Annotated in this window: 173 protein-coding genes, 1 tRNA gene and 1 pseudogene (1 of these 175 cut by a window edge); 90 read left to right on the forward strand and 85 right to left on the reverse strand. The window is 64.2% G+C overall.

Annotated features, from left to right (window positions below; translation table 11 throughout):
* Nucleotides 1-492 carry the start of an MFS transporter gene (locus tag CIT37_RS39215; protein ID WP_028139712.1) on the reverse strand. Its footprint begins 756 nt before the window's first position, so 492 of the gene's 1,248 nt are visible here — the first part of the coding sequence; its start codon is at nucleotides 490-492; the stop codon falls past the left edge of the window.
* A gap of 194 nt (nucleotides 493-686) precedes the next feature.
* On the opposite strand from CIT37_RS39215, the gene CIT37_RS39220 reads away from it, so the two are divergent.
* A complete protein-coding gene (locus CIT37_RS39220) occupies nucleotides 687-2,756 on the forward strand; it encodes a prolyl oligopeptidase family serine peptidase (RefSeq protein WP_095425000.1) in 2,070 nt (689 codons plus the stop codon).
* A gap of 247 nt (nucleotides 2,757-3,003) precedes the next feature.
* On the opposite strand, the gene CIT37_RS39225 is transcribed toward CIT37_RS39220, so the two are convergent.
* Entirely contained in the window at nucleotides 3,004-3,678 is a 675-nt protein-coding gene (locus tag CIT37_RS39225) for a DUF938 domain-containing protein (protein WP_095424999.1), read from the reverse strand.
* A gap of 267 nt (nucleotides 3,679-3,945) precedes the next feature.
* On the opposite strand from CIT37_RS39225, the gene soxX reads away from it, so the two are divergent.
* The 11 genes from soxX to CIT37_RS39280 all read left to right on the forward strand — a co-directional run bounded on the left by soxX (nucleotide 3,946) and on the right by CIT37_RS39280 (nucleotide 13,526).
* The gene (soxX, locus tag CIT37_RS39230) at nucleotides 3,946-4,272 is read left to right on the forward strand and encodes a sulfur oxidation c-type cytochrome SoxX (RefSeq protein ID WP_085968002.1); all 327 of its coding nucleotides are present in this window, start codon (nucleotides 3,946-3,948) and stop codon (nucleotides 4,270-4,272) included.
* A gap of 25 nt (nucleotides 4,273-4,297) precedes the next feature.
* Nucleotides 4,298-4,789 carry a thiosulfate oxidation carrier protein SoxY gene (gene soxY, locus CIT37_RS39235; protein WP_038970738.1) on the forward strand — a complete coding sequence of 164 codons (492 nt, stop codon included), beginning with the start codon at nucleotides 4,298-4,300 and terminating at the stop codon, nucleotides 4,787-4,789.
* A gap of 13 nt (nucleotides 4,790-4,802) precedes the next feature.
* The gene (gene soxZ / locus CIT37_RS39240; RefSeq protein ID WP_095424998.1) at nucleotides 4,803-5,114 is read left to right on the forward strand and encodes a thiosulfate oxidation carrier complex protein SoxZ; all 312 of its coding nucleotides are present in this window, start codon (nucleotides 4,803-4,805) and stop codon (nucleotides 5,112-5,114) included.
* A complete protein-coding gene (gene soxA, locus CIT37_RS39245) occupies nucleotides 5,114-5,977 on the forward strand; it encodes a sulfur oxidation c-type cytochrome SoxA (protein WP_028139706.1) in 864 nt (287 codons plus the stop codon). The genes soxZ and soxA overlap by 1 nt, the downstream gene beginning before the upstream one ends.
* Nucleotides 5,974-6,279 (forward strand): hypothetical protein, encoded by a 306-nt coding sequence (locus tag CIT37_RS39250; protein WP_095424997.1) that lies wholly within the window; start codon nucleotides 5,974-5,976, stop codon nucleotides 6,277-6,279. The genes soxA and CIT37_RS39250 overlap by 4 nt, the downstream gene beginning before the upstream one ends.
* Before the next feature lie 53 nt (nucleotides 6,280-6,332).
* Nucleotides 6,333-8,084: a thiosulfohydrolase SoxB gene (soxB, locus tag CIT37_RS39255; RefSeq protein ID WP_095424996.1), complete on the forward strand. Its 1,752-nt coding sequence runs from the start codon at nucleotides 6,333-6,335 to the stop codon at nucleotides 8,082-8,084.
* Nucleotides 8,081-8,539: a DsrE family protein gene (locus tag CIT37_RS39260; RefSeq protein ID WP_095424995.1), complete on the forward strand. Its 459-nt coding sequence runs from the start codon at nucleotides 8,081-8,083 to the stop codon at nucleotides 8,537-8,539. Before soxB ends, CIT37_RS39260 begins: the two co-directional genes overlap by 4 nt.
* A 261-nt stretch (nucleotides 8,540-8,800) precedes the next feature.
* A complete protein-coding gene (locus tag CIT37_RS39265; protein ID WP_028139702.1) occupies nucleotides 8,801-9,838 on the forward strand; it encodes an MBL fold metallo-hydrolase in 1,038 nt (345 codons plus the stop codon).
* An 80-nt stretch (nucleotides 9,839-9,918) separates the two neighbouring features.
* Nucleotides 9,919-10,086, forward strand: a complete 168-nt coding sequence (locus CIT37_RS39270) for a hypothetical protein (RefSeq protein WP_162832267.1) — start codon at nucleotides 9,919-9,921, stop codon at nucleotides 10,084-10,086.
* A 294-nt stretch (nucleotides 10,087-10,380) separates the two neighbouring features.
* Complete coding sequence (locus tag CIT37_RS39275) at nucleotides 10,381-11,589, forward strand: MFS transporter (protein ID WP_028139701.1); 1,209 nt, start codon at nucleotides 10,381-10,383, stop codon at nucleotides 11,587-11,589.
* Nucleotides 11,590-11,810: 221 nt separating this feature from the next.
* Nucleotides 11,811-13,526 carry an N-acyl-D-amino-acid deacylase family protein gene (locus CIT37_RS39280; protein WP_028139700.1) on the forward strand — a complete coding sequence of 572 codons (1,716 nt, stop codon included), beginning with the start codon at nucleotides 11,811-11,813 and terminating at the stop codon, nucleotides 13,524-13,526.
* A gap of 224 nt (nucleotides 13,527-13,750) precedes the next feature.
* Here the strand turns inward: CIT37_RS39280 and CIT37_RS39285 are convergent, their stop codons facing one another.
* On the reverse strand, nucleotides 13,751-15,085 hold the full coding sequence (locus CIT37_RS39285; RefSeq protein ID WP_095424994.1) for an MFS transporter: 1,335 nt from the start codon (nucleotides 15,083-15,085) through the stop codon (nucleotides 13,751-13,753).
* A 145-nt stretch (nucleotides 15,086-15,230) separates the two neighbouring features.
* Here CIT37_RS39285 and CIT37_RS39290 point away from each other — a divergent pair, with 145 nt between their 5' ends.
* Genes CIT37_RS39290 through CIT37_RS39305 form a run of 4 tightly spaced genes read left to right on the forward strand, consistent with a single transcriptional unit; the run spans nucleotide 15,231 to nucleotide 19,829 of the window.
* Nucleotides 15,231-15,884 carry an ABC transporter ATP-binding protein gene (locus CIT37_RS39290; RefSeq protein WP_095424993.1) on the forward strand — a complete coding sequence of 218 codons (654 nt, stop codon included), beginning with the start codon at nucleotides 15,231-15,233 and terminating at the stop codon, nucleotides 15,882-15,884.
* The gene (locus CIT37_RS39295) at nucleotides 15,881-18,343 is read left to right on the forward strand and encodes an FtsX-like permease family protein (protein ID WP_095424992.1); all 2,463 of its coding nucleotides are present in this window, start codon (nucleotides 15,881-15,883) and stop codon (nucleotides 18,341-18,343) included. Before CIT37_RS39290 ends, CIT37_RS39295 begins: the two co-directional genes overlap by 4 nt.
* Nucleotides 18,333-19,415, forward strand: coding sequence for a lipocalin-like domain-containing protein (locus tag CIT37_RS39300; RefSeq protein WP_095424991.1), 1,083 nt, complete (start codon nucleotides 18,333-18,335; stop codon nucleotides 19,413-19,415). Before CIT37_RS39295 ends, CIT37_RS39300 begins: the two co-directional genes overlap by 11 nt.
* 27 nt (nucleotides 19,416-19,442) lie before the next feature.
* Nucleotides 19,443-19,829 carry an MAPEG family protein gene (locus CIT37_RS39305; RefSeq protein WP_038946835.1) on the forward strand — a complete coding sequence of 129 codons (387 nt, stop codon included), beginning with the start codon at nucleotides 19,443-19,445 and terminating at the stop codon, nucleotides 19,827-19,829.
* A 230-nt stretch (nucleotides 19,830-20,059) separates the two neighbouring features.
* Here CIT37_RS39305 and CIT37_RS39310 read toward each other — a convergent pair whose 3' ends face one another.
* The 3 genes from CIT37_RS39310 to CIT37_RS39320 form a co-directional block, all read right to left on the reverse strand.
* A complete protein-coding gene (locus tag CIT37_RS39310) occupies nucleotides 20,060-21,253 on the reverse strand; it encodes an ABC transporter substrate-binding protein (protein WP_028139694.1) in 1,194 nt (397 codons plus the stop codon).
* 275 nt (nucleotides 21,254-21,528) lie between these two features.
* The gene (locus tag CIT37_RS39315) at nucleotides 21,529-24,699 is read right to left on the reverse strand and encodes an efflux RND transporter permease subunit (RefSeq protein ID WP_028139693.1); all 3,171 of its coding nucleotides are present in this window, start codon (nucleotides 24,697-24,699) and stop codon (nucleotides 21,529-21,531) included.
* Nucleotides 24,696-25,901 (reverse strand): efflux RND transporter periplasmic adaptor subunit, encoded by a 1,206-nt coding sequence (locus CIT37_RS39320; protein ID WP_161966293.1) that lies wholly within the window; start codon nucleotides 25,899-25,901, stop codon nucleotides 24,696-24,698. The genes CIT37_RS39315 and CIT37_RS39320 overlap by 4 nt, the downstream gene beginning before the upstream one ends.
* Before the next feature lie 362 nt (nucleotides 25,902-26,263).
* On the opposite strand from CIT37_RS39320, the gene CIT37_RS39325 reads away from it, so the two are divergent.
* From CIT37_RS39325 to CIT37_RS39355, 7 genes are all read left to right on the forward strand, one after another.
* A complete protein-coding gene (locus CIT37_RS39325) occupies nucleotides 26,264-27,418 on the forward strand; it encodes an iron-containing alcohol dehydrogenase (protein WP_161966294.1) in 1,155 nt (384 codons plus the stop codon).
* 18 nt (nucleotides 27,419-27,436) lie between these two features.
* On the forward strand, nucleotides 27,437-28,987 hold the full coding sequence (locus CIT37_RS39330) for an AMP-binding protein (protein ID WP_095424989.1): 1,551 nt from the start codon (nucleotides 27,437-27,439) through the stop codon (nucleotides 28,985-28,987).
* Between the two features lie 416 nt (nucleotides 28,988-29,403).
* Nucleotides 29,404-31,002: an ABC transporter substrate-binding protein gene (locus CIT37_RS39335; protein ID WP_028139689.1), complete on the forward strand. Its 1,599-nt coding sequence runs from the start codon at nucleotides 29,404-29,406 to the stop codon at nucleotides 31,000-31,002.
* A 40-nt stretch (nucleotides 31,003-31,042) separates the two neighbouring features.
* Nucleotides 31,043-31,990, forward strand: coding sequence for an ABC transporter permease (locus tag CIT37_RS39340; protein WP_028139688.1), 948 nt, complete (start codon nucleotides 31,043-31,045; stop codon nucleotides 31,988-31,990).
* 191 nt (nucleotides 31,991-32,181) lie between these two features.
* Nucleotides 32,182-33,075 carry an ABC transporter permease gene (locus tag CIT37_RS39345; RefSeq protein WP_095424986.1) on the forward strand — a complete coding sequence of 298 codons (894 nt, stop codon included), beginning with the start codon at nucleotides 32,182-32,184 and terminating at the stop codon, nucleotides 33,073-33,075.
* The gene (locus CIT37_RS39350; protein WP_038946824.1) at nucleotides 33,075-34,082 is read left to right on the forward strand and encodes an ABC transporter ATP-binding protein; all 1,008 of its coding nucleotides are present in this window, start codon (nucleotides 33,075-33,077) and stop codon (nucleotides 34,080-34,082) included. Before CIT37_RS39345 ends, CIT37_RS39350 begins: the two co-directional genes overlap by 1 nt.
* Nucleotides 34,079-35,080, forward strand: coding sequence for an ABC transporter ATP-binding protein (locus CIT37_RS39355; protein WP_095424985.1), 1,002 nt, complete (start codon nucleotides 34,079-34,081; stop codon nucleotides 35,078-35,080). Before CIT37_RS39350 ends, CIT37_RS39355 begins: the two co-directional genes overlap by 4 nt.
* Here CIT37_RS39355 and CIT37_RS39360 read toward each other — a convergent pair.
* The 8 genes from CIT37_RS39360 to CIT37_RS39395 form a co-directional block, all read right to left on the reverse strand.
* Complete coding sequence (locus tag CIT37_RS39360; protein WP_095424988.1) at nucleotides 35,037-35,849, reverse strand: hypothetical protein; 813 nt, start codon at nucleotides 35,847-35,849, stop codon at nucleotides 35,037-35,039. The two genes, CIT37_RS39355 and CIT37_RS39360, sit on opposite strands and share 44 nt — an antisense overlap.
* 233 nt (nucleotides 35,850-36,082) lie before the next feature.
* Nucleotides 36,083-38,059, reverse strand: a complete 1,977-nt coding sequence (locus tag CIT37_RS39365; protein WP_038970721.1) for an acetyl-CoA carboxylase biotin carboxylase subunit — start codon at nucleotides 38,057-38,059, stop codon at nucleotides 36,083-36,085.
* Nucleotides 38,056-39,672, reverse strand: coding sequence for an acyl-CoA carboxylase subunit beta (locus tag CIT37_RS39370; protein WP_038970720.1), 1,617 nt, complete (start codon nucleotides 39,670-39,672; stop codon nucleotides 38,056-38,058). Before CIT37_RS39370 ends, CIT37_RS39365 begins: the two co-directional genes overlap by 4 nt.
* Before the next feature lie 118 nt (nucleotides 39,673-39,790).
* A complete protein-coding gene (locus CIT37_RS39375; RefSeq protein WP_028139681.1) occupies nucleotides 39,791-40,657 on the reverse strand; it encodes a beta-keto acid cleavage family enzyme in 867 nt (288 codons plus the stop codon).
* Between the two features lie 199 nt (nucleotides 40,658-40,856).
* Nucleotides 40,857-41,657, reverse strand: coding sequence for a helix-turn-helix domain-containing protein (locus tag CIT37_RS39380; RefSeq protein WP_028139680.1), 801 nt, complete (start codon nucleotides 41,655-41,657; stop codon nucleotides 40,857-40,859).
* Between the two features lie 231 nt (nucleotides 41,658-41,888).
* Complete coding sequence (locus CIT37_RS39385) at nucleotides 41,889-42,545, reverse strand: glutathione S-transferase family protein (RefSeq protein ID WP_028139679.1); 657 nt, start codon at nucleotides 42,543-42,545, stop codon at nucleotides 41,889-41,891.
* Nucleotides 42,545-43,708: an acyl-CoA dehydrogenase family protein gene (locus CIT37_RS39390; RefSeq protein ID WP_038970718.1), complete on the reverse strand. Its 1,164-nt coding sequence runs from the start codon at nucleotides 43,706-43,708 to the stop codon at nucleotides 42,545-42,547. The genes CIT37_RS39385 and CIT37_RS39390 overlap by 1 nt, the downstream gene beginning before the upstream one ends.
* 145 nt (nucleotides 43,709-43,853) lie before the next feature.
* A complete protein-coding gene (locus tag CIT37_RS39395; protein ID WP_095424984.1) occupies nucleotides 43,854-44,990 on the reverse strand; it encodes an acyl-CoA dehydrogenase family protein in 1,137 nt (378 codons plus the stop codon).
* 266 nt (nucleotides 44,991-45,256) lie between these two features.
* On the opposite strand from CIT37_RS39395, the gene CIT37_RS39400 reads away from it, so the two are divergent.
* Entirely contained in the window at nucleotides 45,257-46,807 is a 1,551-nt protein-coding gene (locus CIT37_RS39400) for an acyl-CoA synthetase (RefSeq protein WP_038970716.1), read from the forward strand.
* Nucleotides 46,808-46,882: 75 nt separating this feature from the next.
* Nucleotides 46,883-48,106 (forward strand): ABC transporter substrate-binding protein, encoded by a 1,224-nt coding sequence (locus CIT37_RS39405; protein WP_038970713.1) that lies wholly within the window; start codon nucleotides 46,883-46,885, stop codon nucleotides 48,104-48,106.
* 127 nt (nucleotides 48,107-48,233) lie between these two features.
* On the opposite strand, the gene CIT37_RS39410 is transcribed toward CIT37_RS39405, so the two are convergent.
* Entirely contained in the window at nucleotides 48,234-49,718 is a 1,485-nt protein-coding gene (locus CIT37_RS39410) for a glycosyltransferase family 2 protein (RefSeq protein WP_095424983.1), read from the reverse strand.
* 48 nt (nucleotides 49,719-49,766) lie between these two features.
* On the reverse strand, nucleotides 49,767-50,537 hold the full coding sequence (locus tag CIT37_RS39415; RefSeq protein ID WP_038970711.1) for a helix-turn-helix domain-containing protein: 771 nt from the start codon (nucleotides 50,535-50,537) through the stop codon (nucleotides 49,767-49,769).
* Between the two features lie 186 nt (nucleotides 50,538-50,723).
* Here CIT37_RS39415 and CIT37_RS39420 point away from each other — a divergent pair, with 186 nt between their 5' ends.
* The 3 genes from CIT37_RS39420 (at nucleotide 50,724) to CIT37_RS39430 (ending at nucleotide 54,877) form a co-directional block, all read left to right on the forward strand.
* Nucleotides 50,724-52,985, forward strand: a complete 2,262-nt coding sequence (locus tag CIT37_RS39420; protein ID WP_095424982.1) for a marine proteobacterial sortase target protein — start codon at nucleotides 50,724-50,726, stop codon at nucleotides 52,983-52,985.
* A 166-nt stretch (nucleotides 52,986-53,151) separates the two neighbouring features.
* Nucleotides 53,152-53,721: a class GN sortase gene (locus CIT37_RS39425; RefSeq protein WP_038949532.1), complete on the forward strand. Its 570-nt coding sequence runs from the start codon at nucleotides 53,152-53,154 to the stop codon at nucleotides 53,719-53,721.
* Nucleotides 53,722-53,884: 163 nt separating this feature from the next.
* A complete protein-coding gene (locus CIT37_RS39430; RefSeq protein ID WP_028139670.1) occupies nucleotides 53,885-54,877 on the forward strand; it encodes a glycosyltransferase in 993 nt (330 codons plus the stop codon).
* 10 nt (nucleotides 54,878-54,887) lie between these two features.
* On the opposite strand, the gene CIT37_RS39435 is transcribed toward CIT37_RS39430, so the two are convergent.
* Nucleotides 54,888-56,534 carry a glycosyltransferase family 2 protein gene (locus tag CIT37_RS39435; protein ID WP_244429160.1) on the reverse strand — a complete coding sequence of 549 codons (1,647 nt, stop codon included), beginning with the start codon at nucleotides 56,532-56,534 and terminating at the stop codon, nucleotides 54,888-54,890.
* Nucleotides 56,535-56,745: 211 nt separating this feature from the next.
* On the opposite strand from CIT37_RS39435, the gene CIT37_RS39440 reads away from it, so the two are divergent.
* Together CIT37_RS39440 and CIT37_RS39445 are read left to right on the forward strand one after the other, a co-directional pair.
* Nucleotides 56,746-58,965, forward strand: coding sequence for an acetate--CoA ligase family protein (locus CIT37_RS39440; RefSeq protein ID WP_038949530.1), 2,220 nt, complete (start codon nucleotides 56,746-56,748; stop codon nucleotides 58,963-58,965).
* A gap of 144 nt (nucleotides 58,966-59,109) precedes the next feature.
* Nucleotides 59,110-59,940 carry an MlaD family protein gene (locus CIT37_RS39445; RefSeq protein WP_095424981.1) on the forward strand — a complete coding sequence of 277 codons (831 nt, stop codon included), beginning with the start codon at nucleotides 59,110-59,112 and terminating at the stop codon, nucleotides 59,938-59,940.
* Between the two features lie 40 nt (nucleotides 59,941-59,980).
* On the opposite strand, the gene CIT37_RS39450 is transcribed toward CIT37_RS39445, so the two are convergent.
* The 9 genes from CIT37_RS39450 to urtA form a co-directional block, all read right to left on the reverse strand.
* Nucleotides 59,981-62,971 carry an autotransporter outer membrane beta-barrel domain-containing protein gene (locus tag CIT37_RS39450; protein ID WP_095424980.1) on the reverse strand — a complete coding sequence of 997 codons (2,991 nt, stop codon included), beginning with the start codon at nucleotides 62,969-62,971 and terminating at the stop codon, nucleotides 59,981-59,983.
* 321 nt (nucleotides 62,972-63,292) lie between these two features.
* Nucleotides 63,293-64,333 (reverse strand): aliphatic amidase, encoded by a 1,041-nt coding sequence (locus tag CIT37_RS39455; protein WP_038949527.1) that lies wholly within the window; start codon nucleotides 64,331-64,333, stop codon nucleotides 63,293-63,295.
* 42 nt (nucleotides 64,334-64,375) lie between these two features.
* Nucleotides 64,376-64,753 carry an FmdB family zinc ribbon protein gene (locus CIT37_RS39460; protein ID WP_038949526.1) on the reverse strand — a complete coding sequence of 126 codons (378 nt, stop codon included), beginning with the start codon at nucleotides 64,751-64,753 and terminating at the stop codon, nucleotides 64,376-64,378.
* Nucleotides 64,754-64,864: 111 nt separating this feature from the next.
* A complete protein-coding gene (gene fmdA, locus CIT37_RS39465) occupies nucleotides 64,865-66,094 on the reverse strand; it encodes a formamidase (protein ID WP_095424979.1) in 1,230 nt (409 codons plus the stop codon).
* 28 nt (nucleotides 66,095-66,122) lie between these two features.
* The gene (gene urtE, locus CIT37_RS39470; protein ID WP_038949525.1) at nucleotides 66,123-66,812 is read right to left on the reverse strand and encodes an urea ABC transporter ATP-binding subunit UrtE; all 690 of its coding nucleotides are present in this window, start codon (nucleotides 66,810-66,812) and stop codon (nucleotides 66,123-66,125) included.
* Nucleotides 66,813-66,880: 68 nt separating this feature from the next.
* Complete coding sequence (urtD, locus tag CIT37_RS39475; protein ID WP_038949524.1) at nucleotides 66,881-67,636, reverse strand: urea ABC transporter ATP-binding protein UrtD; 756 nt, start codon at nucleotides 67,634-67,636, stop codon at nucleotides 66,881-66,883.
* Between the two features lie 119 nt (nucleotides 67,637-67,755).
* Nucleotides 67,756-68,898, reverse strand: coding sequence for an urea ABC transporter permease subunit UrtC (urtC, locus tag CIT37_RS39480; protein ID WP_038949523.1), 1,143 nt, complete (start codon nucleotides 68,896-68,898; stop codon nucleotides 67,756-67,758).
* A gap of 17 nt (nucleotides 68,899-68,915) precedes the next feature.
* Nucleotides 68,916-69,842: an urea ABC transporter permease subunit UrtB gene (gene urtB, locus CIT37_RS39485; protein ID WP_095424978.1), complete on the reverse strand. Its 927-nt coding sequence runs from the start codon at nucleotides 69,840-69,842 to the stop codon at nucleotides 68,916-68,918.
* A 130-nt stretch (nucleotides 69,843-69,972) separates the two neighbouring features.
* A complete protein-coding gene (gene urtA / locus CIT37_RS39490; RefSeq protein WP_095424977.1) occupies nucleotides 69,973-71,232 on the reverse strand; it encodes an urea ABC transporter substrate-binding protein in 1,260 nt (419 codons plus the stop codon).
* A 171-nt stretch (nucleotides 71,233-71,403) separates the two neighbouring features.
* On the opposite strand from urtA, the pseudogene CIT37_RS39495 reads away from it, so the two are divergent.
* Nucleotides 71,404-74,774 (forward strand): annotated as a pseudogene (locus CIT37_RS39495) (hybrid sensor histidine kinase/response regulator).
* Nucleotides 74,758-75,684 carry a response regulator gene (locus CIT37_RS39500; RefSeq protein ID WP_049801934.1) on the forward strand — a complete coding sequence of 309 codons (927 nt, stop codon included), beginning with the start codon at nucleotides 74,758-74,760 and terminating at the stop codon, nucleotides 75,682-75,684. The pseudogene CIT37_RS39495 and the gene CIT37_RS39500 overlap by 17 nt, the downstream one beginning before the upstream one ends.
* Before the next feature lie 244 nt (nucleotides 75,685-75,928).
* On the opposite strand, the gene CIT37_RS39505 is transcribed toward CIT37_RS39500, so the two are convergent.
* The gene (locus CIT37_RS39505) at nucleotides 75,929-77,431 is read right to left on the reverse strand and encodes a flavin-containing monooxygenase (protein WP_028139657.1); all 1,503 of its coding nucleotides are present in this window, start codon (nucleotides 77,429-77,431) and stop codon (nucleotides 75,929-75,931) included.
* A gap of 124 nt (nucleotides 77,432-77,555) precedes the next feature.
* Nucleotides 77,556-78,302, reverse strand: a complete 747-nt coding sequence (locus CIT37_RS39510) for a S1 family peptidase (protein WP_028139656.1) — start codon at nucleotides 78,300-78,302, stop codon at nucleotides 77,556-77,558.
* A gap of 101 nt (nucleotides 78,303-78,403) precedes the next feature.
* On the opposite strand from CIT37_RS39510, the gene CIT37_RS39515 reads away from it, so the two are divergent.
* Nucleotides 78,404-79,039, forward strand: coding sequence for an HAD-IA family hydrolase (locus CIT37_RS39515; protein WP_161966295.1), 636 nt, complete (start codon nucleotides 78,404-78,406; stop codon nucleotides 79,037-79,039).
* Between the two features lie 110 nt (nucleotides 79,040-79,149).
* Here CIT37_RS39515 and mtnA read toward each other — a convergent pair whose 3' ends face one another.
* The 3 genes from mtnA to CIT37_RS39530 form a co-directional block, all read right to left on the reverse strand.
* On the reverse strand, nucleotides 79,150-80,256 hold the full coding sequence (gene mtnA, locus CIT37_RS39520) for an S-methyl-5-thioribose-1-phosphate isomerase (protein WP_028139654.1): 1,107 nt from the start codon (nucleotides 80,254-80,256) through the stop codon (nucleotides 79,150-79,152).
* Between the two features lie 18 nt (nucleotides 80,257-80,274).
* The gene (locus CIT37_RS39525; protein ID WP_028139653.1) at nucleotides 80,275-81,150 is read right to left on the reverse strand and encodes an S-methyl-5'-thioadenosine phosphorylase; all 876 of its coding nucleotides are present in this window, start codon (nucleotides 81,148-81,150) and stop codon (nucleotides 80,275-80,277) included.
* A gap of 276 nt (nucleotides 81,151-81,426) precedes the next feature.
* On the reverse strand, nucleotides 81,427-81,699 hold the full coding sequence (locus CIT37_RS39530) for a phosphopantetheine-binding protein (RefSeq protein ID WP_028139652.1): 273 nt from the start codon (nucleotides 81,697-81,699) through the stop codon (nucleotides 81,427-81,429).
* Between the two features lie 357 nt (nucleotides 81,700-82,056).
* On the opposite strand from CIT37_RS39530, the gene CIT37_RS39535 reads away from it, so the two are divergent.
* The 3 genes from CIT37_RS39535 to CIT37_RS39545 all read left to right on the forward strand — a co-directional run bounded on the left by CIT37_RS39535 (nucleotide 82,057) and on the right by CIT37_RS39545 (nucleotide 85,287).
* On the forward strand, nucleotides 82,057-83,274 hold the full coding sequence (locus CIT37_RS39535; RefSeq protein WP_028139651.1) for an acyl-CoA dehydrogenase family protein: 1,218 nt from the start codon (nucleotides 82,057-82,059) through the stop codon (nucleotides 83,272-83,274).
* Nucleotides 83,275-83,313: 39 nt separating this feature from the next.
* On the forward strand, nucleotides 83,314-84,294 hold the full coding sequence (locus CIT37_RS39540; RefSeq protein ID WP_028139650.1) for an amino acid--[acyl-carrier-protein] ligase: 981 nt from the start codon (nucleotides 83,314-83,316) through the stop codon (nucleotides 84,292-84,294).
* A 117-nt stretch (nucleotides 84,295-84,411) separates the two neighbouring features.
* Nucleotides 84,412-85,287: a GNAT family N-acetyltransferase gene (locus tag CIT37_RS39545; protein WP_028139649.1), complete on the forward strand. Its 876-nt coding sequence runs from the start codon at nucleotides 84,412-84,414 to the stop codon at nucleotides 85,285-85,287.
* A 45-nt stretch (nucleotides 85,288-85,332) separates the two neighbouring features.
* Here the strand turns inward: CIT37_RS39545 and CIT37_RS39550 are convergent, their stop codons facing one another.
* Nucleotides 85,333-86,622 carry an IS4 family transposase gene (locus CIT37_RS39550; RefSeq protein WP_038951373.1) on the reverse strand — a complete coding sequence of 430 codons (1,290 nt, stop codon included), beginning with the start codon at nucleotides 86,620-86,622 and terminating at the stop codon, nucleotides 85,333-85,335.
* A 513-nt stretch (nucleotides 86,623-87,135) separates the two neighbouring features.
* Between CIT37_RS39550 and CIT37_RS39555 the strand changes: the two genes are divergently transcribed.
* The 4 genes from CIT37_RS39555 (at nucleotide 87,136) to CIT37_RS39570 (ending at nucleotide 93,344) form a co-directional block, all read left to right on the forward strand.
* Nucleotides 87,136-90,003, forward strand: coding sequence for a PAS-domain containing protein (locus CIT37_RS39555; protein ID WP_095424916.1), 2,868 nt, complete (start codon nucleotides 87,136-87,138; stop codon nucleotides 90,001-90,003).
* A 208-nt stretch (nucleotides 90,004-90,211) separates the two neighbouring features.
* On the forward strand, nucleotides 90,212-91,189 hold the full coding sequence (locus CIT37_RS39560; protein ID WP_028139647.1) for a tripartite tricarboxylate transporter substrate binding protein: 978 nt from the start codon (nucleotides 90,212-90,214) through the stop codon (nucleotides 91,187-91,189).
* A gap of 156 nt (nucleotides 91,190-91,345) precedes the next feature.
* The gene (locus CIT37_RS39565; protein WP_028139646.1) at nucleotides 91,346-91,831 is read left to right on the forward strand and encodes a tripartite tricarboxylate transporter TctB family protein; all 486 of its coding nucleotides are present in this window, start codon (nucleotides 91,346-91,348) and stop codon (nucleotides 91,829-91,831) included.
* Nucleotides 91,832-91,835: 4 nt separating this feature from the next.
* Nucleotides 91,836-93,344: a tripartite tricarboxylate transporter permease gene (locus CIT37_RS39570; protein ID WP_095424917.1), complete on the forward strand. Its 1,509-nt coding sequence runs from the start codon at nucleotides 91,836-91,838 to the stop codon at nucleotides 93,342-93,344.
* A 104-nt stretch (nucleotides 93,345-93,448) separates the two neighbouring features.
* Here the strand turns inward: CIT37_RS39570 and CIT37_RS39575 are convergent, their stop codons facing one another.
* Nucleotides 93,449-95,143 (reverse strand): putative bifunctional diguanylate cyclase/phosphodiesterase, encoded by a 1,695-nt coding sequence (locus CIT37_RS39575; RefSeq protein WP_095424918.1) that lies wholly within the window; start codon nucleotides 95,141-95,143, stop codon nucleotides 93,449-93,451.
* Between the two features lie 223 nt (nucleotides 95,144-95,366).
* Between CIT37_RS39575 and CIT37_RS39580 the strand changes: the two genes are divergently transcribed.
* Nucleotides 95,367-95,627 carry a hypothetical protein gene (locus tag CIT37_RS39580; RefSeq protein ID WP_028139643.1) on the forward strand — a complete coding sequence of 87 codons (261 nt, stop codon included), beginning with the start codon at nucleotides 95,367-95,369 and terminating at the stop codon, nucleotides 95,625-95,627.
* Between the two features lie 6 nt (nucleotides 95,628-95,633).
* On the opposite strand, the gene CIT37_RS39585 is transcribed toward CIT37_RS39580, so the two are convergent.
* The 3 genes from CIT37_RS39585 to mtgA all read right to left on the reverse strand — a co-directional run bounded on the left by CIT37_RS39585 (nucleotide 95,634) and on the right by mtgA (nucleotide 97,456).
* Nucleotides 95,634-96,287 carry a hypothetical protein gene (locus CIT37_RS39585; protein WP_161966296.1) on the reverse strand — a complete coding sequence of 218 codons (654 nt, stop codon included), beginning with the start codon at nucleotides 96,285-96,287 and terminating at the stop codon, nucleotides 95,634-95,636.
* A 143-nt stretch (nucleotides 96,288-96,430) separates the two neighbouring features.
* Nucleotides 96,431-96,613, reverse strand: coding sequence for a 50S ribosomal protein L32 (gene rpmF, locus CIT37_RS39590; RefSeq protein ID WP_007598106.1), 183 nt, complete (start codon nucleotides 96,611-96,613; stop codon nucleotides 96,431-96,433).
* A gap of 168 nt (nucleotides 96,614-96,781) precedes the next feature.
* Complete coding sequence (gene mtgA / locus CIT37_RS39595; protein WP_028139641.1) at nucleotides 96,782-97,456, reverse strand: monofunctional biosynthetic peptidoglycan transglycosylase; 675 nt, start codon at nucleotides 97,454-97,456, stop codon at nucleotides 96,782-96,784.
* A 161-nt stretch (nucleotides 97,457-97,617) separates the two neighbouring features.
* Between mtgA and CIT37_RS39600 the strand changes: the two genes are divergently transcribed.
* A complete protein-coding gene (locus tag CIT37_RS39600; RefSeq protein ID WP_095424920.1) occupies nucleotides 97,618-98,541 on the forward strand; it encodes a polyprenyl synthetase family protein in 924 nt (307 codons plus the stop codon).
* A gap of 9 nt (nucleotides 98,542-98,550) precedes the next feature.
* Nucleotides 98,551-99,243 carry a DUF1345 domain-containing protein gene (locus tag CIT37_RS39605; protein WP_038970692.1) on the forward strand — a complete coding sequence of 231 codons (693 nt, stop codon included), beginning with the start codon at nucleotides 98,551-98,553 and terminating at the stop codon, nucleotides 99,241-99,243.
* Between the two features lie 44 nt (nucleotides 99,244-99,287).
* Here the strand turns inward: CIT37_RS39605 and CIT37_RS39610 are convergent, their stop codons facing one another.
* Nucleotides 99,288-101,102, reverse strand: coding sequence for a caspase family protein (locus tag CIT37_RS39610; protein ID WP_095424921.1), 1,815 nt, complete (start codon nucleotides 101,100-101,102; stop codon nucleotides 99,288-99,290).
* 183 nt (nucleotides 101,103-101,285) lie between these two features.
* A complete protein-coding gene (locus CIT37_RS39615) occupies nucleotides 101,286-101,714 on the reverse strand; it encodes a GFA family protein (RefSeq protein ID WP_095424922.1) in 429 nt (142 codons plus the stop codon).
* Nucleotides 101,715-101,809: 95 nt separating this feature from the next.
* Between CIT37_RS39615 and CIT37_RS39620 the strand changes: the two genes are divergently transcribed.
* The 3 genes from CIT37_RS39620 to CIT37_RS39630 all read left to right on the forward strand — a co-directional run bounded on the left by CIT37_RS39620 (nucleotide 101,810) and on the right by CIT37_RS39630 (nucleotide 104,926).
* Nucleotides 101,810-102,184, forward strand: a complete 375-nt coding sequence (locus CIT37_RS39620) for a nuclear transport factor 2 family protein (RefSeq protein ID WP_038949504.1) — start codon at nucleotides 101,810-101,812, stop codon at nucleotides 102,182-102,184.
* A gap of 218 nt (nucleotides 102,185-102,402) precedes the next feature.
* Nucleotides 102,403-103,287, forward strand: coding sequence for a class A beta-lactamase (gene bla / locus CIT37_RS39625; RefSeq protein ID WP_028139635.1), 885 nt, complete (start codon nucleotides 102,403-102,405; stop codon nucleotides 103,285-103,287).
* 34 nt (nucleotides 103,288-103,321) lie between these two features.
* Nucleotides 103,322-104,926: a Na+/H+ antiporter gene (locus tag CIT37_RS39630; RefSeq protein ID WP_161966297.1), complete on the forward strand. Its 1,605-nt coding sequence runs from the start codon at nucleotides 103,322-103,324 to the stop codon at nucleotides 104,924-104,926.
* A gap of 105 nt (nucleotides 104,927-105,031) precedes the next feature.
* On the opposite strand, the gene CIT37_RS39635 is transcribed toward CIT37_RS39630, so the two are convergent.
* Nucleotides 105,032-105,847 carry an N-acetylmuramoyl-L-alanine amidase gene (locus tag CIT37_RS39635; protein ID WP_038949502.1) on the reverse strand — a complete coding sequence of 272 codons (816 nt, stop codon included), beginning with the start codon at nucleotides 105,845-105,847 and terminating at the stop codon, nucleotides 105,032-105,034.
* A gap of 3 nt (nucleotides 105,848-105,850) precedes the next feature.
* Entirely contained in the window at nucleotides 105,851-107,188 is a 1,338-nt protein-coding gene (locus tag CIT37_RS39640) for a Rieske 2Fe-2S domain-containing protein (protein ID WP_095424924.1), read from the reverse strand.
* A gap of 99 nt (nucleotides 107,189-107,287) precedes the next feature.
* On the opposite strand from CIT37_RS39640, the gene CIT37_RS39645 reads away from it, so the two are divergent.
* Nucleotides 107,288-108,370, forward strand: coding sequence for a hypothetical protein (locus tag CIT37_RS39645; protein ID WP_152036306.1), 1,083 nt, complete (start codon nucleotides 107,288-107,290; stop codon nucleotides 108,368-108,370).
* A gap of 2 nt (nucleotides 108,371-108,372) precedes the next feature.
* Entirely contained in the window at nucleotides 108,373-109,095 is a 723-nt protein-coding gene (locus tag CIT37_RS39650; protein WP_152036307.1) for a helicase domain-containing protein, read from the forward strand.
* Here CIT37_RS39650 and CIT37_RS39655 read toward each other — a convergent pair whose 3' ends face one another.
* The 4 genes from CIT37_RS39655 to CIT37_RS39670 form a co-directional block, all read right to left on the reverse strand.
* On the reverse strand, nucleotides 109,096-109,992 hold the full coding sequence (locus CIT37_RS39655; RefSeq protein ID WP_038949501.1) for a TauD/TfdA dioxygenase family protein: 897 nt from the start codon (nucleotides 109,990-109,992) through the stop codon (nucleotides 109,096-109,098).
* A gap of 245 nt (nucleotides 109,993-110,237) precedes the next feature.
* A complete protein-coding gene (gene ispG / locus CIT37_RS39660) occupies nucleotides 110,238-111,521 on the reverse strand; it encodes a flavodoxin-dependent (E)-4-hydroxy-3-methylbut-2-enyl-diphosphate synthase (protein WP_095424926.1) in 1,284 nt (427 codons plus the stop codon).
* 12 nt (nucleotides 111,522-111,533) lie between these two features.
* Nucleotides 111,534-112,487: a DMT family transporter gene (locus CIT37_RS39665; RefSeq protein WP_095424927.1), complete on the reverse strand. Its 954-nt coding sequence runs from the start codon at nucleotides 112,485-112,487 to the stop codon at nucleotides 111,534-111,536.
* A gap of 35 nt (nucleotides 112,488-112,522) precedes the next feature.
* Nucleotides 112,523-113,017: a Fur family transcriptional regulator gene (locus CIT37_RS39670; RefSeq protein ID WP_038949500.1), complete on the reverse strand. Its 495-nt coding sequence runs from the start codon at nucleotides 113,015-113,017 to the stop codon at nucleotides 112,523-112,525.
* 156 nt (nucleotides 113,018-113,173) lie between these two features.
* On the opposite strand from CIT37_RS39670, the gene CIT37_RS39675 reads away from it, so the two are divergent.
* The 3 genes from CIT37_RS39675 to CIT37_RS39685 are packed head-to-tail and all read left to right on the forward strand — an operon-like array spanning nucleotide 113,174 to nucleotide 116,386.
* Nucleotides 113,174-113,656, forward strand: coding sequence for a MarR family winged helix-turn-helix transcriptional regulator (locus tag CIT37_RS39675; protein ID WP_095424928.1), 483 nt, complete (start codon nucleotides 113,174-113,176; stop codon nucleotides 113,654-113,656).
* Nucleotides 113,649-114,812 (forward strand): HlyD family secretion protein, encoded by a 1,164-nt coding sequence (locus tag CIT37_RS39680; RefSeq protein ID WP_095424929.1) that lies wholly within the window; start codon nucleotides 113,649-113,651, stop codon nucleotides 114,810-114,812. Before CIT37_RS39675 ends, CIT37_RS39680 begins: the two co-directional genes overlap by 8 nt.
* Nucleotides 114,813-114,829: 17 nt before the next feature.
* The gene (locus CIT37_RS39685) at nucleotides 114,830-116,386 is read left to right on the forward strand and encodes an MDR family MFS transporter (RefSeq protein ID WP_095424930.1); all 1,557 of its coding nucleotides are present in this window, start codon (nucleotides 114,830-114,832) and stop codon (nucleotides 116,384-116,386) included.
* Nucleotides 116,387-116,575: 189 nt separating this feature from the next.
* Here the strand turns inward: CIT37_RS39685 and CIT37_RS39690 are convergent, their stop codons facing one another.
* The 6 genes from CIT37_RS39690 to pcaF all read right to left on the reverse strand — a co-directional run bounded on the left by CIT37_RS39690 (nucleotide 116,576) and on the right by pcaF (nucleotide 123,294).
* Entirely contained in the window at nucleotides 116,576-117,667 is a 1,092-nt protein-coding gene (locus CIT37_RS39690) for a phosphotransferase (RefSeq protein WP_028139625.1), read from the reverse strand.
* A gap of 48 nt (nucleotides 117,668-117,715) precedes the next feature.
* Nucleotides 117,716-119,404, reverse strand: coding sequence for a methyl-accepting chemotaxis protein (locus tag CIT37_RS39695; RefSeq protein WP_028139624.1), 1,689 nt, complete (start codon nucleotides 119,402-119,404; stop codon nucleotides 117,716-117,718).
* Nucleotides 119,405-119,655: 251 nt separating this feature from the next.
* Nucleotides 119,656-120,258 (reverse strand): protocatechuate 3,4-dioxygenase subunit alpha, encoded by a 603-nt coding sequence (gene pcaG / locus CIT37_RS39700; RefSeq protein ID WP_095424931.1) that lies wholly within the window; start codon nucleotides 120,256-120,258, stop codon nucleotides 119,656-119,658.
* Complete coding sequence (gene pcaH, locus CIT37_RS39705; protein WP_028139622.1) at nucleotides 120,259-120,960, reverse strand: protocatechuate 3,4-dioxygenase subunit beta; 702 nt, start codon at nucleotides 120,958-120,960, stop codon at nucleotides 120,259-120,261.
* A 94-nt stretch (nucleotides 120,961-121,054) separates the two neighbouring features.
* Nucleotides 121,055-121,948: a dioxygenase family protein gene (locus CIT37_RS39710; RefSeq protein WP_095424932.1), complete on the reverse strand. Its 894-nt coding sequence runs from the start codon at nucleotides 121,946-121,948 to the stop codon at nucleotides 121,055-121,057.
* A 137-nt stretch (nucleotides 121,949-122,085) separates the two neighbouring features.
* Complete coding sequence (gene pcaF / locus CIT37_RS39715) at nucleotides 122,086-123,294, reverse strand: 3-oxoadipyl-CoA thiolase (protein WP_095424933.1); 1,209 nt, start codon at nucleotides 123,292-123,294, stop codon at nucleotides 122,086-122,088.
* Between the two features lie 360 nt (nucleotides 123,295-123,654).
* On the opposite strand from pcaF, the gene mutS reads away from it, so the two are divergent.
* Nucleotides 123,655-126,393 carry a DNA mismatch repair protein MutS gene (gene mutS, locus CIT37_RS39720; RefSeq protein ID WP_038949491.1) on the forward strand — a complete coding sequence of 913 codons (2,739 nt, stop codon included), beginning with the start codon at nucleotides 123,655-123,657 and terminating at the stop codon, nucleotides 126,391-126,393.
* A gap of 111 nt (nucleotides 126,394-126,504) precedes the next feature.
* Here the strand turns inward: mutS and CIT37_RS39725 are convergent, their stop codons facing one another.
* The 6 genes from CIT37_RS39725 to CIT37_RS39750 form a co-directional block, all read right to left on the reverse strand.
* On the reverse strand, nucleotides 126,505-128,181 hold the full coding sequence (locus CIT37_RS39725; RefSeq protein ID WP_038949490.1) for a methyl-accepting chemotaxis protein: 1,677 nt from the start codon (nucleotides 128,179-128,181) through the stop codon (nucleotides 126,505-126,507).
* A 378-nt stretch (nucleotides 128,182-128,559) separates the two neighbouring features.
* On the reverse strand, nucleotides 128,560-129,369 hold the full coding sequence (locus CIT37_RS39730; protein WP_028139617.1) for a hypothetical protein: 810 nt from the start codon (nucleotides 129,367-129,369) through the stop codon (nucleotides 128,560-128,562).
* Between the two features lie 168 nt (nucleotides 129,370-129,537).
* Nucleotides 129,538-130,047, reverse strand: a complete 510-nt coding sequence (locus CIT37_RS39735; protein WP_028139616.1) for an OsmC family protein — start codon at nucleotides 130,045-130,047, stop codon at nucleotides 129,538-129,540.
* Between the two features lie 54 nt (nucleotides 130,048-130,101).
* A complete protein-coding gene (locus tag CIT37_RS39740) occupies nucleotides 130,102-130,887 on the reverse strand; it encodes an ABC transporter ATP-binding protein (RefSeq protein WP_028139615.1) in 786 nt (261 codons plus the stop codon).
* Between the two features lie 4 nt (nucleotides 130,888-130,891).
* Nucleotides 130,892-131,737 carry an ABC transporter permease gene (locus CIT37_RS39745; protein ID WP_028139614.1) on the reverse strand — a complete coding sequence of 282 codons (846 nt, stop codon included), beginning with the start codon at nucleotides 131,735-131,737 and terminating at the stop codon, nucleotides 130,892-130,894.
* Between the two features lie 235 nt (nucleotides 131,738-131,972).
* Nucleotides 131,973-132,944, reverse strand: coding sequence for an aliphatic sulfonate ABC transporter substrate-binding protein (locus CIT37_RS39750; RefSeq protein WP_028139613.1), 972 nt, complete (start codon nucleotides 132,942-132,944; stop codon nucleotides 131,973-131,975).
* A gap of 188 nt (nucleotides 132,945-133,132) precedes the next feature.
* Here CIT37_RS39750 and CIT37_RS39755 point away from each other — a divergent pair, with 188 nt between their 5' ends.
* Entirely contained in the window at nucleotides 133,133-135,922 is a 2,790-nt protein-coding gene (locus CIT37_RS39755) for a [protein-PII] uridylyltransferase (protein ID WP_028139612.1), read from the forward strand.
* A gap of 136 nt (nucleotides 135,923-136,058) precedes the next feature.
* On the opposite strand, the gene CIT37_RS39760 is transcribed toward CIT37_RS39755, so the two are convergent.
* Complete coding sequence (locus tag CIT37_RS39760; protein ID WP_028139611.1) at nucleotides 136,059-136,589, reverse strand: methylated-DNA--[protein]-cysteine S-methyltransferase; 531 nt, start codon at nucleotides 136,587-136,589, stop codon at nucleotides 136,059-136,061.
* Between the two features lie 38 nt (nucleotides 136,590-136,627).
* Between CIT37_RS39760 and CIT37_RS39765 the strand changes: the two genes are divergently transcribed.
* From CIT37_RS39765 to CIT37_RS39775, 3 genes are all read left to right on the forward strand, one after another.
* On the forward strand, nucleotides 136,628-137,041 hold the full coding sequence (locus tag CIT37_RS39765; RefSeq protein ID WP_049801932.1) for a DUF1304 domain-containing protein: 414 nt from the start codon (nucleotides 136,628-136,630) through the stop codon (nucleotides 137,039-137,041).
* Between the two features lie 162 nt (nucleotides 137,042-137,203).
* Nucleotides 137,204-138,445, forward strand: coding sequence for an ABC transporter substrate-binding protein (locus CIT37_RS39770; protein ID WP_028139609.1), 1,242 nt, complete (start codon nucleotides 137,204-137,206; stop codon nucleotides 138,443-138,445).
* Nucleotides 138,446-138,631: 186 nt separating this feature from the next.
* A complete protein-coding gene (locus tag CIT37_RS39775) occupies nucleotides 138,632-139,852 on the forward strand; it encodes an ABC transporter substrate-binding protein (protein ID WP_028139608.1) in 1,221 nt (406 codons plus the stop codon).
* Between the two features lie 136 nt (nucleotides 139,853-139,988).
* Here the strand turns inward: CIT37_RS39775 and CIT37_RS39780 are convergent, their stop codons facing one another.
* Entirely contained in the window at nucleotides 139,989-140,414 is a 426-nt protein-coding gene (locus CIT37_RS39780) for a DUF1330 domain-containing protein (protein WP_028139607.1), read from the reverse strand.
* Nucleotides 140,415-140,596: 182 nt separating this feature from the next.
* Here CIT37_RS39780 and CIT37_RS39785 point away from each other — a divergent pair, with 182 nt between their 5' ends.
* Nucleotides 140,597-142,810: a transglycosylase domain-containing protein gene (locus tag CIT37_RS39785; RefSeq protein WP_095424934.1), complete on the forward strand. Its 2,214-nt coding sequence runs from the start codon at nucleotides 140,597-140,599 to the stop codon at nucleotides 142,808-142,810.
* A gap of 278 nt (nucleotides 142,811-143,088) precedes the next feature.
* A complete protein-coding gene (locus tag CIT37_RS39790; protein WP_038970674.1) occupies nucleotides 143,089-143,748 on the forward strand; it encodes a hypothetical protein in 660 nt (219 codons plus the stop codon).
* A gap of 155 nt (nucleotides 143,749-143,903) precedes the next feature.
* Here CIT37_RS39790 and CIT37_RS39795 read toward each other — a convergent pair whose 3' ends face one another.
* The 4 genes from CIT37_RS39795 to CIT37_RS39810 form a co-directional block, all read right to left on the reverse strand.
* The gene (locus tag CIT37_RS39795; protein WP_028139604.1) at nucleotides 143,904-144,743 is read right to left on the reverse strand and encodes a M48 family metallopeptidase; all 840 of its coding nucleotides are present in this window, start codon (nucleotides 144,741-144,743) and stop codon (nucleotides 143,904-143,906) included.
* A 217-nt stretch (nucleotides 144,744-144,960) separates the two neighbouring features.
* Nucleotides 144,961-146,289, reverse strand: a complete 1,329-nt coding sequence (locus CIT37_RS39800; RefSeq protein ID WP_028139603.1) for a polyhydroxyalkanoate depolymerase — start codon at nucleotides 146,287-146,289, stop codon at nucleotides 144,961-144,963.
* A gap of 121 nt (nucleotides 146,290-146,410) precedes the next feature.
* Nucleotides 146,411-147,229: an ABC transporter permease gene (locus CIT37_RS39805; protein ID WP_038970673.1), complete on the reverse strand. Its 819-nt coding sequence runs from the start codon at nucleotides 147,227-147,229 to the stop codon at nucleotides 146,411-146,413.
* A 214-nt stretch (nucleotides 147,230-147,443) separates the two neighbouring features.
* On the reverse strand, nucleotides 147,444-148,247 hold the full coding sequence (locus tag CIT37_RS39810) for an ABC transporter ATP-binding protein (protein WP_028139601.1): 804 nt from the start codon (nucleotides 148,245-148,247) through the stop codon (nucleotides 147,444-147,446).
* A 103-nt stretch (nucleotides 148,248-148,350) separates the two neighbouring features.
* Here CIT37_RS39810 and CIT37_RS39815 point away from each other — a divergent pair, with 103 nt between their 5' ends.
* The gene (locus CIT37_RS39815; RefSeq protein WP_028139600.1) at nucleotides 148,351-149,673 is read left to right on the forward strand and encodes an ActS/PrrB/RegB family redox-sensitive histidine kinase; all 1,323 of its coding nucleotides are present in this window, start codon (nucleotides 148,351-148,353) and stop codon (nucleotides 149,671-149,673) included.
* A gap of 103 nt (nucleotides 149,674-149,776) precedes the next feature.
* Nucleotides 149,777-150,331 carry an ActR/PrrA/RegA family redox response regulator transcription factor gene (locus CIT37_RS39820; RefSeq protein WP_095424935.1) on the forward strand — a complete coding sequence of 185 codons (555 nt, stop codon included), beginning with the start codon at nucleotides 149,777-149,779 and terminating at the stop codon, nucleotides 150,329-150,331.
* Nucleotides 150,332-150,450: 119 nt separating this feature from the next.
* On the opposite strand, the gene CIT37_RS39825 is transcribed toward CIT37_RS39820, so the two are convergent.
* On the reverse strand, nucleotides 150,451-150,942 hold the full coding sequence (locus CIT37_RS39825) for an MmcB family DNA repair protein (protein WP_038949476.1): 492 nt from the start codon (nucleotides 150,940-150,942) through the stop codon (nucleotides 150,451-150,453).
* Nucleotides 150,943-151,242: 300 nt separating this feature from the next.
* Here CIT37_RS39825 and CIT37_RS39830 point away from each other — a divergent pair, with 300 nt between their 5' ends.
* On the forward strand, nucleotides 151,243-152,943 hold the full coding sequence (locus tag CIT37_RS39830) for an alpha-amylase family protein (protein ID WP_095424936.1): 1,701 nt from the start codon (nucleotides 151,243-151,245) through the stop codon (nucleotides 152,941-152,943).
* Nucleotides 152,944-153,114: 171 nt separating this feature from the next.
* On the opposite strand, the gene CIT37_RS39835 is transcribed toward CIT37_RS39830, so the two are convergent.
* The gene (locus CIT37_RS39835) at nucleotides 153,115-154,713 is read right to left on the reverse strand and encodes an alpha-amylase family glycosyl hydrolase (protein WP_095424937.1); all 1,599 of its coding nucleotides are present in this window, start codon (nucleotides 154,711-154,713) and stop codon (nucleotides 153,115-153,117) included.
* Between the two features lie 184 nt (nucleotides 154,714-154,897).
* Between CIT37_RS39835 and CIT37_RS39840 the strand changes: the two genes are divergently transcribed.
* Entirely contained in the window at nucleotides 154,898-155,578 is a 681-nt protein-coding gene (locus CIT37_RS39840) for an MBL fold metallo-hydrolase (protein ID WP_038949472.1), read from the forward strand.
* Nucleotides 155,579-155,581: 3 nt separating this feature from the next.
* On the opposite strand, the gene CIT37_RS39845 is transcribed toward CIT37_RS39840, so the two are convergent.
* A complete protein-coding gene (locus tag CIT37_RS39845) occupies nucleotides 155,582-156,085 on the reverse strand; it encodes a winged helix-turn-helix transcriptional regulator (RefSeq protein ID WP_244611341.1) in 504 nt (167 codons plus the stop codon).
* A gap of 60 nt (nucleotides 156,086-156,145) precedes the next feature.
* On the opposite strand from CIT37_RS39845, the gene CIT37_RS39850 reads away from it, so the two are divergent.
* Nucleotides 156,146-156,448 (forward strand): hypothetical protein, encoded by a 303-nt coding sequence (locus CIT37_RS39850; RefSeq protein WP_244611342.1) that lies wholly within the window; start codon nucleotides 156,146-156,148, stop codon nucleotides 156,446-156,448.
* 208 nt (nucleotides 156,449-156,656) lie between these two features.
* On the opposite strand, the gene CIT37_RS39855 is transcribed toward CIT37_RS39850, so the two are convergent.
* On the reverse strand, nucleotides 156,657-157,850 hold the full coding sequence (locus CIT37_RS39855) for an extracellular catalytic domain type 1 short-chain-length polyhydroxyalkanoate depolymerase (protein ID WP_095424961.1): 1,194 nt from the start codon (nucleotides 157,848-157,850) through the stop codon (nucleotides 156,657-156,659).
* Nucleotides 157,851-157,996: 146 nt separating this feature from the next.
* On the reverse strand, nucleotides 157,997-159,403 hold the full coding sequence (locus CIT37_RS39860; RefSeq protein ID WP_095424939.1) for an MFS transporter: 1,407 nt from the start codon (nucleotides 159,401-159,403) through the stop codon (nucleotides 157,997-157,999).
* 462 nt (nucleotides 159,404-159,865) lie between these two features.
* Here CIT37_RS39860 and CIT37_RS39865 point away from each other — a divergent pair, with 462 nt between their 5' ends.
* Together CIT37_RS39865 and CIT37_RS39870 are read left to right on the forward strand one after the other, a co-directional pair.
* Nucleotides 159,866-161,101 (forward strand): LLM class flavin-dependent oxidoreductase, encoded by a 1,236-nt coding sequence (locus CIT37_RS39865; RefSeq protein WP_028139591.1) that lies wholly within the window; start codon nucleotides 159,866-159,868, stop codon nucleotides 161,099-161,101.
* 242 nt (nucleotides 161,102-161,343) lie between these two features.
* Nucleotides 161,344-162,720, forward strand: a complete 1,377-nt coding sequence (locus CIT37_RS39870; RefSeq protein WP_095424940.1) for a cytochrome P450 — start codon at nucleotides 161,344-161,346, stop codon at nucleotides 162,718-162,720.
* Between the two features lie 260 nt (nucleotides 162,721-162,980).
* Here the strand turns inward: CIT37_RS39870 and CIT37_RS39875 are convergent, their stop codons facing one another.
* Nucleotides 162,981-163,820 carry an SDR family NAD(P)-dependent oxidoreductase gene (locus CIT37_RS39875; protein WP_028139589.1) on the reverse strand — a complete coding sequence of 280 codons (840 nt, stop codon included), beginning with the start codon at nucleotides 163,818-163,820 and terminating at the stop codon, nucleotides 162,981-162,983.
* Between the two features lie 179 nt (nucleotides 163,821-163,999).
* Here CIT37_RS39875 and CIT37_RS39880 point away from each other — a divergent pair, with 179 nt between their 5' ends.
* The 13 genes from CIT37_RS39880 (at nucleotide 164,000) to CIT37_RS39940 (ending at nucleotide 181,809) form a co-directional block, all read left to right on the forward strand.
* Complete coding sequence (locus CIT37_RS39880) at nucleotides 164,000-164,965, forward strand: sensor histidine kinase (protein WP_028139588.1); 966 nt, start codon at nucleotides 164,000-164,002, stop codon at nucleotides 164,963-164,965.
* Nucleotides 164,966-165,173: 208 nt separating this feature from the next.
* Nucleotides 165,174-166,910: a putative bifunctional diguanylate cyclase/phosphodiesterase gene (locus tag CIT37_RS39885; RefSeq protein ID WP_028139587.1), complete on the forward strand. Its 1,737-nt coding sequence runs from the start codon at nucleotides 165,174-165,176 to the stop codon at nucleotides 166,908-166,910.
* A gap of 256 nt (nucleotides 166,911-167,166) precedes the next feature.
* Nucleotides 167,167-168,609 carry a sigma-54 interaction domain-containing protein gene (locus CIT37_RS39890; protein WP_095424941.1) on the forward strand — a complete coding sequence of 481 codons (1,443 nt, stop codon included), beginning with the start codon at nucleotides 167,167-167,169 and terminating at the stop codon, nucleotides 168,607-168,609.
* A gap of 196 nt (nucleotides 168,610-168,805) precedes the next feature.
* A complete protein-coding gene (locus CIT37_RS39895) occupies nucleotides 168,806-170,116 on the forward strand; it encodes an MFS transporter (protein ID WP_244611343.1) in 1,311 nt (436 codons plus the stop codon).
* 108 nt (nucleotides 170,117-170,224) lie between these two features.
* Nucleotides 170,225-172,252 (forward strand): acyl CoA:acetate/3-ketoacid CoA transferase, encoded by a 2,028-nt coding sequence (locus CIT37_RS39900; protein ID WP_095424943.1) that lies wholly within the window; start codon nucleotides 170,225-170,227, stop codon nucleotides 172,250-172,252.
* Nucleotides 172,253-172,358: 106 nt separating this feature from the next.
* Nucleotides 172,359-173,543, forward strand: coding sequence for a substrate-binding domain-containing protein (locus tag CIT37_RS39905; protein ID WP_038949383.1), 1,185 nt, complete (start codon nucleotides 172,359-172,361; stop codon nucleotides 173,541-173,543).
* 189 nt (nucleotides 173,544-173,732) lie between these two features.
* Entirely contained in the window at nucleotides 173,733-174,506 is a 774-nt protein-coding gene (locus CIT37_RS39910) for an ABC transporter ATP-binding protein (RefSeq protein ID WP_095424944.1), read from the forward strand.
* A complete protein-coding gene (locus tag CIT37_RS39915; RefSeq protein WP_028139581.1) occupies nucleotides 174,503-175,225 on the forward strand; it encodes a branched-chain amino acid ABC transporter ATP-binding protein in 723 nt (240 codons plus the stop codon). Before CIT37_RS39910 ends, CIT37_RS39915 begins: the two co-directional genes overlap by 4 nt.
* Nucleotides 175,222-176,232 (forward strand): branched-chain amino acid ABC transporter permease, encoded by a 1,011-nt coding sequence (locus CIT37_RS39920; RefSeq protein ID WP_028139580.1) that lies wholly within the window; start codon nucleotides 175,222-175,224, stop codon nucleotides 176,230-176,232. Before CIT37_RS39915 ends, CIT37_RS39920 begins: the two co-directional genes overlap by 4 nt.
* Nucleotides 176,229-177,323 (forward strand): branched-chain amino acid ABC transporter permease, encoded by a 1,095-nt coding sequence (locus tag CIT37_RS39925; RefSeq protein WP_174719447.1) that lies wholly within the window; start codon nucleotides 176,229-176,231, stop codon nucleotides 177,321-177,323. The genes CIT37_RS39920 and CIT37_RS39925 overlap by 4 nt, the downstream gene beginning before the upstream one ends.
* 163 nt (nucleotides 177,324-177,486) lie before the next feature.
* Entirely contained in the window at nucleotides 177,487-180,603 is a 3,117-nt protein-coding gene (locus tag CIT37_RS39930; RefSeq protein ID WP_028139578.1) for a bifunctional diguanylate cyclase/phosphodiesterase, read from the forward strand.
* Nucleotides 180,603-181,682: a sensor domain-containing diguanylate cyclase gene (locus CIT37_RS39935; RefSeq protein ID WP_028139577.1), complete on the forward strand. Its 1,080-nt coding sequence runs from the start codon at nucleotides 180,603-180,605 to the stop codon at nucleotides 181,680-181,682. The genes CIT37_RS39930 and CIT37_RS39935 overlap by 1 nt, the downstream gene beginning before the upstream one ends.
* 50 nt (nucleotides 181,683-181,732) lie before the next feature.
* Nucleotides 181,733-181,809: transfer RNA gene (locus CIT37_RS39940), tRNA-Arg, on the forward strand.
* 26 nt (nucleotides 181,810-181,835) lie between these two features.
* On the opposite strand, the gene CIT37_RS39945 is transcribed toward CIT37_RS39940, so the two are convergent.
* On the reverse strand, nucleotides 181,836-182,045 hold the full coding sequence (locus CIT37_RS39945) for a hypothetical protein (RefSeq protein ID WP_095424946.1): 210 nt from the start codon (nucleotides 182,043-182,045) through the stop codon (nucleotides 181,836-181,838).
* 94 nt (nucleotides 182,046-182,139) lie between these two features.
* On the reverse strand, nucleotides 182,140-182,583 hold the full coding sequence (locus CIT37_RS39950) for a TspO/MBR family protein (RefSeq protein ID WP_028139575.1): 444 nt from the start codon (nucleotides 182,581-182,583) through the stop codon (nucleotides 182,140-182,142).
* 43 nt (nucleotides 182,584-182,626) lie between these two features.
* On the opposite strand from CIT37_RS39950, the gene dinB reads away from it, so the two are divergent.
* Both dinB and CIT37_RS39960 read left to right on the forward strand, forming a co-directional pair.
* On the forward strand, nucleotides 182,627-183,727 hold the full coding sequence (gene dinB / locus CIT37_RS39955) for a DNA polymerase IV (RefSeq protein ID WP_095424947.1): 1,101 nt from the start codon (nucleotides 182,627-182,629) through the stop codon (nucleotides 183,725-183,727).
* Nucleotides 183,728-183,832: 105 nt separating this feature from the next.
* A complete protein-coding gene (locus tag CIT37_RS39960) occupies nucleotides 183,833-185,245 on the forward strand; it encodes a sensor histidine kinase (protein WP_028139573.1) in 1,413 nt (470 codons plus the stop codon).
* A gap of 99 nt (nucleotides 185,246-185,344) precedes the next feature.
* On the opposite strand, the gene CIT37_RS39965 is transcribed toward CIT37_RS39960, so the two are convergent.
* From CIT37_RS39965 to CIT37_RS39975, 3 genes are all read right to left on the reverse strand, one after another.
* The gene (locus CIT37_RS39965) at nucleotides 185,345-185,638 is read right to left on the reverse strand and encodes a hypothetical protein (protein ID WP_095424948.1); all 294 of its coding nucleotides are present in this window, start codon (nucleotides 185,636-185,638) and stop codon (nucleotides 185,345-185,347) included.
* Between the two features lie 202 nt (nucleotides 185,639-185,840).
* Entirely contained in the window at nucleotides 185,841-186,134 is a 294-nt protein-coding gene (locus tag CIT37_RS39970) for a DUF1330 domain-containing protein (RefSeq protein WP_028139571.1), read from the reverse strand.
* 26 nt (nucleotides 186,135-186,160) lie between these two features.
* Nucleotides 186,161-186,847 (reverse strand): DNA-3-methyladenine glycosylase I, encoded by a 687-nt coding sequence (locus CIT37_RS39975; protein WP_028139570.1) that lies wholly within the window; start codon nucleotides 186,845-186,847, stop codon nucleotides 186,161-186,163.
* 336 nt (nucleotides 186,848-187,183) lie between these two features.
* On the opposite strand from CIT37_RS39975, the gene CIT37_RS39980 reads away from it, so the two are divergent.
* Nucleotides 187,184-188,578 (forward strand): MBOAT family O-acyltransferase, encoded by a 1,395-nt coding sequence (locus CIT37_RS39980; protein WP_095424949.1) that lies wholly within the window; start codon nucleotides 187,184-187,186, stop codon nucleotides 188,576-188,578.
* Nucleotides 188,579-188,581: 3 nt separating this feature from the next.
* A complete protein-coding gene (locus CIT37_RS39985; protein ID WP_028139568.1) occupies nucleotides 188,582-189,649 on the forward strand; it encodes a hypothetical protein in 1,068 nt (355 codons plus the stop codon).
* Between the two features lie 55 nt (nucleotides 189,650-189,704).
* Here the strand turns inward: CIT37_RS39985 and CIT37_RS39990 are convergent, their stop codons facing one another.
* The 4 genes from CIT37_RS39990 to CIT37_RS40005 all read right to left on the reverse strand — a co-directional run bounded on the left by CIT37_RS39990 (nucleotide 189,705) and on the right by CIT37_RS40005 (nucleotide 192,114).
* Complete coding sequence (locus CIT37_RS39990) at nucleotides 189,705-190,241, reverse strand: GNAT family N-acetyltransferase (RefSeq protein ID WP_095424950.1); 537 nt, start codon at nucleotides 190,239-190,241, stop codon at nucleotides 189,705-189,707.
* 122 nt (nucleotides 190,242-190,363) lie between these two features.
* The gene (locus CIT37_RS39995) at nucleotides 190,364-191,104 is read right to left on the reverse strand and encodes a di-trans,poly-cis-decaprenylcistransferase (protein ID WP_095424951.1); all 741 of its coding nucleotides are present in this window, start codon (nucleotides 191,102-191,104) and stop codon (nucleotides 190,364-190,366) included.
* 31 nt (nucleotides 191,105-191,135) lie between these two features.
* Nucleotides 191,136-191,510 (reverse strand): winged helix-turn-helix domain-containing protein, encoded by a 375-nt coding sequence (locus CIT37_RS40000; protein WP_161966298.1) that lies wholly within the window; start codon nucleotides 191,508-191,510, stop codon nucleotides 191,136-191,138.
* A complete protein-coding gene (locus CIT37_RS40005; RefSeq protein WP_028139564.1) occupies nucleotides 191,497-192,114 on the reverse strand; it encodes a hypothetical protein in 618 nt (205 codons plus the stop codon). The genes CIT37_RS40000 and CIT37_RS40005 overlap by 14 nt, the downstream gene beginning before the upstream one ends.
* 201 nt (nucleotides 192,115-192,315) lie before the next feature.
* Here CIT37_RS40005 and CIT37_RS40010 point away from each other — a divergent pair, with 201 nt between their 5' ends.
* A complete protein-coding gene (locus CIT37_RS40010; RefSeq protein WP_095424952.1) occupies nucleotides 192,316-193,563 on the forward strand; it encodes a S1C family serine protease in 1,248 nt (415 codons plus the stop codon).
* Between the two features lie 61 nt (nucleotides 193,564-193,624).
* Here the strand turns inward: CIT37_RS40010 and CIT37_RS40015 are convergent, their stop codons facing one another.
* Together CIT37_RS40015 and CIT37_RS40020 are read right to left on the reverse strand one after the other, a co-directional pair.
* The gene (locus tag CIT37_RS40015; RefSeq protein ID WP_038949400.1) at nucleotides 193,625-193,903 is read right to left on the reverse strand and encodes a DUF3551 domain-containing protein; all 279 of its coding nucleotides are present in this window, start codon (nucleotides 193,901-193,903) and stop codon (nucleotides 193,625-193,627) included.
* Nucleotides 193,904-194,052: 149 nt separating this feature from the next.
* Complete coding sequence (locus CIT37_RS40020) at nucleotides 194,053-195,027, reverse strand: Bug family tripartite tricarboxylate transporter substrate binding protein (protein ID WP_038970653.1); 975 nt, start codon at nucleotides 195,025-195,027, stop codon at nucleotides 194,053-194,055.
* Nucleotides 195,028-195,152: 125 nt separating this feature from the next.
* On the opposite strand from CIT37_RS40020, the gene CIT37_RS40025 reads away from it, so the two are divergent.
* Both CIT37_RS40025 and CIT37_RS40030 read left to right on the forward strand, forming a co-directional pair.
* Nucleotides 195,153-195,563 (forward strand): VOC family protein, encoded by a 411-nt coding sequence (locus CIT37_RS40025; RefSeq protein WP_028139560.1) that lies wholly within the window; start codon nucleotides 195,153-195,155, stop codon nucleotides 195,561-195,563.
* Between the two features lie 237 nt (nucleotides 195,564-195,800).
* Nucleotides 195,801-197,381 (forward strand): AMP-binding protein, encoded by a 1,581-nt coding sequence (locus CIT37_RS40030; protein WP_095424964.1) that lies wholly within the window; start codon nucleotides 195,801-195,803, stop codon nucleotides 197,379-197,381.
* Nucleotides 197,382-197,489: 108 nt separating this feature from the next.
* On the opposite strand, the gene CIT37_RS40035 is transcribed toward CIT37_RS40030, so the two are convergent.
* The 3 genes from CIT37_RS40035 to CIT37_RS40045 form a co-directional block, all read right to left on the reverse strand.
* Nucleotides 197,490-198,584, reverse strand: coding sequence for an HD-GYP domain-containing protein (locus CIT37_RS40035; RefSeq protein ID WP_038949405.1), 1,095 nt, complete (start codon nucleotides 198,582-198,584; stop codon nucleotides 197,490-197,492).
* Between the two features lie 375 nt (nucleotides 198,585-198,959).
* Complete coding sequence (locus CIT37_RS40040; RefSeq protein WP_095424954.1) at nucleotides 198,960-201,254, reverse strand: xanthine dehydrogenase family protein molybdopterin-binding subunit; 2,295 nt, start codon at nucleotides 201,252-201,254, stop codon at nucleotides 198,960-198,962.
* On the reverse strand, nucleotides 201,251-201,742 hold the full coding sequence (locus CIT37_RS40045) for a (2Fe-2S)-binding protein (protein ID WP_028139556.1): 492 nt from the start codon (nucleotides 201,740-201,742) through the stop codon (nucleotides 201,251-201,253). The genes CIT37_RS40040 and CIT37_RS40045 overlap by 4 nt, the downstream gene beginning before the upstream one ends.
* 366 nt (nucleotides 201,743-202,108) lie before the next feature.
* On the opposite strand from CIT37_RS40045, the gene CIT37_RS40050 reads away from it, so the two are divergent.
* The 4 genes from CIT37_RS40050 to CIT37_RS40065 all read left to right on the forward strand — a co-directional run bounded on the left by CIT37_RS40050 (nucleotide 202,109) and on the right by CIT37_RS40065 (nucleotide 204,864).
* Nucleotides 202,109-202,873, forward strand: coding sequence for an alpha/beta fold hydrolase (locus CIT37_RS40050; protein WP_095424955.1), 765 nt, complete (start codon nucleotides 202,109-202,111; stop codon nucleotides 202,871-202,873).
* 25 nt (nucleotides 202,874-202,898) lie between these two features.
* Entirely contained in the window at nucleotides 202,899-203,237 is a 339-nt protein-coding gene (locus tag CIT37_RS40055; protein WP_095424956.1) for a hypothetical protein, read from the forward strand.
* Between the two features lie 245 nt (nucleotides 203,238-203,482).
* Nucleotides 203,483-204,154: a dienelactone hydrolase family protein gene (locus tag CIT37_RS40060; protein ID WP_095424957.1), complete on the forward strand. Its 672-nt coding sequence runs from the start codon at nucleotides 203,483-203,485 to the stop codon at nucleotides 204,152-204,154.
* 227 nt (nucleotides 204,155-204,381) lie between these two features.
* On the forward strand, nucleotides 204,382-204,864 hold the full coding sequence (locus CIT37_RS40065; RefSeq protein ID WP_038949410.1) for a hypothetical protein: 483 nt from the start codon (nucleotides 204,382-204,384) through the stop codon (nucleotides 204,862-204,864).
* A gap of 1 nt (nucleotide 204,865) precedes the next feature.
* On the opposite strand, the gene CIT37_RS40070 is transcribed toward CIT37_RS40065, so the two are convergent.
* The 3 genes from CIT37_RS40070 to CIT37_RS40080 all read right to left on the reverse strand — a co-directional run bounded on the left by CIT37_RS40070 (nucleotide 204,866) and on the right by CIT37_RS40080 (nucleotide 206,879).
* Nucleotides 204,866-205,600 (reverse strand): polysaccharide biosynthesis/export family protein, encoded by a 735-nt coding sequence (locus tag CIT37_RS40070; protein WP_028139551.1) that lies wholly within the window; start codon nucleotides 205,598-205,600, stop codon nucleotides 204,866-204,868.
* Between the two features lie 153 nt (nucleotides 205,601-205,753).
* On the reverse strand, nucleotides 205,754-206,410 hold the full coding sequence (gene msrA / locus CIT37_RS40075; RefSeq protein ID WP_028139550.1) for a peptide-methionine (S)-S-oxide reductase MsrA: 657 nt from the start codon (nucleotides 206,408-206,410) through the stop codon (nucleotides 205,754-205,756).
* A 151-nt stretch (nucleotides 206,411-206,561) separates the two neighbouring features.
* Nucleotides 206,562-206,879 carry a hypothetical protein gene (locus tag CIT37_RS40080; RefSeq protein ID WP_028139549.1) on the reverse strand — a complete coding sequence of 106 codons (318 nt, stop codon included), beginning with the start codon at nucleotides 206,877-206,879 and terminating at the stop codon, nucleotides 206,562-206,564.
* A 378-nt stretch (nucleotides 206,880-207,257) separates the two neighbouring features.
* On the opposite strand from CIT37_RS40080, the gene rpsT reads away from it, so the two are divergent.
* On the forward strand, nucleotides 207,258-207,524 hold the full coding sequence (gene rpsT / locus CIT37_RS40085) for a 30S ribosomal protein S20 (protein ID WP_018319466.1): 267 nt from the start codon (nucleotides 207,258-207,260) through the stop codon (nucleotides 207,522-207,524).
* Nucleotides 207,525-208,767: the final 1,243 nt, after the last annotated feature.

Raw genomic sequence — 208,767 nt, forward strand, 5'->3', positions numbered from 1 at the left:
CACGAGCTGCGGACCGAGCACGCCGGCGAACACGCCGCCGGCCATCACCCAGGACACCGCCTTGGGCCGGTAGGCCGCGCTGGCGCCATCGGCAGCGGCGAAGCGATAGGACTGCGCGACGGAGCCGTAGAGGCCGCCGAGGAAGGTCGCGATGCAGAACAGAGCGAACGAGCCGTGCAGGATCGCGAACGAGCCGAGCACGCCGGTGAGCGTGCCGAGGCCCGTGCCGATGACGAAGGCCACGCGGCGGCCGAAACGGCGCGAGATCGCGCCGGTCGGCAGCGTGCCGGCAGCAAGTCCGACCACATACATCGAGATCGGCACGGTTGCGAACGACATGTCCGGCGCGAGCGTGGCCCCGACGATCGCGCCGGTGGCGAAGATCACGGCCGAGTTGGCGCCCGTCAGCGCCTGGGCCGCGGCCAGGCGCACCACATTGGCGCGCACGCGGGCGTCGTCGGCGATCTCATGGGCAGAAGTCACGTCAAGCATCGGCTTTTTCTGCCCGAACGGGCTCGAGGGCTGGTTGATTCCCGGCACTATGGAGTGACGCGAGTGGCCGGGCAACCGGCGCAAACGGGCGCAGGCCATGCCTCTGACGCAATCGGTGCGATGATAGCGGGCCGCGCGCTTGACGGCTTGCGCTCGATCAAATCCTATCGCCGCGACTTCTGGGAGTTTCGTTCATGACCGTCGACGACAGGCCTACACTCAGCGCTCCCGACGACGATCCCTGGCTGTGGCTGGAGGAGATCGAGGGCACGCAAGCGCTCGATTTCGTCGAGCGGCAGAACAGCCTGACGCTCCAGGCGTTCGGTGGCAAAGCCTTCGAGCACGACCGCGACATCCTCGCAGCGATCTATGATCGCCCCGACAACATTCCCTATGTCAGCCGGCGCGGCAGCGACCTGCACAATCTCTGGAAGGACGCCGCCAACCCGCGCGGCCTGTGGCGGCGGACCACGCTGACGGAGTTTCGCAAAGCCGGTCCTGCGTGGGAGACCATGCTGGATATCGACCAGCTCGCAGCGCGCGAAGGCGAGGACTGGCTGCTGAGCGGGATCGCCACGACACCGGGAAGCTCGCACGCCATCTTGAGCCTGTCGCGCGGTGGCAGCGACGCCGTGACGTTGCGGGAATTCGACCTCGTTACGAAGAGCTTCGTCGCCGACGGCTTTACACTGCCGGAAGCCAAGGGCGGCGCGGACTGGCTCGATGCCGACACGTTGCTGCTGTCGAGCGCGCATGGCGAGGGCATGGTGACGGACTCCGGATACTCGCGGACAGTTCGCCTGTGGCGGCGCGGCCAGCCGGTCGATCAGGCTGAGGTGATCATCGAGACCACCGCCGATCACATGATGATCTATGGCGGCGCCGACGACACCGGACCTGAGCCGCGGGTCTGGATCGTCGAGCAGATCGACTTCTTCAATCACGCGGTCTGGCTGCGCGATGCCGCCGGTCGCATGACCAAGCTCGATCTGCCGACCGGCATCTGGCTGCAGGCCCATGGCGACTGGTTCGCGATGAAGCTGCGCAAGGACTGGACGGCCGGCGGGCGGACCTACGCCACCGACACCGTGCTCGGCATCTCACTCTCGGCATTCCTGAACGGCAGTCGCGATTTTGCGGTGCTGTTCGAGCCGGCGCCGCGGCGCGCTTTGCAAGGCCTGTTCTGGGCTGCGGGCAAGCTCGTGCTGTCGATCCTCGACGAGCTGCGTCCGCGCTTTGAGACCTTCACGCCGTCGGCCACCGGCTGGAGCCGCGAGACGCTTGGCGGTCTGCCCGAGATCGGCGTCGTCGACGTCTGGCCGCTCGATCGTCATCCCAGCGAGAGCAATGGCGATCTGCTCGCCAATGTGCAGGATCCGCTCACCCCGCCGTCGCTGCTGCTGATCGAGCGCGGTGTCGCAAGCCCGGTCGTGCTGAAGCAAGCGCCGAAGACGTTCACCGCCGACGGGCTCGTGGTGACGCAGCACGAGGCGGTCTCGATCGATGGCGAGCGCATTCCCTATGTCCAGACCGGCCCGGGCGGCGAGACCGGCGATGCGCCGGTCTATATGAGCGCCTATGGCGGCTTCGCCCATTCGGTGAAGCCGTACTACAACGCCTCGCTCGGCAAGCTCTGGCTGGAGCGCGGCGGCACCGTTGTGCAGGCGAACTTACGCGGCGGCGGCGAGTTCGGCACGCGCTGGCACGATGCCGGCCGGCTCGCCGGCAAGAAACTCTCGCATGACGATTTCGCCGCGGTCGCGGCCGATCTCGTCCGCCGCGGCGTGACGAGCGCAAAACGGATCGCGGCCCAGGGCGGATCGAACGGCGGCATCCTCATCACCAACATGCTGGTGCGCTACCCCGAGCGCTTCGGCGCGCTGTTCTGCACCATCCCGCTGATCGACATGCGCCGCTACACAAAACTGCTCGCGGGCGCGAGCTGGATCGCGGAATATGGCGACCCCGACAAGGCCGAGGAGTGGGAGTGGCTCAAGACCTACTCGGCCTATCATAATGTGAAAGCCGGCCAGACCTATCCGCCGATCCTGATCGCCACCACGCGGCGCGACGACCGCGTTCATCCCGGCCACGCCCGCAAGATGGCGGCAAAGCTGCAGGCCATGGGTTACGAGGCCTGGTTCTACGAGCCGGAAGCCGGCGGCCACGGCTACGGCAAGGACAACAAGGAGCGCGCCGGCTTCGAGGTGCTCGGTTTTCGGTTCTTGAAGGAGAAGATCGGGTGGGGGGATGGGGAGGCGTAGGAGTAACCCCGCCTCAAGGCTACGATCGATCGCGACGTAAGGCGGCCACCGTTCTCTCGTTCCCTCCGCCCTTGCGGGGGAGGGGCAGGGAGAGGGGTACCACACGGGGACTCTCTCGATTTGCGCGCGCGGCACGATCGCGGATGGATGGACCATTTGCTGGGCCACCCCTCTCCCCCGCCCTCCCCCGCAAGGGGGGAGGGAGCGCACCGCGGTTGCGGCGCGCACCCAGACCCAAGTCACCCGTTTACCCTCGCTCAAACACCAGCGTCAGATTGTTCGCGGGCATGTCGATCGTATCGACGAGGCGAAGACCCGCAGCCTTCGCGAGCGTCTCGACGTCGCCGATGTCGCGCACGCCCCAGTCGGGATTGCCTTCACGCAGGGAGGTGTCGAACACCGCATTGCTGAGCGCGGTGTGCTTCCCGTCGCGCTTGAACGGGCCATAGAGGAACAGCTTGCCGTCGGGGCGCAGGTAGCGACCGGCGCCGGCGAACAGGCCCTCGGCCACGGCCCAGGGTGCGATGTGGATGACATTGGCGCAGAACACCGCCGCAAGGCTCGTCGGCGTCTGTCCGCTTTTCATCTCCGGACACCAGTCGGGATCGGTGAGATCGATCCGCAGGGGGCTGCGGATGTTTGCGAGGCCCGTATGGACGCGCCAGGCTTCGATGCTCTTGAGGTGGCGCTGGTTGAGGTCGCTCGGCCACCAGATCAGGCCGGGCGTGTGGCGGGCGAAATGGACCACGTGCTGGCCGGTTCCGCTGCCGAGCTCGACCACGTTGCCGGTCAGCCCGGTGAGGTGCTTTTCCAGCGCCGCCCAGATGGGCAGGTGGTTGCGATGGAACGCCGGCGCATCGAGCCGCCCATCGGGCTCGACCCGTCCGCCATCCCTGCCAAATTCGACGACATATTCAGCCAAGTCAGTCCCCAATAAATGTGAAACAGAAAAGACGGCCCGTAAGGGCCAAACGCCCTAGAATAATTTGCTAGTGCCAACCTGCTGGGATGAACAAACTGTCTCATCGGTTGCAATGCGCAGGATATTAACTCCATTTTGCCGCGTGCATAGTCTTGATTGTCAGACGATGCCCTTTGTGCTTTGGAACGCTTATATTTCCGCAAACGAGATCATCGACATAACGCTTGGGACGACGCCTTGACCGCCTTTCATTGCAAGCTTGCCGTCCTGGTGGCGCTGCTCCTCTCCGCCGGCGCGGCTGTGGCTCCGGCGCGGGCACAATCCGCTGTCGCCGACGGCCAGAAGCTCGCTTTCGATCGCGGCAAGGGCAATTGCCTGACCTGCCACGTCATCAAAGGGGGCGACCTGCCGGGAACAATCGGGCCGGAACTGAAGGACCTCAAGGCCAAATACCCCGATCGCAACGAGCTGACCGCGATCATCTTCGACGAGACCAAGCGCAATCCGCAGACCATGATGCCGCCGTTCGGCCGGAACCGGATTTTGACCGAACAGGAGATCAGCGCGATCGTTGATTTCCTGCAGACCCTGTAACGGCCGGCTGCCCAGGAGACTTGCGATGACCACGACCACCGGCCCGCTTGCGACAAGGCGCCTGATCCTTCAGGGCGCGGCCTCTGTCGCGCTGCTCGGCCTTGGCAATCTGCCGTTCGCGGCGACGCCCGCGCGCGCCGCGGCCAACGACAAATATCCGGAAGAGGCCTTCAAGCAGAAGAACGAGGCCGACGCGATCAAGGCGCTCTATGGCAAGACCGCCGAGCCCTCGGACAAAGTCAAGCTGGATGCGCCCGAGATCGCCGAGAACGGTGGCGTGGTGCCGGTGTCGGTGACGACGACGCTCGACAAGGTCACCTCGATCTCGTTCTTCGTGACCGAGAACCCGTACGCGCTTGCCGCGTCCTACAAGATCGCCGACGGCACCATTCCGGGCGTCGCCAACCGGCTGAAAATGGCCAAGACCACCAAACTGGTCGCCATCGTCGAGGCTGACGGCAAGCTCTACAGCGCCACCAAGGAAGTGAAGGTCACCGTCGGCGGCTGCGGCGGCTAGGAGGATCGGTCCGATGGCATCAAGCATTCGCGTGCGCGCAACATCCAATGGCGACATCACCGAGGTGCAGGCGTTGATCCAGCACCCCATGGATACCGGCCTGGTCAAGGATCCCAAGGGTGAGCCGATCCCCGCGCACTTCATCCAGCAGCTGAAATTCGAATGTAACGGCAAGGACGTCTTCGTTGCCGATTGGGGCACTGCGGTCTCCAAGGACCCCTATGTCAAATTCAGCTTCAAAGGCGCCAAGAAGGGCGACGACCTCAAGATCTCCTGGACCGACAACAAGGGTGCGTCGGATACGACCACCGCGAAGATTTCGTGATGAAGACCCGATCTGCCCTGCTGCTTGGCTCGCTCAGCGCCGCGCTCGTGGCGTTCGCCCTCACCTCTCCGCGCGTCGTCGCGGCCGACAAGGTCGATCCCGTTGCCGACGCCAAGGCGTTCCAGAACTTCTTCTTCCAGAAATTTCCCGACGTGAAGCACGAGGACTTCGTCAACGGTCCGTATTCCATGAACGCGGACATGAAGCGGCAGTGGCAGGAGAAGGAGGAATTCCCTCCTTATGAGTTCGCGCTCGATGCCGGCAAGGAGATGTTTGCCACTCCGTTCAAGAACGGCAAGACCTATGCCGATTGCTTCTCCAACGGGGGCGTCGGCATCCGCCAGAACTATCCTTACTTCGACGAGAAGGAGGGCAAGGTCGTCACGCTGGAGCTCGCGCTCAACCGCTGCCGCGAGGCCAATGGCGAGGCGCCCTACTCCTACGTCAAGGACGAGATGGCCTCGCTCACCGCCTACATGGCCTTCACCTCGCGTGGCAAGCCGATGGACATCAAGATCCCCGATGATCCCCGCGCGCTCGCCGCGTTCGAGAACGGCAAGCGTTATTTCTACACGCGACGTGGCCAGATGAATTTCTCCTGCGCCAGCTGCCATGTGCAGAGCCCGGGCGAGCGCATCCGCGCCGAGATCCTGGCGCCGGCGCTCGGCATTTTGAACGCGATGCCGATCTACCGCTCCGAATGGAGCGGCATGGGCACGACCAGCCGCCGCTTCGTCACCTGCAACAGCCAGACCCGCGCGGTTCCGCTGGAGCCGCAATCGGACGAATATCGCGACGTCGAATATTTCCTGTCCTATGTCGCCAACGGCTTGCCGATATCAGGACCGGGAGCGCGGCCATGAAGCGGTCACTTCCCCTCGCCATGCTGCTGGCGCTCGGCCTCGCGTCAGCGGCGCGCGCGGCAAATGAAGCGGACTACAAGGCGGCCTATGCCACCGCTGAAGCCGCATCGAAGGAGGCTGCCGGCTTGCGCAACCAGTGGACCGTGACCGTCTCGACGCTGGCCGCGGCCAGGAAAGCGGCGGATGGCGGCGATTTCGACCGCGCCACCGCCGCAGCCAAGGAGGCCGAGGCGCTGGCAAAGGCGTCGATCTTCCAGGCGACCTCTGAAAAAGAAGCCTGGAAGGCGATGGAAATCCGCTAGACTGGCATCAACTGAAACAGTCTTGCGACATTGAGGGCGCGGAGAATTTTGATATGGCGATCCGCCGCCGCGATTTCCTGAAGGGCGCAGGCCTTGCCGCTGCATCGCTCAGTCTGCCGCGGCTTGCGCGGGGCACTGAGTCCGCGAGCATTTACGACCTCGAGCGCTTCGGCAACGCGCGCATCCTGCACATCACCGACACGCATGCGCAGCTCAACCCGGTTTATTTCCGCGAGCCCAGCATCAATATCGGCGTCGGTGAGATGGCCGGGCGGCCGCCGCATCTGGTCGGCCGCGCCTTCCTCGATCGTTTCGGCATCCGTCCCGACAGCGCCGATGCCTATGCCTTCACCTGTGTCGAGTTCGAGAAGTCTGCAGGCCGCTTCGGCAAGCTCGGCGGCTTTGCCCATCTGAAGACGCTGGTCGACCGCTTGCGCGGCGATGTCGGCGAGAAGCGCTCGCTGCTGGTCGACGGCGGCGATCTCTGGCAGGGCACCGGGCTTGCCAACGTCATGCAGGGCCGCGACATGGTCGAGGTCGCCAATCTGCTCGGCATCGAAGCGATGACCGGGCATTGGGAATTCACCTATGGCGAGCAGACGCTGCGCGACAATCTCGAGCGCTTCAAGGGCGAGTTTCTGGCGCAGAACGTGTTCCTGACCGAGGAAGCCGCGTTCAACGACGCTCCCGCCTTCGACAAGGCCACGGGACGCGTGTTCAAGCCTTCGATGATCAAGGAGATCGGCGGTCACCGGGTCGCGATCGTCGGCCAGGCCTTCCCTTACGTGCCGATCGCGCACCCTAAGCGGTTCACGCCGGACTGGACCTTCGGCATCCGCGAGGAGGAGTTGCAGAAGCATGTCGATGCCTTGCGCGGCACCGACAAGGTCGATGCCGTCATCCTGCTGTCGCACAACGGCATGGACGTCGACCTCAAGCTCGCAAGCCGCGTCACCGGCATCGATGTCATTCTCGGCGGCCATACCCATGACGCCGTGCCGCAGCCCATCGCCGTGAAGAACGCCGGCGGCACCACGCTCGTCACCAATGCCGGCTCCAACGGAAAATTCCTCGCCGTGCTCGATCTCGCGATCGACAAGGGCAAGGTCAGCGACATTCATTATCATCTGCTGCCGGTTTATTCCGAGCTGCTGAAGCCCGACCCCGGAATGGCCGAGCTGATTGGCCGGCTGCGCGCGCCGCATGTGACCGACTGGTCGGCAAAGATCGCAACGCCCGACCGCCTGCTCTATCGGCGCGGCAATTTCTCCGGGCCGGTCGACGAGCTGATCTGCACGGCGCTCCGCACCGAGCTCGATGCCGAGATCGCGCTGTCGCCGGGGTTCCGCTGGGGCGTCACCGCGCTGTCGGGCCAGGCCCTGACCATGGAGGATCTGCTCGCGGAAACTGCGATCACTTATCCCGAGACCTATGTCCAGGAGATGACGGGAGCCCAGATCAAGGACGTGCTGGAAGACGTCTGCGACAACCTCTTCAACGCCGATCCCTATTATCAGCAGGGCGGCGACATGGTGCGCGCCGGTGGACTCAGCTACACCTGCACGCCGACCGCCGCGATCGGCGGCCGCATCTCGGAAGTGAAACTCCATGGCGGCAAGGCGCTCAGCGCCAGCCACCGCTACAAGGTCGCAGGCTGGGCTTCGGTCAACGGCCAGCAAGGCGCGCCGGTGTGGGACGTCGTCGGCAAATATCTGCGCTCGGGCCGGATGTTTCAGGAGCGGCTCGGCTCCGGCGTGACGCTGAGAGGCGTCGAGGACAATCCGGGTATTGCGGGACAGGGATGAAGCGGGCGCAGATCTTATTTGCGCTACTACTGGCGCTACTGGTCCGGGCCGCGATCCTGCCGGCCTCGGCGCAGCAGGTGCCGCTTCAGGACAAGCCGTTCGCAGAGCACAGGATCGTGCTGCAGCTTTCCGACGGTGATGCAAGGAAGCAGGCGCTGGTGCTCAGCGTCGCCAACAATCTCTTGAAGGCGTACGACCCCGACAAGATCGCGATCGAGGTCGTCGCGTTCGGCCCCGGCGTCGATCTCCTGCTGTCCGGCAGCGAGCGTCGCAAGCAGGTCGAGAGCCTGATCGCGCAGGGCGTGCGCTTCGACATCTGTCTCAACACGGTGGATACGATCGAGCGCGAGACGGGCAAGCGGCCGGAATTCATTCCCGCGGCAACACCGGTGCAGGTCGGGGTCGGGCAGATCCTGTTCCTGGCGGAGAATGGGTATACGGTGGTGAGGCCGTAGCGTCTTCCGCAACACCCTCCCTCGTCGTCCCGGCGAAGGCCGGGACCCATACCGCGTGATCTATCGGTAGGGGCTGGTAGGAGTACCGAACGACTGATCTGCCCTAAACTGCTCCCTGTTATGGGTCCCGGCCTTCGCCGGGACGACAGCGAGTTATGCAAAATAATATTCCATATTTCCCTCCCAACACAGTGACTTGCTTCTCTTTTCGACCCGTGGCGTAGTAGAATTTGCAATCAGTTCCACGCCGGGTCTCTTGCCATGATCTTCCGCCAGCTCTTCGACAGCGTTTCGGGCACCTACAGCTACGTCCTTGCCAGCCGCCCCGGCGGCGAGGCGCTGATCCTCGATCCCGTGCTGGAGAAGGTCGATCGCTACTGCCAATTGCTGCGCGAGCTCGACCTCAAGCTGGTCAAGGCGGTCGACACCCATCTGCATGCCGACCACGTCACCGGCCTCGGCGAGCTGCGCGACCGCACCCATTGCATGACCGTGATGGGCGACCAGACCAAGGCCGACGTTGTGGCGATGCGGGTCGCCGACGGCGACAAGGTGACGATCGAGGGCCTGTCGCTCGACGTGATGTACACGCCCGGCCACACCGACGATTCCTATTCCTACCTGATGGGCGACCGCGTCTTCACCGGCGACACGCTGCTGATCCGCGGCACCGGCCGCACCGATTTCCAGAACGGCTCCTCGCGCGCGCAGTACGATTCGATCTTCAACCGGCTGCTCAAGCTGCCGGACGAGACGATGGTGTTTCCGGCGCACGACTACAAGGGCGACACCGTCTCCACCATCGGCGAGGAGAAGCGCTACAACCCGCGGCTCCAGGTGCGCTCGGTCGACGAATATATCGAGCTGATGGCCAACCTGAAGCTGCCCAATCCGAAGATGATGGACGTGGCGGTGCCCGCCAACATGCATGTCGGCCTGCATCAGGAGGAGCTGGAGAAGGAAGGCCGCGCGCTCAGCGCGGTCGAGGCGATCCGCATTCTCGGCCGGCCCGACATGCTGCTGGTCGATCTGCGCGAGACCAACGAGCGGATGAAGCACGGCATGCTCGAAGGCGCGCTGCATACGCCCTATCCGTCCGTCGAGGAGAGCCTCAAGCCCGGCGGCATGCTGCGCGAGGTCGCCGCCGCCACCGGCCGCCGCATCGTGTTCTTCTGCGCCTTCGGCGAGCGCTCGGCGATGGCGGTGGCCGCCGCCAAGGCGGCCGGCCTTTCCAACACCGCCCATATCGCCGGCGGCGTGGATGCCTGGAAGAAGGCGGGCGGGCCGCTCGTGCACTGACGGCCCTGCTTGCGATAGGTCAGAAACTACACATATGTTCCGGATAGGATCGGATGCAGCATCACCATCCGGGAACAGCCATGGCCAAGATCGGCAAGCCAAGCGAGCCGCCCAAAATCGCTGACAAAAAGCGGGCGGAAGACAAGGTGAAGATACCCCCGCCTCCGCTCGATGACGATGACTACGAGGACGGCGACATCGCGACGCCCAAGCGTGACCGCTACGGTCCGGATGACGAGTCGTTTTGAGGGGGGCTATGATCCGACGCTAGCGCCCCACTCTCCGCCGTCGTCCCTGCGAACGCAGGGACCCATAACCCCAGGGAGAAGTTGGCGGGGGATCGCCGTCCGGTACTGCGACCTGTTACAATCGAGATATCACGCGGTATGGGTCCCTGCGTTCGCAGGGACGACGACGTGGAGGCGCCCCAACGCCCCTCACTTCCCCCACCCGCACTACCTGCCATGCGCCTGCGTTCATGGACAAATAACCGCTCTCCCCGATAGTTTGCGCGCCTTCCAGGGAGTGAAACCGGAATTGCAATGGTCGACGTTCTCGCCGCACCGCAGCAAGGCAAGGCGGACAGCGCGCTACGCACGCTGACCGGAATCTCGATTGCGCATTGGGTCAGCCATTTCCACCTGCTGGTCCTGCCGATGCTGTTCCCGTTCCTCAAGGCTCAGCTCGGCGTCGGCTATATCGAGCTCGGCTTCGCGCTCACCGTGTTCGCGGTGGTGTCCGGATTGACGCAGGCGCCGACCGGCTATCTCGTCGACCATTTTGGCGCGCGACGAATTCTGCTGGCCGGCCTCACGCTCGGCGGCTTCGCGCTGATCCTGCTCGGTCTGCACCTCAGCTACGCCTCGCTGATCGCCTGCGCCGTGCTGCTGGGTCTCGCCAATAGCGTCTATCACCCCGCCGACTACGCGATCCTGGCCGAGCACATGGACGAGGCACGGATGGGCCGCGCCTTTTCGATCCACACCTTTGCCGGGTTTCTTGGCGGCGCGGTGGCGCCGGCAATCGTGGCTGCACTCGTCACCCTGTCGGGCGGCGTCGGCGCGCTGATCGCCTCGGGTGCGATCGGCATTGCGGTGGCGTTGCTGCTGCTCGTCATGAACATTCCCGACGCCGGCGCCAGCAAGAAGAAGCCAGGCGCGGAGAACGCGCCGAAGCAGGCTGTCATCACGCCGGCGCTGATCGTGCTGACCGCGCTGTTCATGCTGCTCAGCCTGTCGGTCGCCGGTATCAACAATTTCGGCGTCGTCGCGCTGATGAGCGGCTATGGCACGTCCTACTCGGCCGCCAACGTCATGCTGACGGCATTCCTCGGCGCCAGCGCCGCCGGCGTGCTGGCCGGCGGTTTCCTTGCCGATCACACCGAACGCCATGGCTATGTCGCAGCGGCCTGCTTCGCCGTGAACGCGGCAATCGTGCTGCTGATCGCGCTCGTGACGCTGCCCGGCTGGGCGCTGACTGCCGCGATGACGGCGGCGGGCTTTCTGTCCGGCGTGATCGCCCCCTCGCGCGACATGCTGGTGCGCAATGCGGCTCCTCCCGGCGCTGCGGGGCGCGCCTTCGGCATCGTCTCCACCGGCTTCAATCTCGGCGGCATCATCAGCCCGCTGCTGTTCGGCTGGATCATGGACCAGAGTGCGCCACACTGGGTGTTCGGCGCGTCGGTGGTGTTCATGGTGGCGACGGTGGCGCTGTCCCCGTTCACGGAGCGGAAGCGACAAGCCGGTTCTTGAGGAGCGAGAGCGGCTGCCACAAATTCAATCGTCGTCCCCGCCTAGTGCGCAATTGCGCACGGGGGGCGGGGACCCATAACCCCAGGGAGCGGTTGTGGAGCGAAGCTGCCAACTACGAGTCTTCGCCAAACTCCTCCCTGTGGCTATGGGTCCCGGATCTGCGCTGCGCTTGTCCGGGACGACGAAAGAAGACTTAGAAAAACAAAAACAGGAAGAAACACATGAGCACCCCTGATCTCGTCATCCGCGGCGGCACCGTTGCGGATGGAAACGGCGGCGAACTGTTCGAGGCCGACGTCGCCATCACCGGCGGCAGGATCAGCGAGGTCGGCAAGGTCTCTGGCAAAGGCGCCGAGGAAATCGACGCACGCGGAAAGCTGGTGACGCCGGGTTTCGTCGACGTGCACACCCATTACGACGGCCAGGTCACCTGGAGCCAGGACATCACGCCGTCGTCGCAGAACGGCGTCACCACGGCGATCATGGGCAATTGCGGCGTCGGCTTCGCGCCGTGCAAGCCCGCCGACCACACCCGCCTGATCCAGCTGATGGAAGGCGTCGAGGACATTCCCGAGCCCGTCCTGAGCGCCGGCATTCCCTGGGCCTGGGAGAGCTTTCCGGACTACATGAACTGGCTCTCCAAGCGCGATTTCGACATCGATGTCGGTGCGCAGCTGCCGCATGCGGCGCTACGGGTCTATGTCATGGGCGAGCGCGGCGCACGCCGCGACCCCTCGACCACCGAAGACAATGCCGCAATGGCCAAGCTCGCGGGCGAGGCGGTTCGCTCCGGCGCGCTCGGCTTCTCGACCTCGCGCACGCTCAACCACCGCACCTCCACCGGCGACTTCACGCCGACGCTAAAGGCCGGCGAAGACGAGCTCACCGCGATCGCCGGGGCGATGCACAGCCAGGGCCGCAGCGTGCTGCAATTCGTGCTCGATCTCTCCACCATCCACGAAGACTTGCCGATGATGTTGCGGGTCGCCGACACGACGAAGTGTCCGATCTCGTTCTCGATCACGCAGAACGACAGATCGCCAAACCGCTGGCGCCAGACGCTGGACGAGATCAATGCGGCGGCGAAGCGCGGCCTCTCCATCACCGCGCAGATCGCGGCGCGCCCGGTCGGCCTGCTGCTCGGGCTCGAGCTGTCGCGCAATCCGTTCCAGACCCATCCTAGCTACAAGGCGATCGCGCATCTTCCCTTGAAGGAGCGGCTGGCGCGGCTGCACCAGGCCGACGTGCGCAAGGCAATCCTGAGCGAGACGGCAACCGCCACCGACGATCCGCTGTTCTTCCGGCCCAACTACGACAAGATGTTTTTGCTCGGCGATCCCCCCGATTACGAGCAGCCGCCGGAGAACGCGCTGGGGCCGCAGGCGCGCAAGCAGGGCCGTCAGCCGGAAGAGCTCGCCTATGACGCGATGCTGTCGGACCAGGGCCGCGGCATGCTCTACGTGCCGTTCCTGAACTATGCCGACGGCAATCTCGATGCGACGCGCGAGATGCTGATCGACCCGCAATCGGTGCCGGGCCTGTCCGACGGCGGCGCGCATTGCGGCATCATCTGCGATGCCAGCTTCCCGACCTATCTGCTGACGCATTGGACACGCGACCGCACGCGCGGCGAGAAGCTGTCGATCCCGTTCGTGGTCGCAGCGCAGTCGCGCAAGACCGCACTCTCGGTCGGCCTCACCGATCGCGGCCTGATTGCGCCCGGCTACAAGGCCGACGTCAACGTGATCGACTATGACCGTCTGCACCTGCATCCGCCGAAGGTGCATTACGATCTGCCGGTCGGCGGGCGGCGGCTGTTGCAGGACGTCGACGGCTACGAGGCGACGATCGTCTCAGGCGTGGTGACGCGGCGGCATGGCGAGGCCACGGGCCGCCGGCCGGGGAAGCTGATCCGCGGGGCGCAGGGGGTGAATTAGCAGCTGATGGTGAGTGAGGCGCGAAGTCCGCGCCTCATTCTCAGTGTCGTCCTTGCGAACGCAGGGACCCATAACCACAGGGAGCGGTTATGGGGCTAAACTGTAACTCCGAGTCGTCGCCAAACCCCTCCCTGTGGTTATGGATCCCGGATCTGCGCTTCGCTTGTCCGGGACGACAGTTGGGGTTGTGGCCGGCGGCCTCTATCTAACCCTCGCCCGCCCCCTTACGTGGGCGAGACCGCACCCTTCAACGATGCTGCCTGCGGCGCCGCACCGCGCGTCAGCCTGGCCTTTTCCGAGTTCGGCCACAGCAGCAGCAGGCCGAGCAGGCCGGAGCCGACCATGATCACGGCGTTGATGGTGAAGCCGGCCATGTAGCCATCGACCGTGCTGCCGGCGCGCTGGATCATCGCCCCCATCACGGCCGGCGCGATGATGCCGGCCAGCGTGTAGAGCGCACCATAGATCGCGAGGATCGCGCCGCGCTGCGACGTCGGCGTGAACTCGCCGAGCATCGGCGGGCAGACCACATAGATCGCCCCGCACAGGCCAGAGCCGACCACGAGCAGCGCGATCTGCAAGCCCGCGCCCTGAACATGCGGCATCACCGCCAGAATCAGCCCGCCGATCACCAGCGGCACCGAGCCGAGCACGCCGCGAGCCACGCGGGTGTTGTAGCCGCGCGCCATCATCACCTGCGAGATCCACCCGGTGAGAATGACGATGGTGGCACCGAACACCCAGGGCAGGATCGAGATGAAGCCGGCCTGGCTCTGCGAGAAGCCGAGCCCCTTGACGATGAACGGCGTGAACCAGGTCAGGCCGAGCGAGAGTGCCCAATAGGCACCGAAGGTCGCCGCGACGCAGCCGATGAAGGTGCGAGAGGTGAGAAGCTGCAAGTAAGGGATCTTCTGCTCGGTCGCGGCCAGGACCTGCGTGTCCTCCAGCGGGCCTTCCTTGCCGAGCGCGAGCCAGGCACAAACCCAGATCAGGCCGACCACGCCGAGCGCGCCGAAGGCATAGTGCCAGGAATGATTGACGATGACCCAGTTCAGCGCCGGCACCGCCAGGATCACGCCGAAGGCCGAGCCCTGCGACAGGATCGCGGTCGGCAGCGTGCGCTTCTCGTCGGGGAACCATTTGTAGATCGCGTGCGCGGCGACGGAGAAGGCCGGGCCCTCGCCGGCACCCAGCACGATGCGGCAGATCAGCAGCGTAGTGAAGGAGACGGTGCCGACCATCGGAAACTGCGCCAGCGCCCAGATCACTGCGAGCACGAGCAGCACCCAGCGTGTCGGCACCTTGTTGACGATGAAGCCGACCACAATGGCGGCGATCGAGAACAGGAAGAAGAACGAGGAGCCGAGCAGGCCGAACTGCTCCGGGGTGAGCTTCAGATCGGTCATGATCGGCACGCCGGCGAGACCGACGACGATCTTGTCGGCGAAGTTCACGACCATGAAGAGGAAGAGGAGAAAGGTGACGGTCCAGGCGCCCTTCGGCGTTCCCTTGGTCCCGATCGTCTTGCTGGCTACCTCCGTCGTTCCCTCAGCGCTCATGATTCTCCCCGTCGATGTCTTTTGGCACTTTTTTGATTTGGCTATCTTGGGAGCTAACAACGGCTTCGAGACCAACGCAACCCGGCATTTCCGCAGCAAGTGTGCTACGCAGCAATTCCGCTAATTCCGCCCGGCGCCATTCATCGTGTTGAGCATCCGAAATCTCTCCAAGACTTTCTCCTCGGCCGGCGAACCGGTCCATGTGCTGCGTGGCGTCGATCTCGACCTTAAGGAGGGTGAACGCGTCGCGCTGACCGGCGAGTCCGGCAGCGGCAAGAGCACATTGTTGCACCTGATCGCGGGACTCGATGCCGCCGATGGCGGCACGATCCGGCTGCAAGACACCGAAGTCACCGCGCTGTCCGATGCAGGGCGCGCCAGCTTGCGGCGCGACCAGATCGGCCTGGTTTTTCAGCAATTCAACCTGATCCCGAGCCTGTCGGTCGGGGACAATCTGGTTTTCCAGGCGCGGATCGCCGACCGTCACGATGCAGCCTGGACCAAGGAGCTGGTCGAACGGCTCGGCCTCGGCCCTCTCCTGAAGCGCTATCCCGAGCAATTGTCCGGCGGCCAGCAGCAGCGGGTCGCGATCGGCCGGGCACTGGCGACAAAGCCCTCGCTGCTGTTGGCGGACGAGCCGACCGGCAATCTCGACGAGGCCACGGCCGAAAACGTGCTGGCGCTGACGCGCGACCTCGTCGCGCGCACCGGCTGCGGCTTCCTGATGGTGACCCATAGCCTGCATCTGGCCGGCACGCTCGACCGCCACCTCACCCTGCATGCGGGGCGGATCGCATGAGACGCGCGCTCTGGGTGCTCGCAGTGCTGCTCAGCCATTGGCGGCGTCACAAGATGCAGTTCGCGACGCTGCTGGTCGGGTTGATCGCGGCGACCGCGCTGTGGAGCGGCGTGCAGGCCATCAACCAGCAGGCCCGCAATGCCTATGACCGCGCCGCGGCGACGTTCGGCGGCGCCCGCACCGCCATGCTGATCGCGCCTGCTGGCGCGACATTTCCCCAGGAGCTGTTCATCAAACTCCGCCGTGCCGGCTGGCCGGTGTCGCCGGCGCTGGAGGGGCGGGTCCAGATCAACGGACGCTCGGTGCGGCTGCTCGGGATCGAGCCGGTCACCCTGCCGGTCGAAATCGGCAACGCACCGCGTCTTGGTGCTGCGGATCTAGGCAGTTTTGTTGCACCGCCGGGCCAGACATTGGTGGCGCGGGAGACGCTGAGCGACTTGCAGGAAACGGAAGGCGCGGCGCCACCGATCAGCAACGGCGCGAAATTGCCGCCGCTGCGCGTGTTGCCGCAGCTCGCGCCCGGCGTGCTGGTGGTCGATATCGGCGTGGCGCAGCGTCTGCTGAACAAGCCGGATCAGGTCTCGCGGCTTCTGATCGGCAAGCCCAGGAGCAAGCCTGCGCCGCTGGCAAGCGTGGTCGGCGACCGGCTGCAGCTGGTTGAGCCGAACGCGGAGACCGAGCTGGAGCGCCTCACCGACAGCTTTCATCTCAACCTCACGGCGTTCGGCCTTTTATCGTTCTTCGTCGGCCTGTTCATCGTCAACTCGGCCGTCGGCCTCGCCTTCGAGCAGCGGCTGCCGATGTTGCGGACCTTGCGCGCCTGCGGCGCCTCGGCGCGGCTGGTCAACACCGTGCTGGTGATCGAGCTCGTGGCGCTGGCGCTGATCGCCGGCCTGATCGGGCTCGTCTGCGGCTATTTCATCGCGGCAGTGCTGCTGCCCGACGTCGCGGCGTCGCTGCGCGGGCTCTATGGCGCACAGATCCCGGGGCAGCTGACCTTACAGCCTGAATGGTGGCTCGCCGGCATCGGCATCAGCATTGCGGGCGCGCTGGTTGCGGCGGCGACCAGCCTGATCAAGGCGATCAGGATGCCGGTGCTGGCGACGGCGCAGCCGCGCGCCTGGCAGCAGAGGCAGCGCCGCTGGCTGATCCTGCAAAGTCTGGCCGCCTGCGCCGTGTTCGCGGTCGCGCTGCTGCTGCTCCAGTACGGGCAATCGCTGATCGCAGGCTTTGGCGTGCTGGCGGCGTTGATGTTCGGTGCGGCCCTGATCCTGCCGGCGCTGCTCGAGATCATCCTGCTCGCGGGCCAGCGCGCCGCGAGGAAGCCGCTTGCGCTGTGGTTCTGGGCGGACAGCCGGCAGCAGCTTTCCGGATTGTCGCTGGCGCTGATGGCGCTGCTGCTCGCGCTCGCCGTCAATGTCGGCGTGTCCACCATGGTGGAAACCTTCAGCCGCACCTTCCTCGGCTGGCTCAACGGTCGGCTCGCCGCCGACGTCTACATCAGCGCCTCGGACAATGCGCAAGGCGTTGCCATCCGCAACTGGCTGCGCGAGCGCAGCGACGTACAGGCGATCCTGTCGGGCGGCCGCGCCGAGGCGCAGGTTCAGGGCCAGCCGGTGGAGCTGCTCGGCCTGCCCGATCACGCGCTCTATCGCGAACGCTGGCCGCTGCTGGAAACCGCGCCGCGCGGCTGGAGCCGGCTCGTGCCGGGCAATGCCGCCTTCATCAGCGAGCAGCTCAGCCGCCGCCTCAACGTCCGCATCGGCGACGTCGTCGAGGTGCCGGCGCCAGGCGGGACCTGGGAGCTCGACATCGTCGGCATCTATGCCGATTACGGCAACCCTAAGGGGCAGCTGACCGTCAACGTCGCGGCGCTGATCCGGCAGTTTCCGCAGACGCCGCAGACGCGGATCGGCCTGATCGTCGCGAAGGAGAATATCCTCGGCCTGATCGCGGCGTTGCAGAAACAGTTTGCGCTCGACGACCGCAGTGTCGCCGACCAGGCGACGGTGAAGGCCGAATCGATCCGCATCTTCAACCGCACCTTCGCAGTGACCTCGGCGCTGAACGCCTTCACACTCGGTGTCGCCGGGATCGCGCTGTTCACGAGCCTGCTGACGCTGGCGAACTCCCGCCTGCCGCACCTCGCGCCGCTATGGGCGATCGGCATCACGCGGCCGCGCCTTGCCGCGATCGAATTGACCAAGACGCTGTCGGTGGCGCTGTTCACGGCGCTGCTGGCCGTTCCGCTCGGGCTCCTGGTGGCGTGGTGCCTGATCGCGATCGTGAACGTGAAGGCGTTCGGCTGGCGGCTGCCGTTCCACGTGTTTCCGCTGCAACTGGTCGAGCTGGTCGCGGTCGCGCTGTTGGCGTCGCTGCTGGCGGCGCTGTTGCCGGTGGCACGGCTGGCGCGGATGCAGCCGGCAAATCTCGTCAAGGTGTTTGCCAATGAACGCTGATCGCATGTCGCGCCGCGCCTTCGCCGGCGGCATCGCTGCGCTGGCCCTCGCACGCCGCGCCAGCGCGCAAGGCTATGCGGGGCTCGGTGAAAAAGCGGATGGCTTTGGGAAGGTGACGCCGGGAAAGCTGTTTGCCTTTCCTGGCGATCACGGGCCGCATCCGGAGTTTCGCATCGAATGGTGGTATCTGACGGCAAACCTCATCGACGGCAGCGGCGCGGCTTGCGGCCTGCAATGGACGCTGTTCCGTCAGGCGGCGCAGCCAGGCCCTCAAGGCGAAGGCTGGGCCAATCAGCAGGTCTGGATGGCGCATGCCGCAGTGACGCGCGCCGACACCCACCGCTTCAACGAAGTCTTTTCACGCGGCGGCGTCGGCCAGGCCGGCGTCACGGCCAAGCCGTTCGATGCCTGGATCGACGATTGGGAGATGAAGGCTCTCGAGCGAACCGATGACCGCACTTTGGCGCCGCTGGCGCTGAGGGCGTCCAGCACAGATTTCAGCTACGCACTGACGCTGGAGGCCGATCGCGCTGTGGTGCTGCAAGGCGATCGCGGCTACAGCCGCAAATCGGAGCGTGGCCAGGCGTCCTATTATTACAGCCAGCCGTTCTACCGCGCCCGCGGCACGCTCACCATCGACGACAAGCCGGTCGATGTCTCGGGCCAGGCCTGGATGGACCGCGAATGGAGCAGCCAGCCGCTCGACGCCGACCAGACCGGCTGGGACTGGCTGTCGCTGCATCTGTCGTCAGGCGACAAGCTGATGCTGTACCGGCTGCGGCAGAAGGACGGCAAAGACTATCCCTTCGGCAACTGGATCAGCGCCGCCGGCGAAACGCAGATGATCGCCGGCGGCGACATCCAGATGATGCCGAAAGCGACGGCGGAGGTTGCGGGACGCAAGCTGCCGGTGGAATGGCAGATCGCGATCCCGTCGCGATCGTTCTCGATCCACTGCAAGCCGCTCAATCCCGGGGCCTGGATGGGGACCGGCTTCTCCTATTGGGAGGGGCCGATCAGCTTTGCCGGGACGCATGACGGCGTTGGCTATCTCGAGCTGACCGGGTATTGAAGCGCGGTCTGTTTGAAGGAACCAGCGATGTATCATTTCACCGCTCTCGTCACGCTGCTGGCGATCGCATTTTATTTCTTCACCGCCATCAACGTCTCGAGCGCGCGCACCAAGACCGGCGTCAAGGTGCCGGCGATGTCGGGCCATCCGGATTTCGAACGCGCCTTCCGCATCCAGGCGAACACGCTGGAATGGATGCCGATTGTCCTGCCGGCGCTCTGGCTGTTCGCGGTCTATATCGGCGACGGCATCGCGGCGGGGATCGGCGCCGTCTGGATCATCGGCCGCATCGTCTATTTCATTGGTTATTCGAAAGCGGCAGCCAAGCGCGGCCCGGGCTTCATGATCCAGGGCATCGCCGCCATCGCACTGTGGGCCGGCGCGCTGGGTGCAGTGGTGTTGCGGCTGGTGTGAGGCGGGGGCCGCGGCCACACGTTCCGCTGTCGTCCCGGGGCGCGAAGCGAGCCCGGGACCCATAACCACAGGACGAAGTTGTAGCGCGAGCCGATCACTCCGAGTCCCCGTAACCACACAGTCCTGTGGTTATGGGTCCCGGATCTGCGCTTCGCCCTCGACAACGCTACGCGTTGCCAAGGGCTGCGCTTGTCCGGGACGACACTGAGTTATTGGCGCGATCCTCGCCCCTACTTCGTCAGCGGGCAGCCGCTGTCCTTGGCGGTGAAGAAGGCCTTGTCGCCGGGGACGGTGGCGAGCAGCTTGTAATAGTCCCAGGGCTTCTTCGATTCCGACGGCTTCTTGACCTCGAACAGATACATGTCGTGGATCATGCGGCCGTTCTCGAGCACCTTGCCGCCTTGCGCGAAGTCGTCGTCGACCGGCAGCTCCTTCAGCTTCCTGGCAACCGCATCCGGATCCTTGGTGCCTGCCGCCTTGACCGCCTTCAGGTAGCTCAGCGTCGCCGAATAGGTGCCGGCCTGGATCATGTTCGGCATCCGGCCGGTGCGCTTGAGGAAGCGTTCGCCGAGATTGCGGGACTTGTCGTTGACGTCCCAGTAATAGCCTTCGGTCAGCACCAGGCCCTGTGCAGCCTGGAGGCCAAGGCCATTTACTTCGGCGAGCGTCATCAGCAGGCCGGCGAGCTTCTGGCCGCTGGCGACGATGCCGAACTCGGACGCCTGCTTGATCGAATTGGTGGTGTCGAGGCCGGCATTGGCAAGGCCGACGATCTTCGCCTTCGAGCTCTGCGCCTGCAGCAGGAACGAGGAGAAGTCCGAGGAGTTGAGCGGCACGCGCACCGAGCCGACCACCTTGCCGCCATTGGCGGTGACGATCTCGCTGGTGTCCTTCTCCAGCGCGTAGCCGAAGGCGTAGTCCGCGGTGAGGAAGAACCAGGTGTCGCCGCCGGCCTTGGTCAGCGCACCACCGGTGCCGACGCCGAGCGCGCGGGTGTCGTAGGCCCAGTGGAAGCCGTAGGGCTGGCAGGCATCGCCTGTCAGCCGCGAGGTGGCGGCGCCGACGACGATGTCGATCTTCTTCTTTTCCTTGGACAGCTCGTGGATCGCGAGCGCGACCGAGGAGGTCGTCAGCTCCGTGATCATGTCGACGTTCTCGACGTCGTACCAGCGCCGCGCGATCGAGGTCGCGAGGTCGGCCTTGTTCTGGTGGTCGGCGGTGACGAGCTCGACCTTCTGACCCAGCACCTCGCCGCCAAAATCCTCGATCGCCATCCTGGCCGCCTCGACCGACCATTTGCCGCCGTAATCGGCATAGACGCCGGACTGGTCGTTGAGGATGCCGATCTTGACGCCTTGCGCGGAGGCCGGCGCCGCCAGCACCAGAGCAGAGGTTGCGACGGCGGCCAAAAGTGCTGATTTCATCTGTTATCTCCCAGCAGTTTTCTGTTTTGAAATCGCGCGGATACTAGGGAAGAACCCCGCGCCTGCCCATCCATTTCAAGTTGGTCGTTAGTATGGAGGTCGCCACAAAAATGGCGTCGTCCCGGGGCGCGACGAAGTCGCGAACCCGGGACCCATAACCACAGGAAGGAGTTTTGCGAAGAGCTTCGCGCCAAACTCCTCCCTGGGGTTATGGATCCCCGCATTCGCGGGGATGACGGCGAGGATGTGGACACACCGGTGGCCATCACGTGCGCTTAAGAAGCCACCACCTCCGGCTTCTTCCCCTCATTCCGCCCCTCGGCCAGGTTCCGCACCACCACGTAGAAGATCGGCGTGAACAACAGGCCGAACAGGGTGACGCCGATCATGCCGAAGAACACGGCGACGCCGACGGCCTGCCGCATCTCCGAGCCGGAGCCGCTCGATATCACCAATGGCAGCACGCCGAGGATGAAGGCGAAGGAGGTCATCAGGATCGGCCGCAGGCGCAAGCGGCAGGCGTCGATCACCGCCTCCAGCCGCGGCTTGCCCTCGTTCTCGATGTCGCGCGCGAACTCGACGATCAGGATCGCGTTCTTGGCCGCCAGCCCCACCAGCACGACGAAGCCGATCTGGGTGAGGATGTTGACGTCCTGGCCCATGATGCGCACGCCGATGGTGGCGGCGAGCAGGCACATCGGCACGATCAGGATCACCGCGAACGGCAAGGTCCAGCTGCCATATTGCGCAGCGAGCACGAGGTAGACGAACAGCACGCAGATCGGGAACACGTAGAGGCCGGCATTGCCGCCGGTGATCTGCTGGTAGGACAGATCGGTCCATTCGAAGGTGAAGCCGCTCGGCAAGGTGTCGTCCGCCAGCTTCTTGATGGTGTTGAGCGCGGTGGTCGAGCTGGTGCCCGGCGCCGGCTCGCCCTGGAGCTCGGACGCGGCATAGAGATTGTAGCGCGCGACGCGGTCGGGACCCGAGACATCCCTGAACTCGACCACGCTGCCGAGCATCACCATGTCGCCGGAGGCGTTGCGTGTGCGCAGGCGTGCGAGGTCGCTGGGCTCTTTCCGGAACGGGAAGTCGGCCTGCGCGGTGACGTGATAGGTGCGGCCGAACAGGTTGAAGTCGTTGACATAGGTCGATCCGAAATAGCTCTGGATCGTGTCGTTGATATTGGAGATGGGAACGCCGAGCTTCTGCGCCTTGGTGCGGTCGATGTCGACGAAGAGCTGCGGCGTGTTGGCCGAGAACGGCGAGAACACCGTGGGGCCGAGCAGCGAGGGCGATTTGCGCGCCGCGGCGACAAGCTCGTCGGTGGCCGCAGCGAGCAACTCAGGCCCGCGGCCCTGACGGTCCTGGATGCGGATGGTGAAGCCGCCGCCGGTGCCGATGCCAGGCACGGCCGGCGGCGGGATCACGATGATGAAGGCGCCCTGGATCGCGGACAGGCGCTTGCGCAGCTCGACCGTGATGGCGTTGGCCGTCAATCCTTTCTTGATCCGCGCCTCTGGTTCGTCGAACACCGGGAACAGCGCGGCGGCATTGCCCGCCTGTGTGCGGGTGGCACCGGAGAAGCCGGCAAAGGCGGCGACACGAACGATGCCCGGCGTGTCCAGCGAGATCCGCTCGATCTCGCGCACGACCTCGGTGGTGCGCGCCAGCGAAGCCGCGCCCGGCAATTGCACGGATACGATGACGTAGCCGCGGTCCTGCGCCGGGATGAAGCCTTGCGGCGTGGTCGCGATCAACCAGCCGGCGCTTCCGATCAGCACGACATAGATCAGGATCATCACCACCGAGTGCCGGATCACGAAATTGGCGAGGCCGGCATAGCCGTGCGCCAGACGGTCGAACACGCGATTGAATACGCCGGTGAAGGCATTCCAGCCGCGCGCGATGACATTCCAGCTTGCCGGCGGCTGCTTCTCCTCGTGCGGCACCAGGATCTGCGAGGCCAGCGCCGGCGACAGCGTCAGCGAGCAGAAGCAGGAGATCGCGGTCGCAACCGCAATGGTGACGGCGAATTGCTGGAAGAACTGCCCGGAAATACCGCCCAGAAAGGCGGTCGGCACGAACACCGCGCAGAGCACCAGCGCGATCGAGACCAGCGCGCCGCCGACCTCCTCCATCGTCTTGAGCGCGGCATCGCGCCGGCTCATGCCATGCTCGAGATGCCGCTCGACGTTCTCGACCACCACGATAGCATCATCGACCACGATGCCGACCGCGAGGACGAGGCCGAACAGTGTGAGGTTGTTGATCGAGAAGCCCAGCGCCGCCATCACCGCGAAGGTACCGACCAGCGACACCGGGATCGCGATGATCGGAATGATCGCGGGACGCCAGCCCTGCAGGAACACCAGCACGACGATGACGACGAGCAGCATGGCCTCATAGATGGTCTTGATCAGCTCGTGGACGGACTGAGCGATGAATTCGGTCGGGTTGTAGCCGATATTGTAGTCGAGGCCTTTCGGGAAGCTCTCCTTCAGCCTCGTCATGGTGTCGGTAATGTTCTTCGCGGTAGCGAGAGCGTTCGATCCCGGCCGCTGCGTCACCAGCATGGCGACCGCGGATTTGCGCAGCAGGAAGCTGTTGGTGCTGTAGGCGAGCGCCCCGAGCTCGATGCGGGCGACGTCACGCAGCCGCACCACGCGGCCGTCCGAGCCGGCCTTGATCAGGATGTCCTCGAACTGCTTCTGGTCCTTCAGGCGGCCCGTGAAGGTGAGGTTCGGCTGGAAGGCGCGGTCGGCGATCGGCGGCTCGGCGATCTGGCCGCCGGCGATCTGCACGTTCTGCGCGCGGATCGCGGCCAGCACCTCCGCCGAGGTCAGGCCGAGATTGGCAATCCGGTCAGGATCGAGCCACAGCCGCATCGAATAGTCGCGGGCACCGAATATCTGGATGTCGCCAACGCCGTCGAGACGCAGCAGCTGGTCGCGGACCTGGAGCAGCGCGTAATTGGAGATGTAGAGCTGGTCGAAGGTGTCGTCGGGCGACAGCATGAACACGACCATCAGGATATCGGGCGAGTTCTTGCGCGTGGTGACGCCGTTGCGCTGGACCTCCTCGGGCAGTCGCGGCTGCGCGATCGCGACGCGGTTCTGCACCAGCACCTGGGCCTTGTCGAGATCGGTGCCGAGCTTGAAGGTGACGGTGATGGTGAGCTGGCCGTTCGAGGTTGCCTGGCTGTAGAGATACAGCATGTCCTCGACGCCGTTGATCTCCTGCTCGATGGGAGCCGCGACCGTGTCGGACACGGTCTGCGCGGAGGCACCGGGATATTGCGTGGTGACGACGACGGTCGGCGGCACCACTTGCGGATATTCGGACACCGGCAGCGTGGTGTAGGCGAGCGCACCGACGATCAGGAGCACGATCGACAGCACCATCGCCAGGATGGGCTGGTTGATGGAGAGACGACCGAGATTCATGACTTGCCACCGGCCGGGGCTTGCGCGGTCTGCGGGGCAACCTTGGCACCGACACGGGCACGCTGGATGCCGTTGACGATGACGCGATCCTCGGCCTTCAATCCTTCGCGGATCACGCGCAGGCCGTCGTCCAGCGGTCCGAGCACCACGGGACGCGCCTCGACGGTGTCGTCGGGCTTCACCACGAACACGATCTTGCGGGACTGGTCGGTCGCAACAGCGACGTCCGGAATCAGCAGGGCCTCATAGGGCGCGCTGCCGATCAGCCGGACGCGACCGAATTGGCCGGGCAGGATCGACAGATCGGTATTCTTGACCACGGCGCGGCTGCGTAGCGTGCCGGTCGAAACGTCGAGCCGGTTATCGAGGAAGTTGATGGTGCCTTCATGGGACGGCTTGGTTTCGCCGGCGAGCGTCACCTGCACCGGATTGGCCGTGTCGCGCGAGCTCGGACGCCGCCCTTCGAACCACAGCTTGCTGTATTTGATGAAGGTCGCCTCATCCATGTCGAAATAGACGTAGATCGGGTCGAGCGTGACGATGGAGGTCAGGAGGGTCGAAGAGCCATTGTCGCTGCCCTGCACGAGATTGCCGGGGCTGACGAGATGGCGGCTGACGCGGCCGGTCAACGGTGCCGTCACATGCGTGAATTCGATGTTCAGTCTGGCCGCTTTGAGCGCGCCTTCAGCCTGCACCTCCGCGGCATGCGCAGCTTGCAGGGCCTGACGGCGCTGATCGACGACCTGCTCGGAGACCGCGCTGGTCTGCACCAGGCTGAGGCCGCGGTCGAGTTCGCGCTTGGCAAGTTCCACCTTGGCCCGTGCATCCGACAGCTGCCCTTCCGCCTGCGTGGCCACCGCCTCGAACGGACGCGGGTCGATCACGTAAAGCAGATCGCCCTGATGCACGATGGCGCCGTCCTGGAATTCGACCGAGTTGACGAAGCCGCCGACGCGCGGGCGCACCTGCACCTCCTCAACCGCTTCGAAGCGGCCGGTGAACTCGTCCCAATCGGTAACGGTGCGCTTGACCGGCTGGGCGACCGTCACGGGCGCCGGCGGCGGCGCAGACGCTTGCGAGGTGGGCTGCCCGCAACCGGTGAGCGCGAACGAAGCGACGAGGAGGCCCGCGAGTGCGTAATGCCGCGGCTGGACGAATTCGTGCTTTTTGACAAGTCGCTCGCTTCCATCCGGTCCAGCCATCCCAGGTCCTCGCATCGTCCTCATGCCAAAGGCCGCGGAAAAGGCAGGGTAGGCATTTACCCGCGGGCGTCCCAAGATGGGTGGAGTTGATGAACACTTCAAGACCAAAGCGCGTGCAGGGCTCCAAGCGCGCCCTGACCGGATGGCGGGTTGACAGGGGGTGGCAACCCGCCCGGCACGCGCTGAATAGCCGGCAGGTTTGCGATTGGACTTTGTTCGCCGGGCTCATGAATGGAAACGTCCTTCCCTTTCCCGCACGCGGGGAAAGGGAAAGAGCGCCAGCGCCTTCGCACATGACGAACGCCATCCGCTCGGCTAGATTGCCCTCACAAAAACAAGACGAATTGTCCGGGAGGGCAGGCGTGCACCAGGGACGTGTCGTTTTCGGCGCGATCGAGGAGGTCGTGTTCGGCCATCCTGCAACTGAGGCCATCGTCGCGCAGATGGACCGGCTGGGAACGCGCCGCGCCTTCCTGATGGTTTCGGGCACGCTGAACCGGCAGACCGACGAAATCGAGAAGATCAAGCAGGCTTTGGGCTCCCGCTGCGCCGGCCTGTTCGATGCCATGCCGGCGCACACGCCGCGCGAGGCGGTGATCGCGGCAACCAACGCGGCGCGCGGGGCCGGCGCCGATCTGATCGTCACGGTGGGCGGCGGCTCGATCACCGACGGCGCCAAGGCGGTGCAGCTTTGCCTCGCCAACGGCATCGACGATATCGACGGCATCGAGCGGATCCGCGTGCACAAGGGCGTCGCACCGGAGATGACGGCGCCAACCGTGCGCCAGGTTAGCGTGCCCACCACGATCGCCGGCGGCGAATTCAGCGCGATCGCGGGCGTCACCGACCGAGCTGCGCATGTGAAGCAGATGCTGCGGCATCCGCTCGCCGTGCCGCGCGCGACCATCCTCGATCCCGCGATCACCGTGCACACCCCGGAATGGCTGTTCCTGTCGACCGGCATCCGCGCCATCGACCATTGCGTCGAGGCGATCTGCTCGCGCGAGACGCATCCCTATGCCGACGCGCAAGCGGTGAAGGGCCTCGCCATGCTCGCCGACGCGCTGCCGCGGGTGAAAGCCGACCCCGCCGATCTCGACGCGCGGATGGACGCGCAGATCGGCACCTGGCTGTCGATGGGCGCGCTCGCGGCCGGCGTTCCCATGGGCGCGAGCCACGGCATCGGCTACGTGCTGGGCGCGGCCTTCGACGTGCCGCACGGCTACACGTCCTGCATCATGCTGCCGGCGGTGATGCGCTGGAATGCGAGCGCCAATGCCGAGCGGCAGATGATCGTCGCGGCCGCCATGGGCTTTCCCGGCCACGACGCTGCCGACGTGCTCGATGCCTTCATCCGCTCGCTGGGCATGCCGCGCAGCCTCACCGAGGTGCAGGTGTCGCCGCAGCATTTCGACGCCATCGCCGAGCAGGCGATGCGCACCAACTGGATCCCGCGTAACCCGCGCAAGATCGAAGGCCCGGCGCAGGTGCGCGAAATCCTGCTTCTCGCCGCATAAATCAAAGCCGGAGGATAGATGTACCCAGGTCAGCATGCCCGCCTACGCCCGCTGCAGCCCGCCTTCATCATGGCGGCCACAGGCGAGGCCGTCACCTATCGCGAGCTCGATGCGCGCAGCAACCGGCTGGCCCACCTGTTCCGCAAGCACGGCTTGAAGCGGCTCGACCACTACTCGATCTTCATGGAGAACAATTCGCGCTATCTGGAGGCCTGCGGCGCCGGCGAACGCTCCGGGCTGTACTACACCTGCATCAACTCGTTCCTGACGCCGGGCGAGCTCGCCTATCTGCTGGTCAACAGCCAGTCCAAGATCCTGATCACCTCGGTGGCGAAGCTCGACATCGCCCGCGAGGCGATCAAGGCCTGCCCCGACATCAAGCTCTGCATCGTCGCCGACGGCCCCGGCGAGAGCGAGCGCATCGTCGGACTTGCGGACGTCACCGCGGAGATGTCGGCAACATCGATCGCGGATGAGTGGCTCGGCACCGCCATGCTCTATTCGTCCGGCACGACGGGACGGCCGAAAGGCATTCTGCGGCCGCTGCCGGAGGAGCCGCCGAAGCATAATCTGCCGCTGTTCGATTTCCTCACCAAGCTCTGGCACTACCGCGAGGGCATGGTCTACCTCTCGCCTGCCCCGCTCTATCACTCGGCGCCGCAGGCGGCCGTGAACCTCACGGTCCGCATGGGCGGCACCGTGATCATCATGGAGAGTTTCGATCCCGAGCGTTACCTCGAACTCGTCCAGCGGTGGGGCATCACCCACACCCAGCTGGTGCCGACCATGTTCTCGCGCATGCTGAAGTTGCCGGCGGAGGTGCGCGGCCGCTACGACCTGTCCTCGCTGGAGATCGCGATCCACGCCGCCGCGCCCTGCCCGGCGCTGGTCAAGGACGACATCATCAAATGGTGGGGGCCGATCATTCACGAATATTACGGCGCGACGGAGGGCCTCGGCTTTACCGCCTGCAACAGCGAGGAATGGCTTAGCCACCGCGGCACCGTCGGCAAGGTGCTGCTCGGCGATCTCCACATCCTCGACGAGAACATGCGGGAATGTCCGACCGGCACGCCCGGCCAGGTCTGGTTCAAGACCGCCTCGCCGTTCGAATATTTCAACGATCCGGAGAAGACCAGGGAGGCGCGCTCGGCCGACGGCAGCATGAGCACGGTCGGCGATGTCGGCTATGTCGACGCCGACCGCTTCCTCTACCTCACCGATCGCGCCACCTTCATGATCATCTCCGGTGGCGTGAACATCTACCCGCAGGAATGCGAGAATTTGCTGATCACCCATCCGAAGGTCGCCGACGCCGCGGTGTTCGGCGTGCCCAATCCCGATCTCGGCGAAGAGGTGAAGGCGGTGGTGCAGCCGATGCCTGATGTCGTGCCGGGCGAGGCGCTCGCCGAAGAGCTGATCGCATTCTGCGCAAAATCGCTGTCGCGACAGAAGGTGCCGCGCTCGGTCGATTTCGAGAAGGAATTGCCGCGGCTGCCGACGGGGAAGTTGTACAAGCGCCTGCTGCGGGACCGGTATTGGGGAAACAAGGCGTCGAGGATCGTGTGAGGGCGTCGCTCCACTCGCGGGCGATATGCGCGAGACGCGTCCAAACAAATGGTGTCGTCCCGGGGCGCGACGAAGTCGCGAACCCGGGATCCATAACCACAGGGAATAGTCGTAGGGCGAGCAGGTCACCCCGAGTCTTCGCCAAACGTCTCCCTGTGGCTATGGGTCCCGGAGCTGCGCTTCGCTTGTCCGGGACGACAGTGAGTTCGTTGATTCTGCATCGCGCAACATCACCGCAGGAACCATCTCTTCGCACCTGCACTCTCACATCGTGAGCATGATAACCTGCGGCCTTCCGTCATCCGAATTGTCGAGGCGGCATGCGGCCTTACCGGTTGCCTCCCTCAACTCGCGTGCTATCGTCGCGACAAACAGGCCGCAAGGGCCAAAAAGACTGATGTCCAGGGAGGATGAGCATGCGGAGCGTGTGGGCGCTCGCCGCAATGGCGGCGCTATCTGTGCTGACGGCCTCAACCACCACGCTCGCCGGCGAGCCCAAGCAGGGCGGCGTCCTGCGAATGTATCACCGCGACAGCCCGGCCAACGCATCGATCCTCGAGGGCGCGACCTATTCGGTCAACGTGCCGTTCATGGGCGTCTTCAATAATCTCGTCATTTACGACCAGCACATCGCGCAGAACAGCCCTGATACCCTCCGGCCCGAGCTGGCCGAAAGCTGGTCCTGGGGCAACGACAACAAGAAGCTGACATTCAAGCTGCGCCAGGGTGTCAAATGGCATGACGGCAAGCCGTTCACATCGGCCGACGTCAAATGCACCTTCGATCTCCTGATGGGCAAATCGCAGCAGAAGCTTCGGCAAAATCCGCGCAAGGCCTGGTACAATGAAGTCAACGAGATCACGACGAGTGGCGATTTCGAGGTCTCCTTCGACCTGAAGCGGCCACAGCCGTCGCTGCTGGCGATGCTGGCGTCAGGCTATACGCCGATCTATCCCTGCCACGTCTCGCCCGCGGACATGCGCACCCATCCGGTCGGTACCGGACCGTTCAAGTTCGTCGAGTTCAAGGCCAATGAATCGATCAAGCTGACGCGAAATCCGGACTATTGGAAGAAGGGCCTGCCCTATCTCGACGGCATCGAGTACACGATCATCACGAACCGATCGACCGCGATCCTCGCTTTCGTCGCCGGAAAGTTCGACATGACCTTCCCGACGCACATCACGATCCCGCTCCTGAAGGACATCAAGTCGCAGGCGCCGAACGCGACTTGCGTCGTCGAGCCGACCAACGTTTCGACCAACATCATCGTCAATTCGACCTCCGCGCCGTTCGACAACATCGATATTCGCCGCGCGATGGCGATGGCACTCGACCGCAAGGCGTTCGTCGATATCCTGTTCGAAGGCCAGGCCGACATCGGCGGCACCATGCTGCCACTGCCTCAAGGCGTCTGGGGCATGCCCAAGGACAAGCTCGAGACCATTCCGGGCTATGGCCGGGACGTGAACGCGAACCGCGAGGAAGCGAAGAAACTGATGCAGAAGGCGGGCTACGGCCCCGACAAGCACCTCGCGGTGAAGGTCTCGACGCGCAATCTCGCGGAATATCGCGACCCCGCCGTGATCCTGATCGACCAGCTCAAGAGCATCTATATCGACGGCGAGCTCGACGTCGTCGAAACCGCGAACTGGTTCCCGAAAGTCGCGCGCAAGGACTACATGCTCGGCCTCAATCTGACCGGCAATTCCGTCGACGATCCCGACCAGTCCTTCTACGAAAACTATTCCTGCGGCTCGGAGCGGAACTACACCAATTACTGCAACAAGGAGATCGAGAAGCTGTTCGACGTGCAATCGCAGGAGACCGACACCAGCAAGCGCAAGCCGCTGGTCTGGGATATCGACAAGAAGCTGCAGGAGGATGTCGCCCGTCCGATCATCTTCCATGCACGGGCCGGCACCTGCTGGCAGCCCTACGTCAAGGGCATCACGATCATGTCGAACAGCTCCTATAACGGCTTTCGCTACGAGGACGCGTGGCTCGACAAGTAGCGCGGCAGGCTGGAGAGTAGCGGCTCGCGGAGGGCGAAGGATGTTTGCCTATCTGGTGCGACGCCTGTTCCTGATGCTCGTGACCCTGTTCGGGATCTCGATCGTCATCTTCCTCCTGCTGCGCATCGTGCCCGGCAACATCGTCGACATCCTGTTCGCCGCGGCCGGCTATGTCGATCCCGCCGACAAGGCCAACCTGGAGAAGGAGCTCGGCATCGACCAGCCGCTGATCGTGCAGTATTGGCACTGGATCAGCGGTTTTCTGCGCGGCGACTTTGGTTACTCCTACGTCTCCGAGAAGCCGGCGCTCCAGGAGATCCTGCCGCGGATCCCGATCACGGCGCGGCTCGCCGGCCTTGCGCTGTTGTTCTCGGTCTCGATTGGCATTCCGCTCGGCGTCATCAGCGCGGTGAAGCAAGGCACGCGGCTGGATTACGCCTTGCGCGTCGTCAGCTTGAGCGGCTTGTCGCTGCCCTCGTTTTGGCTCGGCCTGCTCATCCTCACGGCGTCGGTGGCGATGTTCGGCCAGATGCCGATCTTCAATCCGAATCCGCAGACCTGGCTCGAGGCGTTCGCAACCTATGCCGTGCCCGCCGCCGCCGTCGGCTTCCGCAGCGCGGCGCTGACCATGCGCATCACGCGGTCCTCGATGCTGGAGGTGCTGCGGCAGGACTACATCCGCACCGCGCGCGCCAAGGGCGCCTCCGATGCCGCCGTGAACTATCAGCACGCGCTGAAGAACGCGATCCTGCCCGTCATCACCGTGATCGGCATCGAGGCGGCGTTCCTGATCGGCGGCCTGATCGTCACCGAGACGGTGTTCAACATCCCCGGCGTCGCCCGCTTCCTGGTCGAGGCGATCCGCTGGCGCGACTATCCGATCGTGCAGAACCTCGTGATGCTGATCGCCGTCGTGGTGGTGAGTGCGAATTTCATCGTCGACATGCTCTACGCCGTGTTCGATCCGCGCATCAGGTACACGGATTAGCCGCATGACCTTCTCTCACACAGTATGTGCGCTCTCCTTCACCTCTCCCCGCCTGCGGGGAGAGGTCGGATTGCGCAGCAATCCGGGTGAGGGGGAGTCTCCGCGAGTCCAACTCCCACCTCCCCCGCGGAGAGCCCCCCTCACCCCTACCCTCTCCCCGCAGGCGGGGAGAGGGGGAAGATAGAGTTCACATGGCCGCGATCGACTATGACGTTGAACTGAGACGCGCCGGCGCCTATGCGACCGGAGGCTGGCGCCGCGTGCTGTATCTGGCACAGCGGCATGTGCTGGGCGCCGCTGGCCTCGTCATCATGACCGTGTTCGTGTTCACCGCCATCTTCGCCGATTTCATCGCGCGCTATGATCCCCTGTCGATCGATTCGGCCCGCGCTCTGGCCCGCCCGAGCCTGACGCACTGGATGGGAACGGACTCCTTCGGCCGCGACGTGTTCAGCCGCATCATCCACGGCGCGCGGATCTCGCTTGCGGTCGGGATCGGCTCGACCGCGCTCGGCGGCACGATCGGCGTCATCGTCGGCCTGACCTCCGGCTATCTCTCCGGCTGGGTCGATCTCGTGTTCCAGCGCGTCTCCGACGTCCTCCAGGCGCTGCCGCTGCTGGTGCTGGCGCTGGTGATGACGGCGGCACTCGGCCCGTCGCTGCCGAACGTGATCATTGCGATTGCCATTCCGCTGATCCCGACGGTCGCGCGCGTCATCCGTGCCAACACGCTGGCGCTGCGCGAACTCCCCTTTATCGAAGCCGCCAAGTCGATCGGCATGAGCGAAGTGCGCATCGCGCTCCGCCACGTACTGCCGAACACGCTGGCGCCGCTGATCGTGCTTGCGACCGCGCAGCTGGGCTCGACCATCCTGACGGAAGCTTCCCTCTCCTTCCTCGGCCTCGGCATTCCCGAGCCTTATCCGTCTTGGGGCCGCATGCTCTCCGAGTCCGCCGCCGAATATGTCCGCACCGCGCCGTGGCTGGTGATCTTCCCGGGCATTGCGATCAGCCTCGCCGTGTTCGGCGCCAACCTGTTCGGCGACGCCCTGCGCGACATCCTGGATCCGAGGCAGCGCGGCTGATGACGGACAAATCCAACCTTGTGCTCGAAGTGAAGAACCTGAAAACGGTGTTCTTCACCAATTCCGGTTTGTTCAAAGCCGTCGACGACCTCTCCTTTACCGTGAAGCGCGGCGAGACGCTGGCGATCGTCGGCGAATCCGGCTGCGGCAAGAGCGTAACGGCGCTGTCGCTGATGCGGCTGGTGCCCGATCCGCCCGGCCGCATCGTCGGCGGCTCGATTTCGCTCGAAGGCACCGACCTGCTGGCGCTGGATGAGGCGGAGATGCGTGCCGTCAGGGGCAACCGCATCTCCATGATCTTCCAGGAGCCGATGACCTCGCTCAATCCGGTGATGCGGATCGGCGACCAGATCGTCGAGGCGGTGCGGCTGCACCGGAACATCCCGGCCAAGGAAGCCCGGAATATCGCCGTGGAGATGCTGCGCCTGGTGCGCATTCCCGAGCCGGCGCGACGCGCGAAGGAATATCCGCATCAACTCTCCGGCGGCATGCGCCAGCGCGCGATGATCGCGATGGCGCTGGCCTGCCGGCCGGCGCTGCTGATCGCGGACGAGCCGACCACCGCGCTCGACGTCACCATCCAGGCGCAGATCCTGGCGCTTATCCTCGACCTGCAGAAGGAGCTCGGCACCGGGCTCGTGCTGATCACGCATGATCTCGGCGTGGTCGCGCAGACCGCGCAACGCGTGATCGTGATGTATGCGGGCCGAAAGGTCGAGGAAGCCAGCGTCGAAGCGCTGTTCGCCGCGCCAAAACATCCCTATACGCGCGGGCTGATGGCGTCGATCCCGGCCGTGCCGGCGGCCGGCGTCCCGGCGCAGGCTCGGCTCAATGAAATTCCCGGCACCGTGCCGTCGCTGGTGCGGCTGCCGAAGGGCTGCGCCTTCGCACCGCGCTGCAAGCTCGCAATCAAGCGCTGCGAGGCCGAGTATCCGCCGCTGGCGGATTGGGGCGGCGGACATCTTGCAGCCTGCTGGCGTGCGGCTGAAGTCGCGGAGGTGGCATGAGCGAAGTTCTGCTCGAAGTCACCAACCTCAAGAAGCACTACCCGGTGCGCGCCGGCGTATTGCGCAGGCAAGTCGGCACCGTGCACTCGGTCGACGGCGTCTCGTTCTCGGTTCATGCCGGCGAGACGCTCGGGCTCGTCGGCGAATCCGGTTGCGGCAAGTCGACGGTGGCGCGTAGCGTGTTGCGGCTGGTCGAGCCGACCTCGGGCCAGATCCGGCTCGACGGCGAGGACATCACCCATCTGTCCAAGGCGGCACTGCGCCCGCACCGGCGTTCGATGCAGATCGTCTTCCAGGACCCGTTCGCCTCGCTCAATCCGCGCATGACCGCCGGCGACATCGTCGGCGAGCCGCTGGCGGTGCACGGGCTCGCCAGCGGCAAGGCGCTGGATGCGCGGGTCGCAACGCTGTTCGAGCAGGTGGGCTTGCGAGCCGACCAGATGCACAACTTCCCGCATCAATTCTCCGGCGGCCAGCGCCAGCGCATCTGCATCGCGCGCGCGCTCGCACTCGAGCCGCGCCTGATCGTCTGCGACGAGCCGGTGTCCGCGCTCGACGTGTCGATCCAGGCGCAGGTGATCAATCTGCTGATCGACCTGCAGCGCCAGCACGGCTTCTCCTACCTCTTCATCGCCCACGATCTCGCCGTGGTCGCTCATATCAGCCATCGCGTCGCCGTGATGTATCTCGGCCGCATCGTCGAGATCGCAGGCAAGGACGAGCTGTTTCGCAATCCCAGGCATCCCTACACGCAAGCGCTGCTCGCCTCGGTGCCGGTTGCCAACCCGCTGGCGAAGAAGCTCGCGCCGCTGGTCGACGGGGATGTGCCGAGCCCGGTCAATCCGCCGCCCGGATGCGCGTTTCACACCCGCTGCCGATATGCGATGGAGCGTTGCAAGACCGAGCGACCGGCGCTGCTGGACGCGGGCGACGGGCATCAGGTCGCGTGTCTGCTCAATGAGGGCACGGGGCGGAGCCAGTTGGCGCCAACGACCTGATTACCGGCCACGCCGCCAAGGCGGCAGCGACATGCTTGAGCGTGTGGCCCGAGACGATGTGCCCTGTCGCTTCGAAAATGAGCGCGTCACCGAATTCGAAAAGCTTCGCCAGCACATAAAAGAAGATCACGCCACCGAGCGGCACGCCGAGCGCGCCAGGCCGCGGCCGCGTCAACGCCAGTCCCACGGCAAGTGCCATGCCGCCGAACTGCACGACCACCCATGGCGTGAGATTCTCGCGCGCCACCCAGGCAGCTAACAGGCCGGCCATCATCATCAGGACCAGCACCGCCTCGCCGGCACGCACGCTGATGCGTTCACTGGCTGCGATGCCCAGAAAGCCCGCGAACGCCACCGCCATACCGAGACGATCGGCCACAAGGCGTTGCGGCATGTCGGGGTCCAGGTGATAGAAGCCAGATCCCAGGCAGGTGAGGATCAGGCCGACGAAAAGCCAACTTGCACCCACAGGCGCATCATGGCGGGCGCGCAGCCGCTCCGAACCCCAGACGCCCATCGCGAGAAAGGCGAGATTGCTCAGCACATCGCCGGCGTTGGGCACACCGAGCCAGGTGCGACTGTCGACGAAGTGCGGGACGTGCCAAGCGGCGGCGGGCAGCGCGGGAGCGAGGAGTACCGACAGCGTCAGAACGCTGAGGGCCCCAATCAGGTATCTCTCGCGGAGTTGTGGGGCGGCGAACGAGAAGCGTCGGGATACCGACGGGAGCGTCGGATTGGTCGCTTGGGCGGGATCATTTGGGCGCAACATGCCGGCTCCAAAATTGAACAATGTTCAATATATGTAGCCCGAAAATGAAAACCGTTCAAATTGAATTTCCCCCTTGCGCCAGTACGCAATTAAGCAACTGAAATAATAGGGAATTTTTACCGCACGCGAGGTGCCGTAGGGCGGCAAAGCGGAGCCTGCCGACGATGCCGCTCCACCACTTTTGAACATCGATGGCGGGCACGGCACTTTGCGCCTTTGCCCCGTTCGTTGCGCTAACCTGCCCCGATCTCGGCGACGATCCTGCCCGTCGTCACCTGCTCGCCTTCGGCGACGTCGATCGCCGCCACCACGCCGTCGACGCCGGCCTTGTGGACGTGCTCCATCTTCATCGCTTCCAGCGTCAGCACCGGTTGGCCGGCTTTGACACGGTCACCCGGCTTGACCAGCACGGCGACGACGCGTCCGTTCATGGCGGCGCGCACCTTGCCGTCACCGCCGTTGGCTGCGGCGGCCTTCGGCGCGGCGAGGGTGAGATCGGTGACCGCGAGCGGGATGCCGCGGTGCTGGAGGTAGAGCCGGTCGCCGTCGCGCAAGAACTTTGCGCTGTCCATCACGCCATCGTGGCGGAAGCGGACGGCGTCGGAATCGAGTTGGTCGATCTCGAACTTGTCTTGCCGGCCGTCGGCGGCGACAGTGTAACTACCATCGCGCTCGCGCGTGACTTCGAGTTCGTATGTCTGACCGGCGATCTCGATTTTCGCTGGCAACGGAAAGGTGGCGGCGAGGCTCCGCCCGCCCTGCCATGACGGTGTGCGCGGGTTGGTGACGTAGAGCAGCAGGCTCGCCAGCGCCATGTCGAATGCCGCGTTCGCGCGCGGTGCCAGCAACTCGTCGCGATGCGCGCCGATGAAGGCTGTCGTCGCCTCACCCTTGGCAAAGCCGGGATGACGCAGGCAGGACATCAGGAACGCCTGATTAGTCGTCACGCCGAAAGCCGTGAGCTGCTCAAGGCCGACGACCAGCCGCCCCCTCGCCTCCTCGCGCGTGGCGCCATGGCTGATCACCTTGGCGATCATGGAATCGTAGAACGGCGGGATCTCCGAACCCGATAGCAGCGCGTGCTCGACGCGGATGCCATCAGGCACCTGCCAGCGCGCCATGCGGCCCGACTGCGGCATGAAGTCGTGCCCGGCATCCTCCGAGCAGAGCCGCACCTCGATGGCATGGCCGGAGAACTTGATGTCCTGCTGCTTCACCGGCAATTGCTCGCCACGCGCGACGCGCAGCTGCAGCTCGACCAGATCGAGCCCGGTGATCGCCTCCGTCACGGGATGCTCGACCTGGAGACGCGTGTTCATCTCCATGAAGTAGAACGCGCCGCTCGCATCGAGCAGGAATTCCAGCGTGCCGGCGCCCTCGTAACGCAGCGCCTTCACCGCCGATACCGCGACCTCGCCCATTTTCGCGCGCAACTCCGGCGTCACGGCGGGCGACGGTGCCTCCTCGATCAGCTTCTGGTGCCGCCGCTGCACCGAACAGTCGCGCTCGCCGAGATGGATGGCGTTGCCGTGGCTGTCGCCGAACACCTGGATTTCGATGTGGCGCGGGTTCTGGATCGCGCGCTCGAGGATGACGGTGGGATCGCCGAACGCCGCTTTCGCCTCCGATCGCGCGCTGCGCAGGGCATCAGGGAACGAGGCCGCGTCGATGACGAGCCGCATGCCACGACCGCCGCCGCCGGCGACCGCCTTGATCATCACGGGGAAGCCGATCTTTTTGGCCTCCGCGAGCATGACCTCGTCACCCTGCTCGGCGCCCTGATAGCCGGGCACGCAGGGAACGCCGGCCTTCTTCATGATCTCCTTGGCGCCGGCCTTGTTGCCCATCGCCTCGATCGCCTGCGGCGAGGGACCGATGAAGACGAGACCCGCATCCTTGCAGGCTTGCGCAAAATCCTCGTTCTCGGCGAGGAAGCCATAGCCGGGATGAACGGCATCTGCGCCGCTCGCTCTCGCCGCGGCGATGATCGCGGGGATGTTGAGATAGGATTGCGCCGGCAGGGCTTCGCCGATGCGCACGGCCTGGTCGGCCTGTTGCACGTGGAGTGCGTCGCGATCCGCATCCGAATAGACCGCGACGACGCCGAGGCCCAGCTGTCGCGCGCTGCGCATCACGCGCAGTGCGATCTCGCCACGATTGGCGACCAGGACCCTGAAGAACGGCCGGTGCTGCACTGATCCGTTCCTCATGGGCGGGCCACCGAAAACTGCATGCGCTGGGGCGTCCGTGCGTCACCCTCGCGGCAGATCGCGAGCACTTCGGAGAGGACCGCGCGGGTGTCGCGCGGGTCAATCACGCCGTCGTCGAGCACGCGGGCGCTGGTGGAGAACACGTCCATCTGGCCGTCGAACACACCGATGATTTGCGCCTTCATCGCGTCGAGTTTTTCCTTTTCGACCGGCTTTCCGCGCCTCGCGGCAGCCGCTTCCGTCACGATAGCCATTGTCTCGGCCGCCTGCTCGCCGCCCATCACGGCGGTCTTGGCGTTGGGCCAGGAGAAGCAGAAACGCGGATGGAAGCCGCGGCCGCACATGCCGTAATTGCCGGCGCCGAACGAGGCGCCGCAATAGATGGTGATCTGCGGCACCGTCGCCGAGGTCACTGCCTGGATCATCTTCGAGCCGTGCTTGATCATGCCGGCTTCTTCGTAGGCTTTGCCGACCATGTAGCCGGTGGTATTGTTGAGATAGAGGATCGGCGTGCGGGTCTGGCAGCACGCCTGGATGAAATGCGTCGCCTTGTTGGCGCCGGCGGGATCGAGCGGCCCGTTGTTGGTGATGATGCCGATCGCCTGTCCTTCGATGCGGGCGTGGCCGCAGACGGTGGCCGGACCGTAATTCGGCGCCATCTCGGTGAAATCGGAATCGTCGACGATGCGTGCGATCACCTGCTTCATGTCGACGGAGCGCTTATGGTCCATCGGCATGATGCCGAGCAGCTCGTCCTGGTCGTAGCGCGGCGGCTTGAATTCCGATGCTGTCCTGCCCGGGCGTTCCCATTGCAGCGCCGCCATGATCTCGCGCGCGATACGCAACGCGTCGCGATCGTCTTCGGCGAGATAGTCGCCGAGACCGGAGACCTGCGTGTGCATCTCGGCACCGCCGAGCTCTTCCTCGGTCGCGATCTCACCGGTCGCGGCCTTCAGCAGCGGCGGCCCGGCGAGGAAGGCGCGGGTACGGCCGCGCACCATGACGATGTAGTCGGACAGGCCGGTCTGATAGGCGCCGCCAGCGGTGGATGAGCCGTGCGTGACGGTGACGACGGGCAGTCCTGCCGCGGAGAGCCGCGCGAGATTGCGAAAGATGTTGCCGCCGCGGACAAAATCCTCGACGCGGTAGCGCAAGAGGTTGGCGCCGGCGCTTTCGACCAGTTGCACATAGGGCAGCTTGTTCTCCAGCGCGAGCTCCTGCACCCGCAGCGTCTTGTCGAGGCCGTAAGGCTGCAGCGCGCCGGCATCGATGCCGGAATCGCTGGCGCTCACCATGCAGCGGATGCCCGAGACGAAGCCGATGCCGCCGATGACGCCGCCGCCGGGCACGCTCTTGGTCGCGTCCGGTACATCGAACATGTAGCCGGCGAGCGTCGACAGCTCGATGAAAGGCGCACCGGGATCGAGCACCAGCGCGACGCGCTCGCGCGGCAACAACTGCCCGCGCTTGTGAAAGCGATCCTTGGCTGCGGCCGACGCCGCGCGGGTGCGCTCTTCCAGCGCGCGCATGCGGTCGATGAGGCCGAGCATGCCGTCGCGGTTGGCGTGGTAGGCGGCGCTGCCGGGGGAAATGGTGTTTTCGATGGTAGACATTAGTGCTCCTGCCCGTCATTCCGGGGCGCGCGGAGCGCGAGCCCGGAATCCATACTCCCGATCGTGGCTATGGATTCCGGGCATGGCCTTCGGCCATCCCGGAATGACGGAGTGTGGCTTACCTGTTCGTCCCAAAGATCTTCCGCGCCTCGGCGGGGCTCGCGATCTCGCGGCCGGCACGGCGGGCGCAGGCAGCGACGGCTTCGATCAGCTGGCCGTTCGACGTCACCTTCTTGCCGTCGGCGAGATAGAAGGTGTCCTCGAGACCGGTGCGCAGATGGCCGCCGAGCTCGGCGCAGCGCTGGTGCAGCGGCCAGATTTCCTCGCGGCCGATCGCGGTGACCTGAAAATGCGCCTCGGGACGCTTCAGCTTGATCAGGATCGGCAGCAGCTCCGGGTCCGAAGGCATTCCCGAAGCGACGCCCATCACAAAATTATATTCGAGCGGTCCCTTGTACATGCCGACCTGGGTGTACATGCCGACGCAGCGGACGATGCCGACGTCGAAGCATTCGAACTCGGGGATGGTGCCGACCGCATTCATGACGTCGAGATAGTCCTTCACCTTCTCGACCGCGTTGTCGAACATCATCGGTGGCCAGGCCCAGGTGTTGTCGGCCTTGACCTTCAGATAATTCAGCGAGCCGGCATTGCAGGCGGCGATCTCCGGTTTGGTCTCGCGGATGCAGTCGAGCGCGCCGGAGTAGTTCGGTCCTGACACGCCCGAGGTGTGATTGATGATCACGCCGGGACAGGCTTCGCGGATCGCCTGCTGGATCTCCCTGCTGACGCTCACCTCCCAGGACGGCAGATGTCCCTTGCCCGGCGCCTGCTGGCGCAGGTGGATGTGCATGACGGACGCACCGGCATCGAACGCAGCCCTGGCTTCGCGCGCCATCTGCTCGGGCGTCACGGGGACATTGTGCTGCTTCGGGTCGGTGAGCACGCCGTTCAGCGCGCAGGTGATGACGGCCTTGTCGCTCATGCCTTGGATGTCTCGCACGTTGAGAATTCAACGTTGGCGATCATGGGATGGGCGGCATGCGGCTTCTTGCGCGGAGAAGCTGGAAAACACGACGAATTCGTAGGGTGGGCAAAGCGAAGCGTGCCCACCATCTTTGCCAGTTGCCGAGAGGTGGTGGGCACGGCGCAAGAGCGCCTTTGCCCACCCTACGAGAGCGAGCCTAACTCGCCTCCGCGAGCCGCACCGTCTCCGTGCTGCGATAGATCGCAAGGTCGCGCGAGCCGACGAAGATCGCGCGCGGCTTCAATCCGTAGAAGCGGCGGATTGAATGGCTGAAATGCGTCGAGTCGGGATAGCCGATGTCCTGCGCGAGATGGGCGAGGTTGAGGTCCTGGTTGGCGAAGTGCAGCAAATGCCGCGCGCGCTTCCAGGCGCGGAAGGAGCGGAAGGAGATGCCGGTCTCCTCCTTGAACAGATGCAGGAAGCGCGAGGCCGAGAGCCCCGCCTCCGCCGCGCAGGTATCGGCCGTCACCGGCTCGCCCGAGAAACGCTCGATGCGGGCGACCGCCCGGGTCACGCGCGGATCGAGCACGCGGCGGGCGAGCGCCTCGCCAAAGCACATCTCGTCGAATTCGGCGGTGGTGATGTCGCCATAGCGGCGCTGGCGCAGCAACGCGTAAGCGGCGAGGATCTTGCGGGCATAGAGAGCCTTGTCCGGCCCTCGCAGCCGCTCGGCCAAAGCCTCGATCACGCCATCCGGCATGCTTTCCGGCTCCAGCGTCACGCTGATCACGGTGCGATAGTCGCTGGCGATGGTGTGGCGCTGGTTCGGCAGGGTCACGATCAATTCGTCCGACGTGTGGACGTCGTCGATCGTCAGATGCAGGCTGCCTTTCACCGCGACGTAGATATGGCAGCAGCCGGGGGTCCGCTTGCGAGGGCGGCCGAGCAGCCCGGCATAGAATACCCGCTCCGGCGTGATCAGCATCAGATGGTCGGATTCGCGACCTTTATCTTCCATTGGGATCCTCCTCGCGCGGCTCTCTGGCCGCTGCGGACGGAGGTCACCTTAGCGGAAATTTGGGCGCTGTCACGACGGGATAGCGCTGTCAAAAGACACAGCGAGTCGTTCCGGGGCGGTCGATAGGACCGAACCTCAGGTGCGCAATTGCGCACCGGGGAACCTCGAGATTCTCAGGTGCGCAACGGCGCACCATAGTCGATGCTCCGCATCGCCCGGAATGACGCGTCCTTACGCCCTCACGCGCGGTGCAACATTCTGCTCGGCGCCAGCCTTCTGTTCCGCAGCAACCGCACGCTTGAAACCGTCCCGCTGCTGCAGGCGCGCCCAATAGGCTGCGACATTTGGCCCAAAATCCTTGGCGAGCCCGATATTGTCGGCCAGCCGAAGCGCATAACCGATGACAATGTCAGCGGCGGTGAAGCGGCCGGCGCACAATGTTTCGGCATTGGCCGTCGCTGCCTCGACGGCGCGCAACCGGCCCAGGAACCATTTTGCATAGTCGCCGGCGACCTGCGGATTGCGCCGCTCCTCCGGCTCGAGCTGGGTGTATCGGAGCACCAGCGTCTGCGGGAAGGTTAACGTGGCGTCGCTGAAATACATCCAGTTCAGGAACGCGCCATAGGCGGGATCTTCCGGGCCGACCATCAGGGGCGTCGGGCCGTGCTTGATGCCGAGATAGTGGCAGATGCCGGAGGATTCGGTCATCTTCGTCTCGCCGTCGACCATGAAGGGAATCGTGCCGAGCGGATTGAGCGCCAGATATTCCTTGGCGAAGACCCGCGGCGGGAACGGCAGCATCTTCAGCTCATACGGCAGCCCCATCTCTTCCAGCATCCAGAGCGGACGGAACGAGCGCGCGGCGTCGCAATGATAGAGCGTGATCATCAAGAGCTTCCTTTGCTGCCGGGCAGCGTGCCCATCATCTTGCACAAGACCATCAGCATGACCTCGTCGGCACCGCCGCCGATCGAGGTCAGGCGGCTGTCGCGATAGGCGCGGCTGACCGGCGTCTCGTTGGTAAAGCCCATTCCGCCCCAATATTGCAAGCAGGCGTCGGTGAGCTCGCGGCCGAGCCGGCCGGCCTTCAGCTTGGCCATGGTCGCAAGCTTGGTCACGTCCCCGCCTGCGACCAGCTGCTCGGCGGCGCGATAGATCAGCGCGCGCAGCAGCTCGACCTCGGTCTGCATCTCCGCCAGCTTGAAGTGCACGACCTGGTTGTCGAGGATGCTCTGGCCGAAGGCCTTGCGGTTGCGGGTATATTCGATGGTCTGATCGATAATGTATTCATGCGCCTTAAGACAAGCCGCCGCGCCCCAGAGCCGCTCCTCCTGGAATTGGATCATCTGGTAGGTAAAGCCCTTGCCCTCCTCGCCGATCCGGTTGCGCTTGGGCACACGGACATTGTCGAAGAAGATCTGTGCGGTGTCGGATGAGCGCATGCCCATCTTGTCGAGTTTTCGCGCGACAGTGACACCCTTGGCCTTCATGGGCACGCAGATCAGCGACTTGTTGCGATGAACGGGCCCATCGCCGGTGTTGGCGAGCAGGCAGATCCAGTCGGCCTGGGTGCCGTTGGTGATCCACATCTTGCCGCCGGTGATCACGTAGTCATCGCCGTCGGAGCGTGCCTGGGTCTTGATCGAGGCGACGTCGGAGCCTGCGCCCGGCTCGGAGACCCCGATGCAGGCGACGAAGTCTCCCGAGACCGAGGGCGCGAGAAACTCGCGGCGCACCTCGTCCGAGCCGAACCGCGCCAGCGCCGGCGTCGCCATGTCGGTCTGCACCCCGATCGCCATAGGCACGCCGCCGCAGGTGATGGCGCCCAGCTCCTCCGCCATCATCAGCGCATAGGAGTAGTCGAGGCCGGAGCCGCCGAACTCCACGGGCTTGTTCAGGCCGAGGAAGCCGAGGCTGCCCATCTTCTTGAACAGCTCGTGCGCCGGGAAGATGTCGGCCTTCTCCCAGTCATCGACATGAGGGTTGATCTCATTGGCGATGAACTTTTGCAGGGAACGGCGGATGTCGTCGTGGTCGGCGGTGAATAGCATTTTGTCCTCTCGTCATTCCGGGGCATCGCGCAGCGATGAACCCGGAATCCATTTCTCTACGGAGTCTGGAGCCCGATGGATTCTCAGGTGCGCAATTGCGCACCATAGCTCGACGCTTCGCGTCGCCCCGGAATGACGGCGTCCGTCACAACCCCATCTGCCGGCTGGCCAGATCCTTCATGATCTCCTCGGTGCCGCCGCCGATGGCGTTGACCTTGACCTCGCGGTAGATGCGTTCGGCCTTGATGCCGCGCATGAAACCGGCGCCGCCGAAAATCTGTACGGCTTCCGAGGCGCAGAACGCCATTGTCTGCGTCGCCTGGTTCTTCATCATGCAGATTTCCGCGACCGGGCTCTCGCCCTGCTCGAGCCGCCACGCCAGCATTTCCAGCATCGCCTGACTTGCGGCGACCTTCTGCGCCATGTCCACGATCTTGTGACGGATCACCTGATGCTGCGCGAGCGGCTTGCCAAAAGACTTGCGCTCCCTGGCGTAGGCGACGGCCTCGTCGAGGCAGACCCGGGCGAAGGCGGTGCAGCCGGCCGCCATGCCCATGCGCTCGCTGTTGAAATTCTGCATGATGATCTTGAAGCCCTGGCCCTCCTCGCCGATCAGGTTTTCGGTCGGCACGCGGCATTCGTCGAAATGCAGCGTCGCCGTGTCGGATGCCCACCAGCCCATCTTCTTAAGCTTGGTCCTGGACAGGCCGGGCGTGTCGCCCTCGATCAGGAGCAGGCTGACTCCACCGGCACCTTCCCCGCCCGTGCGCACAGCAACGGTCAGATAGTCGGCGCGCATCCCCGAGGTGATGAAGGTCTTCTCACCGCTCACGACGTAGTGATCGCCGTCACGTCGCGCCCTTGTGGCGAGGTTCGCGACATCGGAGCCGCCGCCCGGCTCGGTGATCGCGAGCGCGGAGATCTTGTCGCCTGACAGCACCTGCGGCAGCACGCGTGCCCTCACCTCCGGCCGCGCTGCCCGCGCGATCGGCGGCGAGCCGATGGTGTGGCTCATCAGGCTGGCGCTGACGCCTCCGGCGCCCGCCCGCGCCAATTCCTGGCTCGCCACGATCTTCATGAACTGGTCGGCGGCGATCCCGCCATATTCCTCAGGGAATCCCAGCCCCAACAGACCGATCCCGGCCGCCTTGCGATAGAGCTCGCGGGGGAATTCGCCGGCCTCGTCCCACTCATGGGCGAACGGGGAGATCTCCTTCTCGACGAAGCGGCGCATCATTTCGCGGAAGGCATCGTGCTCGGCGGTATAGAACGGGCTCTTCATCGCAGTCTCGCCTCGCGGACGGATTCGTCTCGTTCACCATGGCCGGAACATCGGCGGCTCACTTGCGCAGAGTGGCTGACCGAAGAACCACTGCGGCGCAGGCCATGGCCTAGCAACTCAACGCAAGACGATTTTGACCCCTCGCGCGCCAACTCCAAGTCAAAAAAGACGTCGATGCACCAACTCCGGCTGGTCCCCAGGACCACGCCGGGCATGGTGCACGGCAATACGGATGCAGGCGGCAAAGACCGCCGATGGAGGAATTCTTGGCCGTTCGTTACTACGACTGGATCATTCATCATGGCCGCCGCACGCCTGACAAGGTCGCGGTGATCGACCTCGCGAGCGAGCGCCGCTTCACTTATGCGCAGCTTGACGCCCGAGTCTCGCGCCTCGCCTCTTTCCTGCGCCACACGCTGAACGTCGCACGCGGCGACCGTGTCGCGGTGCTGGCGCTGAACACGACCGATACGCTGGAGGTCCAGTTCGCCTGCGGCCGCCTCGGCGCGATCTTCGTGCCGCTGAACACCCGCCTCACCGTTCCCGAGCTTCAGTTCATCACCGGCGATTGCGCGCCGAAGGTGATGATCCACGACACCGATCTCGCCGAGACGGGGCTTGCCGTCGCAAAGCTGTGCGGCATCGCGACCAGCCTGCTGCTCGGACCCGGCGGGTCCTATGAGGCCGGCATCGCCGGCGCAAAGGCGCTCGAGGCGATCGAGCAGGTCACGCTCGATGACGTCTCGACCATCATGTACACGTCGGGCACGACAGGACATCCGAAGGGCGCGACCATCACCCATGGCATGACCTTCTGGAATTGCGTCAATCTCGGCGGTCCCGCCTGTATCGGACCGTCCTCGGTTCTGCTCACCGTGCTGCCGCTGTTCCACACCGGCGGGCTGAATTGCTACACCAATCCCGTGCTGCATGCCGGCGGCACCGTGATGATCATGCGCGCGTTCGATCCCGGTACCGCGCTCGGCCTGATCAACGATCCCGCACAGGGCATCAACGTGTTCTTCGGCGTGCCCGCGATCTACCAGTTCATGGCGCAACACCCCGCTTTCCCAACGACCGATCTCGGCCGGCTGATCGTCGGAGGCGTCGGCGGCGCGGCGATGCCGGTACCGCTCTTGAAAGTCTGGGAGGCGCGCGGCGTCGCGCTTCAGCAGGGTTACGGCATGACCGAGACCTCGCCGGCCGTGCTGGTGCTCGACCGCGAGGATGCGGCGCGCAAGGCCGGCTCCGCCGGCAAGCCCGTGCTGCACACCGAAGTGCGCATCGTGCGCCCCGACGGCAGCGATGCAGATGTCGGCGAGCTCGGTGAGCTCTGGGTCAAGGGGCCGAACATCACCCCGGGCTACTGGAACAGGCCGGAGGCGAACAAGACCTCCTTCACCGACGGCTGGCTGCACACCGGTGACGCGACGCGCGTCGACGAAGAGGGCTTCTACTACATCGTCGACCGCTGGAAGGACATGTACATCTCCGGCGGCGAGAACGTCTATCCGGCCGAGGTCGAGAACGTCCTGCACCAGCTCGCGGCCGTCGCCGAGGCCGCCGTGATCGGCATTTCCGATCCGCAATGGGGCGAAGTGGGCCTGGCCATCGTCGCGGTCAAGTCGGGCCAAAAGCTGACCGACGCCGATGTCTTCGCGCATTGCGCGGCCAATCTGGCGCGCTTCAAATGTCCACGCCAGATCCGCTTCGTCGACGCGCTGCCCCGCAACGCCACGGGCAAGATCCACAAGCCGACCTTGCGCAAGGAGTTCTCGGTGGCCTCCGAAGTCGACAGGAAAGTCGCCAACGCCTGACCCAAGCGCCCCTCGCGGGCGCTTTTTCTTTTTGAAGTGCCTGCCCTACCCAACAAGAAACCCCAAGGAATTTCCATGAAGAACAAGAAACTCGTCCTGCTCGCCGCGGCAACTGCCCTGACATTGCTCTCCACCCAGGGTGCTTTCGCGCAGAAGAAATACGACACCGGCGCCAGCGACACCGAGATCAAGATCGGCAATGTCGAGGCCTATTCCGGTCCCGCTTCCGCCTACGGCATCATCGGCAAGACCGAGGAGGCCTACTTCAAGATGGTCAACGATCAGGGCGGCATCAACGGCCGCAAGATCAACTGGATCTCCTACGATGACGGCTATTCGCCGCCCAAGACCGTGGAGCAGGTCCGCAAGCTGATCGAGAGCGACGAGGTGTTCCTGATCTTCAACGCGCTGGGCACCCCGACCCAGACCGCTGTGCAGAAATATCACAATGCCAAGAAGGTGCCGCAGCTGTTCCTCGCCACCGGCGCCAGCAAGTGGAACGACCCGAAGAATTTTCCCTGGACCATGGGCTTCCAGCCCAGCTATCGGGTCGAGGCCCAGATCTTCGCCAAGTACATTCTGAAGGAGAAGCCGGACGCGAAGGTCGCGATCTTCTATGCCAACGACGATTTCGGCAAGGACTACGTCGCCGGCATCAAGGACGTGTTCGGTGACAAGGCATCGAAGCTGATCGTGGCCGAAGAGAGCTACGAGACGTCGGAACCGTCGATCGACGCCCATATCGTCAAGCTCAAGGGCACCGGCGCCGATGTTTTCGTGAACATCGCCACCCCCAAATTCGCGGCGCAGGCCATCAAGAAGATCGCGGAGCTGGAATGGAAGCCGATGCATTTGATGACCGACGTCTCGGTGTCGATCGGCGCGGTAATGAAGCCAGCCGGCATCGAGGCATCTGAAGGCGTGCTGTCGGCCGGCTATCTGAAGGACGCCTCCGATCCGCAGTGGAAGGACGACGAGGGCATGAAGAAGTTCATGACCTTCATCGACAAGTACATGCCCGGCGCGAACATTTCGGACGCCAATCTGGTTTACGCCTACGCCGCGGCCCAGACGATGGTGCAGGTGCTGAAGCAGTCGGGCGACAACCTGACCCGAGAGAACGTGATGAAGCAGGCCGCCAGTCTCAAGGACTTCGTCCCCGACACGCTGATCCCGGGGATCAAGATCAACACCTCGGCCACGGACTTCGCGCCGATCGAGCAGCTCAAGATGTGGCGCTTCAAGAAGGGTCAGTGGGAACTGTTCGGCGATATCATCAGCGCCGAAACCGGAGGCTAGCTCGACGCCGGCCAACCTCGTCTGACCAAAGCGCGATGCGATCAGGATGGATCGTCATCGCGCTTCAGGTCGTGGTTTGAGCATGGTCTTCTCGGAAAACCCGCCAGGCACTTTTCCGGATCAGGCTCTAGGCTGAAATTGAAGCTCCGGCATCCTGGCTCACCTCGATGGATGCCACGGAAAGACCAAGGCGGCGGGAATCGCCAATCCCCCTCAACTCGGGGCAGGACCATGCCAGGATGGCGATGCCCGAGGGCGGCAGATCGAGGTCCATCGTATAGCTATCAGGGCCGATTGCGATCGCGGAGGCATCAACGTGCACGCCGTCGAGATAGAAATGCACACCGATCTCGCGCAGCGGCGCGCGCAAGGCGGGACTTCGGATCCGAACGGTGTTGCGGCCCGCGCCCCCCTGGATGCGAACGGCGGCCTGGGGCTCGCTCCAGCGGAAGGTGTGCCCCGCTGACGATTCGAGGGCATGGAATCCGGCTTGCCCGAGAACGCGATCTCCCAGGAATTTCACCGCCGGCCCGGCATGGCCGCGAATGCGACGAATGCATTCGAGCCGCTGCAGATGGATCAGCGAGGCGATGTAGCGTCTCATCCATCGCGCGATCGCTTCGCTCGATCCGATCATCGTCAGCGCGCGCAGACCGAAATGCGATTGCAGGACGGCCAGGCGCGCGGCGAAGCGCGCCGGAAGATCGCCGCACAGAGCCAGTGCACCCCAATGCCAGAAGGCGCGCAGTTTTTCCCCAGGCGGCCTCCAGCCGCGGCCTGCAAAGCAGTAATGCAGGAGCGCATTCGACGCAGCGCGGGCGAGCGATACGTCGAATCCGGCCCATTCGACCCATTCGACTGGAACTTCGAGCAGCTCGCTGCCGGGCTCGCGGCGCGCCTCGCTGAGATATCGGATCTCGCCCTCGACGAAATCGAGCGTGAAGGTCTTGAGCTCGCCGATTTCGCCGATGTAATAATGATGGAAGCGCGCCTCCTCCAGATAACCGATGGCGTGACCTCTCGCGTGATAGGCCGCGGCCAGCACCCATTCAGCAAAATGGCCGAGCTCCTCGCGCAGGCCTCCGCATTCCCAATAGACGTCACGCCGCGTCACGAAGCACTGATCGAGCACCTTGCGCCAGGGATGCTGCTTCATGCCGAATTCGATGTCGGCCTGGTACATTGTGGCCTCGGCTTCCGAGAGCCTGTTATGGCAAATCGGCACCGAGCGGCAGGAGAAGGCGGCCCAGTCGGGATGCGCGTCGATCGCGCGGATGCACAGCTCGATTACTTCGGGCTCGGGCCAGCAATGCGACTCCGTGAAGAACAGATAACTGCCGCGGGCCTTGGCGGCGCCAAATGCGCAGAGCCCGATGTCGTGATCCGAAGCGGTGAATTCCAGGCGCGCCTGGTCGCCAGCCAGCACCTTCAGCTCCTCGCGCGCGGCGAAGTCCGGCGGCACCACCAGGATGATTTCGTAAAGCGATCTATCTGCGGTCTGCGACGTCCAACCGAGCCAGGACAGCTCCCATTGCCCGCGGTGATATTCGAGCGGGATGATGATGGAGAACAGCGGAGATTCGCCGATGCATGGGGCGCGCGCGTTCTGCATACCCCCTTATAGACGCAGGCAACGCCATTCCGGATTCTTTCTTGCGGACTATACCGACAGAAACAGTGCGAAGGATTCTTCCACCGTGCGGCGCAGATGCTTTCCGTACAACGCATGGTTGGCGTCGCCGGGCCCGACCCTCCCCAGCGACGGCTTCGGGACGTTCCGGAGCGGTACGTAGGCGATCGGTGCTGCGATCGGCGTGAGCTGTGAACCAGGCCCCGCGCGGAGCGTCGAGATGATGCCGTACATCTCGCCGGCGACCGTCGGCCGCGACACCGTGATCACGCGGTGCTGGCCGTGCTTGATGATGACGAGGTAGATGAAGCCTGACTGATGCGGGACGGCGACCTCGCCGGTATGCTCGTAGGCGGTATCGGTGCGATCGCCCTCCCGAAAGACCAGCGAAGACACCTTCGGCTCCCAGACGATCTCGGTGCGGTAAGCGAAGATCGCGTCCTTGTCGCCGAACGACGGCCGCAGCGTGATGTAGACGTCCTCGAGCCAGGTCACGGCGCGATGCGCATAGGAGCCGAGACTGTCGGGAGCGACATCGTTGGCGGCCTGAGGCGCCGCCACGACGGGGCCCTTGCGCAAAGAGACGCCCAGCGCCTGCTCCAGCCGGACCGTCGTCGCCAGCGTAAACGGCCGCCGGCCGCCGAGCACCTTCTCCAGCGTCGACAGGCTGAGCTTGGCCTGCTCGGCCAGCGTCTGCCGGGAGATCCGGCGTCTGGCGAGCTCCTCGCGAATGGTCTCGGCGATCTCGCGGCTCTGCTCGTCCGAAAGCTGCTTGTCGGTGAGTTTATCCTGCATCTGCATCGCTAACCCTGCTCCAGCACGGCCATTCTAGCAGGGCGGACAAACCAGCACAAAACCGCACATGGGCGCCCCACGGCGGCCTGCCCGGGCCGGCCGCGGCGGAACATGACCGATCATTCTGCTCGCGAAATCGGCCCCTCCCAGCGAATGCTCAGAGCCAGCAAACGTCCTTCCGGGAGCAGGCCAATGGACACCTACGACATAGCCGACAACGACGAGCACCCCATGTTGAAGGGGCTGATCAAGCTCGGATTGTTTCTTCTCGCGCAGGGCATCGCGGTGATGCTGATGGCCTTCGTGGCCCTGCTCGTCAGCTTCGGAACCAGTTGGTCGGCAACGAACGAGCAGGCCAGCCTGCTCCAGCCCGGCGACGCCAAGTCCGGCTCCCTTCTCCTGAAGGAGGATGGCGCCACCACCGAAGCGATCCGCCTCGGCACCGACGTCGACATCACGGTCTCGGGCCCGACGCTGCGCGCGCGCGTCACCCAAATCTTCCGCAATCCGACCAAGGACTGGGTCGAAGCAACCTATGTGTATCCGCTCGCGACCGGCGGCGCCGTCGATACGCTGAAGATGGTGGTCGGCGACCGCGTCATCGTCGGCGACATCAAGGAGCGCCAGCAGGCCCGCGTGATCTACGAAGAGGCACGCCGCACCGGTCAGAGGGCCGCGCTCACCGAGCAGGAGCGGCCGAACATCTTTACCAATTCGGTCGCCAATATCGGCCCCGGCGAAACCGTGCTGGTGCAGATCGAATATCAGGAGCCGGTGCATCAATCCGGCAACGAATATTCACTGCGTCTGCCGCTGGTGGTCGGACCGCGCTACAATCCGGCGCCGATCGTGCAGAGCGTCGACTTCCGCAAGGACGGATCGGGCTGGGGCGCGGCGACCTCGGACCCGGTACCGGACCGCGACCGCCTCTCGCCGCCTGTGCTCGATCCCGCCAGGAATGCACCGGTCAATCCGACCAGCATCACGGTGCGCCTGAAGGCCGGCTTCGCGCTCGGCGAGGTCAAGAGCCACCACCATAAGGTCAAGATCGAAAGTCCGGACAACATGGCGCGTGTCATCACGCTCGCCGACGGCGCCGTCCCGGCTGACCGCGATTTCGAGCTGACCTGGAAGGCCGCCGCCGAGAAGGCGCCATCGGTCGGCCTGTTCCGCGAACATGTCGGCGACGCCGACTACCTGCTCGCCTTCGTCACTCCGCCCAGCGCCGAACAGACGACACAAAAGCCATTGCCGCGTGAGGTCGTGTTCGTGATCGACAATTCGGGCTCGATGGGCGGCACGTCGATCGTCCAGGCCAAGGCGAGCCTCGCCTACGCTCTGTCCCGGCTCCAGCCGACCGACAGTTTCAACGTCATTCGCTTCGACGATACCATGGACATGCTGTTTCCAACCTCCGTGACGGCAGACGCTGCCCATGTCGGCGAGGCAACCTCGTTCGTGAGCGCGTTGCAGGCGCGCGGCGGCACCGAGATGGTGCCGGCAATGCGCGCCGCGCTGGCAGACAAGCTCGGCGACACCGGCATGGTTCGCCAGGTCGTTTTCCTGACCGACGGCGCAATCGGCAACGAACAGCAATTGTTCGAAACGATCACGGCGATGCGCGGCCGCTCGCGCGTCTTCATGGTCGGCATCGGCTCGGCGCCGAACACCTATCTGATGACCCGCGCCGCCGAGCTCGGCCGTGGTGCCTTCACCCATATCGGTTCCGTCGAGCAGGTGGAGGAGCGCATGCGCGGCTTGTTCGCCAAGCTGGAAAATCCGGCCGTCACCGGCCTCACCGCGAAATTCTCCGAGGCCAACGCCGACGTGACCCCGGCGATTATCCCGGACGTCTATCGCGACGAGCCGCTGGTGCTGGCAGCAAAGCTCGACAAGCTCGCAGGCTCGCTCGAGATCAGGGGCCGCGTCGACGACCGTCCATGGTCAGTGACGCTGCCGCTGCAAAATGCCGCCGAAGGCAATGGCCTGTCAAAGCTCTGGGCCAAGCGCAAGATCGGCGATGCCGAAGTGGCGCGCGCCATGCGGGAGCTCGCGCCCGAGGAGGCCGACAAGGCGATCCTGGCGCTGGCGCTCGACCATCAGATCGTCACGCGCCTGACCAGCCTTGTCGCCGTCGACAAGACGCCGAGCCGGCCAGAAGGCGCGCCGCTCAAGCTCAGCGAATTGCCGATCAACCTGCCCGCCGGCTGGGATTTCGAGAAGGTGTTCGGCGAACGGCCGCAGGTCCCGGCACACTTGCGTGAACGCCATGCCGATGCGAGCACCTCACCCGCCGCGCGGCGTCCGACCCCCGCAGCGCCCGACGCGATCCGTCTGCCCAAGACAGCAACTTCAGCCGAGCTGAAGATGATCGCAGGCCTGGTCCTGATCGTGCTCGCCCTGATCCTGTTCGTGTTCAACCGGCGTCGGCTCTTGCTCACCGACGCCGCTTGAGAGAGGAGCCGCCCCGAACTCCTCTGTTAGCGCGCGCGGCTGCCCGTCCCATACCAACGGCCGCGCGCGTCTTTTTCCTGTCATTGCGAGGAGCGAAGCCACGAAGCAATCAGACTGCCGCCGTTCAGACAATCTGGATTGCTTCGCAATGACGAGAGTAGATGTCATGCCCCGCCTCTCATCTCCCCTGGTTCTGGCACTGATCGGCCTCATCCTGTTCGGCGACGGCGCCTACATCCATGCCAAGGCGTGGCTGGCGCAGGTGCTGCTGGAGCGCGCGTTCGACAAGAGCCTTGCGACGGGCGAGGTGATCAAACCATGGGCATGGGCCGATACCTGGCCGGTCGCGCGGATCGAGGTGAAGCGGATAGGCGCCAGCGCGATCGTGCTGGAAGGTACGAGCGGCCAGGCGCTTGCCTTCGGGCCGGGCCATATCAGCCGAACGGCTGATGCGGGCGAGCGCGGTGTTGCCGTATACGCAGCGCATCGTGACACACATTTCCGTTTCTTGCGGAATGTTGCCGTCGGAGACATCGTTGAGATCACCCGCCGTGACGGCAGGCATTTTCGCTATCGGGCGGATTCTTCGGCCGTTGTCCGTTTCGACGCGTCGGGCATCGATCCCTCGACGCAGGGTGTGGAACTTGTGCTCACGACCTGCTGGCCGTTCGACGCCGTTACGTCCGGGCCGGAGCGCTATGTCATGCATGCCACCTTGATCGAAGCGCGTGAATAGCGGTTCGCAATCGGCCCGTCCGGGAACGATCGAGCCCTCTCAAATCGCGCCGGACACGCCGGTCCATCGCGTTTGACGCGACCGTGAACTGGCGCCGTCGACCAGAGACCTGTAAGAAGGTCCCATTGATTATTATACGTTGTAATTTGCGAAAGCTCGATAGATGGACGACGAGTTCAGGCAGCGCCTCGAACAGCGAATGGAGCAGCTCGAAAATCGCGTCGCGCTGCTCGAAAGGAATCAGGATCTCATCGCCGCCGGGCAAAGGCGATCCTCGCTCCGGAGCCTCTGGCGGCGTCCGCCGATGTGGACTTTCGAGCAATATCCTCCGCGCCTGCTCAACCTGACGGCCTTCCCGCCGGCACCCTCGATCCACGAAAATGCACCGCGGATCGCGATGGTCACGCCGAGCTACAACCAGGCGCAATATCTCGGCGCCACGATCGACAGCATCGTGAGCCAGAACTATCCGAACCTGTATTACCACGTGCAGGACGGCGCCTCGATCGACGGCACGGCTGATCTCCTGAAGGGCCGCGGCGAGAGCATCAGCTGGAGGAGCGAACCTGACAGCGGACAATCGAACGCCATCAATCTCGGCTTCGCCGGCGTCGACAGCGAGATCATGGCCTATCTCAACAGCGACGACATGCTGCTGCCGGGGACGCTGGCCTATGTTGCCAACTACTTCACATCGCATCCGCATGTCGACATCGTCTATGGCCATCGCGTCTTCGTCGATCGCGAGGGACTCGAGGTCGGCCGTGCCGTGCTGCCGCCCCATGACGGGCGCGCGCTGCAATATGCCGACTATATCCCGCAGGAGACGATGTTCTGGCGCAGGCGCGTGTGGGACAGAGTCGGTCCGATCGACGAGAGCTTCCACTACGCGATGGATTGGGACTTCATCCTGCGGGCACAGGCCGCGGGATTCAAATTCGTGCGCCTGCCGCGATTTCTCGCCTGCTTCCGAATCCATGATGCCCAGAAGACGGCATCGACCTACGCGATCGGCGTCCGGGAGATGGGCATCTTGAGGCGCCGCGCTCTCGGCTTCGATCCGACACAGATACAGATTCGCCGCGCCATCGCCCCCTATCTCGCGAGGCAGGTCGTCTTTCACTACGCCCACAAGCTGAGCCTGCTGGGGTACTGAGCGGTGACGATCACTCACCTCGCGCCGCGCGGACGTCGTGATCGAGCCAGATCCGCTCGAGCCCGATGCCGAGAGGTCGCGCGTCGGAGCTCAGTCCGAGATCCGCGGGAGAGCGTGGATCGGATAGCGACAGGCTGATGGTCAACGTCCCGTCGGCGGCAATCGCGGCGGGATCGAGCATCAACCTGCGCAAGCCCGCGAACGCCTCTCTCGAGAATGTCAGTTGCTGCGGCGCTCCGTTGCCGACGCGGCAGGCCGCCCGCAATTGCGGATTTCCGTCGGAAACGAAGGCCCGGCACGCCAGCACAAGCTCGACCGGCCGTGACGGAATGGGATGGACCTCGAACCGGAGCACGCAATTCCTGCCAATGGACCAGGTGCCCCATTGCTCCGGCTCGCTCCATCCCTCGATCAACGCGGCGACGCCCGCTCCGCCATGCGCGAATTCGAGCTCCTTCACGCCGAGGACCGGCGAGGACACGGGAGCCTTCAGAGCGGCAGGATCGAGCGGCCCCTGATCCGGAACGAACTGCGCGATCACGCGCACTGCGTCCGCAATCGAATTGAGCCCAAGCGCAGAACCATCCAGCTCGTAAACCACACGGTTCGGTCCGGTCACGCGAACACCCCCGCGGGGTGGCGGCCGATCCGCAAGGCGGGCAGGAATGATGATGTCGGCGACGTCGAACCCATGCGTGCGGGCGAGTTCGCCGATGGTCTGCACGGTCCGATCATACAGGGGCGGCCGATGGTTGATGTCGGTCGCGAGCGCCTGTGCCAGCGCCTTGAAGTCGAGCCGCACATCGCCGTGATCCGCCAGCAGCAGACGCTTGAGGACAAGCATGTCCTTGGCGATGAAGAGCTGGAGGGCGTTGAGATCGGGGAGTTGGGGATCCTCGTCAATGGGTCCGAAATCGCGCGCCCCTCGCGGCGTCTCGAGCAGATCAGTGGTCTCGAAGAACAGCGCGTGACCGGTGCTGTGCTGCGAGAACCCGGCCATGCTCAGAGGCCGCGACAGTCGGATAAAACTGTCGGTCAGTGCGGCGTTGGCGATACCGGACGCCACGTCGGGTGATAGACCGATGAAGTAGCGCCCACCGATCGCGCGCATCCGATCGATGATGCTGCGGCGGACGAACGAATTGTAGATCATCGGCAGATGCGCATAGTGCGCCTGGAAGCCGAAGATGCGCGCCAGCTCGTCGCGTGACGACACTCGCTTCACGGACGAGGTCAGGTCGATCTCGGCGAGCAGCCGGTTGCGGAAGGCCGGATGGTAATAGCTCGGCCAGTGATAGGTGTAGGCGCTCCAGCTCAGGAGATCGATGTTTCGGTCGGAGAGCATCTCCGATGCCGTGGCACAAGCGTAGGGCATCAGCCCGTCATCGTCGCCGATGAAGGCGACGTACTCGCCCGAGGTGTGGCCGAGCGCCGCCTCCCAATTGTCGGTCATGGTCAGAACGGTCTCGCTGGCAAAATGCCTGAAGCGCTCGTCCTTGAGGTCTGCAACGATCCTCGCAATCTCGGGATTACCGCCATTGTTCTGAACGATGAACTCGCAATCTGCATGCGCAGGCTGGCACGCCATGGTCGCAAGCGCGTGGCGAAGCGTGTCGGGACGATCGAGGGTCGGCACCACGATGGACAGCAGCGGCATGATCACCATTTGAGAGAATGAGGGTCACGGTTTCCTAGCATCTTGCCGGACCGTTCGCACTTTCGCCAAAAGTCTCGTGATGCTAGCCTCATCGCCAAATCTTTGTCGTCAAGTCTTGCCCATTCCGCCTCGCGGCATGGAGCGGCCAGGATCAGCCCCCGAAGCCGCCGCGGGGCGCGCGTTGCAACAAGAACAAGAAGTGAGGAAGCGCATGGAAGCTCAAGTGCCCGCCGCATCGGTCTCTCCGCGCCCATGGTCTCCACCGCCCGACGCCGGAGAGATCGTCAAGGGCATCCATGCCATGCTGCACCCGCACAACATCGTGCTCGTGGGCGCGACCGACAAGCCTGGCAATTATGCCGAACGCATCTGGAACAATCTGATCAAGTACGGTTACGAGGGCGGCCTCTATCCGGTCAACGCCAAGCGGGAGACGATCTGGGGCGTCCCCTGCTACAAGGACTTTGCGAGCCTCCCGGAAAAGCCGGATCACGTTCTGGTGCTGGTGCCGGCGCGCTTTGCGGTCCAGGTGATCCGCGACGCCGCGGCCGCCGGCGCACGGTCGGCCACCATCGTCACCTCGGGCTTCAGCGAATTGCAGGACGAGGAAAGCCAGAAGCTCGCGGCCGAATTGCAAGCGGCGATACGTGAGACCGGACTTGCCGTCACCGGCCCGAATTGCCTCGGCAACCTAAGCGCCGGCGAAAAGCTCTTCACCAACATCGATGATCGCATCGTCACCATGGAACAGGGCGCGGTGGCGATCGCCGGGCAGTCCGGCGCGATCGTCATGGCGATCCGCCAGGCGCTGGAAGACCGCGGTGTCGGTGTCGGCTACATGGTCACATCAGGCAATGAGGCCGGGCTCGAGACGCCGGACCTGATGCGCTATTTCGCCGAGGACCCAAGCATCAAGGTGATCGTCGTCTACCTCGAAGGCGTGCGCAACACCAAGGCCTTTCGCGATGCCTGCAAGGCGGCGCGCGCTGCCAGCAAGCCCGTGATCGCACTTAAGCTCGGCGCCTCCGAGGGCGGCCGCGCCGCGGCGATGGCGCATACCGGCGCGCTCGCGGGCTCGATCGAGACGTTCGACGCCGTTGCAACGCGCGAAGGCGTGATCCGGGTCGGCGGCCTCGACGAGCTGATCGAGACCACGGAATGCTTCGTTCACTCCGTCGTGCCCAAGGGCGACCGGCTCGCGGCGGTCACGCTGTCGGGCGGCAAGCGGGGCATGCTGCTGGATGCCTTCTATGCCGAGGGCCTGAACTTTGCGCCGCTCAGCCCGCACGTCGGCTCCGAACTGGCGAAGATGCTCGGGCCGGGGTCTATCGTCGGCAACCCGCTCGACGCCGGCTTTGCCGCGGTGGTCGATCCCTCCGTCTACATGAAGTCGATCAAGCTGATGATCGACGATCCTGATATCGACATCGTCATCGTCGATGCCGAGCTGCCGAAGACGCCGCACGAGCTGCGCGAGCGCAACTTGCGCATCGTCGATGACATGGCGCGCCAGGGCGGCAAGCCCGTGATCTATATCAGCGCGATGTCGATCGGCTTCACCGACTTCACCAAGGCCTTGCGCAAATCGCTGCCGCATCTCGCAGTCATGCAGGGCATGGACCGGGCGGTGACCGCGATCAAGTCGCTGCTCGACTACGCCAAGCTGCGCAAGGAGGTGCCCGACATCGTCTCGAGCTCGAAACCCGCCGCGCGCGCCGTGCTGGAGAAGGCGCTGAAATCGGCGAGCGGCGCCGCACTCGACGAGGTCGCCTCGAAGAAACTCTTGAAGGCTTATGGCATTCCGATCTCGAAGGAGGCGATCGCACAGACGGCGGCCGAGGCGGTGAAGATCGCCAAGCAGATCGGCTTTCCGGTCGTGGCAAAACTCGTCAGCGCCGAGATCCTGCACAAATCCGACATCGGCGGCGTGGTATTGAACCTCAACAGCACAGCTGACGTGAAGAAGGCGTTTGCCGCCATCACCGCCCGGGTGAGCAAGTTGAAAGGCAAGCCCAAGCTGGACGGAATCCTGATCGCGCAGCAGGTCAAGGCCGAGCTCGAGCTCGTCGTCGGCGCCTCGCTCGATGCCGAGATGGGACCTGTCGTGCTGTTCGGTACCGGCGGTATCGACATCGAGCTGATGAAAGACGTCGCGCTCGCCGGCGCGCCGCTGGACGAGGCCGAGGCGCGGCTCCTGATCGGCCGCACCAAGGCCGGCATCAAGCTGCGCGGCTATCGCGGCAAGCCGGCCCTGCACGAGGCCTCCGCGGTGAAAGCGCTGGTCGGCCTTTCCAATTTGATCGCGGATGCCGGCGACCGGATCGCCTCGATCGACATCAACCCGTTCCTGATCAACACCAGGACGGGCGTAGCGGTCGATGCCCTCATCGTCCTCAACAACGCCGCGGCTAGACGGGTTGCCGGGCATTGAGGCCGTAGGGCGGATTAGCGCCAGCGTAAATCCGCCGATTGACACGACTGCTGAGGCGAAAACGGCGGGTTACGCTTCGCTAACCCGCCCTACGTACCATCCGGGCTCCTTCCAACTTCCCCGCTTTGGCCGTAGAATCGCCTGATGGCACGCGCGAGTAATCTGGTGATCGGAACGGCGACGCTGGCGGTGATCGCCGTGGCGTTCGGCGGCCTGCTCGGCGTGCAGAAATGGCGCACCATCCAGAGCCGCAGCCAGTTGCGCGTGGTGTTCGAGGGCGGCTCGGCCAGCGGCCTGCGCCGCGGCGGGCCAGTCAATTTCGATGGCGTGCCCGCGGGCCAGATTCTGTCGATCAAGCTGGACAATCCGCGCAGGATCGTGGCGCTGGTGATGCTCGACAACACCGCGCCGATCCGCAAGGACACCGTGGCCGGCATCGAGTTCCAGGGCCTCACCGGCGTTGCCGCGATCTCGCTGATCGGGGGCGCGCCCTCTGCGCCGCCGGTGCCGCTGGACTCGGACGGCGTCCCCGTGCTGACCGCCGATCTCAGCGACGCCGAATCCATCGTCGACACCCTGCACAGTGTCGACCGCACCATTGTCAGCAACGCCCCCGCGATCAAGGAGGGCCTGCGCACGTTCGAGGACTACACCGCCGACCTCCGGAGCAAGGGTGGCGAAATCGACTCCGTCATGGCCAAGGTCGACACCGCCTTCGCGGGCTTTGATAAGGCAGTCACGAAGATCGAGGGCGTGGTGCCCGGCTTCGTCGACGGCAAGGCCGACGAGCTGTTCGAGAAGATACAGGGGCTGCACGAGCTCGCCGACACCATGAGAAAGAAATCGGCCGGCTACCTCGAGGACATCCGTCGCTCGCTGCTCGACGTCAGCGAGGCCGCCAACAAGATGAGTGGGACGCCGGCCCCCACTGCCGCCCCGCGCCCGCCGCGCAAGCCGCCGCAGAAGAAGCAGTGAGGCCTCCCCTATCCTCCCTCTCAAGGGAGGCGACCATGCCTCACCACGCGTAGCGCACGACGCCCTTGCCGGCGTAGGAGCGGGTGAGGTTCGAGAACTCTCCCTCGAACGTCGCCGATGCAGACCAGCCGTTCATCCAGTTCATCTGCGCTGATGCCGTGGTCAGAGCCGAATCGCGCGCCTGGGCGGCACCGTTCACGACGAAAGCCGATCCCGGCAGGGTCTGGAACACCGCGCCCACAGTGCGGTCCGGATTGTAGTCATGCGCCCAGGCGAGGCGGCCGCGCAGGGTCATGAGGCCACCGGCCGCGGCAAACGACCTGTCTGCGCGCAGGCCGAGTTCGGTGCGGGTGCTGGTCACGTCCTTGGCGGCATAGTTGAGCGCGAAGACGTTGCTGCCGACCACGGCTGCCTCTGCATAGCTGGGAAGGCTGAACAAGGTGGCCTGGAGCGCCGCATACGGCGTGAGGCCGGCCCACCGCATGGCATAGCGATAGCCGCCCTCGATGCGGCCCGACACGGCATTGGCGTCGAACTGCGCACGCAGCTGGTCATAACCGGCAGCCGTCACGACGCGGTTGGTCGTGACGTCCTGCCAACCATAGGCGAGCGCCGCCGTGATGTAGGCAGGTCCCGCCGTATGACGCACGAAGGCGCCGGCCTGGAACAGGTCGGAGCGGCCCCAGCCGAGCCCGTTGACGTTGAAGGCGGTCCCGCCACCTGCGAGTGCAAAGCCCGCAATCGTCGACGGCGAGAAGCGGTAATCGAGGCCCACGGCAGTGCCGTAGACACTGCTGCTCGTGGTGTTCGAGCCGAGGCCGGCATTGCCGTCCGTGGTCTGCGAGCCGCCATAGCCGGCCGTCCACACATCCCAGCGCTGCTCGAACGTTGCCGCCGGTGCCTTGCGATAGATCGAGGCGAAGGCGTCGCGCGCGCTCTTGTCGCGCGCATTCGCGTCCGCGGCAAATGGCGACGCGCCAGGCGTGCCGCTGCGTCCTGAGCTGAAGACGTCGGTCAACAGGCTCATGAACAGGTTCATCGCATTGAACGTCGTCTGCTGCGATCCCGTTGCGGATTCACCCGAGGCCTGCGTCAGGCCCCCGGGACCAAGTCCCGCGAGTTCGGCCTGCAGGAAGCCGTTGGTGTTGAAGAAGTTCTGAAGCGTCGTGGCGACGTTCTGCTGGTTGACGTTGAGCGCGTATTTCGCGCCGTAGTTCAGCGTGAAATCGAGGATGACCTCGTTCGACCCGACGGTCGTCGTGCCGATGAGGCCACCCGGTGCGGCAACACCCGAAAAATTCCCGACGGAGGTGCCGAAGAAGTTCATGATCGAATAGTGCTTCATCACCGCGGCGCCCGGATACAGCGCGACGCCGACGGTGCCGTCCAGCGCGACATTGCCGGTAACGAGCGCGTGGCTCGTGCTGGATCCGCTACCGACCTGCACCACATAGACCGAGCCGGACTGAAGCGTGAGATCGCCCTGAACCTGCATGCTCGAGCCCGGGCCGCCGTCGCCGGGCGCATAGATGCCGCCGTTGGCGATGAGGGTATTGCCGACGATTCCGGCGCCGAAAAACGCACCACCTGCATTCACGGTGGTCAGGCTCGACTGCGAGATGTCACCATCGACCCGCAGGATGCCGCCGTTCACCGTGGTCGTGCCGGTGTAGGAGTTCGTCCCCGAGAGGATCAGCGTGCCGCTGCCGACCTTTTCCAGCGAGCCGGGGCCGGCGGGACCGCAACCGCAGGTATCACCGATGACGCCGCTGACCTCGGTCGAGAGGTTGTTACCGCCGACGACGAGGGTATTGCCGCCGCCGATGTAGTAGAAGCCGCTGCCTTCGATCGATCCTGCGGTGATGCGACCATCGCCGGCCGGACCGGTGCCTCCACCGAAATCGACGACGCCGGTCCCGGTGGTGATGAAGCGTGCGTTGCCGCCGGTGGAGTTGTCGAAGAATTCGGTCCTGCCGCCGTCCTTGGTGATGATCGTGGCATTGCCGGCCGTGGTGAACGCGCCGAAATCGGTGAGACCATCCGCTTCATTGATGATGGTTGCATTGCCGGCGGTCGCCGTGTCGGAGCCGGCGAACGTCCCGAACACGGTCCCGCCAAAATCCTTGTTCACGATCGTCGCCGAGCCCGCCGAAGATTGCTCGATGAATATCGTGCCGCCGCCATTCTGGTTGGTGATGTTGGCCGTGCCTGCATTAGTCCGTCCGAAGAAGCCGATCAGGCCGCTGTCATTGATGATGGTGGCCCGACCGGCCGTCGCGGTGTCGGCTCCACCCCCGAGCGGATCGCCGAAATACACCTGGCCGTTGTTGGTGATCACGATCGAGCTGGCGGAGCTTGCGTTGAGGAACATCGTCGTGCCGGAGAAGTCGTTCAGGATCGACGTGATCCCCGACGTGTCGGCATTGACGATGCTGAAGAGGCCCTCGTTGGTGACGGCGCCGACCATGCTCGCGGTGTGGGTCGCGTCGCCGAGCTGCAGAGATCCGCAATTGCAGATGAAGGTGCCGCCGGTATAGGAGTTCGCGCCGAGCAGCGCCAGGATACCTGGTCCCTGAACATTGATCACGTCGCTGCCGACGATGCGGGAAGCGATCACGGCCGAGGGATCCGCAGTGCCGGTCACATCGTTGGTGACGAACGTGGTGCCGCCCGCAGCCAGCCTGAGGTCGCCGCCCTGAATGGTATAGATCGAGCCGTCGGCGGTGAGGTCGAAGCCCACGAGGCTGGTGAGTTGCACGCCGCCCGGCGTCACCGTCACCGTGCCGCCCGTCGCCGGCGTCGAGGGAGCGCTGCTTCCGAACAGCGTGCCGGCTGACGCAGGATCGTAGGCCGTGCTGGTCCCGCCAAAGACGTCGGTCCAGTTGGTCGTAGTGTTGTCCCAGACGCCGCCCCCGCCGTTGACGATGCCGTTCGGCGTGGTCTGAGATCCGTTGAAGACCTGTTGGGCCCCGACGGGGCTCGCCATAACGATTGCGCTCGAGACGAAGCCGGCCCCGAATGCCACGCGCATTGCCGCGGCACTCCGGCGCGGGCAACTCCCCCCGCTCGATCGCAACCAAGCCCCCACGCTCGTTCCTCACCCGCGGCGCTCCCCAGCGGCGCCGCGGGGAACTTAGGCGAAGAGGATGGGCGGTAGAACTACGGGGCATCGAAAATCTGCCAACGGGACCCCCAGTTCGGGCAGATTCAACAGCCCATGTTGTAACCGCGCCACGGTTTTGCCGGGCGCCATTCCCATTCCGCGCACATACGGACGCATGAGAACGTCCGCATTTGTGGACGGCCATTCACATCAATGGTTGACCGTCCAACTCATGGGGCCGGCAAAGGCTCAGTAATTGCTCGGGGCCGATCCATTCGGAATGCCGTCGATCGGACATTCGTCCGTGCCGGGGGTCGAGCGGGTCATGGCCTCGACCATGTCGCGCGTGCCCTCGGGGTCTTTGATCCAGTTCTTGTAGAAATCATACGGGCAAGCTGCGACGCCGCGCGGGCTTTCGCCGGAATTGATCATGCCGGTATAACCGCGGTGGACCAGCTTGTAGAGGTGGTTCTGCGACTGGCCGTTGCGGCGCGCATCGCGGATCAAATGTTTCGACAACTGTGCGTACTGGATGCCGTAATCCTCCTCGCCGCATTCGCCGAGCGTACGACCGTCGAAGCCGATGATCGCGGAGTGGCCGAAATAGGAATAAACGCCGTCGAAGCCTGCGGCATTGGCGACGGCGACATAGACGTTGTTGGCCCACGCCATCGCCTTGGAAATAAGGACTTGCTGCTCCTTGGCCGGATACATGTAACCTTGGCAACGCACGATCAGCTCGGCCCCCTTCATGGCGCAGTCGCGCCAGATCTCCGGAAAGTTGCCGTCGTCGCAGATGATCAGGCTGACCTTCATCCCCTTCGGACCCTCGGAGACATAGGTGCAATTGCCGGGATACCAGCCCTCGATCGGCACCCACGGCATGATCTTGCGGTACTTCTGCACGATCTCGCCCTTGTCGTTCATCAGGATCAGGGTGTTGTAGGGCGCCTTGTGCGGATGCTCCTCATGGCGCTCGCCGGTCAGCGAGAACACGCCCCACACCTTGGCCTTGCGACAGGCTTCGGCGAAGATCGCGGTCTCTTCACCCGGCACCGCGCATGCCGTCTCGTACATCTCCTTGGAGTCGTACATGATGCCTTGCGTGGAATATTCGGGGAAGATCACGAGGTCCATGCCGGGCAGGCCGGCCTTCATGCCCACCACCATGTCGGCGATCTTGTGGGCATTGTCGAGCACCTCGGCCTTGGTATGCAGGCGGGGCATCTTGTAGTTCACCACGGCGACGCCGACGGTGTCGTTGCTGCTGGAAATGTCGCCGTGAAGCATGTTGGGCGCTCCTGTCGTTTATTGGTTTGAGGTCATCGCGCGCTAATGGCTGATCATCCAGGGCCGCGCCGTTGGGAAACCCTTGGCACCGCTCCCGGTCTTGGTCATCAGCCGCGCCGGTTTTTTCTTGTCTGACGCGCTCTTGTCCTTCACGGTTTTGCCTGTGGAGCAGCAACCGCAGCCGGGCCCGTGCGAGGCCTTGTATTGCGCGAGCGTCTGCGGCGCGTGGGTGCTGCGCTCGTTGACGGCATGTGCCTTGCGCTTCTCGGCCGGCATGCAGAAGAAATTCGGCGCCGTCAGGATCACGCGCGGCGCCGACGTCTCGCAGTGCGGGCAGCTTTGCGGATCGTCGCACTCGGCCATCGGGCGCAGATCCGTAAAAGGTCCGCAATCGTCACAGAGATATTCGTAGACCGGCATCGCATCACCTAAGTTCTTGCCTGTTCATACAACTCGCTGCCACCATTCGTGTGGAGACAGCCCCTCACCCCAACCCTCTCCCCGTAAGAACGGGGAGAGGGAGCGCACCGGCTACTTGTCGGGCGAAATCGGCATCTGGATATCGCCGGTGATGTGCTTGATGGGCCCTGCCGCCGACGGCATCACGTCGAAGTCGAAGATCTCGGTCGGCAGCCACAACGTGGCGCAGGCGTTGGGCACATCGACCACGCCGGAGATGTGGCCCTGGCACGGCGCGGTGCCGAGGATCGAATAGGCCTGGGCGCCGGAATAGCCGAACTTCTTCAGGTACTCGATCGCATTCAAACAGGCCTGGCGATAGGCGATGTGGACGTCGAGATAGTGCTGCTTGCCTTGCTCGTCGACCGAGATGCCCTCGAAGATCAGGTAGTCCTTGTAGTTCGGCGTGATCGGCGAGGGCTTGAAGATCGGGTTCTTGATGCCGTATTTCGACATGCCGTCCTTGATCACTTCGACCTTCAGATGCAGCCAGCCGGCCATCTCGATGGCGCCGCAGAAGGTGATCTCGCCGTCACCCTGGCTGAAGTGCAGATCGCCCATCGAAAGACCTGCGCCCGGCACATAGACCGGGAAGTAGATCTTCGAGCCGCGCGAGAGATCCTTGATATCGCAATTGCCGCCATGCTCGCGCGGCGGCACCGTGCGCGCACCCTCCGCGCCGATCTTGGCCTTGACGTCGCCCTTGGCGCGGCCGCCATGGGCGGTCGCCGCGAACGGCGGATTGGCAAGGCCTGGGACGCGGGTCGGGTTGGTCGAGATCAGCTCGGCCTCGCGCTTGTTCCAGATCTCCAGCATCTTCGGATCCGGAAGACAGCCGATCAGGCCGGGATGGATCAGGCCGGCGAAGTTGACGCCAGGCACATGGCGCGACGAAGTGTAGAGACCCTTGATGTCCCAGATCGATTTCTGCGCCAGCGGGAAGTGGTCGGTGAGGAAGCCGCCGCCATTCTGCTTGGAGAAGAAGCCGTTGAAGCCCCACAGGCTTTCCTTCATCGGGCCGACGTCGAGCAGGTCAACCACGAGGAGATCGCCGGGCTCGGCGCCCTTGACGCCGATCGGACCAGACAGGAAGTGCACGATCGACAGGTCGATGTCGCGCACGTCGTCGGCGGAATCGTTGTTCTTGATGAAACCGCCGGTCCAGTCATAGGTCTCGATGATGAAATCGTCGCCGGGATTGACCCAGGCCACGATCGGGATGTCGGGGTGCCAGCGGTTGTGCACCATGTCATTTTCGTAGGCCGACTTGGTGAGATCGACCTTGATCAGTGTCTCTGGCATCGAGATGCTCCCCTTTTACTACGGTTGGTTAGACGGACAGATATTTCGAGACCTGCGCGGCATCGACGGCGTCGCGCGGGTCGTCGCGCACGATCTCACCGTTCTCGATCACCAGCACGCGGTCGGCGATGTCGAGCGCGAAGCTCAGGACCTGCTCGGACACGACGATCGAGAGCCCCTTCTCGTCACGGATGCGCTTCAGGGTTCGCGCCATCTCCTTGATGATGGAGGGCTGGATGCCTTCCGTCGGCTCATCCAGCAGCAGGACCTTCGGCTTGGTCGCGAGTGCACGCGCAATCGCGAGCTGTTGCTGCTGGCCTCCCGACAGATTGCCGCCGCGGCGGCCCTTCATCTCGAGCAGGACCGGGAACAATTCATAGATGTCACCGGGCACCTCGGATTCGCCCGCGACAACGAGGCCGGTCTCGATGTTTTCCTTCACCGTCATGGTGGAGAAGATCATGCGGCCCTGCGGCACATAGGCGAGACCTTTGGCGACGCGCTCGTAGCTCTTGAGGTTACCGAGCTCGGCGCCGTCCATCGTCACCGAGCCGCTTTTGGCCGGCAGGATGCCCATCAGCGACTTCATCAAGGTGGTCTTGCCCATGCCGTTGCGGCCCATGATCGCCACGATCTCGTTGGGTGCGACCTTGACGTTGAGCCCGTGCAGCACCTCGCTCTGGCCGTAGGCGACGTGAAGATCGGAAATTGCCAGCATCGTCGCGCTCCCTATTTCTTGCGCATGATCTTGTCCGGAAACCGGACGCCACTTTCCGGGATCATGCGCTAATGCCCCAGATAGACTTCGATGACCTTGGGATCGTTCTTGACCTTCTCCATGGTCCCTTCGGAGAGGATCTGGCCCTGATGCAGCACGGTCACCTTGTGGGCGATGTCCTCGACGAACTTCATGTCGTGCTCGATCACCAGCACCGAGCGGTTCTTGATGATGCGGTTGAGCAGTTCGGCGGTCTTGGCGCGCTCGGACACGCTCATGCCGGCGACGGGCTCGTCCAGCATCAACAGATCGGGATCCTGGATCAGCAGCATGCCGATCTCGAGCCATTGCTTCTGGCCATGGCTGAGCTCGTCGGCATAAGTGTTGAGCTTGTCCTTGAGGAAGATCATCTCCGCGACCTCCTCGACCCGATCCTTCACGAGCTGGTCGCGCTGAAAGGTCAGCGAGCCGAATACGGTGCGGCCGCGCGGAAACGAGATTTCGAGGTTCTCGAACACGGTGAGATCCTCGAACACCGACGGCGTCTGGAATTTGCGCCCGACGCCGGTCTGCACGATTTCGTTCTCCCTCATTTTCGTGAGCTCCTTGCCACGAAACTGAATCGAGCCCGAGGTCGCCTTGGTCTTGCCGCAGATCAGATCGAGCACCGTGGTCTTGCCGGCGCCATTCGGGCCGATGATGACGCGGATCTCGTTCTCCTCGACGTAGAAGGAGAGATCGTTGACCGCCTTGAACCCGTCGAACGAGACGGTCAATCCGGAGACGGCAAGCAGGAAGTCCTTGGGCTGATGACCGACGAGCATGATCTATCTCCTCACTGCCAGCGTGGCATCGGCATCGTGATGACCGACGAGCATGATCTACCTCCTCACTGCCAGCGTGGCATCGGCATCGTGATGACCGACGAGCATGATCTATTTCCTCACTCTGCCGGTGCGCCGTCGGCGACCGAATTGTCGTTCCAGCCCGGCTTCCGCTTGCGCGAGGCGAACAACCGATCGATGCGCGGCTGCACGTAATCGGCCCAGAGCCCGGACAGACCGTTCGGGAAGGCGAGCACGACCGCGATGAACAGCGCGCCGAGGCCGAACAGCCAGAGTTGCGGGAAGGATTCCGACAGGCTGGTCTTGGCGAAATTCACCAGGATGGCGCCCCATATCGCGCCGAAGATCGACATGCGCCCGCCGACCGCGGTGTAGATCACCATCTCGATCGACGGCACGATGCCGACAAAAGACGGCGACATGAAACCGACATTGAGCGCGAACATGGCGCCGCCGATCGCGGCGAACACCGCCGCCATGCAGAAGGCGAAGATCTTGAAGTTGGCGACGCTGTAGCCGGAGAAGCGGACGCGATCCTCCTGTTCGCGCATCGCCACCAGGATGCGGCCGAGCTTGGTCAGGCGGATGAACTGCGCGATGCCGATGCAGGCGAACAGCAGCACCACCTCGACGAAGTACAGGATGACCTTGGCGTGGTCGGGCCGGATGTCCCAGCCCTTGAGCGTGCGCAGATCCGTCATGCCGTTGATGCCGCCGGTATAGCCCTGCTGCCCGACGATCAGGATGGTCAGGATGGCGGCGACGGCCTGGGTGATGATCGCGAAATAGGTACCGCCGACGCGGCGCTTGAACATCGCGGTGCCGATGATCAGGGCGAACAGGCCGGGGACCAGGATGATGGCGAGGATGGTGAAGGTGAGGCTGTGGAATGGTTGCCAGAACAACGGCAGCGACGTGATCTGATTCCAGTCCATGAAATCGGGGATGCCGGGCGTCGACTGGATCTTCGTGTTCTCGACGCTGGACGCCTCGAGCTTGAGAAACATCGCCATGCAGTAGCCGCCGAGACCGAAGAACACGCCCTGCCCCAGGCTCAAGATGCCGCCATATCCCCAGCACAGCACGAGGCCGAGCGCGACAAAGGCGTAGGTGAGGTATTTCGCGACAAGGTTGAGGCGGAACACATCCAGCGACAGCGGCAGGATCACGAACAGCACGGCGGCCAGGACAATAAAGCCGATGAGCTCGGACCGGTTGAAGAAGCGTGAGTTGATGATCATGATCTGCCTGCTTCTCGTTACTTGCGGACTTTGAGGGCGAAGAGACCCTGCGGCCGCAGCATCAGGATGCCCACGACAGCGAGCAGCGTCAGGACCTTGGCCATCGAGCCCGACATGAAGAATTCGAGCGTCGATTGCGTCTGCGAGATCGAGAACGCGGAGGCGATGGTGCCGAGCAGGCTCGCGGCGCCGCCGAATACGACGACCAGGAACGTGTCGACGATGTAGAGCTGTCCGGAGGTCGGCCCGGTCGAGCCGATCATGGTGAAGGCGCTTCCGGCAATTCCGGCGATGCCGCAACCGAGCCCGAACGTGTAGCGGTCGACCTTCTCGGTGTTGATGCCGACCGCTCCGGCCATGATGCGGTTCTGCACCACCGCACGGACCTGACGGCCCCAGCGCGACATGTACATGACGTAGGCGACCGAGAGGGTGATCAGCACGGTGAGACACATCACGAAGACACCGTTGATCGGCACTTCGATGCTGTCGGTGACGTGCAGCGAGCCCAGCATCCATTGCGGCAACTCGACGCCGACCTCACGCGCGCCGAACACGGAGCGATAGGCCTGCTGCAGCATCAGGCTGAGGCCCCAGGTGGCAAGCAGCGTATCGAGCGGGCGCTTGTAGAGATGCCGTATCAGCACCCATTCCACCATCATCCCCAATGCGCCGGACGCGACAAAGGCCAGGATCATCGCAAGGAAGAAGTAACCGCTGAACAAGCCGGGCAAATAGGACTGGAAGACATTGGAGGTCATCCAGGTGACGTAGGCCCCCAGGATCATGAACTCGCCATGGGCCATGTTGATGACGCCCATCTGGCCGAAGATGATGGCAAGCCCAAGCGCCATCAGGACGTAGACCGAGAACAGGATCAGTCCGGCAAAGCCCTGCATGACGAAGATGGAGCCGAGATCACCAAGCGAGTAGTCGCCGAACATCGATGTCCTCCGTCGGGGATAAGGGTCCCGCGTCGCGAGCAGGTTCGCGACGCGGGGGTCTTGGGCGTGGATTTGCTGTCCACGCCAGGGAGAGGCTTGGTGTTTGGAAGAAAGCGCCTGAGAGCGCTTCTTACTGGTAGCCCTTGGGGAACGGATCCGGCTCGACGAGATCGGCGGTCTCGTAGATCAGCTCGAACTGGCCATCGAGCTTGGCGCGTCCCACCCGGGTCTTCGACCAGAGGTGATGATTTTCGTGGATGCGCACATAGCCTTCCGGAGCGCCCTTGAACTCGACGCCGGGCGAAGCCGCCGCGATCTTGTCGACGTCGAACGAACCCGCCTTCTCCACCGTCAACTTCCACAGCCACGGGCCGAGATAGGCAGCCTGGGTGACGTCTCCAATCACAGTCTTCTCGCCCCACGCCTTCTTGAACGCCGGCACGAATGCCTTGTTGTTCGCATTGTCGAGCGACTGGAAGTACTTCATGCAGGCATAGGCGCCCGCGATGTTCTCGCCGCCGATGCCGTCGATCTCGTCTTCGGTCACCGAGATCGTTAGCAGCGCCTGCTTGGAGAGGTCGATGCCGGCGGCCTTGAGCTGCTTGTAGAAGGCGACGTTCGAGCCGCCCACGACGTCGGTGAAGATGACGTCGGGCTTGGTCAGCTTGATCTTGTTGATGACCGAATTGAACTGGGTGTTGCCGAGCGGATAGTACTCCTCGCCGACCACCTTGCCCTTCAGCACGTTCTCGACGTGCTTGCGCGCGATCTTGTTCGAGGTGCGCGGCCAGATGTAGTCGGAACCGATGAAGAAGAACGACTTCGCACCCTTCTCCTTGGCGATCCAATTCAGGCCCGCGAGAATTTGCTGGGTCGCTTCCTGACCGGTATAGATGACGTTCTTGGACTGCTCGAGGCCTTCGTAGAAGGTCGGATAATAGAGCATGCCGTTATACTGCTCCATGACCGGCAGGACCGCCTTGCGCGAGGCCGAGGTCCAGCAGCCCATGATCGCCGCGACCTTGTCGTTCACCAGCAGCTTCTTTGCCTTTTCCGCAAAGGTCGGCCAATCACTGGCGCCGTCTTCCTGGATGAACTTGATCTTGCGCCCGAGCACGCCGCCGGCGGCATTGATCTGCTCGATGGCGAGCTTTTCGGCCTCGATCGACCCGGTCTCGGAGATGGCCATGGTGCCGGTCGCCGAGTGCAGGATGCCGACCGTCACCTCGGTGTCGGTGACCGCAAGGCCGGTGGTGTTGACCGCCGAGGTCGCGGGAGCCTGTGCAAAGGACGCCCGCGGCAGCATCGTGATGGCCGGCACGGCGGCCATTCCCATCAATAGTTTGCGCCGGAGCGGCGACAAAAGGCCCTTGTTTAGTTCGTCTGACATGAGCACCCCACTTTTTTTCGAGGACACGCGATTGGCGCCGGTGAGGATGGCTCGGATCTGGGCGGCGGAAGCATACGCAAGATCGCGTATACTGCACCGCAAAATGCCGACGTAGGCTTTTGGTACGGAATTTGCGAGGGCTCCGGGTCCGTATCAGGAGTGGGGTAAAGCGTGGCAGGGCGGCAGCGAATAGACCGCGTCAGGCGACAGTACAACCAATGGGTCGCCAACCAGACGCTGGAGGACTATGCGCTGCGCTTCACGGCCAAGAGCGCGCGCCGCTGGTCCGCCGCCCGGGTCGCCAACACGGCGCTGGGCGCGATCTCGTTCCTGGCGATGGAGGCGATCGGCGGCACCATCACGCTGAACTATGGCGTCACCAACGCGGCCGCCGCCATCCTCGTGGTCTCGACCATCATCTTCTGCTGTGGCGTGCCAATCGCCTACTATGCCGCCAAATGCGGCATCGACATCGACCTGCTCACGCGCGGCGCCGGCTTCGGCTACATCGGCTCCACCGTCACCTCGCTGATCTATGCGTCCTTCACCTTCATCTTCTTTGCGATCGAAGCCGTAATCCTCGCGTCCGCGCTCGAGATGTGCTTCGGGATTCCGCGGCCGATCGGCTACCTCATCAGCGCGGTCGTCATCATCCCGCTGGTGGCCTACGGCATCACGCTGATCAGCCGCTTCCAATTGTGGACGCAGCCGCTGTGGATCGTGCTCCACATCATTCCGTTCGCGGCGATCGCCTGGCACAACCCGCACTCCTTCACGGAGTGGCGCAAGTTCTCGGGCGAGCACGGCGACCTCACCGGGCATTTCGACCTGCTGCTGTTCGGGGTTGCGGCCTCGGTGGTGTTTTCGCTGGTGGCGCAGATCGGCGAGCAGGTCGACTTCCTGCGATTTTTGCCGCGCGATCGCCGCGCCTCCAGGGCGTCGTGGTGGGTGGCGATGATGAGCGCGGGACCGGGCTGGATCGTGCTTGGCGCCTTGAAGCTCCTCGCGGGTTCCTTCCTCGCCTTCTTCGCGCTCAGCCACGGGGTGCCGCCCGAGGAGGCCGCCGAGCCCGCGCATATGTATCTCGAAGCGTTCCGCTATGTGCTGTCGCAGCCCGACCTCGCGCTGGCGTTGACCGGCACGTTCGTGATCCTGTCCCAGGTGAAGATCAACGTCACCAACGCCTATGCCGGATCGATCGCCTGGTCGAACTTCTTCTCGCGCCTGACCCACAGCCATCCCGGCCGCGTCGTCTGGCTGGTTTTCAACGTCATCGTGGCGCTCCTGTTGATGGAGATCGGCGTCTACAAGGCCCTGGAGCAGACCCTGGCGCTCTATTCGAACGTCGCGATCGCCTGGGTCGGCGCGCTGGTCGCGGATCTCGTCGTCAACAAGCCGCTTGGATTGCGGCCGCAGCAGATCGAATTCAAGCGCGCGCATCTCTACGACGTCAATCCGGTCGGCGTGGGGGCGATGACGATCGCGACCATTGTCTCCATCAGCGCCTTTTACGGCCTGTTCGGGCCGACCGCGAAGGCGCTGTCGGCCTTCATAGCGCTGGCCGTCGCCTTCATTGCCGCACCGTTGATTGCCTGGGCCACGGACGGCAAGTACTACATCGCGCGAAAGCCGAAGCGGAGCTGGCAGGACATCGAGGCGATCCAGTGTTGCATCTGCGAGCACGCGTTCGAGCCGGAGGACATGGCTTCCTGCCCCGCTTACGCCGGACCGATCTGCTCCTTGTGCTGTTCGCTGGATGCCCGCTGCCACGATCTCTGCAAGCCGCACGCGCGGATTCAGGCGCAGGTGTCGGAGACGCTGGGCAAGCTGATGCCGCAGCCGATCTACGCGCGCATCAACTCGCAGCTCGGCCACTATATCGGCGTTTTCGCAGTCTCCGCCGGCCTCGTCGCGCTGGTGCTGGGCCTGATCTATCTGCAGACCTCGGCGAGCGTGCATGGCGAGAACGCGCTCGTCTCCGACGTGCTCTGGAAGGTGTTCTTCTCGCTCAGCATCATCATCGGCGTGGTGGCGTGGCTGTTCGTGCTGGCGCAGCAGAGCCGCCGCGCCGCCGAGGAAGAGACGCGGCGGCAGACAGCGCTTCTGATCCAGGAGATCGACGCGCACAAGCGCACCGACGCCGAGTTGCAGCGCGCCAAGGAGGTCGCCGAATCCGCCAACCTCGCCAAGAGCCGTTATGTCGTCGGCCTGAGCCACGAGCTGCGCTCACCGCTGAACGCGATCAGCGGCTATGCCCAGCTGCTGGAGCAAGATACGACGCTGAGCACGAAGCCGCGCGACCAGGTTCGCGTCGTCCGCCGCAGCGCCGACCACCTCTCCGGCCTGATCGACGGCATTCTGGACATCTCAAAGATCGAGGCGGGACGGCTGTATCTGTCGCGCGACGAGGTGCGCCTCAGCGAATTCCTCGACCAGCTGGTCGGCATGTTCCGCCTGCAGGCTGCCGCCAAGGGCATCGACTTCGTGTTCCGCCGGCCGGCGTATTTGCCGCTGGTGGTCTATGCCGATGAGAAACGGCTGCGCCAGGTGTTGATCAATTTGCTCTCCAACGCCATCAAGTTCACCCAGACCGGCAGCGTGCAGTTCGTCGTGCACTATCGCAGCCCCGTTGCCGAGTTCGAGGTGATCGACACCGGTCCCGGCATCCAGGGCGACGATCTCGAACGCATCTTCGCGCCGTTCGAGCGTGGTGCGCTCGGCGTTTCGCAGCCGCAAACCGGCACGGGACTCGGCCTGACCATCAGCCGGCTGCTCGCCGGCGTGATGGGCGGCGATATCAAGGTCATGAGCACGGTCGGCGCCGGCTCGACGTTCAAGGTCAAGATCCTGCTCTCGGAGGTCACCAATCCCCAGCGGTCGCGCCGGTGGAGGCTCCCATCTCCGGCTATCACGGCGCGCGCAAGACCATCCTCATCACCGACGATGATCCCGTCCATCGCGACCTCCTGCGCGAGGTGCTGACGCCGCTCGGCTTCATCCTGCTGAGCGCCCCCGACGGCCCCGGCTGCCTCGCATTGGCGCAGCATTGCCGGCCCGATCTGTTCCTGCTCGACATCTCGATGCCCGCCATGGACGGCTGGGCCGTCGCGGAGGCCTTGCGCGCGAGCGGCCATCACCAGGCGCGCATCCTGATGGTATCGGCCAGCGCGATCGAGGCCCACGGCGCGCCGCTGGCGCAGCCCTTCCACGACGGCTATCTGATGAAGCCGATCGACATCCCGCGGATTCTGGAGACGATCCGCCAGCTCCTCAGGATCGAATGGCAATATGGCTCGGACGAGATTCCCGTGTCATTCTGGCGCCCCGAAAGCGGATCGAGGCCGCCGGCGCGGCACATCGAGGCCCTGATCGGGCTCGGCCGGATCGGCTACGTCAAGGGCATCCAGTTGAAGCTGGACGAGATCGGCAGCGAGCATCCGGAACATGCCGATTTCGTCGCGCAGATGCGGTCGCTGGTCGACCGCTTCGATCTCGAGCAGTACATGTCCACATTGAAGACGTTGCATGCGCATGAACATTGAGTCGAAAAAGCGCGACGTCGCGCTCGTCGTGGACGACTCTCCCGAGACGCTGCGGCTGCTTACCGACGCGCTCGACGGCGCCGGCATGACGGTGATGGTGGCGCTCGACGGCGCGGCAGCGATACGTATCATCGACCAGATCACGCCCGACATCGTTCTGCTCGATGCCGTGATGCCCGGCATCGACGGCTTCGAGACCTGCCGCCGGCTCAAGCGCGATGCCGGTCTTGCCAATGTCCCCGTGATCTTCATGACGGGGCTCGCTGAAACCGAGCATATCGTTCGCGGGCTCGAGGCCGGCGGCGTCGATTACGTGACCAAGCCGATCGTGATCGAAGAGATGCTGGCGCGCATCCGCGTCCATCTCGGCAATGCCCGCCTGACCCAGAGCGCGCGCGCAGCGCTCGACGTCTCCGGCCGCTTCCTGTTCGCGGTCGATCGCCAGGGCAATGTGCTGTGGGCGACGCCGCAGGCGCAGAAGCTGCTGTCCGATCATCACGGCGCACAGGCCGACGACTTCGTCCTCCCGGCATCGCTGCTGCAATGGCTGGAGCAGGCCAGGGCCAAGGGCAGCGCGAAATCCCAGGCGGCTTCCTTGCCCGACAACCCGCAGCTGCGGCTCTATTACATGGGCGAGACCGCGCCGAACGAGTTTTTGCTGCGGCTCTCCAGGGAGTCCGGCACCGCACTGCCTCCGGAATTCACCAGCGAGCTCGGCCTCACCACCCGCGAGGGCGAGGTGCTGGCCTGGCTCAGCAAGGGCAAGACTAACCGCGACATCGCGCAAATCCTAGGCCTCAGCCCGCGCACGGTCGACAAGCATCTCGAGCAGATCTACGCCAAGCTCGGCGTGGAGAATCGGACGGCGGCGGCGGCGATTGCGGCGAACGCGACGCGAAGGAATTCGTGAGCTGCGGTGTGGATGAGTTGGCGCGCCGTTGATCCAACAACCGATGTCGTCCCGGACAAGCGAAGCGCCGATCCGGGACCCATAACCACAGGAAGATGTTTGGCGCAGACTCGGAGTTACCTGCTCGCTCCATAACCACTCCCTGCGGTTATGGATCCCGGGTTCGCTTCGCGCCCCGGGACGACGGCGGAGTGTGGTGTGAGCGTCGCCGCCCCCTCACACGAACCCGCACCCACGAACTTCCTCACCCGTACACAAACGCCTTGTCATCCAGGTCCGTCTTCGGGATCTCGTCCTTTTCGGTCCAGTAATCCTGGCTGTGCTGCCATTCCGGCTTGTCGCCGCGCTTGGGCAGCAGGTTCATGTTGCGCATCATGTAGCCGGGATTGAAGTTTTCCGGATCGATCCAGGGCAGGATCGGCATGTTGTGGTCTTCGGGTCGCAGCTTGACCTCGACCTTTTTCTTGCCTTTGGCCTTCATGTGGCCGAGAAGCCGGCAGACGAAGTCGGCGACGAGATCGACTCGCAGCGTCCAGCTGGCGCGGAAATAGCCGAACACCCAGACCATGTTCGGAACGCCCGTGAACATCATGCCGCGATAGGTGACGGTGTCGCCAAAGGCGAGCGGCTTGCCGTCGATCTCGAAGGCGATGTCGCCGAGCGCCGCGAGATTGAAGCCGGTCGCGGTGACGATGACATCGGCCTCCAGCAGCTTGCCGGATTTGAGCTGAATGCCGTTCTCGACGAAGCATTCGATCTCGTCGGTGACGACGGAGGCCTTGCCGCTGGCGATGCCCTTGAACAGATCGGCATCGGGCACGAAGGCGATGCGCTGCCGCCACGGCCGGTATGTCGGCGTGAAATGCGTCTCGACGTCGTAGTCGGGACCGAGCACCGCGCTGATCTGGCCGATCAGGTCCTTCTTGACCTGCTCCGGCTTGGATAGGCAGAGTTTTGTGAAGGCGTCCTGCTCGAACAGGATCTTGCGCCGAACGATCTCGTGGATCCAGGCCTCATCGACCTGAAGCCGGCGCAGCTCCTCGGCGATCTCGATGGCATTGCGGCCGAGGCGAAAATAGGTCGGCGAACGCTGCAGCATGGTGACATGCGCGCAACTGTCCGCGATGTTCGGCACCAGCGTCGCCGCGGTCGCGCCCGAGCCGATCACGACGACCTTCTTGTTCGTGAGGTCGAGATCGTCAGGCCAGGTCTGCGGATGGACGACGCGGCCTTTGAAGCGATCGGTGCCCTTCCATTCCGGCGTGTAGCCTTCCGAATGGCGGTAATAGCCCTGGCACATCCACAGGAAGCTCGCCGTGAAGGTCTTTGCTTCACCGGTATCGGTCGTAATCGCCTCAATGGTCCAGAGATTCTGCTCGCTCGACCAGCTGGCGGAATTGATCTTGTGCTTGTAGCGGATGTGCTTGGCGACATCGTTGTCGTCGATCACCTCGTTCATATAGGCGAGGATTTCTTCGGCGGTCGCGATCGGCGGCCCGACCCAGGGCTTGAAGCTATAGCCGAACGTATGGAGATCGCTGTCCGAGCGGATGCCGGGATAACGATGCGTGCTCCAGGTGCCGCCGAACGTCGCCTGCGTCTCCAGGATGACATAGCTCGTGCCCGGAAGTTGCTTCTCGATGTGATAGGCGCTGCCGATGCCGGAGATGCCGGCGCCGACGATCAGCACGTCGAAATGTTCAGAAGCCTGTTTGGCCGTGGCGTGACTGCGAACAGCGACATTCATTGTTGCTTCTATGCCTTGCTTGTTTTTGTGGCCGTCCTTGACGAACGACGCGTTTCCTCCGCGGCCGGCATGATCGCCCGCCGCGCTTCCGCTTCAAAATGACATAGATCAAGTTGCGGTCAAATCACAGTGCCGCACCCCAGCTCCGCGCGGTCTGCAAGATCCAGTCGCGGTAGAGCGTGAGCGGCGTGACGCCGGTCAATCCGCCGCAGCCATCGCCGGCGTTCGGTCCCGTCGCCCAGCTGATGACACCGACAAGCACGGCACCGCTCGGCTTGTCCTCGAACACGGGACCGCCGGAATCGCCGGTACAAGCGCCAATTCCGTCGCGAACACCGTTGGTTACGGGATCGACCAGGCGGATCTGAAGCGTGCCGGGCTGGCCCGTGACGACAAGGCCCGCGACGCGCGTGGCCCCGCCGCTCCTGCCATCACCGCGCATGGTGACACCGGTACCGGCAATGACGAAACGGCTACCGGCCTGGATTGGAATATTCGGCGTGCCGACCAGCACCGTCGATTTTCCCTTGGGTGGAATTTCCAGTTGCAGCAGCGCCACGTCTGCGCCGGCGCGATGCACCTGCGCCTTGTAGCTGGGATGGATCGCGATGGTGCGCACGTTCAGCAATTGCGGCGCGCCACCGCTGCGATCGACGATCTTGTAGTCCGCGCCCGGCGGCACGCAGTGAGCGCCGGTCAATACGATCCTGGGCGCGATCAGAGTGCCGGTGCAGGAATTGCCGCGCGAGCCGACGATGGTGACGACGGCGCGCGCGACGCCGTCGGCCTGCGGCGTGCCGCCGCCGACGATGGCATGGGCGGGTGTGGCGAGCAGCAGCGCAGTCGTGATGAACGTGGCAAGCTTCTTCATGGGAACACGCTTCGGTATTGGCGGCGGCAGATTGCTTCGGACTGGCCCTTGCCGATAGCGCATGCTAGCCCTCTTGGAAAGGAATTGGCGAGGGCAGGATAGTGGCGATCGAGGCGGTGATCTTTGACTTTGGCGGCGTGCTGACGAGTTCACCGTTCGAAGCATTCGCGCGGTTCGAGACCGAGCGCGGCCTGCCGGTCGACATCATCCGGCGGACCAACGCCGCCAACCACCTGGAAAACGCATGGGCCAAGTTCGAGCGGGCCGAGGTCGATATCGATACCTTCGACGAATTGTTCGCGACGGAATCGCTCGCACTCGGCGCGGAGGTGCGCGGTCGCGACGTGCTGCCGCTGCTGCAGGGCGATCTGCGCCCCGAGATGGTCGAGGCGCTGAAGCGCATCAAGGCGCAATTCAAGACCGGCTGCATCACCAACAATCTGCCTGCCAATGCCATCGGCAGCATGACCGGGCGCTCCCTCTACATCGCCGAAGTCATGGTGCTGTTCGACCACGTGATCGAATCCGCCAAGATCGGCCTGCGCAAGCCCGATCCGCGAATCTACAGGCTGATGGTCGAGACACTGAAGGGCGATCCGAACAATTGCGTCTATCTCGACGATCTCGGCGTCAATCTGAAACCCGCGCGCGAGATGGGCATGACCACGATCAAGGTGACGAGCAGCGCGCAGGCGATTGCGGAGCTTGAGGCGGCGACGGGGCTGAAGCTGGGGTAGGCACCTCGTCGTTGCGAGGCACGAAGCCGTAGGGTGGGCAAAGCGAAGCGTACCCACCACAAGCAGATGGTGGGCACGGCGCTTTCGCGCCTTTGCCCACCCTACGAGAGCTACTCCGCCGCCGCCACGATCCGCTCCGGAAACGCCGCCGCCAGCTCGTCGCGATCCGGCTTCAGCACGCCGCGCTCGGTGATGAGGCCGGTCACGAGCCGTGCCGGCGTCACATCGAAAGCGTAATTCGCGACCGGCGATCCCTCGGGCACGATGCGCACCGTCTCCAGCCTTCCATCCGCGGTGCGGCCGGTCATGTCGGTGACCTCGACGCCGCTGCGCTGCTCGATCGGAATATCGCGGATGCCGTCATGGACGGTAAAATCGATCGTCGGCGACGGCAGCGCGACATAGAACGGCACGCCGTTGTCGCGAGCGGCGAGCGCCTTCAGGTAGGTGCCGATCTTGTTGCAGACATCGCCATTCGCGGCGACGCGGTCGGTGCCGACGATGGCGAGATCGACCATGCCGTGCTGCATCAGGTGCCCACCGGTGTTGTCGGGGATCACCGTATGCGACACGCCGTGATGACCGAGCTCCCAGGCGGTGAGCGAGGCGCCCTGGTTGCGCGGACGCGTCTCGTCGACCCAGACATGGATCTTGATGCCGCGTTCGTGCGCAAGATAGATCGGCGCCGTCGCCGTGCCCCAGTCGACGGTGGCGAGCCAGCCGGCGTTGCAGTGGGTCAACACGTTGACGATCTCGCCCCGCTTCTTCGATGCGATTGCCTCGATCAGCTTCAAGCCGTTGCCGGCGATGCCGCGGTTAATCTCGACATCCTGCTCGACGATCTCGTCGGCACGCGCATAGGCCGCCTCCGCCCGTTCGATCGGATCGATCGGCGCGAGCGCCCTGCGCATCTCGTCCAGCGCCCATTTCAGATTGATCGCAGTCGGCCGCGCCACGATGAGCGTGTCGTAGGCACGCTTCAGACCGGCGTCGGAGGCGTCCTCGCGCATGGCGAGCGCCATGCCATAGGCCGCGGTGGCACCGATCAGCGGCGCGCCCCGCACCAGCATGTCCCGGATTGCGACGGCTGCGTCTTCAGACGATGTCAGCTTCGCGACGACGAACTCATGCGGCAGGCGGCGCTGGTCGATCGCACCGATGGACCAGCCGTCATGCTCGCGCCAGATGCTGCGAAAATGCTTGCCGTCGACCTTCATGGCATTCTGCCTTTCACTTCACGCGCGCAGGATGCGCCCGGCCACCGCATCGAGCTTCCTCAGAAGCTCGGGATCGCGCGCCTCGGGGGCCGTGATGAGCGCGGTGTCGAGCGCGCGATCCGAACCGATCGGACAGGGCTCATGCTCGCGCGGAAAGTCCTTTGCCAGCCGCGCCACCAGCGCCTTCGCCTTGTCCGCGTTCGAGGTCAGCACGCGGATGATGTCCTGCACGGTGACGGCATCGTGATCGGGATGCCAACAGTCGAAATCCGTCACCATCGCCACCGTGGCGTAACAGATCTCCGCCTCGCGCGCGAGCTTCGCCTCCGGCATGTTGGTCATGCCGATCACGGAATAGCCCAGCGTCTTGTAGGTCATGCTCTCCGCATAGGTGGAGAATTGCGGCCCTTCCATGCAGACATAAGTGCCGCCACGCGCGATCGCGATGCTCTCGGCTTCAGCGGCCGCGGCAAGATGGATGCGCAAACGTGGAGAGACCGGATGCGCCATCGACACATGGGCGACGCAGCCCCGACCGAAGAACGAGCTCTCGCGCTTGTGGGTGCGGTCGACGAACTGGTCGACGAGAACGAAGGTGCCCGGCGGCAGTTCCTCCCTGAAGGAGCCGCAGGCTGATAGCGAGATCAAATCGGTGACGCCGGCCCGCTTCAAAACGTCGATATTGGCGCGGTAGTTGATGTCGGAGGGCGACAGCCGGTGCCCATTGTCGTGCCGCGGCAGGAATACGATCGGCAACCCTGCGATGGTGCCGCGGCGCACGGGCGCCGACGGCTCGCCCCAGGGGCTCCTGATCACCTCTTCGCGCGCACCCTCGAGGCCCGGCAAATCATAAATGCCCGAGCCGCCGATGATGCCCAATACCGCCTGCGTCATGCCTGCTCCACCCTGTTCGCCACGTGCGACATGGTTAAGCTATGCCAGTTTTGCGGCGGTTTTGGAACCGGGTGGTGGGGATGCCGGTGCTGTGAGGAGCGCAAAATGCTCAACTCACACTCGACGTCGTCCCGGCGAACGCCGGGACCCATACCGCGGAATCTATCTAGGATGGTCGGTCGCAATCCCGAACGACCAGTCTTCGCACAACTACGGCCTGGGGTTATGGGCCCCTGCGTTCGCAGGGGCGACCCGGGGAAATTTTGCTGCGCCTGACTAAGCCGCCGCCGCCAGCTGCAGCTGGGTCGCCACCATCCGCTCCAGCGTCTCGACGGACTGGAAATTCTCCGGCGTGATCTCGGCTTGCGGGATGGTGAAGTCGAACTCGGCTTCGACGCCGAGCATCAGATTGACCATGTCCATCGAGGTCAGGCCGACATCGACGAGCTTGGCGGACGGCGTCACGTTAGCGGCGAGCGAATTCTGCTCGAGGATGCCCTTCACCAGCTTGATGATGCGATTGCGTACGTCGGTATCAAAGGATTGCATCGGCAAATTCCCGTCTGTCTGTCAAAGGTCGGACCGGCTTGCCGCTACGATGGGCACGGCCTGCCGGTCCCGCAATGGGCGATACCAATACTTCGCGTTTCTTAGTAAACGATGACTCAGATTGTCTGAAATTCAGGCTTCTTCCAGAGTCCTAACGCGATGCTGGAAAAACGGGTGATGCAAACAACCGGACCTTAACTGTTCGTTCGGAATTGGGCTTTGTTTACCCTCTATTTCATCGACGAATTTGAATTAAATCCGTAGCCTCGTCTCACAAGCAAAGATGGCCGGAGGATCGCTTACGCGCATCGCGAATGATGCCGGCGATCTCGAACGGCAAACCGGAGGCGGACGAGTATGAACGTGCGTGAAGCAGTCCTCACTGTCGACGAAACGCAGACGGGCTTCCTCGAGCAGGGTCCCTCCCTGATCGAGCGCGCCGCCCGAACCGCCGCAGCTGCCGCGGCCGACGCAGACGGGGTCGATCGCGACGCTCGTTTCCCACACGGGGCATTCGAGGTCGCGCGCGAGCAGAAGCTGCTCGGCGTCATGATCCCGGTCGAGTTCGGCGGCTTCGGTGCCTCCATCTACGACGTCACCGACATCTGCTACACGCTCGGGCGCGCCTGCGCCTCGACCGCGATGATCTACGCGATGCACCAGACCAAGGTCGCCTGCGTCGTCAGGCACGGCCACGGCATCCCCTGGATGGAGACCATGATGCGCCGGGTCGCCCGCGATCAGTGGCTGCTCGCCTCGTCCACCACCGAAGGCCAGAACGGCGGCAACATCCGCGCCAGCGCCGCCGCGGTCGATCACGCCGGCGATACCGTTTCGCTGGTGCGCGACGCCACCGTGATCTCCTACGGCGCGGAAGCCGACGGCCTCGTCACCATCGCCCGCCGCGCTACCGAGGCCGCCGCCTCCGACCAGGTTCTGCTGGCGCTCGCCAAGGACGATTATTCGCTGAAGCGGACGCTGGGCTGGGAAACGCTCGGCATGCGCGGCACCTGCTCGACCGGTTTCGAGCTGAAGGTCGATTGCCCCGCCGATCGCGTCTTCCCGGAATCCTATGACAAGATCCACGCCCAGACCATGACGCCGTTCGCGCATCTGTGCTGGTCGTCGGCCTGGGCCGGCATCGCCGCCGCAGCCGTGACCCGCGCGCAGGCCTTCATCCGCAAGGCGGCCCGCACCTCCGGCGGCCAGATGCCGCCGGCCGCGGCACATTTCACCGCCGCCAAGATGTCGCTGGCAAAGCTGCGTGCGCTGCTGTCGACCAATATCGATGCCTTTGCCCGCGCCGAACATGACGAGCGCGCCCTCGGCTCGCTCGACTTCCAGTCCTCGATCACGCTGCTGAAGGTGCAGGCTTCCGAACTCGCGGTCGAGACCGTGATGCATGCGATGCGCACAGCCGGCCTCTCCGGCTACCGCAACGACGGCGAGTTCACCATGGGCCGGCACCTCCGCGACGTGCTGTCGTCCCCGATCATGATCAACAACGACCGCATTCTGGCCAATGCCGCGACATCGACGCTGATGAGCGGCGTGCCGACAAGCCTTCACGACTGAATCAACAATAACAATTTTGAGATAGCAGGACATCGCCCCATGAACATTGCCATCCTTCCCGACTCGCCCGCGACCGCGCCGCAGATGATCGATCCGCTCGATCATCTGGCCGACAAGCTGTTCCACCGCATGGGCGCTGACGGCGTCTACGCCCGCACCGGGCTGTATGAAGGCGTCGTCGAGAAGCTCGCCGCGCTGATCACGAGCCATCGCGAGAGCGGCACCGAGGTGATGCGCTTCCCGCCGGTGATGAGCCGGGCTCAGCTGGAGAAATCCGGCTACCTCAAGAGCTTTCCGAACCTGCTCGGCTGCGTTTGCGGTCTGCACGGGACCGAGCGCGAGATCAACGCCGCGGTGAGCCGCTTCGACGCCGGCGGCGACTGGACCACCTCGCTGTCTCCCGCCGATCTCGTGCTGTCGCCCGCCGCCTGCTATCCGGTCTATCCGATCGCGGCGAGCCGCGGCCCCTTGCCGAAGGGCGGTCTGCGCTTCGACGTTGCCGCGGATTGCTTCCGCCGCGAGCCGTCGAAGCATCTCGACCGGTTGCAATCGTTCCGGATGCGCGAATATGTCTGCATCGGCAGCCCCGATGACGTCGCCGATTTCCGTGAGCGCTGGATGGTGCGCGCGCAGGCGATCGCGACCGACCTCGGCCTCACCTTCCGTGTCGACTATGCCAGCGATCCCTTCTTCGGTCGCGTCGGCCAGATGAAGGCGGTGAGCCAGAAGCAGCAGCAGCTCAAGTTCGAGCTGCTCATTCCGCTGCGCTCGGAAGAGCAGCCGACCGCCTGCATGAGCTTCAACTATCACCGCGAGCATTTCGGCACGACCTGGGGAATCCAGGATGCCGGCGGCGAGCCGGCCCACACCGGCTGCGTCGCCTTCGGCATGGACCGGCTGGCTGTCGCCATGTTCCACACCCACGGCACCGACCTTTCCGCCTGGCCCGCCAAGGTGCGGGACGTCCTGGGCCTGCAGCCGCGGGTCACGGCCGACGCCCATGTCGAAGGCTGGCGCTAGCAGCATGATCCAGATCCGAGGGACCGCGTCAGCAAGAAGTGCGAAGCGGTCTTCCGAAAAGATCATGCTGAAACAATAGACGAAACGAGGCCTGCCATTTCCACGGGTAAGACGAGCGTGATTCACACCAAGGTGCGATGCCGCGAGATCACCGAGTCCGACGCCGAAGCGGTCGCGGACCTGCTGACGCGCGGCTTCGTCGGCCGCTCGCGGAACTATTGGATTCAGGGTCTGCGCCGGCAGGCCTTCCGGTCTGTCCCGGAGGGCTATCCGCGCTTCGGCTACATGCTCGAGAGTGACGGCACGCCGGTCGGCGTGCTGCTGCTGATCTACACGGCGCGGAAGAGCGGCGAAGAGACCGCCATCCAGTGCAATCTATCGAGCTGGTATGTCGATCCGGCCTACCGCAACTATGCCCCACTGCTGACCAAGATCGCGCAGCGGCACAAGGACGTGACCTATTTCAACATCAGCCCGGCGCCGTGGACCTGGCCGATCATCGAGACGCAGGGCTTTCGCGCCTACTGCCGCGGCATATTCTTTTCGGTGCCTGCCCTGGCGCGCCCCCCGCGCTGGAGCGAGATCGAGGTCATCTCGCCTCACGCCAAGACGATCGAGGGGCTTTCCGAAGCCGAGACCGAGCTTCTGACGCGGCATGCGCGCTACAATTGCCTCAGCCTCGTCTGCCGCACACCGAAGGGAACATTCCCCTTCATCCTGCAACCGGTGCGCATCCGCCGCGGCTTCATCGCGCCCCCGGCGATGAAGCTGATCTATTGCCGGAACGCCGCGGAATACGCCGCCTGCGCAGGCCGCATCGGCCGGCTGCTGCTTCGGCTCGGCAAGATCGCGGTGGCGATCGATTCCAATGGCCCGATTCCCGGCCTTGTCGGTATTTATACCGAGCGGCGCGGTCGCAAATACTTCAAGGGCCCGCACCGGCCGCAGCTCGGCGATCTCACCGATACGGAACTGGTATTGTACGGGCCGTAGGGAAGGCTGTCGGACCAGACCACCGCTGTCGTCCCTGCGAACGCACTAGGGCATGCACATATCTCTGAGGCTCCATCCTGCTGCGACGGCGTTGAAGTATTCGAGGCCGTTTTTGAAGGTGATCGGGCCCGGCGGCTTGGACGATGGGTAGCCATCCCACCCGCCGAGACGGCCGATGATCCAGGCGGCCCAAGCGAGACTATCGGGCGGATGTGGGTTCTTTAGTCGCTTGCTCGCGGCTTCGAGTTGCCGGTTGAGGGCTGTGAGCGCGCCAATTTGGCCGTTGTCGAAGGCCGCGAGAATGGGCTGGCGACCACCATTGCGGGCCTGCAGAAGCTGGATGGTGATGACGGCCGCCTTGGCGGCGATCGCAACCAGCTTGAGAAGCCGATCGGCGGATCCGATCTGACTGTCTTCGAGCTTGAGGCCTTGTGTCTTCAGGATGCGGAAGAACTGCTCGATGATCCAGCGCTGCTTGTACCATTGGACGATGCGCCAGGCGTCCTCGATGCTGGTGACCTCGTGAGAGGTGAGAAGCCGCCAGTGCAGCGGCTCTATGCCGGTTTCGGCGTTAATCTCGCGCACATCGACCACCGCCAGCGGCAAGCTTTTCGGCAGATGGTGCAAGAACTTATTCTGCGGGCGGGCGAGCTCGATTGCGCCAAAGCGAAGTTCGAGGTGGGCCAGGCGAGCCGGCCGCGCGGCGCGCGCAGGCAGTTGGATCATACGCTGGTCCACCGCGGCCATGGCATCGCTGGCCTCATACAGGCTGCTGCGGTCGGCAAGCTTGCGATCATGCATGCTGCGCGCGATGACGTGGAAATGTTGCTTGGCCGAGCTGGCATAAAGGGCAAAAATATCGCTCTCGCGGTCACCCAGCACCGTCACCGCCGCGGCCTTGGTGAGCAGCGGCCTTGCCGCCACGGCAGTCGATATCCAGCGTTGCGATTCCTTGTCCGATAATTCCCGATCATCATGCGAGGTCGTGCGGCGACCTGCGCGCGTCCATATCTGCCCGCTCAAAAGCCCAAGACAGCTGCCGTCGTCGGCGTCCACAGCCAGCAGCGGGTGCAGCAGCACGCCGTGGTTATTGCCTTTGCCGATTTCTCCGAGCCCGCGCCGGCGTTGCGGCGTGGTGTTGAAGTGGATCTCGCTGGTGTCCTGGATGGCCAGCACGTGGCGGCCTTCCACGGCAGGGCCCGTGCTATTGCTCCAGCTTTCGATGATCCGATCCACCGTCACCTTGTCATGGCCAAGAAAGCGGTTGAACCGCACTTCCAGCGCGCGGTTCCCCCTGGAGAGCTGCCGAAGGCAGACAGTTTTGCCCGCAACCATGCGTTCAGCGAGCGCCGCCCCCCTTTATCGAGACGACGATCCCCGAACCGGCCCAGCGTCCAGTCAATCCGTGACAACATCGCAGCACCCCCGTCCAAACCATGGAGTGCCGCAATAGGAATCACATAGATCTCCGATTCTGGAACCCCCAGGGCGAACCCGAGTCAATCCGCCGCACCAGATATGTGCATGCCCTAGTGCGAACGCAGGGACCCATACCGCGTGATCTGTCCCTAAGCCGCAATGCTGGTACCACGGGAAGGCCCCTTCACTTCCAATCTCCGTCAAACCTTTCTTGTGGTTATGGGTCCCTGCTTTCGCAGGGACGACACTTCATTTGACGCTCCCTCCCGGCCAACTCTCGCGCGCACCTCCGCATTTCCGACGCGCTCTCCCTCGCCAGTCATCCTCCGTAAACTACTGCGCTTAAGGGAATTTTCCGGCCTCTTCGCTACCCTCGATGGCTGAATTAGGTTGCGTTAAGTCTAGTGCCCGCCGAGACCCCGCCAACCCATGATTTCGACCCGCGATAACGAGCTTGGTGCACGCCGCGAGCAAGGCCCGGAGGCCCTGGTCGCGCTGAGCCAGCTTGCGCTCGACCACATGGAACAGGGTGTCTGCGTCTACGATGCCGACAACCGGATCGTGCTCGTCAACCAGCGCTATTTGAGCCTGTTCAACATGTCGGCCGAGATCGTGCGGATCGGCACGAGCTATCGCGACGTGCTCGCTCACAGCGCCTCGCTCGGCAACTTTCCGGTGAGCGAGATCGAGACGCTCTACACCAGGCGCGTGGAGCAGATCGCGGGGGGAAAGCCGTTCCGGACCGAGCAGCAGCTTGCGACCGGCCTCGTCATGTCGCTCGAGCTGAAGCCGCTTCCCGGCGGCGGCTGGATGACGATCTGCGACGATGTCACCCGCCTCGCCCGGCTCGAGGCGGAATTGCGCGTGCAGACGGAGCGCAGCCAGCACGCTCTCTCCAACATGTCCCACGGCCTCATCATGTACGATGCCGACAGCCGTGTCGTCGTCTGCAACGAACGCTTCCTGAACCTCTACAATCTCGACCCCGAGATCGTGAAGCCAGGGGTCCCGCATAGCACGGTGATCGACCATTGGATGTCACGCGGCAATTTGCCGGGCATGGCGGCCGACGATTTCCAGAACTCCAGGTTGGAGGACGTGCGGGCCAGAAAGGCGAAATCCCTGCTGGTGATGCGCCATGACGGACGCATGGTGCAGGCGGTCTCGCGCTTCCTGCCCGACGGCGGCTGGGTGACCGTGCATGAGGACGTCACGGAGCGGCTGCAATACGAGGAAACGCTGCGGCAGCAGAACTTCATCCTCGACGCGGCGCTGGAAAATATGGCGCATGGGCTCGCCTTCTACGACAGCGACATGCGCCTCCGCGTCTGCAACACCACTTACCGCAAGATCTACCTGCTGTCGCCGCAAGAGACCAGGCCCGGGACGCATCTCGCCGAGTTGATCGAGCGCTCGATGGCGAACGGCGCGTTCTCTTCCGAATACAGTCCGCAACAGCTGCTGGAAGCCGCCAGTGCGAGGATCGCCAATCACGACGCCTCTCCGATGCGCCGACGGATGTCGAACAACACCGTGATTTCGGTCAGGTACTGCGCTCTGGCCCAGGGCGGCTTCGTCGCCACTTATGAGGACATCACCGAACGCGAGCACGCGATCGAGGAGCTGAGCGAGCAGTATCGCCGCTTCGACGCGGCGCTGAACAACATGAGCCAGGGCCTGTGCATGCTCGATGCGAGCCTGCGCGTCATCGTGTGCAATCGCCGCTACATCGAGATGTACGGCCTGTCGCCGGATGTCGTTAAGCCCGGCGTCTCGATGCGCGAGATCATGGAGCATAGCTGCGAGCTCGGTATCCATCAGAACACCACAGCCGCGCGGCTCTATGCCGATTACGTCGAGCGGCTACGCGAGGGCGAGCATACGCTGCACCGCCATTTGAGCGACGGCCGCATAATCAAGCTCAATCACAAGCGGATGGAGCATGGCGGCTGGGTCGTCACCTACGAGGACGTCACCGAGCGCCACAAGGCCCAGGCGCGCGTCGCGCACATGGCGCGGCACGATTCGTTGACGGACCTGCCCAACCGCACGCTGTTCCGCGAGAAGATGGGCGAGGGACTGAACCAGGTCGCGATCGCCGGCGGCGCCATGGCCGTGCTGTGCTTCGACCTCGACAATTTCAAGACCGTCAATGACCGCCTCGGCCACGCCGCCGGCGACCGTCTGCTGCGCTGGGTCGCGGCGCGGCTGAAGGAGAATGTCGGCGAGCACGATACCGTCGCCCGGCTCGGCGGTGACGAGTTCGCCGTGCTCCAGCGCGGACCGCAACCGCAATCGGCGGAAAAGCTGGCCCGGCGCCTGGTCGAGGTCATCGGTCATCCGCCGCCGCTGGAAAGCCAGTCGATCCATGTCGGTGTCTCCGTCGGCATCGCGATCGCGCCCGACCACGGGCTCGATGCCGACGAGCTGATGAAATGCGCCGATCTCGCGCTGTACCAGGCCAAGGCCAAGGGGCGTGGCGCCTATCAGCTGTTCGAGCCCGAGATGGAGGAAGAGGCGCGCAGTCGGCACGCGCTGGAGCACGATCTGCGCGGCGCGCTCGAGGCGCGTGAATTCCATCTGGTGTTCCAGCCGCAGGTGCGGCTGGATTCATCCGAGCTCACCGGGTTCGAGGCGCTGCTGCGCTGGAAACATCCCTCGCGCGGCTTCGTCTCGCCGGCCGAGTTCATTCCGATCGCTGAAGAGACCGGGCTGATCGTTCCGATCGGCGAATGGGTGCTGCGCAGCGCTTGTGCGACTGCCGCATCCTGGCCCGATGTCACCGTCGCGGTAAATCTGTCGCCGGTGCAGTTCCGCTCGCGTGGGTTGGTGGCGATGGTCACGAGCGCACTTGCCGAAGCCGGCCTGCCGCCGCAACGGCTCGAGCTCGAGGTCACCGAAACGGCGCTGCTCGACGACAGCGAGGCGACGATCGAGATCCTGCACCAGCTTCGCGCGCTAGGGGTGCGCGTCAGCCTCGACGATTTCGGCGTCGGCTATTCCTCGCTGAGCTATTTGCGCAAATTTCCATTCGACCGCATCAAGATCGATCGCTCCTTCGTCGGTACGCTCGGCGAAAGCCCGGAGAGCGTTGCCATCGTCCGCACCATCGCAAGCCTCGGCTCCGTGCTCGGCGTCGAAACGACCGCGGAGGGCGTGGAGACCGAGGAGCAACTCGACTTCGTCCGCGAATGCGGCTGCACCGCCGTACAGGGCTATTATTTCGGCAGGCCGTGCCCGGCATCGGAGGTCGGCCTCGCCATAGAGACGCTGACTTCGGTCCGGCGCGTGGCGTAGCGGCTTTCTGCTCCCTCAAATTCCGTCTCTCGGCACACGAAAAAACGACGAATTGTCGCACGTGCCGCCTCGACCGGGATTGCCGCACCGCCCGGCGCCCGCGATCCGCGCAATGCGCTTTTCTTCTCCGTCGATTTCAGGAACAATCGCCTCGCAAGAACGAGAAACGGCGACCCTCAAAGAGGCCGCCGCGAGGGGAGGAGTTTCAATGCCGCGATACGGGCTGAAGACGATCGCATTTGCCGCGATGCATGCTGTCATGGGCGCATTGCTCTCGACTGCCGCCAGCGCGCAGGACTATCCCAGCAAGCCGATCACGCTGATCGTGCCATGGCCGGCCGGCGGATCGACCGATATCTCCATGCGCGCCATCGCCGACAGCGCCTCGAAGGTGCTGGGGCAGCCGATCGTGATCGACAACAAGGCCGGCGGCGGCGGCACGGTGGGCCCGGCGACCATGGCGGCGGCCGCGAAGCCGGACGGCTACACCATCTCGCAGATTCCGATCACCGTGTTCCGCCTGCCCTTGATGCAGGAAGTGTCGTGGGATCCGGCAAAGGACTTCACCTACATCATCCATCTCACCGGCTACACCTTCGGCGTGACCACCAGCGCGGAGTCGCAGTTCAAGAGCTGGAAGGACGTCGTGGAGTTCGCCAAGGCGAATCCGGGCAAGGTGACCTATGCCACGCCGGGCGCCGGCACCTCGCTGCATATCGGCATGGAGCAGATCGCCGCGATGTCCGGCATCAAGTTGACGCAAGTCCCTTTCAAGGGCGGCGCGGAGACCAATGCCGCGGTGCTGGGGCAGCACACGATGCTTCAGGCGGACTCCACGGGATGGCGGCCGCTGGTCGACGCCGGCAAGTTGCGGCTGCTGATGGTGTGGACCGGCGCACGCTCGCCGAACTATCCCGACGCGCCGACGCTGAAGGAGCTCGGCTATCCCATGGTCTATGATTCCCCCTTCGGCATCGCCGGCCCGAAAGGCATGGATCCCAAGATCGTCGCCAAGCTGCACGATGCCTTCAAGAAGGCGGTCGAGGATCCGGCGGTCGTGGCTACGCTTGCCAAATACGACATGGTGCCGAACTACAAGAACACCGAGGACTACAAGAAGTTCGTGGTCGAGGTCACGGAGTCTGAGCGCAAGGTGATCGAGACCCTCGGGCTCGCGAAGAAGTAGGGCTGAGCCAGTTCCGTGTCCCGGACGCGGTGCAGCGCTTCTTCAGCGGTGCATCGCAGAGCCGGGATCCACCTTTGCCACGAACCTATGGGCCCCGGCTCTGCAGCGCACCGCTTCGCGCTGCGCAGCGTCCGGGGAACGGCCGAGAGAGCGCCGATGAACAGTCAAACCAACGTCAAACTCCGCCTCAGCAATTCCGAGCTCTGGGGCGGTCTGATCGGGCTTGGGCTCGGCGGCTTCGTGATCTGGTCCGGTATGAAGCTCAAGCTCGGCACCATCAACGACCCCGGCTCCGGCTACGTGCTGTTCTACACGGGCATCCTGATGTGCGTGTTCGCAGGCGCCATCATCGTCTCGGCGGTCACCGAGGGTGCACCGACATTGGCCTCGCGCTGGGAGAATGTGCGCTGGAGCAAGCCGCTCCTGTTGATTGGCTGTCTCGTGGCATTCTCCATTGCGCTGGAACCACTCGGCTTCCTGCTGTCGTCGATCCCCTTGGTGCTGCTGCTGTTGCGGCTGATCGATCCCGTTCGCTGGACGCTGGCGATCCCGATCGCCGTGCTGGTGCCATCAGGCATGTGGTGGGTGCTCAAGCGGCTGCTGTTGATCCAGCTGCCCTCGGGCCTGTTCGGGATCGGCTGACCCTATGGATACGCTTGTCAATGTCGCTCACGGATTCGGCGTCGCGCTGCTGCCGGTCAACCTGCTCTACTGCTTCATCGGTGTCTTCATCGGCACGCTGGTCGGCGTGCTGCCGGGCATCGGGCCGATCTCGGCGATGTCGCTCCTGCTGCCCGTGACGCTGTCGGGCACGCCGGAATCCGGCATCATCATGATGGCTGGCATCTATTACGGCTCGATGTATGGCGGCTCGACCACCTCGATCCTGGTCAACATCCCCGGCGAAGCAGCTTCCGTCGTCACCTGCATCGACGGCCACCAGATGGCGAAGCAGGGACGCGCTGGCCCTGCGCTCGGCATTTCCGCCTTCGGCTCCTTCATTGCCGGCACATTCGCGCTGATCGCCTTGATGCTGGTCGCGCCGAAGCTTGCCAGCGTCGCCATCGCGTTCGGCCCGGCCGAATATTTCAGCCTGATGGTGCTCGGCCTCGTGGTGCTCACCTTCCTCACCCAGGGTTCGATGCCGAAGGCATTGCTGATGGCATGCATCGGCGTCGTGCTCGGACTGATCGGGCTCGACAGCATCACGGCACAGCCGCGTCTGACCTTCGGCCGCATGGAGCTGATCGACGGCATCGGGCTCGTGCCTGTCGTGATGGGCCTGTTCGGCGTTGCCGAGGTACTGCTCAACACCGAGCAGGCGATCAAGCGCGACATCATCAACACCAGGATCACCCATCTGCTGCCCACCAGGGAGGACTGGAAGGCGAGTGCAGGTCCGGTCGGCCGCGGCACCATCCTCGGCTTCTTCCTCGGCATCCTGCCGGGCGGCGGCGCGGTCGTGGCGTCCTTTGCCTCCTACGCGCTGGAGAAGCGGCTATCGAAGACGCCGGAGCGTTTTGGCCATGGCGCGATCGAAGGCGTCGCCGGGCCGGAATCGGCGAACAACGCCGCGGCGGGCGGCGCCTTCATTCCGCTGATGACGCTCGGCATTCCGCCGAATGTGGTGATGGCGCTGCTGCTCGGCGCGTTCGTCATTCACGGTCTGCAGCCGGGGCCGCTGCTGATCACGCAAAACCCCGGCCTGTTCTGGGGCATCGTCGCCAGCATGTATATCGGCAACGTCATGCTGCTGATCCTGAACCTGCCGATGATCGGCATGTGGGTGCAACTGCTCAAGCTGCCCTACAACATCCTGTTTCCCCTGATCATCCTGTTCACGATCCTGGGCGTCTACTGCTCCAGCAACAACGTGTTCGATGTCTATGTGATGATCGCGTTCGGCATCATCGGCTATTTCATGCGCAAGCTCGGCTATGAACCGGCGCCGCTGGTGCTGGCCTTCGTGCTGGGACCGATGATGGAGAACAACCTGCGCAAGTCGCTGATCCTGTCGCAGGGCGATCTCTGGACCTTCGTGCAGCGGCCGATCTCGGGGGTGTGTCTCGTGTTTGCCCTGGTGCTGCTGATCGCGCCACTATTGCCGTCGCTGCGCAAGAAGCGCGAACTGGTGGCGCTGGATGAGGGGGCGTGACGTTTCGTAGGGTGGGCAAAGCGAAGCGTGCCCACCATTCGCGCCGAATTGTTGGAGAGATGGTGGGCACGGCGCAAGTGCGCCTTTGCCCACCCTACGAGATCTCAGCTCGCTGCAGGCAGCGCGTTGTCCGGCGGAGCGCCCCACGGGCGTTCCGCTGATGCCAGCCCGATCAACCTGCCCTGGATATAGTCGCAGCCCCAGTCGCGCAGCATGTTGGCGGCCTCCTCGTCCTGCACCCATTCAGCCACCGTCTTGATGTCGAGGCGGCGGGCGAGGTCGATCAGGGTCTGCACGAAGGCGCGGTCGTCGGCGGAATGGGTGATGTTCTGCACGAACGCGCCGTCGATCTTCACGATATCCACGCCGAGCTTGCGCAAGTTTCGGAATGAGGTGTAGCCGGCGCCGAAATCGTCGATGGCGATGCGGCTGCCGAGATGCTTGAGGCGGCCAACGAAGGCACGGACGTCATCGATGTCCTGGATCGCGACCGTCTCGGTGATCTCGACGATCAGCCGCTCGGCAACGCCGGGATGGGCCTGCATCAGCGATTCGATTCCCGCCCACCAGTCCGGATCCATGGTCGTATCCGGCGAGATGTTGAGGCTGAGGCAGATGTCGGGCGCGGCGGCGAGCTCGGCCACCACGAGCTCGAGCACGCGGTGATCGACCAGGCGGATCAGGCCGAGCCGTTCGGCGACCGGCACGATGTCGGGCGCGAGCAGCACCTGGCCGTCGCCCTGGTCCATCCGCACCAGGCATTCATGGAAAGCGCGCTCGCGCGAGCCGGCCGACACCACCGGCTCATAGGCGAGCTTGATGCGGCGCTCGTTCAGTGCGGTGACGATTTCGTCGGTGACGCGGATGTTGACGCGGCGCTGCGCATCGCGTGTGGCATCCGGACGCCATACCGCGAACGAGCCGACGCGGCGGCGCTTGGCGGCATCCAGCGTCTCATGGGCGCGGTTGACGGCCTCGTCGGTGTTGCGGGCATAGCGCGGTACGCTGACCGCGCCGATCGAGGCGGTGACCGAGACCGGACCGGATTTGGTCGGCACCACCTCGTCGCGGATGCCGGCAAGGAAACGCTCGGCGGCGACATTCATGTCGTCGACGGTGCAGTTCTTCAGGATCAGGCCGAACTTGTTGCCGGAAAAGCGGCCGAGCACGTCGCCGCCGCGCAGGCGCGAGCGGATGCGCTTGGCGACGTCGAGGATCACGGCGTCGGCGACGTCGAAGCCGAAGGCGTCGTTGACGCGGGCGAGATGGTCGATGCCGACCAGCATGAAGGCCGCGGTCGAGCGGAAGCGGGTCGTCTCCTCGATCGCCTCGGCCAGCGCGGCAATCAGATGAGAACGATTGAGCTCGCCGGTCAGCGGATCGAGCCGGGCCAGCTTGGTCAGCTCCTCGTCGCGGGCGTGGCGCTCATTGTTGATTCGGACCGAGCCGATCGCGCGCACCGGGCGGCCGTCGGGTCCGGCGAACCAGCGGCCGGTCTCCTCGATCCAGATCACGGGATCGGCGGCGCTCATGCGCACGCCGTACTCGACCCGGTAGGGCGTGCCGTCGGCACCATGCACGGCGTAGGCTTGTGCCAGCGCCGCGGTCCGCAGCGATGGCGCGGGCTCGATCAGCTTGGCGAATTCGGCGCCCGTCGCCAGCCGCTCGGCGGGAATGCCGGGAAAGACGCTGGCGACCTGGTCACCCCAGACGATCGCATCACTGCCGATGTCCCAGGCAAACACGGCCTGGCCGAGGGCGGCCAGGATGTCGGAGGCTTGCGGTAATGCGGGGATCAAAATCGCCTCGTTTCGGGACAGGGGGAAAGTCCTGAGCTGACACAGGATAGAGCCAGATTCGTCCCCAACCCTAGGCAAAGTTGATAAACAATTTGGAAACCACGTTTCTACACGCCGGGGGAACCAAACCGGCCCGTCCGGCATAGGCCTTGCGAGTACTGACACGCACCCGGCGCCAGCGTCCCGAAACGCGACAGGCTCTGCCGGATCAACGGTGATAGCGATGTTGAGTACCGATCGAACGGACGCGGCGGATAACGGCACGGGCACGGCCCTGGTGCCGCTACTGCCGGTTTTGCAATGGGTCCACAAGACGCCGTTGCCGCGTCCCGATCCGAGCTTCGTCGCCCAGCTGATCGCCAATGCCGAACATCTGCCCCAGGCAAGCAGGCTGCGCCGCGCCTCTTCCGAAGATGCGCAGACGGCCTATGGCAGCAAGCGCCCGCTGCAAAGCGTCAGCGCGCGCACGCGGCAGGTGGCTTGAGATCGATCAGCGCGGCGGCGTGTCGGGGGACGGAGACGTGCCGTCGCCCGGCTGCAAATGCGGCGAGGGGACTTCCGGCGATGGCGTGCTCGACACCGGCTTCGGTGCGGGAGGATCCATCAGCACGGATTCGGCGACCGACTGTGCCGAGGGCGCGGGCGGTGCCGCCGGTGCTGCGATCGGCGCGGACACCGGCTCGAACTTGGGCTCGGCCACGGCATCCCCCGCCGGAGCTTCCACCTGGCGCTTGGCCTTGCGTGGCGCCGGCACCGTTGTCTCGGCGACATAGGTGACGCGGCGGCGCGTGCGCTGGGCAATGCCGCCGAGGAAATCAGCCATCGCAAGCAGCACCAGCAGGAAAAAGGTCGAGTTGCCGAATTTGGGCCACATCACGAATTCGGCAGCGGCCGCACCGAACAGGATCAGTGACAGCAGATGATCCATCAGGAATTTCGAGCCGGGCCGCGCGCCCTTCACCACTTCGAGCAGCAGCAGCACAATACCGAGCGCCAGCATCACGTCGGCGAGCGTGACCGGCCAGGTCTCGCCTGACACCATCGGCACCTTGAACAGCACATCCGTGAAGGACACGCTCGGCATCAGGAAGGCGATGATGTTGTAGACCGCGAGCGGAATCAGAAGCAGCGGGAAACCGACCATCGGCGAAATGCCTTCTCGATCAAGATATCCAGACAGGACAATGCGGCGGCGAAGCATTAGCTCCGCCGCCGTCACTGTCATATCTCATGGGTTGGCCGAAATCAGGCAGGCCCGATTATCCTGCCTGGAGAAAGGTCCTTAACTCAGGACTCTTTCTTCTTCAGGACCTGACGGCCCTTGTACATGCCGGTCTTGAGGTCGAGATGGTGCGGACGACGGAGCTCGCCAGAGTCCTTGTCTTCCACATAGGTCGGCTTCTTGATGGCGTCTGCCGAGCGGCGCATGCCACGGCGCGACGGCGAGGTTTTTCTTCTCGGAACGGCCATTTCAATATCCTCTAGGGATTGGTGTTATCAGGGCATCGTCCGCGAGGGACGGCTCAGCACCCGCAATCCGAGGCGAGCTGAATGCCTATCAAGGCCGCGCTTATAGAGGAAGGCTGGCCGCAAAGCTAGGCTTTTGGGCCGGAAAATACGCCCGGAAAGGGCCCAAAATCAGCGATTTTCCCGCCAGCAGGTCGTAAGCGAAGAGGCCTGCGCCCTTGCCACATAGGTCCCGGCCAGCCGCCGGACGCCCGGACCGGGGGTTTTAGCGCTGCGTTTGACCGGATTCGGCAGGATCGAGGCCAGAAGGGCCGCCTCCCGGGGGGAGAGGCCGGCGGCCGATTTGCCGAAGGCATAGGCGCTGGCCGCCCCCACCCCGAACTGGCCCTGCGGGCCGAGCTCGGCGATGTTGAGGTAAATCTCCAGGATCCGCGACTTGGGCAGGACGAGATCGATCCAGAGCGCCAGCGGGAATTCGAGCGCCTTGCGGACGAAATCCCGGCCCTGCCAGAGGAACAGATTCTTCGCGACCTGCTGGGTGATCGTGGAGGCGCCCCGGAACGGCATACCATCCTCCTGCGCGTCGTCGATCGCCTCGCGTAGCGCGCCCCAATCGATGCCGTGATGCTTGCAGAAATGGGCATCCTCGGCTGCAACCACCGATCGCGGCAGCGAGGGCGACATCGCCGCCAGATCGATCCATTCCCGCTGCATCGGCGCGCCGCGAAGCGAGCGCCACGCCATCAGCGTCGAAACCGGATGGCCGGTGCGGTAGAACGGCGCGATCACATAGGGCGCGAGAATGACGACCGCGAGCGCTACCAGCAGGATTTTGACGATGCGCAAATCGACCTTTCCGGCACGGAACGAAACGCGGCCACGGCTCTCCCCATTAAGTCTGTGATAATTCGGGCCTTTTCCAGCACTTTTTAGGCCTTCCAAACGATTGACTGGGGCGGGCGCATAAAGGATTGTCCCGCCGAATTTTAGTTCTGGAGCCCTTCTTGATGACCGGCACGTCCCCGTCCGATTTCGCCAAGCGTCTGGACAAGACCGCTGATGACACCGAGGCCCTGCTCGGGCGCCTGTTGTCGGACGACATCCTGCACGATGAGATCGCCCGGCCCAAGCGACTGATGGACGCAATGCGCTATTCGAGCCTGAACGGCGGCAAGCGTCTGCGGCCGTTCCTGGTGGTCGAGAGCGCGGCTGTGTTCGGTATTCCCCGTGAAGCCGCGCTGCTCGTCGGCGCCGCGCTCGAATGCATCCACTGCTATTCGCTGATCCACGACGATCTGCCCGCAATGGACAATTCCGACCTGCGCCGCGGCCGCCCGACCCTGCACAAGAAGACCGATGATGCGACCGCGATCCTCGCCGGCGACGGTCTGTTGACGCTCGCCTTTGACATCGTCACCCGCGACGAGATCCATCGCGACGCCAACGTGCGGCTGCTGCTGACGCGCGCGCTGGCGCGCTGCGCCGGCATCGGCGGCATGGTCGGCGGCCAGATCCTCGACCTCGCCGGCGAAGGCCGCTTTGGCGGCAACGAGCCGATCGATGTCGCCCGCATTCAGCAGATGAAGACCGGTGCGCTCTTGCGTTACGGCTGCATCGCCGGCGCGATCCTCGGCCAGGCCACGGAAAAGGAATATCAGGCGCTCGACGATTACGGCCGCGCGCTCGGCGAAGCCTTCCAGATCGCCGACGATCTGCTCGATGTCGAAGGCGATGCGGCGGCCCTCGGCAAGCCGGCCGGCGCCGACGCCGCACTCGGCAAGACCACCTTCGTCACCCAGCTCGGCATCGAAGGCGCCAAGCAGCGCGTGCGCGACCTGCTCGCCCGGGCCGACAGCGCGGTCTCGATCTTCGGCGATCGCGCCGCAGTGCTGCAGGCCGCTGCGCGCTTCGTCGCCGAGCGGAAGAGCTGACACGCATCGATGGCGGCCGAGGGCAAAGAAGACCCCGTCCTCGCCCGCTTCCGCCAGATGTCGCGGCCGATGCGGCTGCTCTATGCGCGGCCGCGGACATTCATCGCGCTCGCGGCTGGCGTCCTTGTCTGTCTGCTCTTGCCGGGCTCACACCGGCTGGTGACACGGCTCCTGTTCGGCTGGGATGCGCTGATCGCGGTCTATCTCGTGCTGGTCTACGCAATGATGCTTTGCAACGACCATCAGCACATCCGGCGCGCCGCCGCGATGCAGGACGACGGCCGTTTCGTGATCCTGCTGGTGACGGCGATCGGCGCCTTCGCCAGCATCGCCGCGATCGTCTCGGAGCTCGGCACACCGCACCGGGGCGTGTTGGAGCTGACCATCGCCATCAGCACCATCGCGCTATCATGGGCCGCCGTGCACACGACCTTCGCGCTGCATTACGCGCATGATTATTATCGGAACGCCAAGCCGGGTGGTCTTCAGTTCCCGAGCGGCGACAAGGAAGACCACGCCGACTACTGGGACTTCGTCTATTTCTCGTTCGTGATCGGCATGACCGCGCAGGTCTCCGACGTTGGCATCACAGACAAGACGATCCGCCGCACGGCCACGGCGCACGGGATCGTGTCGTTCATCTACAACACGGCGTTGCTGGCACTGACGGTCAACATCGCGGCGAGCGCGATTGCGACCTGACGTCGTCCCGGCCTTTCGGGACGACGATCTGGATCATGCACACCCTAACGACACACTTCGGCATTGGCATCGTTGCCGGGACCGCCGCCGCCGCGATATTCGAGGTGGCAACCGCGGCTGACCGGACGGCAGCCGGTGCTATTGCAGATGACTTGCCCGCCACCTGCGGCGCGACCGGCGCCGGCAGCGGCAGCAATGCCGGCCGCGGCACCATAGCCGCCCGCCGCGCCGCCGGCCTGAGGACGCTGCCGGGCGGGACGTTCATCACCGTCGTCGCGCTTCGCCGTTGCAGGCTTGGCCGGCTTGGCGGCGCGCTTCTTCTCGCACTCATTGTCGTCGTTGACCGCATAGCCCTCACGGCAGACGATCTTCGTGCACTTGTCGCCATCGACCTTGAAGCCGTGCTCGCAGACCACCGGGCAGACGCGTGACGGCTTGGCCTTGACCGCATCCAGTGCATCCGTGCTCGCCACCTTCACGTCGAGCTTGGTGCCGGCATAGCGGTTGAACTGCGACAGCGAGCGCTGCGACGACGTGCTCCAATTGCCGTCGGCAGCGCCCGAGAAGCAGCCGACGCGGCCGAGCTCGGTCTGCACCGAACGGCTGAGATCGGCCGGCGCGGTCGCCGGTGTCAGGGAGGCAACGTTGGTGCCGGCGGGGGTCGCCGTGCTGGCCGGCGCCGCGCTCGGGGCCGCAGCGGCGAGATTGACGCGCTGCTGCTCGGCGGCAGCTGCCTGCTGCTGCGCCTGCTCCTTGGCTTTCTGCGCAGCGAGCTGCGCCTGCTCGGCGGCCTTCGCATCGGCCGCGGCTTTGGCCTGCGCATCCTTCTGCGCGCCAAGCGCCGCGAGACGATCACGTTCTGCCTCGGCCTGTTTCGCCTTCTCGGTGGCAGCCGCATGGGCCTGCTCGGCACCAATTTTCTCGACTTGAAGCTTGGCGAGGCTCGCATAGAAGCCATCGGGATGCTGGGCAAGGAAGGCGGCCCACGCCGCCTTGTTGCCGACCTGGAGCGCGAGCTCGTAATCGCGGCGGATGTCGGCCTGCGGGTTCGGCGCGGGCGCAACCGTTGCTGCGGCCGTCACCTTGACCGGAACCAACGGCACGTCCTCACCTCCGAGCGAGCCGTAGACGAACGGCTCCTGCTTGTTACCGGTCGACTTGAGCACGTCGTCGCGCACGAAGCCGAAGGCACGGCGGACGTCGAGGCCGGGCGTCGTCAGATGTTTCGACAGCGCGACCGTAAAGGGACTGTTGGCCCCGTCGCCGTCCTGGGCAGTGAAGCCGGCCTTCGCCGAATAGGCGATCAGCGTATTGGGGCTGGTCGGCTCGACCTGGGCGAGGCCCCGGCCGATACCGCGCGCGGCCACCGTGCGCTTCATGGTCTTGCCGAACGGATTGTCGCGGCAGGCATCCAGGATCACCAGCCGAAGCTGTTTTGCCGGTTCGACGGCGACCAGGACGCGGTCGAGCGAGAGCGCCTCGTCGTAGACGTCGGTGTCGCGCTCGAGCTTGGCGTCGACGGGGATCAGATAATTCGAGCCCTCGACCTCGATGCCGTGGCCGGCATAGTAAACCACGGCGATGTCGGCATTGCGGGTCGCATCGGCAAAATCGCGCAGCACGCGCCGCGTATCGAGGGCCGATAGATCGTGCCGGAAATCGACGCTGTTGAAACCGGCCTCCTTCAGCGTCTTCGCCATCACCGCACCGTCATTGACGGGATTGGTGAGCGACGGCGCGTGCTGATAGGCCGAATTGGCAATCACCAGCGCGACGCGATTGCCGGCAAAAGCGGGGGCCGTGCCGAACAGCAGCACGGCGGCGAGGAGAAGCGGGCAGAGTCTGAGCAGGTTGCGCATGACACGACTTCCGAAGTTCGGGACGTTTCGGTCCCCCTTGGGACCGCTTTAGCAGGATCCGGTGCCGGCGCTTGTGATGGAGGTCACCAAGGCCGGGCCGGCGACAGCCCGAAGGACCCCCTTTGTTTGTCGCGCCAGCGCGGTCGGGGTTCGCTGCCAAACCGGCGGGCAGACCGAACTCCCCTAGCCATCGCCAATATGTCCCCGATATTGCGGCAGATTGTCCGTAATCTCGTGCCAGGGCGCCTTGGAGGCTACGAAAATGTGGGCGCTTGGCCGGATCGAGGGGGCATCAACCAGGGTTCCCATGGCGACATGGACCCATTGTCCTTCCCGTACCCGGGAATAAAGCAGCGAGCCGCATCGCCCACAATGGGCGTCATGGGTAGTGTCGTCGCCGAAAATCATCCGCTGATCCCCTCCCCGGACAATGCGGAGCTTGTCCTGCGCGATGCCGGCGAACGGCTTGAAGGCGGAGCCGGTGGTGCGGCGGCAGTTCGAGCAGTGGCAGTTCATCGCATAGGAGAACGCATCGGCCACCTCAAAGCGCACGGCGCGGCAGTAGCATTCGCCGATCAGGATACGAGCGTTCGAAGTTTCTGATCCGGTCATTCCAACACCCTCGCGCGATTAGCGAGAGACACCCATAGCGCATTTCGAAGTGTACGACTAAGTTCCGCCCAAGCCATCATGCAAAAGGATGACCCATGAGCCAGAACCGTTCGAGTATCGAAGCCGTCGTGCAATCCTATTTCGACGGGCTTTACGAGGGTGACGCCGAGAAGCTCGGCACCATTTTCCATCCCTCCGCTGACTTGCGCTGGGTCGAGAAGGGCGAGCTTCAGGTCCTGACCGTGCCCGACTGGCTCGACCGCGTCCGCAAGCGCGCCTCCGCCAAGGCCGAAGGCAAGCCGCGCGAGGATTTCATCGTCACGATCGACCGTTCGGACGACAAGACCGCCTTCATCAAGGTCCGTTGCCAGCTGCCTCCGCGCTTCTTCACCGATTATCTGGTGGCGATGAAGCTCGCCGACGGCTGGCAGATCGTGTCGAAGTCGTATCGGTATGACCTGAGGGAATGAGGAGGGCCTGACGTTCCGCTGCCTGAATTCGGACGCGCTCGCCCTCCATTCTGCATCATTGCAAGCATAACTCTCGCCGCGTCATTGCGAGGAGCTCTTGCGACGAAGCAATCCAGAATCTCTCCGCGGAGGGATTCTGGATTGCTTCGCTGCGCTTGCAATGACGGCGCGGATGAAGCGTGCGTAATCTCTTCCATCTCTTCTCCCGAAAGCTCCCCATGCATCTCGATCGTCGCTCCCTGCTCGCCTCGCTGTGCTGGATCGCCGCCTCTCCCGCGTTGGCCGCTGAGGCCCTGCCTGAGCTCGAAACCTATGAGCGCGACAGCGGTGGACGGATCGGGGTCTATGCAGAGAACCTTGCGACCGGAAAAAAACTCGCATGGCGCGCCGACGAGCGCTTCGTCATGTGCTCGACCTTCAAGGCCTCGCTTGCGGCTTGCGTGCTGGCCCGGGTCGACCGCGGCGAGGAGCAGCTTGCGGCCATGATCGCTTACGGCAAGCCTGACCTCTTGGACTACGCGCCGACCGCCAAACAGAATCTTGCGGCCGGCGCGATGTCGGTCAGCGACATGTGCAAGGCGATCGTCGAGCTCAGCGACAATACCTGCGCCAATCTGCTGCTGGCGAGGATCGGCGGCCCCGCCACCCTCACCGCCTTCTGGCGATCGCTCGGCGATACCACATCCCGGCTCGACCACAACGAACCCGAGCTCAACCGCTCGCCGCCGGGCGATCCCCACGACACCACAACGCCGGCAGCGATGGCGGGAAATTTGCGGCGCCTGGTGGTGGGCGAGGCGCTGTCGCCGGCCTCGCGTGCCCTGCTCACCGACTGGATGGTGAACTGCAAGACCGGCGCGAACCGGTTGCGCGGCGGCCTGCCCGCGGGCTGGACCATCGGCGACAAGACCGGCAACAACGGCAAGGACGCCTCGGGCGATATCGCGGTGGTCTGGCCCAAGTTCGACAATAAGCCCGGGACGCCGATCCTGATCGCGGCCTATACCCAGGGCGGCACACCGAATGCGGCGCAGATCGAAGCCGCCTTTGCACGCATCGGGCGGATGGTGGCCGAGCGGCTCGGCGTAAGCCACGCGCATTGACGTTGCAGCCGCTTCCGGGTCAAGACAGACCATCATGGAAGCGAAGTTTCAGACCTTTCTCATCCTGCTCGCCGTACTGGCAGGCGTGGCGCTGGCCGCACGCCGCTTCAACGTCGCCCCCGCCATCCTGCTGATGCTGGCGGGCGTCGGCCTCGCCTTCGTGCCGGGCATGCCCCCGGTGGAATTGCCGCCGGAATTGGTGCTGCTGATGGTGCTGCCGCCGCTGATCTACTCGGCGAGCGTTGCCATGAGCTGGCGTGAGTTCAAGAACAATTTGCGTCCCATCGTGCTGCTCGCGGTCGGAGCCGTGATCTTCACCGCAGCGATGGTGGCGGCCGCCACGCACTATATGATCGGCCTGCCCTGGACCATCGGCTTCCTGCTCGGCGCCATCGTCGCGCCGCCCGACGTGGTGGCGCCGCTCGCGATCGCGCGCCGGCTCAACATGCCGCGGCGGCTCCTGGTCATCCTCGAGGGTGAGGGGCTTGCCAATGATGCCACAGCGCTGATCCTCTACCGCTTCGCGCTGGCCGCCATCATGGTCGGGCATTTCTCGCTGCCGCTCGCCGCCGGCGAATTCCTCCTCATCGTCGCCAGCGAGATCGCCTTCGGCATCGGCGTCGGCTGGCTCTCCCTTCGCTTCCGCAAATGGTCCGGGGATCCGCAGGTCGAGCTGACGCTGTCGCTGATCACCCCCTACGTGTCCTACTGGCTGCCCGAGCATATCGGCGGCTCCGGGGTGATCGCGACGGTGGCCTGCGGTCTCTATGTGAGCTGGAACGGCCCGCTGCTGATCTCGTCGGCAACGCGCCTGCAGGGCATCTTCTTCTGGGACCTCGTGATCTACCTGATCGAGGGCGTGCTGTTCCTGCTCACCGGATTCCAGATGCGCGCGCTCTACGAGAAATCGAAGGCGTTCCCGCTCGACGACATCCTGATCGCGACTGCCGTGGTCCTCGTGATCGTCGTCGCGCGCTTCGCCTGGCTCTATCCCGCAACCTATCTGCCGCGGATGCTCAGCAGATCGTTGCGCGAGCGCGATCCGTCGCCGCCCTGGCAATGGCCGTTCGTGCTCGCCTTCACCGGCGTGCGCGGCGCGGTGTCGCTGGCGGCCGCGCTGGCACTGCCGTTCACGCTGCCTGATGGCGATGCATTTCCGTATCGCGACCTGATCCTGTTCGTGGCCTTCGGCGTCATCTTCGTCACACTGATCGGCGTCGGGCTGACGCTGCCACCAGTAGTGCGGTGGCTCGGCGTCGCCGAGGCCGGCCGCAACGAGCATGCCGCCGAGCACGAGGCCGAGATCGCCGCACGCCGCCAGGCGCTCGATGCAGCACTGAAATCACTCGACGCGCTCACCGAGCAGAAGGACGTTTCCGACGAGGTCATGCGGCTGCTGCGCGCCCGCCACGACATCCGTGTCAACCAGCTGCCTGATTCACTCGATCCCACCCACCACGACGTCTCCGCCGCCGGCACCGCGCTGACCCGCGACCTGATCGCCGCCGAACGAAAATTCATCCACGATCTCCTGCGCGACGGCCAGATCACCGACGAGACGCGGCGGCGGATCGAGCGCGATCTGGATCTGGAGGAAGCCAGCCTGGCGAACCGGGAGTATCGGCGGACGCCGCTGTAGGCGCGGCCAGTCATTGCGAGGAGCCGTTGCGACGACGCAATCCAGACTGCCTCCACGGAAAGACTCTGGATTGCTTCGCTGCGCTCGCAATGACGGCGGGAGCAACTACCGCCTCGCGCAAAACTCCACTATGGCCGACGCCACGGCCGCCGCAATCGTCTCATGCCGCTCGGGTGCGTTCATCGCCATTTCCTCGTCGCGGTTGATGATGGAGCCGGCCTCGAGCAGCACTGCGGCACTGCTGGTCCGCGAGAGGACGACGAGCCCGTCATAGCGGTAGACGCCGAAATCCTTGTCGAGCAACTGGCGCCGGTAACGGCCCATCAGCGGCAAAGTGTATTGGCTGGCATAGTGCAGGCCTTGCTCCTTCAACTGTCTGCCGATCATCCGGGCCAGCACCAGGCTGGTGGCGAAGTGCGAATTCTGCTGCGACACGAACAGCGAGTGGCCCGAAAAGCGATCGCTGAAATAGCTCTTCGCGCCATCGAATTCCCAGGTCTCGAGCAGCTTGTCCGGCACCGAATCGTGATGGATCGACAGGAAAAGATCGGCGCGCGACCCATTGGCGCTGCCGACACGTTTGAACAGGCTGGGCCGAGCCTTGCCGTCCGTGACGAGCAGGCGTGTTGCGGCAAAGCCTTCGGACTTGAGTTTCGCCGTGATGAGTCTTGCGAGACGGAAGTTGAAGCCGAACTCCGGATCGTTGCGCGCGCTCAGTGCGCCGTAGGAGTCCGGCGTATGCCCGACATCCACGACGATCCGGAATTTCGGCATCTCACATTTGGCTGGCGCGGGCGAAGGCCTGGGCCTCGCTTTCGCGACCTTTCGGGCCGGGGCGGCCAGACCCGCATCGATCGATGGAAGCAATAGCGCGACCAGCGACACCAGGAGAATTGCGACGATGTCCCGCCCTGACGACAAATCCTACTCCGCTGCCGCGATGCGTGGCCGGCCGACGAAGCCCGCGACATCGCCGAATCGTTCGAGCATGACCGCGGGCAGATCCTTCGACTTGCTGGTGACGCAGGCGCCCGAGCGCACCGCATAGCGATCCTGATGCGCCGCCTGCGGAGGCGGCTCACCCTGCTGCAGCGCCCGCGCCAGATCCATCACGGTCTTGCGAAAATGCATGATGCCGAGATCGGTCGGCCCGAGATGCTCGCGGGTCCGGTCGGCGATCGGCCCTTGGCTGTCCTGCACGGCGGCGTCCTGCTCGGAGACACCCTTGATGCCGGTGTAGCTCCGGGTCTTCTGGAGCTTGCGGTCGATCAGATAGTCGTTCCCCTTATGGCGCAGCGGCACGTAATGGTCGTCGACCTGCGCGATCACGCCGTTGCCGCGGTCGTAGGCGTCGCGCTCTGCTTGCGTCATGGGGCGCTCCGGATTCCAGGCATAGGTGTAGATCCAGCAATTGGTGTCGGTGACAGGCACGAAGGTCTGGCCAAAAATGCTCTCGCCCGGCATCGCGCTCGGCGCGTAGGCGTGGAACGGCATCAGGAATTGCGCGATGCGCCAGTAGATGCTGTCGCCGCCGGTGAGCCGGCCACCGGCAATGGTCAGTCCGGCCTCGTGCGGGCTGCTCTTGATCACCGGACGCGGGTCTTCCGCGATCCAGCGCATGTGATCGCTCGCCATCCGGGCGATCGGATTCACAAAGTGCTTCTTGATGTCCAGGATCTCGTTCTCCTCCTTGTCGAAGGAGAGATGGGCAAAGGTGAAATGCGCGGTGTCGATCGAGCCTTCCAGCGCCTGCACCCAGTTGCAGTCCTGCCACTTCTTGCTGACGTAGCGGTGCGAGGCCGGCAGCAGCGCCATTTCGAGATCAGGCAATTCGGGCATGGCCTCGAGCGGGCCCATATAGGCCCAGACCATCTCGCCCCATTCACGCACCGGATAGGATTTGATGCGGATCAGGTCCTTGGCGTTGAGGTCGGGGTAGGAGGTCGGCATGTCCAGGCAGCGGCCGTCGGTGTCGAATTTCCAGCCGTGATAGACGCAGCGGATGCCGCACTCTTCGTTGCGCCCGAGCCAGAGATTGGCGCCGCGATGCGGGCAATACTGGTCGATGACACCGACGACACCGCGCGTGTCGCGGAAGGCGAGCAGTTCCTCGCCAAGGACGACGATCTTCTTCGGCTCGCCATCGGGTTCAGGGAGCTCTTCGGAGAGCAGGACAGGAATCCAGAAGCGGCGCAGCAATTCGCCCATGCCCGTTCCGGGGCCGGCCTCGGTCAGGAATTTATTGTCCTCGGCGCGGAGCATGGAAAATCCTCCGGAGAGCCAGATGTTTGAAAGCCTGCCGTATACACCACCCCGCGTCAACTTCGCACAAGCCTTGCGGAGCAGTGCGCACTTGGCAACTTGACGTCGAGCAAGGATTCGATTGTACCGAGCTACAACTTCAACCATGATTGCATCAAATTACAGCCTCAACCGCTTGCTGCATTGCGAAAGTTGACCTTGACCATATTGCCGGACAGAACTCTCAGCTCTCGTCGCTATTATGATCTGCTGCCCCCCGATGCCCACTCTTGTGGTGACATATGGAAGGGATTGCCATGTGCTGGTCTTTTGGGAACAGCCGCGATCACTGGATTGGTCGTGACCCCAGCGTGCGATCTTAGCCAACGAAAAGCTGAGACAATCACCTATCTGCCGGTCATTCCAGTGCGGGCCTACTTCTCGACACTTGGGGCGCTTCCAGAACTACATCGGCGCGTACAGGGCTACCTAAAGGCTGGACAGCTCGCAATTGATGTTCCTTGGAAGGAGGGCAGCTTTGTCCCTCCAAAAGCCCACCAAATCGATGCTCTGATGAATGCTATCGAATCTCATTTGAAGGCAAAGCAACGGGGCCAAACAGAGGTTACGGCGTTGGGACGAGCGTCGGCGGCCTTACGGATTGTCAAGCTAGTTGCTCATCCCGAGCTCTCCGAAGTGGCCCCCGGGGAATTGTCGACGGCATTTGGAAATGATTGGCCGAAGATCAAAGAGAAAATGGTGACCAATGCATACAGCTCCTATTTGCATTTCTTACCTTCGGATCAACAAGATCTGGCATATGCCGGCCTCCCATCTCACTCCATAGTTCTGTTCCGCTATCCGTTGACTGCATCGATTGAAATTTTCGACCTCGCGCAGCAATCAACCGAGAGCTCGTGGCAAAAGGCTCTTGAACAAACCGCCGCCTTCCTACCCGCTGCTCGGGCTTTCGAGAGAACAAAGCCCATCAAAGTCCTTTGTCTGCGATCGGAATTCTTGCACGATCTACTCTCCCGATATCTTGCAGTTTATAACCGCATCGGCTCGCCCGATTTTGGCAGCTCAAGCGCAAGAGCGATGGATACGACTTCGTATTTATCGATGAAGCTCAGTTGTTTAACGAAAACGAGCGGCGAATATTTCCGTTCTTGTCGAAGGGAACGACTCCGCATGCTCCCATAGCCTTGGCGTTAGATGCGGCTCAGGAGCCTTTTGGATTTTCATCTGCTGGACTAGCAGCGGTTGGCATTGTTGATATCGAGGACGAAGAGCTTCCATCAAATCATCGATCTACTCAGGAGATCGTCGATTTGGCGTTCTACGTCATCCAGCAGACGACGGATCTATTCGGCCCCGACTTCCCCGATTTCAAACGGGTAGAGGTTGGACTGTCGGCTTCGCAGAAGGCTCTGGCAGCTCCGCCGGTGATTGTGGAATGCAACGAAGAGGCAAAGAGTTTTGGTCGTTTTCTAGTTAAGACAGTGCAGAAACTACGAGCGAAGAACATTCGGCAGATTGCGGTAGTGTGCCATGGCGAAACTTATTGGGAGGATCTGCGGTCAGAATTTGTGGCGTCGCAACTTCCGCTCCATGTTCTAACACAACGAGGAGAGCGGCTAGCACCTGATCAGCCTCTTGTCGTTTTGAGCCGGCCGAATTTTATCGGAGGCCAGGAATTCGACGCTGTGGTCCTTGTCGGCCTCGAACAGGGCCTCGTTCCTCCTCGAATAGTCGACAATCCGGCGCTAGCGGCCGCTATTGAGCAGCAGGTACTCAGAGAGATGTATCTATCAATTACACGCGCACGTACGCGGCTCATTGTTGCAATCAACCAAGGAGCAATGCCGAACAACATTATAGAGGGGGCGAGGGCACAGTCGCTTATAAGCAGCGGTACAATTGCCTAATTAAACCGGCCGCTCCCCCTTCACCGTCACCCGCGTACCCGAGCGCGTGTGGGGCCAGTAGTCCCACATCGCGCGGTGCTGGGTGCAGCGGTTGTCCCAGAAGGCGATGGCGTTCTCGGTCCAGCGGAAGCGGCACTGGAACAGCGGGTTCTCGGCGTGCTGGTAGAGATAGGCGAGCATCGCGTCGCTCTCGTCCCGCGGGATACCGTTGATGTGGCGGGTGAAGCCGCGGTTGACGTAGAGCGCCTTCTTAGCCGTGACGGGATGCGTCCGCACCACGGGATGCTCGGCGCTCGGATAGGACGGACGGTCGGCGACGCCATAGTTCGCATAGAGCCCGCGATAGATCGGCTCGCCGTCATGCAGCGCGGTGAGGCCATCGAGATAGGCCTTCATGCGGTCGGACAGCGCCTCATAGGCGGCGTACATGTTGGCGAACAGCGTGTCGCCGCCGCGCGGCGGGCACTGCTTGATGTAGAGGATCGAGCCCATCGGCGGTTCGAGATCGCAGGACACGTCGGAGTGCCAGCCCTCGCCGTTGGCGCGCGGCGAGTTCTTGTCGGCGTAGATCTTCATCAGCGCCGGGTCTTCGTCCTCATGCGGCGCGGCGGGATGGAAATGCAGCTCGCCGAACTTGCGGCCGAAGGCGAGATGCTGCTTCGGCGTGATTTGCTGGTCACGGAAGAAGATGACGAGGTTTTCGGCGAGCGCGCGGTGGATCTCGTCCATCTGCTGGTTGGAGCGCGCGTCGTCGGAGACGAGCCTGCCGATGTCCACGCCCGATATTTCCGCGCCAATGATGGGGGTGAGCTTTTCGACCGCGATGGTCTCATAGGGCGCGCCATCATCGGCCGTGTGGCGATAGCGCGGGCCCTGCTTGCCGGCGAGTGAGCTCATGGCGTGTCTCCCGATCATTCTTGATTGGGAGCCATCGTAGCGCGCGGTGAGGGATGTGCAATCTGCACCGCACACTCAGTTCGTCGTCCCGGACAAGCGCAAGCGCAGATCCGGGACCCATAGCCACAGGGAGGGGGTTGACGCGAAATTGGTAACTCCGAGTCTTCGCCAAACCACTCCCTGTGGTTATGGGTCCCTGCTTTCGCAGGGACGACAGCGGAGTGTGGAGCGCTAGCGGAGTGAAATCACTCCGCCGCGGTCACCGGCACCTTGGCGCCCTGGCCGTAACGCTGCTCGATGTAGTCGATGACCAGCGCCTTGAAGTCGGCGGAGATGGTCGGCCCGCGCAGGGTGCGGAACTTCTTGCCGTCGACGAAAACCGGCGCGGCGGGCGCTTCGCCGGTGCCCGGCAGCGAGATACCGATATTGGCGTGCTTGGATTCGCCGGGGCCGTTGACGATGCAGCCCATCACCGCGACGTTGAGTTCTTCGACGCCGGGATATTTCGTCTTCCAGGTCGGCATCTCGTCGCGGATGAAATCCTGGATCGAGCGCGCCAGTTCCTGGAACGTGGTCGAGGTGGTGCGGCCGCAGCCGGGGCACGCCGCGACCAGCGGCACGAAGGTGCGGAAGCCCATGGTCTGCAGCAGCTCCTGGCCGACCTGCACCTCGCGGGTGCGATCGCCGCCGGGCTCCGGCGTCAGCGAGATGCGGATGGTGTCGCCGATGCCCTGCTGCAAGAGGATGCCGAGCGCGGCCGAGGACGCCACGATGCCCTTCGAGCCCATGCCGGCTTCGGTGAGGCCGAGATGGATGGCATAATCGGAGCGGCTGGCGAGGTCCTGATAGACCGCGATCAGATCCTGCACCGCCGAGACCTTTGCGGAGAGGATGATGCGGTTCTTGGGCATGCCGAGCTCTTCGGCGCGCGCGGCCGAGAGCAGCGCGGACTGCACCATCGCTTCGCGCGTCACCGCGCGCACGTCGCGCGGATTGGCCGAGGCGGCGTTCTCGTCCATCAGCCTGGTCAGCAGCTCCTGATCGAGCGAGCCCCAATTGGCGCCGATGCGCACCGGCTTGCTGTTCTTGTTGGCGATCTCGATGATGTCGGCGAACTGGGTGTCGCGCTTGTCCTTGAAGCCGACATTGCCGGGATTGATGCGGTACTTGGCGAGCGCCTCGGCGCAGGCCGGATAGGCCGCGAGCAGCTTGTGGCCGATATAGTGGAAGTCGCCGATCAACGGCGTGGTGATACCGCGCTTGGCGAGGCCGTCGCGAATGTGCGGCACGGCGGCCGCGGCTTCCTCGCGGTCCACGGTGATGCGGACCATTTCGGAGCCGGCGCGCGCGAGCGCTGCGACCTGGGCAATGGTACCGTCGATGTCGGCGGTGTCGGTGTTGGTCATCGACTGCACGACGATCGGCGCACCGCCGCCGACGGCGACGTCGCCGACCTTGACCTGGGTGGTATGATGGCGCGGCGCAGGCCCCGCGATGTCGGAATCGATGGTGGTTTCGGGCTTGTTCATGGGGTCCAAATATCAGGTTTTGGTGACGTTCAGCAATGCATCGCGCGGCGCCGCAGCGACTTGGCTGGGACGGTTAACCAGAAAAAGCCCAGCAATTACAAGGACGGCAGCCGCCCCGAACGCCAAGCTTAGCGTGTCGTGCATGATGAAATAGCTACCGACGACGCCAAACAAAGGGGTGATGAAGGTAAAAGCCGACAATTTGCTGGCCGAATAGGCCTTCACCAGCGCGAACCAAAGCGTGAACGTGGTTCCAACCACCCAGATCGCCTGAAAGGCCATCAGGCCGAGCGACAGCGGCGCCGGGGTATGCGTGATGGTCTCGCCGAACAGCCATGCCGCCAGTCCCAGGATCGGGATCGAGATCGCCACCTGATAACCCAGCGCCTTCTCGGGCGCGGCGAACCGCAACCTTGTGCCCTTGGCGACCAGTGTCGTCGCCGCCCACAGCGCGGCGCCACCGACGATCATGAGGTCGCCGAGCAGGACATGCGAATCGACATTGGGCTGCGGCACGCCAATCGCGAGGGCGACGCCGGCAAAGCTGATGGCGAGGCCCAGCCATTGCGAGGCGACAAGCCGTTCGCCGAGCACCTGATAAGAGCCGAGCGCGACGAAGAACGGCGCGGTGTAGAGGAACACCACCGCGCGCGAGGCTGAGGTGAGACGCAGCCCCTGGAAGATCAGCACGAATTCGATGCCGAACATCAGCCCGGCAATCAGGCCCGGCTTCCACGTGCCATCGTTCTCGAAGAATTTGACGCCGCGAAGCGTGCCGATGAGGAACAGCACCGGCAGCGCGCCCGCCGAGCGGATCGTGGCCTGCAGCATCGGCGGAATGTCAGGCAGCACCAGCTTCACCGCGATCTGGTTGAACCCCCAGGTCAGGCACAGCATGAGCATCAGGGCGATGGCGCCGGCACTGAGGGGACGTGCGGCGGAATAGTTGGCTTGTGGCGAGGACATCTCTTCCCGATTACCGGCTTTGCGCCGTTGTTGCTCTATGCAGCTTTTTGACAATGGGTGCAGACGCCCGTGATCTCCACCACGGACAATTTAGGCGCAAAGCCCGAGCTGCGCGCCGCAGCATTGAGATCCCCGGCGAAGGATGCCGACGGGATCTCTCCGACCAGGCCGCAGCGCTCGCAGATCAGGAACGCCACCGCCGAGGTCGCGTCGTGGTCGTGGGCGGCACAGGCGAGGTAGGCATTGCGGCTTTCAATGCGGTGCACGAGGCCGTTGGCCATCAGGAAATCGAGCGCGCGATAGACCGTGATCGGCGCCGGCCGCGATATCGATTTGGCAAGCTCGTCGATCACCTCATAGGCGCCGAGCGGGCGGTGGCTGGAGAGCAAGGCCCCCAGCACCTGACGGCGTATCGGCGTTAATTTCTGAGCGCGCTGCTTGCAGACCTCCTCGGCGTGCGCCAGCGCATCCGCGGTGCAGCGGCCGTGATCGTGGTCAGGCGCGGGAAATGCCGGCTTTGCGAGGGTCATGCGGCCACGTTCTAGCATTTGAGCCCGGGAACCCAAAGCACGACCCTGCGACCGGCTGCCAGCCATGCTCGCGCTGCGGGACAGCATCCTGATAATCCGCCATGGAATAATCATAAGCTTGCTTATTATATCCCAAGCTTATTGGAGACCAAGCTTATGACCCGCGGGTCCGTCGACCAGAACTTCCTGTTCACGCTCGGTGAGCTCTACCGCCTCTTGCGCGTCTATGCCGACAAGGAGGCATCGCGGTTCGGCATCACCCGGGCGCAATGGGCGGTGCTGGCCAAGGTCGAGCGCAGCGAGGGCATGAAGCAGTCGGAACTCGCGGAGCTGCTCGAGATGCAGCCGATCACGCTGACCCGCCTGATCGACAAGCTCTGCGACAATGATTGGATCGAGCGCCGCAGCGACGCTTCGGACCGCCGCGTCAAGCGCCTGTATCTGAGGAAGGCCGGCCGGCAATTGCTGGGCCGGATGGGCGGGCTGAAGTCCGAGCTCACCGCCAACGCACTTGACGGCATCACGCCGGCGGACGCCCATCGCCTCCTGGCCCAGCTCGAAACCATCAAGGAAAACGTGCGTACCGCGATCCAGACCAGCGGCGCGGAACAGGCGCGTAAGGAGCAGCGCTATGGCTGACCAAGTCCTCAAGTTCCAGCCCGAGCAGAAGACCGACAGCGGCAAGCCCACCAAGAAGGCCGGCACCGATCCGCGCCGCCGCCTGGTCGCGGGTCTGCGGCGTTACCGCCGCTTCCTGCTCCTGGTCGTGCTGCCTGTCATCGCCGCCATCGGCGGCATCACCTTCTACCTGCATGGCGGCCGCTATGTCCGCACCGACGACGCCTATGTCGGCGCGCAGAAGGTGCTGGTGACGCCCGACATCTCCGGCAAGATCCAGAAGGTCGTCGTGAAGGAAGGCCAGTCCGTCAAGCAGGGCGACGAGCTGTTCGAGATCGACCCCGCTCCGTTTCGCCACGCGGTGGACGAAGCCAAGGCGCAGCTCGCGCAGGCCCGCACGACTTACGACAACCTCGTCGCCAACATCAAGATCTATGGCGACATGCTGGGCCTTGCCCAGCAAGGCATCGATTTGAAGCAGCGCGACGTCGAGCGCAAGCAGGCGCTGGTGAAGAACAATTACGGCTCGCAGCTCGATCTCGACAATGCCTCGAATGCGCTGGTCACCGCCGGCGCGCAGGCGCAATACATCAAGCAACAGCTCTCCAACGCCAAGACGCAGCTGCTCGGCGACCCCGAATTGCCGCTGGAGCAATTCCCATCCTACGCCCAGGCGAAGGCCAAGCTGGACGATGCCCAGCGGAACCTCGACCACACCGTGCTGCGCGCGCCGATGGACGGCGTGGCGACGCAGGTCGAGCAAATCCAGCTCGGCCGCTATGTCGCCGCCGGCACGCCGGTGTTTTCCATCATCGACGTCGCCCACCCCTGGGTCGACGCCAATCCGAAGGAGAGCGACCTCACCCACGTCACCGAAGGACAGCCCGTCACGCTCGAGGTCGACGCGTTCCCGAACCACGTCTTCAAGGGCAAGATCGGCTCGCTTTCGCCCGGCACCGGCGCGCAATTCGCGATCCTGCCGCCGCAGAACGCTACCGGCAATTTCGTCAAGGTGGTGCAGCGCGTGCCGATCCGCATCTATTTCGACGAGACCGACAAATATGTGCGGAAGCTGAAGGCCGGCATGAGCGTCTACGCCACCATCGACACCGGCCATCAGCGCTCGCTCGCCGGCCTGCTCGGCCTGTCGGCGACAGCGAGCCAGGATAAAGACTGAACGCAAGGACTGACCCGATGTCCGGTCCCAATGCCAGCCTGATGGTCCCCGGCCTGCGCCGGAACATGGTGACGATCTGCGCCATGACCGCGACCATCATGCAGGCGCTGGACACCACCATCGCCAACGTCGCCCTGCCCTACATGCAGGGCACGTTGTCGGCCTCGCAGGACCAGATCAACTGGGTGCTGACCTCCTACATCGTCGCCGCTGCGATCATGACGGCGCCGGTCGGCTGGGTCGCCAACCGCTTCGGCCGCAAGCGCATCTTCATCATCTGCTCGGCCGGCTTCACCATGGCCTCGGTGCTGTGCGGCCTCGCCCAGGACATCAACCAGATGGTGCTGTTCCGCCTGCTGCAAGGTGTGTTCGGCGCCGCTCTGGTGCCGCTGTCGCAATCGGTGATGCTCGACTATTACACGCTCCAGGAACGCGCCAAGGCGATGTCGATCTGGGGCATGGGCGTGATGATGGGTCCGATCATGGGTCCATCACTTGGCGCCTGGCTGACCGAGACTTATTCCTGGCACTGGGTGTTCTTCGTCAACCTGCCGTTCGGCTTCATCACCGTGCTCGGGCTGATCGTCTTCATGGACGAGACGGACAAGAATCTCAGCCTCAGATTCGACTGGTTCGGCTTCGCCGCGCTGGCGGTCGCGATCGGCTCGCTTCAGCTCGCGCTCGACCGCGGCGAGCAGCTGGGCTGGCTGGAATCCAATGAGATCCTCGCGGAGTTCATCGTTTCGGCCGTCGCCTTCTATTTCTTCCTCGCGCACTCCTTCACGACCTCGACGCCGTTCATCCGGTTCGCGCTGTTTCGGGATCGCAACTTCGTCACCGGTTGCGTGTTCATGATCGTGATGGGGCTCGTGCTGTTCTCGACCATGGCGCTGGCTTCACCCTATATGCAGAACGTGATCGGCTATCCCATCATCACCGCCGGCCTCTTGCTGGCGAGCCGCGGCTTCGGCACCTTCTTCGCGATGATGCTGGTCGGCCGCATGATGCGCTATTTCGAGGCGCGCACGCTGATCGTCGCCGGCCTGACGCTGACCGCGGGCTCGCTGTTCCAGATGACCGGCTGGACCGATTTGACCCAAGTGCCGGAGATCGTCACCGTCAGCGTCGTCCAGGGCTTCGGCTTCGGCCTCGTCTTCGTGCCGCTCTCGACCGTGGCGTTCCTGACGCTGTCGAACGATCTGCGCACTGACGGCACCGCGATGCTGACCCTGATGCGCAACGTCGCGAGCTCGGTCGGCATTTCCGTCGTCATCGCCCAATTGACGCAGGGGACGCGGCGGACCTATGCGATCCTGTCCGAGCACATCAACCCGTTCAACCACGCGCTCCAGATGCCCAGCGTCAGCGGCATGATCAACCTCTCCACCGACGCCGGCCGCGCCATGGCCGACAGGATGGTCAGCGTGCAGGCGCAGATCATCGCCTTCGCCTACGACTATCAGCTGGTGATGTTCTTCATCCTCTGCACCATCCCGCTCGCCTTGCTGATCGGCTCGACCAAGGCCACGCTGCGCAAGCAGGCGGCCGGACCGGAACATGCGGTGATGGAGTAGGACGCGGTCGACCACCAATCTCCACTGTCATCCCGGACAAGCGCAGCGAAGCGGAGCGCAGATCCGGGATCCATAATCACAGGGAGTAGTTTGGCGAAGACTCTGAATTACCAGTCTCGCGCCAAACGTCTCCCTGTGGTTATGGGTCCCTGCGTTCGCAGGGACGACACTGAATATGCGGCGCGACCCCTACAACAACTCCTCGCAGCCCAGATCATCCACGGCCGCAAATATCCGCTCCAGATTGTTCCACCAGATCAGCGGCGGAAGGTTGATGCTCCATTGCCAGACCGGCTTGGTGATGTGCCAGAGCACCGATCGGCGATAGTCCTGGTCAAGTGCGCCGCGCGTGTAGCCGCTGACGCCGTGCGAGATCAGGGTCTCATGATAACGGTTGAGCAGCAGGCGCTCGAGCGTCTGCCTGCGCTCCGGATACCATTGCGTCGCCATCATGTAGGCGAGATCGTGGGTCGGCACGTTGATGCGCCACTGGTCGAAGTCGAAAATGCGCACGGTGTCGGCGATGTCCGCGCGCGGCAGGAGGAAATTCCAAGTATGGGCATCGCCGTGGGCAATAGAGAGATGTCGATGGGAATGATAGCGCTCAAGCAAACGATCCGACTGCTCAATGAACCGTCGATAGAGGATGCGTCGTTCTTCGCTCAGGCGGTCGCCGAGAAGATCGGCAAAACGATCATAGTGGCCAGCAAAGGTCTCCATCAACCTTGACGTATCATCGGCGCTCATCCAACTGCCGACGGTGTCGCCGAGACTTGGGTGGTCCCACCATGCCGCGTGCCAGCTCGCGAGCGTCGTGACGATCGCCAGCGCCTGTTCGCGAGACGGCGGCAGGGGCCACTGGGCCGCGACATCATGGCTATCGGTGAGATCCTCGAGCAGCAGATGCCAACTGACATTTTCCTCATCGAACTGTCCGTCAAAGCAACGCGGCACCAGCCCCGGCGGCATATTCGGTGCAAGTTTCGCATAGAAGGCCACTTCGTGCCGGCCACCATGCGCGAGCGTCTTGGCAAAATCGGCATGCGGCGTCTTCAGGATCAGTGTCTGCGGCGCGCCGCCGGATTCGCCGACATAGCGCAGGCCGAGACGCACGATATGTGACACGACGGTGTCGCGCTGATGCAGCACCTTCACCTCGCGCACGGCGCCGGCATCCAGCACGCCGCCCCTGCGCAGTGCCGCCGTCAGTCGGGCGGGCTCAACGACATCAGGCAGTTGTGGAGGTGTCATGAAATTCACGATGCCCCTGTCCCGCGCCATACTGCACGATCATGACCCCACGCACCAGCCGCCGGTCCGATGCCGCGCTCAAGCCGCCTCGGTCGAGTCGCGCACGGTCCGCACCACGACCGACCGGAGCTGTTCGAGATTGGCCGCCATGCCGGCGATCGCCTGCCTGACCTCGGCGGCGCGCTCGTTCACGGAAGCGGCGTCGCGGCTGACATTGCCGATCTTGGCCGAGACCTCCTTCGCCGCCGACGCCGATTCGGAAATCGACCGCGTGATCTCCCGCGTCGCGGCGTCCTGCTCCTCCATTGCGGCGGCAACCGAGGTCGCCACGCCGTCGATCTCGACGATGTGGCCCCCCATGGTCTCGACGGCATCGACCGCGGCCTGCGTCGAGGCCTGAATCTCGGTGATTAGCCGCGTGATCTCCTCGGTGGATTTGGCGGTCTGGTCGGACAGGGACTTCACTTCGGCGGCGACCACGGCGAAGCCGCGGCCGGCCTCGCCCGCACGGGCGGCCTCGATCGTGGCGTTGAGCGCCAGAAGGTTGGTCTGGCCGGCGATGCCGCCGATGAGGTCGGAGACCTCGGCGATCTTCTTCACCGATCCGGCCAGTGCCTGGATGGTCGAACGCGCCTGCTCGCGGCCGGCGACAGCCGATTTTGTGACGGTGCTGGTCCGCACGACCTGGCTTGCGATCTCGCGGATCGAGGCGCTGAGCTCTTCGGCCGCGGCCGAGACGGCCTGCGAGCTGCCGAGGGCCTGGGTGGAGGCCGCCGCGACCGCCTGCGACTGTGCGGAGAGCGACTTCGCGATCTCCGACAGGCTGGACGCCGCCCGCTCGACGCCTTGCGTCGCTGCGCCGGCGGTGTCGACCGATCGGCCGGTCTCGCGCTCGACGGTCTCGGCCATCTGGTGCAGGGCGGAGCGCTTGGCGAGCGCCGCCTCCTGCTCCTGCCGCAACTGCTCCTCGCGCAGGCGGGAATTCTCGACCGCCGCCTGCTTGAACACCACAAGCGCCCCCGCCATCGAGCCGACCTCGTCCTTTCGGTCAGCGAAAGGAATGTCGGCGGCGAGATCGCCGGTCGCAAGCTTCTGCATCGTATCAGTCATGCGCACGATCGGGCGCACCACGCCGAGGGCGACGCCGAGCAGGCCCGCAGCAACGAAAGCCAGGACAGCGGCGGAGACGCCGAGGAGGATATAAAGCATCGAGCTGTCGCGGTCCGCCGCCAGCTTTTCCATGGCGGCATTCTGCTTGTTGGCGTTCTCGACGATGCTGTCGATCACGGCGCGATGCGCGGTGTAGGCGTCCTTCAGCTGCGCATAGATGCGCTCGGACGCAGCGGCGTCCTTGGCCTTGAGGGCCGGCAGGAGCTGGTCGGACGCCTTCCAGAACTTCTGCACCTCGGCGTCGGACTTGGACACCAGCGCCGTTTTCAGGTCGGCCGAGAGGCTGGAGGTGACCCAGAACGCCTTGCGCTCGTCGTAGTCCTTGCGGAGCTGGACCAGACGTTCGCCGTGGGCCGCCAGCTGGTCCGGCTCGCGCATGGCCAGCGTCGCCTCGAGATAGGCCTCGATGACATATTCCGGCGGCGGCAGAATGTCCGCGATGAGGTCGTTGCCGAGCTTGATGTCGGAGTAGAGCGGACCGCCGACCTTGAGCTCTTTCAAGGCATAGAGGCTGGTCGAAACCACGGCGGCAAAACCGATGGCGAGAACGATGCCGAACGCAATGATCGCAGAGGACAAGGACAGACGAAATTTCATGAAACAATCCGGGGCGGCGTCGAAACTGCAGCCACCCTAGACGAATACGGTAAATACGGGATTGCTTCGCGCCGAAATTGTATCTCGCGAACTCCGCATAACTACGGGAATTTGCCGTCAAGCCATCGGTATTTGAGTCAGCGAGGCTGACGCACACACGTGCGAATCGTTTCGGCCGGAGGCAACCTCGGCTTCGATGCGCCAGATGAGACGTGCGTGCCGAGGATCAAGCCTCCCCGGCACGCATTGCCTCACACGTCGAAGAACACTGTCTCGTTGTCGCCCTGGAGCCGCAGGTCGAGCCGGTAGACGGGCTTGCCGGCTTCGCGCACCGCAGTCAGCGTGGGGCGGCGCTCGGTGGGCACCAGCGCCAGCACGGGGTCGGCGGCGTTGCCGGCCTCGTCGCTGAAATAGATCCGGGTGTAGAGATGCCGCAGCATGCCGCGGCCGAACACCGCAAGGAGGATGTGCGGCGCCTGTGGCTTGCCATCGGGATCAGGCACCGTGCCCGGCTTGATGGTCTCGAACGCGTAATTGCCGTCCTTGTCGGTGCCGCAACGGGCAAAGCCGCGGAAGCTCGCATTCGGCAGCGCACGCTTGTCCTGCGGGTCGGCAAAGCGACCCTGCGCGTCCGCTTGCCAGATCTCCAGCATGCAATCTGGCACGGCAACGCCGTCACCGTCGAACACACGCCCCTCGATGCGGATGCGCTCGCCGGTGACGTCTGGCGTGAGTGTCGAGTTGGTGAACGCGTCGTTCCAGGCGTATTCGCCGTTCGGCGTCAGGCCGTATTTGAAGAACGGGCCGACCGTCTGCGATGGGGTGATCCCGTCTGGCGTCACAGAATCCTGCACTTAGTGATTCTCCATGGGGGTGGCGTTCTTGCCGCGCAGCACGACGTCAAAGCGGTAGCACAGCGCCCATTCGGGCTGGGTGTTCTCGAGATCGAACGAGGAGACCATCCGCGCCCGCGCCTTCTCGTCCGGCACCGAGTTGAAGATCGGATCGAACGGGAACAGCGGATCGTTCGGAAAATACATCTGCGTCACGAGGCGCGTGACGAAGGAATGGCCGAACACCGACAGATGGATATGCGCGGGACGCCAGGCATTGTGGTGATTGCCCCAGGGATAGGCGCCCGGCTTGATGCTGACGAAGCGGTAGTAGCCGGCAGCATCGCTCACGGTGCGGCCGGCCCCCGTGAAATTCGGATCGAGCGGCGCCGGATGCTGGTCGCGGACATGGACGTAACGGCCGCAGGAATTGGCCTGCCAGATCTCGACCAGAGAGTTCGGCACGCCGCGGCCGTCCTCGTCGCGCACATGGCCGTGCACGATGATGCGCTCGCCGATCGGCTCGCCCTTGTGCTGGGTGGTGAGGTCGTTGTCGCCTTTGCGGACGGTCTCGTGGCCGTAGACCGGGCCTGTCAGCTCCGACAACGTATGGCGCATCGGGATCAAGGGCTTGTTCGGCGCACGCTTGATCGAGCTCTTGTAGTCGGGCGACAGCGGCAGCGGATGCGCCTTGTTGCTGTCAGTGGGATAGATGAATGTCATGGACGAACTCCTCCCCGGCCATTGTGGTCCGGCCGGACAACGATTCCGCCAATCATTATAGGATATAACTAATTGGGGGAAGCGGGTTTGAGCCCTATTTGATCGGCGGACGCGGCAGTACGGCTTCCCCGACTTCGAGCCGGTAGACATGGTCGAGCGAATACCAGGGCGTCGCAACCTCCCGTTCGGTCGGATGTGGCGCGTCATGGCGCAGGAACTTGCCGATCAGCGCCTGTGTCACGCCGAACTGCACGTCGCTGTCGATATGGGGATCGTTGGGATCGTAGACCTGCGAGATCAGGACCTTGAAGCCCGGCTTGAGGATCAGGGCATGCAGATGCGCGGGGCGATAGGGATGGCGGCTCTGCGCCTCCAGCAGGCGGCCGACCACGCCGCCCGTCGGAATGGGATAGCCGATCATCATTACCGAACGGAAGGAGAAGCGCCCGTCCTGGTCGGTCGTGAACTTGCCACGCAGGTTCATATCGGCCTGGTCGGGATCCTGGTTCTCGTAGAGGCCGACCGGAGAGGCGTGCCAGACATCGACCTCGGCGCCGACGACCGGACGACCGTCCTTGTCCACGACGCGGCCGTTCACGAATAGCGGCGCACCCGGGGTCTCGGAGCGGACGATCGATCCGCCATTCTCGACCCGCGGCGAGTTCAGCCGCCAGAACGGCCCGAGCAGCGACTGATCGGTTTCCGTATTGCCCTGATCGCCGTTGTTGAGCAGGCACACCAGCGGCGAGACGCCGAGCGAGCCCGCCATCAGCACCACTTCGTTGTGCGTATCGGTGGTCAGCTTGCCGAGCTCGGCGATGACAGCGGTGGCATCGCGAAACTCCTTCTCGGTCAGGCGGACGTCGCGCACGAAGCCGTGCAAATGCTTGACCAGGGAGATCATGATTTGGCGCATGCGCGGATCCGATGTCCGCTCCATCACCGCCAGGGCCGCGGCCGTGACGTCCTGCTCGCGCTCGATGATCATGGGACGGTCCTTGAAGCGACCCGCGTAACGCCAACACTGTCATTCCGGGATGGTCCGAAGGACCAGGCCCGGAATCTCGAGATCCCGGGTTCAGCCCTTTCGGGCTGCCCCGGGATGACGGTCCACTGCGTGGACCGTCAGTTCAGCTTCTCGATCGCGACCGCGACGCCCTGGCCGACGCCGACGCACATGGTGGCGAGCGCGAGCTTGCCGCCGCGCTTCTCCATGCCGTGGACGGCGGTGAGCGCGAGGCGCGCGCCGCTCATGCCGAGGGGATGGCCGAGCGCGATGGCGCCGCCATGCGGATTGACGAAATCCGCATCGTCAGCGACGCCGAGCTGGCGCATGCAGGCAATGCCCTGCGAGGCGAAGGCCTCGTTGAGCTCGATCAGGTCGAAATCGCTGATCTTCTTGCCGAGCCGCTCCATCAGCTTGCGGGTCGCGGGCACGGGACCGATGCCCATGATGCGCGGCGGCACGCCGGCCGAGGCAAGGCCGAGGATGCGCGCGCGCGGCGTCAGGCCATGCTTCTTCACCGCAGCTTCCGAAGCCAGGATCATGGCGGCGGCGCCGTCATTGACGCCGGAGGCGTTGCCGGCGGTCACCGTGCCGGGATTGCGCACGATCGTCTTCAGTTTTGCCAAACCTTCGAGCGTGGTCTCGGGACGCGGATGCTCATCCTTGTCGACGGTTACAGGACCCGCCTTGCCGCCGGGAATGGTGATCGGAATGATTTCTTCCGCAAAATAGCCGGCCGCGATCGCCTTGCCTGCGCGCTGCTGCGAGCGGATGGCAAAGGCGTCCTGGTCGGCACGTGAGACCTGGAATTCCTCGGCGACGTTCTCGCCGGTCTCCGGCATGGCATCGACGCCGTACTGCGCCTTCAGCAGCGGATTGATGAAGCGCCAGCCGATGGTGGTGTCGAAGATCTCGGCCGAACGCGAGAAGGCTTCCTGCGCCTTGCCCATCACGAACGGCGCACGCGTCATGGATTCGACGCCGCCGGCAATGGCGAGCTCGATCTCGCCGGAGCGGATGGCGCGGCCGGCCGCACCGACCGCATCGAGGCCGGAGGCACAGAGCCGGTTGAGCGTCTGGCCGGGAACCGAATCCGGCAGGCCTGCGAGCAGGAGCGCCATGCGGGCGACGTTGCGGTTGTCCTCGCCGGCCTGGTTGGCACAGCCGAAGAAGACTTCGTCCACCTGCGCCCAGTCGAGATTGGGGTGCTTGGCCATCAGCGCCTTGATCGGGGCAGCGGCCAGATCGTCGGCGCGCACCTTGGCGAGCGAGCCGCCGAAGCGGCCGATCGGAGTCCGCACGGCATCGCAGATAAAGACGTCACGCATCGTTGTTCTCCCTGAATGCCGCGGTTCGGCCAGAATTCTTCAATGACGCCGGAGTTTTAGGAGGGCGCCCGCAGCAGGTCAATTGACGGTTTCGCGGGTGGCGCATTCGACCGATGACCATGAAACTCAGTCGTCATTCCGGGGCGCGACGAAGTCGCGAGCTATGGTGCGCATTGCGCACCTGAGAATCCATAACCACGAGCCGGGGTTATGGATTCCGGGCCTGCACCTGACGGCGCATCCCGGAATGACGACCGGAATGTGGCGCCCATATCCCGCCATGCGGACAGCGTGGAAAACCCGCCCTTCCAAGCCAAACCAATAGGACGCTCAGGCGAAATTTTGTAGGTTGCGCCGCCCATGACAGTACAACAGCCGATACCTGTGCCGCCCCCCGACGAAGCGCCCACCTCGCCAGCGGAAGCCATCGCGCGCGTGACGCCGATGATGGAACAGTACCTGGAGATCAAGGCGGCGCATCAGGGCCTACTGCTGTTCTACAGGATGGGTGACTTCTACGAGCTGTTCTTCGAGGACGCCGAGATCGCCTCCAGGACGCTCGGCATCGTGCTGACGAAGCGCGGCAAGCATCAGGGCGCCGACATCCCGATGTGCGGCGTGCCGGTCGAGCGCTCCGAGGACTATCTGCACCGCCTGATCTCGGCCGGGCACCGCGTCGCGGTCTGCGAGCAGACCGAGGATCCCGCTGCCGCGAAGGCGCGTGGCAACAAGAGTGTGGTCCGCCGCGGCGTGGTGCGGCTGGTCACGCCGGGCACGCTGACCGAAGACACGCTGCTCGATGCCCGCGCCAACAATTATCTGCTCGCGATCGCGCGCGCCCGCTCCTCTGCCGGCGGCGACCGCTTCGGCCTCGCCTGGATCGACATCTCGACCGCCGAGTTCACCGTGATGGAATGCTCGGGCGGCGAGCTCGCCGCAACGCTGGCGCGCATCAACCCGAACGAGGCCATCGTCACCGACGCGCTCTATAACGACAACGAGCTCGGACAGACCTTGCGCGAGCTGCCGGCCGTGACACCCCTGACGCGCGACGTCTTCGACGGCGCCACCGCCGAGAAGCGGCTGTGCGATTACTTTGCCGTCGCGACCATGGACGGGCTGGCGCAGCTGACGCGGCTGGAGGCCACCGCAGCAGCAGCAGCCGTCACCTATGTCGACCGCACCCAGGTCGGCAAGCATCCGCCGCTGTCGCCGCCCGCGCGCGAAGCCTCGGGCGCAACGATGGCGATCGACCCGGCCACGCGCGCCAATCTGGAACTGACGCGAACCCTCGCCGGCGAACGCCGCGGCTCGCTGCTCGATGCGATCGACTGCACGGTGACCTCGGCGGGCTCGCGCCTGCTTGCCCAACGCCTGGCCGCGCCGCTGACGGACGCTCCCGCGATCGCGCGCCGGCTCGATGCGGTGAGCACCTTTGTCGCCGATTCAGCTGCGCGCGAAGACATCCGCAGCATCCTGCGCGGTGCGCCCGACATGTCGCGCGCACTGGCGCGTCTGTCGGTCGGACGCGGCGGCCCACGCGACCTCGCAGGCATCCGCGACGGCATCGTCGCCGCCGACCAGGTGCTGGCGCGGCTTGGCGAACTCGATCAGCCGCCGCAGGAGATCGCGGCGGTGATGGCGGCCTTGCAGCGACCGTCGCGCGAGCTCGCATCCGAATTCGCCAGCGCGCTCGACGAGCAGCTGCCGCTGATCAAGCGCGACGGCGGCTTCGTTCGACAGGGCTATGAGCCCGCGCTCGACGAAGCCCGAAACCTGCGCGATGCCTCGCGTCTCGTCGTGGCCTCGATGCAGGCGCGCTACGCCGACACGACGTCCGTGAAAGGCCTCAAGATCCGGCACAACAACGTGCTCGGCTATTTCGTCGAGGTCACCGCGCAGCACGGCGACAAGCTGATGTCGGCGCCGCTGAACGCCACCTTCATCCATCGCCAGACGCTGGCGGGCCAAGTGCGCTTCACCACTTCGGAACTCGGCGAGATCGAAGCCAAGATCGCCAATGCCGGCGACCGCGCCCTCGGGCTCGAGCTCGAGATCTTCGAGCGGCTGTCAGCCAAGGCCATGGCGATCAGCGACGATCTACGCGCCGCCGCCCACGCCTTCGCCTTGCTCGACGTCGCGACCTCGCTGGCAAAACTCGCGGTCGACGACAATTATGTGCGACCGGATGTGGACGACTCGCTCGGCTTTGCGATCGAGGCCGGCCGCCATCCCGTGGTGGAGCAGGCCCTGAAGCGCAATGGCGAGCCGTTCATCGCCAATGCCTGCGACCTCTCACCAAGCCCGGCGCAAAAGTCCGGCCAGCTCTGGCTGCTCACCGGCCCCAACATGGCCGGTAAATCGACCTTCCTGCGCCAGAACGCGCTGATCGCCCTTCTTGCCCAGATCGGCAGCTTCGTGCCGGCCACGCGGGCGCGGATCGGCATCATCGACCGCCTGTTCTCCCGCGTCGGCGCCGCCGACGATCTCGCCCGCGGCCGCTCCACCTTCATGGTGGAGATGGTCGAGACCGCGGCGATCCTGAACCAGGCCGGCGAGCGCTCGCTCGTGATCCTGGATGAGATCGGTCGCGGCACCGCGACCTTCGACGGTCTCTCGATCGCCTGGGCCGCGATCGAGCATCTGCACGAAAGCAATCGCTGCCGCACGCTGTTCGCCACGCATTATCACGAACTGACCGCGCTCTCGGCCAAGCTGCCGCGGATGTTCAACGCCACGGTGCGGGTGAAGGAGTGGCAGGGCAATGTCGTATTCCTGCACGAGGTGCTGCCGGGCTCGGCCGACCGCTCCTACGGCATCCAGGTGGCCAAGCTCGCCGGCCTGCCGCCGGCCGTGATCACGCGCGCGAAGTCGGTGCTCTCCAAGCTGGAGGCGCAGGACCGCGGCCAGACCGCGCGCGCGCTGGTGGACGACCTGCCGCTATTCGCCGTGCCCTCGCGCGCGGCCGCCGAAGCCGCTCCGCCGAGCGAGGCGGACCTCTTGATGGAAGCCGTGAAGGCGCTGCATCCGGACGAGATGTCGCCACGCGAGGCGCTGGATGCGTTGTATGCGTTGAAGGCCAAGCTGCCGAAGCAGTGACGGTGCCGTAGGGTGGGTTCGCCGAAGGCGTAACCCACCACGTCCGTCACCGCAGAAACTAAAGAGGTGGGTTACGCTGCGCTAACCCACCCTACGCTTCCGAGCGTTTGCCTACGCCCGCGCCGCGATCGCCGCGGCTTCCGCGGCGGCGCGCTGCATGCTGGTCGACATCTCGTTCGTCACCGTGCTCTGCTCCTCGACGGCAGCGGCGGTCGATGTCACGTATTCGCTGACATTGTTGATCGCCTGCTTGATCGAGCCGAGTGCGCTGACGACGTCGCCGGAGATGCCGTTGAGGCTGCCGATCTCCTGGCCGATCTTGTCGGTGGCCTGCTTGGCCTGATTGGCGAGGCTCTTCACTTCGGAGGCGACCACCGCAAAGCCGCGGCCGGCTTCGCCGGCCCGGGCCGATTCGATCGTGGCGTTCAGCGCCAAGAGGTTGATCTGTCCGGTGATGCTGTTGATCATCTCGACGATGCCGCTCATCGATTGCGCCGCCTCGGTGAGACGCTGGGCCTGAGCGTCGGCGGAGGCGACCTGCTCCACCGCGCTCATCGCGGTCTCGCGGGACTTGGTCATCGCCTCGGAGATCTCCCGCACCGACGCGTTCAGTTCCTCCGAACCGGCGGCGACGGATTCCATCATGCCGCGCACGCGCTCGTTGCCCATGCGGACCAGCACCTGCCGCGTGGTGTCGGTGGCATATTTCACGACCTTGAACGGCTTGCCGTTGAGGTCGAGGATCGGGTTGTAGGAGGCCTGGATGTAAACCGCCTTGCCGCCCTTGCCGATGCGCTTGTATTCGGCCGCCTGGTACTGACCGCGGTTGAGCGCGGCCCAGAACTCGCGATAGGCGGCGCCGTCGCGCTCCGTGGGCTCGACGAACATGCTGTGGTGCTTGCCCTTGATCTCGGCCATCGAGTAGCCGAGCGCGCTGAGGAAGTTGGCGTTGGCGGCGATGATCGTGCCGTCCATGTTGAATTCGATCACGGCCTGGGCCTTGTCGATCGCCGATATCTGACCGGCAAGATCGGCGTTCTTCAGCTTGTCCGCGGTGATGTCGGTCGCGAACTTGACGACACCGTACGGCTTGCCGGTCTCGTCGAGCAGCGGATTGTAGGAAGCGAGAATCCAGACCTCGCGGCCACCCTTGCCGATACGCTTGAACTCCCCGGCCTGGTAGTCGCCGCGGTTGAGTGCGGCCCAGAACTCGCGATAGGCCGTGCCGTTGCGGTCGGCCTCGGCCACGAACAGGCTATGATGCTTGCCCTCGATCTCGGCCAACGAATAGCCGAGCGTCTTGCAGAAATTCTCGTTGGCGGTGACGATGGTGCCGTCGAGCTTAAATTCGATGACGGCCTGGGCACGGCTGATGGCGGCGATCTTCGACGCATCCGTCATGCTCCGCATCTTCTTCGCGGTGATGTCGGTCGCGATCTTGGCGACCATCACCGCCTTACCATTGCCGTCGAGCACCGGATTGTAGGCTGCTTCGATCCAGACTTCGCGGCCGCCCTTCGCGATCCGCTTGAACTCGCGGGCCTGACACTCGCCACGGTTCAACGCAGCCCAGAACGCCTTGTACTCGGCGCTGTCGCGCTGGTCGGCCGGCAAGAACATGGAATGATGCTTGCCCTGGATCTCGTCAAGCCGATAGCCGAGGGCGTCGAGAAAGTTCTTGTTGGCCGTGAGAATCGTGCCATCCAGATTGAATTCGATCATGGCCTGGGAGCGGCCGATCGCATCGAGCCGTGCTTGTGCGTCAATCTGGGACTTGCGACCGAACATCAAAGAATCTCCATCTCGAAATTACGTAGACAGCTCGTAGGGGAAGTGACCGTCGCGGCGAAACAGCCGTACTCAAATAACAATTCCCGCGAGTCCCTGCACTCGGATGCAGCTCGGACGAGTTCGCGCCGATGACAGCGGAGCGGGTATGCAGGATCATTCCTACGGTAAAAGCTCGAACAAAGTTCTAATAGAAGTGTCGGAAACCAGCAGGACCGGGAACGATCCGGCGGGCGTCGAGAGAAGCCATCCGCGGCCCTGCGACTTGAAATGACGTTTCTCATTCAATGGCTTGGGAAGATGCTGCGCTGCCAATCGGCATGAGACGCAGTCTCCGACACGTTCTTTCGCGACGCGATGTCGCGCGTGTCCGTAGTCTCACGGCCCTTGCCGCGCGTTGTGCATCGCGCGTCGGCCGATTCCCCACAGCGTCAGATTCCAGGCGACGCAGGTGCCAAGCGCGAGACACAGACCGACGGCCGAGCCGAACGACACCACTGCAACGTGCAGGACGGCGATTGCGGTGCCGAATCCGAGCAGGCCCCAGGCGGAGTTGGCGAGCACGGCGGCGGTTGGCGCGCCGCCGATGCGCGGATGCAGGATCACCATGATGCTGGAGAACACCACGGGATACAGCGCGATGATGCCGCTGATGCGGGGGCCCACCCAGCCCGAGGTCGAGACCACGATGGCGACCAGGGTCGCGACCAGTGCAGCCCGCATCGGCACGTCGTACCAGCGCCGCGTGACCAGCGGCATCTTCACATGGCGATAGCCCGCCAGCAGCGGAATGCAGATGCCGAAGGCGATCAGATTGGCGGCGAGCCCGGCGGTGAGCGACCAGTCGAACTGGCGGATGATCGAGGCAAGCACGATCCAGACGGCAACCGCACTTCCACAACTCGCCGCAAGACCATGCCGCTGCGCCAGCACGACATAAATGAGGCACATGAAGATCGTCGCAGCATTGATCGGAAGGCTCGCCAGCGAGCCCTGCGCGATGAAGGCGGCATCGTGGTCGAGCGCGAGGAAGACGTAGGAGGGACCGGCCGAGATCGGCAGGGTCGCGACCAGCGCACCGATCACCGGACCCGCGCGCTCGGTGATGATCGAGGCCGTCACGACGAACGCCGCCGCGATCGCCATGCGCAGGAGAAGAAAGAGGAGGAAGTGGAGATCGGGGGACATTCTGTCTGTCATTCCGGGGCGCGCGAAGCGCGAGCCCGGAATCCATAGCCACAGGCCGTACTGGTTTGAGAGCTGGAGCAACGACCGTGCGAAATCACGACGGCCTGGGGTTATGGGTTCCCGCCTCCGCGGGAACGACACCATCCGTGGAGTAGCGGCTTTCGCCCCTCACATCCGCTGCATCGACACCGAAACCTTCGGGCCGTTCTTGATGGTCTGGTAGACCACGCAATAGCGCTCGGTCAGCTTGAGCAGGAGATCTAGCTTGTCCTGCGGCGCCGATGTGTCGACCTCGAAGCGCAGACGGATCTCGGCGAAGCCGACCGGGGTCTCCTTGTCGACGCCGAGCGTGCCGCGGAAATCGAGATCGCCCTCGGCATAGACGTTGCCGGTCTTGAGCGGCACCTCGATCGCAGTCGCGACCGACTTCAACGTGACCCCGGCACAGGCGACGAGCGCCTCAAGCAACATGTCCCCGGAGCAGAGCTCGAGGCCGGAACCGCCGGTCGCCGGATGCAGGCCCGCAAGCGCGATGGCGCGGCCGGTCTCGACCTTGCAGGCGATGCCTTCGCTGTCGGTGGAGCCCTTGGCCTTCAGCGTGATCAGCGCGGTCTTGGGATCGGTCTTGTAGCGCTCCTTGATCGGAGCCTGCATCTGGCGCAGCTCTGCAGCGTCCATTTTCGTTCTCTCCCGGAAAATTGCCCCTCGATGTACCGGTTCAGAGCGAAATTGTCACCACCACATGGCCTGACCGGGACCCTGGGTTGCGTCACGGTCGGGCACATTGCGGTCGAGCGAACGGTCGAGTGACGTCAGCACACTTCGCTTGAAATTCTCGAACAGCGGCGAATTGCGGTCGCGTGGGCGGCCGAGATTGATCTCGATCTGGTCGAACAACCGGCCCGGCCGCGGCCGCATCACCAGCACGCGGTCGGCCAGCACCACGGCCTCGTCGACGTCGTGTGTGACGAGGATGAGCGTCGGCCGCGTGTCCGCCCAGAGGTCGAGCAGATGATCCTGGAGATCCCTGCGGGTGAAGGCATCGAGCGCGGAGAACGGCTCGTCCAGCAACAGCACCTCCGGCTGCGGCACCAGCGCCCGTGCGATCGCAACCCGCTGCGCCTGTCCGCCGGAGAGCTCGCGCGGCCAGGCCTGCGCCTTTTCCGCCAGCCCGACGCGTTCGAGCGCACGCGCGACCTTCTCGCGCCGCTGCGCCGCGGACAAATCGGCAAGGCCGAAGCCGATATTGTCGGCGACGCTGAGCCAGGGCAGCAGCCGCGGCTCCTGGAAGATGATGCCGATCTTGGCATGCGGCGAGACGATCGCCTCATTGTCGAGCGTCACCGTGCCAGCGCTGGCGCGATCGAGGCCGGCGATGGCGCGCAGCAGCGTGGACTTGCCACATCCGGAGCCGCCGATGATGGCGATGATCTCGCCCAGCCTGATGTCGGCGGAGAAGCGCGAAAGCGCCTGTACGCCGTTGGGATAGGTCTTGCTGACCCGGTCGAGCGCCAGCATTGCCTCAAGCTCCCTTCGCGCGCCCGAAGGCATCCTGCCAGCGCAGGAAAGGTGCGGCCGCAACCTCGATCAGCCAATCGGTGAGCTTTCCCAGGATGGCGAAGATCACGATGGCGGCGAGGATCTGCGCGGGCTTGCCGAGCTGCTGGCCGTCGAGCAGGAGATAGCCGAGCCCTTCGGAGGCACCGATCAGCTCGGCCGCGACCACGAACATCCAGCCGAGGCCGAGACCGACGCGCAGGGAAACCACATAGGCCGGCAGCACCGCCGGCAGCAGGATGCGGCGGATCATGGCGAAGCCCGAGAGGCGAAAGGTCCGGCCGACCTCCACGATCTTGCGATCCACCGAGAGGATCGCGCCCATCACGCCGAGATAGACTGGAAAGAACACCCCGACCGCGATCAGCGCGACCTTCGAGGTCTCGAAGATACCGAGCCAGAGGATGAACAGCGGCACCCAGGCGAGCGACGGAATCGCGCGCAGCGCCTGCACGGTCGGATCGAGCAGCCGGCGCGCCAGCGACCAGTAGCCGGAGACGGCCCCCAGCAACGTGCCTGCGATCACACCGAAGGCGAAGCCGAGCCCGACGCGCCACAGCGTTGCGGTGATGTGGCGGACCAGCTCGCCGGAGCGGGCGAGCTCGGCGAGGGTGGCAAAAACGCGCGAAGGCGGCGGCACCAGCCGTCCGTTCGACCAGCCGAGCCACACCACGAGCTCCCAGCCGAGCGCAAGCGCGACCGGCAGCAGCAGCCCCAGCACCGGCCGTGCATAACGCGCGGCGCGCGAGGGCGCAGCAGCGCTCTCGGCCGGTTCCGAAGTCTGTTGCAAGGCTGGCGCGTCGGAGATCATGGCCGGTAGGAAGCGCGTCTTGTGTGGGATTGCAAGGGCGCGCGGCAATCTCGATTGTCGCCCCGGACAAGCGAAGCGCAGATCCGGGGTCCATAACCACAGGAAGGCATGGTTACGGGGACTCGGAGTGGCCGCCTGCGCGCGGCAGCCACGCCCCGTGGTTATGGGTCCCGGGCTCGCTTCGCGCCCCGGGACGACGGCGGGGTGTGGTGCGCGCTTGCCTCTTCCCTGCCGATCAGTTCGTCGGCAGCGAGACCTGGTCGTCGATCAGGGCGTCGAGCGTCGCCTTCACGTCGACCTTTGCATCGACGACGCCCGCCTGCTGCAAAGCGAGGCCGGCGGCGAGGATCGACTCGCGCTGGGCTGCGCCGATGCGGCTGTGGGTGAGCTCGGTGCGCTCCTTGAGCTGCTTGTCGACGACGGCCTCGGGGAGTTTTGTGACCGCGATGAAGGTCTTCTTCAGCTCGTCGTAATTGGCCAGCGAATATTTGCGCGCCTCCTCATACACCGCGAGGACGCGGCGGGCAGCGTCGGGATGGTCCTTCAAAAACTGCTCGCGCACATTGAGGATGCCCCAAGTGTTGGCGTCGGCCTTGCGGTAGAACAGCTTTGCGCCCTCCTCGACCTCGGCCTGCGCCATCATCGGATCGAGGCCGGCCCAGGCATCGACGTCGCCGCGGATCAGTGCGGTCTTGCCGTCGGCATGCTGGAGCAGCACCGGGGTGATGTCCTTTTCGGTGAGGCCCGCCCCTAACAGCGCGCGCACCAGGAAGATGTGCGGATCGGTGCCGCGCGTCACCGCGACGCGCTTGCCCTTGAGGTCTGCGACGCCGGCAATCTTGGAATCCTTTGATGTCACCAGCGCCGTCCACTCAGGGCGCGAATAGACATAGATCGACTTGATCGGGTTGCCGTTGATGCGGGCGACCAGCGCCGCCGAACCCGCGGTCGAGCCGAAATCGATCGAGCCGGCATTGAGGAATTCGAGCGCCTTGTTGGAGCCGGCCGACTGCACCCAGGTGACGGTGATGCCGTCCTTGGCGAACTCCTTCTCCAGGAGCCCCTTCTGCTTCAGAACCATCGACACCGGATTGTAAGTCGCCCAGTCGATGCGGATTTCCTTGAGCGGATCGGCCGCCTTGGCCGCGGGGGTCATTGCGAGCGCAACAGCTCCCGCCAGCAGAATGCGTCGTGTAATTCCGGTCATACCCAGCCTCCTCCAAAACTTCATTGTTTTTCAATGAGTTATATCTAGAGGTCAACGAGAAAATCCGCCCCTTGAAAGCGCGCCGGCCGAGAACAGATTTGCCCAAAGCCGGAGCTTTCCAGCATGGAACGACTATTGCCAGAGAATGGCGGGTGACAGCGCCTGTCACCTCTTATATCCGGTGAGACATGGACAGCGTCGCGACTGAGCACAAGGCCGAGGTGGACGATCGTTTCGACACTGCGCGGATCACCGCCGCGGTCGATGCGCTTGCCGAAAAGCACCAGGGGCGCGAGGACGCGTTCCGCACGGCCATGGCGCAATTGCTCAAGGCCGAGCTGATCGCGGCACGCGCCGCGGCACAGGAGATCCTCCTGAAGGACCGCCACGGGAGGCGCTGCGCCGAGCGGCTTTGTCACGTGCAGGACGAGATCATCCGCATCCTGTATTCGGCGGCGACCCGCCATCTCTACCGCTCGCCGATCCCGAGCGGCGCCGAGCGCATGGCGGTGGTCGCGACCGGCGGCTACGGCCGCGGCCTGATGGCGCCCGAATCCGACATCGATCTGTTGTTCATCCTGCCCTACAAGCAGACCGCCTGGGGCGAGCAGGTCGCCGAAGCCATTCTCTATTGCCTCTGGGACATGGGGCTGAAGGTCGGCCACGCCACGCGATCGGTGGACGAGTCGATCCGGCAGGCGCGCGGCGACATGACCATCCGCACCGCGATCCTGGAAACGCGCTTCCTCACCGGCGACAAGCCGCTCTATGAGGAGCTGGTCGAGCGCTTCGACAAGGAAGTCGTGCAGGGCACCGCGTCCGAATTCGTCACCGCCAAGCTCGCCGAGCGCGAGGAGCGCCATCGCCGCGGCGGTCAGTCGCGCTACCTGGTCGAGCCCAACGTCAAGGACGGCAAGGGCGCACTTCGCGACCTGCACACGCTGTTCTGGATCGCCAAATACGTCTACCGCGTCCGCGACACCGGCGAGCTGGTCGAGCGCGGCGTGTTCGATGCGCAGGAATACCGCAGCTTCCGCCGCTGCGCCGATTTCCTCTGGTCGGTGCGTTGCAATCTGCACTTCTACTCCGGCCGCGCCGAGGAGCGTCTCTCCTTCGACCTCCAGCGCGAGATCGCGGTGCGGCTCGGCTACACCTCGCATCCCGGCATGCAGGATGTCGAGCGCTTCATGAAGCACTACTTCCTGGTCGCCAAGGAAGTCGGCAACCTCACCGCCATCCTCTGCGCCAAGCTCGAGGACCAGCAGGCCAAGCCCGCGCCGGTCTTGAGCCGGATGATGGCGCGGCTGCGGCCGACCGCGGCGAAGCGGCGCGTCCCCGACAGCGACGACTTCATCGTCGACAACAACCGTATCAACGTCGCCGCGCCCGACGTGTTCAAGCACGATCCGGTCAATTTGATCCGGATTTTCCGTCTCGCGCAGAAGAACAACCTCGCCTTCCATCCGGATGCGATGCGCGACGTGACGCGGTCGCTCGGCCTGATCAACGCGCAGATGCGCGAGAATCCCGAGGCCAACCGGCTGTTCATGGAGATCCTGACCTCCGACAACGCCGAGATCGTGCTGCGGCGGATGAACGAGACCGGCGTGCTCGGCCAGTTCATCCGCGCCTTCGGCAAGATCGTCTCGATGATGCAGTTCAACATGTATCATCACTACACCGTCGACGAGCACCTGATCCGCTGCATCGGCTTCCTCCAGGACATCGAGCGCGGTGGCATCGAGGAGTTCACCCTCGCCAGCGACCTGATGCGCAAATCCCGGCCCGAGCACCGGTCGGTGATCTACATCGCAACACTGCTGCACGACGTCGCCAAGGGCCGGCCGGAGGACCACTCGATCGCCGGCGCCAAGGTAGCGCGGCGGCTGTGTCCGCGGTTAGGGTTCAGCCCGGCCGACACCGAACTCATCGCCTGGCTGATCGAGGAGCATCTGACGATGTCCACGGTCGCGCAGTCGCGCGACCTCTCCGACCGCAAGACCATCGAGAATTTCGCCGCCGTGGTGCAATCGGTCGAGCAGATGAAGCTGCTGACGATCCTGACCACCGCCGACATCCGCGGCGTCGGTCCCGGCGTGTGGAACGGCTGGAAGGCGCAGCTCTTGCGTTCACTGTATTACGAGACCGAGCCGGTGCTGACCGGCGGCTTCTCGGAAGTCGACCGAGGCAAGCGCCTCACCGCCGCCTACGCCGAATTCCGAAATGCCTTCGCCGAATGGCCGGCGGAGGAACTCGATGCCTATATCGGCCGGCACTATCCGGCCTACTGGCTCAAGGTCGAGCTGGCGCGCAAAATTCGCCACGCCCGCTTCGTCCGCTCCAGCGAACAGGCCGGCCACAAGCTCGCGATCAATGTCGGCTTCGACGAGGTGCGCGGCGTCACCGAGCTGACGATCTTCGCGGCCGACCATCCCTGGCTGCTGTCGATCATCGCCGGCGCCTGCGCTTCGGCCGGCGCCAACATTGTCGACGCCCAGATCTACACCACGACCGACGGCCGCGCGCTCGATACCATCTCGATCTCGCGGGAATACGACCGCGACGAGGACGAGGGACGGCGCGCCACCCGCATCGGCGAGATGATCGAGGATGTGCTGGAAGGCAAGCTGCGGCTGCCCGAAGTGGTGGCGCGGCGCACGGTGCGCAGCAAGGCGCGCCCCTTCGTGATCGAGCCGGAAGTCACCATCAACAACCAATGGTCCGACCGCTACACCGTGATCGAGGTGTCCGGCCTCGACCGGCCCGGCCTGCTCTACGAGCTGACCACCGCGATCTCGAAGCTCAACCTCAACATCGCCTCAGCCCATGTCGCGACCTTCGGCGAGCGCGCCCGCGACGTGTTCTACGTCACCGACCTCCTGGGCGCGCAGATCAGCGCGCCGACCCGGCAGGCCGCGATCAAGAGCGCGCTGACCCATGTGATGGCCGGCGACAAGGCGGTCCAGCCGGCGGCGTGAAGAGCGTTCGCGCACCTCCGTTCTCTTGTCATTCCGGGGCGCCGCGCAGCGGCGAGCCCGGAATCCATCGAGCCACCGGTGACGCGGAGAAATGGATTCCGGGCTCGCGCTTCGCGCGCCCCGGAATGACAGGTGACTAAACCTCCACCCCTTCATGCCGCAGCAGCCAGCGCTTGCGCGCGAGCCCGCCGCCATATTTCACCAGCGAACCATCCGCGCCGATCAAGCGGTGGCAGGGCAGCACCACACTGATCGGATTGGAGCCGTTGGCATGACCGACGGCACGAATGGCTTTTGGCAAATCAATCTTTGCGGCGAGTGCGCCGTAGCTCATCGTGGTGCCGGCGGGGATGTGAGCCAGCGCGTTCCAGACCTTCTGCTGGAACGGCGTGCCGGCGATACGCCATGCGATGGCCGAGAGCTGACTGAGATCGCCTTCGAAGTAACCGGACAGCGCCGTCCGCATGGATGCAGGCGCAGGCCGATCACTGAGATCGACTGCACCGTAGTGCAAGCGTAAGAGCTCGCGCATGCGATGCTCATAGTCTTCCCAGTCCAGTGCGCGTAGCGCACCCTCGGCATCGGTGACGAGCAAGGCAATCCCGATCGGCGTCGTCAGGCGATCGAGGCCGAAGCTTGCAGACGGTTTGGTTGATCGCCCGGGCATGGTGGCACCATTGCATCGAAACATGCATCGCGTTTGACATGCCGGCCGTGCTATCGTCCACCCGAAAGCTGACGCTGGGGGAGCTCAACTTGATCCTGATCGCCAATGTCCTGGTGGCGCTGGTCGCCACACTGCACGTCTTCTTCCTGATCCTGGAGATGTTCCTCTGGGACAAGCCGCAGGGCTTGAAGGTGTTTCGCAACACGCCGGAGAAGGCCGAGATCACGAAGGTGCTGGCCGCCAATCAGGGCCTCTATAACGGCTTCCTCGCCGCCGGCCTGATCTGGGGTCTCGTCCACGGCAACTCGGCCTTCGCATTCCAGATCAAGGCGTTCTTCCTGCTTTGCGTGATCGTGGCCGGCGCCTATGGCGCTGCGACCGTCAGCACCCGCATCCTGATGGTGCAGGCCCTTCCGGCGGCGGTCGCGCTGGTTGCGTTGTTCCTGGCCTGAGACGCCTGACCCGGGACTCCCTGGCCTGAGACGCTACGGCGCAGCGCTGCGATCCTTGCGCGGCGGCGAAGCTTCCTCCACAATCTTCGGCAGCGATGGCGACCGTTGCAATCAACGGGAAAAGACCATCGGCCGAAAATTCCGTCAGGAGGAACAACCAATATGACCAATCGCAGAGCTTTCTTAGCTGCCACGACAGCGCTCGCCTTCACGTTCTCCGCGAACCAGGCCTTCGTAAGCCAAGCCTTCGCCCAGAAGAAGTACGACACGGGGGCGACCGACACCGAGATCAAGATCGGCCAGACCGTGCCGTTCTCCGGCGCCTACTCGGTCTACGCCAATATCGGCAAGACCCAGGCCGCCTACTTCAAGATGATCAACGATCAGGGCGGCATCAACGGCCGCAAGATCAATCTGATCCAGTATGACGACGCCTATTCGCCGCCGAAGACGGTGGAGCAGGTGCGCAAGCTCGTCGAGGGCGACGAGGTGCTGTTCACCTTCCAGCTCATCGGCACCGCGGCCAACGCCGCCGTGCAAAAATATCTCAACGGCAAGAAGGTGCCGCAGTTGCTGGCCTCGACCGGCGCGGCCCGCTTCAACGATCCCCAGAACTATCCCTGGACCATCGCCTACAATCCCAACTACGTGTCCGAGGGACGCATCTACGCCAAATACATTCTCAAGGAGCATCCGAACGCCAAGATCGGCGTGCTCTACCAGAACGACGACATGGGCCGCGACTATCTTGCGGGCCTCAAGAGCGGCCTCGGCGACAGGGCCGCCAGCATGATCGTCGGCGAGGTCTCCTACGAGGTCACCGACCCGACCGTCGATTCCCAGGTGGTCAAGCTGAAGTCGATGGGCGTCGACGTGTTCTTCGATGCCTCGACGCCGAAATTCGCGGCACAGGCGATCAAGAAGCTCGCCGACCTCGGCTGGACGCCGGTGCACATCCTCGACATCAATGCGAGCCCGATCTCGGCGACGCTGAAGCCGGCTGGCCTCGACATCTCCAAGGGCATCATCTCGACCCAGTACGGCAAGGAGCCCAGCGATCCCCAGTGGAAGGACGATCCCGGCGTGAAGGCCTTCTTCGCCTTCATGGACAAGTATTTCCCGGAAGGCGACAAGCTCAACACCGTCAACACCTACGCCTATTCGGTGGCGGAGCTGCTGGTGCAGGTCCTGAAGCAATGCGGCGACGATCTGACGCGTGAGAACATCATGAAGCAGGTCGCCAACATCAAGGACTTCACGCCGAGCTTCGCGCTGCCCGGCATCAAGATCAACACCGGACCGAACGACTTCCGCGTCAACAAGCAGATGCAGATGATGAAGTTCAACGGCGAACGCTGGGAACTGTTCGGACCGATCATCGAGGACACGGGACCGTCGGGCTAGTCCCGATCTCGTAGGGTGGGTTACGCCCAGCGGACTGCGCTTCGCGCAGTCCGCAAGGCTATCCCACCCTACGAACGCCCACCTTGCGTCGCAACAATCGTTCCTCCACACTTGCCCTCAGCGATGGCATCGGACGCGTCCTGCGGCCGGCAGATCATCGGCAAAAACAAACTGAGGGAATTGCGAATGAGGAATGGAAAGCTGCATCTGGCCACGGCGCTTGCTCTGGCGCTGTCGATTTCAGCGGCCAATGCCCAGAAGAAATATGATCCGGGCGCCAGCGACACCGAGATCAAGGTCGGACAGACCATGCCGTTCTCGGGGCCGGCGTCGGCCTATTCGTCGATCGGCAAGACGCAGGCCGCCTATTTCAAGATGATCAACGACCAGGGCGGCGTGAACGGCCGCAAGATCAATTTGATCCAGTATGACGACGCCTATTCGCCGCCGAAAGCCGTGGAGCAGATCCGCAAGCTGGTCGAGAGCGACGAGGTGTTGCTGACCTTCCAGATCATCGGCACGCCCGTGAACGCGGCCGTGCAGAAATATCTCAACGCCAAGAAGGTGCCGCAGCTGTTCGCGGCGACCGGGGCCTCGAGGTTCACTGATCCCAAGAACTTTCCGTGGACCATGGGCTTCAATCCCAATTACTTCGTCGAGGGCCGCATCTACGGCCAGTACATTCTGAAGGAGCATCCGAACGCCAAGGTAGGCGTGCTCTATCAGAACGACGACCTCGGCAAGGACTATCTGAACGGCATCAAGGCCGGCCTCGGTGACAAGGCCGCCAAGATGATCGTGACGGAAGCCTCCTACGAGGTGTCCGATCCCACCGTCGATTCGCAGGTCCTCAAGATCAAGGATGCCGGCGCCGACCTGTTCTTCAGTGCGACGACGCCGAAGCAGGCCGCGCAGGCCATCAAGAAGATCGCCGAAATGGGCTGGCATCCGGTCCAGATCGTCGACATCAACGCCACCTCGGTCGGCGCGGTGCTGAAACCCGCAGGCCTTGACGCCGCCAAGGGCCTGATCAGCGTCAACTACGGCAAGGAACCGCTCGATCCGACCTGGAAGGATGACCCCGGCATGAAGAAGTATTTCGACTTCATGGCGAAGTACTATCCGGATGGCGACAAGGATTCGAACTTCAACACCTACGGCTACAGCACCGCGCAGCTGCTGGTGCACGTGCTGCAGCAGTGCGGCGACAACCTGACGCGCGAGAACGTCATGAAGCAGGCGGCGTCACTGAAGGACGTCGCCAGCGACACTGCGCTGCCTGGCATCAAGGCCAACACGTCGCCTACCGACTACCGCGTCAACAAGCAGCTTCAGATGATGAAGTTCAACGGCGAGCGCTGGGAGTTGTTCGGCCCGATCCTGGAGGACGCGGGCCCGGCGGGTTAACCAGAAGACGCACGTCGTAGGGTGGGCAAAGACGCGCAAGCGTCGTGCCCACCATCTCTCCACGATCGCGACGAAGGTGGTGGGCACACACCGGGATGCGCATTCGCGCACCCCGGCGCTTTGCCCACCCTACTAACTACTCCGGTATCTCTCCAAAATTCTTCCCGATCCGCAGCACGGCGTGCCGGATCAGCCGCGAGTCCTCGACCGCGGCCTGGCGGTGCTTCACAGCCTCGCGGTAGACGGGATCGCGGATCATCTCGACGAAGGCTCCGACATCAGGATATTCGGCGATGAAGCAATGGTCCCAGCGCTCCTCCTGCGGACCGATCAGCATCAGCTCGAACTTGCCCTGCCAGATGATGCGGCCGCCGAGGCGTTCGAACACCGGGCCGCTCTCGCGGCCATAGGCCGCGTAGGCTTCGGCGCCGCTCGCCTTGCGGCCGTCCGGGTAGGCCGCCTCCTTGCGCAGGCGCACCAGGTTGAGCATGTGGATCGGACCCGGGCGGTCATTGTCCCGGAATTGCGCGAAGATCTCCTTGGTCGGATCGATATGGCCCATTTGGGTTTCCTCTGCGTGTTTCCTCGTGTTTTATGCCGGCGATCCTAGCTCCGTCATCCAATCAGCGGAACTGCGGCGGAGGAATGCCGCACCTCCTAATCGGGCGTTAAGGTCTGGGTAACCGGGCCTTAAACAGCGACCGCTAGCGTGCGGCGGGGCGGGCTGACCGGGCGTTTTTGCGTATGGCGTGGGGAAAGAAAAAGGGTGGGCGGAAGGAGCCGCTGTTCGGCTTGCCCGCGGCGCTCGCCGATCTGCGCCTGACCGCGGCGGATCGCATTCCCGGCGGCGACGACAAGCCGAAGAAATCGACGAAATCATCCGCCAAGCGCAAGGGCGAGGATTCCGGCGACGAGCCGCCGCGCGAGCGGAAAGCGCCAGCCAGCCGCAGCGGCGCCAAGCGGCGCACCAAGTCACGTATTGGCGCCAGCATCGGCCGCCTGGTCTATTGGGGCGCGGTGCTCGGCCTGTGGGGCGCGATCGCTCTGATCGGCGTCGTGATCTATGTCGGCGCCCATCTGCCGCCGATCCAGTCGCTGGAGATTCCCAAGCGGCCGCCAACGATCCAGATCGTCGGCATCGACGGCAGCATGCTGGCGCAACGCGGCGAGATGGCCGGCGCCAATGTCTCGCTGAAGGATTTGCCGCCGTATTTGCCGAAGGCTTTCATCGCCATCGAGGACCGCCGCTTCTACTCGCATTTCGGCATCGACCCGATCGGCATCCTGCGCGCCCTCGTCACCAACGTCATGCATCGCGGCGTCTCGCAGGGCGGCTCGACGCTGACGCAGCAGCTCGCCAAGAACCTGTTCCTGACCCAGGAACGCACCATGCAGCGCAAGCTGCAGGAGGTGGAGCTCGCGATCTGGCTCGAGCGCAAGCACTCCAAGAACGAGATCCTGGAGCTCTATCTCAACCGCGTCTATTTCGGCTCGGGCGCGTATGGCGTCGAGGCCGCCGCGCAGAAATATTTCGGCAAGTCGGCGAAGAACGTCACGGTCGCCGAGGCCGCAATGCTGGCCGGGCTCGTCAAATCGCCCTCGCGCCTCGCGCCGAACCGCAACCCCGAAGGCGCTGAGGCGCGCGCGCAAATCGTGCTTGCGGCGATGGCGGACGCAAAGTTCATCACGGATGCGCAGGCGCAGGCCTCGATCGGCCATCCCTCCTACAATGTGAAACCGGTCGGCGCCGGCACGGTCAATTACGTTGCCGACTGGATCGGCGAGGTGCTGGACGATCTGGTCGGCCAGATCGACGAGAGCATCAAAGTCGAGACCACGATCGATCCGAAGCTGCAGAGCGTGGCGGAAGCCGCCATCATCGACGAGCTCGCGGCCAAGAGCGTGAAGTTCAATGTCAGCCAGGGCGCGCTGGTGGCGATGACACCTGATGGCGCGGTGCGCGCCATGGTGGGCGGGCGGAACTATTCCGAGAGCCAGTACAACCGCGCTGTGACCGCCAGACGCCAGCCGGGCTCCTCGTTCAAGCCGTTCGTGTACCTGACCGCGCTCGAGCAGGGCCTGACGCCTGATACGATGCGACAGGACGCGCCGATCGAGGTCAAGGGCTGGCGACCCGAGAACTACACCCATGAATATTTCGGCGCGGTGACGCTGACGCAGGCGCTGGCGATGTCGCTCAATACCGTCGCCATCCGTCTCGGCCTCGAGGTCGGACCGAAGAACGTGGTGCGCACCGCGCACCGGCTCGGCATCTCCTCCAAGCTCGAGCCCAACGCCTCTATCGCGCTCGGCACCTCCGAAGTCTCGGTGGTCGAGCTGGTCGGCGCCTATGCGCCCTTCGCCAATGGCGGTCTCGCGGTGGCACCGCATGTCGTCACGCGGATCAAGACGCTGGGCGGCAAGCTGCTCTACATGCGCCAGCCTGAGGAGCGCAATCAGGTCATCGACCCCCGCTATGTCGGGATGATGAACGCGATGATGCGCGAGACGCTGATATCAGGCACCGCCAAGAAGGCCGAGATCCCCGGCTGGCCCGCGGCCGGCAAGACCGGCACCAGCCAGGATTACCGCGACGCCTGGTTCATCGGCTACACCGCGAGCCTCGTCACGGGTGTCTGGCTCGGCAATGACGACAACTCGCCGACCAAGAAGGCGACCGGCGGCGGCCTGCCGGTGGAAGTGTGGTCGCGCTTCATGAAGGCGGCGCACGAAGGCGTGCCGGTCGCGGCATTGCCAAGCACACAAGGTGGCTGGGGCCTGTCGAACCTCGCGCAGGCGGCCTCGCAGGTGTCGCCGCCGACAGCGGCAGCGCCCGGGCCGGCAACCGCAAGCAATGGCGGCTATCGTCCACCGCCGACGCGCGCCAATGCGCGGCCGGAAGCGGCGGCGGGGCTCGACGGCTGGCTGATGGACCGGCTGTTCGGCGGAAACCGATAGGCTCGGGCTGAGGTCTCCATGACCTCAAAACAAAAACTGCGAAAACAACCCCATGCACAGTAGCCGAAGATAACGAAATCAACGGCTTGCAGAGGCAGCCCAGACGCCTGAAGCACGTGCCTGGAAATCAGCGACATCGCTTCGGCAAGTCCTGCCCAGCGCGGCAAAATTCGCCGCGCCCCGGAACTCGCCTAAAGCAAAAACTCCAATCCCTTCAAGCTCCCGTCAGCGGCCCGGGATTTGCTCTCATAAGTTGAACGAGTGTCTGGGAGCGTTCCATGATTTCAAATCTATCCAGCGCGGCGCTGCCGCATCTGCGGCCCGCTTCAGCATCCACTTCAAATGCGAGGTCTGGTCTTCAGGCGGTGGCACCGGATGCGACCGACGCGGCAACCAGCGGCTTCCGGATCGACCTCTCGCAGGTCAAGCCGCTGTCAGGCGCCAAGGTCATATCGGCCGCGGATGATCCCGTCCTGCATGACCTCATGGCAACGCATTGGCTGATCGCGCACGAGACCAATGCACCTCAGTCGGTCGTCGCGGACAATGCGCCGGAGAATACCTACGCGCAGGTGAAAGTGGACGGCAAGGTGGTGGCCACGCTGTACAACGGCGGATCCTCGGCCATGACCAACCTGGCGGGCGCGAAGATCGGCAAGCTGGAAGATCCTCCCGGCTTGAGCGGACCAGACCTGGCGCAGTGGCGCGCCGACAATTACGCCAGGCTGCTTGGCGGCACCGTCGAAAAGGCGCCCACCGCGATCACGCAATCGCAATGGACACCGCGTGAAAGCAGTTCCTCGACCTACAGCCGCGAGCAACTCGACGCTGCGTTCCAGGCGATGCTGGCCGAGGGCCAGAAGGCCAGCGCGCAGCGGCAATCGTCCTATCTGGCGTCATGCGCGCAAGCGGGGACGAGTGCGGATTTCAGTGCGTGAGCGGAGTCTGCAGCCGGCTCATTCTCAACTGTCATTCCCCGCGAAGGCGGGGAATCCAGTATTCCAGAGACATCGAGATTCATAACGACTGCCGCGGCTTACTGGGTCGCCCGGTCGAGCGGGGCGACGACAGCGACGGTTAGGCGACAGCGCCCCTAATCCTCGACCCCATACCGGTGCAGATCATTGCCGTAGGTGTCGAGCCACTTCTTGGCGCGCTCCATCGACGGGCAGACTTTTCCGCACACGCGCCAGAACCGCGCCGAGTGGTTCATCTCGACGAGATGGGCGACTTCGTGCGCGGCGAGGTAGTCGAGCACGAAGGGCGGCGCGAGGATCAGGCGCCAGGAGAACGACAGCGAGCCGGCCGAGGTGCAGGAACCCCAGCGGCTGGACTGATCGCGGATCGACAGGCGCTTGACCCTGACGCCGAGCTCGGCGGCGTAAGCCTCCGCCGAACGCTGGAGGTCGCGGCGCGCCTCGCGCTTGAGGAAGTCGCTGACGCGGCGATCGACATGCTCGAGCCCGCCGGCGACGCAGAGAATGCGTTCGCCGCTATCGCGCGTCTCGGTCCACACCGTGCCGCGCGTGCCAGCGCGATGAACGATGCGATGCGACGTGCCGCGGAGCGGTATCACCGTGCCCGGCTGGAACGGCGCGGCCTTCGGCAGGCGACCGAGGCGCGCCGCGATCCACGCACCGTGGCGCTGCGCAAAGTCTTTTGCCTCGGCCAGCGTGCCGCGCGGCGGCATGGTGAGGATGGCTTCGCGATCGCTCGGATGAATTCTCAGGGTGTAACGGCGCGCGCGGCGGTGCCGGCGCAATCGGATGGCAAAATATTGCGATCCATGGGTGATCAGGACGGTCTTGGGTTCGTGGGGCCGCCGATAGAGGAGAGCGCGAGTGGCCATGTCTGTCAGTCCGGGGGGCAGGAGGGCGCCCGGATTTTGCCATAACCGCCGCCAGGGAAAGCGCTCGGCGCAAAAACAAATCATTTGCCCAATATACAGCGGTCTGACGTCCGGGAGACCCTACAGACTGGGGTTGGAACCGTCTTTTTTCGCCCCCGCTGGACGCATGCGGCACCCCCAAGGGGTGAGGGAAGACTCACTCCTATAAGGCTACCTAAATACCGCGAATCTGGAGAGAACCAGGCCCGGCCGGAGCCTCCGGCGGGGCCTGGATTTTCGACGGGAAAGCCGAAAACGAAGGTTATTCGGCCGCCAGAGCCTGCAATGAACTCGGATTCGCAGCTGAGACCATGAAGTCATGGATTCGCGGAACGATTTCCGACTTGAAGCGCGAGCCGTTGAACACGCCGTAATGTCCGACGCCCTTCTGGACGTAATGAACGCGGCGATGATCGGGGATCGAGCTGCACAATGTGTGCGTCGCTTCGGTCTGACCGAGACCCGAGATGTCGTCGTTCTCGCCTTCGACCGTCATCAACGCCACGCGCGTGACCTTGGATGGGTCCACGCGTGTTCCGCGATGGGTCATCTCGCCCTTCGGCAGCGAGTGCTTCACGAACACGGTGTCGACCGTCTGCAGGTAATACTCGGCGGAGAGGTCCATCACCGCGAGATATTCGTCATAGAACTCGCGATGCTTGTCGACGAGGTCGCCGTCGCCCTTCACCAGATGGGCAAAGAGCTGCTTGTGGGCGTCCATGTGGCGGTCGAGATTCATGCTGATGAAGCCGTTGAGCTGCAAAAATCCCGGATAGACGTCGCGCATCATGCCGGGATGCGGGAACGGCACCTTGGTGATGACGTGGTTGCGGAACCAGTCGATGCCGCGCTCCTGGGCGAGATTGTTCACCGCCGTCGGGTTGCGGCGGGTGTCGATCGGGCCGCCCATCAGCGTCATAGAGGTCGGCACGAAGGGATCGCGCCGCGCTTCCATGATCGAGACGGCGGCGACCACCGGCACGGAGGGCTGGCACACCGCCATGACATGGGTGTTGCCGCCGAGGACGTGCAGCATCTCGATGACGTAGTCGATGTAATCGTCGAGATCGAAGCGGCCATCGCTGAGCGGCACCATGCGGGCATCGGCCCAATCGGTGATGTAGACCTCATGCGCGGGCAGGAAGGCCTCGACCGTGCCGCGAAGCAGCGTCGCATAATGCCCGGACATCGGCGCCACGATCAGCACGCGCGGCTGCGGGCTGCGCAGGGGACGAGCGAACTTGCGATCGAAGTAGAGCAGCCGGCAGAACGGCTTTTCCCAGACCGAGCGGATCTCGACGGGGACGCGGATGCCGTTGACCTCGGTGTCGTTGAGGCCCCATTCCGGCTTGCCGTAGCGGCGCGTGGTGCGCTCGAACAATTCGCAGGCCGCGGCGACCGACTTGCCGACCTCGGTGCGCGCCCAGGGATTGAGAGGATTCTGGAACAGCAGCTTGGTCGCGTCAGTGACCGCACGTGCCGGATTGAGAGAGGCGTGCGCCATCTCGTACATCCAGTACATCGGCGTCGTCAGGACCGGACTGCCTTCTGCAGCCAGGGGCGGTGCGCCGCCAAACTCACCAATAGGCATCGCTATATCCCTCTTCGCATCGCAGCATACTGCCGAATGCGCAATATTGCGTCAATGCATGGTTCCGTACATCTACGGAGCCGAAGCGGCTAAACCAGCCTGAATCCACGGGAAAGTGACGTTATTCACCGCCCGACAGCAGCGAGCCGTGCCGTTTGGCGCTGCGCAAAAGGGCAAGGAATGATGCAAAAGATGCAACCAGAAAGACGGCGTTGATGGCCAGCGCCTCCAGCATCAGATCGGCGCGGAAGGTGTTTTCGATCAGCAGCGCGCGCATTCCCTCGAAGGCATAGGTCGGCGGCAACGCCCAAGCGACGTATTGCAGCCAGACCGGCAACACGCTGACGGGGTAGTAGACGCAGGCGAGCGGCAGGATCGCGAACATCAGGGTCCAGACGATGCTCTCGGCGCCGAGGCCGTTTCGCAGCACGAGACCCGACACGAAGATGCCGACCGACCAGCTCGTGAAGATCAGATTGCAGAAGAATGCGATCAAGGGCAGGCCCAGAGCATAGACATTGAAGTGAAACATGAACAGGGCGAGCAAGGTCATCGGAATGATCCCGATCGCAAGCCGGATCAGGCTCATGACCATCAGCGACAGCAGAAACTCGATCGGCCTCAAGGGGCTCATCATGAGGTTGCCGATGTTGCGCGCCCACATCTCCTCCAGGAACGAGATGGAGAAGCCGAGCTGCCCGCGGAACAGGATATCCCAGAGGATGACGGCGCCGATCAGCGTGCCGCCGGCGCGCGCGAAGAAATTGGAATTCTCGGCGATGTAATACTGGATGAAACCCCAAGTGATGACCTGCAGCGCCGGCCAGTACAGCAATTCAAGCAGCCGCGGCCAGGATGACAGCAGGAGGTACCAGTAGCGCAGGATCATCGCGCCGATGCGATGGACGGAGATGCCGCGGTGGAGGGGGATGTCCGTCATCGCGCGATAACCTGGCCCGGATGGGATCTGTCATCCCGGGGCGCGACATCGTCGCGAGCCCGGGATCCATAACCACGAAACTCAATTTGGCGAAGACTCGGAGTGACCCGTCTCGCCTCGCAACCGCCGCCTGTGATTATGGATTCCGGGCTCGCGCTCCGCGCGCCCCGGAATGACAGACCTCCATCCGGGCTACGAATACGGGTACGACCGCTCACCTCGCCGCCTCCTTCGCACCGTTCACCCGGCCGCGCGCGACGTCCAGAAACACCTCCTCCAGCGTGGTGCGATTGTAGCGCGCCATGATCGCCTCAGGCGTATCGTCGTCCTCGATGCGACCGCGCTTCATGATGATGACGCGGTCGCAGAGCCGCTCGACCTCGAGCATGTTGTGCGAAGCCAAAAGGATCGTGGCGTTGTTGTCCTTGCGATAACGCTCCAGGTGCGCCCGCACCCAGTCGGCGGTATCCGGATCGAGCGAGGCGGTCGGCTCGTCCAGCAGCAGCAGCTCGGGCCGGTTGATCAGCGCTTTGGCGAGCGCGACGCGGGTCTTCTGCCCGGCCGACAGCTTGCCGTTGGCGCGGTCGATGAATTCGGTGAGATCGAGATCGTCCGCGAGCTCGGCGATGCGGCCGGCGAGGTTCTTCACCGCATAGAGCTTGCCGAACACGGTGAGATTCTGCCGCACCGTGAGCCGCATCGGCATGTCGACATAGGGGCTCTCGAAATTCATCCGCCCCAGCACGGAAGCACTCTCCTCGGGCATCCGATGTCCGAGCACCTGCACGCGGCCGGAGGTCGGCAGCACAAGGCCCATGATCATTGCGATGGTCGTGGTCTTGCCGGCGCCGTTGCCGCCCAGAAGTCCGGTGATGCTGCCACGCGGCAACGAAAAGGAGATGTCGTCGACCGCTCGGGTCTGCTTATAGATTTTGACGAGGTGCTCGACCGCGATCGCCGCGGACGAGCTGCGCTCCGCGACAGTCGGCCGACTTGAAGCCTTGTCATTCTCGGTCATGCTGGTCGTTCTTCTGCTATTGCAGCGGATAGCGCAAGGCTTGTAATCCGGTGGTTCCGCGAGCCCAGCGTTTGTGATCTGGAAGGCACCCCCATTGGCCGATATGACTGAAATTGCTGCTTCCGACTTTCGCCACGCGCAGCGGCATATCCGCCTGGACACGATCCTGCGGCTGCGTTGGCTGGCGGTGCTGGGCCAGCTCGCCGCGATCTTCATCGTGGCGCAGGGGTTGGAATTCAACGTCGAGATCGTCCCCTGCGTCAGCATCATCGCCTTGTCGGCCGCGCTCAATCTGGCGCTCCAGACCGTGTCCAATCCGCTGCAGCGGCTGGAGCCGATGCAGGCGGCCGGACTGCTCGCGCTGAACATCGTGGAGCTGGCCGGTCTGCTGTACTTCACCGGCGGACTGCAGAACCCGTTCTCGTTCCTCTTCCTCGCGCCGGTGCTGATCTCGGCCACGGCGCTGCCGGCGCGCTTCACCTTCGGCCTCGGTGTGCTTGCGGTAGCCTGCGCCTCGGTCCTGTTCTTCTTCCATTTGCCGCTGCCCTGGGATTCCGATGATCCCCTGGTGCTGCCGCCGATCTACCTCGTCGGCGTCTGGCTCTCGATCGTGCTCGCGATCGGCGTCACCAGCCTCTACTCGTTCCAGGTGACCGAGGAGGCGCGCAAGCTTGCGGACGCGCTGGCCGCGACCGAGCTGGTGCTGACGCGCGAGCAGCATCTGACGCAGCTCGACGGCCTCGCAGCCGCGGCCGCGCACGAGCTCGGCACGCCGCTCGCGACGATCTTTTTGATCTCGCGCGAGCTGGAAAAGACGGTGAAGGACGCCAGCTTTGCCGCCGACCTGAAGACGCTGCGCGAGCAGACCCAGCGCTGCCGCGACATCTTGAGCAAGATCACCCAGCTCTCCTCCACCGGCGCGCCGTTCGACCGCATGAAGCTGTCGGAGCTGATCGAGGAGGTGGTGGCCCCGCACCGCGATTTCGGCGTCGAGATCAAGGTGCGGATCGCGGTCGCCGCCGTGTCCGAGCCGGTCGGCTCGCGCAATCCGGCGATCCTCTACGGCGTCGGCAACATCGTCGAGAACGCGGTCGATTTCGCCCATACCACCGTCGAGGTGAACGCGTGGTGGAACAAGGACACGATCGAGCTTCTGATCTCCGACGACGGCCCAGGCATTCCGCCCGACATCCTGAACCGGATCGGCGAGCCCTATCTGTCGCGGCGACGAACCACGGATGAGGGCAGCGGTGAGCGACGCGGTCTCGGATTGGGCGTGTTCATCGCGCGCACGTTGCTGGAACGCACCGGCGCCAAGGTCTCGTTTACCAACCGGATCTTTCCGGAACACGGCGCGGTGGTGCAGATCACATGGCCGCGACAGCGTTTTGAGGCTATCGAGAGCCTCGAAGAAACAATAGGATAGGCCGCGACCTTGCGTCGCACAACAGGGCCGATCGACTATCGGCGGCCTTGGCACCGCCCGATTGCGAGGCCATATGTAGTCGCGTTGGAGAGAGGACAAAACCTTGAACGCCATCGCCGAACTGAACGAACAGACCGACCGCTCGCTGCTCATCGTGGAGGACGACAAGCCGTTCCTGGAGCGGTTGTCGCGCGCCATGGAGACGCGCGGCTTCTCGGTGACGTCATGCGACACCGTCTCGGATGGTCTTGCGCAGATCGGCAAGGCAGCGCCGGCATTCGCCGTGGTGGACTTGCGGCTCGGCGACGGCAACGGCCTTGACGTGGTCTCGGCGCTGAAGAAGAAGCGCCCGGATGCGCGCGCGATCGTGCTGACCGGCTATGGCAACATCGCCACCGCCGTCACCGCGGTGAAGATGGGCGCGATCGATTATCTCTCCAAGCCGGCGGATGCCGACGACGTCGTCGCGGCGCTGCTGTCGACCAGCGCGGAGAAATCCGAGCTGCCGACCAACCCGATGTCCGCCGACCGCGTACGCTGGGAGCACATCCAGCGCATCTACGAGATGTGCAACCGCAACGTCTCGGAGACGGCGCGCAGGCTGAACATGCACCGCAGGACGTTGCAGCGCATTCTGGCCAAGCGCGCGCCGAGGTAGCGGTCTCGTAGGGTGGGCAAAGGCGCGCAAGCGCCGTGCCCACGCTCTGTTAGAGTTGGATAGAGATCGTGGGCACGCTTCGCTTTGCCCACCCTACGGCACCGATGTTTGCGGCGCCGCTACTCCCAAAATTCCGCATGCCCTTGCGGGTCGACCAGCCGGTTGATCCGAAGCGCCGCCGCCATTCCAAACCGCACCGTCATCTGCTTGCGCGTGGCCGCAGCGAGCTTGTGCTCGGGCGCTTCGCAATGCAGGTGCGCGCCATAGGCGTCGGCGATGATCAGGCCGGTGCCTTCCGGAAAGATCTCGCACGGCAGGTCCTGAGTGAAGGCGAAGAACAGCCGGTCGCAATGGGCGCGGTACTCGTGCCATTTCTGGTCGGCGCGCAGATCCTCCACCGACGATTTGATCTCGACGATCCAGATCTCGCCGCGCTCGTTCAGCGCCACGAGATCGGCGCGCCGGCCCGAGGGCAGCGGCAATTCGCTGATGCAGGTAAAGCCGAGCGAACGCAGCAGCCGCGCGGTGCCCCGCGCGACCGCGAGCGCCGTCTCCGACTGGCGGCGATCAGGCGGCGGCACGAGGGCGATGTTGCGGGCGGGATTGTCCATGGGGGGAGGATAGCCGATTCCGTAGAACTGCACACTGCTCGATGGAGCCTAAGCGCAGTCTCGATCTCCGCCGTCGTCCCCGCGAAAGCGGGGACCCATAACCACAGGGAGTTGTTGTAGGGCGCTCAGGTAACTCCGAGTCATCGCAAAACTGCTCCCTGTGGTTATGGGTCCCGGATCGGCGCTCCGCTTCGCTGCGCTTGTCCGGGACGACACCGAGGATGAAACACGGAACCTCCCCTCCCCCACGCACTTATCACGCAGCCGCCGCACCTCGGCGGAACCACCGAGGCTGCGCGGATGATCGACGATCTCTGGTACAAGAACGGCGTGATCTACTGCCTTTCCGTCGGCTCCTATATGGACGCCAACGGTGACGGCGTCGGCGACTTCAAGGGCCTGCTCCGCCGGCTCGACTATCTGCATGGCCTCGGCATCACCACGATCTGGCTGATGCCGTTCCAGACCTCGCCCGGCCGCGACGACGGCTACGACATCGCCGACTATTACAGCGTGGATGCGCGTTACGGCACGCTCGGCGATTTCGTCGAGTTCGCCCACGGCTGCAAGCAGCGCGGCATCCGCATCATCATCGACCTCGTCGTCAACCACACCTCGGATCAGCATCACTGGTTCAAGGAGGCGCGGCGCGACAAGAACTCGCCCTACCGCGACTGGTATGTGTGGTCCGACAAGAAGCCGGCCGGTGCCGACAAGGGCATGGTGTTTCCCGGCGTGCAGAAAACGACCTGGACGCGCGACAAGGAAGCGGGCGCGTATTACTTCCACCGCTTCTACGATTTCCAGCCCGACCTCAACACCTCGAACCCGCATGTGCAGGCCGAGATCCTGAAGATCATGGGGTTCTGGATCCAGCTCGGCGTCTCCGGCTTCCGCATGGACGCCGTGCCCTTCGTGATCGCGACCAAGGGTGCGAAGGTGAAGAAGCCGGTCGAGCAGTACGACATGCTGCGCGCATTCCGCGAATTCCTGCAATGGCGGCAGGGCGACGCCATCATCCTCGCCGAAGCCAATGTGCTGCCGAAGACGGACATGGAATATTTCGGCCGCGACGCCGACCGCATGCACATGATGTTCAACTTCCACGTCAACCAGCACCTGTTCTATGCGCTGGCATCCGCAGATTCGCGGCCGCTGGCGAAGGCGTTGAAGGCGACCAAGCCGCGGCCGGCGACCGCGCAATGGGGCCTGTTCCTGCGCAATCACGACGAGCTCGACCTGGGGCGGCTGACCAAGGCGCAGCGCGACTCCGTGTTCAGGAATTTCGGTCCCGACAAGGACATGCAGCTCTACGACCGCGGCATCAGGCGGCGCCTCGCGCCGATGCTGGGCGGCGATCGCCGGCGGCTCGAACTCGCCTACAGCCTGATGTGCACGCTGCCCGGAACGCCCGTGATCCGCTATGGCGACGAGATCGCGATGGGCGACGATCTCTCACTGCCGGAACGCAATTGCGCGCGCACGCCGATGCAATGGTCGACCGAGCCGCATGGCGGCTTCACCAAGAGCAACAGGCCGGCCTGCCCTGTGATCGACAAGGGGCCTTACGGCTATCCCCACGTCAACGTCGCCAAGCAGCGGCGCGATCCCAACTCCATGCTGAACTGGACCGAGCGCATCGTCCGTATGCGCAAGGAGGTGCCTGAAATCGGCTGGGGCGACTTCACGATCATTCCGGTGCGCGATCCCGCCGTGTTCATCATGCGCTACGACTGGCGCAACAATTCGGTGCTGTTCGTGCATAATCTCGACGAGAAGCCGCGCGAGATCGCGTTCTCGGCCGGGCTGCCGGACGAGGCCGGCGCGCACCTGATCAATCTGCTCGCGGAGGACCACAGCCACGCCGACAAGCGCGGCCAGCACCGGATCGTGCTGGAGCCGTATGGGTATCGCTGGTACCGCGTCGGCGGGCTGGATTATCTGCTGAAGCGGAGCGATATCGACGGGGATACGGTGAGAGGGAAGAAGCATCCGGGGTAGTGCCCGACTGTAACCGCACACCCCACTGTCGTCCCCGCGCACGCGGAGACCCATAACCACAGGAAGGAGTTTGTGGCGAGCGGGCAACTCCGAATCGTCGCCAAACCACTCCCTGTGGTTATGGATCCCGGATCTGCGCTCCGCTTCGCTGCGCTTGTCCGGGACGACATCTCACGGCGGGGCCACCACCACGCCCTCATTGCCGCGCAGATCCAGCACGCCTTCGATCCGCTCGTCCTCGCGATCCAAAAACGTTGACAGCAGTATGCTGCTGCCGAAACGGATCGCGCTGGTGGTCACCGCGACCGGATCGGGGCCGAGATTGAGCGCCACGATCACCGCCTGCCCCTCGGCCTCGCGGCGATAGATCAGGAGATCGCCTTGCGCCGCGATCGGATGATAATCGCCGGCGACCAGCGGCCGACTGCTCTTCCGCAGGGTGATCAGGCGTCTGTAGAGGCTGAGGATCGAGCGCGCATCGGCTTCGAGATTGACGACATTGTCGCGCACATAGTGCGCCGGCAGCGGCAGCCACGGCCGCGCCGCCGAGAAGCCGGCGAATTCGGTCGCATCCCACTGCATCGGCGTGCGGCAGCCGTCGCGGCCGACACCGATGCCGGGCACGTTCTTTTCGAAGGGGTCGCGCACGTCCTCCGGCGCAATCGCCACTTGATGCATGCCGATCTCGTCGCCGTAATAGAGCGTCGGCGTGCCGCGCAGCGTCAGCAGCAGCATGGCGGCGACACGGGCCTGCTCGGGACCCACGCGGCTTGCGACGCGCGGGCGATCGTGATTGCCGAGCACCCAGTTCGGCCAGGCGCCGCGCGGCAGCGCCTTCTCGTAATCCTCGATGATTGTCTCGATCGAGCGCGCGCTCCAGAAGGTCAAGAGCAGCGCGAAATTGAACGGCATCTGCGCGCCGGTGAGGTCGTTGCCGTAATAGGCCATGAGACGGTGCAGCGGCAGATAGATCTCGCCGATCAGCACGCGGGCTTCGAATTCATCGGTGACGCGTCGCATCTCGGCGATCACGTCATGCACCTCCGGCTGGTCGGTGGAGTATTGCGTCATGATCCTTTCGTTCGGCGGCCGGCCCTCGACGTAATGCGGATTGGGCGGGTTGTCGCGGAATTCGGCATCCTTGATCAGGTGCCAGATCACGTCGACGCGAAAGCCGTCGACGCCCTTGTCGAGCCAGAACCGCATCACGTCGTAGATCGCGGCACGGACGTCCGGATTGCGCCAGTTCAGGTCCGGCTGCTGGGCGAGAAAGGCATGGTAGTAATATTGCCCCGTGGTCTCATCGAACTGCCACGCGCTGCCGCCGAACTCGGACAGCCAGTTGTTCGGCACCCCGCCGTCGGGTGCCGGATCGCGCCAGATGTACCAGTCTCGCTTGGGATTGTCGCGCGAGGCGCGGCTCTCGACGAACCAGGCATGCTGATCGGAGGTGTGGTTCGGCACGAGGTCGAGGATCAGTTTCAGGCCGTTGTCGTGGGCGGCCGTGATCAGCGCATCGAAATCGGCCATCGTGCCGAACAGCGGCTCGATGCCGGTATAGTCGGAGATGTCGTAGCCGAAATCCTCCATCGGCGAGGGAAAGATCGGCGACAGCCAGATCGCATCGACGCCGAGCGATTTGACGTAAGGCAACCGCTGCAAAATGCCGGCGAGATCGCCGACGCCGTCACCATCTGAGTCCTGAAAGGAGCGCGGGTAGACCTGATAGAAGATGCCGTCGCGCCACCAGTTGCTATCGCTCTGAGCCATGCTGGAGAACCCATCCATAAATCTGCGCCTCGGGCGGAAGAACGCGACAGCAGCGCCCCGGTTCAAATTGGCGAGCCAATTGGGACGGCCGTGTGACGGCGGGCGTGATTGTTCCAGGCTCCATTCCAGATCCTTGGCCGAATCTTTTGCTTGGCGGCATGGCAAAAATCGGCATTGTGGCGCCATGACCGAGCAAAATGACACCCAAGACTCTTCGCAATCCAAGGCCGGCGCGATCATCGTTCCCGTGACGCTGTTCGAGCAGAACTGCACCATCATCTGGGACGAGCCCTCCAAGAAGGCGGTGGTGATCGACCCCGGCGGGGACGTGCCCAAGATCCTGGACGCGATCAAGCAGACCGGCGTCACCGTGGAGAAGATCTGGCTGACCCACGGCCATATCGATCATGTCGGCGGCGCGGCCGATCTGCGCGATGCACTGAAGGTGCCGATCGAAGGCCCGCATGAAGCGGACAAGTTCCTGCTCGACAATGTGGTCGAGAGCGGCGCACGCTTCGGCATGACCGGCGTGCGCAATTTCGCGCCGGACCGTTGGCTCGCCGAAGGCGACACCGTGTCGATCGGCAGCTTGCAATTCGATATTTTCCACTGCCCCGGCCACTCGCCCGGCAGCGTGGTGTTCTTCAACAAGGAGCTGCGCTTCGCCCATGTCGGCGATGTCCTGTTCGCCGGCTCGGTCGGACGCACCGATTTGCCGGGCGGCAGTCACGCCACGCTGATCAACTCGATTCTGACCAAGCTATTGCCGCTCGGCGACGACGTCGGCTTCATCTGCGGTCACGGCGCCGGCTCAAGCATCGGCCAGGAGCGGATGACCAATCCGTTCATCACCGGCGCGATGTGAGGTTTATTCCGCCGCGTCCACAAGCGTGGCGGTCTCAGTGAGGTGACGATCGCCCCAGTCGCGGATCGCCGCGACGACCGGCACGAAGCTATTGCCCTTGCGGGTCAAGCGATATTCGACCTTCGGCGGCACTTCGCCGAAATCCTTGCGGTCGATCAGGCCGCTTTGTGTCAGGGCCTTCAATTCACGGCTGAGCACGCGCGGGGCGATCTCGGCGCTGCCTTCCGTGCCGCGCAATAAACCGCTGCGGATCTCGCCATAGCGGCGCGGGCCGTCCTTGAGGTCCCAGACGATGCGCAGCTTGTACTTGCCGCTGATCATCTTCTGAAAGGCCGCGACCGGACAGATGCGCGCCGGGTTCGCCTTCGCCATGTCGTCTCCTCCACGCGTTAGATTCTTGTTTTGACGCGTTTTCTTCACGCGAACCGGCATCCACTTCGCTCGAAACGCTATGGCAAAGAGGATAGGAGCAACGTCGAAAAAGTCCATACTATCAATTTTGTCCATACTTGCAGGATCGCTAGCAAGCCGCAGATGATGACGCACACGACGAACAGGGAGCGTCACATGAAGCACTTCATGATCAGATATGAATTCAGGAACGGTGCGACGGACGCCTGGCACCAGGAGGTCGGCCGCTTCATCAAGGCGATCGACGGCGATCCGGAGCTGACGGGCCGGATCGGCTATCGCGTCTTGAAAAACCTCGACGATGGCAGCTATTTCCATCTCGCCAGCGTCGCTGACGATGCCGCGCAAAAAGCGCTGCAATCGCGCGACTTCTTCAAAGCCTATCAGGAGATGACGCGGAAGGTCGCCGGCGGCGAGGTGACGGTGACGCCGATCGAGTGGATCGGTCAGACGGCGTAGTTTCCGCGGACTGACACGACGACATCGCTACAAACCTCGCTGTCGTCCCGGACAAGCGAAGCGCAGATCCGGGACCCATAACCACAGGAAGCCGTGTTTTGCGGGGACTCGGAGTTGGCCCTTCGCGCCTCACTTTGCCCTGTGGCAATGGGTCCCGGATCGGCGCGCGCTTGGGGCGCGCTTGTCCGGACGACGGCGGAGTTTGGGGCTACTTCATCAATCCTGCGGCGGTCAGTGCGCGCGTGATGATCTGGCCGAGATCGAAGCTGCGAGCCTCCTCGCGCGTCGGCTCGGCCGGCTGTTCGGCGACCGCTGCGCGGATCGAGCGGGCGAGATGCGGCGCGGGCGTCAGTGCCGGCTGCGCTGCAGGCCTGCTTGTAGACTTGCTTGTAGGCTTGGCCTCCGCCTTTGCAGCGTCTGCAATCCAGCCGGTCAGGCCGAAGAACTTTGCGATGTGATAGGACGAGGAAATGCCGGCCTCGATCAGGAATGCGCCTTCGACGCCATAGCGCTGGTCGTTGTCGGCCAGCCCAAGCGGCGTGCCGTGCGCCATGTCGGTGATGGCGTAGGACTCGACCAGCGTCTCGCCGTCCTTGCCCCACCAGGCCTGGCGCGGATAGCCGTCGACATTGGTCTCCGCCATCGGCGCTTCCGGCAGATCGTGCAGATCGAGCCACTGTTTGACGATCTCGTTGGCATTGCCGGGATTGACGGTGCGGTCGGCGCTGCCGTGCCACACCGAGACCTTCGGCCAGGGGCCGCGATAATCCGAGGCATTGCGCACAAGATCGCCGAGCTCGCGCGCGGGACGCACCGGGGAATGAAACATGCCGTCCAGTGCCTCGCGCAAATTCGAGGCGATGCCATAGGGCAGTCCGGCAATGACCGCACCCGCCGCGAAGACTTCCGGATAGGTCGCGAGCATCACCGACGTCATGCCGCCGCCGGCGGACAAGCCGGTGATGAAGATGCGCTTGGGATCGATGCGATGCGCCTCCGCCATATGCGCGATCATCTCGCGGATCGAATGCGCCTCGCCGCTGTCCCGCGCCGTATCTTCCGGATTGAACCAGTTGAAGCAGGTGTTGCCGTTGTTGATCCGCTGCTGCTCGGGCATAAGCAGCGCGAAGCCATAGTGCTTCGCGAGCGTCGACCAGCCCGCGCCGAGATCGTAGCCCGCCGCCGTCTGCCCGCAGCCATGCAGCACGACGACCAGCGCGCGCGGCTTCTGCAACTGCGCCGGCACGAACGCGAACATGCGCAAGGCCCCCGGGTTGTCGCCGAAGCCGGTGACCTCTTGCAATGGACTGGACGCATCCGCGCTCCGGCCGAGCTCGGCAAAGCGCAGACCGTCCAGCCTCGGCAGACGTCTCAACAGATCAACATTTTTGGCTAACGACACGGCAACTTCCTGGTGGGCGGCTTTCAACGCTTAGCCAAACCAGATAGTTGCTGCATTGCAAAATAAAAAGACCGTGCGCTGTCAATCCACGAAAATCACGGGGAATTCCGCCGAAATCCGCACGAATTAACCGCAATGCCTCGACTTCACGCAGATGCGCGACGCATCCACGACAGAAATGCGGCACAGATCATGATTAATGTCACAAACAGCGCAAGCGAGACCAGAAATCCTGCGCGCGCTGATTGCAAGGTATCGACCGCGAAGAACACCGCGCCGATTGCGGCCACTCCGGCCGCATTTCCGATCTGCGCCGTCGTGCCGTAGATGCCCGACGCCGAGCCTGCGGCGACAGGCTTGACGGTCGAGAGCACCGCGCCGGAGAGCGGCGCCATCACCAATCCCTGACCGTAGCCGAAGATGATCATGACGAACGCGAGCAGAAGCGGCGATGGCGCATCGATACAGGCTGCAACAAGCGCGAGCGCGGCGAGGCCTGCGATCTGCAGCGCACAGCCTTCGATCAACACCTTGGTGCCGCGATGACGCGCCCGCGCGCCGCTGTGGCGCGAGGCCACGACGAAGGCAAGCGCAAGCGGGATGAAGGCCATGCCGGCTGACAGCGGCGGGATTTTCAGGCCGCGCTGCATGAACAGCGTCATGACCAGATAGAAGGAAAGATTGGCCAGGAAGAAAAAGAAGGCGGCGCCAAGCCCGCGCAGGAAAGCGGCGTCCGCCAGCAGCGTGAGGTCGATCAACGGCATGCCGCCGGCACCAGCGACTGCCTGCTCGAGCTTCAGGAACGCTATGAGGACGACGCCGCCGACCGCCATCACGGCCCACAGCCAGGGTGCCCAGCCTGCATCGTGACCAAAAAGCAGCGGGCCGATCAGGCACAGCAGCCCCGCGAACAGGACCGAGCTGCCCTTGATGTCGAGCCTCGTCCCTGATCGCCGCGGCACCGATGGCATGATGCGCCAGGCGGCACCTGCAATGACGAGGCCGCAGGGCACGTTGACGAAGAACACCGAACGCCAGCCGGTGCCGGCAAGGTCGATCGTGACCAGCAGGCCGCCGAGCAGGAAGCCCGCGGCACCCGCCAGCCCCAGCACGATCCCGTAGATGGCGAATGCGCGGCTGCGCGTCTCGTCGGTGAAGAGGAGATGCAGCGTCGCCAGCACCTGGGGCACCATCAGCGCCGCGGTCGCGCCCTGCGCCAGGCGAGCGATGATCAGCTCCACCCCTGAGAGCGCGAGCCCGCACCACAGCGAGGTCGCCGTGAAGCCGAGCAGGCCGGCCAAAAAGACAGTCTTGGTGCCGTGGATATCGCCGAGCCGGCCGCCGGTGACGACAAGCGTGGCATAAGCGATCAGATAGATCGCGATGACCGCTTCGATCTGCGCGGGCGATGCCTTCAGCTCGACCGCAATGGTCGGAATTGCGACGTTAAGGATGAAGGCATCGACGCCGAACATGAATTGGGCGGCCACGACGATGGCCAGCACCCACCAGCGGCGGGTCGAATCGACTTGTTGTGTGACGATCTGATGCATCGGCGCATGACCCGGAACTATCGTTGCCTGATGATTTCAGTTCGTGGGCGGTGGCGCGATTACCTCGTAGGTCAGATTCGTGCGCTCTTCGCCTCTCCCCGCTTGCGGCAGGGCACTCGCACATGCTTCGCGGCGACATCGGAGCAAGCGCCTCGTCCTTCGAGACGACCGCTTCGCGGTCCCCTCAGCATGAGGCTGAACTGCGTCGGTGTGCTTTGAAACTGCACCGGCGTACTCCGCCTTCATCCTGAGGGCCCGCCAACGGCGGGCGTCTCGAAGGATGTGCCGCGGCGGAGGTTGCCTCAAATGCATAGCCCTGCCGCAAGCGGGGAGAGGGAGAAGAGGCAACTTCGCCGCATGCCTGCATTCCGCCGCGCGGGACACCGCGCGATTGCGTTCGTGCCATCAGGCACGTAGCCTCACGGCCTCAACAAACAGAAAATCAAAGCCGGAGAGAACGCCATGGCGCGCCTGAAGTTCGGAGCCTTCCTTGCCCCGCATCACCCGATCGGGGAGCATCCGATGCTCCAGTTCCGGCGCGATCTCGAGCTGGTCGAGCAGCTCGATGCGCTCGGCTACGACGAGTTCTGGTGCGGCGAGCATCATTCCTCGGGCTGGGAGATGATCGCCTCGCCCGAGATGTTCCTGGCTGCGGCCGGCGAGCGCACCAAGCGGATCAAGCTCGGCACCGGCGTGGTGTCGCTGCCCTATCACCATCCCTACAACGTCGCCCAGCGCATGGTGCAGCTCGACCACATGACCGGCGGCCGCGCCATCTTCGGCTCCGGCCCCGGCGCGCTCGCCTCCGACGCACACACGCTCGGCATCGACCCGATGACGCAGCGCGACCGGCAAGACGAGGCCATCGGCGTCATCCGCCGGCTCTTCAACGGTGAGCGCGTCACGGCCAAGAGCGACTGGTTCACCATGAACGATGCCGCGCTGCAGATCCTGCCGCTGCAGGAAGAGATGCCGTTCGTCGTGGCCTCGCAGATCTCGCCCTCCGGCATGACGCTCGCCGGCAAATACGGCTGCGGCATCATCTCGCTGGGCTCGATGACGACACAGGGCCTGATGTCGCTACAGCAGCAATGGCAGTTCGCCGAGGACGCTGCGAAGAAGCACGGCACCAAGGTGAACCGCGCCGACTGGCGCGTGCTCTTGACCTTCCACATCGCCGAGTCCCGCGAGCAGGCGCGCAAGGAAGCCGGCGCCGGGCTGATGCGCTGGCACAACGAATATAATGTCGGCACGCTGCAGCGGCCGGGCCTGACCGCGTTCTCCTCGCCGGATGAAGCCGTGGACAAGACCGCCTTCGTCGAGGGCGCGGCGTCCACCATCGGCACGCCCGACGATCTCGTCAAAACCATCAAGAACGTGATGCAGGTCTCCGGCGGCGTCGGCGCCATCATCGGCTTCGTGCACGACTGGGCCAATCCGGAGGCGACGCGCCGCAGCTGGGATATGGTTGCGCGCTACGTCGTGCCCGAGATCAACGGCTATATCGACGGCCTGCGCAGGTCGCAAAAATTCGTGATCGAGAACCGCGCCATCTTCGAGCGTGCAGGCCAGGCCGTGATGGCCAAGATCATGGAGAACGAGAAGGCCGCCGAGGCGCTGAAGGTGACCGGCCCCGGCCGCGTCGCCATCCCCGCCGTCAACGCCCCGGATCTGCAGAAGGAAGCGGCGAAGCGGTAGGATGCCAGCTCTCTCTACTCGTCGTCCCGGACAAGCGCGCCCAAAGCGCGCGCAGATCCGGGACCCATAACCACAGCATAGGGTTTGGCGAAGATTGCTAACCACTATCTCGCACACTCCCTGTGGCTATGGGTCCCCGCCTACGCGGGGACGACATCCGAGGTAAATTGCACCACCAAGCGTCGCATCATCGCGGCCAGATCGTGCTATGTTCGCGGAGCCTGCCAACCGGAGCAATCGTCATGTCGATGCAGAATGTGGCCGCAACGGCGCCCGACTACACCGCGCCCAAGCGCAACGCCCTGACGCACATTCCCGGCGACGAGGGATGGCCGATCATCGGCAAGACCTTCCAGGTGCTGGCCGATCCCAAGGGCCACATCGAGGCGAACGGCGCCAAATATGGCCCGGTCTACCGCACCCATGTGTTCGGCGAGACCAATGTCGTGCTGCTCGGGCCCGAGGCCAACGAGCTGGTGATGTTCGACCAGCAAAAGCTGTTCTCCTCGACCCACGGCTGGAACAAGGTGCTCGGCCTGTTGTTTCCGCGCGGATTGATGCTGCTCGATTTCGACGAGCACCGGCTGCACCGCAAGGCGCTGTCGGTCGCGTTCAAGTCCGGGCCGATGAAATCCTACCTGGCCGATCTCGACCGCGGCATCTCCGCGCGGGTCGCGCAGTGGAAGGCCAAGCCCGGCGAGATGCAGCTCTACCCCGCGATGAAGCAGCTCACGCTGGATCTCGCTGCGGCGTCCTTCCTCGGCGCCGATATCGGGCCGGAGGTCGACGAGATCAACCGCGCCTTCGTCGACATGGTCGCCGCCGCGGTCGCCCCGATCCGCCGTCCCCTGCCCGGCACCCAGATGGCCGCCGGCGTCAGGGGGCGCAAACGCATCGTCGCCTATTTCCGCGAACAGATCCCGCTTCGCCGCGGCAATCATGGCGGCGATGATCTGTTCTCGCAGCTGTGCCGCGCCACCCATGAGGACGGCGCGCTACTCTCCGAGCAGGACATCATCGACCATATGAGCTTCCTGATGATGGCGGCGCACGACACGCTGACTTCGTCGCTGACCTCCTTCATCGGCGAACTCGCTGCCAATCCGGACTGGCAGGACAGGCTGCGCGCGGAAGTCCTCGCGCTCGGGCTCGCGCCGGGCGCGCCGAGCAGCTTCGACGATCTCGAAAAGATGCCGCTGTCCGAGATGGCGTTCAAGGAAGCGCTGCGGATCAAGCCGCCGGTGCCTTCGATGCCGCGCCGCGCCATGCGCAATTTCACTTTCAAGGGTTTTACGATTCCCGCCGGCACCGCGGTCGGCGTCAATCCGCTCTATACCCATCACATGAAGGATATCTGGCCGGAGCCGGATCGTTTCGATCCCTTGCGCTTCACCGAGGAAGCGCAGCGCAATCGCCACCGCTTCGCCTGGGTCCCGTTCGGCGGCGGCGCGCATATGTGCCTCGGCCTGCACTTCGCCTACATGCAGGCAAAATGCTTCGCGCGGCACTTCTTGCAGAACATCGAGGTATCGCTGGAGCCCGGCTACAAGCCGGACTGGCAGATGTGGCCGATCCCGAAGCCGCGGGACGGGCTAAGAGTGCGGGTGAAGGCGGTCTGATTTTCTCGTGTCCCGGACGCGCGAAGCGCGAGCCGGGACCCGGAATGCTGCGATCGAGTCGGTGGAGACATGGGCCCCGGCTCTGCAGCGCACCGCACCGGACGATGCTTCGCATCGCCGGGGACGCTGCGCTGCGTCCGGGGCACGAGATCTCGTAGGGTGGGCAAAGGCGCGGAGCGCCGTGCCCACGGTTCGTCGCGATGAAGAATTCGTGGGCACGCTTCGCTTTGCCCACCCTACGGCACCGTCGCCCGGAGCGACTACGCCCCCTGATCGAACGCCTTGCGCAAGGCCACATAGCCCTGCTGCTGCTGGCTCCAGTTGCGGCCGCCGGTCATGGCGCCGTCGACGACGAGATCGTGCCCGTTGATGAAGCTGGATTCGTCGCTGGCCAGGAACACCGCGGCCTGGGCGATGTCATCGGGAAGGCCCGCGCGCGGGATCGGCTGGGCGGTCTTGTAGACCTCGCGCATCACCGCCGGCGTCTTCTCCGCAGCATCGGTCGAGAGTCCGAGCGCCTTGCCGAAAATGCCGGTCGCGATCGCGCCCGGCGAGATCGCGTTGACGCGCACGTTGGACTCGCCGAGCTCCATCGCCACGCATTTGGTGAGATGGATCACCGCCGCCTTGGCCGCGCTATAGACCATCGAGGACGAGAACCCGGCGAGGCGGCCGGCGATGCTGCCATTGTTGATGATGCTGCCGCTCCCCTGCCTCTTCATGTGGGGCGCGGCGTGCTTCATGCCGAGCATGACACTGCGCACCAGCGTCGCCATCGCCGCATCGAAGCGCTCGACCTCGAGGCCTTCGATGCCGCCGGTCTGCGCCGGGCCGCCGGCATTGTTGAACAGGCAGTCGATCCGGCCGAACTTGTCCACGGCGAGCGCGATCAGCGCCTGCATCTGGTCTTCGAGCGTCACGTCGGTCTGGCGGAAGATGCAGTTGGCGCCGAGCTGCTTGGCCAGGGCTTCGCCCTCCGGTAGACGCCGCCCCGCGATCACAATTTTGGCACCTTCGGCAACGAAGACTTCCGCAGTGCGCAATCCGATCCCGCTCGTCGCCCCCGTAATCACCGCAACCTTGCCGTCCAGCCTGCCCATGGAATGTTCCTGTTTTCGAACGATTTGACGCCAAATGGCGAACATCGGCCGCTGCCATCGCCGCGGACGCCACTATCCCTGCCTGCCTCCGACAAGGCAAGCTATGCTTGTGCGGACGGGATGCGTAACATCTTCACAGGTCGCTCGATTTTCGAACGCATATCGCAACTGGGCTGCGCATGGGGAAGTTGATCGACGAATTCCGTAGGGGTTGGCAGGGTGCGGCGCCGCCATCGCTCGGTCTGAGCATTGCGTTTGCGGTGGCCTGCCTGCTGATTGCCACGCTGACGCGCTGGGCCCTCGCGCATGTGCGGCCCGACGTCTACTTCACTCCCTACTTCCCGGCCGTGTTCTTCGCCGCCGCGTTCGGGGGCTTCCGGATCGGAATCGTGACAGCGCTGGTCGGCGGCATGCTCGGCGTCGTGGTGAATTTCGGCGATGCCTTTGCCGATCGGGCGCGATTTGCCCTGCTGGCACTCTATTGGGCGGTCTGTGCGCTCACCATCTGGGGCGTCGAGCACTATCGCACCATGCTGGCGGAGCAGCGCCGGATCTCCAAGCGCCTGATCGAGGAAGAAGATTATCGCAAGCTGCTGGTCGACGAGCTCCAGCACCGGCTGAAGAACAAGCTGTCGACGGTGCACGCCGTGCTGCACCAGGTGCTGCACGACCACCCGCAGGTCTGGGCCCGGGTCGATCCTCGGTTGCGCTCGCTGGCCGCGACCGACGATCTGATCTCGCGGATCGACAAGGCGGGCTGTGACATCCGCGACCTCCTGATCTCGGAGCTCGGCCCCTACGGCCATGTCCGCTTCACCCTCAATGGCGACCGCCTGTTCCTGCCGCCGAAGCTCGCGGTCACGCTCTCATTGATGTTTCACGAGCTGGCCACCAATGCGGGCAAGTACGGCGCGTTCTCCGCGCCGCGCGGTCTGCTGCAGGTGTCATGGACCGTCAGCGATGACCGCCTGATCATCACCTGGGACGAGACAGAGGGTCCGAGCGTGGACAAGGTGTCCGAGCCCGGCTTCGGCACCAAGCTGTTGAAATCGGCACTGTCGTCCTTCGATGGCAGGACCGAGATCTCTTACTTGAAGACCGGGCTGCATTGCATCATGCAGTGCCGCATCCCCCGAAGCGAATAGCATCGCGCGTCAGGCGAAAGCCGGCCCGCGCACCCGCCCGCAGTTTCGCACGGGCCGTTGACCCTCTGTTAATGACGATCGTCGGCGCGCGTCGCAACGTCGCAAAACACCCCCGTATTTCTCCGTACCCCTTAACCAAACTTAAGAGGGAACTGCGCATGATTGCGTGCATTGCAGGCGCGCTGAAACAACAAGATTCATGACTTCTATGAACGACAACCAATATTCCGGCGCGACTGAAGCCGAGCTCGGTTTTCTCAAGGAAATCGTTAGAATGCTGCCGGCCGGCCTGACCGTGCAGGATGCGCATGGCGAGCTTCTGCTGGTTAACGATGCCGCGGCCGCGCAGCTCGGCATGGATGGCAGCCGTCCCTCACCCGATCTTGCGCCGCGCCGCGAAGCCTGCCGCCAGGCGCTGAGCGCCGGCCAGGCTGTCGTCACCGAGGAGGCGCTTCACGGCGGCGCTGCGCGCCAGGTGCTGCTCACGACCCATCGTCCCGTTCGCCTCGCCGGACGCGAGCTGCTGATCTCGGCGTCCTCCGACATTACCGAGCAAAAGAATTTCGAGGATCAGCTGTTCCGCTCGGCCTATTTCGACGAGCTGACGGGATTGCCCTCGCGGCGCGTGATCGAACATCACGCCAACAATCTGCTGGCGGAGAATGGCGGCGGCGAGCGTTTCGCGCTGGCCTTCCTCGACGTCGACAATTTCAAGCACATCAACGACTATTACGGCCACGCCGTCGGCGATGCGCTGCTGGTCGAGCTGTCGAAGCGGCTCGGGCGCGACTTGCGCGATTCCGACATGCTGTCGCGCATCTCCGGCGACGAATTCCTGCTGCTGCTCTCCCCGATCCAGAGCCAGGAGGAAGTCGCCGAGTTCATGCAGTCGACGCTGGAGCGGCTGACGGCGCCGTTCTTCATCGACCATTCGGAACTCTTCGCCTCCACCTCGGTCGGCATCAGCCTCTATCCCGATCACGGCCGCAGCTTCGAGACGCTGCGCCAGAATGCCGACATCGCGATGTACCGCATCAAGAACGACGGCAAGGGATTGGCAGCCTTCTTCGATTCCAGCATGGAGCGCGAGGCGCTGGCGCGGATGAAGATCGAACAGTCGCTGCGGCTCGCCATCCTGGAAAAGCGTTTCTGCTGCGCCTTCCAGTCCAAGGTCGACATCCGCACCCAGGCTGTGAAGGGCATCGAGGCCCTGGTGCGCTTGCGCGACGACGAAGGCGTGATCCAGGCGCCGGGATCGTTCATCAATCTTGCCAGCGAGCTCGGGCTGATCGACGAATTGACCCATCTCGTGCTCGCCGAAATCGTCAAATCGATCGACCTGATCAACGAGACGTTCGGCGCGGAAGCGACCATCAGCATCAACGTCGCGGCCAAGCAGGCCGGCAACCCCGAATTCATGCGCAGCTTCGCGCGGGCGCTCGACGACACCGGCTTTCCGCAGCGCTTCATGATCGAGGTGACCGAAGACGCCTTCGTCGCCAAGAATCATTTCCAGGACGAGATCCTGCCGATGTTCCGCAAGCTCGGCGTCGGCATCTCGATCGACGATTTCGGCACCGGCTATTCCTCGCTCTCGGCGCTGGCCGACATCACCGCCGACGAGATCAAGATCGACCGCTCCTTCATCACCGACATCCATAAGCGCCCGCGCAGCCAGGGCATCCTGCGCGCGATCGAATCCTTGAGCGAAGCGCTCGGCATGACCGTGATCGCCGAAGGCCTCGAATCCTACGAGGAGCTCGCTTATCTGCAGGCCGCGACCAAGATCCGCTACGCGCAGGGCTATTATTTCTCGCGCCCGATCTTTTTGGAGGAGTTGAAGCTGGCAACGCCCGTGTCCAGCGAGTCGCGCGCCAGCGTGGCAAACCGCCCGCACCAGCAGAACCGCCAGGGCTATTCGCGGGCGAGCGGGTATCGAAGGTAGGGGCGCGAGCGCTGCAACACATACCGCTGTCGTCCCGGGGCGCGAAGCGAACCCGGGGCCCATAACCACAGGGTGTGGTTTGGCGCGAAGACGGTCACTCCGAGTCCCCCGTTATCACATCTCCCTGTGGCTATGGGTCCCGGATCGGCGCTTCGCTTGTCCGGGACGACAGCGGAGTATGGGGCACAATCCAATTCCCCCTTTGAAATTGCTGCCCTTTTGCTAATACACAGGCAGACTTCCCCCGGGATATGTCATGTCCGCCTCTTCCGCCTCGATCAGCGATCCCGCCTATCTCCGTGCGCGCGCGATGGAAACGCTGTTCGAGCGGCTGGAGAAGCTCTGCGAGGGCGCGATCGCGATCGACCGCGGCGGACGCGTCGTCTACGTCAATGAAAAATATCTCGCGGCGCTCGGTCTCAAACGGACCAGTGAGGCAATCGGCCGGCCGATCGAGGAGGTCATCCCCAACAGCCTGATGCGCAAGGTGGCCGAGACCGGCGAGCCGATCCTGCTCGACATCATGGAGCTCGGCGGAGAGCAGCTCGTCGTCACGCGCATGCCGATCGAGGACGAGAACGGCACGGTGATCGGCGCGATCGGCTTCGTGCTCTACGACCATCTCGAAAGCCTGAAACCTCTGCTCGCCCGCGTCGCCCAGCTCGAGAGCGATCTGCGGCTGGCGCGGCGGCAATTGTCCAACGCCCGCGCGGCGCGCTTCACTTTCGCCGACTATGTCGGCACCACGCCTGGAATCGCGCAGGCCAAGCAGCTTGCAAGCCGCGCGGCGCGGCAGAGCGTCACCGTGCTGCTCACCGGCGAGACCGGAACGGGCAAGGAGATGCTGGCGCAGGCGATTCACAATGCCTCCTCGCGTGCGGAGAAGCCGTTCGTCAGCGTCAATGTCGCCGCGATTCCCGACACGCTGATCGAGTCGGAGTTCTTCGGCACGGCGCCCGGCGCCTATACCGGCGCCGACCGCAGGGGACGCGAAGGAAAATTCCGCATCGCCGACGGCGGTACGCTGTTCCTCGACGAGATCGGCGAGATGCCGCTGCAATTGCAGGCCAAGCTGTTGCGCGTGCTGCAAGAGCGCGAGATCGAGCCGCTCGGCTCGGACAAGATCTCCAGGGTCGACGTGCGCGTGGTCGCCGCGACCAATGTCGATTTGCGCAAGCGCGTCAGCGACGGCGCGTTCCGGCCCGATCTCTATTACCGGCTGAACGTGCTCTCGATCGACCTGCCGCCGCTGCGGCAATGCCTGGATGATCTCCCCGACATCTGCGCCCGGCTGCTCGAGGACATCAGCGCCTCCGGCGATTACGTCAAGGCAAAGATCACGCCGAGCGCGTTTTACGCGCTGGCGCGCTATGACTGGCCGGGCAACGTCCGCGAGCTCCGCAACATCCTGGAGCGGGCGCTGATCCTGAGCGATTCCGGCCGGCTGACCGGCGAAGATGTCGCCCGCATTCTTCCCGTCGGCACCGACGTCAGGCCCGCAGCATCCGAGCGCCCGGCCGGAGCGGTGGTGCCCTATGCCGAAGCCGAGGCCGAGTTCGAGAAGCACACGCTCGAACGGGCGCTCGCCGCCAGCAACGGCCAGATCTCCGAGGCCGCCAAAATGCTGCGAATCTCGCGCGCAACCTTCTACAAGAAGCTCGCCAAGTTCGGCCTCGCCGCAGGGTCGGCCTCCGTCTGAGTTTCGAGACACGAACGTGTCCGGAGTCTCGGATTCCGGACACGGCGCTGCGCCGCTGGTTCCGCCAGCAACGGCGAGATTTGCCGTGATTTCAGCCAATTTGCGCAAACCTTCCGCATCTGGCGCGGACCTTGCTCTTCGCTTTGCACAATGACGCATGCTGCACATGCGCATTTGCAACCAGGGAGGACGCAAGATGAGTGAAGCGATCTCGGTCCGTCAGCTTCAGGCGAGACAGCCCTCGCACGTCACGGTCGCCACCGCGAGCCTGATCGGCACGGCTATCGAGTGGTACGACTTCTTCCTCTACGGCACCGCCGCGGCGCTGATCTTCAACAAGCTGTTCTTTCCGACCTTCGATCCCATGATGGGGACGCTGCTGGCGTTCGCGACCTATGCGCTCGGCTTCATCGCGCGCCCGCTCGGCGGCGTCGTGTTCGGGCACTACGGCGACAAGATCGGCCGCAAGACCATGCTCTATCTGACGCTGCTGATCATGGGCGTGGCGACCGCCGCGATCGGATTCCTGCCGACCTACGAGACCGCGGGCATCTGGGCCGCGGTCCTGCTCGTCACCTGCCGCCTGATCCAGGGCTTTGGCCTCGGCGGCGAATGGGGCGGCGCGGTGCTGATGGCGGTCGAGCACGCGCCCGCGGACAAGAAGGGCTTTTACGGCAGCTGGCCGCAGTTAGGGGCGCCGCTCGGCCTCGTGCTCGGCACGCTGGTGTTCTCGGTGGTATCGGCGATGCTGACCGACGCCCAGCTGCTTGCCTGGGGCTGGCGCATCCCGTTCCTGTTCTCGATCGCGCTGGTGCTGGTCGGCCTGTGGATCCGCTTCACCATCGCGGAATCCCCCGAGTTCCAGAAGATCAAGGACACCAAGCAGGAAGTGAAGATGCCGATCCTCGAGGCGATCAGGATGTATCCCAAGAACATCCTGCTCGCGATGGGCGCGCGCTTCGCCGAGAACGGCTTCTTCTACATCTACGCGACCTTCGTGCTCGCCTATGCCACGCAGTCGCTCGGCATGAACAAGCAGGACATGCTCAACGGCGTGCTGATCGGCGCGGCGATCGAGACCTTCACCATCCCGGCCTTCGGTGCGCTCTCCGACCGGCTCGGGCGGCGGCCGATCTACATTTTCGGCGCGGTGTTCTCGGCGCTGATGTCGTTCCCGCTGTTCACGCTGCTGGCGACCAGGAACCCGCAATATGCCTGGATCGCGATCGTGCTCGGCCTCGCGATCGGGCATGCCGCGATGTACGGCCCGCAGGCGAGCTTCCTGTCGGAGCTGTTCGGCACCAAGGTGCGTTATAGCGGCGTCTCGCTCGGCTACAATCTGGCCTCGATCTTCGCCGGCGCACTGTCGCCGCTGATCGCGACGGGATTGATGACGGCCTATGCGCCGGCGACCTGGCCGATCTCGCTCTACATGATCGCGCTGGCGCTGATCACCATCGTGTCGGTCTATTTCGCCACCGAAACACGCAAGATAGTTCAGGGCTGAATGTCCTGATCACCTCGTCCATCGCGAGGAGCGGCCTGTTCCAGGGTCGCTCCTCGCGATAGGATCAAGCAACAACGGCATACGGTCGAAGGGATCGGGAGGAACGCCGTGAGCCATCACCCAGCTCTGCCTTACCTGCGCAATTCCGAGAAGGGCAAGGTCGTCACCGCGGCCGAAGCGGTCATGCTGATCCGCGACGGCGACACGGTCGCGACCGGCGGCTTCGTCGGCATCGGCTTTGCCGAGGAGATCGCGATCGCGCTGGAGGAGCTCTATCTCTCCCACGAGGGCGATGCCCCCTATACGCAGGGCAAGCCGCGCAATCTGACGCTGGTCTATGCGGCGGGCCAGGGCGACGGCAAGAATCGCGGCCTCAACCATTTCGCGCATGAAGGCCTGGTCCGGCGCGTGATCGGCGGACATTGGGGGCTTGCGCCAAAATTGCAGCAGCTCGCGATCGCGGGTCAGATCGAGGCCTATAATTTGCCGCAGGGCGTCATCACACACCTGTTCCGCGACATCGCCGCGCACCGGCCCGGCCACGTCACCCGCGTCGGCATGGGCACCTTCGTCGACCCCCGGCAGGGCGGCGGCAAGCTGAACGCGCGTACCACCGAGGACATGGTGGAGCTGATCACGCTACGCGGCGAAGAGTGCCTGCTCTACAAGACCTTCCCGATCAATGTCGGCATCATCCGCGCCACGACAGGCGATCCCGACGGCAACCTCACCATGGAGAAGGAGGCGCTGACGCTGGAAGCGCTCGCCATCGCCATGGCAGCGCATAATTCCGGCGGCATCGTCATCGCCCAGGTCGAACGCGTCGCCGAGGCCCGCAGCCTCAATCCGCGCCAGGTCAAGATTCCCGGCATCCTCGTCGACTGCGTCGTGGTGGCAAGGCCCGAGAACCATTGGCAGACCTTTGGCACGCAATACAATCCGGCCTTCTCCAGCGAGATCCGTGTCCGCGCCGCATCGCTGCCGGTGATGCCGGTCAGCGAGCGCAAGATCATCGCCCGGCGCGCCGCCCTCGAGCTCAAGGCCAACAGCGTCGTCAATCTCGGCATCGGCATGCCCGAGGGGATTGCCTCGGTCGCCAACGAGGAGCGAATCATCGACCTCATCACGCTGACGGCGGAGCCGGGCGTGATCGGCGGCATTCCCGCGAGCGGCATCGATTTCGGCGCCGCGATCAACACGCAGGCGGTGATCGACCAGCCTTATCAGTTCGACTTCTACGACGGCGGCGGCTTGGACGCCGCCTTCCTCGGGCTCGCCCAGGTCGATCGCGCCGGCAACCTCAATGTCAGCAAGTTCGGGCCGAAGCTCGCAGGCGCCGGTGGCTTCATCAACATCAGCCAGAACGCCAAGGAGGTCATCTTCGTCGGCACCTTCGGCGCGGGCAAGCAGCGCATCGCCGTGAACGACGGCAAGCTCGTCATCGTCGACGAGGCGAAATCACGCAAATTCGTCGACCGCGTCGAGCACGTCACCTTCAGCGGCCCGTTCGCGGCCGCGCGCAAGCAGCGCACGCTTTATGTCACCGAGCGTTGCGTGTTCGAGCTCAGGCCGGACGGACTCGAGCTCACCGAAGTCGCACCCGGCATCGACATCGAGCGCGACATTTTGCGCCTGATGGATTTCAAGCCGCTGATCCCGCGCGAGCCCGCACTGATGGACGACCGCATCTTCCGCGAGGGACTGATGGAATTGCGCGAGCGCCTGCTCACCATCCCGCTCGACCAGCGCTTCACGCTGGACGAGCAGCAGAACCTGTTCTTCGTCAATCTGGAGCGCTATCCGCTGCGCAGCAAGGCCGAGATCGACGCCATCGCCGAGATCGTCGAGAGCCGTTTGGCGCCGCTCGGCCGCCGGGTCTACGCCATCGTCAATTATGACAATTTTTCCATCCTGCCGGAGCTGATGGACGAATATTCCGCGATGGTGCGCAGCCTCGTCGATCGCTTCTATTCCGGCGTGTCACGCTACACCACGTCGGGCTTCCTGCGCATCAAGCTAGGCGAAGCCCTGGGGAGGCGCGGCGTCGCGCCCCACATTTTCGAAAGCGCTGATGAGGCGCAGTCGGATCGGCGTCGGGCCGAGGGAGCCGGCGATGCGCGGCGGGCCCAAAAATGATGCATGCTCGCAAGGCCGATGCGCTCGGCCGGAAGGTTCAATTGCAATGTTCGTAGCGTTGTGCAAATCGCTGTTACCGAGAAACTTTAAATCAGGAGGGACCATCGTGCGTCGATCACTCATCATAACAACAACCATTCTCGCACTCGCTGCGGGCACCTCCGCACAGGCCGACGATCTCAAGGTCGCGCTGATCTACGGCAAGACCGGTCCGCTCGAGGCCTACGCCAAGCAGACCGAGACCGGCCTGAAAATGGGCTTTGAATACGCCACCAAGGGCACGATGACCCTCGACGGTCGCAAGATCGTCATCATCACCAAGGACGACCAGGGCAAGCCGGATCTCTCGAAGGCCGCGCTCGCCGAAGCCTATCAGGACGACAAGGCGGACATCGCGATCGGCACGACCTCGTCGGCCGCGGCGCTCGCCATTCTCCCGGTCGCCGAGGAGAACAAGAAGATCCTGATCATCGAGCCCGCAGTCGCGGACCAGATTACCGGCGAGAAGTGGAATCGCTACATCTTCCGCACCGCGCGCAACTCCTCGCAGGACGCGATCTCGAATGCGGTCGCGATCGGCAAGCAGGGCGTCACCGTCGCAACGCTGGCACAGGATTATGCGTTCGGCCGCGATGGCGTCGCCGCCTTCAAGGAGGCACTCGCCAAGACCGGCGCGACGCTCGCTGCCGAAGAATATGCCCCGACCTCGACCACCGACTTCACCGCAGTCGGCCAGCGCCTGTTCGACGCACTGAAGGACAAGCCGGGCCGCAAGGTCATCTGGGTGATCTGGGCCGGCGCCGGCAATCCGCTGGCCAAGCTGCAGGACATGGACCCGAAGCGCTACGGCATCGAGCTCTCCACCGGCGGCAACATCCTGCCGGCGCTCGCCGCCTATAAGGGCCTGCCCGGCATGGAAGGCGCGACCTATTATTTCTACGAGATCCCGAAGAACCCGGTGAACGACTGGCTCGTCGCCGAGCACCAGAAGCGCTTCAACGCGCCGCCGGACTTCTTCACCGCGGGCGGCTTTGCCGCCGCTATGTCCGTCGTCGCCGCCGTCACCAAGGCGAAGTCGACCGACAGCGAGAAGCTGATCACGGCGATGGAAGGCCTGGAGTTCGACACGCCGAAGGGCAAGATGGTGTTCCGGAAAGAAGACCATCAGGCACTGCAGAGCATGTACGCCTTCAAGGTCAAGGTCGATCCGAACGTCGCCTGGGCCGTGCTCGAGCCGGTGCGCGAGCTGAAGATCGAGGACATGGACGTTCCCGTTCGCAACAAGCGCTGAGTTTGTCCGCGCTGCCCTCTTCTTCACCTCTCCCGCTTGCGGGAGAGGCCGGGAGAGGGCTCTGTCCTCTCGGGGGTTCCCGCCTGCGGAGACACCCTCTCCCCAGCCCTCCCCCGCAAGCGGGGGAGGGGAGCCGACTGTCATCGCGGACATCTCCACGTTTCCATTGCCAGACTCGATTGAATTCGAATGACGCTTACCCTCGAAACACGCGAGCTCACCATCCGCTTCGGCGGCCATGTTGCGGTCAACAGCGTGACCTGCACGTTCCGTCCGGGCGAGCTCACCGCGATCGTCGGGCCGAACGGCGCCGGCAAGACCACCTATTTCAATCTGATCTCGGGTCAGCTGCGCGCCTCGAACGGCAGCATCCTGTTCGACGGCACCGACATCACCCAGCACTCCGCGCCGCTGCGAACCCGCGCGGGCCTCGGACGCGCCTTCCAGCTCACCAACCTCTTTCCGAACCTCACCGTGGAAGAGAACGTGCGCCTCGCCGTGCAAGCGGCGAACGGCACCCATTACGACATGCTGCGGCCCTGGATGGTGCGCCGCGACCTGATCGCACGCGCCGACGCCATTCTCGAGCAGGTCGCGCTCGGCAGCCGCCGCGGCGTCGCTGCGACCGCGCTGTCGCACGGCGACCAGCGCAAGCTGGAGGTCGCCCTGATGATCGCGCTGGAACCGAAGGTCTTCATGTTCGACGAGCCGACCGCCGGCATGAGCATCGACGAGGTGCCTGTGGTGCTCAACCTGATCGCGCAGCTCAAGCAGGACAGAAGCAAGATCATCCTGCTGGTCGAGCACAAGATGGACGTGGTGCGCTCGCTCGCCGACCGCATCATCGTGCTGCATAACGGGCAACTTGTTGCGGATGGTCCGCCGGCTGAGGTGATTGCCTCGCCGATCGTGCAGGAAGCCTATCTCGGCGTCGCGCCCAAGACTGCAGAGGGTACCGCATGACCGACCTGCTCAAACTCTCAGGCGTCCACACCCATATCGGCCGCTATCACATCCTCCAGGGCATCGACCTCGCGGTCCCGCAGGGGCAGACCACGATGCTGCTCGGGCGCAACGGCGCCGGCAAGACCACGACGCTGCGCACCATCATGGGACTGTGGCAGGCGTCCAGCGGCGAGATCAGCCTCTCCGGCGATCGCATCGAGAGCCGCGCGACGCCGGACATCGCAAGGCTCGGCGTCGGCTACGTGCCGGAGAGCATGGCGGTATTCTCCGATCTCACCGTGAAGGAAAACCTGGTGCTGGCGGCGCGCGACGGCCCGCTCGACGACACCCAGCTCGACTGGATTTTTGGTTTCTTCCCGGCGCTGCGCCGGTTCTGGCTGTCGCGGGCGGGGAGCCTCTCGGGCGGGCAGAAGCAGATGCTCTCGATCGCGCGCGCCATCATCGAGCCGCGCAAGCTCTTGCTGATCGACGAGGCGACCAAGGGGCTGGCGCCGGCCATCGTGATGGCGCTGATCGAGTGCCTGAAGGAGATCAAGCGCAAGGGCGCGACGATCCTCCTGGTCGAGCAGAATTTCTTTGCCGCCCGCGAGCTCGGCGACAACGTGCTCGTGATGGACAACGGCACCATCGTCCATCGCGGCGAGATGGCGGCGCTCGCCGCCGACGTGCCGCTGCAGGAGCGGCTGCTCGGCCTGAGCCTGGAGACGCATCAGTGACTGACCTTGCTGCAACCGATCCGCTGCCGAAGCCGAAGCGCGATATCGCACCGATCCTCTTGCCGGTCGCGCTCGCCCTCGTGACGATCCCCCTGATCGGCTCGCCCAGCACCTGGCTGACGCTCACCGCCGCAAGCCTTGCCATGGGCATGATGATCTTCATCATGGCCTCGGGGCTGACCCTGGTGTTCGGCCTGATGGACGTGCTCAATTTCGGCCACGGCGCGTTCATCGCCGTCGGCGCCTATGTCGCGACCCTGGTGCTGGCGCCGTTCGCAGCCTCCATTCAGGCGGATTCGCTCTGGATGAACCTCGCGGTGCTGGCGCCGGCCGCGCTGCTCTCGATGGCCGTGTCGGGCGCCCTTGGCCTCGTCGTCGAGCGCGTGCTGATCCTGCCGGTCTACGGCCAGCACCTGAAGCAGATCCTGATGACGACCGGCGGCCTGATCGTCGCCGAGCAGACGCTCTATGCCCTCTGGGGGCCACAGATCATCCCGATGCCGCTGCCGGCGTCGCTGCGCGGCTCCTTCATCCTCGGCGACGTCGCGATCGCCAAATACCGCGTGCTGGCGATGCTGATCGGCCTTGCCGTCTTCATCGCGATCCAGCTGGTGCTCAACCGCACCAAGCTCGGGCTCCTGATCCGCGCCGGCGTCGAGAACCGCGAGATGGTGGAAGCGCTCGGCTATCGCATCCGCCGGCTGTTCCTCGGCGTATTCATGACGGGATCGGCGCTGGCCGGCCTCGGCGGCGTGATGTGGGCGCTCTATCGCGAGCAGGTCCATGCCTCCATGAGCGACGACCTCACCGTGCTGATCTTCATCGTCGTCATCATCGGCGGCCTCGGCTCGATCGGTGGCTGCTTCATCGGTGCGATCCTCGTGGCCATGGTCGCCAATTACGGCGGCTTCCTGATGCCGAAGCTCGCCCTCGTCTCCAACATCCTGCTGATGGTCGCCATTCTGATGTGGCGGCCGCGCGGCCTCTATGCGGTGACCAGCCGATGATGATCCTGTCAGGCGATCCGCCGCGTAGCCGAATCCTCACGCTCGTTCTCGTCGTCATCATCCTGGCGCTGGCGGCGACGCCGTTCCTGTTTCCGGGGGCCAAGGCAATGAACGTCGCAGCCAAAATCTGCGTCTTCGCCGCGCTGGTCGCCTCCTACGACCTCCTGCTTGGCTATACCGGCTCGGTTTCGTTCGCCCACACCATGTTCTACGGCATCGGCAGCTACGCGATCGCCATCGCGCTGTACGGGTTGGGCCCGAATTGGGCCGCGGTCGCCACCGGCATCGTGGTCGGACTGCCGCTCGCGGCGCTGCTCGCGCTCGCCATCGGGCTGTTTTCGCTGCGGGTCGCCGCGATCTTCTTTGCCATGATCACGCTGGCGGTCGCCTCCGCCTTCCAGGTGCTGGCTTCGCAGCTGTCCTGGCTGACCGGCGGCGAGGACGGGCGCAGCTTTCAGCTGCCCGAGCTGCTGCGGCCCGGCACGGTGCTGATCCCAAAGAGCCTGGTCGGCTTCGAGATCAACGGCCGGATCCTGACCTTCTACCTGGTATTCGCCATCTCGGCGCTGATGATCCTCGCACTGCTGCGCGTCGTGAACTCGCCGTTCGGGCGCGTGCTGCAGGCGATCCGCGAGAACCGTTTTCGCGCCGAGGCGCTCGGTTTCCGCACGGTGTTCCACCTGACCTATGCCAACTGCATCGCCGCGCTGGTCGCTGCCAGCGCCGGCATCCTGAATGCACTGTGGCTACGCTATGCCGGTCCCGATACTTCGCTCAGCTTCTCGATCATGCTGGACATCCTGCTGATGGTCGTGATCGGCGGCATGGGCACGATCTACGGCGCGATTATCGGCGCCACCATCTTCATCCTCGCCCAGAACTATTTGCAGTCGCTGATGGGCGTCGCCTCCACGGCGGCGTCGGAGGCCGGCCTGCCGCTGCTGCCGGGTCTGCTGCATCCCGACCGCTGGCTGCTGTGGCTCGGCCTGCTGTTCATCGCCAGCGTCTATTTCTTCCCGACCGGCGTGGTCGGACGGCTGCGCAATCCCGCTGGCGACAAGAGCAGGCAGCCCGCATTAAGCCGCGATTAATGATGCAGTGCGGCGATTGCTACGCCTGCCGCACAACCCTGACGCGTTTCGCGCTCCGCTGCATACGGACGCGATTGTGCAACTGGATTAATGCTTAGGTAACTGGCTTTCCTAAGGTTTAGGCCATTTGTGCGGTGTATTCGTGTTCCTCCAGGGAGGGGGAATGCGCCAAGTCTTTTCCACGGTGGCAGCCGGAATGTCTCGAGCCGCAAGGAACGGCTGGGAGGCCTTGGCGCGGCGTGGTCCTGTCCTGTGGCTGACCCTGTGCGGCGTGTTGCTGGTCGCGGGCATCTTCGGTGTGACAGCCATGGCCGTCGGCGAATTTCGCGAGCGCACCCTGGCCAACCGCGAACGCGAGCTGGAAAACACGGTCCAACTGATCGCCCGGCACTTTGATCAGCAATTCGAGGATTCCGACGTCGTCGCCGCCGATCTGATCGGGCAGATGAACCTGGTGGAGGTCACCTCGCCGGCAATGTTCCGCGAGCGCATGTCCGGCCCCGCGGCGAACCAGATGCTGCGCAGCAAGATCAGTTCGGTGTCCTATCTCGGCGATATCGCCATCTACGATGCCGATGGCGACCTCATCAGCTGGTCGCGGCCCCACCCGCTGCCCAAGATCAACGTTTCGTCACGGGCCTACTTTCAGACCTTCAAGACGAATCCGCAGTCCGAACCGGTGCTGCTGGAATCCGTCCGCAGCTTCATCATCAACAAATGGACCACGATCGTCGCCCGCCGGTTGACCGGCGCGGACGGCACCTTCCTCGGCGCGATGGTCCGCCGGATCGATCCGGACAGCTACCAGCACTATTTCGCGTCTGTCGCGCTGGCCGAGGGGACGGCCATCTCGCTGTTCGATCGCGAAGGTAAGATGCTGGCGCGCTATCCGCATCTCGAAGAGCTGATCGGCAGAAACTTCAAGGACGCGCCGCTGATGCAGAAGGTGCTGGCCAATGGCGGCCAGCAGACGCTCCGCGGCAGGAGTCCGGTCGACGGCGAAGAGCGGCTCGGATCGGCGGCGTCGCTGACGCATTTCCCGCTGGTCATCATCGCCACCAACACCACGGCCGCGGCGCTGGCCGACTGGCGGCAGCAGACAGGCTTCATGGTGACGACCGCCGCGCTTTCGGCTGCCGTGATCGCGCTGATCCTCTATCTGATCATCCGCCTGATCAACCGGCAGAACCGCGAAGCGCAGGAACGGCTGGAAGCGGAGCGGCTGCGGCTCGACACCGCCTTGAACAACATGACGCAGGGGCTGATCCTCTACGACGCGAGCGGCACCATCGTCACCTGCAACCGACGCTACGCCGACATGTTCGGCCTCTCCCACGACGTCATCAAGCCCGGCTGCCACATCCGCGAGGCGATGTATCATCGCAAGGAGCGCGGCGCGTTCGACGGTGACGTCGAGGAATTCTGTGCTGACGTCATGAGGGTCGTCGCCGAAGGCACGGTCTCCGCGCGAATTCATCAACTGGCCAATGGCCGCGCCTTCCAGGTCATCAACACTCCGCTCGCCCAGGGCGGCTGGGTCGCCACGATCGAAGACATCACCGATCGCCGCCACCTGGAACAGGAGCGCGATCGCAACCACACCTTCCTGCGCGAGATCATCGACCATATCCCCTCGCGGATCACCGTGAAGGACGCCCGGACACGGCGCTACCTCCTGGCCAACCAGGTGGCCGAGGAACAGCTCGGCGAAACCCCGGAGACGATCGTCGGCAAGAGCGCGTTCGACCTTTACCCGACGGAAGACGCCGAGATCATCACCCGGGATGACGACAAGCTGCTGCAATCGCCGAACGGCCTGTTCCTGGATGAGCACATCTGGAATACCCCGGCCACCGGACGGCGCTATATCACTTCGACCCGGATCGGTATCCGCGACAAGTCCGGCGAGCCGCGCTACATCATCAATGTCGTCGAGGACGTCACCGAGCGACGGCGCGCCCACGAGAAGATCGCGCATATGGCGCATTACGATGCGCTGACCGACCTGCCGAACCGCACGCTGTTCCGCGAGCAGATCGAACGCGAGCTGGCGAAGGTCGGAGATCAGTTCGCGCTGCTCTACATCGATGTCGACGAGTTCAAGGGCATCAACGATTCGCTCGGCCACCACGTCGGCGACGAGCTGTTGAAGGCGATCGCGGGCCGCCTCCGTGGCTGCCTCAAGCACGGCGATCTCATCGCGCGACTCGGCGGCGACGAGTTTGCCGTCATCCAGACCGGGATCCAATCCTCGGCCGAGGTGCTGTCCTTCGTGACCCGGATCTACCAGGCGATCCGGCAGCCCTATCATTGTCTCGGCCATCAGCTCTCCACGGATGCGAGCATCGGAATCGCGCTTGCGCCGCAGGACGGTGCAGATCTCGACCAGCTCATCAAGAACGCCGACCTCGCGATGTACGGCGCCAAGGCCGAGGGACGCCGCACCCACCGCTTCTTCGAGCCGGAGATGGATGCGAGCGCCAGGGCGCGCCTGAGCATGGAGCAGGATCTGCGCCAGGCCCTGGTGAACGGCGGCTTCGAGATTCACTATCAGCCGCTGGTCGACCTGCGCACCAACGACGTGTCGGGCTGCGAGGCGCTGCTGCGCTGGCGCCATCCCGATCGCGGCATGGTATCGCCGGCCGAGTTCATTCCCGTCGCCGAGGACACCGGCCTGATCAACGAGCTCGGTGATTGGGTGCTGCGCATGGCCTGCAACGAGGCCGCGACCTGGCCGTCGCATGTGCGCGTAGCGGTCAACGTGTCGCCGGTGCAACTCAAATGCGACACGCTGGCGCTGCGCATCGCGGGCGCGCTCGCCGCCTCCGGGCTGGACCCGCGCCGGCTCGAGCTCGAGATCACCGAGGCCGTGCTTATCCGCGACGACGAAGCTGCGCTCTCGATCCTGCACCAGCTCCGCTCGATCGGCGTGCGCATCGCGCTCGACGATTTCGGCACCGGCTACTCCTCGCTCAGCTATCTCAAGCGCTTCCCGTTCGACAAGATCAAGATCGACCGCTGCTTCGTCGCCGACATCGCGGAGACGAGCGGCGCACCCGTCATCGTGCAGGCGGTGGTGAACATCGCAGCCGCCAGCAGCATGACCACGGTCGCCGAAGGGGTCGAGACCGAGGCGCAACGCGAGCTGCTGCGCGCGCTCGGCTGCACGCAGATGCAGGGCTACCTGTTCAGCCCGCCGAAGCCGGCCAGCGAGGTGCGGAAACTGTTCGGTTCGGGCGATGGCTTGCCCGGAGCCTTGCCGGTGGCGGCGGTGGCCTGATGGCGAAGCCAGCGAAGACGTCAAGCAAGACGTCGGCCAAGACCGTCGATGTCGCGGATTCCTATGCCGTGCGGCTGATGCAGCATCTGGTGGTGCCGACCTTCGTGATCGACCCCAAGCGCCGCGTCGTGATCTGGAACAGGGCCTGCGAGCGGTTGACCGGCCTCGCCGCCTCGGAGGTGATCGGCACCAACAAGCACTGGCAGGCCTTCTACGAGACCAGGCGTCCCTGCCTTGCCGACCTCGTCGCGCTCGACCGCCCCGAGCGGCTACCGGAGTTCTATTCCGAATATGCCGCGCGCGGCCATAACGGGCTCGGCTTTTCCGCGGAAAACTGGTGCACGATGCCGAAGCTTGGCAGCCAGCTCTATCTCGCCATCGACGCCGGTCCGATCCACGACGAAGCCGGCCATCTGATCGCGGTGGTGGAGACGCTGCGCGATCTCACCGACCAGAAGCGCGCCGAGATGGCGCTGAAGGAGCTCGCCACCAAGGACGGCCTGACCGGCCTGTCGAACCGGCGCTCGTTCGACCAGATGCTGATGAGCGAATGGGCCCGCGCCCACCGCACGCAGAAGCCGCTGGCGCTGCTGTTCGCCGACGTCGATCATTTCAAGCTGTTCAATGACCACCACGGCCACCAGACCGGCGACGAATGCCTGCGCGCGGTCGCCTCCGTCGTCAGCCGGCACGCCGTGCGCCCGCTCGATCTCGCCAGCCGCTACGGCGGCGAGGAGTTCGCGCTGATCCTTCCGGACCTGGATTGCGACAGCGCCTGCGTCATCGCCGATGAAATCCGCTGCGCCGTCATGGCCTTGCAGATCGCCCACGGCGCCGTGGGCGCCGGCGATCACGTCACCCTCAGCGTCGGCGTCGCCAGCCATATTCCGGGTGCAGCCGACGGTGGCGGGCCCGACCGGCTGCTGGGCGCGGCCGACGAGGCTCTCTATGTGGCCAAACGCCTCGGCCGCAACCGCGTCATCTGCGCCGAAAGGGTGCTCGCCGAATTCGCAAGCCTTGGTAGGGAGGCCGCAGCGGTTCCGGCGCCCGTCCAGCGCAAATTAGCTCGCGTGCGATAGGCGAGAAGCGGTTGCCCCCCTCTCGCCAATCGGCTACATCAAACCTCACTGCACCCGTAGCTCAGCTGGATAGAGCGTTGCCCTCCGAAGGCAAAGGTCACACGTTCGAATCGTGTCGGGTGCGCCAGTCTTGCGGCCGTTTCAGGCCGACGCTCACGTCAGCACCGCGATAATCGCCTGGATCTGATCGGAGGCGGACGAGACCAATCCGTCATATGATGTCTGGCCGTGTGCGGCGGCGTTCAGGATGCATTCCGCCACGGCCGCTTTCAGACCGAACACCGATTGATGGGCCGGTACGCTCGCCATCACGGTCTCCAGCGCTTGACGCATCGTGTGAATGAGCTCGGAGCTGTATTGCATTGGCTGTCCTCCGTGGGCTCATATTAGGTCGCGTGACCATGCTTGCCACTCACAAGCCTGAGATTGCTCTTTGAACCGGTTGAGACCGAATGTCTCAATTCAAACGCCAGATCGCCGCATTGAGCACGCCGGCAAACGCGACCCAGGCTGCGTAAGCCACGAACAATGCGGCGGCCAGCCTGTCTCGTGATGCCTCGAGACCGATATAGGTCACGATCGCGACGAACAGGCCGATGAGGATGACGAGCGCCGCGCCGATCTGATGCATCGTGAACATGACCGGAGACCAGATGAAATTAAGCGCCAGTTGCGCAGCCCAGGCCAGCATCGCTTTGCCCCCGGGTTCACGGCGAAAGGTCCGCCAGCCCGCGATGGCGATCATGATGTAGAGCAGGGTCCAGGCCACCGGGAACGCCCAGTTCGGTGGCACGAAAGCCGGCTTGGCGAGGCCGGCATACCAATCTCCGGGGAGATTGGTCGCACCGATCAGCCAGCCGATGCCGACTACCCCTACCACGAACAACAACAGCTGCAGCATCCATCACCTCGCGCATCGCATCGCGCAATTGTATCATCTTTCCATGAGCGAATCCGACACGGTGACCGGCGAAGCCTCGCCCGTCCGCAAGATCATCCATATCGACATGGATGCGTTCTATGCATCGGTGGAGCAGCGCGATAATCCGGACCTTCGCGGCAAGCCGGTCGCGGTCGGAGGCTCCGCGGAACGCGGCGTCGTCGCGGCCGCCAGCTACGAGGCGCGCCAGTTCGGCGTTCGCTCCGCGATGCCTTCCGTCACTGCGAAGCGGCAGTGCCCCGATCTGATCTTCGTCAGGCCGCGCTTCGAGGTCTACAAGGCGATCTCCAGGCAGATCCGCGGCATCTTTGCCGAGCACACACCCATCATCGAACCCTTGTCGCTCGACGAGGCCTATCTCGACGTGACGGAAAACCTGCAAGGCATCCCGCTGGCGCGCGACATCGCGCTGAAGATCCGCGGGAAGATCAAGGCCGAGACTGATCTCAACGCGTCGGCGGGCATCTCTTACAACAAGTTTCTGGCCAAGCTCGCCTCCGATCATCGCAAGCCCAACGGTCAGTTCGTGATCTCGCCGGAGATGGGACCGGCTTTCGTCGAGACGCTGCCGGTCGGCAGGTTTCACGGCATAGGCCCGGCGACGGCTGCGAAGATGAATGCGCTCGGCCTGTTCACCGGCCTCGACATCCGCAATCAGACGCTGGAGTTCATGAATGCGAATTTCGGCAAGTCGGGCGCCTATTACTACTGGATCTCGCGTGGTGTCGACGATCGTCCGGTCCGGGCCAACCGGATCCGCAAGTCCATCGGCGCAGAGACCACGTTCTCGACCGACCTCGCCGAATATGGCGCGCTGGCGGCCGAGCTCAAGCCTCTCGTCGACAAGGTCTGGCGGCATTGCGAGGCGACCGGCAATCGCGGCCGCACCGTCACGCTGAAGATCAAGTTTGCCGACTTCGAGATCATCACGCGCAGCAGGTCTGTCGCAGCGGCCGTCGCGGGGCGGAACGATCTGGAGCGGCTGGCCTGCGGCCTGCTCGAAGTCGAGATGCCGCTACCCAAGCGCGTCAGGCTGCTGGGTGTCTCGCTGTCCGCGCTCCAGACCGGGGACGATGCGGAGCCGCAGCTGACCTTGGGCATTTGAACGGGGCCGACAGGCGCCTCGGCAAACGCGACATCTTTATCCGCGACGCGGCGCAAAACCTGTCGTAGAGACAGTAAAACACGATTTTTCGCGATTGATGCTGGAATGCTCGCCTTATTGATACGCCTCGGATTGCGCTTCGAAGACCGCATCGAGGAGCGCCGGTTTGTCGACCAATACGTCCGAGGCAGTCTCGGGTGGACGCAGATCGCGATGCTGCTCGGCGCCGCCACCTATGCCGGCTACACCCTCTGGGATTGGGTGCTCTATCCCGAAGTCGTTCCGACCACGCTTGCCATCCGTGGCGGCACCGCACTGTTCGTGCTGCTCCCGCTGACCGCGTTACTGTCACGGCGCTTGATGAAGCCATGGGCAGAGACGATTTTCCTCGTCTATTGCGTCATTCCCGGCTGCATCCTGCCGAGCATCTATCTCGTCCTGCCGTCGGGCTTCACCTTTGCCGCCCCCGGCATGATGATGATCATTCTGTTCGTCTCCACCATGCTGCCATTACGGATCGGCTCGCTGGCGATTTTCTGCCTGCTGTCGTGGCTGGCGCTGCTGGTCGCCGAGACGTTCGCACCGACGATGCCGATGGGCCTGCGATTCATCAATCACTCTCTCGTCGGCAACGCCTACGCATTATCGCTCTACGCGGTGGCCGCGCGCGAATACCGGGCGCGAAAGCAATTCCGAACGTCGGAGGCGCTGCAGCGGGAAAAGGAGCGTTCGGAGAAATCGCTGCGCGATCTGCGCGCGACCCAGGAGCATCTGGTGCAGGCGGAAAAGCTCGCCTCGCTCGGTCGATTGGTGGCCGGTGTCGCTCACGAGGTCAGCACTCCGCTTGGCCTCGCCCTGACGACCTCGACAGCCATGCAGACGGATCTACAGACAATCGCCGATGCATTGGGCGGAGCGTCGGTCCGGCGATCCGATCTGACCAAGGGAATTGACAGGCTCAAACAGGGGCTCGACCTGACCTTCGATAACCTGCACCGCGCATCCGAGATGGTGCACAGCTTCAGGCAGGTCGCAGTCCACCAGGCCGATGAGGACCGGCGCGCCTTCGAGCTTAAGGATTGGCTGGCTGAGCTGATGTCCAAGCTTGGGCCGCTGCTATCGCACCATGCTCTGACGGTTGACGTCCAATGCCCGGCAGGCATCAAGCTCAACAGCTACCCGGGAGCACTCGCGCAGGTGATCAGCAATCTCGCCCTCAATACCGCGGGGCATGCGTACCCGGACAAGAGAGGCGGCAGATTCGCGCTCACAGTCAGCCAGCCGGACGCGAAACGGGTCCGGCTGGTCTGCACCGACGACGGCGTTGGGATACCCGAGGAATTGCAGGCGCAGATCTTCGATCCGTTCGTCACGACCGGCCGCGAGAGCGGACATGCCGGCCTCGGGCTGCACATCGCATTCAATTTGGTGGCCTCGTCCCTGAACGGGCGCCTGCGCCTCGAAAGCAAGAGGGGTCCAGGGACTCAGATCGCGATCGAGATCCCGATCGATGCATGAAACTGCGATCGCTGGAGCCGCCTCGGAGAGCGGCGCGCGGCCGACGGTGACGGGATTTTCAACCCCGCCACCGATAAAGCTCGACCCGCTCGGGGGCAATCAATGTCTCACGTGCTCGAACACGACGATCACGCCGGTCGGCTCGGGCTCGTGCGCCATCAGGCGCGTCAGGTCGGAATCACCCCAATCGGCGAGGCTGACGACTTCGCCGCTCTGGCGATCGGGACCGAGCGATGGTGTGGGCTCGAGGACCTTGAGGCCCATCTCGTCGACGAAGAAGGTATGCTCGCCGAACATGCTGTTGAGCTGCGGCAAGGCCGGATGTTCGTCGGGCAGCACCTGAGCGCCGAGTTGGTTGACGGTCTGCTTCACCTGTTCGGATGTGAGCTTCATGAGCTGCTCCGTTTCTGTATACGGTTTCGTTGGCCCCGGGCGGGAGCACGCGTTCCCTACGCCTTTGTCCGCCTGGCTCGACTCCGAACAGGTGCTGCGCACAAATGTTCCCCAAAAATGTATTTCGTGATCGCGCGTTGCATCTGCCGCGCTCGCGGCACGAGATCGCCACAGGATACACACGATTTATCCGCGGGCGGGTCTAATCGACGGCTTCGACGATCCGGATGTCGCGGTCCGCACCGTCTCCGAGCAGATCGTGAGCTGCCTGGTAGGCCGGGCTTGCATACGCCGCCTTGGCGCGCTCGACGCTGTCGAACTCGATGAGAACCACGCGCTCCATTTGGCCGAGTTCGAAGGCCGCGGCCGGCATCCCGCGTGCGAGCACGCGGCCGCCCGCCGCTTCGATCGCCGGACGCGACAGTTTGGCGTAAGCCGCCATCGCATCGGGATTCTTGATCGCGCGGTAGGTGGCAACCCAATAGGCTTTGGCCATTTTTCTTTCCTGGCTTCGGGGACCTGCTACGCGCTGCGGCTTTCACCGACCGAGAGCGCGCAGATGCGTGACAGATATGTGTAGGGCAGACCGGTCTCCTCGGCCCAGGCATTGAACTGCGCCTGCACCTTGGCGAGATCGCCCTTCGACTTGACCTCTTCGGCAATGTCGAGACCGGCATCGCGCAGGCAAGCTACCACGTCCCCGGACGTCACAAAGCCATCCCACCCGACGAAGCGCAGCAGCATCTGCCCGGTATTGCCGCCGAGCCGGCTGCCGCGCCTGGTCATGAGACCGAGCAGGCCGATCTCGTCGGACGAGGGCCACTTCGCCAGAAATTTGCCGAAGCTGCCATGCCCCTTCGCGATCTCCTGCACGAAGGCGGCGTTGTCGCGCACCGACATGATCTTGGCACCGTTGCGCACGATACGCGCATCGCGCAGCAGGCCTTCCCAATAATCCTCGGGCTGGAAGGTGAGCTTGGCCGGCTGGAAATGCAGGAAGGCGTCTTCGAAGCCGTCCCATTTCGTCTCGATCACGCTCCAGGCAAAGCCGGCGCAAAACACGCGCCTGGTCATTTCGGCGAGGACGCGGTCGTCGCCGAGCTTGGCCAGCCGCTTGAGGTCCGGCTTTGCCGGCATCAATTTCTCCAGCGCCTTGGGCCCGCCCTTGCGCTTCTCAGCGCGGGCACGAATGGTCTTGAAGGAGGTCATGCGGACATCCGCGTTGATGGATCGTCAAGACACCAGAATTGGATCAAGAGGTCCAGCACCGCGGAGGTGAAGTCCGTGATGCCGGCGCGCCAAGCGCACGTGGTCGGGTCCTCGGCCAAGGACGTCGCCGCCCGCAAGCGGGAGCGGGTGGATAGCGGTTGATTTCATCTCAAAGTTGTTATTGGATGCCGCTGCCAGTGAAGCGGCCTCAGTCACCGCCTCGCTGGGACTGCGGTTTATCTTCGCAATCCCGGTTGCAACCCCGCTCGCATCGTCATCCAGACTGAGTAGAACGACGAGCGGCGTCGCGACCCAATAATGTGACCTATTCTTGCAATGTCTTTTGTCTCCGTGGCGTTCCTCGGTCTGGTGCCCGCGACCTTCCTGCTCTACCACGCCACCTCCAGGCTCGCGGTCCAGAATGTCATCATCCTGGCGGCAAGCTACGTCTTTTATGGCTGGTGGGACTGGCGTTTTCTGCCTCTGCTGGTCGGAATTTCCGTCGTCAACTATGCCGCGGCGATTCTGATCGCCGCGACCCATCACGAGCACACCCGAAAGCTTCTGCTCTTTTCCGCGGTCGCAGTGGCGATCATCGTTCTCGCGATATTCAAGTACTTCAGCTTCTTCGTCGATTCGTTCATGACGATTGCACAGCGCGCGGGTCTCAATCCGAACCTGCCGACGTTGCGCATCATCCTGCCGCTGGGCATTTCCTTCATCACCTTCCAGGGCATCGCCTATGTGGTGGACGTTTATCGCGGCAAGCATGTTGCGGAGAGAGACCTCGTCAAGTTTCTCGCCTTCAAGGCGTTCTTCCCACAACTCGTGGCGGGACCGATCGAGAGAGCCAGCAATCTCCTGGATCAATTTTCGAAGCCGCGACAATTCACGGCTGATCATGCCGACCGCGCACTCTGGCTCCTGATCTACGGCTACGCCATGAAGGTCGTGGTGGCGGACAGCCTGGCGGTGATCGTCGACACGCTCTTCATTCCGGATCAACCCTTCGGCTGGTCGGTCGTGCTCGCCACGATCGCCTTCGGCATCCAGATCTACGCCGATTTCAACGGATACAGCCTGATCGCAAAAGGCGTCGCGCTTCTGTTCGGCTTCGAGCTGACGAGGAATTTCCGTTACCCCTACTGGTCGGTATCGATCAGCGAATTCTGGCGACGCTGGCACATCAGCCTCAGCACATGGCTACGGGACTACTTGTACATCTCGCTCGGTGGAAACCGTCGCGGCGAGACCATCACGAACCGGAATTTGATGCTGACCATGGCCTTGGGAGGCCTCTGGCACGGCGCGTCGTGGACATTCGTTCTTTGGGGACTGCTTCATGGCACCGTGCTTGCGATGTGGCGTAAATTGCCCGGCGGAGACGAGCCCCCTTCGAAGATCGCCCGCGGCGCCGGCTGGGCCGTCACCATGCTGGTCGTGTTCGTCGGCTGGTTCCTCTTTCGAGCAGCAAATTGGAATTTGCTGGTGGGCATGCTCAGTGCGCTCAAGAACTGGGAATGGGCCCCGGTGCACAGTGCCGTCGCGCTCGCAATTCTATCGCTGTCGGCCCCGCTGATGCTGCTGGAATGGCAATTGCAGTCGCACGGGGACTACTTCCTGATCCGCCGACCTGCGTGGATGAGGTATCCGCTGTTTGCGGCCCTGGCGGCTGTGACGATCGCGGCGTCCGGGCACGTCAACGCAACCTTCATCTATTTTCAGTTCTAGGCCATGCTGAAACGCACGCTCCAGGCGATCATAAAGTCGCCGCTGACCAATGCGCTTCAGCTTGTCGCGCGCAAGTTCGTTCCGGTCGCCGTATTGACGGCTCTCATCCTCGGAATCGCGAATTTCATCCATCAGCAGAGCAACCACCAATGGTCTCGCGGAATCGAGACCTACATCGTCCTCGAGCAGATCAGGCGTTCCGAGCGGCTGCCTGCATCCGATCTCGCCTTTCTCGGCGACAGCTCTTGCCTGTTTGGGATTCACGTCCCGACCTTGTTGCACGCGTTTCCGGGATCCGACGTCGAGGCGTTCTGCACCATCGGCTATGTTGGCCCGGATGGCTACGCCGCCATGCTCGACAAGATGATCGCCCGCGGACGCCAGCCCAAGAAACTCGTTCTGGTGTTCAATCCGATCCAGTTCGAGCGCGATCCAAGATGGAATGAGTGGCCGACCTTCATCAGGACCGACCGTTTTGAAGTTCCTTCCGGCCTGACGTTTCCGGCCGGCGGTCTCGAATACATCCGACTGCTGATGGAGCGAGCCGTGTACACCCCGCTTCCTGGCGCCTATGCGATTTACTACGGCGGCAAGGATCAGTTCATTTCGACCATATGGAGCGAGCACGGTAGCGCCATCGACCCCAACCGAATGCTTGATATTCCTTCGCTGGAGGCTTTCAGGGCCACGCTGCCCGGCCACGTTCTTCTCAAGCCGCTCCCCGCCTCAAAACCGTTCGTGATGAACGCGGAATTCGAGAAGGCGCTCAACTCCCTGTCCGTAACGCTTTCGAAGCTTGACCGGTCAAAGGTCTATCTCGTGATCTCGCCGGTCAATTCCGTCAATGCTCAGGGCGACCCGCAGAGCTTCCACACCGAGGCAGGCAAGAGGATTGCGGCTCGACTTGGCCTCGATCAGTCGCAATTCCTGGATACCCCGGACGTCATGCTGGACATCCTGTATGCGCGTTATCCGGCGCATTTGCATCGATGGGCGCGGATGATCTACACCGAGCAACTTGCCAAGACCCTGGCTAACCGGAGAATTTTGGGAAAATCCGCCAGCGACTGAGTCGTCCGCTGGCGCGCGCCGCGCGTCCTCATGAGATGGTGGATTTTCGCGCTCGCTAACGCGACAAGCGCTTCGCGAGGTGGACCGACTGCCAATCTCCCAGTCCGGTATCCCTGAAACCTGCTTTCTTCGCCAGGCCGCGCATCTCGGCATTCGTCCGGGCCGTCTCGGCGGCGATCATCTCGTGGCCGAGATCGACCGCGCGCGTCTCCATCGCCGTCATCATCCGAAGGCCAAGGCCCATGCGCTGGAAGGCATCGGCGACCGAGATGGCAAATTCGCCGTACCGAACGGCCGCGTCATAGGCGTATCGCGCTTCGCCGATGATCCGGCCGTGGCCCTCCTGCCTGAGTTCGGCGAGCAAGGTGAAGTGGTCGAGGCGATCGGACTTGGCGACGCATTCGGCCGCGACCAGGGAGAGATCGGTTCGCGCGCCCATGAAGCGCTTGCTACGCGATGTCGTGGAAAGGCCGGTGAAATAGACCGAGAGGCTCTCGACATCGGATTCGCTGGCGGTCCTGATGCAGACCATGCCCTTCGTTTCGGCCAGTTCGACCGGCTCGATGACGGCTCCCGGAAACGGCTGTGACATGCGTGATGCTTTCGGCAGGTTGCTGGGACTTGCAGACCTAGCCGAGGCCGCGCGCCGTCCGCTTGGACGGAGCTGCCAATCATGCGGATGAAAACGAACAGCTCGTTTTCATGTGCCGCGCGTCACACACGGGAGAGCGAAGGCACCTCCTCGGGCACGATCGCCTGAAGGCCGCCGAAGCGGCGCTCGCGGCCGTGGAAGGAGGCCAAGGCGGCGGCGAGATCGCTCGCGTCGAATTCGGGCCACATCCGCTCGGTGAAGTGCAGCTCGGCATAGGCGCCTTCCCAGAGCAGGAAGTCCGACAGCCGCTTCTCGCCCGAGGTGCGGATGATGAGATCGACGTCGCGCAAGCCGGCTTCGCCGGTGACGAGCTGCGAGAAGGCTTCGCGGGTAAGGCTCGTCAGCGCGGCCGCCTTCGCCGCGGCATTGAGGATGGCGTCGCGCGCGGAATAGTCGACGGCGATACGCAGGTGCAGCGTCGAGCCTTCAGCGGTCGTCTCTTCGGCGCGCGTGATCGCGTTGGCGATGCCGTCAGGCAACCGGTCGCGGCGGCCGATCACGGTGAGGCGCACGCCGTTCTTGACCAGGCTCTGCACCTCGTGGGCGAGATAGAAGCGCAGCAATGTCATCAGCGCCGCGACCTCGGCCTTTGGTCTCCGCCAATTGTCGGTGGAGAAGGCATAGAGCGTCAGGGTGCCGATGCCCTGTTTTGGCGCGGCCTCGACGATGCGGCGGATGGCCTCGACGCCGGCCTCGTGGCCGCGCACGCGCGACAGGCCACGCCGCGTCGCCCATCGTCCGTTGCCATCCATGATGATGCCGACATGAAGCTTCTCGTTGCGGGACGCAAGGTCACTTTGCATTGCAAAGTCTCCGGTCAAAAAGGGGGGAAGATCAGGTCGAGACGATACCGAGGCGGCCGAGCGGCGGCGCCTCGCGGCCGGCGGCTTTCGCGGCGTCGCGCACCAGGCGCTCGAGCACGGCGAGATAGTCGAGGAAACGGCGGCGCCCGGTCTTGGTGAGGCGGCAGGTGGTGTGCGGGCGGTTGCCCTCGTAGCCCTTGGTCACCTCGACGAGGCCGGCCTCCTGCAGAACGCTGAGATGCCGGCTGAGATTGCCGTCGGTGAGGCCGCAGAGCTGTTTAAGGTCGGCGAATGCCAGCCCCTTGGGATGCGCCATCAACGAGGTCAGAAGCCCGAGCCTCGCCTTCTCGTGGATCACGCGGTCGAGCCCTTCATAGGAGAAGGGCGCGCTGTCAGTCTTCGACATCATGGTCTCCGGATGCGACATAGAGAATGCCCGCCATCACCGACTGCCCGATCACGAAGGGCAGGCCCATGGTCCACGGCGACAACGTGTGCGTCTGGCTCGCGAGCACCACCACGGCGAAGCCGGACACGAAATACCAGGCACCGGCGAGCGCAACGGTGCGCGGCAGCGAGCGGACGGAAGCGAAAATGCCGAGCGATACCAGGATCTGCCACAGGCCCGGGAGCAGCCAAAGCGTCTCGCCCGCGAACTTCCACATCACCACCGCGAGCAGCACGCCGGCAACGCCTGCCGGCAGGAACTGCTCGACCGCCTGGTGGATCATCGCGTCGGCCAGACCCGAATGATGGCGGTGCGAACGCGCACGCATCTCGATCCCGATGATCAGGCCGGACAGCGCGGCGGCTATGAACCAGCCGAGGAAAAAGCCGAGCGGCTCGCCGGTGGGATCGCCCAACAGCCAGAATTGCAGGATCGCGGTGAGTAGCGCGACAGCGCCGGTCGCTGCCATCGTTGCCGGGCCATAGCCGCGGAACGCCGTACCAGCCGCAATCTGGCTGCGAATCGCCACGATGTCGGCCAGTGCCTTGTCGAGATCGCGCATTGGCAACGGCAGAACCTCGCTTCGCCCGTGTCTCCGGGATTGCTCGTCCCGTTACTTTGTGATGCAAAGTATATGGCATCGCAAAGCAAACGCAAGCTCGAAAGTTGCTGCAAGAGGATACCGCCGGCCCAGACAACTGCCGGTTGCGCATCCCCTACTCCCGTAGATAAGATGCGGTCCAAAAGCGTCCCGGGGGCTGGTATGTGGCTTAAGTCATTAATTCTCGGATCTTTATTGCAAATTGGTATCGCCGGAGCCGCGAATGCGGCGGGCCCGTTCGGCAGCGTCAATGTCGGCAATTGGATCGGCGGCGCCTTCAGCAACGACCAGACCGGCGCCTTCTCCCATTGCGCCGCGACGACGCCTTACCTCAACGGCGTTATCCTGGTGGTCGGCTACAACGCTGTCGGCACCTGGTCGCTCGCCTTTGCGAGTCCCAGCTACCGCTTCAAGCAAGGTGAGAACGCCGCGATCGATGTCATCTTCGACGGACAGGAGCAGGCGAGGCTGTTCGCCACGGCGTATCAGTCCAACATGCTCACGGCCATCATGCCACTCAATGTCGTGCGCACGTTCCAGAAGGCGAGCCTGATGGTCGCAACGGCCGGCCGCGCCGTCCTGAATTTCGACCTGACCTCGACCGGGCCGGTCATCGCGGCGTTGGCCAATTGCGTGACGAAGGTGAAAGCCGACGGGCTCGACAAGGCCGGCGACTTCACCAAGGGTGCGGCCAGGCCGGCCGCCACGGCGGAGAAGCAGCCATCGCCGCCGGCGGGCAGCAAAGTCGCCAGGGCCAAGACCGGCACCGGCTTCGTGGTGAGCGCGAACGGTCACATCGTCACCAACCATCATGTGATCGACGGCTGCGTCGGCGACATCAAGGGCAATCTCACCGGTGAGGTCTCGATGGTGCTGCGCGTCGTGTCGAGCGACGCAAGCAACGACCTCGCTCTCCTGCAGGCGTCATCGACGACGACATTCAAGGACTTTGCGCGGATTCGCGACCGCTCGATCCGCTCCGGCGATTCCGTCATCGTCATCGGCTTTCCGTTCCATGGCTTGCTCTCGTCGGACTTCACCGTGACGACCGGCATCGCGAGCTCGCTCAGCGGCATGCGCAACGATACGCGCTTTCTGCAGATCAGCGCGCCGGTGCAGCCCGGCAATAGCGGCGGCCCGCTGTTCGACACCACCGGTCAGATCGTGGGCGTGGTCACCGCAAAGATCCCGGCGTTGCGCATCGCCGCCGCGACCGGCAACATTCCGGAGAATATCAACTTCGCCATCAAGACGGGTGCGCTGCGCGACTTTCTCGACAATTCCGTGGTGCCCTACCAGACGGCCGAGCCGAAGGGTGAGCTCAAGACCACCGACATCGCCGGAAACGCCAGGCCGTACACGATGCTGATCTCGTGCAACGCGACGGAGCAGGCGGAAGCGAAGCGATAGCGGCGCGAGCCGTCGCCCGGATGGAGCGCAACGAAATCCGGGCTACGAAGTCAGTCGATCCTCAATACGGAGCAACAGGCCGCACGCGCCGCGGCGGACGCGGTTGCGGCGGCTGCCCTTGGCCGTAGGCGAAGCGCGGATTGCGATCGCAGTACAAGAGCCGGCCGGACACGCTGGCCTGGCATTGTTCATAGCTGCTGTAGGTGCATTCGCCGGGATAATCAAATTCGCCGCCCTGGGCGCACCATGGATAGTCGCGCGCGGCCGCGGGCGTGACGGTGGCGAAGCCGGCCAGGACCGCCGCACTGAACGTCAGCAGCACCAATTGCGTCTTGCGCATGATCCAACTCCTCTCTAGCTGGCCCGAGATACGGCGCCATCCCTTATCAGGTTTCGCAGCGCCGTTTTATTCCAGATCAACGAAACAAAGCACGCAAGAAAAAAGCCCTGCCGGACGGCAGGGCTCCTATCCTCACGATCACAAGACCGCTACTCGACCTTCAGGCCGGCGAACTCGACGACCTTCTTCCACTTCTCGGTCTCGGCCTTGATCTCCTCGCCGAACGCCTCGGGCGTCTGCGCCCGCGGCTCGCCGCCGAGCTCGACCAGACGCTTGGCCATGTCGGGCTCCTTGATCACCGCGTTGACCTCGGCGTTGAGCTTGGCGATGATTTCCTTCGGCGTGTTCTTCGGCGCGCCCATGCCGAACAGTGCGCTGGCCTCATAGCCCTTGACGGTGTCTGCGATCGGCTGCACGTCAGGCAGCTGCGGCGAGCGTTCCGTGGTGGTGACGCCGATGGCGCGGAGCGAGCCGGAGCGGATGTGCTGGATGATCGAGGGCATGTTGTCGAAGATCACCTGCACCTGGCCGGCGAGCATGTCGGTGATCGCGGGCGCCGCGCCGCGATAGGGCACGTGCTGCATCTTGCAGCCGGTCATGGCCATGAACATCTCGCCGGACAGATGCACCGAGGTGCCGTTGCCGGACGAGGCCATGTTGACCTTGCCGGGATTGGCCTTCACGTATTCGATGAACTCGGCGACGTTCTTGGCCGGCACGTCCTTGTTGACGGTCATCACGTTCGGCACGCGCTGGAACGAGGCGACCGGCGCGATGTCGCGCACGAAGTTGAACTTCAGATTGGTGTAGAGCGAGGCGTTGATGTAGTTGGCCGGATTGACCAGTTGCAGCGTGTAGCCGTCGGCCTCGGCATTGACGACCGATTCGGTGGCGATATTGTTGCCGGCACCCGGCTTGTTCTCGATCACGAATTGCTGGCCGAGCTTTTCCGACAGGCGCTGGCCGATCAGCCGCGCCAGGATGTCGGTGGCCCCGCCCGGCGGATAGCCGACCACCCATTTCACCGGGCGGGCCGGATAATCGGCGGCAAGGGCCTTCGACAGCGGGGTGGCTGCAAGCGGACTGGCGGCGAGCAGGCCCAGCGCGGTACGGCGAGTGATCATCTCAAGGGTTCTCCCAACGTGTTGTTCTTGAAGCCAGATAGCTTGAAGCCGGCGTCCGCGAGGTTGTAACAAAGCTTGCCGCAGGCGCAAAGTGGGCGGGGCGCATCGCGACGAAAGGATAAGGCATGGTCGTCAAGGTCGAAGCCCTCGATCATCTCGTGATCAACGTCGCCGACGTCGCGGCCACCGCGGAGTGGTACGGCAAGATTCTCGGCATGGAAGTCAAGGTGTTCGACCCCGGCGGCGGCAAAGCGCCGCGGACTTCGCTGGTCTTTGGTAACCAGAAGATCAACGTCCGGCCGCGCGATGCCGACAAGGTGGAGTGGTTCACCGCGGACCACCAGACCGCCGGAAGCGAGGATCTCTGCTTCCTCACCTCCGCCACGCCCAATGAGGTGGTGGCGCATTTGCAGGCACACGGCGTCGCGATCGAGGAAGGCCCGGTTCCCAAGCAGGGCGCGCGCGGCACGCTGCGCTCGGTCTATTGCCGGGATCCGGACGGCAGCCTGATCGAGATTTCGTCGTACGAGGATTGAGAGGGGGTGGGCTCGCTGCCCGCCCCAAACACCGTCATTGCGAGGAGCTCTTGCGACGAGGCAATCCAGACCGCCCCCGCGGAGACGGACTGGATTGCTTCGCTGCGCTCGCAATGACGGGGAGAGAGCGTGCATTTCCGCGTCCCCGCGGATCTTCTCGCCGCGCCGTCCGGTGGCAGGAAGACGCAATCATCAAAAGGCAGCCGCCATCAAGATGCAGGCTGCACGGGAGGAATCATGTCGCTTCAACAGACCCCAGCCGGAATCGTCGGCCCATTCGACGGGCTCGACGTGCCCTGGCTCTTGAGGATGCGTGCCGAGGTCCGGCGTGATCATCCGTTCCTGATCTGGGCGCCGTTCGATGCGCCGGCGCGGCGCTGGAGCTATGGCGAATTTCACGAGCGGGTCGGCGCGCTCGCGGCAGGGCTGGCACGGCGCGGCGTGAAGCCGGGCGAATATGTGCTCATTCATCTCGACAATTGTATCGAGGCGCTGCTGGCCTGGTTTGCCTGTGTCGAGCTAGGGGCCATCGCGGTCACCACCAACACGCGCTCGGCGCCGGCCGAGATCGCGTATTTCGCCGATCATTGCGGCGCGGTCGCCGCGATCACGCAGCCGGCCTATGCGGAGATCGTCGCGCAGAATTGCCGCAACATAAGCTGGATGGCGGTGATCTCGCACGATGCAGGGGCGGCGCCGGCGCTAGGCGTCTCGCGGGGCGACAGTTTTGAATCCCTGTTCGCCGACAGCGCCGACCGCCCCAGGCGCGCGGCCGATCCGCTGGCGCCGTGCAGCGTGCAGTACACCTCGGGCACGACCTCGCGCCCCAAGGCGGTGCTGTGGACCCACGCCAACGCGCTGTGGGGCGCGAAGATCAACGCCGCGCACGAGGACCTGCACGCAAGCGACGTGCACCAGACCTATCTGCCGCTGTTCCACACCAATGCCCTCGCCTACTCCATGCTGGCGACGCTGTGGGTCGGCGCCACCTGCGTGATTCAGCCGCGCTTCTCGGCGAGCCGGTTCTGGAGCGTCGCGCGCGAGCACGGCGCGACATGGACCTCGACGATTCCGTTCTGCATGAAAGCGCTGCTCGAGCAGGAGATCCCGAGGGATCACAAATTCCGCCTGTGGGGCACTGCGATCAACGAACCGCCGGCCTTCGCGGCGTTCGGCGTCAAGGTCATCGGCTGGTGGGGCATGACCGAGACCATCACCCACGGCATCGTCGGTGAAGTCGACCAGCCCAACATACCCATGTCGATCGGCCGCGCCGCGCCGGAATATGAAATCCGCATCACCGGCGACGACGGCCGGCCGACCGAGGTCGGCGACACCGGCAATCTCGCGATCAAGGGCATCCCCGGCCTGTCGCTGTTCGCCGAATATCTGCACAACGAGAATGCGACGCGCGAGAGTTTTGACGCGCACGGCTTCTTCCTCACCGGCGACCGCGTCGAGCGGCTCGCGAACGGCTACATCAAGTTCGGCGACCGCGCCAAGGACATGCTGAAGGTCGGCGGCGAGAACGTCGCGGCCTCCGAGATCGAGCAGGTGATCGCCCTGGTGCCGGGCGTGCGCGAGGCGGCTGTCGTGGCCAAGTCGCATCCGATGCTGGACGAAGTGCCTGTGGTCTTCATCATCCCGCAAGGCGGTGTCGCCGGTGCTGCGGCTGATCTGCACGAGCGCGTGATGGAAGCCTGCCGCAAAGGCCTCGCCGACTTCAAGCTGCCGCGCGAGATCAGGTTCGTCGACGACATGCCGCGCTCGACACTGGAGAAGGTGGCGAAGGCGGAGCTGCGGAAGATGGTGGGGTGAGGACGGTGCCGTAGGGTGGGTTAGCGAAGCGTAACCCACCACTTCTGTCTCTGCGGATACTAAAGAGGTGGGTTACGCCTTCGGCTAACCCACCCTACGGCATCTCGCCTAAAACGACCCCAGCGCCACGGGCCTGAACGCCTGCAGCAGCTGCTGATCGAGCTTGCCGCCCATGCCTTCCATCATCCCGAACGCACGGGAATGCGTGAAGGGCATGCGGTAGGCGCGTTTCTCGACCAGCGCGGCGTAGATGTCGACGATCGTCGTCAGACGGACGATGTCGCTGATCTGGTTCGACGACAGGCCGTTCGGATAACCTGAGCCGTCGAGGAATTCGTGGTGATGCAGCACGACGTCGAGCATCTCCGGCGGGAACCCGCCTTGGGCTGCGAGCGCGTCATAGCCGCGGCGCGGATGCTGGCGGACCTCGGCCATCTCATCGTCGGAGAGCTTGCCGGGCTTGTCGAGCAGCGCGGAGGGAACGAAGGCCTTGCCGACATCGTGCAGCAGCGCGGCGCGGGTCAGGCGGCGCTGGTCGTCCTCGCGCATGCCGAGGTGCTGCGCGAAGGAGACGGCGAAGCCGGTGACGAACAGGCAGTGCCGGTAGCTGCCGACATGGTGGCAGCCCACCGTGGTGAGCCATTCGCGCAGCGAGGAATGCTTGATCGCCTTCAGGATCTTGCTCTCGGCGGCGATCACGTCGTCGAAGGTCAGGGGCACGCCGAGCGGCAGCTTCTCGAACATCTTCGCCAGCACCGCGTGCGCCGCCTCGACGCCGCGGTTGAGCGTCTTGCCGCGGTCGGTCGCGTCATAGGCGGCGGTGTCCGGGAAGGCTGCGCGGATGCGCTGAAGGATGGCGTCGGCCTGGAGCGGCCGCGAGATCGTGTCGGTGGCGCCCAGCGCCCAGGCCTGCATGGTGCCGTGATGCAGGGCATCGGCGAGCACGAACAGCCGCGGCATCGAACGATAGGCATCGCCGCGCAGCTTGTTGCGCACGCGCTGCACGCTTTCGGGGGAGCGCAGGTTGATATCGACCACGAGGCCGGAGAGATCGCGCGAGGGCTGCTCGGGAATCCCCTGCGTCGTCACCGTCGAGACATCGCCGACCGCCTTCAGGATGCTGGCGAGCTCGGTGCTCTCGTCGCTCCGGTCGGAGGCGAGCAGAAGCCGGCGTTTGGCGGCGGTTTTGGCTGAGGCGTTCATGACTTCCCCAAAGCACGGGATTGGATTTGGCGTCAGCCTAAGCCGGATCAGGTTCTCCGGCCCTTAAGAGGCGTGCTCAATGGAACTTTGCGGAATTGGGCGCAATTTTACGGATGTGGGTTCCAGGAGGGAGAACTCAAAAATCGCGAAAACAACCCCATGCACAGTAGGAAGCCATTGATGGATAAGAGGAATTCTCACCGTCATGGCCGGGCTCGTCCCGGCCATCCACGGCCTTTGGCCCCGGAGCACGAAGAACGTGGATGCCCGGGACGAGCCCGGGCATGACGGCTTGTGGGGATACGGATCACCACAAACAAATCCGCCGGAGGTTGGCCTCCGGCGGATCGTCTCATTCAGCAATCACGCTCGGCGTTACGCCTTCATGCTCGCCTTCACGGCTTCCGCCGTGATCGGCAGTGCCCGCACACGGGCGCCTGAGGCGTTGAAGATGGCGTTGCCGATGGCAGGGGCGACCACGGTGACCGCGGGCTCGCCGACGCCGGTGGCCTTCTCGCCATTGGCGATCACGGTAACCGCGACCTCGGGCATCTGGCTCATGCGCAAGGGCGTGTAGCTATCGAAATTGGTCTGCTCGATGCCACCGTCCTTCAGCGTCGCCTTCTCGTACATCGCCAGCGACAGGCCCCACAGCGCCGCGCCCTCGACCTGGGCACGGATATTGTCGGGATGCACCTGCGTGCCGACGTCGGTTGCGACCGTGAGCTTCTTCACGGTGACCGCGCCCGACGGCGCCACCGCGACATGGGCGACGCACGCCGTCCAGCTTGCGGTCGCGCGCTCCTGCGACGAGACGCAGGCAACCCCCATGCCCTCGCCTTTCGGCAATGGCCTGGTGCCGTAGCCCGACAGTCCCATCGCGGCGAGCAGTGTGTTGCGCAGCCGCTGCGCGCCGCCGTCGTTCTTGCCGGCGCCGTCGAGCAGCGAGATGCGGAACTGCGCGGGATCCTTGCCCGTGGCCGCCGCGATCTCGTCGATCATGCTTTCGACCGCCCAGAAGGTCCAGCCCGGCGCCACCGAACGGAGCTGGCCGGACGGCGTGGCGTTGTGCGCGAGCTCGTTCTTGATCGCGCGCACATAATGGTTGGGCACGGTGTAGAAGAAGTCGGCGCCGTTCACCGTGAAGCTGTCGAGCGGACCCTTCTTGTCGACCGAGGGCGTCAGGAAATCGGGGATTCCCCAGCGCGCGGTCGGCCAGGCCGAGACCACGTCGTGGCTGAGCGCGACGAGCTTGCCGTCGCCGTCCACGCCGGCCTTGACCTTTTGATAGGTGAGCGGACGCGAGAAATCCATCGTCATGTCGTTCTCGCGCGAGTAGATCACCTTGACCGGCTTGCCGACCGCCTTCGCCGCCTGCACCGCCGGAATCATCATGTCGGCATCGAGCCTGCGGCCAAAGCCGCCGCCCAGCCAATGCTGATGCATCACGACGAATTTCGGATCGATCCCGGCCGCACCCGCAGCGATCGCGCCGGAGCGCGTCGCGAACTGGTTGCCGGAATAGATGTGCAGGATGTCGCCCTTGAACTCCGCAGTGGCGTTCATCGGCTCCAGCGGCGCATGGATGTTGATGCTGGTGGTGTACTCCGCCTCCACCACCTTGGCCGCCGAACCGAAGGCCGCGTTCGGATCGCCGTCCTTGACGAAGAACTGGCCGGAATCCTCCAGGCCCTGAAGCCGCTTGGCCTCGTCCAGCAGCGACTGGCTCGACAGTTTTGCGTTCGGACCGCCGTCATAGGCGATCTTCAGCGCATCCGCCGCCTTGCGCGCGTTGGCGTAGGTGCTCGCCACCGCGACGACCCAGCCGGAGGTGGTTCCGGTCTTGTCGTCGAGGATGACGGCTTTCATGAAGCCGGGCACCTTCTTGGCATCGCTGTCGTCGACCGACTTCACCGTCGCGCCGAAGCGTACCGGCGGGGTCACCACCTTGCCGTAGGCCATGCCCGGCAGCATCACGTCGATGCCGTACTTGGCCGTGCCATTGGTCTTGGAGGGGATGTCGAGCTGCGGCACCGACACGCCGATCATGGTGTATTGGTCCGGCGTCTTCAGCTTGATCGCCTTCAGCTCGTCCGGCGTGAAGGTCTTGGTCGCCTTGCCGCTCTTGACGATGTCGGCAAACGACATCTGCTTCCTCGACTTCGGATGCGAGACGATGGAATCGCGCACCACCAGCTGGTCCTTGAAGTAGGGCGGCAGCCCCATGGCTGCAGCGGCGGCCTCCGTCAACGCAATGCGACCGGCCGCACCCGCCCGGCTCATCGCCTCGAAGTTCATCATGGTCGACCAGCTGCCGCCGGTGATCTGTGCGCCGAGCACGGGATCGTTGAACTTCGGATCGTTGGAGGCGAGCGCGACGCGCATGTCGCTCCATTTCGCGCCCAACTCCTCGCAGACGATCTGCGCCATGGTGGAGGCGATGTGCTGGCCCATGTCGGCCTTGCCGCAGGTCACGGTGACGAGACCATCCGGCGAGATCGCATACCAGACGCTCGGCTCGAAATTGGCGGGAGCCGCAGCCGACGCGGAATCGATGCCGGGCACGCCGGCATAGCCGAGCACGAGGCCGCTTGCGGCGGTGCCGACGAGGAAGGAGCGGCGGCTGAGATCGGTCGTCGCGGGGGTGACGTTCTTGACGTGCTTATTCATGTGGGCCTCCGTTCGTTGCCGGAGGCGGACGCGGTGCGCATCTCGGATGCGGCTCGCATGATCGCCTTCTGGATCCGCGAATAGGTCATGCAGCGGCAGAGGTTGCCGTCCATATGCGCCACGACTTCTTCCTTGGTCGGATTGGGATTCTTCGACAGCAGCGAAGCTGCCTGCATGATCTGCCCGGACTGGCAGTACCCGCATTGCGGCACCTGCTCGGCGACCCACGCCTTCTGCAAGGGATGATCGCCCTTGGCGGAAAGGCCTTCGATGGTGGTGATCTTCTTGCCGGCGACATCGCCGACCATGGTCTGACACGAGCGTACGGCTTCGCCGTTGACGTGCACGGTGCAGGCCCCGCACAGCCCGGCACCGCAGCCGAACTTGGTGCCGGTCATCTGCAATTGCTCGCGGATCGCCCAGAGGAGCGGCGTGTCGTTCGCCGCATCCACGGACATACTCCGCCCGTTGATGGTGAGTGTTGGCATAGGCGTCTTCCCCTGCCGGTGCATGAAGCCGCTTACGGCGGCAACTTGAATAGCGGACGCCCACCGGGCTGGCGTCAGCCTTGGCGGCGAGAATGATCGGGTTCGCGTGCCGTGGCAAATGCAATTTGGAACGAGTCGAAAAAAGCCGCCTCTGCACTTGCTCGTTGTGCGCCGCGCCAACGGCGCCGACGCAGCCACTGGACACAACAGCGCGTGCGTCAGACATGCGTGCCATCGCTTTCAGGCAGTTTCTTCCAGGTAACTTGGCGAAGTAGAATGCAGCCAACCGCGAACCTTACCCTCCCCTGGAGGGGGAGAGTGAAACACTGAGATTGCGGCTAGAACAAAAAGAAAGGGGCGGAAGCGATGCCAAGGATCGATCGCGACGGCGTCAATATCTACTACGAAGTTCACGGCGACGGTCCGCCGCTGCTGCTCACCCACGGCTATTCCTCGACGTCGGCGATGTGGCATGGGCAGGTCGATGCGCTCGCGAGGGACCACATGCTCGTGCTGTGGGACATGCGCGGCCACGGCCAGTCCGATTATCCGGATGATCCCAACGCCTATAGTGAAACTCTGACGGTCGGCGACATGGCGGCGGTCCTCAACGCTGTCGGCGCTGAGCGCGCGATCATCGGTGGTCTCTCGCTCGGCGGCTACATGTCGCTCGCGTTCTATCGCACCTATCCGCAAGCCGCCCGTGCGCTGCTGATCATCGACACGGGGCCCGGCTTCAAGAAGGACGACGCCCGCGATGCCTGGAATGCGCGGGCACTCGGCACCGCCGACAAGCTCGATCGCGAAGGTCTCGACATGCTGAAATCGGCGACGCGCGAGCGCGCCACCGCGAGCCACCGCAACGCCAGGGGATTGGCGCTCGCCGCGCGCGGCATGCTGACCCAGCGGGATGCGCGCGTGATCGAGCTGCTGCCCGACATCAGGGTGCCCTGCCTGATCGTGGTCGGCGCCGACGACACGCCGTTCCTCGCCGCGTCCGATTACATGGCGGCAAAAATCCCCGGCGCACAAAAGGTCGTGATCCCCGCGGCCGGCCACGCCGTCAACATCGATCAACCCAAGGCTTTTGTTGACGCGGTCGAGCCTTTCCTGAAGAACTTGCCGGCATAGGCCGGACAATCAGGGACGCTAGACCATGATGCGAGCGATCTTCGCGGCGGGCGCAACAGCGGCCCTGTTGTCGGCAGCGCACGCCGAACCCTTCGGCACTGTGCCGCCGCGCCAGCCCTTCGTCACGACCTTGTCGAACAATACGCCGCTCGGCTTCGGCATGGATGCCGAGCAAACCGCCCGCGCCCTCGGGCAGCCGCTGCAATATGTGCGGGGCCGGCCCGGCAACGAGATCTATCTCGCGCTGCGCAACATCGGCGGCAGCGGCTTGATCCCCTACCGCCACCGCCTGTTCCTGCAATTCCGTCATGGACGGCTGGCAGGGTGGAAGGAGGATTACGGCGAGAACTGGATGTGGGAGTAGGTGTTGCCGCTCACGGCCTCGGACCACGGCGCATGATGAGCGGAGCTTTACGCTGAAGTTTCGGCTTCGTCATGGCCGGGCTTGTCCCGGCCATCCAAGATCTTCCGTGCGGCACCAAGAACGTGGATGCCCGGGACATAGGCGAGCGAAGCGACGCCGTCCTTCAGACGGCTATGCCCGGGCATGACGAGATTGTGGAACGAGCGAATTTCCCTATCGACGACCAACCAAGAAGGACAACCCGCGTGGGACACGACATCAAGCTGACGGCCTCCGACAATTTCCAGTTTGGCGCCTATCGCGCCGATCCCGGTGGTACGCCGAAGGGCGCGGTGGTGGTGATCCAGGAGATCTTTGGCGTCAATCACCACATCCGCTCGGTCTGCGACCGCCTCGCCGGGGAAGGCTATGTGGCGATCGCGCCGTCGATCTTCGACCGCACCACGCCGGGCTTCCAGTCGGGCTATTCGCCCGATGAGATCGCCGAAGCCCGCAAGTTCGTCGCCAGCCCCGATTGGGCGGCGATGCTGCGCGACACCCAGGCCGCGATCGATGCGGTGAAGAGCGTGGGTCCGGTGGGCATCATCGGCTTTTGCCTGGGGGGCAGCATCGCCTTTGTCGCGGCGACGCGGCTGTCGGGACTGAAGGCTGCGATCGGCTATTACGGCGGCGCGGTCGTGCGCTTCGCAGACGAGACGCCGAAGGCGCCGACGCAACTGCATTTCGGCGAGAAGGATGCGGGCATCCCCCTGACCGACGTCGAGACCATCAAGTCGAAGCGGCCGGACGTGGAGGTGTTCGTCTATCCGGGCGCCCAGCACGGCTTCCATTGCGACGAGCGCGCGAGCTACGACAAGGCCAGCGCCGACATCGCCTGGCCGCGCAGCATGGACTTTTTCGCGAAGCATTTGAAATAGGGCGCGTCTCTTTCGTCTGTCATTCCGGGGCGACGCGTCAGCGTCGAACCCGGAATCCATCGGGCGTCAGCGATGGTGGCGCGATGGATTCCGGGCTCGCGCTATCGCGCGCCCCGGAATGACAAGAGGAGAGAGTTGCGCCATCTCAAAGCAGGAATCGGGTGGCTGCATCCTGCCGCCCGGCGATAGAGCTGGCCAATCGAGCCAACTCACGCCGGGAGATCGCCATGCCGCAAGCCATCACGCACCTCGTCATCCGCAATCCGTTCGGAACCATGGATGTCCCCTCACCCGATGATTACGAAGTGATGGCTTATGCCGCGACGGCCACGCTGCCTGGCGGTGCCGCGGACGGCAATGCGCCGGCGTGGGCAGCGATCGCAGCGCCATCCGATCCGCTCGAAGGCATCTGGGCGAGCCGCTGGAACGGCGGCGCCGATCCGACCATCGCCGGCGACACGGCGGAGACGTGGAAACAAGGGCGCGCGGAAGTGCGCATCACGGGCAGCCGTATCTATCTGCGCTTCGACTGGGACAATGGCCGCCGGCACGGGCTGATCGAGGCCGCACGCGAGGGCGCGGATCGGCTGGTCGGAAAATATGTCAACCTGACCACGCCGGCGATCACACGGCCATGGGTCGGACGCGTCATCGACGCCAACAGGATCGATGGATGTTTTCCTGACGGGCGGCTGGATTTCAGGCGGTGAGCTAGAACCAGCGCTCGCCGACGAACACGGTGTCGCCGGGGTTCAAGGGGGTGCCGAGCGGCACCACGGCGCGCATGGAGCCGCCGTTCTCGGTGTGCGTGATGGTGACCACGTCGCGCTTGGCGCGGGGCGAGAAACCGCCGGCGATTGCGACCGCACTCTCGACCGTCATGTTCGGCACGTAAGGATATTGGCCGGGCGCCGTGACTTCGCCGAGAATGAAGAACGGGCGATAGGCCTCGATCTCGACCGCGACCGAGGGCTCGCGGATGTAACCGTTGCGCAGACGCGCGGCGATCTCGCCGGCAAGGCCCGCCGTGGTGCGGCCGCGGGCCGGCACTGCACCGATCAGCGGCATGGTGATGGATCCGCCGGCGTCGATGGCATAGCTGTTGGTGAGACCTTCCTGGCCGTAGACCACGACGCGGAGCTTGTCGCCGGCGTCGAGATGGTAGGAAGCGTCATAGCGCATCGGCGCGGCGTAGCCGACCGGCATCGGTGCGGGCGAAGAGGCAAAGGAATTACGCAGCGCGCCGATGGCGCCGCCGCCATCAGCGACGACAACCGGCTGCGGCGCACTGTAGGGCTGGCCATAGGCCATGGAATCGAGATCGGCGCGCGGCTGCATCACCGCGACGGGGCCGGCGGTCTGCATGCAGCCGCCAAGGGTCAGCGCGGCGGACGCTGCCAGGGACGCTGCCAAGATCGACCATCGAAACGCGCGTGCAACCGGCACCGGACCAATCCCTCGAAACGAGACGGCTTAAGTGATGCACCGGTTATGGTTAATAAAGCGTTGAGCGGGGCGGGGTGCTTTGCGGGCGCGATAGCTGCCGCACACTCCGTCATGCCCGGGCTTGTCCCGGGCATGACGAACTTCTGGTGGGACCTACGCGCTCACGCCGACGCCGATCGGGCAGGACACGCCGGTGCCCCCTAAGCCGCAATAGCCGGCGGGATTCTTCGCCAGATATTGCTGATGGTAGTCCTCAGCGAAATAGAATTCGCCTGATGGCGCGATTTCGGTGGTGATGGCACCGAGGCCTTTTGCAGCAAGCGCCTTCTGATAGAGCGCCTTCGACTCGTCGGCCGCCTTCTTCTGCGCATCGGAATAGGTGTAGATCGCGCTACGATATTGCGTGCCGACATCGTTGCCCTGACGCATGCCCTGCGTCGGGTTGTGGCTCTCCCAGAACGTCTGCAGGAGCTTCTCGTAAGACAGCTTGTTCGGATCGAACACGACCAGCACCACTTCGGTGTGACCGGTTCGTCCCGAGCAGGTCTCTTCATAGGTCGGGTTCGGCGTATGGCCGCCGGCATAGCCGACGGCGGTGGTGTAGATGCCATCGCCGAGCTGCCAGAACTTGCGCTCGGCGCCCCAGAAGCAGCCGAGCCCGAACACGGCCTGCTCGAGGCCAGCGGGATAAGGCGGCTTGAGCTTGCTGCCGTTGACGAAATGGGTGGTCGCGGTCGGAATGGCTTGCGCACGGCCAGGCAGCGCTTCAGTTGCGCTCGGCAATGCGGTGGTCTTGCGCATGAACAGCATGATTGGATCTCCGCAGACGAGCCGTCCGTCGCCCGAGCCAGATGCTCAGGCGGCGTGCTCGCGATCAGGTGGGAATATAGGGATCTACGCTGGCGAGAGCGGCCTTGTTACGCCGAACGCCTCGCGAGCGCTCAATCCCGGGAATTGAGGATCAATCCCGGGAATAGCCGATCAGCGGTTTCCGCGGCCGGAACAGGATCATCAGCAGGATGCCGAGAATGCCGAGGACGGCGAACACCGGCTGATCCAGCAGCAGGCGGATCACCGAGGTCCAGAGCCAGGGCGCCTTGGCCTCGACCCAGGTGCGGAATGCCGATTGGCTGGCCTGATTGATGTCGTTCCAGAACTGGCCGAACCGGGTGAATTTGAGGGTCTGGTCGGCCACCCAGCGGGCGCCGTCATAGACCATGAAGATGAACCCGCCAGCGAGCAGCAACAGCCCAATCAGTCGGAAAAAACCGCGGATCATGCCTCACCTTATATGGTCGTCCGATCGGAGGAGCCGACAAAACGCCGCCAGCCAATAGCCGGGAGACGGCAGAAATTCAACCTCTTCAGGGCGTTACGACGCCCCTGGAGCGCCCCGGGGGCCGCTTTTCCAGCCTGGAAAGCGTTGACGGTGCCGAAGACCCTCTCTATAAGGGCGCCAACTGGCGGCGGGCGCAATCCTGCCGCCGCTGTTCTTTGAGCAGTTGCTGGCTCCTTGGGCTTAGAGCTCTTTGCGGCCTCATGTTCCGGGGACAGCCCAGCAACCGAACACCCTAAATCCGAGCGTCGATTCCGCGGTCAAGCAAGCCGGCGCTACCCGACCAAGACGCGACCGGTACCCGCAAAGGATATTGAGACCATGGCCAATACCACTTCCGCCAAGAAAGCGACGCGCAAGATCGCCCGCCGCACCGCCGTCAACAAGTCGCGCCGCACCCAGATGCGCGGTGCCGTGCGTAACGTCGAAGAAGCCATCGCGACCGGCGACCGCGCCGCTGCCGTGAAGGCGCTGGCGAATGCCGAGCCCGCCTTGATGCGCGCCGCCCAGCGCAACATCATTCACAAGAACAACGCCAGCCGCAAAGTCTCGCGCCTCACCGCGCAGATCGCCAAGCTCGCCAAGTAACGAGCCAGGTAACGGCGAACCAATCGGTCGGCCGATCCGATCGAACATCGCACGCGTCAAACAGCCCGGCATCGCGCCGGGCTTTTTTGTTGCCAGTCATATTCACTCAACCGGTCACGCCACAGTCGATCTTCGATCGGAAGGTTTGCACCGCCTGCGCTATTCTTCGTTCCGTAGTTCTACCTGCCGATGTTTTGCAACAGTGGAAACTTTCACCGCGTTGCAAAAACCCCTGTGCTGCGGGGCTAAGATGAATTCGCGCACGCAGGAGTTCTGCACACCGTAGATTCACCGGAACGCGCGTGGCTATGGAGTTACCCTGTGAAACGAGACTCAAAAAGCGATGTCTCGCTAATCACTTATCGACATAGCGACCGCAAGCATTTGGAAAATTCGCCGACACGTCCGGCGCGTGACGAATTTGTAAAAATTTTTTTAGCAGTGACGGAGAATTGTCACATGATGCCCGGCATTCTCGATTCTGTGCACGAATCCAAAAACTTGCTTCCGAGCCTGTGAACAACTCCCGCGCGGCGTTAACCGAGGTCAAGTTTTTTGACGCCTCAAGTGTGAATCAATTTCGTTGCGAGTCTTTCCGCATAGTGTATTCCTTAAGTCGTCAGCGGCGCCCACGATCTTCAGACCAGCGCGGTTTAGGAAACGGGGCGAGCGTGCAAATCGGCGGCGGTGTGCACGTAGGCGACGCTTCAAAAAGCGAATGTCGGATCAAAAACCCATAGCAATATGGGAATGGTATCTCTTTGTCTGAATGTCTCCAAGCGGGATCTTGCGTATCCCGATCGCGCGAGACGCACGGACATCGCAAAGTTACCCCGACACGAGCGATGGCGAAGCCGAGCGGACGAACAGTGCAGACGGGCAGGGCATCAGCGATTTTTCGTCGCGGGTGTCTTCAGAAGCAGGACCTTGTCGTGAGCGATCACGGCAGGACGGGGAGGTATCATGGCCTACGGATTCAACGCGGTATTGACACAAGTTCCATCGTTCAACGATGCCGTCTCCGATCCGTCCAGCGTTCAGCCTCCCACGTGCGAGGGCGCGTCGAGTACGCGCTGACCTCGCGAACTCTCCATCTCCGACATCGCTGATCTGACCCGCGGCGTTTGCGCCGAACGGTCGAGCTATGCCTGACGATGGACTCGCTTGAGGTCGCGCCATGACCAGGGAACCCCTGCATGGCGCTCACAACGCAACCTTATCTCTCAAGAGAAGTTTTTTGACG

It is taken from the genome of Bradyrhizobium ottawaense, from assembly GCF_002278135.3.
In the GTDB taxonomy this organism is placed as follows: domain Bacteria; phylum Pseudomonadota; class Alphaproteobacteria; order Rhizobiales; family Xanthobacteraceae; genus Bradyrhizobium; species Bradyrhizobium ottawaense.

Excerpts from the sequence above, each read along its gene's own strand:
- CIT37_RS40080 (WP_028139549.1), bottom strand. The coding sequence starts at position 206,879 with ATGATCCGCGGTTTTTTCCGACTGATTGGGCTGTTGCTGCTCGCTGGC.
- CIT37_RS39530 (WP_028139652.1), bottom strand. The coding sequence starts at position 81,699 with ATGCAATCCTTTGATACCGACGTACGCAATCGCATCATCAAGCTGGTG.
- CIT37_RS39335 (WP_028139689.1), top strand. The coding sequence starts at position 29,404 with ATGCGGAGCGTGTGGGCGCTCGCCGCAATGGCGGCGCTATCTGTGCTG.
- bla (WP_028139635.1), top strand. The coding sequence starts at position 102,403 with ATGCATCTCGATCGTCGCTCCCTGCTCGCCTCGCTGTGCTGGATCGCC.
- CIT37_RS39830 (WP_095424936.1), top strand. The coding sequence starts at position 151,243 with ATGATCGACGATCTCTGGTACAAGAACGGCGTGATCTACTGCCTTTCC.
- CIT37_RS39340 (WP_028139688.1), top strand. The coding sequence starts at position 31,043 with ATGTTTGCCTATCTGGTGCGACGCCTGTTCCTGATGCTCGTGACCCTG.
- CIT37_RS40055 (WP_095424956.1), top strand. The coding sequence starts at position 202,899 with ATGATGCGAGCGATCTTCGCGGCGGGCGCAACAGCGGCCCTGTTGTCG.
- CIT37_RS39885 (WP_028139587.1), top strand. The coding sequence starts at position 165,174 with ATGAACGACAACCAATATTCCGGCGCGACTGAAGCCGAGCTCGGTTTT.
- CIT37_RS39385 (WP_028139679.1), bottom strand. The coding sequence starts at position 42,545 with ATGATCACGCTCTATCATTGCGACGCCGCGCGCTCGTTCCGTCCGCTC.
- CIT37_RS39355 (WP_095424985.1), top strand. The coding sequence starts at position 34,079 with ATGAGCGAAGTTCTGCTCGAAGTCACCAACCTCAAGAAGCACTACCCG.
- urtB (WP_095424978.1), bottom strand. The coding sequence starts at position 69,842 with ATGTTCGGCGACTACTCGCTTGGTGATCTCGGCTCCATCTTCGTCATG.
- CIT37_RS40005 (WP_028139564.1), bottom strand. The coding sequence starts at position 192,114 with ATGCGCGATCTCGACAAGGCACTGGCCGACATCGTGGCGATTCGCAGC.
- CIT37_RS40065 (WP_038949410.1), top strand. The coding sequence starts at position 204,382 with ATGCCGCAAGCCATCACGCACCTCGTCATCCGCAATCCGTTCGGAACC.
- CIT37_RS39755 (WP_028139612.1), top strand. The coding sequence starts at position 133,133 with ATGGACAGCGTCGCGACTGAGCACAAGGCCGAGGTGGACGATCGTTTC.
- mutS (WP_038949491.1), top strand. The coding sequence starts at position 123,655 with ATGACAGTACAACAGCCGATACCTGTGCCGCCCCCCGACGAAGCGCCC.
- CIT37_RS39450 (WP_095424980.1), bottom strand. The coding sequence starts at position 62,971 with ATGCGCGTGGCATTCGGGGCCGGCTTCGTCTCGAGCGCAATCGTTATG.
- CIT37_RS39415 (WP_038970711.1), bottom strand. The coding sequence starts at position 50,537 with ATGCAGATGCAGGATAAACTCACCGACAAGCAGCTTTCGGACGAGCAG.
- CIT37_RS39430 (WP_028139670.1), top strand. The coding sequence starts at position 53,885 with ATGGACGACGAGTTCAGGCAGCGCCTCGAACAGCGAATGGAGCAGCTC.
- msrA (WP_028139550.1), bottom strand. The coding sequence starts at position 206,410 with ATGCTGTTCATGCGCAAGACCACCGCATTGCCGAGCGCAACTGAAGCG.
- CIT37_RS39300 (WP_095424991.1), top strand. The coding sequence starts at position 18,333 with ATGAACGCTGATCGCATGTCGCGCCGCGCCTTCGCCGGCGGCATCGCT.
- CIT37_RS39840 (WP_038949472.1), top strand. The coding sequence starts at position 154,898 with ATGACCGAGCAAAATGACACCCAAGACTCTTCGCAATCCAAGGCCGGC.
- CIT37_RS39640 (WP_095424924.1), bottom strand. The coding sequence starts at position 107,188 with ATGCTCCGCGCCGAGGACAATAAATTCCTGACCGAGGCCGGCCCCGGA.
- CIT37_RS39425 (WP_038949532.1), top strand. The coding sequence starts at position 53,152 with ATGCCCCGCCTCTCATCTCCCCTGGTTCTGGCACTGATCGGCCTCATC.
- CIT37_RS40045 (WP_028139556.1), bottom strand. The coding sequence starts at position 201,742 with ATGCCAACACTCACCATCAACGGGCGGAGTATGTCCGTGGATGCGGCG.
- urtA (WP_095424977.1), bottom strand. The coding sequence starts at position 71,232 with ATGTCAGACGAACTAAACAAGGGCCTTTTGTCGCCGCTCCGGCGCAAA.
- CIT37_RS39455 (WP_038949527.1), bottom strand. The coding sequence starts at position 64,333 with ATGCTTCACGGCGACATTTCCAGCAGCAACGACACCGTCGGCGTCGCC.
- CIT37_RS40000 (WP_161966298.1), bottom strand. The coding sequence starts at position 191,510 with ATGTCGAAGACTGACAGCGCGCCCTTCTCCTATGAAGGGCTCGACCGC.
- CIT37_RS39795 (WP_028139604.1), bottom strand. The coding sequence starts at position 144,743 with ATGATTTGTTTTTGCGCCGAGCGCTTTCCCTGGCGGCGGTTATGGCAA.
- CIT37_RS39930 (WP_028139578.1), top strand. The coding sequence starts at position 177,487 with ATGCGCCAAGTCTTTTCCACGGTGGCAGCCGGAATGTCTCGAGCCGCA.
- CIT37_RS39460 (WP_038949526.1), bottom strand. The coding sequence starts at position 64,753 with ATGCCGGTCTACGAATATCTCTGTGACGATTGCGGACCTTTTACGGAT.
- CIT37_RS39285 (WP_095424994.1), bottom strand. The coding sequence starts at position 15,085 with ATGAGCGCTGAGGGAACGACGGAGGTAGCCAGCAAGACGATCGGGACC.
- soxY (WP_038970738.1), top strand. The coding sequence starts at position 4,298 with ATGACCACGACCACCGGCCCGCTTGCGACAAGGCGCCTGATCCTTCAG.
- CIT37_RS39380 (WP_028139680.1), bottom strand. The coding sequence starts at position 41,657 with ATGGAAGATAAAGGTCGCGAATCCGACCATCTGATGCTGATCACGCCG.
- CIT37_RS39280 (WP_028139700.1), top strand. The coding sequence starts at position 11,811 with ATGAGCACCCCTGATCTCGTCATCCGCGGCGGCACCGTTGCGGATGGA.
- CIT37_RS39865 (WP_028139591.1), top strand. The coding sequence starts at position 159,866 with ATGGCGCGCCTGAAGTTCGGAGCCTTCCTTGCCCCGCATCACCCGATC.
- CIT37_RS39685 (WP_095424930.1), top strand. The coding sequence starts at position 114,830 with ATGTCCGGTCCCAATGCCAGCCTGATGGTCCCCGGCCTGCGCCGGAAC.
- CIT37_RS39555 (WP_095424916.1), top strand. The coding sequence starts at position 87,136 with ATGATTTCGACCCGCGATAACGAGCTTGGTGCACGCCGCGAGCAAGGC.
- CIT37_RS39395 (WP_095424984.1), bottom strand. The coding sequence starts at position 44,990 with ATGAAGAGCCCGTTCTATACCGCCGAGCACGATGCCTTCCGCGAAATG.
- CIT37_RS39600 (WP_095424920.1), top strand. The coding sequence starts at position 97,618 with ATGACCGGCACGTCCCCGTCCGATTTCGCCAAGCGTCTGGACAAGACC.
- CIT37_RS39945 (WP_095424946.1), bottom strand. The coding sequence starts at position 182,045 with ATGCAATACAGCTCCGAGCTCATTCACACGATGCGTCAAGCGCTGGAG.
- CIT37_RS39985 (WP_028139568.1), top strand. The coding sequence starts at position 188,582 with ATGCTGAAACGCACGCTCCAGGCGATCATAAAGTCGCCGCTGACCAAT.
- CIT37_RS39680 (WP_095424929.1), top strand. The coding sequence starts at position 113,649 with ATGGCTGACCAAGTCCTCAAGTTCCAGCCCGAGCAGAAGACCGACAGC.
- CIT37_RS39790 (WP_038970674.1), top strand. The coding sequence starts at position 143,089 with ATGATTTCAAATCTATCCAGCGCGGCGCTGCCGCATCTGCGGCCCGCT.
- CIT37_RS39615 (WP_095424922.1), bottom strand. The coding sequence starts at position 101,714 with ATGACCGGATCAGAAACTTCGAACGCTCGTATCCTGATCGGCGAATGC.
- CIT37_RS39935 (WP_028139577.1), top strand. The coding sequence starts at position 180,603 with ATGGCGAAGCCAGCGAAGACGTCAAGCAAGACGTCGGCCAAGACCGTC.
- CIT37_RS39560 (WP_028139647.1), top strand. The coding sequence starts at position 90,212 with ATGCCGCGATACGGGCTGAAGACGATCGCATTTGCCGCGATGCATGCT.
- CIT37_RS40025 (WP_028139560.1), top strand. The coding sequence starts at position 195,153 with ATGGTCGTCAAGGTCGAAGCCCTCGATCATCTCGTGATCAACGTCGCC.
- CIT37_RS39310 (WP_028139694.1), bottom strand. The coding sequence starts at position 21,253 with ATGAAATCAGCACTTTTGGCCGCCGTCGCAACCTCTGCTCTGGTGCTG.
- soxB (WP_095424996.1), top strand. The coding sequence starts at position 6,333 with ATGGCGATCCGCCGCCGCGATTTCCTGAAGGGCGCAGGCCTTGCCGCT.
- CIT37_RS39350 (WP_038946824.1), top strand. The coding sequence starts at position 33,075 with ATGACGGACAAATCCAACCTTGTGCTCGAAGTGAAGAACCTGAAAACG.
- CIT37_RS39675 (WP_095424928.1), top strand. The coding sequence starts at position 113,174 with ATGACCCGCGGGTCCGTCGACCAGAACTTCCTGTTCACGCTCGGTGAG.
- CIT37_RS39655 (WP_038949501.1), bottom strand. The coding sequence starts at position 109,992 with ATGAGCTCACTCGCCGGCAAGCAGGGCCCGCGCTATCGCCACACGGCC.
- fmdA (WP_095424979.1), bottom strand. The coding sequence starts at position 66,094 with ATGCCAGAGACACTGATCAAGGTCGATCTCACCAAGTCGGCCTACGAA.
- CIT37_RS39320 (WP_161966293.1), bottom strand. The coding sequence starts at position 25,901 with ATGGCTGGACCGGATGGAAGCGAGCGACTTGTCAAAAAGCACGAATTC.
- CIT37_RS40035 (WP_038949405.1), bottom strand. The coding sequence starts at position 198,584 with ATGAACGCCTCAGCCAAAACCGCCGCCAAACGCCGGCTTCTGCTCGCC.
- CIT37_RS39500 (WP_049801934.1), top strand. The coding sequence starts at position 74,758 with ATGCGCATGAACATTGAGTCGAAAAAGCGCGACGTCGCGCTCGTCGTG.
- CIT37_RS39610 (WP_095424921.1), bottom strand. The coding sequence starts at position 101,102 with ATGCGCAACCTGCTCAGACTCTGCCCGCTTCTCCTCGCCGCCGTGCTG.
- CIT37_RS39275 (WP_028139701.1), top strand. The coding sequence starts at position 10,381 with ATGGTCGACGTTCTCGCCGCACCGCAGCAAGGCAAGGCGGACAGCGCG.
- CIT37_RS39630 (WP_161966297.1), top strand. The coding sequence starts at position 103,322 with ATGGAAGCGAAGTTTCAGACCTTTCTCATCCTGCTCGCCGTACTGGCA.
- CIT37_RS39770 (WP_028139609.1), top strand. The coding sequence starts at position 137,204 with ATGACCAATCGCAGAGCTTTCTTAGCTGCCACGACAGCGCTCGCCTTC.
- CIT37_RS39995 (WP_095424951.1), bottom strand. The coding sequence starts at position 191,104 with ATGCAAAGTGACCTTGCGTCCCGCAACGAGAAGCTTCATGTCGGCATC.
- CIT37_RS39435 (WP_244429160.1), bottom strand. The coding sequence starts at position 56,534 with ATGCCGCTGCTGTCCATCGTGGTGCCGACCCTCGATCGTCCCGACACG.
- CIT37_RS39390 (WP_038970718.1), bottom strand. The coding sequence starts at position 43,708 with ATGCTATTCACCGCCGACCACGACGACATCCGCCGTTCCCTGCAAAAG.
- CIT37_RS39740 (WP_028139615.1), bottom strand. The coding sequence starts at position 130,887 with ATGCTGGCGCTCGACCGGGTCAGCAAGACCTATCCCAACGGCGTACAG.
- CIT37_RS39850 (WP_244611342.1), top strand. The coding sequence starts at position 156,146 with ATGAAGCACTTCATGATCAGATATGAATTCAGGAACGGTGCGACGGAC.
- CIT37_RS40010 (WP_095424952.1), top strand. The coding sequence starts at position 192,316 with ATGTGGCTTAAGTCATTAATTCTCGGATCTTTATTGCAAATTGGTATC.
- pcaF (WP_095424933.1), bottom strand. The coding sequence starts at position 123,294 with ATGCGTGACGTCTTTATCTGCGATGCCGTGCGGACTCCGATCGGCCGC.
- CIT37_RS39725 (WP_038949490.1), bottom strand. The coding sequence starts at position 128,181 with ATGTTCGGTCGCAAGTCCCAGATTGACGCACAAGCACGGCTCGATGCG.
- rpmF (WP_007598106.1), bottom strand. The coding sequence starts at position 96,613 with ATGGCCGTTCCGAGAAGAAAAACCTCGCCGTCGCGCCGTGGCATGCGC.
- CIT37_RS39870 (WP_095424940.1), top strand. The coding sequence starts at position 161,344 with ATGTCGATGCAGAATGTGGCCGCAACGGCGCCCGACTACACCGCGCCC.
- CIT37_RS40020 (WP_038970653.1), bottom strand. The coding sequence starts at position 195,027 with ATGATCACTCGCCGTACCGCGCTGGGCCTGCTCGCCGCCAGTCCGCTT.
- CIT37_RS40050 (WP_095424955.1), top strand. The coding sequence starts at position 202,109 with ATGCCAAGGATCGATCGCGACGGCGTCAATATCTACTACGAAGTTCAC.
- CIT37_RS39250 (WP_095424997.1), top strand. The coding sequence starts at position 5,974 with ATGAAGCGGTCACTTCCCCTCGCCATGCTGCTGGCGCTCGGCCTCGCG.
- CIT37_RS39880 (WP_028139588.1), top strand. The coding sequence starts at position 164,000 with ATGGGGAAGTTGATCGACGAATTCCGTAGGGGTTGGCAGGGTGCGGCG.
- urtD (WP_038949524.1), bottom strand. The coding sequence starts at position 67,636 with ATGCTCGTCGGTCATCAGCCCAAGGACTTCCTGCTTGCCGTCTCCGGA.
- CIT37_RS39745 (WP_028139614.1), bottom strand. The coding sequence starts at position 131,737 with ATGATCTCCGACGCGCCAGCCTTGCAACAGACTTCGGAACCGGCCGAG.
- CIT37_RS39375 (WP_028139681.1), bottom strand. The coding sequence starts at position 40,657 with ATGAGCGACAAGGCCGTCATCACCTGCGCGCTGAACGGCGTGCTCACC.
- CIT37_RS39440 (WP_038949530.1), top strand. The coding sequence starts at position 56,746 with ATGGAAGCTCAAGTGCCCGCCGCATCGGTCTCTCCGCGCCCATGGTCT.
- mtnA (WP_028139654.1), bottom strand. The coding sequence starts at position 80,256 with ATGAAGGTCGACGGCAAGCATTTTCGCAGCATCTGGCGCGAGCATGAC.
- rpsT (WP_018319466.1), top strand. The coding sequence starts at position 207,258 with ATGGCCAATACCACTTCCGCCAAGAAAGCGACGCGCAAGATCGCCCGC.
- CIT37_RS39535 (WP_028139651.1), top strand. The coding sequence starts at position 82,057 with ATGAACGTGCGTGAAGCAGTCCTCACTGTCGACGAAACGCAGACGGGC.
- CIT37_RS39925 (WP_174719447.1), top strand. The coding sequence starts at position 176,229 with ATGATGATCCTGTCAGGCGATCCGCCGCGTAGCCGAATCCTCACGCTC.
- CIT37_RS39890 (WP_095424941.1), top strand. The coding sequence starts at position 167,167 with ATGTCCGCCTCTTCCGCCTCGATCAGCGATCCCGCCTATCTCCGTGCG.
- CIT37_RS39980 (WP_095424949.1), top strand. The coding sequence starts at position 187,184 with ATGTCTTTTGTCTCCGTGGCGTTCCTCGGTCTGGTGCCCGCGACCTTC.
- CIT37_RS39605 (WP_038970692.1), top strand. The coding sequence starts at position 98,551 with ATGGCGGCCGAGGGCAAAGAAGACCCCGTCCTCGCCCGCTTCCGCCAG.
- CIT37_RS39835 (WP_095424937.1), bottom strand. The coding sequence starts at position 154,713 with ATGGCTCAGAGCGATAGCAACTGGTGGCGCGACGGCATCTTCTATCAG.
- pcaH (WP_028139622.1), bottom strand. The coding sequence starts at position 120,960 with ATGACATTCATCTATCCCACTGACAGCAACAAGGCGCATCCGCTGCCG.
- CIT37_RS39585 (WP_161966296.1), bottom strand. The coding sequence starts at position 96,287 with ATGGTCGGTTTCCCGCTGCTTCTGATTCCGCTCGCGGTCTACAACATC.
- CIT37_RS39975 (WP_028139570.1), bottom strand. The coding sequence starts at position 186,847 with ATGACCTCCTTCAAGACCATTCGTGCCCGCGCTGAGAAGCGCAAGGGC.
- CIT37_RS39750 (WP_028139613.1), bottom strand. The coding sequence starts at position 132,944 with ATGACCGGAATTACACGACGCATTCTGCTGGCGGGAGCTGTTGCGCTC.
- CIT37_RS39220 (WP_095425000.1), top strand. The coding sequence starts at position 687 with ATGACCGTCGACGACAGGCCTACACTCAGCGCTCCCGACGACGATCCC.
- CIT37_RS39785 (WP_095424934.1), top strand. The coding sequence starts at position 140,597 with ATGGCGTGGGGAAAGAAAAAGGGTGGGCGGAAGGAGCCGCTGTTCGGC.
- CIT37_RS39360 (WP_095424988.1), bottom strand. The coding sequence starts at position 35,849 with ATGTTGCGCCCAAATGATCCCGCCCAAGCGACCAATCCGACGCTCCCG.
- CIT37_RS39775 (WP_028139608.1), top strand. The coding sequence starts at position 138,632 with ATGAGGAATGGAAAGCTGCATCTGGCCACGGCGCTTGCTCTGGCGCTG.
- CIT37_RS39270 (WP_162832267.1), top strand. The coding sequence starts at position 9,919 with ATGGCCAAGATCGGCAAGCCAAGCGAGCCGCCCAAAATCGCTGACAAA.
- CIT37_RS39915 (WP_028139581.1), top strand. The coding sequence starts at position 174,503 with ATGACCGACCTGCTCAAACTCTCAGGCGTCCACACCCATATCGGCCGC.
- CIT37_RS39695 (WP_028139624.1), bottom strand. The coding sequence starts at position 119,404 with ATGAAATTTCGTCTGTCCTTGTCCTCTGCGATCATTGCGTTCGGCATC.
- CIT37_RS39260 (WP_095424995.1), top strand. The coding sequence starts at position 8,081 with ATGAAGCGGGCGCAGATCTTATTTGCGCTACTACTGGCGCTACTGGTC.
- CIT37_RS39410 (WP_095424983.1), bottom strand. The coding sequence starts at position 49,718 with ATGCAGAACGCGCGCGCCCCATGCATCGGCGAATCTCCGCTGTTCTCC.
- CIT37_RS39305 (WP_038946835.1), top strand. The coding sequence starts at position 19,443 with ATGTATCATTTCACCGCTCTCGTCACGCTGCTGGCGATCGCATTTTAT.
- CIT37_RS39765 (WP_049801932.1), top strand. The coding sequence starts at position 136,628 with ATGCCGGCCGTGCTATCGTCCACCCGAAAGCTGACGCTGGGGGAGCTC.
- soxA (WP_028139706.1), top strand. The coding sequence starts at position 5,114 with ATGAAGACCCGATCTGCCCTGCTGCTTGGCTCGCTCAGCGCCGCGCTC.
- dinB (WP_095424947.1), top strand. The coding sequence starts at position 182,627 with ATGAGCGAATCCGACACGGTGACCGGCGAAGCCTCGCCCGTCCGCAAG.
- urtC (WP_038949523.1), bottom strand. The coding sequence starts at position 68,898 with ATGATCATCAACTCACGCTTCTTCAACCGGTCCGAGCTCATCGGCTTT.
- CIT37_RS39710 (WP_095424932.1), bottom strand. The coding sequence starts at position 121,948 with ATGATCATCGAGCGCGAGCAGGACGTCACGGCCGCGGCCCTGGCGGTG.
- CIT37_RS39810 (WP_028139601.1), bottom strand. The coding sequence starts at position 148,247 with ATGACCGAGAATGACAAGGCTTCAAGTCGGCCGACTGTCGCGGAGCGC.
- CIT37_RS39910 (WP_095424944.1), top strand. The coding sequence starts at position 173,733 with ATGACGCTTACCCTCGAAACACGCGAGCTCACCATCCGCTTCGGCGGC.
- CIT37_RS39730 (WP_028139617.1), bottom strand. The coding sequence starts at position 129,369 with ATGTCCCCCGATCTCCACTTCCTCCTCTTTCTTCTCCTGCGCATGGCG.
- CIT37_RS39965 (WP_095424948.1), bottom strand. The coding sequence starts at position 185,638 with ATGAAGCTCACATCCGAACAGGTGAAGCAGACCGTCAACCAACTCGGC.
- soxZ (WP_095424998.1), top strand. The coding sequence starts at position 4,803 with ATGGCATCAAGCATTCGCGTGCGCGCAACATCCAATGGCGACATCACC.
- CIT37_RS39665 (WP_095424927.1), bottom strand. The coding sequence starts at position 112,487 with ATGTCCTCGCCACAAGCCAACTATTCCGCCGCACGTCCCCTCAGTGCC.
- CIT37_RS39580 (WP_028139643.1), top strand. The coding sequence starts at position 95,367 with ATGTTGAGTACCGATCGAACGGACGCGGCGGATAACGGCACGGGCACG.
- CIT37_RS39780 (WP_028139607.1), bottom strand. The coding sequence starts at position 140,414 with ATGGGCCATATCGATCCGACCAAGGAGATCTTCGCGCAATTCCGGGAC.
- CIT37_RS39510 (WP_028139656.1), bottom strand. The coding sequence starts at position 78,302 with ATGAAGAAGCTTGCCACGTTCATCACGACTGCGCTGCTGCTCGCCACA.
- CIT37_RS39860 (WP_095424939.1), bottom strand. The coding sequence starts at position 159,403 with ATGCATCAGATCGTCACACAACAAGTCGATTCGACCCGCCGCTGGTGG.
- CIT37_RS39960 (WP_028139573.1), top strand. The coding sequence starts at position 183,833 with ATGCTCGCCTTATTGATACGCCTCGGATTGCGCTTCGAAGACCGCATC.
- CIT37_RS39540 (WP_028139650.1), top strand. The coding sequence starts at position 83,314 with ATGAACATTGCCATCCTTCCCGACTCGCCCGCGACCGCGCCGCAGATG.
- CIT37_RS39525 (WP_028139653.1), bottom strand. The coding sequence starts at position 81,150 with ATGACGCAGGCGGTATTGGGCATCATCGGCGGCTCGGGCATTTATGAT.
- CIT37_RS39345 (WP_095424986.1), top strand. The coding sequence starts at position 32,182 with ATGGCCGCGATCGACTATGACGTTGAACTGAGACGCGCCGGCGCCTAT.
- CIT37_RS39825 (WP_038949476.1), bottom strand. The coding sequence starts at position 150,942 with ATGGACAATCCCGCCCGCAACATCGCCCTCGTGCCGCCGCCTGATCGC.
- CIT37_RS39365 (WP_038970721.1), bottom strand. The coding sequence starts at position 38,059 with ATGAGGAACGGATCAGTGCAGCACCGGCCGTTCTTCAGGGTCCTGGTC.
- urtE (WP_038949525.1), bottom strand. The coding sequence starts at position 66,812 with ATGCTGGCAATTTCCGATCTTCACGTCGCCTACGGCCAGAGCGAGGTG.
- CIT37_RS39620 (WP_038949504.1), top strand. The coding sequence starts at position 101,810 with ATGAGCCAGAACCGTTCGAGTATCGAAGCCGTCGTGCAATCCTATTTC.
- CIT37_RS40040 (WP_095424954.1), bottom strand. The coding sequence starts at position 201,254 with ATGAATAAGCACGTCAAGAACGTCACCCCCGCGACGACCGATCTCAGC.
- CIT37_RS39800 (WP_028139603.1), bottom strand. The coding sequence starts at position 146,289 with ATGCCTATTGGTGAGTTTGGCGGCGCACCGCCCCTGGCTGCAGAAGGC.
- CIT37_RS39550 (WP_038951373.1), bottom strand. The coding sequence starts at position 86,622 with ATGGTTGCGGGCAAAACTGTCTGCCTTCGGCAGCTCTCCAGGGGGAAC.
- CIT37_RS39330 (WP_095424989.1), top strand. The coding sequence starts at position 27,437 with ATGTACCCAGGTCAGCATGCCCGCCTACGCCCGCTGCAGCCCGCCTTC.
- CIT37_RS39565 (WP_028139646.1), top strand. The coding sequence starts at position 91,346 with ATGAACAGTCAAACCAACGTCAAACTCCGCCTCAGCAATTCCGAGCTC.
- CIT37_RS39445 (WP_095424981.1), top strand. The coding sequence starts at position 59,110 with ATGGCACGCGCGAGTAATCTGGTGATCGGAACGGCGACGCTGGCGGTG.
- ispG (WP_095424926.1), bottom strand. The coding sequence starts at position 111,521 with ATGAACAAGCCCGAAACCACCATCGATTCCGACATCGCGGGGCCTGCG.
- CIT37_RS40030 (WP_095424964.1), top strand. The coding sequence starts at position 195,801 with ATGTCGCTTCAACAGACCCCAGCCGGAATCGTCGGCCCATTCGACGGG.
- CIT37_RS39950 (WP_028139575.1), bottom strand. The coding sequence starts at position 182,583 with ATGCTGCAGCTGTTGTTGTTCGTGGTAGGGGTAGTCGGCATCGGCTGG.
- CIT37_RS40015 (WP_038949400.1), bottom strand. The coding sequence starts at position 193,903 with ATGCGCAAGACGCAATTGGTGCTGCTGACGTTCAGTGCGGCGGTCCTG.
- CIT37_RS39405 (WP_038970713.1), top strand. The coding sequence starts at position 46,883 with ATGAAGAACAAGAAACTCGTCCTGCTCGCCGCGGCAACTGCCCTGACA.
- CIT37_RS39970 (WP_028139571.1), bottom strand. The coding sequence starts at position 186,134 with ATGGCCAAAGCCTATTGGGTTGCCACCTACCGCGCGATCAAGAATCCC.
- CIT37_RS39735 (WP_028139616.1), bottom strand. The coding sequence starts at position 130,047 with ATGGACGCTGCAGAGCTGCGCCAGATGCAGGCTCCGATCAAGGAGCGC.
- CIT37_RS39690 (WP_028139625.1), bottom strand. The coding sequence starts at position 117,667 with ATGGCGCGGGACAGGGGCATCGTGAATTTCATGACACCTCCACAACTG.
- CIT37_RS39315 (WP_028139693.1), bottom strand. The coding sequence starts at position 24,699 with ATGAATCTCGGTCGTCTCTCCATCAACCAGCCCATCCTGGCGATGGTG.
- CIT37_RS39670 (WP_038949500.1), bottom strand. The coding sequence starts at position 113,017 with ATGACCCTCGCAAAGCCGGCATTTCCCGCGCCTGACCACGATCACGGC.
- CIT37_RS39370 (WP_038970720.1), bottom strand. The coding sequence starts at position 39,672 with ATGTCTACCATCGAAAACACCATTTCCCCCGGCAGCGCCGCCTACCAC.
- CIT37_RS39805 (WP_038970673.1), bottom strand. The coding sequence starts at position 147,229 with ATGACGGACATCCCCCTCCACCGCGGCATCTCCGTCCATCGCATCGGC.
- CIT37_RS39295 (WP_095424992.1), top strand. The coding sequence starts at position 15,881 with ATGAGACGCGCGCTCTGGGTGCTCGCAGTGCTGCTCAGCCATTGGCGG.
- CIT37_RS39875 (WP_028139589.1), bottom strand. The coding sequence starts at position 163,820 with ATGGGCAGGCTGGACGGCAAGGTTGCGGTGATTACGGGGGCGACGAGC.
- CIT37_RS39570 (WP_095424917.1), top strand. The coding sequence starts at position 91,836 with ATGGATACGCTTGTCAATGTCGCTCACGGATTCGGCGTCGCGCTGCTG.
- CIT37_RS39895 (WP_244611343.1), top strand. The coding sequence starts at position 168,806 with ATGAGTGAAGCGATCTCGGTCCGTCAGCTTCAGGCGAGACAGCCCTCG.
- CIT37_RS39420 (WP_095424982.1), top strand. The coding sequence starts at position 50,724 with ATGGACACCTACGACATAGCCGACAACGACGAGCACCCCATGTTGAAG.
- CIT37_RS39990 (WP_095424950.1), bottom strand. The coding sequence starts at position 190,241 with ATGTCACAGCCGTTTCCGGGAGCCGTCATCGAGCCGGTCGAACTGGCC.
- CIT37_RS39845 (WP_244611341.1), bottom strand. The coding sequence starts at position 156,085 with ATGGACAAAATTGATAGTATGGACTTTTTCGACGTTGCTCCTATCCTC.
- CIT37_RS39505 (WP_028139657.1), bottom strand. The coding sequence starts at position 77,431 with ATGAATGTCGCTGTTCGCAGTCACGCCACGGCCAAACAGGCTTCTGAA.
- CIT37_RS39265 (WP_028139702.1), top strand. The coding sequence starts at position 8,801 with ATGATCTTCCGCCAGCTCTTCGACAGCGTTTCGGGCACCTACAGCTAC.
- CIT37_RS39760 (WP_028139611.1), bottom strand. The coding sequence starts at position 136,589 with ATGCCCGGGCGATCAACCAAACCGTCTGCAAGCTTCGGCCTCGATCGC.
- CIT37_RS39815 (WP_028139600.1), top strand. The coding sequence starts at position 148,351 with ATGACTGAAATTGCTGCTTCCGACTTTCGCCACGCGCAGCGGCATATC.